The sequence below is a fragment of the Streptomyces ficellus genome (assembly GCF_009739905.1).
Lineage (GTDB): Bacteria > Actinomycetota > Actinomycetes > Streptomycetales > Streptomycetaceae > Streptomyces > Streptomyces ficellus_A.
This window is the reverse complement of the sequence record NZ_CP034279.1, coordinates 3,700,005-3,923,627: the sequence shown is the minus strand read 5'-3', so window position 1 is coordinate 3,923,627 and position 223,623 is coordinate 3,700,005. Positions and strand designations below refer to the sequence as shown.

At 71.9% G+C, this 223,623-nt stretch carries 212 protein-coding genes, 14 tRNA genes, 3 rRNA genes, 1 other RNA gene and 1 riboswitch (1 of these 231 cut by a window edge); of the genes, 114 read left to right on the top strand and 116 right to left on the bottom strand.

Annotated elements, in window-relative coordinates; translation table 11 throughout:
- Positions 1–172 precede the first annotated feature (172 nt).
- Entirely contained in the window at positions 173–919 is a 747-nt protein-coding gene (locus EIZ62_RS17525; protein WP_244375757.1) for a TetR/AcrR family transcriptional regulator, read from the bottom strand.
- A 126-nt stretch (positions 920–1,045) separates the two neighbouring features.
- On the opposite strand from EIZ62_RS17525, the gene EIZ62_RS17520 reads away from it, so the two are divergent.
- Together EIZ62_RS17520 and EIZ62_RS17515 are read left to right on the top strand one after the other, a co-directional pair.
- The gene (locus EIZ62_RS17520; RefSeq protein ID WP_156693590.1) at positions 1,046–1,999 is read left to right on the top strand and encodes an ATP-binding cassette domain-containing protein; all 954 of its coding nucleotides are present in this window, start codon (positions 1,046–1,048) and stop codon (positions 1,997–1,999) included.
- Complete coding sequence (locus EIZ62_RS17515) at positions 1,992–2,747, top strand: ABC transporter permease (protein WP_156693589.1); 756 nt, start codon at positions 1,992–1,994, stop codon at positions 2,745–2,747. Before EIZ62_RS17520 ends, EIZ62_RS17515 begins: the two co-directional genes overlap by 8 nt.
- Here EIZ62_RS17515 and EIZ62_RS17510 read toward each other — a convergent pair.
- The 4 genes from EIZ62_RS17510 to EIZ62_RS17495 form a co-directional block, all read right to left on the bottom strand.
- Positions 2,715–3,272, bottom strand: a complete 558-nt coding sequence (locus EIZ62_RS17510) for an HAD family hydrolase (RefSeq protein ID WP_244375755.1) — start codon at positions 3,270–3,272, stop codon at positions 2,715–2,717. The genes EIZ62_RS17515 and EIZ62_RS17510 overlap by 33 nt on opposite strands.
- 53 nt (positions 3,273–3,325) lie before the next feature.
- Positions 3,326–4,567, bottom strand: coding sequence for a GNAT family N-acetyltransferase (locus EIZ62_RS17505; protein WP_156693588.1), 1,242 nt, complete (start codon positions 4,565–4,567; stop codon positions 3,326–3,328).
- Between the two features lie 108 nt (positions 4,568–4,675).
- Positions 4,676–5,638, bottom strand: coding sequence for an asparaginase (locus tag EIZ62_RS17500; protein WP_156693587.1), 963 nt, complete (start codon positions 5,636–5,638; stop codon positions 4,676–4,678).
- Positions 5,639–5,679: 41 nt separating this feature from the next.
- Positions 5,680–6,294 (bottom strand): RsiG family protein, encoded by a 615-nt coding sequence (locus EIZ62_RS17495; protein WP_156693586.1) that lies wholly within the window; start codon positions 6,292–6,294, stop codon positions 5,680–5,682.
- A 114-nt stretch (positions 6,295–6,408) separates the two neighbouring features.
- On the opposite strand from EIZ62_RS17495, the gene dtd reads away from it, so the two are divergent.
- A complete protein-coding gene (dtd, locus tag EIZ62_RS17490; protein WP_156693585.1) occupies positions 6,409–6,834 on the top strand; it encodes a D-aminoacyl-tRNA deacylase in 426 nt (141 codons plus the stop codon).
- A 46-nt stretch (positions 6,835–6,880) separates the two neighbouring features.
- Here dtd and ygfZ read toward each other — a convergent pair whose 3' ends face one another.
- The 3 genes from ygfZ to EIZ62_RS17475 are packed head-to-tail and all read right to left on the bottom strand — an operon-like array spanning position 6,881 to position 9,002.
- Positions 6,881–7,861, bottom strand: coding sequence for a CAF17-like 4Fe-4S cluster assembly/insertion protein YgfZ (gene ygfZ / locus EIZ62_RS17485; protein WP_156693584.1), 981 nt, complete (start codon positions 7,859–7,861; stop codon positions 6,881–6,883).
- A 9-nt stretch (positions 7,862–7,870) separates the two neighbouring features.
- On the bottom strand, positions 7,871–8,374 hold the full coding sequence (locus EIZ62_RS17480; protein ID WP_156693583.1) for a Fur family transcriptional regulator: 504 nt from the start codon (positions 8,372–8,374) through the stop codon (positions 7,871–7,873).
- A gap of 55 nt (positions 8,375–8,429) precedes the next feature.
- Positions 8,430–9,002: a heme-binding beta-barrel domain-containing protein gene (locus EIZ62_RS17475; RefSeq protein WP_156693582.1), complete on the bottom strand. Its 573-nt coding sequence runs from the start codon at positions 9,000–9,002 to the stop codon at positions 8,430–8,432.
- Positions 9,003–9,265: 263 nt separating this feature from the next.
- Here EIZ62_RS17475 and EIZ62_RS17465 point away from each other — a divergent pair, with 263 nt between their 5' ends.
- A complete protein-coding gene (locus tag EIZ62_RS17465) occupies positions 9,266–9,628 on the top strand; it encodes a DsrE family protein (RefSeq protein ID WP_156693581.1) in 363 nt (120 codons plus the stop codon).
- Between the two features lie 13 nt (positions 9,629–9,641).
- Here the strand turns inward: EIZ62_RS17465 and EIZ62_RS17460 are convergent, their stop codons facing one another.
- The 8 genes from EIZ62_RS17460 to EIZ62_RS17430 all read right to left on the bottom strand — a co-directional run bounded on the left by EIZ62_RS17460 (position 9,642) and on the right by EIZ62_RS17430 (position 14,881).
- Positions 9,642–9,905, bottom strand: coding sequence for a DUF3099 domain-containing protein (locus EIZ62_RS17460; RefSeq protein ID WP_156693580.1), 264 nt, complete (start codon positions 9,903–9,905; stop codon positions 9,642–9,644).
- Between the two features lie 118 nt (positions 9,906–10,023).
- Positions 10,024–10,311: a DUF1416 domain-containing protein gene (locus tag EIZ62_RS17455; protein ID WP_064067594.1), complete on the bottom strand. Its 288-nt coding sequence runs from the start codon at positions 10,309–10,311 to the stop codon at positions 10,024–10,026.
- 52 nt (positions 10,312–10,363) lie between these two features.
- Entirely contained in the window at positions 10,364–11,209 is an 846-nt protein-coding gene (locus EIZ62_RS17450) for a sulfurtransferase (RefSeq protein ID WP_156693579.1), read from the bottom strand.
- A 172-nt stretch (positions 11,210–11,381) separates the two neighbouring features.
- Positions 11,382–11,462 carry a putative leader peptide gene (locus EIZ62_RS32945; protein WP_350497993.1) on the bottom strand — a complete coding sequence of 27 codons (81 nt, stop codon included), beginning with the start codon at positions 11,460–11,462 and terminating at the stop codon, positions 11,382–11,384.
- Positions 11,463–11,699: 237 nt separating this feature from the next.
- Positions 11,700–12,392, bottom strand: coding sequence for an LmeA family phospholipid-binding protein (locus tag EIZ62_RS17445; protein ID WP_156693578.1), 693 nt, complete (start codon positions 12,390–12,392; stop codon positions 11,700–11,702).
- Positions 12,393–12,546: 154 nt separating this feature from the next.
- The gene (locus EIZ62_RS17440; protein WP_156693577.1) at positions 12,547–13,806 is read right to left on the bottom strand and encodes a hypothetical protein; all 1,260 of its coding nucleotides are present in this window, start codon (positions 13,804–13,806) and stop codon (positions 12,547–12,549) included.
- Positions 13,742–13,996, bottom strand: a complete 255-nt coding sequence (locus EIZ62_RS17435; protein ID WP_156693576.1) for a MoaD/ThiS family protein — start codon at positions 13,994–13,996, stop codon at positions 13,742–13,744. The genes EIZ62_RS17440 and EIZ62_RS17435 overlap by 65 nt, the downstream gene beginning before the upstream one ends.
- 42 nt (positions 13,997–14,038) lie before the next feature.
- Positions 14,039–14,881: an alpha/beta hydrolase family protein gene (locus EIZ62_RS17430; RefSeq protein WP_156693575.1), complete on the bottom strand. Its 843-nt coding sequence runs from the start codon at positions 14,879–14,881 to the stop codon at positions 14,039–14,041.
- Between the two features lie 239 nt (positions 14,882–15,120).
- Between EIZ62_RS17430 and EIZ62_RS17425 the strand changes: the two genes are divergently transcribed.
- From EIZ62_RS17425 to EIZ62_RS17405, 5 genes are all read left to right on the top strand, one after another.
- The gene (locus EIZ62_RS17425; RefSeq protein ID WP_156693574.1) at positions 15,121–15,915 is read left to right on the top strand and encodes a winged helix-turn-helix transcriptional regulator; all 795 of its coding nucleotides are present in this window, start codon (positions 15,121–15,123) and stop codon (positions 15,913–15,915) included.
- Positions 15,916–15,939: 24 nt separating this feature from the next.
- Entirely contained in the window at positions 15,940–16,968 is a 1,029-nt protein-coding gene (locus tag EIZ62_RS17420; protein WP_156693573.1) for a LacI family DNA-binding transcriptional regulator, read from the top strand.
- Between the two features lie 122 nt (positions 16,969–17,090).
- Entirely contained in the window at positions 17,091–18,086 is a 996-nt protein-coding gene (locus tag EIZ62_RS17415; RefSeq protein ID WP_156693572.1) for a S1C family serine protease, read from the top strand.
- Positions 18,087–18,105: 19 nt separating this feature from the next.
- A complete protein-coding gene (locus EIZ62_RS17410; RefSeq protein WP_156693571.1) occupies positions 18,106–18,831 on the top strand; it encodes a response regulator transcription factor in 726 nt (241 codons plus the stop codon).
- Positions 18,828–20,258 carry a HAMP domain-containing sensor histidine kinase gene (locus EIZ62_RS17405; RefSeq protein WP_156693570.1) on the top strand — a complete coding sequence of 477 codons (1,431 nt, stop codon included), beginning with the start codon at positions 18,828–18,830 and terminating at the stop codon, positions 20,256–20,258. The genes EIZ62_RS17410 and EIZ62_RS17405 overlap by 4 nt, the downstream gene beginning before the upstream one ends.
- A 73-nt stretch (positions 20,259–20,331) precedes the next feature.
- On the opposite strand, the gene EIZ62_RS17400 is transcribed toward EIZ62_RS17405, so the two are convergent.
- A complete protein-coding gene (locus EIZ62_RS17400; protein ID WP_156693569.1) occupies positions 20,332–22,140 on the bottom strand; it encodes a bifunctional metallophosphatase/5'-nucleotidase in 1,809 nt (602 codons plus the stop codon).
- A 121-nt stretch (positions 22,141–22,261) separates the two neighbouring features.
- Here EIZ62_RS17400 and mshD point away from each other — a divergent pair, with 121 nt between their 5' ends.
- From mshD to pstB, 11 genes are all read left to right on the top strand, one after another.
- Positions 22,262–23,200 carry a mycothiol synthase gene (mshD, locus tag EIZ62_RS17395; RefSeq protein WP_156693568.1) on the top strand — a complete coding sequence of 313 codons (939 nt, stop codon included), beginning with the start codon at positions 22,262–22,264 and terminating at the stop codon, positions 23,198–23,200.
- 104 nt (positions 23,201–23,304) lie between these two features.
- Positions 23,305–23,691 (top strand): GntR family transcriptional regulator, encoded by a 387-nt coding sequence (locus EIZ62_RS17390; protein ID WP_156696454.1) that lies wholly within the window; start codon positions 23,305–23,307, stop codon positions 23,689–23,691.
- Positions 23,688–24,581, top strand: a complete 894-nt coding sequence (locus tag EIZ62_RS17385) for an ABC transporter ATP-binding protein (protein WP_156693567.1) — start codon at positions 23,688–23,690, stop codon at positions 24,579–24,581. The genes EIZ62_RS17390 and EIZ62_RS17385 overlap by 4 nt, the downstream gene beginning before the upstream one ends.
- Entirely contained in the window at positions 24,578–25,552 is a 975-nt protein-coding gene (locus EIZ62_RS17380) for an ABC transporter permease (RefSeq protein ID WP_244375751.1), read from the top strand. The genes EIZ62_RS17385 and EIZ62_RS17380 overlap by 4 nt, the downstream gene beginning before the upstream one ends.
- 174 nt (positions 25,553–25,726) lie before the next feature.
- Positions 25,727–27,952 (top strand): RNA degradosome polyphosphate kinase, encoded by a 2,226-nt coding sequence (locus EIZ62_RS17375; RefSeq protein WP_156693566.1) that lies wholly within the window; start codon positions 25,727–25,729, stop codon positions 27,950–27,952.
- On the top strand, positions 27,939–28,880 hold the full coding sequence (locus EIZ62_RS32160) for a CHAD domain-containing protein (RefSeq protein ID WP_208827961.1): 942 nt from the start codon (positions 27,939–27,941) through the stop codon (positions 28,878–28,880). Before EIZ62_RS17375 ends, EIZ62_RS32160 begins: the two co-directional genes overlap by 14 nt.
- Positions 28,877–29,269 carry an NUDIX hydrolase gene (locus tag EIZ62_RS32155; protein WP_341873950.1) on the top strand — a complete coding sequence of 131 codons (393 nt, stop codon included), beginning with the start codon at positions 28,877–28,879 and terminating at the stop codon, positions 29,267–29,269. The genes EIZ62_RS32160 and EIZ62_RS32155 overlap by 4 nt, the downstream gene beginning before the upstream one ends.
- A gap of 776 nt (positions 29,270–30,045) precedes the next feature.
- Positions 30,046–31,176 carry a phosphate ABC transporter substrate-binding protein PstS gene (pstS, locus tag EIZ62_RS17365; protein WP_156693565.1) on the top strand — a complete coding sequence of 377 codons (1,131 nt, stop codon included), beginning with the start codon at positions 30,046–30,048 and terminating at the stop codon, positions 31,174–31,176.
- Positions 31,177–31,286: 110 nt separating this feature from the next.
- The gene (pstC, locus tag EIZ62_RS17360) at positions 31,287–32,276 is read left to right on the top strand and encodes a phosphate ABC transporter permease subunit PstC (RefSeq protein WP_156693564.1); all 990 of its coding nucleotides are present in this window, start codon (positions 31,287–31,289) and stop codon (positions 32,274–32,276) included.
- The gene (pstA, locus tag EIZ62_RS17355; protein ID WP_156693563.1) at positions 32,276–33,355 is read left to right on the top strand and encodes a phosphate ABC transporter permease PstA; all 1,080 of its coding nucleotides are present in this window, start codon (positions 32,276–32,278) and stop codon (positions 33,353–33,355) included. Before pstC ends, pstA begins: the two co-directional genes overlap by 1 nt.
- A gap of 21 nt (positions 33,356–33,376) precedes the next feature.
- Entirely contained in the window at positions 33,377–34,153 is a 777-nt protein-coding gene (gene pstB / locus EIZ62_RS17350; protein ID WP_156693562.1) for a phosphate ABC transporter ATP-binding protein PstB, read from the top strand.
- A 230-nt stretch (positions 34,154–34,383) separates the two neighbouring features.
- Here pstB and EIZ62_RS17345 read toward each other — a convergent pair whose 3' ends face one another.
- Both EIZ62_RS17345 and EIZ62_RS17340 read right to left on the bottom strand, forming a co-directional pair.
- Positions 34,384–35,382 carry an inorganic phosphate transporter gene (locus tag EIZ62_RS17345; RefSeq protein WP_156693561.1) on the bottom strand — a complete coding sequence of 333 codons (999 nt, stop codon included), beginning with the start codon at positions 35,380–35,382 and terminating at the stop codon, positions 34,384–34,386.
- Between the two features lie 5 nt (positions 35,383–35,387).
- A complete protein-coding gene (locus tag EIZ62_RS17340; protein WP_156693560.1) occupies positions 35,388–36,008 on the bottom strand; it encodes a DUF47 domain-containing protein in 621 nt (206 codons plus the stop codon).
- A gap of 194 nt (positions 36,009–36,202) precedes the next feature.
- Between EIZ62_RS17340 and EIZ62_RS17335 the strand changes: the two genes are divergently transcribed.
- On the top strand, positions 36,203–36,574 hold the full coding sequence (locus EIZ62_RS17335) for a metal-sensitive transcriptional regulator (protein ID WP_156693559.1): 372 nt from the start codon (positions 36,203–36,205) through the stop codon (positions 36,572–36,574).
- A 24-nt stretch (positions 36,575–36,598) separates the two neighbouring features.
- Here the strand turns inward: EIZ62_RS17335 and EIZ62_RS17330 are convergent, their stop codons facing one another.
- Entirely contained in the window at positions 36,599–36,784 is a 186-nt protein-coding gene (locus EIZ62_RS17330) for a hypothetical protein (RefSeq protein WP_156693558.1), read from the bottom strand.
- A 96-nt stretch (positions 36,785–36,880) separates the two neighbouring features.
- Positions 36,881–37,693 carry an SCO4651 family lipoprotein gene (locus tag EIZ62_RS17325; protein ID WP_156693557.1) on the bottom strand — a complete coding sequence of 271 codons (813 nt, stop codon included), beginning with the start codon at positions 37,691–37,693 and terminating at the stop codon, positions 36,881–36,883.
- Between the two features lie 111 nt (positions 37,694–37,804).
- Between EIZ62_RS17325 and EIZ62_RS17320 the strand changes: the two genes are divergently transcribed.
- Positions 37,805–38,014: a hypothetical protein gene (locus EIZ62_RS17320; protein WP_156693556.1), complete on the top strand. Its 210-nt coding sequence runs from the start codon at positions 37,805–37,807 to the stop codon at positions 38,012–38,014.
- A gap of 23 nt (positions 38,015–38,037) precedes the next feature.
- Here the strand turns inward: EIZ62_RS17320 and EIZ62_RS17315 are convergent, their stop codons facing one another.
- The 4 genes from EIZ62_RS17315 to EIZ62_RS17300 all read right to left on the bottom strand — a co-directional run bounded on the left by EIZ62_RS17315 (position 38,038) and on the right by EIZ62_RS17300 (position 41,685).
- Complete coding sequence (locus EIZ62_RS17315) at positions 38,038–38,760, bottom strand: phosphatase PAP2 family protein (RefSeq protein WP_156693555.1); 723 nt, start codon at positions 38,758–38,760, stop codon at positions 38,038–38,040.
- A gap of 140 nt (positions 38,761–38,900) precedes the next feature.
- Positions 38,901–39,914, bottom strand: a complete 1,014-nt coding sequence (locus tag EIZ62_RS17310) for a C40 family peptidase (RefSeq protein ID WP_156693554.1) — start codon at positions 39,912–39,914, stop codon at positions 38,901–38,903.
- 91 nt (positions 39,915–40,005) lie between these two features.
- Positions 40,006–40,791, bottom strand: a complete 786-nt coding sequence (locus EIZ62_RS17305) for an SAM-dependent methyltransferase (RefSeq protein ID WP_156693553.1) — start codon at positions 40,789–40,791, stop codon at positions 40,006–40,008.
- Between the two features lie 24 nt (positions 40,792–40,815).
- A complete protein-coding gene (locus tag EIZ62_RS17300) occupies positions 40,816–41,685 on the bottom strand; it encodes an NAD(P)-dependent oxidoreductase (RefSeq protein ID WP_425281826.1) in 870 nt (289 codons plus the stop codon).
- 104 nt (positions 41,686–41,789) lie between these two features.
- On the opposite strand from EIZ62_RS17300, the gene EIZ62_RS17295 reads away from it, so the two are divergent.
- From EIZ62_RS17295 to EIZ62_RS17265, 7 genes are all read left to right on the top strand, one after another.
- Positions 41,790–42,392 carry a TetR/AcrR family transcriptional regulator gene (locus tag EIZ62_RS17295; protein ID WP_156693551.1) on the top strand — a complete coding sequence of 201 codons (603 nt, stop codon included), beginning with the start codon at positions 41,790–41,792 and terminating at the stop codon, positions 42,390–42,392.
- Between the two features lie 271 nt (positions 42,393–42,663).
- On the top strand, positions 42,664–42,972 hold the full coding sequence (locus EIZ62_RS17290; protein WP_156693550.1) for a hypothetical protein: 309 nt from the start codon (positions 42,664–42,666) through the stop codon (positions 42,970–42,972).
- Positions 42,973–43,080: 108 nt separating this feature from the next.
- Positions 43,081–43,929 (top strand): hypothetical protein, encoded by an 849-nt coding sequence (locus EIZ62_RS17285; protein ID WP_156693549.1) that lies wholly within the window; start codon positions 43,081–43,083, stop codon positions 43,927–43,929.
- Positions 43,919–45,310, top strand: a complete 1,392-nt coding sequence (locus EIZ62_RS17280) for a hypothetical protein (protein ID WP_208827959.1) — start codon at positions 43,919–43,921, stop codon at positions 45,308–45,310. The genes EIZ62_RS17285 and EIZ62_RS17280 overlap by 11 nt, the downstream gene beginning before the upstream one ends.
- Positions 45,307–46,860 carry an SCO6880 family protein gene (locus EIZ62_RS17275; protein ID WP_156693548.1) on the top strand — a complete coding sequence of 518 codons (1,554 nt, stop codon included), beginning with the start codon at positions 45,307–45,309 and terminating at the stop codon, positions 46,858–46,860. The genes EIZ62_RS17280 and EIZ62_RS17275 overlap by 4 nt, the downstream gene beginning before the upstream one ends.
- Positions 46,861–46,875: 15 nt before the next feature.
- The gene (locus EIZ62_RS17270; protein ID WP_156693547.1) at positions 46,876–48,276 is read left to right on the top strand and encodes an ATP-binding protein; all 1,401 of its coding nucleotides are present in this window, start codon (positions 46,876–46,878) and stop codon (positions 48,274–48,276) included.
- 1 nt (position 48,277) lies between these two features.
- Positions 48,278–49,777 (top strand): type IV secretory system conjugative DNA transfer family protein, encoded by a 1,500-nt coding sequence (locus EIZ62_RS17265; RefSeq protein ID WP_156693546.1) that lies wholly within the window; start codon positions 48,278–48,280, stop codon positions 49,775–49,777.
- On the opposite strand, the gene EIZ62_RS17260 is transcribed toward EIZ62_RS17265, so the two are convergent.
- The gene (locus EIZ62_RS17260) at positions 49,767–50,333 is read right to left on the bottom strand and encodes a GNAT family N-acetyltransferase (RefSeq protein WP_156693545.1); all 567 of its coding nucleotides are present in this window, start codon (positions 50,331–50,333) and stop codon (positions 49,767–49,769) included. The genes EIZ62_RS17265 and EIZ62_RS17260 overlap by 11 nt on opposite strands.
- A gap of 150 nt (positions 50,334–50,483) precedes the next feature.
- Between EIZ62_RS17260 and EIZ62_RS17255 the strand changes: the two genes are divergently transcribed.
- The 4 genes from EIZ62_RS17255 to EIZ62_RS17240 are packed head-to-tail and all read left to right on the top strand — an operon-like array spanning position 50,484 to position 54,091.
- A complete protein-coding gene (locus EIZ62_RS17255; protein WP_156693544.1) occupies positions 50,484–51,395 on the top strand; it encodes an ABC transporter ATP-binding protein in 912 nt (303 codons plus the stop codon).
- Complete coding sequence (locus tag EIZ62_RS17250) at positions 51,392–52,168, top strand: ABC transporter permease (RefSeq protein ID WP_156693543.1); 777 nt, start codon at positions 51,392–51,394, stop codon at positions 52,166–52,168. Before EIZ62_RS17255 ends, EIZ62_RS17250 begins: the two co-directional genes overlap by 4 nt.
- A 25-nt stretch (positions 52,169–52,193) precedes the next feature.
- Complete coding sequence (locus EIZ62_RS17245) at positions 52,194–53,429, top strand: sensor histidine kinase (protein WP_156693542.1); 1,236 nt, start codon at positions 52,194–52,196, stop codon at positions 53,427–53,429.
- A complete protein-coding gene (locus tag EIZ62_RS17240) occupies positions 53,426–54,091 on the top strand; it encodes a response regulator (protein ID WP_156693541.1) in 666 nt (221 codons plus the stop codon). The genes EIZ62_RS17245 and EIZ62_RS17240 overlap by 4 nt, the downstream gene beginning before the upstream one ends.
- A gap of 22 nt (positions 54,092–54,113) precedes the next feature.
- Here EIZ62_RS17240 and EIZ62_RS17235 read toward each other — a convergent pair whose 3' ends face one another.
- The 5 genes from EIZ62_RS17235 to EIZ62_RS17215 all read right to left on the bottom strand — a co-directional run bounded on the left by EIZ62_RS17235 (position 54,114) and on the right by EIZ62_RS17215 (position 61,433).
- Entirely contained in the window at positions 54,114–54,989 is an 876-nt protein-coding gene (locus EIZ62_RS17235; RefSeq protein WP_156693540.1) for an aminoglycoside phosphotransferase family protein, read from the bottom strand.
- Positions 54,990–55,080: 91 nt separating this feature from the next.
- A 5S ribosomal RNA gene (gene rrf, locus EIZ62_RS17230) occupies positions 55,081–55,197 on the bottom strand.
- 95 nt (positions 55,198–55,292) lie between these two features.
- Positions 55,293–58,415 (bottom strand): 23S ribosomal RNA (locus EIZ62_RS17225).
- A gap of 301 nt (positions 58,416–58,716) precedes the next feature.
- Positions 58,717–60,244, bottom strand: a 16S ribosomal RNA gene (locus EIZ62_RS17220).
- The 16S, 23S and 5S rRNA genes sit together here, the layout of an rRNA operon.
- A gap of 637 nt (positions 60,245–60,881) precedes the next feature.
- Positions 60,882–61,433 (bottom strand): MarR family winged helix-turn-helix transcriptional regulator, encoded by a 552-nt coding sequence (locus EIZ62_RS17215; protein WP_156693539.1) that lies wholly within the window; start codon positions 61,431–61,433, stop codon positions 60,882–60,884.
- A 142-nt stretch (positions 61,434–61,575) separates the two neighbouring features.
- Between EIZ62_RS17215 and EIZ62_RS17210 the strand changes: the two genes are divergently transcribed.
- The gene (locus tag EIZ62_RS17210) at positions 61,576–62,838 is read left to right on the top strand and encodes an MFS transporter (protein WP_156696450.1); all 1,263 of its coding nucleotides are present in this window, start codon (positions 61,576–61,578) and stop codon (positions 62,836–62,838) included.
- Here EIZ62_RS17210 and EIZ62_RS17205 read toward each other — a convergent pair.
- Entirely contained in the window at positions 62,835–64,487 is a 1,653-nt protein-coding gene (locus tag EIZ62_RS17205; protein WP_156693538.1) for an ATP-binding SpoIIE family protein phosphatase, read from the bottom strand. The genes EIZ62_RS17210 and EIZ62_RS17205 overlap by 4 nt on opposite strands.
- A 158-nt stretch (positions 64,488–64,645) precedes the next feature.
- A complete protein-coding gene (locus EIZ62_RS17200) occupies positions 64,646–65,998 on the bottom strand; it encodes an NAD(P)/FAD-dependent oxidoreductase (RefSeq protein WP_244376219.1) in 1,353 nt (450 codons plus the stop codon).
- 401 nt (positions 65,999–66,399) lie between these two features.
- On the opposite strand from EIZ62_RS17200, the gene EIZ62_RS17195 reads away from it, so the two are divergent.
- Together EIZ62_RS17195 and EIZ62_RS17190 are read left to right on the top strand one after the other, a co-directional pair.
- A complete protein-coding gene (locus EIZ62_RS17195; RefSeq protein WP_156693536.1) occupies positions 66,400–67,323 on the top strand; it encodes a TetR/AcrR family transcriptional regulator in 924 nt (307 codons plus the stop codon).
- Between the two features lie 148 nt (positions 67,324–67,471).
- Positions 67,472–69,508, top strand: coding sequence for a sigma-70 family RNA polymerase sigma factor (locus EIZ62_RS17190; RefSeq protein ID WP_156693535.1), 2,037 nt, complete (start codon positions 67,472–67,474; stop codon positions 69,506–69,508).
- A gap of 34 nt (positions 69,509–69,542) precedes the next feature.
- On the opposite strand, the gene EIZ62_RS17185 is transcribed toward EIZ62_RS17190, so the two are convergent.
- Positions 69,543–71,678: an asparagine synthase-related protein gene (locus EIZ62_RS17185; RefSeq protein ID WP_156693534.1), complete on the bottom strand. Its 2,136-nt coding sequence runs from the start codon at positions 71,676–71,678 to the stop codon at positions 69,543–69,545.
- 670 nt (positions 71,679–72,348) lie between these two features.
- On the opposite strand from EIZ62_RS17185, the gene EIZ62_RS17180 reads away from it, so the two are divergent.
- The 4 genes from EIZ62_RS17180 (at position 72,349) to EIZ62_RS17165 (ending at position 77,352) form a co-directional block, all read left to right on the top strand.
- Positions 72,349–73,788, top strand: a complete 1,440-nt coding sequence (locus EIZ62_RS17180; RefSeq protein ID WP_208827957.1) for an NsdA family TPR-like regulatory protein — start codon at positions 72,349–72,351, stop codon at positions 73,786–73,788.
- A 46-nt stretch (positions 73,789–73,834) separates the two neighbouring features.
- On the top strand, positions 73,835–75,109 hold the full coding sequence (lhgO, locus tag EIZ62_RS17175; RefSeq protein WP_156693532.1) for an L-2-hydroxyglutarate oxidase: 1,275 nt from the start codon (positions 73,835–73,837) through the stop codon (positions 75,107–75,109).
- 52 nt (positions 75,110–75,161) lie between these two features.
- Positions 75,162–75,926: a tRNA (guanosine(46)-N7)-methyltransferase TrmB gene (trmB, locus tag EIZ62_RS17170; RefSeq protein ID WP_244375749.1), complete on the top strand. Its 765-nt coding sequence runs from the start codon at positions 75,162–75,164 to the stop codon at positions 75,924–75,926.
- Positions 75,927–76,023: 97 nt separating this feature from the next.
- Positions 76,024–77,352, top strand: coding sequence for a PrsW family intramembrane metalloprotease (locus EIZ62_RS17165; protein WP_208827955.1), 1,329 nt, complete (start codon positions 76,024–76,026; stop codon positions 77,350–77,352).
- A 111-nt stretch (positions 77,353–77,463) separates the two neighbouring features.
- On the opposite strand, the gene EIZ62_RS17160 is transcribed toward EIZ62_RS17165, so the two are convergent.
- From EIZ62_RS17160 to EIZ62_RS17115, 9 genes are all read right to left on the bottom strand, one after another.
- Entirely contained in the window at positions 77,464–78,570 is a 1,107-nt protein-coding gene (locus EIZ62_RS17160) for a M23 family metallopeptidase (RefSeq protein WP_156693529.1), read from the bottom strand.
- Between the two features lie 11 nt (positions 78,571–78,581).
- Positions 78,582–78,730, bottom strand: a riboswitch (cyclic di-AMP (ydaO/yuaA leader).
- A gap of 256 nt (positions 78,731–78,986) precedes the next feature.
- Entirely contained in the window at positions 78,987–80,195 is a 1,209-nt protein-coding gene (locus EIZ62_RS17155; protein ID WP_425281825.1) for a PP2C family protein-serine/threonine phosphatase, read from the bottom strand.
- A 187-nt stretch (positions 80,196–80,382) separates the two neighbouring features.
- Positions 80,383–80,456: transfer RNA gene (locus tag EIZ62_RS17145), tRNA-Met, on the bottom strand.
- A 38-nt stretch (positions 80,457–80,494) separates the two neighbouring features.
- Entirely contained in the window at positions 80,495–80,953 is a 459-nt protein-coding gene (locus EIZ62_RS17140; protein WP_156693528.1) for a hypothetical protein, read from the bottom strand.
- Positions 80,954–81,208: 255 nt separating this feature from the next.
- Positions 81,209–81,281 (bottom strand) — tRNA-Lys (locus EIZ62_RS17135).
- 152 nt (positions 81,282–81,433) lie between these two features.
- Positions 81,434–84,520 carry an FG-GAP-like repeat-containing protein gene (locus EIZ62_RS17130; protein WP_156693527.1) on the bottom strand — a complete coding sequence of 1,029 codons (3,087 nt, stop codon included), beginning with the start codon at positions 84,518–84,520 and terminating at the stop codon, positions 81,434–81,436.
- Positions 84,521–84,709: 189 nt separating this feature from the next.
- A complete protein-coding gene (locus tag EIZ62_RS17125; RefSeq protein ID WP_156693526.1) occupies positions 84,710–86,905 on the bottom strand; it encodes a DEAD/DEAH box helicase in 2,196 nt (731 codons plus the stop codon).
- A gap of 320 nt (positions 86,906–87,225) precedes the next feature.
- On the bottom strand, positions 87,226–87,852 hold the full coding sequence (locus EIZ62_RS17120; protein WP_156693525.1) for a hypothetical protein: 627 nt from the start codon (positions 87,850–87,852) through the stop codon (positions 87,226–87,228).
- Positions 87,853–87,972: 120 nt separating this feature from the next.
- Positions 87,973–88,323, bottom strand: a complete 351-nt coding sequence (locus tag EIZ62_RS17115) for a metallopeptidase family protein (RefSeq protein ID WP_208827953.1) — start codon at positions 88,321–88,323, stop codon at positions 87,973–87,975.
- A gap of 59 nt (positions 88,324–88,382) precedes the next feature.
- Here EIZ62_RS17115 and EIZ62_RS17110 point away from each other — a divergent pair, with 59 nt between their 5' ends.
- From EIZ62_RS17110 to EIZ62_RS17095, 4 genes are all read left to right on the top strand, one after another.
- Positions 88,383–89,942 carry a metallophosphoesterase family protein gene (locus EIZ62_RS17110; protein ID WP_156693524.1) on the top strand — a complete coding sequence of 520 codons (1,560 nt, stop codon included), beginning with the start codon at positions 88,383–88,385 and terminating at the stop codon, positions 89,940–89,942.
- Between the two features lie 81 nt (positions 89,943–90,023).
- Positions 90,024–90,096, top strand: a tRNA-Glu gene (locus tag EIZ62_RS17105).
- A gap of 39 nt (positions 90,097–90,135) precedes the next feature.
- Positions 90,136–90,210: transfer RNA gene (locus EIZ62_RS17100), tRNA-Asp, on the top strand.
- 22 nt (positions 90,211–90,232) lie between these two features.
- Positions 90,233–90,306, top strand: a tRNA-Phe gene (locus EIZ62_RS17095).
- Positions 90,307–90,395: 89 nt separating this feature from the next.
- Here EIZ62_RS17095 and EIZ62_RS17090 read toward each other — a convergent pair.
- The 14 genes from EIZ62_RS17090 to EIZ62_RS17025 all read right to left on the bottom strand — a co-directional run bounded on the left by EIZ62_RS17090 (position 90,396) and on the right by EIZ62_RS17025 (position 100,000).
- Positions 90,396–91,598, bottom strand: coding sequence for a site-specific integrase (locus EIZ62_RS17090; protein ID WP_156693523.1), 1,203 nt, complete (start codon positions 91,596–91,598; stop codon positions 90,396–90,398).
- Positions 91,598–91,795, bottom strand: a complete 198-nt coding sequence (locus tag EIZ62_RS17085) for a helix-turn-helix domain-containing protein (protein WP_156693522.1) — start codon at positions 91,793–91,795, stop codon at positions 91,598–91,600. Before EIZ62_RS17085 ends, EIZ62_RS17090 begins: the two co-directional genes overlap by 1 nt.
- Before the next feature lie 176 nt (positions 91,796–91,971).
- A complete protein-coding gene (locus EIZ62_RS17080) occupies positions 91,972–93,213 on the bottom strand; it encodes a DUF3631 domain-containing protein (RefSeq protein WP_156693521.1) in 1,242 nt (413 codons plus the stop codon).
- Complete coding sequence (locus EIZ62_RS17075) at positions 93,210–93,566, bottom strand: hypothetical protein (RefSeq protein WP_156693520.1); 357 nt, start codon at positions 93,564–93,566, stop codon at positions 93,210–93,212. Before EIZ62_RS17075 ends, EIZ62_RS17080 begins: the two co-directional genes overlap by 4 nt.
- Positions 93,563–94,471, bottom strand: coding sequence for a bifunctional DNA primase/polymerase (locus EIZ62_RS17070; RefSeq protein ID WP_156693519.1), 909 nt, complete (start codon positions 94,469–94,471; stop codon positions 93,563–93,565). Before EIZ62_RS17070 ends, EIZ62_RS17075 begins: the two co-directional genes overlap by 4 nt.
- Positions 94,472–94,772: 301 nt before the next feature.
- The gene (locus tag EIZ62_RS17065) at positions 94,773–96,893 is read right to left on the bottom strand and encodes an ATP-binding protein (protein ID WP_156693518.1); all 2,121 of its coding nucleotides are present in this window, start codon (positions 96,891–96,893) and stop codon (positions 94,773–94,775) included.
- A gap of 92 nt (positions 96,894–96,985) precedes the next feature.
- On the bottom strand, positions 96,986–97,171 hold the full coding sequence (locus tag EIZ62_RS17060) for a DUF6257 family protein (RefSeq protein WP_156693517.1): 186 nt from the start codon (positions 97,169–97,171) through the stop codon (positions 96,986–96,988).
- 75 nt (positions 97,172–97,246) lie between these two features.
- Entirely contained in the window at positions 97,247–97,441 is a 195-nt protein-coding gene (locus EIZ62_RS17055; protein WP_156693516.1) for a hypothetical protein, read from the bottom strand.
- A 1-nt stretch (position 97,442) separates the two neighbouring features.
- Positions 97,443–97,820, bottom strand: a complete 378-nt coding sequence (locus tag EIZ62_RS17050; RefSeq protein WP_156693515.1) for a DUF6251 family protein — start codon at positions 97,818–97,820, stop codon at positions 97,443–97,445.
- Positions 97,821–97,838: 18 nt separating this feature from the next.
- A complete protein-coding gene (locus EIZ62_RS17045; protein ID WP_156693514.1) occupies positions 97,839–98,015 on the bottom strand; it encodes a hypothetical protein in 177 nt (58 codons plus the stop codon).
- A gap of 41 nt (positions 98,016–98,056) precedes the next feature.
- Positions 98,057–98,431, bottom strand: a complete 375-nt coding sequence (locus EIZ62_RS17040) for an RRQRL motif-containing zinc-binding protein (protein WP_156693513.1) — start codon at positions 98,429–98,431, stop codon at positions 98,057–98,059.
- Positions 98,428–99,288 carry a DUF2637 domain-containing protein gene (locus tag EIZ62_RS17035; protein ID WP_156693512.1) on the bottom strand — a complete coding sequence of 287 codons (861 nt, stop codon included), beginning with the start codon at positions 99,286–99,288 and terminating at the stop codon, positions 98,428–98,430. Before EIZ62_RS17035 ends, EIZ62_RS17040 begins: the two co-directional genes overlap by 4 nt.
- Positions 99,285–99,734 carry a Pycsar system effector family protein gene (locus tag EIZ62_RS17030; protein ID WP_156693511.1) on the bottom strand — a complete coding sequence of 150 codons (450 nt, stop codon included), beginning with the start codon at positions 99,732–99,734 and terminating at the stop codon, positions 99,285–99,287. The genes EIZ62_RS17035 and EIZ62_RS17030 overlap by 4 nt, the downstream gene beginning before the upstream one ends.
- Positions 99,731–100,000 (bottom strand): DUF6284 family protein, encoded by a 270-nt coding sequence (locus tag EIZ62_RS17025; RefSeq protein WP_156693510.1) that lies wholly within the window; start codon positions 99,998–100,000, stop codon positions 99,731–99,733. Before EIZ62_RS17025 ends, EIZ62_RS17030 begins: the two co-directional genes overlap by 4 nt.
- 458 nt (positions 100,001–100,458) lie before the next feature.
- Here EIZ62_RS17025 and EIZ62_RS17020 point away from each other — a divergent pair, with 458 nt between their 5' ends.
- Positions 100,459–101,232 (top strand): GntR family transcriptional regulator, encoded by a 774-nt coding sequence (locus tag EIZ62_RS17020; RefSeq protein ID WP_156693509.1) that lies wholly within the window; start codon positions 100,459–100,461, stop codon positions 101,230–101,232.
- A complete protein-coding gene (locus EIZ62_RS17015) occupies positions 101,229–101,810 on the top strand; it encodes a GNAT family N-acetyltransferase (RefSeq protein WP_156693508.1) in 582 nt (193 codons plus the stop codon). Before EIZ62_RS17020 ends, EIZ62_RS17015 begins: the two co-directional genes overlap by 4 nt.
- Before the next feature lie 23 nt (positions 101,811–101,833).
- On the opposite strand, the gene EIZ62_RS17010 is transcribed toward EIZ62_RS17015, so the two are convergent.
- From EIZ62_RS17010 to EIZ62_RS16990, 5 genes are all read right to left on the bottom strand, one after another.
- Entirely contained in the window at positions 101,834–102,643 is an 810-nt protein-coding gene (locus tag EIZ62_RS17010) for a hypothetical protein (RefSeq protein WP_156693507.1), read from the bottom strand.
- 291 nt (positions 102,644–102,934) lie between these two features.
- Positions 102,935–104,212: a PIN domain-containing protein gene (locus EIZ62_RS17005; RefSeq protein WP_156693506.1), complete on the bottom strand. Its 1,278-nt coding sequence runs from the start codon at positions 104,210–104,212 to the stop codon at positions 102,935–102,937.
- A gap of 1,708 nt (positions 104,213–105,920) precedes the next feature.
- A complete protein-coding gene (locus EIZ62_RS17000) occupies positions 105,921–106,745 on the bottom strand; it encodes a cytochrome c biogenesis CcdA family protein (RefSeq protein WP_156693505.1) in 825 nt (274 codons plus the stop codon).
- Positions 106,742–107,485, bottom strand: coding sequence for a DsbA family protein (locus tag EIZ62_RS16995; RefSeq protein ID WP_156693504.1), 744 nt, complete (start codon positions 107,483–107,485; stop codon positions 106,742–106,744). Before EIZ62_RS16995 ends, EIZ62_RS17000 begins: the two co-directional genes overlap by 4 nt.
- A 55-nt stretch (positions 107,486–107,540) precedes the next feature.
- Positions 107,541–107,960, bottom strand: a complete 420-nt coding sequence (locus EIZ62_RS16990; protein WP_156693503.1) for a hypothetical protein — start codon at positions 107,958–107,960, stop codon at positions 107,541–107,543.
- A 100-nt stretch (positions 107,961–108,060) separates the two neighbouring features.
- Here EIZ62_RS16990 and hrpA point away from each other — a divergent pair, with 100 nt between their 5' ends.
- From hrpA to EIZ62_RS16975, 3 genes are all read left to right on the top strand, one after another.
- Positions 108,061–112,023, top strand: coding sequence for an ATP-dependent RNA helicase HrpA (gene hrpA, locus EIZ62_RS16985; protein WP_156693502.1), 3,963 nt, complete (start codon positions 108,061–108,063; stop codon positions 112,021–112,023).
- 87 nt (positions 112,024–112,110) lie between these two features.
- Positions 112,111–112,184 (top strand) — tRNA-Asp (locus EIZ62_RS16980).
- A 130-nt stretch (positions 112,185–112,314) separates the two neighbouring features.
- Positions 112,315–112,530 carry a DUF6274 family protein gene (locus tag EIZ62_RS16975; RefSeq protein WP_156693501.1) on the top strand — a complete coding sequence of 72 codons (216 nt, stop codon included), beginning with the start codon at positions 112,315–112,317 and terminating at the stop codon, positions 112,528–112,530.
- Positions 112,531–112,839: 309 nt separating this feature from the next.
- Here EIZ62_RS16975 and bldC read toward each other — a convergent pair whose 3' ends face one another.
- Together bldC and EIZ62_RS16965 are read right to left on the bottom strand one after the other, a co-directional pair.
- Positions 112,840–113,046 (bottom strand): developmental transcriptional regulator BldC, encoded by a 207-nt coding sequence (bldC, locus tag EIZ62_RS16970; RefSeq protein WP_003949541.1) that lies wholly within the window; start codon positions 113,044–113,046, stop codon positions 112,840–112,842.
- Positions 113,047–113,585: 539 nt separating this feature from the next.
- Positions 113,586–114,431, bottom strand: coding sequence for a DUF8083 family protein (locus EIZ62_RS16965; protein ID WP_156693500.1), 846 nt, complete (start codon positions 114,429–114,431; stop codon positions 113,586–113,588).
- Positions 114,432–114,584: 153 nt separating this feature from the next.
- On the opposite strand from EIZ62_RS16965, the gene EIZ62_RS16960 reads away from it, so the two are divergent.
- A complete protein-coding gene (locus tag EIZ62_RS16960) occupies positions 114,585–115,667 on the top strand; it encodes a Leu/Phe/Val dehydrogenase (protein WP_156693499.1) in 1,083 nt (360 codons plus the stop codon).
- A gap of 314 nt (positions 115,668–115,981) precedes the next feature.
- Positions 115,982–116,242: a DUF3073 domain-containing protein gene (locus tag EIZ62_RS16955; protein WP_064072105.1), complete on the top strand. Its 261-nt coding sequence runs from the start codon at positions 115,982–115,984 to the stop codon at positions 116,240–116,242.
- 55 nt (positions 116,243–116,297) lie between these two features.
- Here EIZ62_RS16955 and purM read toward each other — a convergent pair whose 3' ends face one another.
- From purM to EIZ62_RS16935, 4 genes are all read right to left on the bottom strand, one after another.
- Entirely contained in the window at positions 116,298–117,377 is a 1,080-nt protein-coding gene (gene purM / locus EIZ62_RS16950) for a phosphoribosylformylglycinamidine cyclo-ligase (RefSeq protein WP_156693498.1), read from the bottom strand.
- A gap of 45 nt (positions 117,378–117,422) precedes the next feature.
- Positions 117,423–118,949: an amidophosphoribosyltransferase gene (purF, locus tag EIZ62_RS16945; RefSeq protein ID WP_156693497.1), complete on the bottom strand. Its 1,527-nt coding sequence runs from the start codon at positions 118,947–118,949 to the stop codon at positions 117,423–117,425.
- Between the two features lie 369 nt (positions 118,950–119,318).
- Positions 119,319–120,185, bottom strand: a complete 867-nt coding sequence (locus EIZ62_RS16940; protein ID WP_156693496.1) for an META domain-containing protein — start codon at positions 120,183–120,185, stop codon at positions 119,319–119,321.
- A gap of 107 nt (positions 120,186–120,292) precedes the next feature.
- A complete protein-coding gene (locus EIZ62_RS16935) occupies positions 120,293–121,108 on the bottom strand; it encodes a maleylpyruvate isomerase family mycothiol-dependent enzyme (RefSeq protein WP_156693495.1) in 816 nt (271 codons plus the stop codon).
- A gap of 96 nt (positions 121,109–121,204) precedes the next feature.
- Here EIZ62_RS16935 and EIZ62_RS16930 point away from each other — a divergent pair, with 96 nt between their 5' ends.
- Positions 121,205–121,609 (top strand): nuclear transport factor 2 family protein, encoded by a 405-nt coding sequence (locus tag EIZ62_RS16930; protein WP_156693494.1) that lies wholly within the window; start codon positions 121,205–121,207, stop codon positions 121,607–121,609.
- Here the strand turns inward: EIZ62_RS16930 and EIZ62_RS16925 are convergent.
- The 5 genes from EIZ62_RS16925 to purS form a co-directional block, all read right to left on the bottom strand.
- Positions 121,606–122,409, bottom strand: a complete 804-nt coding sequence (locus EIZ62_RS16925) for a M23 family metallopeptidase (protein ID WP_156696447.1) — start codon at positions 122,407–122,409, stop codon at positions 121,606–121,608. The genes EIZ62_RS16930 and EIZ62_RS16925 overlap by 4 nt on opposite strands.
- A gap of 132 nt (positions 122,410–122,541) precedes the next feature.
- Complete coding sequence (locus EIZ62_RS16920) at positions 122,542–123,042, bottom strand: ArsR/SmtB family transcription factor (protein ID WP_156693493.1); 501 nt, start codon at positions 123,040–123,042, stop codon at positions 122,542–122,544.
- A gap of 128 nt (positions 123,043–123,170) precedes the next feature.
- The gene (purL, locus tag EIZ62_RS16915; protein WP_156693492.1) at positions 123,171–125,420 is read right to left on the bottom strand and encodes a phosphoribosylformylglycinamidine synthase subunit PurL; all 2,250 of its coding nucleotides are present in this window, start codon (positions 125,418–125,420) and stop codon (positions 123,171–123,173) included.
- Between the two features lie 88 nt (positions 125,421–125,508).
- Positions 125,509–126,189, bottom strand: coding sequence for a phosphoribosylformylglycinamidine synthase subunit PurQ (purQ, locus tag EIZ62_RS16910; RefSeq protein ID WP_156693491.1), 681 nt, complete (start codon positions 126,187–126,189; stop codon positions 125,509–125,511).
- A complete protein-coding gene (purS, locus tag EIZ62_RS16905) occupies positions 126,186–126,431 on the bottom strand; it encodes a phosphoribosylformylglycinamidine synthase subunit PurS (RefSeq protein ID WP_073756364.1) in 246 nt (81 codons plus the stop codon). Before purS ends, purQ begins: the two co-directional genes overlap by 4 nt.
- A gap of 340 nt (positions 126,432–126,771) precedes the next feature.
- Between purS and EIZ62_RS16900 the strand changes: the two genes are divergently transcribed.
- From EIZ62_RS16900 to EIZ62_RS16865, 8 genes are all read left to right on the top strand, one after another.
- Entirely contained in the window at positions 126,772–127,131 is a 360-nt protein-coding gene (locus EIZ62_RS16900; RefSeq protein WP_208827949.1) for a histone-like nucleoid-structuring protein Lsr2, read from the top strand.
- Positions 127,132–127,234: 103 nt separating this feature from the next.
- Positions 127,235–127,306 (top strand) — tRNA-Gly (locus tag EIZ62_RS16895).
- 79 nt (positions 127,307–127,385) lie between these two features.
- Positions 127,386–127,458 (top strand) — tRNA-Gly (locus EIZ62_RS16890).
- Positions 127,459–127,608: 150 nt separating this feature from the next.
- The gene (locus EIZ62_RS16885; RefSeq protein ID WP_156693490.1) at positions 127,609–128,526 is read left to right on the top strand and encodes an ABC transporter ATP-binding protein; all 918 of its coding nucleotides are present in this window, start codon (positions 127,609–127,611) and stop codon (positions 128,524–128,526) included.
- A 13-nt stretch (positions 128,527–128,539) separates the two neighbouring features.
- Positions 128,540–129,298, top strand: a complete 759-nt coding sequence (locus EIZ62_RS16880; RefSeq protein WP_156696445.1) for an ABC transporter permease — start codon at positions 128,540–128,542, stop codon at positions 129,296–129,298.
- Positions 129,299–129,334: 36 nt separating this feature from the next.
- Positions 129,335–130,702 carry a sensor histidine kinase gene (locus tag EIZ62_RS16875; protein WP_156693489.1) on the top strand — a complete coding sequence of 456 codons (1,368 nt, stop codon included), beginning with the start codon at positions 129,335–129,337 and terminating at the stop codon, positions 130,700–130,702.
- Positions 130,699–131,313 (top strand): response regulator transcription factor, encoded by a 615-nt coding sequence (locus EIZ62_RS16870; RefSeq protein ID WP_156693488.1) that lies wholly within the window; start codon positions 130,699–130,701, stop codon positions 131,311–131,313. Before EIZ62_RS16875 ends, EIZ62_RS16870 begins: the two co-directional genes overlap by 4 nt.
- Positions 131,314–131,334: 21 nt before the next feature.
- Positions 131,335–131,410, top strand: a tRNA-Gly gene (locus tag EIZ62_RS16865).
- 44 nt (positions 131,411–131,454) lie between these two features.
- Here EIZ62_RS16865 and EIZ62_RS16860 read toward each other — a convergent pair.
- From EIZ62_RS16860 to ffs, 6 genes are all read right to left on the bottom strand, one after another.
- On the bottom strand, positions 131,455–132,354 hold the full coding sequence (locus EIZ62_RS16860; protein ID WP_156693487.1) for a phosphoribosylaminoimidazolesuccinocarboxamide synthase: 900 nt from the start codon (positions 132,352–132,354) through the stop codon (positions 131,455–131,457).
- A 141-nt stretch (positions 132,355–132,495) separates the two neighbouring features.
- Positions 132,496–133,956 carry a N,N-dimethylformamidase beta subunit family domain-containing protein gene (locus tag EIZ62_RS16855; protein WP_156693486.1) on the bottom strand — a complete coding sequence of 487 codons (1,461 nt, stop codon included), beginning with the start codon at positions 133,954–133,956 and terminating at the stop codon, positions 132,496–132,498.
- A 166-nt stretch (positions 133,957–134,122) separates the two neighbouring features.
- Positions 134,123–136,057 carry a M48 family metalloprotease gene (locus EIZ62_RS16850; RefSeq protein WP_156696444.1) on the bottom strand — a complete coding sequence of 645 codons (1,935 nt, stop codon included), beginning with the start codon at positions 136,055–136,057 and terminating at the stop codon, positions 134,123–134,125.
- Between the two features lie 255 nt (positions 136,058–136,312).
- Entirely contained in the window at positions 136,313–137,563 is a 1,251-nt protein-coding gene (gene purD, locus EIZ62_RS16845; RefSeq protein ID WP_156693485.1) for a phosphoribosylamine--glycine ligase, read from the bottom strand.
- Positions 137,564–137,624: 61 nt separating this feature from the next.
- A complete protein-coding gene (locus EIZ62_RS16840) occupies positions 137,625–139,931 on the bottom strand; it encodes a DNA polymerase III subunit gamma and tau (protein WP_156693484.1) in 2,307 nt (768 codons plus the stop codon).
- Between the two features lie 61 nt (positions 139,932–139,992).
- Positions 139,993–140,091: signal recognition particle sRNA small type (gene ffs / locus EIZ62_RS16835), an RNA gene on the bottom strand.
- A gap of 120 nt (positions 140,092–140,211) precedes the next feature.
- Here ffs and EIZ62_RS16830 point away from each other — a divergent pair.
- Positions 140,212–140,299 (top strand) — tRNA-Ser (locus EIZ62_RS16830).
- Positions 140,300–140,651: 352 nt separating this feature from the next.
- On the opposite strand, the gene EIZ62_RS16825 is transcribed toward EIZ62_RS16830, so the two are convergent.
- The 3 genes from EIZ62_RS16825 to EIZ62_RS32475 form a co-directional block, all read right to left on the bottom strand.
- Positions 140,652–141,212 carry a hypothetical protein gene (locus EIZ62_RS16825; protein ID WP_156693483.1) on the bottom strand — a complete coding sequence of 187 codons (561 nt, stop codon included), beginning with the start codon at positions 141,210–141,212 and terminating at the stop codon, positions 140,652–140,654.
- Between the two features lie 392 nt (positions 141,213–141,604).
- Positions 141,605–141,865, bottom strand: a complete 261-nt coding sequence (locus tag EIZ62_RS16820) for a helix-turn-helix domain-containing protein (protein ID WP_156693482.1) — start codon at positions 141,863–141,865, stop codon at positions 141,605–141,607.
- Entirely contained in the window at positions 141,862–142,581 is a 720-nt protein-coding gene (locus tag EIZ62_RS32475) for a hypothetical protein (protein WP_244375746.1), read from the bottom strand. Before EIZ62_RS32475 ends, EIZ62_RS16820 begins: the two co-directional genes overlap by 4 nt.
- A 233-nt stretch (positions 142,582–142,814) precedes the next feature.
- Between EIZ62_RS32475 and EIZ62_RS16810 the strand changes: the two genes are divergently transcribed.
- Together EIZ62_RS16810 and EIZ62_RS16805 are read left to right on the top strand one after the other, a co-directional pair.
- Positions 142,815–143,093, top strand: coding sequence for a ribbon-helix-helix domain-containing protein (locus EIZ62_RS16810; RefSeq protein ID WP_156693481.1), 279 nt, complete (start codon positions 142,815–142,817; stop codon positions 143,091–143,093).
- Positions 143,090–143,515 carry a PIN domain-containing protein gene (locus EIZ62_RS16805; RefSeq protein WP_156693480.1) on the top strand — a complete coding sequence of 142 codons (426 nt, stop codon included), beginning with the start codon at positions 143,090–143,092 and terminating at the stop codon, positions 143,513–143,515. Before EIZ62_RS16810 ends, EIZ62_RS16805 begins: the two co-directional genes overlap by 4 nt.
- A 279-nt stretch (positions 143,516–143,794) precedes the next feature.
- Here EIZ62_RS16805 and EIZ62_RS16800 read toward each other — a convergent pair whose 3' ends face one another.
- Both EIZ62_RS16800 and EIZ62_RS16795 read right to left on the bottom strand, forming a co-directional pair.
- A complete protein-coding gene (locus EIZ62_RS16800) occupies positions 143,795–144,256 on the bottom strand; it encodes a tetratricopeptide repeat protein (protein ID WP_156693479.1) in 462 nt (153 codons plus the stop codon).
- 38 nt (positions 144,257–144,294) lie between these two features.
- A complete protein-coding gene (locus tag EIZ62_RS16795; RefSeq protein ID WP_156693478.1) occupies positions 144,295–145,602 on the bottom strand; it encodes a hypothetical protein in 1,308 nt (435 codons plus the stop codon).
- 283 nt (positions 145,603–145,885) lie between these two features.
- On the opposite strand from EIZ62_RS16795, the gene EIZ62_RS16790 reads away from it, so the two are divergent.
- The 6 genes from EIZ62_RS16790 (at position 145,886) to EIZ62_RS16765 (ending at position 151,412) form a co-directional block, all read left to right on the top strand.
- Positions 145,886–146,317, top strand: coding sequence for a YciI family protein (locus tag EIZ62_RS16790; RefSeq protein WP_156693477.1), 432 nt, complete (start codon positions 145,886–145,888; stop codon positions 146,315–146,317).
- Positions 146,318–146,324: 7 nt separating this feature from the next.
- Entirely contained in the window at positions 146,325–147,557 is a 1,233-nt protein-coding gene (locus tag EIZ62_RS16785) for an RNA polymerase sigma factor (RefSeq protein ID WP_156693476.1), read from the top strand.
- Between the two features lie 179 nt (positions 147,558–147,736).
- Positions 147,737–148,411, top strand: coding sequence for an HhH-GPD-type base excision DNA repair protein (locus tag EIZ62_RS16780; RefSeq protein ID WP_156693475.1), 675 nt, complete (start codon positions 147,737–147,739; stop codon positions 148,409–148,411).
- A 138-nt stretch (positions 148,412–148,549) separates the two neighbouring features.
- On the top strand, positions 148,550–150,094 hold the full coding sequence (locus EIZ62_RS16775) for a M28 family metallopeptidase (protein WP_156696442.1): 1,545 nt from the start codon (positions 148,550–148,552) through the stop codon (positions 150,092–150,094).
- A 273-nt stretch (positions 150,095–150,367) separates the two neighbouring features.
- Positions 150,368–150,664, top strand: a complete 297-nt coding sequence (locus tag EIZ62_RS16770; protein ID WP_003999914.1) for a type II toxin-antitoxin system VapB family antitoxin — start codon at positions 150,368–150,370, stop codon at positions 150,662–150,664.
- Between the two features lie 118 nt (positions 150,665–150,782).
- Positions 150,783–151,412, top strand: a complete 630-nt coding sequence (locus EIZ62_RS16765; protein ID WP_156693474.1) for a LytR C-terminal domain-containing protein — start codon at positions 150,783–150,785, stop codon at positions 151,410–151,412.
- A gap of 96 nt (positions 151,413–151,508) precedes the next feature.
- Here EIZ62_RS16765 and upp read toward each other — a convergent pair whose 3' ends face one another.
- Complete coding sequence (gene upp, locus EIZ62_RS16760) at positions 151,509–152,144, bottom strand: uracil phosphoribosyltransferase (RefSeq protein WP_156693473.1); 636 nt, start codon at positions 152,142–152,144, stop codon at positions 151,509–151,511.
- Between the two features lie 84 nt (positions 152,145–152,228).
- On the opposite strand from upp, the gene EIZ62_RS16755 reads away from it, so the two are divergent.
- From EIZ62_RS16755 to EIZ62_RS16710, 11 genes are all read left to right on the top strand, one after another.
- Positions 152,229–152,432, top strand: coding sequence for a hypothetical protein (locus EIZ62_RS16755; RefSeq protein WP_156696441.1), 204 nt, complete (start codon positions 152,229–152,231; stop codon positions 152,430–152,432).
- A gap of 182 nt (positions 152,433–152,614) precedes the next feature.
- Positions 152,615–153,145 (top strand): tRNA adenosine deaminase-associated protein, encoded by a 531-nt coding sequence (locus tag EIZ62_RS16750; RefSeq protein ID WP_156693472.1) that lies wholly within the window; start codon positions 152,615–152,617, stop codon positions 153,143–153,145.
- Between the two features lie 65 nt (positions 153,146–153,210).
- Positions 153,211–153,639 (top strand): tRNA adenosine(34) deaminase TadA, encoded by a 429-nt coding sequence (tadA, locus tag EIZ62_RS16745; RefSeq protein ID WP_156693471.1) that lies wholly within the window; start codon positions 153,211–153,213, stop codon positions 153,637–153,639.
- A 45-nt stretch (positions 153,640–153,684) separates the two neighbouring features.
- Positions 153,685–153,769: transfer RNA gene (locus EIZ62_RS16740), tRNA-Ser, on the top strand.
- A gap of 328 nt (positions 153,770–154,097) precedes the next feature.
- Entirely contained in the window at positions 154,098–154,946 is an 849-nt protein-coding gene (locus EIZ62_RS16735) for an MEDS domain-containing protein (protein ID WP_244375744.1), read from the top strand.
- Positions 154,943–155,896 (top strand): sensor histidine kinase, encoded by a 954-nt coding sequence (locus EIZ62_RS16730; protein ID WP_156693470.1) that lies wholly within the window; start codon positions 154,943–154,945, stop codon positions 155,894–155,896. The genes EIZ62_RS16735 and EIZ62_RS16730 overlap by 4 nt, the downstream gene beginning before the upstream one ends.
- A gap of 335 nt (positions 155,897–156,231) precedes the next feature.
- Complete coding sequence (locus EIZ62_RS31975; RefSeq protein WP_167536386.1) at positions 156,232–156,396, top strand: hypothetical protein; 165 nt, start codon at positions 156,232–156,234, stop codon at positions 156,394–156,396.
- Positions 156,397–156,405: 9 nt separating this feature from the next.
- Positions 156,406–156,699, top strand: coding sequence for a Dabb family protein (locus EIZ62_RS16725; RefSeq protein ID WP_156693469.1), 294 nt, complete (start codon positions 156,406–156,408; stop codon positions 156,697–156,699).
- Between the two features lie 263 nt (positions 156,700–156,962).
- Complete coding sequence (locus tag EIZ62_RS16720; protein WP_156696439.1) at positions 156,963–157,769, top strand: RNA polymerase sigma factor SigF; 807 nt, start codon at positions 156,963–156,965, stop codon at positions 157,767–157,769.
- A gap of 234 nt (positions 157,770–158,003) precedes the next feature.
- Entirely contained in the window at positions 158,004–158,924 is a 921-nt protein-coding gene (locus tag EIZ62_RS16715; RefSeq protein ID WP_156693468.1) for a SigB/SigF/SigG family RNA polymerase sigma factor, read from the top strand.
- Positions 158,925–159,001: 77 nt separating this feature from the next.
- Complete coding sequence (locus EIZ62_RS16710) at positions 159,002–159,808, top strand: hypothetical protein (RefSeq protein WP_156693467.1); 807 nt, start codon at positions 159,002–159,004, stop codon at positions 159,806–159,808.
- A gap of 39 nt (positions 159,809–159,847) precedes the next feature.
- Here the strand turns inward: EIZ62_RS16710 and EIZ62_RS16705 are convergent, their stop codons facing one another.
- Positions 159,848–160,048, bottom strand: a complete 201-nt coding sequence (locus tag EIZ62_RS16705; protein WP_156693466.1) for a hypothetical protein — start codon at positions 160,046–160,048, stop codon at positions 159,848–159,850.
- A 159-nt stretch (positions 160,049–160,207) separates the two neighbouring features.
- On the opposite strand from EIZ62_RS16705, the gene EIZ62_RS16700 reads away from it, so the two are divergent.
- From EIZ62_RS16700 to EIZ62_RS16690, 3 genes are all read left to right on the top strand, one after another.
- On the top strand, positions 160,208–160,669 hold the full coding sequence (locus tag EIZ62_RS16700; protein WP_156693465.1) for a MarR family winged helix-turn-helix transcriptional regulator: 462 nt from the start codon (positions 160,208–160,210) through the stop codon (positions 160,667–160,669).
- A gap of 142 nt (positions 160,670–160,811) precedes the next feature.
- Positions 160,812–163,208, top strand: a complete 2,397-nt coding sequence (locus EIZ62_RS16695) for an MFS transporter (RefSeq protein WP_483030215.1) — start codon at positions 160,812–160,814, stop codon at positions 163,206–163,208.
- A gap of 125 nt (positions 163,209–163,333) precedes the next feature.
- Positions 163,334–164,152 carry a YceI family protein gene (locus tag EIZ62_RS16690; protein ID WP_156693463.1) on the top strand — a complete coding sequence of 273 codons (819 nt, stop codon included), beginning with the start codon at positions 163,334–163,336 and terminating at the stop codon, positions 164,150–164,152.
- A gap of 11 nt (positions 164,153–164,163) precedes the next feature.
- On the opposite strand, the gene EIZ62_RS16685 is transcribed toward EIZ62_RS16690, so the two are convergent.
- From EIZ62_RS16685 to EIZ62_RS16645, 9 genes are all read right to left on the bottom strand, one after another.
- Positions 164,164–164,916 (bottom strand): TetR/AcrR family transcriptional regulator, encoded by a 753-nt coding sequence (locus EIZ62_RS16685; protein WP_156693462.1) that lies wholly within the window; start codon positions 164,914–164,916, stop codon positions 164,164–164,166.
- A gap of 29 nt (positions 164,917–164,945) precedes the next feature.
- Positions 164,946–166,478, bottom strand: a complete 1,533-nt coding sequence (locus EIZ62_RS16680) for an MFS transporter (protein WP_156693461.1) — start codon at positions 166,476–166,478, stop codon at positions 164,946–164,948.
- Positions 166,479–166,577: 99 nt separating this feature from the next.
- Entirely contained in the window at positions 166,578–167,315 is a 738-nt protein-coding gene (locus EIZ62_RS16675) for a response regulator transcription factor (protein ID WP_156693460.1), read from the bottom strand.
- A gap of 52 nt (positions 167,316–167,367) precedes the next feature.
- Positions 167,368–168,249: an amidohydrolase family protein gene (locus EIZ62_RS16670; protein WP_156693459.1), complete on the bottom strand. Its 882-nt coding sequence runs from the start codon at positions 168,247–168,249 to the stop codon at positions 167,368–167,370.
- The gene (locus EIZ62_RS16665) at positions 168,236–168,571 is read right to left on the bottom strand and encodes an antibiotic biosynthesis monooxygenase family protein (protein ID WP_156693458.1); all 336 of its coding nucleotides are present in this window, start codon (positions 168,569–168,571) and stop codon (positions 168,236–168,238) included. The genes EIZ62_RS16670 and EIZ62_RS16665 overlap by 14 nt, the downstream gene beginning before the upstream one ends.
- A 143-nt stretch (positions 168,572–168,714) precedes the next feature.
- A complete protein-coding gene (locus tag EIZ62_RS16660) occupies positions 168,715–169,584 on the bottom strand; it encodes a DUF2797 domain-containing protein (protein WP_156693457.1) in 870 nt (289 codons plus the stop codon).
- 117 nt (positions 169,585–169,701) lie between these two features.
- Entirely contained in the window at positions 169,702–170,367 is a 666-nt protein-coding gene (locus EIZ62_RS16655) for a hypothetical protein (RefSeq protein ID WP_156693456.1), read from the bottom strand.
- Positions 170,368–170,547: 180 nt separating this feature from the next.
- Positions 170,548–170,620, bottom strand: a tRNA-Arg gene (locus EIZ62_RS16650).
- A 280-nt stretch (positions 170,621–170,900) separates the two neighbouring features.
- Positions 170,901–170,994 (bottom strand) — tRNA-Ser (locus tag EIZ62_RS16645).
- A gap of 249 nt (positions 170,995–171,243) precedes the next feature.
- Here EIZ62_RS16645 and EIZ62_RS16640 point away from each other — a divergent pair.
- The gene (locus EIZ62_RS16640; protein ID WP_156693455.1) at positions 171,244–171,687 is read left to right on the top strand and encodes an SSI family serine proteinase inhibitor; all 444 of its coding nucleotides are present in this window, start codon (positions 171,244–171,246) and stop codon (positions 171,685–171,687) included.
- Positions 171,688–171,774: 87 nt separating this feature from the next.
- Positions 171,775–175,497, top strand: a complete 3,723-nt coding sequence (locus EIZ62_RS16635; RefSeq protein ID WP_156693454.1) for a PAS domain-containing protein — start codon at positions 171,775–171,777, stop codon at positions 175,495–175,497.
- 42 nt (positions 175,498–175,539) lie between these two features.
- On the opposite strand, the gene EIZ62_RS16630 is transcribed toward EIZ62_RS16635, so the two are convergent.
- The 6 genes from EIZ62_RS16630 to EIZ62_RS16605 form a co-directional block, all read right to left on the bottom strand.
- A complete protein-coding gene (locus EIZ62_RS16630) occupies positions 175,540–177,189 on the bottom strand; it encodes a long-chain fatty acid--CoA ligase (protein ID WP_156693453.1) in 1,650 nt (549 codons plus the stop codon).
- A 120-nt stretch (positions 177,190–177,309) separates the two neighbouring features.
- Positions 177,310–177,855 carry a SigE family RNA polymerase sigma factor gene (locus tag EIZ62_RS16625; RefSeq protein WP_156693452.1) on the bottom strand — a complete coding sequence of 182 codons (546 nt, stop codon included), beginning with the start codon at positions 177,853–177,855 and terminating at the stop codon, positions 177,310–177,312.
- A 201-nt stretch (positions 177,856–178,056) separates the two neighbouring features.
- A complete protein-coding gene (locus EIZ62_RS16620) occupies positions 178,057–179,232 on the bottom strand; it encodes a lipid-transfer protein (protein ID WP_156693451.1) in 1,176 nt (391 codons plus the stop codon).
- A complete protein-coding gene (locus EIZ62_RS16615) occupies positions 179,229–179,678 on the bottom strand; it encodes a MaoC family dehydratase (protein WP_156693450.1) in 450 nt (149 codons plus the stop codon). The genes EIZ62_RS16620 and EIZ62_RS16615 overlap by 4 nt, the downstream gene beginning before the upstream one ends.
- Positions 179,678–180,595: a bifunctional MaoC family dehydratase N-terminal/OB-fold nucleic acid binding domain-containing protein gene (locus tag EIZ62_RS16610; RefSeq protein ID WP_156693449.1), complete on the bottom strand. Its 918-nt coding sequence runs from the start codon at positions 180,593–180,595 to the stop codon at positions 179,678–179,680. The genes EIZ62_RS16615 and EIZ62_RS16610 overlap by 1 nt, the downstream gene beginning before the upstream one ends.
- 190 nt (positions 180,596–180,785) lie before the next feature.
- Entirely contained in the window at positions 180,786–181,091 is a 306-nt protein-coding gene (locus EIZ62_RS16605; RefSeq protein WP_156693448.1) for a hypothetical protein, read from the bottom strand.
- A 331-nt stretch (positions 181,092–181,422) separates the two neighbouring features.
- On the opposite strand from EIZ62_RS16605, the gene EIZ62_RS16600 reads away from it, so the two are divergent.
- Positions 181,423–182,304, top strand: coding sequence for a bifunctional DNA primase/polymerase (locus EIZ62_RS16600; RefSeq protein WP_156693447.1), 882 nt, complete (start codon positions 181,423–181,425; stop codon positions 182,302–182,304).
- Here the strand turns inward: EIZ62_RS16600 and EIZ62_RS16595 are convergent.
- Positions 182,264–182,896 (bottom strand): LysE family transporter, encoded by a 633-nt coding sequence (locus EIZ62_RS16595; RefSeq protein WP_156693446.1) that lies wholly within the window; start codon positions 182,894–182,896, stop codon positions 182,264–182,266. The genes EIZ62_RS16600 and EIZ62_RS16595 overlap by 41 nt on opposite strands.
- A gap of 449 nt (positions 182,897–183,345) precedes the next feature.
- Between EIZ62_RS16595 and EIZ62_RS16590 the strand changes: the two genes are divergently transcribed.
- Together EIZ62_RS16590 and EIZ62_RS16585 are read left to right on the top strand one after the other, a co-directional pair.
- A complete protein-coding gene (locus tag EIZ62_RS16590) occupies positions 183,346–183,843 on the top strand; it encodes a hypothetical protein (protein WP_156693445.1) in 498 nt (165 codons plus the stop codon).
- Entirely contained in the window at positions 183,840–184,157 is a 318-nt protein-coding gene (locus EIZ62_RS16585) for a transcriptional regulator (protein ID WP_156693444.1), read from the top strand. Before EIZ62_RS16590 ends, EIZ62_RS16585 begins: the two co-directional genes overlap by 4 nt.
- Positions 184,158–184,169: 12 nt before the next feature.
- On the opposite strand, the gene EIZ62_RS16580 is transcribed toward EIZ62_RS16585, so the two are convergent.
- Entirely contained in the window at positions 184,170–184,388 is a 219-nt protein-coding gene (locus EIZ62_RS16580; RefSeq protein ID WP_156693443.1) for a hypothetical protein, read from the bottom strand.
- A 255-nt stretch (positions 184,389–184,643) separates the two neighbouring features.
- On the opposite strand from EIZ62_RS16580, the gene EIZ62_RS16575 reads away from it, so the two are divergent.
- A complete protein-coding gene (locus EIZ62_RS16575; RefSeq protein WP_156693442.1) occupies positions 184,644–185,030 on the top strand; it encodes a VOC family protein in 387 nt (128 codons plus the stop codon).
- 266 nt (positions 185,031–185,296) lie between these two features.
- Complete coding sequence (gene cutA, locus EIZ62_RS16570) at positions 185,297–185,614, top strand: divalent-cation tolerance protein CutA (protein ID WP_156693441.1); 318 nt, start codon at positions 185,297–185,299, stop codon at positions 185,612–185,614.
- Here the strand turns inward: cutA and EIZ62_RS16565 are convergent.
- The gene (locus EIZ62_RS16565; protein WP_156693440.1) at positions 185,611–186,888 is read right to left on the bottom strand and encodes a helix-turn-helix domain-containing protein; all 1,278 of its coding nucleotides are present in this window, start codon (positions 186,886–186,888) and stop codon (positions 185,611–185,613) included. The two genes, cutA and EIZ62_RS16565, sit on opposite strands and share 4 nt — an antisense overlap.
- A 503-nt stretch (positions 186,889–187,391) precedes the next feature.
- Here EIZ62_RS16565 and EIZ62_RS32750 point away from each other — a divergent pair.
- Genes EIZ62_RS32750 through EIZ62_RS16550 form a run of 4 tightly spaced genes read left to right on the top strand, consistent with a single transcriptional unit; the run spans position 187,392 to position 190,452 of the window.
- Positions 187,392–187,523 (top strand): hypothetical protein, encoded by a 132-nt coding sequence (locus EIZ62_RS32750; RefSeq protein ID WP_280117746.1) that lies wholly within the window; start codon positions 187,392–187,394, stop codon positions 187,521–187,523.
- Between the two features lie 19 nt (positions 187,524–187,542).
- Complete coding sequence (locus tag EIZ62_RS16560) at positions 187,543–188,727, top strand: JmjC domain-containing protein (protein ID WP_156693439.1); 1,185 nt, start codon at positions 187,543–187,545, stop codon at positions 188,725–188,727.
- Entirely contained in the window at positions 188,724–189,617 is an 894-nt protein-coding gene (locus tag EIZ62_RS16555; protein ID WP_156693438.1) for an aldo/keto reductase, read from the top strand. The genes EIZ62_RS16560 and EIZ62_RS16555 overlap by 4 nt, the downstream gene beginning before the upstream one ends.
- A complete protein-coding gene (locus EIZ62_RS16550; RefSeq protein WP_156693437.1) occupies positions 189,598–190,452 on the top strand; it encodes a hypothetical protein in 855 nt (284 codons plus the stop codon). The genes EIZ62_RS16555 and EIZ62_RS16550 overlap by 20 nt, the downstream gene beginning before the upstream one ends.
- A 120-nt stretch (positions 190,453–190,572) precedes the next feature.
- Here the strand turns inward: EIZ62_RS16550 and EIZ62_RS16545 are convergent.
- From EIZ62_RS16545 to EIZ62_RS16535, 3 genes are all read right to left on the bottom strand, one after another.
- Positions 190,573–190,659: transfer RNA gene (locus tag EIZ62_RS16545), tRNA-Ser, on the bottom strand.
- 67 nt (positions 190,660–190,726) lie between these two features.
- Positions 190,727–190,951, bottom strand: coding sequence for a hypothetical protein (locus EIZ62_RS16540; protein WP_156693436.1), 225 nt, complete (start codon positions 190,949–190,951; stop codon positions 190,727–190,729).
- Between the two features lie 65 nt (positions 190,952–191,016).
- Positions 191,017–192,456 carry a S1C family serine protease gene (locus EIZ62_RS16535; protein ID WP_156693435.1) on the bottom strand — a complete coding sequence of 480 codons (1,440 nt, stop codon included), beginning with the start codon at positions 192,454–192,456 and terminating at the stop codon, positions 191,017–191,019.
- Positions 192,457–192,650: 194 nt separating this feature from the next.
- On the opposite strand from EIZ62_RS16535, the gene EIZ62_RS16530 reads away from it, so the two are divergent.
- From EIZ62_RS16530 to EIZ62_RS16520, 3 genes are all read left to right on the top strand, one after another.
- Entirely contained in the window at positions 192,651–193,451 is an 801-nt protein-coding gene (locus tag EIZ62_RS16530) for a glycerophosphodiester phosphodiesterase (protein ID WP_156693434.1), read from the top strand.
- A 53-nt stretch (positions 193,452–193,504) separates the two neighbouring features.
- Entirely contained in the window at positions 193,505–194,128 is a 624-nt protein-coding gene (locus EIZ62_RS16525) for an ATP-binding protein (RefSeq protein ID WP_156693433.1), read from the top strand.
- Between the two features lie 210 nt (positions 194,129–194,338).
- Positions 194,339–195,313 (top strand): DUF5926 family protein, encoded by a 975-nt coding sequence (locus tag EIZ62_RS16520; RefSeq protein WP_156693432.1) that lies wholly within the window; start codon positions 194,339–194,341, stop codon positions 195,311–195,313.
- A gap of 222 nt (positions 195,314–195,535) precedes the next feature.
- On the opposite strand, the gene EIZ62_RS16515 is transcribed toward EIZ62_RS16520, so the two are convergent.
- Complete coding sequence (locus tag EIZ62_RS16515) at positions 195,536–196,117, bottom strand: hypothetical protein (protein ID WP_156693431.1); 582 nt, start codon at positions 196,115–196,117, stop codon at positions 195,536–195,538.
- Positions 196,118–196,316: 199 nt separating this feature from the next.
- A complete protein-coding gene (locus tag EIZ62_RS16510) occupies positions 196,317–197,000 on the bottom strand; it encodes a bifunctional DNA primase/polymerase (protein ID WP_156693430.1) in 684 nt (227 codons plus the stop codon).
- 471 nt (positions 197,001–197,471) lie between these two features.
- Between EIZ62_RS16510 and EIZ62_RS16505 the strand changes: the two genes are divergently transcribed.
- Complete coding sequence (locus EIZ62_RS16505; protein ID WP_156696438.1) at positions 197,472–198,992, top strand: PP2C family protein-serine/threonine phosphatase; 1,521 nt, start codon at positions 197,472–197,474, stop codon at positions 198,990–198,992.
- A 124-nt stretch (positions 198,993–199,116) separates the two neighbouring features.
- Positions 199,117–200,607 carry an aminopeptidase P family protein gene (locus EIZ62_RS16500; RefSeq protein ID WP_156693429.1) on the top strand — a complete coding sequence of 497 codons (1,491 nt, stop codon included), beginning with the start codon at positions 199,117–199,119 and terminating at the stop codon, positions 200,605–200,607.
- Between the two features lie 62 nt (positions 200,608–200,669).
- On the opposite strand, the gene EIZ62_RS16495 is transcribed toward EIZ62_RS16500, so the two are convergent.
- A complete protein-coding gene (locus EIZ62_RS16495) occupies positions 200,670–201,122 on the bottom strand; it encodes an ATP-binding protein (protein ID WP_156693428.1) in 453 nt (150 codons plus the stop codon).
- A 234-nt stretch (positions 201,123–201,356) separates the two neighbouring features.
- On the opposite strand from EIZ62_RS16495, the gene EIZ62_RS16490 reads away from it, so the two are divergent.
- From EIZ62_RS16490 to EIZ62_RS16450, 9 genes are all read left to right on the top strand, one after another.
- Positions 201,357–202,148 (top strand): hypothetical protein, encoded by a 792-nt coding sequence (locus EIZ62_RS16490; RefSeq protein ID WP_156693427.1) that lies wholly within the window; start codon positions 201,357–201,359, stop codon positions 202,146–202,148.
- A 99-nt stretch (positions 202,149–202,247) separates the two neighbouring features.
- Positions 202,248–202,985 (top strand): YcnI family copper-binding membrane protein, encoded by a 738-nt coding sequence (locus tag EIZ62_RS16485; RefSeq protein ID WP_156693426.1) that lies wholly within the window; start codon positions 202,248–202,250, stop codon positions 202,983–202,985.
- A gap of 57 nt (positions 202,986–203,042) precedes the next feature.
- Positions 203,043–203,741, top strand: a complete 699-nt coding sequence (locus EIZ62_RS16480; RefSeq protein ID WP_156693425.1) for an SCO family protein — start codon at positions 203,043–203,045, stop codon at positions 203,739–203,741.
- Positions 203,742–203,812: 71 nt separating this feature from the next.
- The gene (locus EIZ62_RS16475) at positions 203,813–204,232 is read left to right on the top strand and encodes a copper chaperone PCu(A)C (protein ID WP_156696437.1); all 420 of its coding nucleotides are present in this window, start codon (positions 203,813–203,815) and stop codon (positions 204,230–204,232) included.
- A gap of 21 nt (positions 204,233–204,253) precedes the next feature.
- The gene (locus tag EIZ62_RS16470; RefSeq protein WP_156693424.1) at positions 204,254–206,230 is read left to right on the top strand and encodes a copper resistance CopC/CopD family protein; all 1,977 of its coding nucleotides are present in this window, start codon (positions 204,254–204,256) and stop codon (positions 206,228–206,230) included.
- A gap of 2 nt (positions 206,231–206,232) precedes the next feature.
- Positions 206,233–207,480 (top strand): iron uptake transporter deferrochelatase/peroxidase subunit, encoded by a 1,248-nt coding sequence (gene efeB, locus EIZ62_RS16465; RefSeq protein ID WP_156693423.1) that lies wholly within the window; start codon positions 206,233–206,235, stop codon positions 207,478–207,480.
- 139 nt (positions 207,481–207,619) lie between these two features.
- Complete coding sequence (pheA, locus tag EIZ62_RS16460; protein ID WP_156693422.1) at positions 207,620–208,555, top strand: prephenate dehydratase; 936 nt, start codon at positions 207,620–207,622, stop codon at positions 208,553–208,555.
- A gap of 603 nt (positions 208,556–209,158) precedes the next feature.
- The gene (gene serS / locus EIZ62_RS16455; RefSeq protein WP_156693421.1) at positions 209,159–210,436 is read left to right on the top strand and encodes a serine--tRNA ligase; all 1,278 of its coding nucleotides are present in this window, start codon (positions 209,159–209,161) and stop codon (positions 210,434–210,436) included.
- Positions 210,433–211,239 (top strand): HAD family hydrolase, encoded by an 807-nt coding sequence (locus tag EIZ62_RS16450; RefSeq protein WP_156693420.1) that lies wholly within the window; start codon positions 210,433–210,435, stop codon positions 211,237–211,239. Before serS ends, EIZ62_RS16450 begins: the two co-directional genes overlap by 4 nt.
- 297 nt (positions 211,240–211,536) lie before the next feature.
- Here EIZ62_RS16450 and lpdA read toward each other — a convergent pair whose 3' ends face one another.
- On the bottom strand, positions 211,537–212,940 hold the full coding sequence (lpdA, locus tag EIZ62_RS16445) for a dihydrolipoyl dehydrogenase (RefSeq protein WP_156693419.1): 1,404 nt from the start codon (positions 212,938–212,940) through the stop codon (positions 211,537–211,539).
- 110 nt (positions 212,941–213,050) lie between these two features.
- Here lpdA and EIZ62_RS16440 point away from each other — a divergent pair, with 110 nt between their 5' ends.
- Both EIZ62_RS16440 and EIZ62_RS16435 read left to right on the top strand, forming a co-directional pair.
- Entirely contained in the window at positions 213,051–213,728 is a 678-nt protein-coding gene (locus tag EIZ62_RS16440) for a FadR/GntR family transcriptional regulator (protein WP_156693418.1), read from the top strand.
- Positions 213,729–213,773: 45 nt separating this feature from the next.
- Positions 213,774–215,057, top strand: a complete 1,284-nt coding sequence (locus tag EIZ62_RS16435; protein ID WP_156693417.1) for a CynX/NimT family MFS transporter — start codon at positions 213,774–213,776, stop codon at positions 215,055–215,057.
- Positions 215,058–215,149: 92 nt separating this feature from the next.
- Here the strand turns inward: EIZ62_RS16435 and EIZ62_RS16430 are convergent, their stop codons facing one another.
- The 5 genes from EIZ62_RS16430 to EIZ62_RS16410 form a co-directional block, all read right to left on the bottom strand.
- On the bottom strand, positions 215,150–215,395 hold the full coding sequence (locus EIZ62_RS16430; protein WP_156693416.1) for an SGM_3592 family protein: 246 nt from the start codon (positions 215,393–215,395) through the stop codon (positions 215,150–215,152).
- A gap of 144 nt (positions 215,396–215,539) precedes the next feature.
- On the bottom strand, positions 215,540–216,259 hold the full coding sequence (locus EIZ62_RS16425) for an ABC transporter permease (RefSeq protein ID WP_156693415.1): 720 nt from the start codon (positions 216,257–216,259) through the stop codon (positions 215,540–215,542).
- Between the two features lie 16 nt (positions 216,260–216,275).
- The gene (locus tag EIZ62_RS16420; protein ID WP_156693414.1) at positions 216,276–217,187 is read right to left on the bottom strand and encodes an ABC transporter ATP-binding protein; all 912 of its coding nucleotides are present in this window, start codon (positions 217,185–217,187) and stop codon (positions 216,276–216,278) included.
- A gap of 49 nt (positions 217,188–217,236) precedes the next feature.
- Positions 217,237–218,130 (bottom strand): ABC transporter permease, encoded by an 894-nt coding sequence (locus EIZ62_RS16415; protein ID WP_156693413.1) that lies wholly within the window; start codon positions 218,128–218,130, stop codon positions 217,237–217,239.
- Positions 218,127–219,107, bottom strand: coding sequence for an ABC transporter ATP-binding protein (locus EIZ62_RS16410; protein WP_208827943.1), 981 nt, complete (start codon positions 219,105–219,107; stop codon positions 218,127–218,129). The genes EIZ62_RS16415 and EIZ62_RS16410 overlap by 4 nt, the downstream gene beginning before the upstream one ends.
- Before the next feature lie 227 nt (positions 219,108–219,334).
- Between EIZ62_RS16410 and EIZ62_RS16405 the strand changes: the two genes are divergently transcribed.
- The 4 genes from EIZ62_RS16405 to EIZ62_RS16390 all read left to right on the top strand — a co-directional run.
- Positions 219,335–220,201, top strand: a complete 867-nt coding sequence (locus EIZ62_RS16405; protein WP_244375742.1) for a M24 family metallopeptidase — start codon at positions 219,335–219,337, stop codon at positions 220,199–220,201.
- Positions 220,198–222,000 (top strand): SDR family oxidoreductase, encoded by a 1,803-nt coding sequence (locus EIZ62_RS16400; protein WP_156693412.1) that lies wholly within the window; start codon positions 220,198–220,200, stop codon positions 221,998–222,000. The genes EIZ62_RS16405 and EIZ62_RS16400 overlap by 4 nt, the downstream gene beginning before the upstream one ends.
- Positions 222,001–222,142: 142 nt before the next feature.
- Positions 222,143–223,096: a MerR family transcriptional regulator gene (locus tag EIZ62_RS16395; RefSeq protein ID WP_156693411.1), complete on the top strand. Its 954-nt coding sequence runs from the start codon at positions 222,143–222,145 to the stop codon at positions 223,094–223,096.
- 135 nt (positions 223,097–223,231) lie between these two features.
- Positions 223,232–223,623, top strand: partial view of an RNA 2'-phosphotransferase gene (locus EIZ62_RS16390; protein ID WP_156693410.1) — the 5' portion only. Its footprint extends 151 nt past the window's final position; the window shows 392 of its 543 coding nt (coding positions 1–392); the start codon lies at positions 223,232–223,234; its stop codon lies off the right edge, out of view.

The following is a 223,623-nucleotide window of genomic DNA, read 5'->3' as shown; positions in this document are numbered from 1 at the left end:
CACTCGCGCGGTCGCCCCTCGCGCCAGGGCGCCCGCCCACCGACCGGTTGGGCCCTCGTGTCAGGGCGGGCCCGCGCACCCGGGCAGCGCTCGCCCGCTGGGTCGGGCCACCGCCCCGGTCAGGCCGCCCCGGCCGGGGGCATCCTCCGGGCCACCACCCCCGACCCCCACCTCACTCCCCCGCGATAAGCAGACCCACGCCGTCCAGGACCCGCTCCAGGCCGAAGCGGAACTCGTAGTCGGGGGTGTCCGGTTCGTCCAGGACGCCAGCTGCCAGCATGCGGGCGACGGCCGGGTAGCGGTCGGGGTCGGCCAGCCGGCGGAGCGTGCGGCCGTAGCGGGCCATGACCTGCTGGGGCGTGTCGCCGGTGGCGCGGATGGCGGCGTCGATGTCGGCCATGAGTGCGGCCTCGCTGCGGACGTAGCCGCCGACCAGCACGATCACCGAGATCTTCGTACCTTCGTCGAGCCCGGTGTTCTCGAGGGCGACCATCCCCCACTCCCACCAGGCCACCGAGTTCGGGGTCATGGGCGGTCCGGTGATGGGGACGCGCAGCGCCCACAGGTTGCGCCGGAGCGCGGCGCGCTGGGCCCAGGCCCAGTCCGTGAGCGCCTCGCGCCAGCCGGTGCCGGGGGCGGGCGGCGGGGGCGGCGGGCCGACGGCGCGGTCCACCATCAGGAGGTACAGCTCGTCCTTGGCGGCGACGTACCGGTACAGGGACATCGTCGAGGCGCCGAGTTCCTTGGCGACGCGGCCCATGGAGACGGCCGCGAGCCCCTCGGCGCCCGCGACGTCGACCGCCGCGCCGACGATCCGGTCGATGCTCAGCCCCGGCCTCGGCCCCTTGCCGGGCCGTTCGCGCAGGCCCCAGGCGGCCTCGATGCTCGGCGGCAGCCCCGTACCGTCCGTGTCGTCCATCCCCCGGCCTCCTTCTGCTTGACGCCATCCTAGTAATGCGTAACTCTTACGCAATAACGCGTATGCCATACGCAGTAATAGGAGCGCGTGTGACCTTCACCGGAAGCACGCGGAAGGGGGAACACCATGAGCGGCGCCCACGCCACACCAACCCCGGAACCGGCCATCGAGGCCACCGGCCTCCGCAAGTCCTACGGCGACGTCACCGTTCTCGACGGCATCGACCTCCGCGTCGGACGCGGCACCGTCCACGCCCTGCTGGGCCCCAACGGAGCCGGCAAGACCACCACCGTCCGCATCCTCGCCACGCTCACCCGCGCCGACGCCGGCCGGGCCCGGGTCGCCGGGTACGACGTGGCCGCCGACCGCGCCCGGGTACGCCGGGCCATCAGCCTGACCGGGCAGTTCGCGGCCGTGGACGCCATGCAGACCGGCGAGGAGAACCTGCGCATGATGGCCCGGCTGTCAGGCCTCTCCCGCGCGGCCGCCGCCCGCCGCGCCGGTGAACTCCTCGAGCGCTTCTCCCTCACCGACGCCCGCCACCGCCTCGCCGGCACCTACTCCGGCGGCATGCGACGCCGCCTCGACCTCGCCGCCGGGCTGGTCGGCGACCCCGAGGTGGTCTTCCTCGACGAGCCGACCACCGGCCTCGACCCGCGCAGCCGCCGCGAGTTGTGGGACGTGGTCGCCGAGGTCGCCGCACGCGGCGCGACGGTCCTGCTCACCACCCAGTACCTGGAGGAGGCCGACCGGCTGGCCGACCGGATCGGCGTGATCAACGCCGGACGGCTCGTCGCCGAGGGCACCGCCGACGAGCTCAAGTCCCGCGTCGGGGGCCACCGCCTGGACCTCGTCACCACGGACGAGCACGCCTACCTCCGCCTGAGCCCCCGCGCCGTCCACCACGACCCGGACGCCCTCACCCTCGGCATCCCCACGGACGGCACCGCCGCCCACGTACGCGCCCTCCTCGACGAACTCGACCCGCACCGGACCGACATCGCCCGCCTCAGCGTGCACAGCGCCACGCTCGACGACGTCTTCCTCGCCCTGACGGCCAAGGAGCCGGCCCATGTCTGACACCCTCACCCACGCGCTCACCCTCACCGGCCGCGGCATCCGCCTCAGCCGCCGCAACGTCGACGCCGTCATCACCGCACTGGCCCTGCCGGTCATGCTGATGCTGATCTTCGTCTACTTCTTCGGCGGCGCGATCGACACCGGCACGCAGTACGTGACGTACGTCGTCCCCGGCGTCCTCCTGCTCTGCGCCGGCTTCGGCTCCTCGACCACCGCCGTCCGCGTCAGCGAGGACATGAAGGAAGGCATCGTCGACCGCTTCCGCTCCCTCGACGTCGGCGCGACCCCGATCCTCGCCTCGCACGTCGTCGCGAGCACCGCCCGCAACCTGCTGTCGACGGCCCTCGTCCTCGGCGTCGCCTTCCTCATCGGCTTCCGCCCCGCCGCCTCCGCCACCGGCTGGCTCGCCGCCCTCGGCATCCTGCTCGCCTTCGTCCTCGCCATCTCCTGGCTCTCGGCGGCGGTCGGCCTGCTCGCCCGCACCCCGGAGGCCGCGAGCGGCTTCACCTTCTTCATGATGTTCCTGCCCTACCCCAGCAGCGCCTTCGTCCCCATCGACACCATGCCGACCTGGCTGCACGGCTTCGCCGACCACCAGCCGGTCACCCCGGTGATCGAATCGCTCCGGGGCCTCCTCCTCGACCAGCCGGTCGGCACCGCCCCCGCGCTCGCACTCGCCTGGTGCGCCGGGCTCATCGCGCTCGCGGTGGGCCTGTCAGGAGCGCTGTTCCGTCTCCGTACGCGCTGAGAGCCGGGCCGCCGCGCGGACTGCGTCGAGCACCGGCTCCAGCGACGGCACCGCCCACCTCGCCCCGGCCCGGCGCAGCAGCGCGGCGTGCCGCTCGTCGCGGCCGTGGCCGAGGAAGGGCACACCCGCGTCCCGCGCGGCCACCAGCTCCTCGGGCGTGGCGCCGATCATCAGGGACGTCTCCGGCCGCGCGCCCAGCGCGGTCACCGCGTCCGGCACGCCGCCGTACACGTGCCGCCCGAAGCAGCCGGTCAGCCCCCGCCCGGTGAGGTACGCCCGCACCGCGGCCGGGGGCGTGTCCCCCACCACGGCGAGCCCCGTCCCCACCGCGGCCAGGGTCCGCACCAGCGGGTCGGCGTAGGGCGTGGGCCACGCGGCCGACGAGGCCCGCAACCGGCACAGGGGTCCGTCGAAGCCGAACAGGACGTGCTCGGTGCCGCCGATGACGTCGATCAGGTCGTCGTACACGTCTGCCGCCAGGGGGTCGGGGGCCAGGGGTAGGACGAGGGTGCCAGATCCCGGCACGTCCGGACAGCCCCCTTAAGCACCACTCCCCACGACCGCCCCGGCACACCGCCCTAGAACACGTCCGGGCACCACGGCCGGCGCGGGGTGCGCAGGAGCGCGTCCGCGGTGGCGGCCGCGCCCGGGGTCGTCTCCTCCACGCGCCCCAGGGCCGCGAGCCGTACCGCCGACTCGTCGCCCAGGTACAGCGTCCCCAGCTCCGCCACGTCCATGACCAGGTCCGGCGCCGCCGTGGTCGGCGCGCAGGAGGCGCCCTGCGGCGAGGCGTCCAGCCGGAAGCGGCCGCCCGCCAGGCCCGCCGGGTCGCGCAGCTCCAGCACGAGGGCGCCGGACCCCGCGTACGTACGCGCCTCGAGGGCGCCCACGACGTCGAGGATCCGCACCCACAGGAAGTCGGCGTGCGTGGTGACGCGCGCCGCCCGCGGGTCGGGCAGCAGCAGCGGCAGCAGGTCGTCCGGGGCGCGGAAACCGCTGGTCACCTTGGTCATCCAGTCGATGGAGCAGACGAAGTGCCACAGCGCGCGCTCGGCGGCCGGGGTGAGGGCGATCAGGTCGCGGACGGTCGCCCCGCACAGCGGCTGCTTGTGCTCCCACGTCTCGTCGGTGGTGTAGCCGATGTACCCCTCGACGTCCCCCGCCGCCGAGCGGTACGTCGCGTAGAAGGGCTCCGTCCACGGCCGGCCCGGCAGGCGCAGCGCGCCCGTGCTGACGTCCCAGGTGCGCCGGCCCCGGCTGACCACACCGTGCCGTCCGGCCCGGAGCCGGTCGTGGAGAGCCGGGCCGAGCTTGCGTATCTCCTCCACCGCGACCAGGTCGACCCTGCCGCCGTCGTCCGGGCCGGACCAGCGCGGGTCGAGACCGGCCCGCCGTACGTCGACGGTCCACTCCGTGGTCCAGGTGGCCGGGCCGAACCCGTACCGCCCGTAGATCGGGTACTCGGCGGCGATCAGCGTCGCCACCGCGTCGCCGCGCTCCTTCGCCACCGCGAGGTCCGCCCCGATCATGCGGCTGAGCAGCCCGCGCCGCCGGTGCGTCGGCGAGACGGTCACACTGGTCACCCCGTTCGCGGCGACCCGCGCGCCCCCGGGGACGGTCAGCTCCTGCGGGAACGAGCGGTACGTGGCGACGCAGCGCCCCTCGTCGAACGCCCCCCGGGTACGGGCGAGGTCGATGTGCGCCCGCCATTCGGCGACCTCGTCGTCCGGCACGACGGGCGGCTCCAGGAACCCGGTGCGGCGGGCGCGCAGCCAGTCGGCCAACTCGGACTCGGTCACCGTGCGGACGTCGACGCTCATGGGCGTCACGCTAGGGGCCCGTCTCCCGCACCCGCACCCCGTTTTCCGCGGCGCCCCTCCGTGGCCCGGCATGCCGCGGTGCCCCGCGGGAGCGCCCGGCCTCCTCCGTCAGAACGCGGCCCGGATCTCGCCCACCCGCTCGCCGCCGCCCAGCAGCGGCACGTCCGCGATCCGGCCGACCACCGGCGCGTCGACGTCCAGCATGCGCAGCGCCCGGGCCAGCACCGGCCCCAGGGCCCGCCCGGAACCGTCGTCGATCTTGAACGCGAGGGCCCGGCCGTCCGCCAGCGCGACCGCCTGCACCGCCTCGGCGCCCATCTTCGACAGCGTCCCCGGCACCTCACGCATCAGCCAGGTGTCCGGGCGCCGCGTCCCCGCCACGTACTCGGGGTGGGCGCGCATCGCGTCGGCGACCCGCCGCTGCGGCGTCCCCGGCTCGGCGAGCACGTACGAGCGGAAGGCGCGGGCCAGGCCCACCAGGCTGATGGCCATCAGCGGCGCACCGCACCCGTCGGTGCCGACCGCGGGCACGCCCTCGCCGGACGCCGCCCGCACCTCGTCGAGGATCAGCTCCTGGAGGGGGTGGCGCGGGTCCAGGTAGGTGGCCGGGTCCCAGCCGTTCACCGCGCAGGCGGCCAGCATCGCCGCGTGCTTGCCCGAGCAGTTCATGGTGATCCGCTCCCGGACGCGGCCGGCGGCCAGGTACGCCTCCGCCTCCACCGGGTCCAGCGGGAGGTCGGGCGGGGTCTGGAGGTCGGCCTCGGTGAAGCCGTGCTCGGCGAGCATCTTGCGGGCGAGGTCGAGGTGGAACGGCTCGCCGGAGTGGCTCGCGGCGGCCAGCGCCAGCCGCTCCCCCGACAGGTCCAGGCCGGCCCGCAGCAGGGCCGCGGCCTGCATGGGCTTGTTGGACGAGCGCGGGAAGACCGGGGCCGACGGGTCACCGGCCGACATCTCGACGGTGCCGTCCGCGGCCAGGATGACCAGCGACCCCCGGTGGTGGCCCTCGACGAAGCCCGAACGGACGACTTCGGCGAGGACCGGGGGTATGACGGCGGTGGCGGAGGAGGTCATGACGGCCGGCCTTCCGGGACGGTGACCTGTCTCCCGGATGCTCAGCGGAGCAGGTCGTCTACTTGTGCTTCGCCTTCACGGTACCTGCGGGCGATCTCGGCACTGCAATCGTCGGCCGTCCGCTGGAGCTGCTGCCGGCGGCGGGAGACCTGCTGTTCGTAGCGTGCGAGCCGTCCCATGGCCGCGTGGAGCTCTTCGTCCGTTCGGGCGGTCAGGTCCGACAGCTCCACCTCCGCGAGCATCTCGGCGGCCAGCCGCCGGTACTCCTCGCCGCGCGGGGTGCCGAGGGTCACGTGCCGGGCCGACGAGCGGTGCCGGGACGGGGTGTCCGCGAGGATCTCCGACAGCCGGTCCACCACCGGGACCCCGTCGACGACCGGCTCGTCGGGGCCGCCGCGCCGCCCGAGCTCCGCGCGCAGGATGTCGATCCGGCCCTGGAGCAGCCTTCGTACGTAGCTCAGGTCAGCCTCGTCGCCGTGCGAGTCGCGGCGCAGGGTCCGCAGCTCCGGCAGCCGCATGGCCCTCACGTCGTGCGCCTGTGCCTCCGGCAGGACGGCGTCAGCGGTCCGCTGGGCCGGAGGCCGCAGCGCTCCTCTGCCACCGGCACATGTCATCGGTACGGGATGTGGCGTCTGCCCGGCGCCAGGTGTACTCATAGGAATCCGTCCCCTCGACCGGTGCGGAACGCACCGCCTGAGAGGCATGGTGCCATTTGTGCCAGTGTCGATGCAGGCGCCTGCACCCGTTCGGACGCGGATAGGTTGGTCTGTATGCGTGCAGTGGTACAGAGGGTCGACGGGGCGAAGGTCGTCGTCGCCGGTGAGACCGTCGGGGAAGTCGTCGGCGAGGGATTGTGCGTGCTGGTGGGCGTCACCCACGACGACACGCCGGAGAAGGCGGCGCAGCTGGCCCGGAAGCTGTGGTCGGTGCGGATCCTGGACGGCGAGAAGTCCTGCTCGGACGTCAATGCGCCCTTGCTGGTGATCTCGCAGTTCACCCTCTACGGGGACGCCCGCAAGGGCCGGCGGCCCACCTGGAACGCGGCGGCGCCCGGCGAGGTCGCCGAGCCGCTGGTCGACGAGGTGGTGGCGCGGCTGCGGGAGCTGGGGGCCACGGTGGAGACGGGCCGGTTCGGAGCGGACATGCGGGTCTCGCTCACGAACCACGGCCCGTTCACGATCGTCATCGACGTCTGACGGCCGTCCACGGCCCGGGCGGCCGTCCACGGCTCCGGCCGGCCGTCTACGCCTCGACCACGACCTCCTGCGCGGCGGCCGTGGTGCCCGCCAGCAGCTCGGCGTCCACCGGCACGTTGCGCTTCACCAGCGCGAGCGCGATGGGCCCGAGCTCGTGGTGGCGTACGGAGGTGGTGACGAACCCGAGCTGCCGGCCCTCCTCGCCGTCCGCCTTCAGCCGGACGGGCGTGCCGGGCGGCGGCAGGTGGACCTCGCTGCCGTCGAGGTGCAGGAACACCAGCCGGCGCGGCGGCTTCCCCAGGTTGTGGACACGGGCCACGGTCTCCTGCCCCCGGTAGCAGCCCTTCTGGAGGTGGACCGCGCTGCCGATGAGGCCGATCTCGTGCGGGATGGTGCGGTGGTCGGTCTCGAAACCGAGCCGGGGCCGGTGCGCCTCGACGCGCAGCGCCTCGTACGCCAGGATCCCGGCGCGCGGCCCGTGCGCGTCGGCGTACGCCGCCAGGTCGCCACGCGGCAGGAACAGGTCCCGGCCGTGGGAGGTCTCCCGTACGGCCACGCCGTCGGGGACGTCGGCGATGGAACCGGCCGGCAGGTGCACGACGGCGATGTCGTCCGTGCGGTCGGCGACCTCGACCCGGTAGAAGAACTTCATCGACTCCAGGTAGCCGATCAGCGACTCCTGCGTGCCGGGCTCGACGTGCGCCCAGACCGTCTCGCCGTCGTCGACGAGGTACAGGGCGTGCTCGATGTGCCCGTTCGCGGAGAGGACCAGCGCGTCGGTCGCGTGGCCGGGCGGCAGGTCGCTCACGGCTTGCGTGAGCAGCAGGTGCAGCCAGCCGAGCCGGTCGTCGCCGGTGACGGTGACGACACCGCGGTGGCTCAGGTCGACCATGCCGTCGCCGGCGGCGAGGGCGCGCTGTTCGCGGAACAGGTCGCCGTAGTGCGCGGCGACGCCTTCGTCCCGCCCCTCGGCGGGCACGGCGCCGGGCAGGGACAGCAGAGGGCTGGTCGGTGATTGTCGCAGCATGCGATCAGCCTACGACTCGCCGCCGGACGGAGCCTGCGCCTGTGAGCCGGTCCGGCTCTCGCGACCCGCCTTGTCGGCCGCGTCGGCCTGCTCGGCCCTGTCGGTGCAGCCCGCGCACCGGCCGAAGATCGCGAAGTGCTTCAGGTCGGTGTCGAAGCCGAAGGTGCGGCGGAGCTTCGCCGTGAACTCGGCGGCCACGTCGACGTCCGCCTCGATGACCTCCGTGCAGTCCCGGCACACCAGGTGCAGGTGGTGGTGCCGGTCCGCGAGGTGGTAGGTCGGGGCGCCGTGCCCGAGGTGGGCGTGGCTGACCAGGCCGAGCTCCTCCAGCAGCTCCAGCGTCCGGTAGACGGTGGAGATGTTCACGCCGGAGGCGGTCTTGCGCACCTGGACCAGGATGTCGTCCGGTGTCGCGTGCCCGAGGACGTCCACCGCCTCCAGGACGAGCTGGCGCTGGGGGGTCAGCCGGTAGCCGCGCTGTCGCAGGTCGCTCTTCCAGTCGGTGCTCACCACGCGCTCCAGTGTAGGAGCACCGACCGGGGATACCGAGGGCTGCGGGGAGAAGGGCCTACTTGAAGAAGGTGATGCCGTCGTCCGGCAGGTCGCCCAGGTCCTTGGCCCACGCCTCGACCTGCTCGGGCGTGACGACCTTCTTCAGGTGGGCGGACATGTACGGGCGCAGCGGGACCTCGGGCGTCGACTTCTCGCCGACCCACATCAGGTCGCCCTTCACGTAGCCGTACAGCCGCTTGCCGCCGCTGTAGGGGCCGGAGGCGGCGGTGCGCGCCACGGCGTCCGTGGCGAGGTCGATCTGCGGCTTCTGGTCGGCGAGCTCGCCGTACCAGACCTCGACGATGCCCTGGTCGCGCACCATCACGATCTCGACCTTGCGCTCCTTGTCGATGCGCCAGTAGCCGCTCTCGGACTCCAGGGGCTTGACCTTGTTGCCCTCGGCGTCCAGGACCCAGGAGTGGGAGGTGTACTCGAGGAAGTCCCGGCCGTCGTGGCTGAAGGTCACGGACTGGCCGAAGTTGCACTTCTCGGCGCCGGGGAAGTCGGAGACGCCCGCGCCCTCCCACGTGCCCAGGAGGAACGCGAGGGGGACGAGGTCCGGGTTCAGGTCGGACGGGATCTCGATCATGAGCAGCTCTGTCGATCTGTGAGGAGTGGGCGGCCTGTGGGCGTGGTCAGCGCTGGCCCTGGTACAGCTTCTTCACGGTCAGGACGGCGAAGCCGAGCACGCCGACGCAGACCAGGACCAGCAGGGCGGAGAAGAAAGCCTCAAGCACAGGGTGCTCCTCGGTGAGCTGTAAGGGCGAAGAAAGGGCCGGGTCCCAGCGTAATGGGTGGGGCGGCGGCCTTCCGTGTGAGGTTCGGCCCAGGGCCGGCACTAGAGTTCCGCACATGGCGAAGAAGCTCGTGATCAAGGTGACCGCCGGGGCCGACGCCCCCGAGCGCTGCTCGCAGGCCTTCACGGTGGCGGCGGTCGCCGTGGCCAGCGGCGTGGAGGTCTCGCTGTGGCTGACCGGTGAGTCGGCGTGGTTCGCGCTGCCGGGGCGGGCGGGCGAGTTCGAGCTGCCGCACGCGGCGCCGCTGCCGGACCTGATCGACTCGATCCTGGCGGGCGGGCGGATCACGCTGTGCACCCAGTGCGCGGCGCGGCGCGAGATCACCGAGAAGGACGTGCTGGAGGGCGTGCGGATCGCCGGGGCTCAGGTCTTCGTCAGCGAGTCGCTCGCCGACGACACCCAGGCGCTCGTGTACTAGCACGGGGCCGCACCTACGGTTCGCGGCGCTTCTTGCCGTCGAGCTCGTCCCACCACTCGTCGGACGTGGGGTCGCCGGAGGGGTCGTCCCACCAGCGGTCCTCCGGGCCCCGCCGGTTGGCGACCATCGCGGCGACCGGCGGGATGACCATGGCGACGACGCACATGGCGACGGCGGCGGGAACGGACCACAGCCGCACCACGGCCCAGGCGCCCACGAAGAGCACCAGGCAGGCCGTCATCATCCCGAAGTAGACGTGCCGACGGCGGGCGTACATGTCTCCAGCGTAGGCCGGGAACGACCGGAGGGCCGCACCTCGGTCCCGGTAGCGTCCAACCCCTAGGAGGTGCGGCCCTTCGGCCGGTAGGCGTGCCGTCTCGCGGCGGCGGGTGCCGTCAGACGGCGATGGCGACCTCGGCCAGGCCGCCCTGCTGGGCGACGACCGTGCGGTCGGCGGTGCCGCCCGGGACGAGGGCGCGGACGGTCCACGTACCCTCGGCCGCGTAGAAGCGGAACTGGCCGGTCGCGGAGGTCGGGACCTCGGCGGTGAACTCGCCGGTCGAGTCCAGCAGGCGCACGTAACCGACGACGGGCTCGCCGTCCTTGGTCACCTGGCCCTGGATGGTGGTCTCACCGGGCTTGATCGTCGAAGCGTCCGGGCCGCCGGCCTGTGCTCCACACATGGGTACTCCTGAGGGGTCTTCGGGGGGGAGGGGGAGGACGGGAGGTCCGGGACTACTTGTTGGCGCCGATCTCGATCGGCACGCCGACGAGGGAGCCGTACTCGGTCCACGAGCCGTCGTAGTTCTTGACGTTCTCCTGGCCGAGCAGCTCGTGCAGCACGAACCAGGTCAGGGCCGAGCGCTCACCGATGCGGCAGTAGGCGATCGTGTCCTTCGCCAGGTCGACCTGCTCGTCGGCGTACAGCGCCTTCAGCTCGTCGTCCGACTTGAACGTGCCGTCGTCGTTGGCGTTCTTCGACCACGGGATGTTGCGGGCGCTCGGCACGTGGCCGGGGCGCTGCGACTGCTCCTGCGGGAGGTGCGCCGGGGCGAGCAGCTTGCCGCTGAACTCGTCGGGGGAACGCACGTCGACCAGGTTCAGGTTGCCGATCGCGGCCACGACGTCGTCGCGGAAGGCGCGGATCGAGGTGTCCTGGGCCTTGGCCTTGTACTGGGTGGCCGGGCGGCTGGGGACCTCGGAGCCGTCGACCAGGTCGCGGGAGTCGAGCTCCCACTTCTTGCGGCCGCCGTCGAGGAGCTTGACGCTCTGGTGGCCGTACAGCTTGAAGTACCAGTAGGCGTACGACGCGAACCAGTTGTTGTTGCCGCCGTAGAGGACGACGGTGTCGTCGTTGGAGATGCCCTTCGCGGAGAGGAGCTTCTCGAAGCCCTCCTGGTCGACGAAGTCGCGGCGCACCGGGTCCTGGAGGTCCTGCTTCCAGTCGATCCGGACGGCGTTCTTGATGTGGTTCTTGTCGTACGCCGAGGTGTCCTCGTCGACCTCGACGATGACGACCTTCGGGTCGTCGATGTGGGCCTCGACCCAGTCGGCGTCTACCAGGACGTCGCTGCGGCTCATGCTGTTCTCCTCCGGGGCAGTCTGCGGCGGGGTGTTGCGGTGTGGCGAGGTTGGTGCCGGGTGCTCTTCGTGTCGTCGCGTACGGGGGTACGGGTCTACGTGGCGGTTTCGGCACAGGGGCGGGCCCGGGGTGTGCGGACGGGCCCTGGGACGCGGGAGGTCGGGCTCCCGCTCAGACGGAGCGACAGAGCATGGCGGCGACGCGGCACAGGTCTACTGCCCGCCGCTTCGTGAGGTCCGCCTGTCGCTTCATGACGCCGATCGTAGGGACGGACGGGCGGCCGTGTCACCGGCGTGTCGCATCGTGAGACACGATCGTCCGCCTGATGGGATGCGATGGGGTCCGGAGGGGTGACGGGCGACCCGCTCGGCGGGCGCTGCCCCGCGCCATCTGCGGAGCGGACGCCCTCGTCTCACGATGTGGCCGAAAGTGCCCGCTCGGCCTCCCGGCCCCCGGCGAGCAGCCCAGGAATGGAGTGGACGGGGGTGCTCAGCCCGTCAGGACGACGTCCGTGCCGGTGACCGTGACCACGACGCCGTCGGACGCGGCCTCGACCTTCTGGAGCTTCAGCCCGGACGGGAGCCCGCCGACCTGCCGGTCGAAGTCGGTGCGTTCGCGGATGCGCTGCTCCAGGCCCGGGATGCCCTCGCCGGGAACCTTGTCCGCCCGCACCCGGATGGTGTCGTCGCCGGCGAGGCTGACCGAGGACAGCACGCTGCGCGTGACCTTGCCCAGGACCGGCACCTCGACGCTTCCGGTGACCTTGACCTTGCCGTTGCCGCCGTACCCCAGGGTGACGTCCTCGCCGGACGCCGCGCCCAGGTCGGCGTAGGAGATGCGCGCGGTGCCCGAGGCGGAGGCGGCGACGGCGCGCGAGAAGTTGTCCTCCAGCCGCACCTGCTTCAGGGCGGCCTTCATCTCGGTGACGCGGACCTTGCGGCCGCCGGCCGACGCCTCCACCCCGGTGAGGGTGACGTCGACCTGGTCCAGCTCCTTGCCCATGACCTGGGTCAGGAACGGGAAACCCTTGATGGAGACGGCGGCCGAGTCGGCCCGGCCCTGGGCCGCGCCCATCCGGTCGGCGGCCTCCGACTCGGCGTAGTTCACCGCCAGGCGGTCCGCGATGGTGAAGAGGCCACCGAGGATCACGGCGGTGATCAGCAGTATTCGCAGTGCTCGCATTGCCCGGTGTTCCCCCACCCTGTCCGCGACCGGCCGGCCCCCGGCGTCGTCATGATCGACGCTCAAAGCTACTCGTTGGTTCCCCTTCCCCCGCAAGCCCCCTGCCAGGCCCGCGTCCGCGGGCCCGCGTCCCGGGCCCCGCGTCCCGGCCCGCTCAGGTCAGCGCACGCCCCAGCACGTACACCGCGGGCGCGGCGACGGCGAGCGGCAGCGCCACCCCGGCCGTCATGTGGACGAACTTCGACGGGTAGTCGTAGGCGGCGACCCGGTGACCGACCAGCGCGCACACGCCCGCGCCCAGCCCCAGCAGCGCGCCCTGCGCGCCCACGCCGGTCATCCCGCCCGCGGCGACGCCCGCACCGGCCGCGGCCAGCAGCGCCACCACGAGCGACACGGCCCCCGGCAGGGGCAGGGCGCGGGCCACGACCGTGACGGCGACCGCGAGACCGCCCACGATCACCGCGTCGGAGGCGGCGGCCAGGTGCCCGGCCGCGACGACGGCGAGTGCGGACGAGGCGACGGTGGCCATCAGGCCGTACTGCCGCTCGTCGGAGCCCGCGTGGCTGCGCAGCTGGAGGACCAGCACGAGGAGCACCCACACGCCGAGCGTGCCGAGCATCGCGGCCGGCGCGTGCTCCTTGCCGACGGCGAGCAGCACCGCGTCGGCGGTCAGGCCGCCCGCGAAGGCGAGCGCGATGCCCTGGCGGGCGGGCCACATGCCGTTGAGCCGGAACCAGCCGGCGGCGGTGACGGCCTGGAGCAGGACCAGCGGGACCAGCAGAGCGTACGGCCCGAGGGCGGCGCCGGCCGCGAGGAGGCCGCCGAGGGCGGCGGTGAGCACGGCGGGCTGCATGCCCGGGTCGATGATCGGCGAACGGCCCTCGGCGCGGGCCCGCTGCGCGTCGGTCAGCCGGACGTGCCCCGAGGTGGTGGGCGCCCCGTACCCCGGCCCGGCGGCGGGCGCGGCGGGAGGCGCGGGGGGCTCCGGGGCCGGGGCGACCGGCCGCAGGTGTGTGGTCGGCGGGTCGTACGGGGCCGCGTCGTAGGGGACCTCGGGGGGCAGCGGATACGAGCCGTGGCCCGTGGCGTCCCGCACCGGCAGGTGCGCGGTCTCGGCGGCGGCCACCGGGCCGCCGCCCTGCGCCTCGTACCCCTGCGCCTCGTACCCCTGCGGCTCGTACCCCTGCGGCTGGTACTCCTGCGGCTGCTGGTACCCGTGCTGGACGGCCGGCTGGTACTGCGTGTCCCAGGTCTGGCCCTCCCACGTCTGCGCGACGTCCGGGTCCGCGTCCGGGCTCGGGTACCCGGGTCCGTACGGGTACTGCTGATCGCTGCTCATGCTGTGGGGTTCACCCTCCTGCGAACGGCGGGAGCACCTCGACCGTGCCGCCCTCGGCCAGCCGTACGGTCTCATGGCTCCGGGTCCCGACGGGGTCGCCGTCGACCAGGAACGAACACCTCTGGAGTACCCGGACCAGCTCACCCGGGTGCCGCTCGCGCACGGCGTCCAGCGCCTGAGCCAGGTTCTCCGCGGCGTACGGCTCCTCGGCGGTCCCGGCGGCGGCCTTGGCCGCGGCCCAGTAGCGGATCGTCCCCGCTGGCATAGCGGCACCCCTTTCGTCGGCCTCGTCGGCATCCATCATGAGCTATGGCACGGACAGCCAGTCCGCGATCCGGGCGAGCAGGGCGTCGTCCGCCGCGTTCTCGGCATGGCCCATGCCCTCCTCCAGCCACAGTTCGGCCGGGCCGGCGGCGGCCAGCATCCTCGGGTGGTCGACCGGGAAGTACGGGTCGCTGTCCCCGTGCACGATCAGCAGCGGCACCGGGGCGATCAGCGGCACCGCCTCCACCGGCGACATCGGCACCGGGTCCCAGTCCCGGTCGTGGATCCGGGTCCGCAGCCCGTAACGCCCCACCAGCCGCCCGGCGGGCCGGGTGATCACCCAGTGCACCCGCCGCATCGGAGCCGTACCCCGGTAGTACCAGCGCGCCGGGGCGCTCACCGCGACCACCGCGTCCGTCCGCTCCCGGGCGACGTCCTTGTGGAGCGCCGCGTGCCGCAGCACCACCGAGCCGCCCATGGAGAACCCGACCGTCGCCACGCGCGCGTACCCCAGCTCACGGGCCCAGCGCACCGCCGCCGCCAGGTCCAGCACCTCGCGGTCGCCGACCGTGGACCGCCCGCCGGACCCGCCGTGGCCCCGGAAGGAGAAGGTCACCACCCCGGCCCGCCGCCCGAACGCCCGTGCCGCCCGCCGCACCGCCGGCCGGTCGACCGAGCCCGTGAAGCCGTGGGCGACGACGATCGCGGTGTCCGTGGCGCCGCCAGCCGCGCCCGCGGTGCCGGGTGCCGCGAGCGGCGTGTGGACCGCCTCGATGGGCACCCCGTCGGAGGCACGGAGGGATGTACGGATGGTGGCCCGCCGAGGTCCCGGAGTGACCGAGGAGACATCCACGATGTGAAATGCGTCCTCTTTCTCGGATCTCATGTGGGCTATTCTGCTGGGCAGAGGATCCGGGCAACGCAGCCCCCGGATCCTTTTGTGTTTTTCGCCCGTTGTAACAGGCAGGTGAACAAGGGCTCTCACGGCGCGGGGAGCCTCGCAAGAAGCAGTCGAAGCAGTCGAAGCAGTGCCGCAGCGTCCTCGCAGGGACCGAGGAGGAACCGACGTATGGGCCGGCGAACCGTGCACGACCACAGGACCACGCTCCGGACACGGGGGGCGCGATGAGTTCCCTGTTGCTCCTGACCAATGCCCTCCAGCCGTCGACGGAGGTGCTCCCCGCCCTCGGACTGCTGCTCCACAACGTGCGGGTGGCCCCCGCCGAGGGCCCCGCCCTCGTGGACACCCCCGGGGCCGACGTGATCCTCGTCGACGGGCGCCGCGACCTGCCGCAGGTGCGGTCGCTGTGCCAGCTGCTGCGGTCCACCGGACCGGGCTGCCCGCTGATCCTCGTCGTCACCGAGGGTGGTCTCGCGGCCGTCACCGCCGACTGGGGCATCGACGACGTACTGCTGGACACGGCCGGCCCGGCCGAGGTCGAGGCACGGCTGCGGCTGGCCACGGGCCGCCAGCAGATCACCGCCGACGACCTCCCCATGGAGATCCGCAACGGCGACCTGTCGGTCGACGAGGCGACGTACAGCGCCAAGCTCAAGGGCCGGGTCCTGGACCTGACCTTCAAGGAGTTCGAGCTGCTCAAGTACCTCGCCCAGCACCCCGGCCGGGTCTTCACCCGCGCCCAGCTCCTCCAGGAGGTGTGGGGCTACGACTACTTCGGCGGTACGCGCACGGTCGACGTCCACGTACGGCGGCTGCGCGCCAAGCTGGGCCCCGAGCACGAGTCCCTGATCGGCACGGTGCGCAACGTCGGCTACCGCTTCGTGACGCCCGAGAAGGCGGAGCGCGCCGCCGACGAGGCCCGTACGAAAGAGGCGAAGGCGGCCAAGGCGGCCGCCGTCACCCGTGCGGAGGACACCGGAGCGGCGGAGGAAGCCGCCGTACGACCTGCCCAGAGGTAGGTCACCCCGCGTAGACTGCCGCGCGTGGCCAAGGTGACGCGGGACGATGTGGCACGACTGGCGGGGACATCCACCGCGGTCGTGAGCTATGTCATCAACAACGGACCCCGGCCGGTCGCCCCGGCCACGCGCGAGCGGGTACTCGCCGCGATCAAGCAGCTCGGGTACCGGCCCGACCGGGTCGCGCAGGCCATGGCCTCGCGCCGCACCGACCTCATAGGCATGATCGTCCCCGACGCCCGGCAGCCGTTCTTCGCCGAGATGGCGCACGCGGTCGAGAGGGCCGCCGCCGACCGCGGGAAAATGGTCCTCGTCGGCAACTCCGACTACCGCGACGAGCGCGAGATCCACTACCTGCGGGCGTTCCTCGGGATGCGGGTCGCCGGACTGATCCTGGTCAGCCAGGGCATGAGCGAGCGGGCCGCCCAGGAGATCGAGGCGTGGGACGCGCGCGTAGTGCTGCTCCACGAGCGGCCCGAGGCCCTCGACGACGTCGCGGTCGTCACCGACGACATCGGCGGCGCCCAGCTCGCCACCCGGCACCTCCTGGAACACGGGCACGAGTACGTGGCCTGCCTCGGCGGCGTCGAGAACACCCCCGCCGTCGGCGACCCCGTCGCCGACCACGAGGAGGGCTGGCGCCGCGCCATGCTGGAGTCGGGCCGCTCCGTCGAGGGCCGGCTCTTCCAGGCCCCCTACAACCGCTACGACGCCTACCAGGTGGCGCTGAAGATCCTGGCCGGCCCCGACCGCCCCCCGGCGATCTTCTGTTCCACCGACGACCAGGCGATCGGCGTGCTCCGCGCGGCCCGCGAGCTGCGCCTCGACGTGCCGGGCGACCTCGCGGTCGCGGGCTTCGACGACGTCAAGGAGGCCGCGCTGACCGACCCGCCGCTGACGACCATCTCGTCCGACCGCCCGGCCATGGCCCGGGCGGCGGTGGACCTGGTCCTCGACGACGGGCTGCGGGTGGCGGGGTCGCGCCGGGAGCGCGTCAAGCAGTTCCCCTCGGCGCTGATAGTGCGCCGGTCCTGCGGCTGCGACGGCCAGTAGCGACGGCACCCGGCCCCACGGGCGCCCGCCCGGCGGGTCCTTATCCCGGGCGTACACGACTTTTCCCCTACTCTCAGGGCGTCCTCAGACGGCTCTCATGCACGCCCCCGAGAGTCGTCCCCATGACGGACTACTCCCAGGGTGACCCGCGGCAGTCGGCCTCCCACGCGGCCCCCCATTCGGCCTACCCGCCGCCGCCCGCATACCCGCCCGCGTCCCCGCCCGCCGCGCACCGCCGCCCCCGGCGCCCGGTCGCGCTGATCGTCGCGGTCGCGGTCGCCGCCGCCCTCGTCGGCGGAGGCGCCTCGGCGCTCGTCCGGGAACTCACCGGCGACCGGACGGCACCGGCCGGCGGCAACGGCGTGACCGGGACGAACGTGTCCCGCTCCGGCACCGGCACCGTCGCGGGGGTCGCCCGGGCGGTGTCCCCGAGCATCGTGGAGATCAGCGCCACCACCGGCAACGGCAAGTCCACCGGCTCCGGCGTGATCATCACCGCCGACGGTGAGATCGTCACCAACAACCACGTCGTCGCGGGCGCCTCCGAGGTCACGGTCCGGCTCAGCGACGGCAAGACGTACACCGCCGAGGTCGTCGGCACCGACCCCGGCAAGGACCTGGCGCTGATCAAGCTCCGGGGCGCGTCCGGCCTCAAGGCCGCCACCCTCGGCGACTCCGGCACGGTGCGGGTCGGCGACGAGGTCGTCGCCATCGGATCACCGGAAGGCCTGACCGGCACCGTCACCAGCGGGATCGTGTCCGCGCTCGACCGCGACGTCACCGTCTCGAAGGAGGAGGACCGCGGGCAGCGGCAGCAGGCCGACCCCGACCAGGGCTGGCCCTTCGAGTACGGTGGCCAGCGGTTCAACGGCGACACGGGCGACTCCAGGACCACGTACAAGGCCATCCAGACCGACGCCTCGCTCAACCCCGGCAACTCCGGCGGCGCGCTCATCAACATGAACGGCGAGATCATCGGCATCAACTCCGCCATGTACTCCCCGAGCTCCGCCACCGGCTCCACCGCCGGCAGCGTCGGCCTCGGCTTCGCCATCCCGATCGACACCGTCAAGGCCGACCTCGACGCCCTCCGCTCCGGATCCGGGGCCGCGTCCTGACGCGTGCGACGCTGAGCCCATGAACACCACCGCTGACGCCGATCGCATCCTGATCGTCGACGACGAACCCGCCGTGCGCGAGGCCCTCCGCCGCAGCCTCGCCTTCGAGGGATACGGGACGGACGTCGCCGTCGACGGTGCCGACGCGCTCGCGAAGATGGCCGCGCACGCCCCCGACCTCGTCGTCCTCGACGTCCAGATGCCCCGTATGGACGGCCTGACCGCCGCCCGCCGCATCCGCGCCGGCGGCTCGACCGTCCCCATCCTGATGCTCACCGCCCGCGACACCGTCGGCGACCGGGTCACCGGACTGGACGCGGGCGCCGACGACTACCTGGTGAAACCGTTCGAACTGGACGAACTGTTCGCCCGCATCCGGGCGCTGCTGCGGCGCAGCTCGTACGCGGCCGCCTCGGGCGGCGAGCCCCCCGAGGGCGACGCGCTGGTCTTCGGCGACCTGCGCATGGACCTGGCGACGCGAGAGGTGACGCGCGGCGGGCGGCCGGTGGAGCTGACCCGTACCGAGTTCACGCTCCTGGAGATGTTCCTGTCGCACCCGCGCCAGGTGCTGACGCGGGAACAGATCCTGAAGGCGGTGTGGGGCTTCGACTTCGAGCCCAGCTCCAACTCCCTGGACGTGTACGTGATGTACCTGCGACGCAAGACCGAGGCGGCCGGCGAACCGCGCCTGGTGCACACCGTGCGGGGCGTCGGCTACGTGCTGCGCGGCGGGGCCGCCGAATGACCGGACCCGTCCGCCGCTTCCGCGCGCTGCCGCTGCGCTCCCGGCTCGCCCTGCTCACGGCGACGGCGGTCGCGGTGGCGGTGGCGGCGGTGTCGGTGGCGTGCTGGCTGCTGACGCGGTCGGAGCTGCGGAACGAACTGGACACGTCGCTGCGGGGCATGTCCGTGCAGGAGGGCTACCTCGCGCTGACGGCGCAGGGCTGCCGGCAGTCCGGCCCGGCGACGGGGGCGAGCACGGCACCGGGCACGGTGTACGTGCAGATCGTGCAGGCGGACGGGACGAGGTGCGTCGGGCCGGGCTCGACGCCGGTCGTCGTCGAGCCGTCGGACACGGCGGTCGCCGCGCGGCTGCGCGGGGAGTCGCTGCACGACGGGGCCACCGACAGCGGCCAGCCCGTCCGGGTCCTGACCGTCACCGACCGGTCGGGCTTCACCGTCTCGATCTCCCGCCCGCTGGCGGAGGTCGACGGGGCCCTGAACCAGCTCGCCCTGGTACTCACCGCCCTCGCCGGGATCGGCGTCGTCGGCGCGGGCGCGGCCGGGCTGTGGGTGGCGCGGACCGGGCTCAAGCCGGTGGACCGGCTGACCGGGGCCGTGGAGCACGTGGCGCGCACCGAGGACCTGACGGTGCGGATCCCCGTCGAGGGCGAGGACGAGATCGCCCGCCTGTCGCTCTCGTTCAACGCGATGACCGCCGCGCTCGCCTCCTCCCGCGACCGGCAGGCGCAGCTGATCGCCGACGCGGGGCACGAGCTGCGCACCCCGCTGACGTCGCTGCGGACGAACGTCGAACTGCTGGCGCGCAGCGAGGACACCGGCCGGGCCATCCCGCCCGAGGACCGGCGGGCCCTGATGGCGTCGGTGAAGGCGCAGATGACGGAACTGGCGGCGCTGATCGGCGACTTGCAGGAGCTGTCCCGGCCGGACGCGGCGGCACCCGGGCGCCTGGAGGTGGTCGCCCTGCACGACGTGCTCGGCACGGCCCTGTCCCGGGCGCGGCTGCGGGGGCCCGAGCTGGCCTTCGCGGCGGACGACGTACGGCCCTGGTACGTGCGGGCGGAACCGGCCGCGCTGGAGCGGGCGGTGGTGAACGTCCTGGACAACGCGGTGAAGTTCTCGGCGCCCGGCGGCACGGTGGAGGTGGCGCTGGTGGACGGCGAGCTGTCCGTGCGGGACCACGGGCCGGGCATCGCGCCCGAGGAGCTGCCCCACGTCTTCGAACGGTTCTGGAGGTCACCGTCGGCGCGCGGCCTGCCCGGGTCGGGGCTCGGGCTGTCGATCGTGGCGCGGACGGTACGGCAGGCGGGCGGCGAGGTGACGCTCAGGGCCGCGGAGGGCGGCGGCACGCGGGCGGTGATCCGGCTGCCGGGCGCGCCGACCCCGCCCCCGCCCGCGCCGGGCTCGCCCGCGCCGGGCCCAGCGGCCTGAGACCCCCCGGACACGGGCGCGGGGCGGCGGAACCGGGTCACCGGTCCACCGCCCCGCGCGTACCGCGTGCGTGTTACTGGACGACCGTGATCCGGTCGGCCTTCGGCGGCGCGATCGGCGCGGTCGCCGACGAGTTGGCCGCCAGGTAGGCGTTGAACAGGTCCAGGTCGGACGCGCCGACCAGCTTGTTCTTGCCCTGTGCGAGGGCCGGGAAGCCGTCGCCGCCGCCCGCGAGGAACTCGTTCATCGCGACGCGGTAGGACTTCGCCGGGTCGATCGGCTCACCGTTCAGCTTCACCGAGCCGGTCACCACCCGGGCCGCGCCCGTCTTGGTCATGTCGAGCGTGTAGGTGAAGCCCTTCGAGACCTGGAGGATCTTCGGGGAGGCCTCGTTGGAGCCGCTGACCTGCTGCTGGAGCGCGGCGACGAGCTGCGCGCCGGTCAGGTCGACGACGTTCATCATGTTGGTGAACGGCTGCACGGTGAACGCCTCGCCGTACGTCACCACCCCGTCGCCCTCGGCGCCGGACGCCTTGAACACCAGGTCCGAGCGGATGCCGCCCGGGTTCATCAGCGCGATCTGCGCGCCGCCCTTGTCGGCGGGCGCGAGCCCGGCGAGCTGCGCGTCGGCGATCAGGTCGCCGAGCGGCTTCTCGTGCGCGGTCGAGCCGCGGCCGTTGATGTCGGCGGAGATGAAGCCCTGCGGCTTGCCGGCGATCGGCGCGGCGAGCGTGTTCCACCGCTGGATCAGCGAGGTCATGTCGGCGGCCTTGGGCACGTCACGGGACACGACGTGGTTGGCCGACTCCACCGACGTGCGGACGATGTCCTTGGTGCGGCGGTCGTACGTCAGCGTGGTGTCCGTGTACAGCTTGCCGAAGGAGGACGCCGAGGTGACCATGCGCGGCTTGCCGGACGGGTCCGGGACGGTGCACACGTACGCCTGGTGGGTGTGGCCGGTGACCAGCGCGTCGACCTGCGGGCTGAGCTTCTTCGCGATGTCGACGACCGGGCCGGAGATGCCGTCGCCGGCGCCCGGGCTGTCGCAGTCGTAGTTGTACGAGGTCGAGGCGGGCGCGCCGCCCTCGTGGATCAGGGCGACGATCGACTTGACGCCCTTGCGCTCCAGGACCTTCGTGTACTTGTTGATCGTCTCGACCTCGTCGCCGAACTGCAGGCCCTTGACGCCCTCGGCGGTGACGATGTTCGGCGTTCCCTCCAGGGTCACGCCGATGAAACCGATCTTGACGCCCTTGCGCTCCCAGACGAAGTACGGGTCGAGGATCGGGCGGCCGGTCTTCTCGTCCGTCACGTTGGCGGCGAGGTACGGGAACTTCGCGCCGCGGAACTTCTTGCCCTTCTCGTAGCAGCCGCCCGTCGGGTGGCAGCCGCCGTTCTGCATCCGGGCGAGTTCCTTGGCGCCCTCGTCGAACTCGTGGTTGCCGACGGACGTCACGTCGAGCTTGAGCTTGTTCAGCGCCTCGATGGTGGGCTCGTCGTGGAAGAGGCCCGACATCAGCGGCGAGCCGCCGATCATGTCGCCCGCGGCGGCGGTCACCGAGTAGGGGTTGCCCTTGCGGGCGGTGCGCAGGTGGGTGGCGAGGTACTCGACACCGCCCGCGTCGATCTTCTCGGTCGTGCCGTCCGGGTTGGTGCGGGTGACCTGTCCGGACGAGCCGGCCGGCGGCTCCAGGTTGCCGTGCAGGTCGTTGAAGGAGAGCAGCTGCACGTCGACGGTGCGGCCGTGGTGGCGGGCCTGGCTCTCGCCGCGGTCGTCGGCGCCGGCGGGCAGGGCCGCCACCAGCGCGCCGACGGTGGCCAGTCCGGCGGCGGTGGCGAGTATCCGCCGGCCCGCACGGTTCTTCTTCGGTGTCGCTGACATCTGTCCCCTCGTGGTCAACAAGTCGTGTACAGCCCAGCGCAGCCTAGGGTCAACGCGCGTAGCGCAACAGGGGTCGGCAGGTTACAAGAGGGTTGCTCGCCGCCGCCGTAGGCTCGTACGCATGACGACTGACGCCCCCGTACCGGCCCTTGAGCCCGGCCGCCGTATCGAAACCCTCGACGAGCTCACCCACGAGCAGGCCCAGGACGTCCTCGCCCTCCTCGCCGACGCCGCCCGTACCGACGGGATGCAGGCCGTCTCCGAACAGGGCAGGCTGCAGCTGCGCGGCGGCCGGCGCGAAGGGGTGTCGCACCTGCTGCTCACCGTCCGCGGCGATCTCGTCGGGTACGCCCAGCTCGAGGACACCGACCCCGTCGAGGCGCCGGCCGCCGAGCTGGTCGTCCACCCCTCGCACCGGGGGCGCGGCCACGGCCGGGCGCTCGGCTCCGCGCTGCTCGCCGCCTCGGGCAAGCGGCTGCGCGTGTGGGCGCACGGCGGCAAGTCGGCCGCCCGCCACCTGTCCCAGGTGCTGGGGCTGACCCTGTTCCGCGAGCTGCGGCAGATGCGCCGGCCGCTGGACGCCCCGCTGGACCTCCCCGAGCCGGTGCTGCCGCCCGGCATCGCCGTCCGCACGTTCGTGCCCGGCCAGGACGACACGGCCTGGCTGGCCGTCAACGCCGCCGCGTTCGCGCACCACCCGGAGCAGGGCTCGCTGACCCAGCGGGACCTGGACGACCGGAAGGCGGAGCCGTGGTTCGACCCGAAGGGCTTCTTCCTCGCCGTACGGGAGGCGGACGGCGAGATCGTGGGCTTCCACTGGACGAAGGTGCACGCCGAGGAGCAGCTCGGTGAGGTGTACGTCGTCGGCGTCGGCCCCGACGCCCAGGGCGGCGGCCTCGGCAAGGCGCTCACCGCGATCGGGCTGCGGCACCTGGCGGCGGAGGGCGTACCGACGGCGATGCTCTACGTGGACGCCGACAACACGGCGGCGGTGCGGGTGTACGAGGGGATGGGCTTCACCACGCACGAGGTGGACCTGATGTACCGCTCGGAGACGTGACGCACGACGACTGAGGGCGGGGCGGTCGATCCTCCGGGTTGACACCCCGCCCTCTCTTGCACCACCCTTTCACTACTTGATTGGTGAAAGGGTGGTGCAAGGACGTGGTCGAGTACCGCATCGACCGGCGCAGTGGCGTCGCCACCTACCTCCAGATCGTCCAGCAGACCAAACAGGCCCTCCGCCTCGGCCTGCTGGAACCCGGCGACAAGCTGCCCACGGCCCGCGAGGTCGTCGAAGCCACCGCCATCAACCCGAACACGGTGCTCAAGGCCTACCGCGAACTGGAGCGCGAGGGCCTCGTCGAGGCCCGCCGCGGCCTCGGCACCTTCGTACGGAAGACCCTGGGCAGCGCCCCCGCCGACTCCCCCCTGCGCGGCGAACTCGCCGACTGGGCCACCCGCGCCCGCGCCGCCGGGCTGGAGCGGGACGACGTGACGGCGCTGTTCACCTCCGTACTGGACCAGCTCTACGAGGGGGACGACTCATGACCAGCGCCATGGAGGCCCACGGCCTCGCCAAGCGGTACCGGCGACGGCCCGGCCCAGCACTCCAGGACTGCGCCTTCCGGCTCCCCGCCGGCCGCGTCTGCGCGCTCGTCGGCCCCAACGGCGCCGGCAAGTCCACGCTCCTCGCCCTGGCCGCCGGCCTCCTGCGCCCCACCGCCGGCACGATCCGGATCCTCGGCACCGACCCCGCGTCCGCCCGCGACCGCGTGGCCTACGTCGCCCAGGACAAACCGCTGTACCCCCAGCTCACCATCGCCGAAACGCTCCACATGGGCCGCGAGCTCAACCCCGGCCGCTGGGACGCCGGCACGGCGGAACGCGTCGTCGGCACGCTCGACCACGCGACCCGCGTCCGCGCCCTCTCCGGCGGCCAGCGCACCCGCGTCGCGCTCGCCCTCGCGCTCGGCAAGCGCCCCGAACTCCTCCTGCTCGACGAGCCGATGGCCGACCTCGACCCCCTCGCCCGCCACCAGCTGATGGGCACCCTCATGGCCGACGCCGCCGAGCGCGGCACCACCGTCGTGATGTCGTCGCACATCCTCACCGAACTGGAGGGCGCCTGCGACTTCCTGCTCCTCGTCGACGGCGGCCACATCCGCCTCGGCGGCGGCATCGACGACGTCCTCGCCGCCCACACCCTCGTCACCGGCCCGGTCGGCGACCTCGCCCCGCACACCGTCGTCGAGTCCCGCGTCACCGGCCGCCAGCTCACCGCCCTCGTCCGCCACGACGGCCCCGTCGACCCCACGACCTGGCACACCACGGAACCGTCCCTGGAGGACCTGTTGCTCGCCCACCTCCGCGCCCCGGACGCCCCCGCGCTCCTCACCCCCAGCGCCGCCCCCGCCACCCACGGGACGGTGGCCGCATGAGCGCCCTCGCGCCCCAGGGGCTGACCTGGACCGTACTCCGCGTACACCGCAGGGCGCTGTGGGCGGCGCTCGGCCTGCTCCTCGTCGCGGTCGCCGTGATGCTGGGCTCCCGCTGGTGGGCGGACCACGCGACCCAGGCGCTGCGGGCCCTGGGCTGCGCGACGGACAGCACCGCCGGGCGCTGCTTCCAGCCCGCCCGCGACTACACGGACGCCATCTGGGACGCCCGGCACCTCATCGAATACGCAGCGCTCGGCATCACGGCCCTGCCCGCGGTCGTCGGGGCGTTCGTCGCCGGACCCGTGATCGCCCGAGAGCTGGAGACCGGCACGTACCAGCTGGCGTGGAGCCAGTCCGTCTCCCCCGCCCGCTGGCTGGCGGCCAAGCTCACCGTCCCCCTGACGGTGACCGTCACGGGCACGGCGCTGCTCTCCACGGTCTTCCACTGGTCGTGGTCCACGGGCCCCGCCAGCTCCTTCCCCACCTACTGGTACGAACCCACCATGTACGCCTCGACCGGCGTCGTCCCGGCAGCCTCAGCCGTGCTCGGCATCGCGCTGGGCGCCCTCACCGGCCTGCTGGTACGCCGCACCGTCCTGGCGATGAGCGCGACGGCCCTGGTCACCGGTGCCGTCGCCCTCTTCCTGTCCCAGGTGCGCGCACACCTCTGGCCGGTCAGCACCCTGACCGGCCCCGGCGAACCAGACGTACGGATCTCCCGGACGTGGCGCGTCGACGCGGGCGTCATCGGCCCCTCCGGCGACCGCGTGTCCACGACGGACTGCTACGGGGACCCCTCGGCACTGCCCGCCCTGTGCGGCGCCAAGGACGGCGAAGTGACGCGCTACCTCGACTATCACCCCGCCTCGCACTTCTGGCCCCTCCAGCTCGTCGAGACCGGCATCCTCCTCGCCCTCGCCGCCGTCACCACCGTGCTGGCCTTCCGGATCCTGCGCCGTCACCACGCGTGACCACGGGCCCGGGGGCGGGCGGCCGGGACGGGGGTCCGGCCGCCCGCCCCCAGCACGTCACGTCACCGTTACCGACCATTCAGACAGGCTTGCGACGCTCGCTCAATGAAGCCCGCCGTGTCCGCGGCCCGCTCCGACGCGCTTGACCAGCCCATCGCGCGGAAGAATGGTGCCATGAGCCAGCAGCCCGCCGACGTCCAGGCCCCGCAGCCCCAGCCCTCCGTCGGCTCCATAGCCGCGCACCGGCCGCACACCGTCGCGCACGTCCCCATGTCCGACCTCGCGCGCGACCTCGACGCCGATCTCGACTCGTACGAGGACGACGGCACGGGCGCCGAGCTGCCGGCCGGACGGTTCCTGGACCGCGAACGCAGCTGGCTCGCGTTCAACGAAAGGGTGCTGGAGCTCGCCGAGGACCCGGCGACACCCCTCCTCGAACGAGCGAACTTCCTCGCGATCTTCGCCTCGAACCTCGACGAGTTCTTCATGGTCCGCGTCGCCGGCCTGAAGCGCCGGATCGCCACCGGCGTCGCCACCCGGTCCGCCTCCGGCCTCCAGCCCCGCGAGGTCCTCGACCTCATCTGGACCCGCTCCCGCGAGCTCATGGCCCGGCACGCCGCCTGCTTCCAGCAGGACATCGCCCCCGCCCTGGCCGACGAGGGCATCCACCTCATCCGCTGGCCCGAACTCACCGAGAAGGAACAGGCACGGCTCTTCACCCTGTTCCGCCAGCAGATCTTCCCCGTCCTCACCCCCCTCGCCGTCGACCCCGCGCACCCCTTCCCGTACATCTCCGGCCTCTCCCTCAACCTGGCCGTCGTCGTCCGCAACCCCGTCAGCGGCCACCGCCACTTCGCCCGCGTCAAGGTCCCGCCACTGCTCTCCCGCTTCCTCGAAGCCTCCCCCCAGCGCTACGTCCCCCTCGAGGACGTCATCGCCGCGCACCTGGAGGAGCTGTTCCCGGGCATGGAGGTGCTGGCGCACCACATGTTCCGCGTGACCCGCAACGAGGACCTCGAAGTCGAGGAGGACGACGCCGAGAACCTGCTCCAGGCCCTCGAGAAGGAACTCATGCGGCGCCGCTTCGGCCCGCCGGTACGCCTCGAGGTCGAGGAGTCGATCGACCCGTACGTCCTCGACCTCCTCGTCCGCGAACTCAAGGTGTCCGACGCCGAGGTCTACCCGCTGCCCGGACCGCTCGACCTCACCGGCCTCTTCGGCATCTCCGCCCTCGACCGGCCCGAACTCAAGTACCCCAAGTTCGTCGCCGGCACCCACCGGGACCTCGCCGAGGTCGAATCGGCGTCCGCCCCCGACATCTTCGCCGCCCTGCGCGAACGGGACGTCCTGCTCCACCACCCGTACGACTCCTTCTCCACCTCCGTCCAGGCCTTCCTGGAACAGGCGGCCGGCGACCCCGACGTCCTCGCCATCAAGCAGACCCTCTACCGCACCTCCGGCGACTCCCCGATAGTCGACGCCCTCATCGACGCGGCCGAATCCGGCAAGCAGGTCCTCGTCCTCGTCGAGATCAAGGCCCGCTTCGACGAACAGGCCAACATCAAGTGGGCGCGCAAACTGGAGGAGTCCGGCTGCCACGTCGTCTACGGGCTCGTCGGCCTCAAGACCCACTGCAAGCTCTCGCTCGTCGTCCGCCAGGAGGGCGAGACCCTGCGCCGCTACAGCCACGTCGGCACCGGCAACTACCACCCCAAGACCGCCCGCCTCTACGAGGACCTCGGCCTGCTGACCGCCGACCCCCAGGTCGGCGCGGACCTCTCCGACCTGTTCAACCGGCTGTCCGGCTACTCGCGCCGCGAGACCTACCGCCGCCTCCTCGTCGCCCCCAAGTCCCTCCGCGACGGCCTCGTCTCCCGCATCAACAAGGAGATCGTCCACCACCGCGCGGGACGCCCCGCCCACGTCCGCATCAAGGTCAACTCCCTCGTCGACGAAGCCGTCATCGACGCCTGCTACCGCGCCTCCCAGGCCGGAGTACCCGTCGACATCTGGGTACGCGGCATCTGCGCCGTCCGGCCCGGAGTGACCGGCCTGTCCGAGAACATCCGCGTCCGCTCCATCCTCGGACGGTTCCTCGAACACTCCCGCATCTTCGCCTTCGGCAACGGCGGCGAACCCGAAGTCTGGTTCGGCAGCGCCGACATGATGCACCGCAACCTCGACCGCCGCATAGAGGCACTCGTACGGGTCTCCGACCCCGCCCACCGCGCGGCCCTCAACCACCTGCTGGACACCGGCATGGCCGACACCACCTCCTCCTGGCACCTCGGCCCGGACGGCGACTGGACCCGGCACGCCACCGACCACGACGGCCAGCCGCTGCGGCACGTCCAGGAGATGCTCATCGACGCGCGGAGGCGCCGACGTGCCAAGCCCTGACCACATCCCGGCCGGTTCCGCCGGGGAGGTGCTGTCCCCCTACCTCCACGCCCGGGCCGCGGACTTCCTCCGCAGCCTGCGCCACCACACCGAATGCGGCGCGGACACGGCGAGCGCCGAGGAGGCCGCCCGGGGGCTGCGCGCCGCCGCCCGCCGCATCAGCGGAACCCTGCACACCTACCGTCCCCTGCTGGACGCCGCCTGGGCGGACCACCTGCGCACCGAACTCGCCTGGCTGTCCGGCACCCTGGCCGCCGAACACGCCTGCACCTCACGGCTCGTCCGGCTCGTCGACGCGCTCGCCCGGCTGTCCGGCGGCACCGCGGCCGTCCCCGCGCCGAGGAGCGGCGGATCCGGCGCGGAAGCCCTCGCCATGGGCGCCGCCCGGGCGGGCGCGCTGCTGGAACGGCAGCTCACCCTCGCCAGGACCCGCGCCCACTCCGCCGCCCTCCAGGCGCTGGGCTCCTCCCGGTTCCACGCCGTCGCCGACGCGGTCGCCCTGCTCGCCTCGGACGTCCCGCTGGGCCCGGCCGCCGCCGCGCCGGCCACGGAAGTGCTCGGCCCGCCCGCGGATACCGTCGAACGGCGCCTCCTCGACGCGGTCGCCGCCCTGCCGATGGCCCCCGCCGTGGGCGGCGAACAGCTCGACGGGCCGTGGCACCAGGTGCGGCTCCTGCTGCGGCTGCACCGGTACGCGGGCGAGGTGCGGGGCGCGGAACCCGTGCTGTACGAGGCGGGCCGGGCGCTCGACCGCCACCGGGACGCCGCCGAGGCGGCCACCGCCGCCGCGACCGCCGCGCGCACGCCCCGCATCGCCCCCGCGACCGCGTACGCGCTCGGCGTGCTGCACGCCGACCAGCGCCACGAGGTCGAGTCGGCGCGGTACGCGTTCCACCGGGCCTGGCAGCGTACGGCGGTGACGACGTGATCCGCGCGGCGGGCTGCGTGCTGTGGCGCCGCACGGTGGCGGGCGGCGGGATCGAGCTGGCGGTGATCCACCGCCACAAGCACGCCGACTGGTCGCTGCCCAAGGGCAAGCTGGAGCCGGGTGAGGACGCGCGTCACGCGGCGGTCCGCGAGGTGCGGGAGGAGACCGGGATGACCTGCGCGCTCGGCACCGAACTGCCGACCGCCCGGTACGAGGTCGGCGGCCGCCCCAAGGAGGTCCGCTACTGGGCGGCCGAGGCCACGGGGGGTTCCTTCGTACGCACCCACGAGGTCGACGACCTGCTCTGGCTGGCCCCGGAAGCCGCCGTGGCCCGGCTGTCCTACGACAAGGACAAGGACCTCGTCTCGGCGTTCCTCGCCACGCGCTGACGCGCCCCCGGTGCGGGTCGGTTGCCTGCCGGTGGGTGGTGGGCCGCGGCCCCTCCGGGCTCACCTCCTCGGCGCCGGCGGCCTTGGGTTACGAGACAGCGAGCCGCGTCGTCGCCGCCAGCGCCTGCGGGGGCGACCCTGCACGGCCGCGGCCCGGGTCGTATCCCGGCTGCGGGCCGGATTCACTGCGGGCCGCACTGTGTCGTGTACGGCGCGGAGGGGCCGTGCAGGGTCGCCCCCGCAGGGGATCGGCGGCGCGAAACGGCGAGAAAAGTACAGGGGTGCCCCGCCGACCCCGAGGAGGTGAGCCCGGAGGGGCCCCGACCATACCCACCGGGCGCAACCGAAGAGCTTCCCGGCCGGGAGCGAAGCCACCCGCCCCACACCCACGGGCTACCGCCCGTCCCGGCGCCCGTCCCCCGCCCGGGTGGATCCGGTACCGCCCCGCGTACCGCACGATCCGGCGCACGCCCCCGCGCAACGGCCTGCCGACGGTCCCGTACGCCCCGCAGCACAAGGCCCACGCCCCGCACAAGGGGCACCGCGGGCCGGCGCGGCACGCCGGGACAATGAGCCGCACCGGCCCTCACCGCGGCTTCCGTCACGGTTCACCTGTCGTTCACTCTCCTCCGTCGGCCGCTTCACCTGTTCTGCCTAATTTCGGCAGTGCACGGTGAACGGACCGCTCCGCACGGCGCGCCGCCACCATCACTCCCCGACACACGCCGCCACACGACACGACTCCGGCCGGCGGCTCCTGGAAGGAACACCCGAAAGTGAAGCTTTCGCGCAAGAACGGGCTTCGCGCCACCGCGCTCGGCGCCCTCGCCGTCTCCGGCGCCCTGGTCCTCACGGCGTGTGGTTCGGACGACAACACCGGCGCCTCCGCGGGCGGCAAGAAGACCGGCGCCGCGTCGAACATCAAGTGCGACGACGCCAAGGGCCAGCTGCTGGCCTCCGGCTCCTCCGCGCAGAAGAACGCCATGGACCTGTGGGTCAAGAACTACATGGCCGCCTGCACGGGTGTGGAGATCAACTACAAGTCGTCCTCCTCCGGTGAGGGCATCGTCGCCTTCAACCAGGGCACCGTCGGCTTCGCCGGCTCGGACTCGGCGCTGAAGCCGGACGAGGTCACCGAGTCCAGGAAGATCTGCAAGGGCGGCCAGGGCATCAACCTGCCGATGGTCGGCGGCCCGATCGCCATCGGCTACAACGTGCCCGGTGTGAAGGACCTCGTCCTCGACGCGCCCACGATCGCCAAGATCTTCAACGACAAGATCAAGAAGTGGGACGACCCGGCGATCGCCAAGCTCAACCCGAACGCCAAGCTCCCGAGCACCGCCATCCAGGCCTTCCACCGCTCCGAGGACTCGGGCACCACCCAGAACCTCGGCAAGTACCTGGGCAAGGCCGCCAAGGCGGACTGGCCGTACGAGGCGGAGAAGAAGTGGCCCGCCCCCGGTGGCCAGGCCGCGTCCGGCTCCTCCGGCGTCGCCGCCCAGGTGAAGCAGGCCGAGGGCGCCATCGGCTACTTCGAGCTGAGCTACGCCACCTCGCAGAACATCCCGACCGTCCAGATCGACACGGGTGCCGCCGCCCCGGTCGCGGCCACCTCGGAGAACGCCTCCAAGGCCATCGCCGCCGCCAAGGTGAAGGGCACCGGCAAGGACCTGGCGCTCGACCTGGACTACACGACCAAGGCCGACGGCGCGTACCCGATCGTGCTCGTCACGTACGAGGTCGTCTGCGACAAGGGCAACAAGGCCGAGAGCCTCGGCACGGTGAAGTCCTTCCTGACCTACACCGCCTCCGAGGAGGGCCAGAAGGTCCTCTCCGACGCCGGCTACGCCCCGATCCCGGCCGAGATCAACGCCAAGGTCCGCGAGACGGTCAACGGCCTGTCGTAACCGCGCACACGGGGCCGGCCCGGCCGCTCGCCGGGCCGGCCCCACCCCATCCGGTGCACCGCCGCCAGGGGAGCCGCCACCGCGGCTCTCCCACACAGACCGGAAAGATCATGGCTATAACGACTGACAACGCGCCGGCGCCGCCGGCCGCCAAGAAGCCGGGAAGCGCCGGCACCGGCCGCGCCGGCGACAAAATCTTCCTCGGCCTCTCCCGTGGCTCGGGCATCCTGCTCCTGGTGATCATGGCGTCGATCGCCGTGTTCCTCACCTACCGGGCGTCGCTCGCCCTCTCGGTGAACGAGGGCAACTTCCTCACCACCTTCGACTGGAACCCGGCCGGCGACCCGCCCACCTTCGGCATCGCGGTCCTGCTGTTCGGCACGATCGTCAGCTCGGTCATCGCGATGGTCATCGCGGTCCCGATCGCCGTCGGCATCGCACTGTTCATCTCGCACTACGCGCCCCGCCGGCTGGCCGCGCCCCTCGCGTACGTGGTCGATCTGCTGGCCGCCGTGCCGTCGATCATCTACGGCATCTGGGGCGCCCTGTTCCTCGTCCCGTACTTGGAGGGCCTGAACCTCTGGCTGGACGAGTTCCTGGGGTGGACGTACGTCTTCGAGAAGACCGAGATCGGGGTCGCGCGGTCGCTGTTCACCGTCGGCATCCTGCTGGCGATCATGATCCTGCCGATCGTGACCAGCGTCAGCCGTGAGGTCTTCCTCCAGGTGCCGCGCATGAACGAGGAGGCCGCCCTGGCCCTCGGCGCGACCCGCTGGGAGGTCATCCGCCTCTCGGTGCTGCCCTTCGGCCGCTCCGGCGTCATCTCCGCCTCGATGCTGGGCCTCGGCCGCGCGCTCGGCGAGACGATGGCCGTCGCGACGGTGCTGTCGCCGAGCTTCGTGATCTCGCTGCACCTGCTGAACCCGGGCGGCGGCACGTTCGCCCAGAACATCGCCGCGAAGTTCGACGAGGCCAACGAGCTGGGGCGCGACGCCCTGATCGCCTCCGGCCTGGTGCTCTTCGTCCTCACCCTGCTGGTCAACGGCGCGGCCCGCCTGATCATCGCGCGCCGCAAGGAGTACTCGGGGGCGAACGCCTGATGAGCAACGTGATCCAGGACGCGAAGCCGGCCCAGGTCGTCCCCGGCCCGCGCAAGGGCGGCCTCACCCAGCGCCGCCTGCCGCGCTGGGCGCCGGCCGGCATCGCCGCCGTGTCCGTCGCCCTCGGCATCGGCATCGGTGCCGCCGCCGGCCTGAACAGCCGCATCCAGTGGGGCCTGATCGCGGCGGCCCTGTTCGTCGCCGTCTCGTACACGATGACCTCGGTCGTCGAGAACCGGCGCCAGGCCAAGGACCGGCTCGCCACCAGCGTCGTGTGGGTGTGCTTCGTCCTCGCCGTCGTACCGCTGCTGTCCCTGATCTGGGTGACGGTCAGCCGGGGCGTCGAGGTCCTCGACGGCTACTTCCTGACCCACTCCATGGCCGGTGTCCCCGGTTTCGAGGCCGGCGGCGGTGTCTACCACGCCCTGGTCGGCACGCTTCAGCAGGTCGGCCTCGCCACCCTGGTCTCCGCGCCGATCGGCCTGCTGACGGCCGTGTACCTGGTCGAGTACGGCAAGGGCGCGCTGGCCAAGGCCGTGACGTTCTTCGTCGACGTCATGACGGGCATCCCGTCGATCGTCGCCGGTTTGTTCATCCTCTCCATCATGCTCATCGCGGGCCTGGCGCCCTCCGGCCTGATGGGCGCGCTGGCCCTGGCGATCCTGATGATCCCGGTCGTGGTCCGGTCCACGGAGGAGATGCTGAAGCTCGTCCCCAACGAGCTGCGCGAGGCGGCGCTCGCCCTCGGCGTTCCGAAGTGGCGCGTCATCCTGAAGGTGGTCATCCCGACCGCGGTCGGCGGCATCACCACGGGTGTGATGCTCGCGATCGCCCGTATCGCCGGTGAGACCGCCCCGATCATGCTGCTGGTCTTCGGCAGCCAGCTGATCAACACCAACCCCTTCGAAGGCGCCCAGTCCTCGCTCCCCTTCTACATCTGGGAGCAGTACAGGGTCGGCAGTGAGGCGTCGTACGACCGCGCCTGGGCCGCCGCCCTCGTCCTGATCGTCTTCGTCATGATCCTCAACCTGGTCGCCCGCGGCATCGCCCGCTGGAAGGCCCCGAAGACCGGCCGCTAAGGCCACCTGGAAGTGATTGAAATGGCCAAGCGAATCGACGTCAGCGGCCTGACCGCCTACTACGGCTCCCACAAGGCGATCGACGACATCTCCATGACCGTCGAGCCCCGCTCCGTGACGGCCTTCATCGGCCCGTCCGGCTGCGGCAAGTCCACCTTCCTGCGCACCCTGAACCGCATGCACGAGGTCACCCCCGGTGGCCGCGTCGAGGGCAAGGTGATGCTGGACGACGAGAACCTGTACGCCAAGGACGTCGACCCGGTCGCCGTCCGCCGCACGGTGGGCATGGTCTTCCAGCGGCCGAACCCGTTCCCGACCATGTCGATCTTCGACAACGTGGCGGCGGGGCTGCGGCTCAACGGCTCGTACAAGAAGAGCGAGCTCGGCGATGTCGTCGAGCGCTCCCTCAGGGGCGCGAACCTCTGGAACGAGGTCAAGGACCGGCTCAACAAGCCCGGCTCCGGGCTGTCCGGCGGTCAGCAGCAGCGCCTGTGCATCGCCCGCGCGATCGCGGTCGAGCCGGAGGTCCTGCTGATGGACGAGCCCTGCTCGGCCCTCGACCCGATCTCCACGCTGGCGATCGAGGACCTGATCAGCGAGCTGAAGGAACGGTTCACGATCGTCATCGTGACCCACAACATGCAGCAGGCCGCCCGGGTCTCCGACCGCACGGCCTTCTTCAACCTGGCCGCCGTCGGCCAGCCGGGCAAGCTGGTCGAGATCGACGACACGGAGCGCATCTTCTCCAACCCGTCGGTCCAGGCGACGGAGGACTACATCTCCGGCCGCTTCGGATAGGCACCGCGCCCGGGGGCGACCCCCAGCGGCACCCCCCGCGGGTGTCACCCCGGGCCGGGGGCGTCGAGGGTTGCCGCCGGTGGGCGGGGAGCCGGCCCCGGGGATCCGGTCGGGGGGATCGAACGTCCTGCGGTGCTGCATGGCGGTGCCACCGCACGGCGAAGGGCCCGCCCCCTGTCCCAGGGGGCGGGCCCACTCACGTACCGCCGCGGGGTGCGACCCGCGGCCGGTCAGCCGAAGAACAGCTGCACGCCGTAGAAGCTCACCGCCGCGACCAGCGCCGCGGCCGGCATGGTGATGAACCAGCCGAGGATGATGTTCTTCGCCACGCCCCACCGCACGGCGTTCACCCGCTTCGTCGCGCCCACGCCCATGATCGCGGACGTGATGACGTGCGTCGTCGAGATCGGCGCGTGGAAGATGAACGCCGAGCCGAACATGATCGACGCCCCCGTGGTCTCCGCGGCGAACCCCTGCGGCGGATCCAGCTCGATGATCTTGCGGCCGAGCGTACGCATGATGCGCCAGCCGCCCGCGTACGTACCCAGCGACAGCATCACCGCGCACGCGATCTTGACCCAGATCGGGATCTCGTCGCCGGCGTTCTGGACATCGGCGATGACCAGGGCCATCACCACGATGCCCATCGTCTTCTGGGCGTCCTGGAGGCCGTGACCGAGGGCCATGCCCGCCGCCGAGACGGTCTGCGCGATACGGAAGCCCCGCTTCGCCTTGTGCGGGTTCGCCTTGCGGAAGAGCCAGAGGATCACGCACATCACCAGGTATCCGGCGACCAGGCCGACCACCGGCGACACGAACATGGGGATGACGATCTTGTCGACGACGCCGCCCCAGTAGACGGTCGTCCCGCCCGCGAGGGCCGCGCCCACCATGCCGCCGAACAGCGCGTGCGAGGACGACGACGGCAGACCGAAGTACCAGGTGATCAGGTTCCAGACGATCGCGCCCACCAGCGCCGCGAACAGGATGCCCATGCCCCGCGAACCCTCGGGCGTGGCGATCAGGCCCTCGCTCACGGTCTTGGCGACACCGCTGCCGAGGAAGGCACCCGCGAGGTTCATCACCGCGGCCATGGCGAGCGCCGCGCGCGGGGTCAGGGCCCGCGTGGAGACGGATGTGGCGATGGCGTTCGCCGAGTCGTGGAAGCCGTTGGTATACGTGAAGCCGAGCGCGACACCGATGGTCACGACCAGTGCGAAGGTGTCCACGAAGCTCAGGACTCCTTGACCGCGATGGTCTCCACGGTGTTGGCCACGTGCTCGAACGCGTCGGCGGCCTCTTCCAGCACGTCCACGATCTGCTTCAGCTTGAGCACCTCGATGGCGTCGTACTTGCCGTTGAAGAGGTGGGCGAGCAGCTTGCGGTGGATCTGGTCCGCCTGGTTCTCCAGCCGGTTGACCTCGATCCAGTACTCGGTGAGGTTGGTCATCGTCCGCAGGTGCGGCATGGCCTCGGCGGTCAGCTCGGCCGCCCGGGACAGGACCTCGATCTGCTGCTCGACGCCCTTCGGCAGTTCCTCGACGTTGTAGAGGACGACGAGGTCGACGGCCTCCTCCATGAAGTCCATGATGTCGTCGAGCGACGAGGCGAGGTTGTAGATGTCCTCGCGGTCGAACGGCGTGATGAAGGAGGAGTTCAGCTGGTGGAAGATCGCGTGGGTCGCGTCGTCGCCCGCGTGCTCCGCTGCCCGCATCCGCTCCGCGATCTCGGCCCGGGCGGACGAATCCGCTCCGAGCAGTTCCATCAGGAGCTTGGAGCCCGTGACGATGTTGTCCGCGGACGCGGAGAACATGTCGTAGAAGCTCGTCTCCCTGGGGGTCAGACGAAAGCGCACGTGGGGTCCTCTAGGTGCATGGGTTTCGGTCAGGCTGATGCTAGGCGCATCATCCGGCCACGGCTAACCGGCGTTCTTCAGTGTCGCCCATCGGGCACAGTGAACAGAACCGGCCCCCGGCCACCTTCGGCGAAGGATCGGTACCATATACCCACGAGGGGTATATGGGCCCTGATGGACAGCGGGAGGACGCGATGACGACCACCGAGGCGGCCGGCCTTCCGGTCTCGGAATCCGGCACCGGGGAGACCGGGCCCGCCGGGCACGGTGACCACGAGCACGGGGTGCACGGGTACCACAAGCAGAAGAGCGAGCACCTCAAGCGCCTGCGCCGCATCGAGGGCCAGATCCGGGGCCTGCAGCGGATGGTCGACGAGGACGTCTACTGCATCGACATACTCACGCAGGTCTCCGCGTCCACCAAGGCCCTGCAGTCCTTCGCCCTCCAGCTCCTCGAGGAGCACCTGCGCCACTGCGTCGCCGACGCCGCCGTCAAGGGCGGCGACGAGATCGACGCGAAGGTGGAGGAGGCGACCAAGGCCATCGCCCGCATGATGCGGACCTGACGGGGCCTCGACGGGGGCCGCCGGTCACCGGGGCGCGGCAGGCCCGCCGCGCCCCACGGGTATGACGTTCAGCACCTCGTCGATGAGGTCCGCGCTGAGCCGCTCCCCGTCCGCGGACGACGCCGCGATCATCAACTCACCGCACAGCTCGATCTCGGCGAGGGCCACGTGGTCCTGGACTGTCGTCAAAGTGGGCGGGGCCACGCGCATCACCTCTTCCTGCCGCTGCCGGCTTCCTAGCGTAGGGAGCGCGACACGCACCGCGCATGGCACGTCCGGACCATTCTTGCGATGGTCAGGCGGAGGTCATGCCTTGATCCTGCCGGCGTAGATGTCCTCGCGGGGCGGCAGGCTCACGACGACCGGGGCGCCGAACCCGTACAGCAGCGTCGTCGACGCGACCGCGACCGTACGCCCCTGGTTGGCGAAGCTGAACTGGTGGCGCACCTTGCGCAGCCGCCCCTCGCGGTCCAGGTACGCGTCGAACGGCACCGCGTCCCTGGCGAACCCTTTCGCCGCGGCCGCGAGCGCCCCGCGCACCTGCGGCGAGGCCGCCCGCGCCGCGCGCCCCAGGTCGCTGACCCCGCGGTAGTGGACGACCGGCACGCCCGCGAGCTCCTCCTCGCCGACGTAGGTGACCTCGCGTGCGCCGCGCAGCAGCTCGGCGGCGGCGGCCGGATCGGTCGCCCCGCCGGTGACGAGGTTGCCGTCCGCCAGGGCGGTGGTGTCGACGCGGACCCACTTGTCGGCGGGGACCCCGGCGCCGCGGTTCTTCATGTAGAGCGCGCCGGGGGCGAGGAGTTCGGTGATCGGGCGGTGGCCCTCCGCGCCGGAGGGGTCCTCGGGGAGCAGCACCTTGAGATGTCCGTGCCGCTTGACGAAGTCGTACGCGCCCTCGCCGCGGATGGTGACCCGGGTCCCGCCGGTCGCCATCTCCATGGACGTACGCGCCTTGGACGTGCCCGCCCGTGTCAGCGCGTCGGGGGCCCTGCGCACCGTGTCGCCCGGGTCCGCGCCGGGTGAGGCGTCCGCCGCCGCCGAACATCCGCCGACCATCGCGCCCACCACGACGGCCGCGGCGGCGATCGCGCCGCTCCTGCGCCTGTGCTGCACCACCATCGCCTGCCAACCCCCAACACTGTGCCGCCGGCCTGGCCCCTGGGGACCCGGGGATGCCCCATCCGGATAACGACCGCACGGGCGCACCGTCACGCCGGTACCGTGGGACCTGTGCATGCGCATCACCCGACGACGCCCACGGTCCCGGACGTCCGGGACGTCCACGACGCCACGGCCACCGAGCGGGGTTCCTTCGCGGTCGCCCGCTGCACCTGCGGCTGGACGGGTCCGGCCCGCCGCTCCCGCGACCGCGCCCGCCTGGACGCGACGGCGCACGGTGAGGCGGCAGCGGGGGCCTCGGCAGCGGGCGGGGACGTCTAGGGGGCGAGGACGCGGCGGTCGCGTCAGGCGGCCAGGTCGTTCTCGCCGGTGCCCGAGGCGGAGCCCGAGCCGAGCCGGGGTTCGGCGATGTCGAGCGTCTCGTGGCGCTCCCGCGCGGGCGCCTTCCGCGACCGTACGAGCCACCCGGCGCGCCGGGAGCGGGCGATCGCGGACACCAGGGGGGTCAGGAGCGCGAGGGCGACGGGGGCGAGGAGCAGCGCCACCGCCGTACCGAGGGCGAACCCGCCGACGACGTCCGTGGGGTAGTGGACGCCCATGTAGACGCGGCAGAAGCCCTCGGCGAGGGCCAGTCCGATGGCGGCGAGGCCGAACCTGCGGTTGGCGACGAAGACCCCGACGCCGATGGCCATCGCCATGGTGGCGTGGTCGCTGACGAAGGAGAAGTCGGTCTTCCCGGCCACCAGCACTTCCAGCTGGTGGTCGTTGAACGGCCGGGGCCGTTCGACGAACCCGCGGATGGGGATGTTGACCAGGAGGGCGATCCCGGCGGCGAGGGGGGCCCAGGCCAGGCCGGCGACGGCGGTGACGGAGTCCTCCGCGCTCCCGCGCCGGCGCACGCTCCACCAGCACCAGAGCACGACCAGCACCATCGCCAGCATGATCCCGTACTCACCGGTGAAGCTCATGATCCGGTCGAACCACGAAGGGGCGTCCTTCGCCAGGCCGTTGATGTCGTAGAGCAGGCCGACATCGGGGTTCGAACCGTCCGATGCGAGTCCAGCCATCTGCTGCGGCCCCTTGCCTTGTGTCACCTGGTCAGTGTCGCCCCATCGTCGGTCCAGGGAACGACCCGCAGGAGGGGTACGTTCCACTCTCCACGGAACGATCACCATGACGTTATCGAAGAGTGATACGTCCGCGCAGCTCAGGGCCGTGCGGTGGGCAACGCTTTCGCGCCATCCTCGGTTACCCGGGTGGCCCCGAAGTAGTCGGGCGTGTCGATCTTGTCGAAGCGGATGACGGCCCCGGTGTACGGCGCGTTGATCATGTATCCGCCGCCCACGTACAGCCCCACGTGACGGATGGCGCGCGAGTCGTTCAAGTCGTCCGAGAAGAACACGAGATCGCCCGGCAGCAGCTCGTCCCGCGAGGGGTGGGGTCCGGCGTTGTACTGGTCGTTGGCGACGCGCGGCAGTTCGATGTCGACCGTGCGGTACGCGGCCTGCGTCAGCCCCGAGCAGTCGAACCGCCCCTGCTGCTCGGGGGTGCCGTTGCCGCCCCACAGGTAGGGCGTGCCGAGCTTCTTCTGCGCGAAGTAGATCGCCCCGGCGGCCTGCCGGGACGGCTCCACGCGCCCGACGGGGCGCGCGAAGCTCTTCTCCAGGGAGCGGATGATCCGGACGTAGTTCTGCGTCTCGCTGATCCCGGGGACCCCGCCGGCCTTTATGACCCGGTAGGCGCCGGCGTTGTAGGCGGCGAGCATGTTGTTCGTCGGGTCGCCGGGCACCTTCTTCACGTACCCGGCCAACTCGCAGTCGTAGGAGGCCGCCGACGGGATGGCGTCGGCCGGGTCCCAGATGTCCCGGTCGCCGTCCTTGTCGCCGTCGACCCCGTGCGCGGCCCAGGTGCCGGGGATGAACTGCGCGATCCCGCGCGCGTCGGCGGGGCTCACGGCCCTGGGGTTCCAGCCGCTCTCCTGGTACAGCTGCGCGGCCAGCAGGGCGGGGTTGATGGCGGGGCACAGGTTGCCCCACTTCTGCACGAGCGGCTGGTACGCGGCGGGCACGGCACCCTTCGCCAGCCCGACGGCCCCTCTGAGCGCCCCTCCGGCGCCGCCGAGCAGTCCGGCGGCGGCGGAGTACGTCCCCACCACGAGCAGCGCGACGAAGCTCAGGCACGCGCCGACGGACACCCCGGCGACCAGCCACGCCTTACGCACCGTCAACCACCCCTCGCCGTGTGGCAGTCCACCGAGCGACAGTGTAGGTGGCGGGCCGCCCGTTCAGGGGCTGGACGCCGGGGAGGCCCGGCTACGGCTTGCGTCCGACACCGCCGTACATGGCGACCGGCTCCGCCGGGGTGTCGGGGCGCCACTGCGAGCAGGGGACGACGCCCGGCTCCAGGAGCTCCAGGCCGTCGAAGTAGCGCGTGACGGCCTCGGGGGAGCGCTGGGTGAGCCTGGGGGTGCCGTGCTCGTTCCAGAAGGCGACGGCCTCGTCGACGTCCGGCATGGAGGGGTGGACGACGGTGTGGGAGAGCACGAGGTGGCTGCCGGGTGCGAGGGCGTCCATGAGGCGGCGCACGACGTCGTACGACTCGGCGTCGTCCTCGACGAAGATGACGACGCCGAGCAGCATGAGCGCGACCGGCCGGTCGAGGTCGAGGGTCTTGGCGGCCGCCTCCAGGACGGTGTCGACGTCCCGGAGGTCGGCGTCCAGGTAGTCGGTGCGGCCCTCGGGGGTGCCGACGAGGAGCGCGCGGGCGTGGGCGAGGACGAGCGGGTCGTTGTCCACGTACACGACGCGGGCGTCGGGGGAGACGCGCTGGGCGACCTCGTGGGTGTTGTCGGCGCTGGGCAGGCCGGTGCCGATGTCCAGGAACTGGCGGATGCCCCGGTCCGCCGCCAGGTGCCGCACGGCCCGTCCGAGGAAGAGCCGGTCGGCGCGGGCGTATGCGCCGATCCCCGGGTGGAGCTGCCGGATGCGGTCGCCGGCCTCCCGGTCGACGGGGTAGTTGTCCTTCCCTCCGGTCCAGTAGTTCCAGATGCGGGCCGTGTGGGGCCGGCTGGTGTCGATCCTCGATTCGATGTCGCTCACGACACCAACGTAGGTCCAAAAGCGTTACGGGGCGGGCTTCTTCAGCACCTCGACGAGACTGGACGCGCTGTCGGCGCCGTGTCCGGCGGCGAGGCCGCGCCGGAAGAGCTCGAGCAGGGCGGCCGGGAGGGTGGCGTCGACGCCCGCGTCCCGGATGGTGTGCAGGACGTGCTCGACGCTCGCCGCGCCCATGGCGAGCCGGTCGACGTCACCCGTGTGGTCGCCGGCGTCGATGCGGGGTGAGTAGAACTCCAGGAACTGCTGGAGGTTCAGGGCGTCGACGGCGAGGGGCAGGAGGTCGGCGGCCTTCAGTCCGTGGGCGTCCGCCAGGGCGACGGCCTGCCAGTAGCTCGCGAGGGCGGTCCAGAACATCGTCATGTTGAGCTGGTAGAGCAGCGCGGCCGTGCCCGGGTCGTCGCCGCGGTGGTCGGCAGCGGTGAGGACCTCCAGGGTGGCGCGGTGGGCGTCGAACACCTCGCGGGGGCCGCTGTAGAGGGTGGTCGCCTCGGGGCTGCCGATGCCGGAGGGCGGGGTCAGCACGCCGCCGGTGAGGTGCGCGGCGCCCCGCTCGGCGGCCCAGGCGGCGCCCTCGCGCGCCTTGGCCGGTGTGTCGGAGCTGAGGTTGACGAGGACCCGGCCGGCGAGGGCGGCGGGGTCGGTGCCGTCCAGTACGGCGTACATCGCGTCGTAGTCGGTGAGGCTCAGCACGGCCAGCCCGGACGCGGTCAGGGCCTCCTCGACGGTGCCGGCGAGGTGCGCGCCGCGTGCGACGAGGGCGTCGGCGCGGGAGGCGGTGCGGTTCCAGAGGGTGACGCGGTGGCCGTGGTCGAGGAACGCGGCGGCCATCGCCTGTCCCATGGGGCCGAGGCCGATGACGGTGACGGGAGCGGGCACGGGAGCCTCCAACTTCTAGAACGAACGCTCTATCCAGAGCACGGGCAGACCGTAGCACACCTCTAGAACGAACGCTCTACTCAATGGCTCGTTAGAATCGGCGCATGCAGACCAGCGCCCCCTCGGGCTCCCCCGCGAGCACCCCCGGCACCCGCGACCGGATCGTCCTGGCCGCCGCCCGGCTCGTACAGCGGCAGGGATACGTCGGCACGGGCATCAAGCAGATCGCCAAGGAGGCCGGCGCCACCCTCGGCTCCGTCTACCACTTCTTCCCCGGCGGGAAGGAGGCCGTGGCCGTGGCCGCGATCCGGCACGGGGACGAGGAGTTCGCCGCGATCCTGCGGGAGGCACTGGACAGCGAGGACGACCCGGCGGCGGCGGTCGAGGCCTGCGCCCGCCTGCTCGCCACGGCACTGCGCGAGTCCGGCTGGACCGACGGCTGCCCCGTCACGGCCACCGCGCTGGAGACCCTCGGCACCGACTCGGAGATCCAGCGGGTGTGCGCCGACGCCCTGCGCGGCTGGCAGGACCTGGTGGCCGGCCGACTGCTGCGCGCCGGTCTCGCGCGGCCCGACGCCCACGAGGTCGCCGGCACGGTCATCAGCACCCTGGAGGGGGCCGAGGTGACGGCCCAGGTCACCCGCAGCGAGGAGCCCCTGCTCCAGGCCGGCCGGCAGCTGGCCCGCCTGGTGGGGACGTACCGCTGACGGGGTGTCCGTTACCGCCCCAACAGTGCACCAACGACAGTCATTGCCCGGAGTCACCCTCCGTGATACACAGAGTGACGATACGCGTACTCGCATACACCCGATTCGCCGCTTTCGCAGGTCAGGGCACCCGGACCGGTCAAAGGTGCGGGGATCGGGTAAAGAGACCAGCCAAGTCTGCGCACATGGGCGGTTTCATCAGCGAAGATAGTGCGGTGACCCGTGCCATGGGGCAGGGGCGTCGAACTACCCAACAGGGGCGGTGAGTTACATGTACCTGGCGGCCGAAAAAGGCGACATCACCACCATCATTGGCGGAATCGCCCCCAACTGGGGGCCCTTCGGGAACCTGGGGAACGAGGCCCGCGTGATGATCGAGGTGGTGATGGCCGTGGCCATCCTGCTCTGCCTCGGCATCGCGATCTGGGGAGCGGCCAAACAGCGCATCGGCGCGACCGCCCTCCGCGACACGTTCAGCGCCGAGCAGGGCAAGGGGCTGATCGTGGCCGGCCTCACCGGGGTCTTCATCATCGGGTCGCTGGGAACGCTGTTCACCATCGTGTACGGGATGGCCGTCTAACCCTCCGTCAGCCTCTCCACCCGGCTCTTCCCGGCTCATCCGCGAGGCGCGTCACCTGATGTCCAGTCACCATAAAGATCAGCAACCGGTTGAGGGGGCGTACCCGTCATGAGCCTCGGCGACGAGCACGACGGCGCCAGCAGCACGGGCGGCGGCGGTGCGGGCCAGACCCGCACCCGCCTGCCCGACAGCGGCGCCGGCGACGGCTACGGCGGCGTCTACGGCGGCGCCCGCCGCCCGGCCCGCAACTCGAGGTCGCTGATCACGGTGGTGGGCGTGGTGGTGCTCCTGATCGCCGCGATCGCCTTCGCGAACAGAAGCGGCGACGGCGACGCCTCTTCCTCGGACGCCGCCCCCGACCGCGCCACCGCCCCCACCGCCGCGACGGGCGTCAAGCCGGTCGCCGGCAAGAACGGCACGATCCCGTCGGGCTACGCACGGGACGAACAGGGGGCGCAGAGCGCGGCGGCGAATTACGCGGTGGCGTTGGGGTCTGACGGGATGTTCAAGCAGCCGACGCGTCACGACATCGTGCGTGCCGTGCACGATCCAGCCGTCGTCGAAAAGTTGCTGGGCAGCCTGGACGCCGCCTATTCGGGCACCTTCCTGAAGAACGTCGGCCTCAACGAGGACGGCTCCGCCCCTGAGGGGCTCACTTTCGTCTCCCGTACCGTTCCGGTCGGCACGAAGGTGCTCGAGGCCAGCGAGACCGGCGCGACCATCGAGGTCTGGTGTACCGGTCTTGTGGGGCTCGCGGGGGAAGGCTCCACCAAGCCGGTGACGGAGACGTGGTTCACGATCACCGAGAAGCTCAAGTGGGTCGGCAATGACTGGAGGATCGAGTCATCAAGCCAGAAGGAGGGGCCGACCCCGGTCAACGGTGACAACCGTGCCTCCACCGCCGACGAGATCGCCGGTGCCGTGGCCGGATACGGAGGCTTCACCTATGCGCGGTAGCCGACACGCCCACTCCGCCGTCGCAGCCGTAGCGGCCGTGCAGGCGGCGCTCTTCTTCTTCGCGAGCCGTGCTGCAGCCGCGCCGACGCCTCCGCCTCCGACCCCCTCGCCGAGCAGCAGCAACAACCCCTGCGACCTGATCGTCGGCCTGGCGAGGGACTACTGCGAGGACGGCGAGAAGGCCGCCGGCAACGGCGGCCGCTCCGCTCCCACCAACCCCGCCGACCCCGCCACCGCCCTCGACCCCCTCGCGTCGCTCGCGCGGGGGTGCGCGGATGCGGCCGCGTGGATCGTGGGCAAGCTCAGCGACGCCGTGAAGAGCACCGCCGAGGTGGACTTCACCAACCCCAGGTTCCTCCAGCAGTACGCCGTCGTCTTCGCCGCCTCCACCGTCCTGACCCTCGTCCTGTGGCTCCTGGCCGTCGCCAAGCGCGCCATCCGGGGCGTGCCGCTGGCGACGGCGATCTCGGAGGCCATCGGGTTCCTGTGGCTCACCGTGCTGGCGTCCGCGTTCACGCCGCTGATCCTGTACACCGTCGTGTCGGCGACCGACGGGGTGACCGAGGTGATCGCCGGCGGCAGCGGCGGGCAGACGGACGCGTTCTTCGGGACGTTCGCCGAGGCGCTCAAGAAGGGCGAAGGAATCGGCGGCGGGCCGATCATGCTGATCGTCGTATCCCTCGTGTCGATCCTCGCGGCCGGCATCCTCTGGCTGGAGCTCGTCGTCCGGGCCGCCCTGCTCTACGTCGGCGCCCTCCTCGGCACCGTCGTGTACGCGGGGCTGGTGGACAAGAACATGTGGGGCCACGTACGCCGCTGGGCCGGGATCATGATCGCGGTGATCCTGGTGAAACCGGTCATCGTCATCGTCCTCGGCCTCGCCGGGGCGCTGTCCTCCGACGACGGCCCGAACGCCCTCTCGGCCGTCGTGTCCGGCCTCGCCATCATCCTGCTGGCGATCTTCGCCTCCGCGATGATCTACCGCTTCGTGCCCGGCTTCGGCGACGAGATCGCCTCCGCCCGTACGAACCGCAAGCAGGCCACGGACGGTTCCCAGGCCGCCGCCGTCATCTCCTCGCCCGCCGCGCTCGTCTCGCAGGGCATCAAGACCCACAGCAGCCGCAGCCACCAGCGGGGCGGCGGTGGCGGCGCCCAGCCGGCCAACGCCGTGTCCGGTGGCGTCGCCGCCCACAGCTCCCGCAGCCAGCCGCCCGGCGGCGGAGGAGCCGGCGGCGGCGCGGGCGGAGGCGGCGGATCCGTGCCCGCCGCCGCGCCCCCGCCCCCGCGGCCCGGCACCAGCGGCACACCGCACTCCCACCGTAAGAGCTCGGGTTCGAGCACCGGCAGCAGCACAGGAAACACAGGAGGTGCAGGGCGTTGACGACCCAGTCCCATCCGATCACGCCCCGCCGCACGTATCTCATCGGCCGTGCCCGGCCGAACGCGATCGTCGGCAAGAACCGCGAGACCGGCGAGATCGCCCTGATCATCGCCGGCGCGTTCCTCGGCATGATGAGCGGGCTGCTGGTCCCCGTCCTGTCCCTGCGGATCGTGGCCCTCATGGGCTTCCCCATGCTGGCGCTCGCCGCCGTGTACGTCCCGTACAAGGGCCGCACCTTCTACAAGTGGTTCGAGATCAACCGCAGCTACAAGCGCACCCTCCGCCAGGGCACCGCCTACCGCTCCGCCGCCGTCGAGGCGGGCACCCGGCTCGACGGCCGGGAGGTCGAGGTCGGACCGCCGCCCGGCATCGGCCGCATCAACTGGCTCGCGGCGCCCTTCGGGCCGGACGAGATCGCCGTCCTCCTCCACGCCGACCGCCGCACCGTCACCGCCGCCATCGAGATCGAGGGCCCGGGCGTCGGCCTGCGCGACAGCGAGGACCAGGAAGCCCTGGTGGACCGTTTCGGCACCCTCCTCAAGCACGTCGCCAACGGCGACGGCTTCGTGACCCGCCTTCAGATGCTGGCCCGCACCCTCCCCGCCGACCCCGACGCCCACGCCAAGGATGTCGCCCAGCGCGGCGACCCCGGCGCGCCCGGCTGGCTCCGCGACTCCTACGACCAGCTCCAGTCCATGGTGTCGACCTCCAGCGAGCAGCACCGCGCCTACCTCGTCGCCTGCATGCACTACACCCGCGAACTGGCGGCCGAGGCCCACGCCATGGCCCGCGCCGCCCGCCAGGCCACCGGCGTCCGCAAGCTCGACAAGGACGCCGGCCTCGCGGTCGTCATGGCCCGCGAGCTGACCGACATCTGCGCCCGCCTCGCCGAGGCCGACATCCGGGTGCGCCAGCCGCTGGGCCAGTCGCGGCTCGCCTCCCTCGTGCACTCCATGTACGACCCGGACCACCCCATCGACCACATCCAGGCGATGACGAAACGAAACGCTTGGCCCGCCGAACTGGACGCCGTCGAGCCGACGTACCTCCAGGCCAAGACCCGCGAGTCGTCGACCCGCGCCCCCTGGTGCCACGCCACCGCCTGGGTGAAGGAGTGGCCGATGACACCCGTCGGCGTCAACTTCCTGGCGCCCCTGCTCGTCCACACCCCGGACGTCATCCGCACCGTCGCCGTCTGCATGGACCTCGAACCCACCGAGGTCGCCATCGAGCGCATGCTGACGGAGAAGACCAACGACGAGGCGGAGGCCAGCCGCGCCGCCAAGATGAACCGCACCGTGGACCCGCGCGACATCGCCGCCCACGGCCGGCTCGACCAGCGGGGTGAAGATCTCGCCAGCGGCGCGGCGGGAGTGAATCTTGTCGGGTACATCACTGTGTCGTCTCGTACGCCCGAGGCCCTGGCCCGGGACAAGCGGACGATCAGGGCCTCGGCCGGCAAGTCGTATCTGAAGCTGGAGTGGTGCGACCGCGAGCACCACCGGGCCTTTGTGAACACCTTGCCGTTCGCGACCGGCATCCGCCGTTAGGGGCACCTGATCCTGATGCGAGATCCGCTGTCAGCCCTCACCGAGGCCTTCACCTCCTTCCTCTTCGGGAAGGTGGAGACGACCCGGCTCCCCGTCCGTACGTCGACGGGACAGGCCCAGGCCGTCTACCTGCCGACCGCCGCGCCCGGCCTCGGCGACTCCGGCGTGATCATCGGGCGCGAGGTGTACAGCGGCAAGGGGTACATCTACGACCCGTTCCAGCTGTACGGCCAGCAGTTGCCCGCCCCCCACTGGCTGGTGCTCGGCGAGTCCGGCAACGGCAAGTCGGCGCTGGAGAAGACGTACGTGCTGCGCCAGCTGCGCTTCCGCGACCGCCAGGTCGTCGTCCTGGACGCGCAGGGCGAGGACGGCGTCGGCGAGTGGAACCTCATCGCGCAGGAGCTGGGGATAACTCCCATCCGCCTGGACCCGATGGCCGCGCTCGACGGCGGCATCCGGCTCAACCCGCTCGACCCGTCGATCACCACCACGGGGCAGCTGGCGCTGCTCCGGACGATCATCGAGGTCGCGATGGGGCACGGCCTGGACGAGCGGTCCGGCTTCGCCCTCAAGGTCGCGCACGCGTACGTGAACCAGACCATCACCAACCGCCAGCCCGTCCTCACCGACATCGTCGAGCAGCTGCGCCACCCGGAGGCCGAGTCGGCGTCCGCGATGAACGTCGACATAGACGACGTACGGGCCTGGGGCCTGGACGTCGCCCTCGTCCTCGACCGCCTCGTCGACGGTGACCTGCGCGGCATGTTCGACGGTCCGACGACGGTCGGCATCGACCTCGACGCGCCGCTGATCGTCTTCGACCTGTCCCACATCGACCGCAACTCGATCGCGATGCCCATCCTGATGGCGATCGTCGGCGTGTGGCTGGAGCACACCTGGATCCGGCCGGACCGCAAGAAGCGCATCTTCCTGGTGGAGGAGGCGTGGCACATCATCAACAGCCCGTTCGTCGCCCAGCTCTTCCAGCGGCTGCTGAAGTTCGGCCGGCGGCTCGGCCTGTCGTTCGTGGCGGTGGTCCACCACCTCTCCGACGTCGTGGACGGGGCGGCGGCGCGCGAGGCGGCGGCGATCCTGAAGATGGCGTCGACCAGGACCATCTACGCCCAGAAGGCGGACGAGGCACGGGCGACCGGCCGGGTGCTGGGGCTGCCCCGGTGGGCGGTGGAGATCATCCCGACGCTCACGCCCGGTATCGCCGTGTGGGACGTCAACGGCAATGTGCAGGTGGTCAAACACCTGGTCACGGAGGCGGAACGGCCGCTGGTCTACACGGACCGGGCGATGACGGAGTCGTCCGTGCCGGAGGACATCCAGGCCGCGGAATGGGAGGCGGAGCGGCGCGCGGCGCTCATCGAGCAGCAGATGAACGAGTCCTCGCAGTCAACGGTGGCATGACATGGACCGCAAACCCGAGGAACGGGGCATCCCCGACGGCCTGCTGGTGGGGCTGCTGGGGTTCCTGCTGGGCATCACACTGCTGGTGTGGACGGCGACCGGCCTGGCGGGGCTGTTCGCGCACGGGGCGTGGCCGGACGGGGTGACGTTCTCGTCGACGCCGCTCGCGATACGGGGCCTGGTCGCCGAGCCCCACGACCTCGCCGGGGCCTGGCCGGCCACGCCGCCCGGCCAGCTCTCGGGGTACGGGCTGTTCTGGGGCCTGCTCATCAGCGAACTGCTGGTACTGGTGGTGCTGGCCGTGTTCGTGCTCGGGACACTGGCCCGCTGGCGTGCGGTACGGGCGGCGGCCCGAGCGGCCCGCATGGCGCCGGGAGCACCAGCGGTACGGAGGGGCCCGGCGCCCGGTTCCGCGCAGGCCCCCGCGCCGGTCCCGGCACCCACCCCGGCTCCCGTCCCGAAACCCGCTCAGCCCGATCCCGTACCGCGTACGTGTCCCGATCCCCTGTCGCATACGTACCCGGCGCCTCCCGCGCCCCAGGACACGGTGCTGGACGCACACCAGTCCGCGCCCCGCCTCCTCTACGGCGCCGCCTCCGCCCGGCGACCCGTGGCCCGCCGGGCGATCGAGGAGGCCGACGGACCCGCGCTGGTCGTCACCTCCGACCCGGCCCTCTGGGCGGACACCAAGGACGCCCGCGCCAAGCTGGGCCCCGTCCTGGTCTACGACCCCGGCCACCTGTGCGACACGCCCGCCCGGCTGCACTGGTCGCCCACCCGCGGCTGCGAGGACACCGCCACGGCCGCCCTCCGCGCCGCCGCGCTCCTCGCCCCGGTGCGCCCCCGGGCCCGGATGGACGGCGCCGTCGCCGACACCGCCGAAACGCTCCTGGGCTGCTGGCTGCACGCCGCCGCCGTGGACGGGCGGCCGTTCAAGCAGGTGCACCGCTGGGCGCAGAACAACGGCGCCCACGAGCCCGTACGCGTACTCCGCACCCACCCCAAGGCCACCAACAGCCACGCCGGCCTGCTCGAGTCGGCCCTCACCGCGTACCCGGAACGGCGCGAGGCCGCACAGGAGTTGACGGTACGGGCGCTGTCGTCGCTGTCCTCCGTCCACATCCGCGAGGCGTGCGCACCGAATCGAACTGATTCGCTGGCGCTGGAATCATTCATCGCCGAAGGGGGCACCCTTTATGTGGTGGGTGAACCGATCGAGGACCCGAGGACCCGCCCGGGCGCGATGCCCCTTCTGACCGCGCTCGCCTCAGACGTGGTCGAGCACGGCCGCCGCATGGCCGCACGGTCATCCGACGGTCGGCTCGACCCACCACTCACGCTCGTCCTCGACGACGTCGCGGCCGTGGCCCCACTGCCCCGCCTCCCCGACCTGCTAGCGACCGGTCACGAACAGGGCCTCCCGGCGCACGTCCTGCTCCGCTCGGCCGAACAGGGCCGTGCCCGCTGGCCCGACCGGCCGCTCGCACCGCTCACACCGTGACGGGCCGCCGCACCTCGTACTCGACCTCCAGCGCCCCGTCCGCGTCACCGTCCAGCGGCACCACGGCCCCGGTCGGTACGAAGCCGGCCTTGCGGTAGAAGGCCGCCGCCCGCTCGTTCCGCTCGTGCACATAGAGCCGTACGCGCCGGACGGGCGCCCCTCCCAGCGACCACGACCACTCCACAGCCTCGCGGAACAGCGCCTCCGCCACCCCGGAGCCCCGCGCCTCGGGGCGTACGTAGACCCCGACCACGTGCGTCTGGTCGGCCTCCGGCGCCTCACCGAAGCGGACCTCGCCGCCCGGCCGTTCCACCAGGACGGTCACCGTCCCCTCCCACGACCCGTCGGGCGCCTCGGCCACGAACTGGCGGGCGTCGTCGCTGCCCTCCGCCGCCCCGGCCGTCCGCTCCCGCCAGTGCGCGTCGGGCCGGGCCACCGCCGCCTCGTAGGTGTCGAGGAACGCCAGCGGCGCGGCCGGGTCCTGGAGGGCGGCGAGCCGGATGTCGCGGGCCCGGTGCCACTCGTCGGCGCGGACGGTTCGTATCACGTGTTCCATGAGCCGATCCTCGCCCCACCGCCCCGCCGCGGCAACGCAATTCGCCCCGCCGGCTCTCAGGGTCGCGTCCACCCCCGGTACTACGCCCCGCCCCCGCGTCCCGCCCCCGGTCGGACGTCCACCGGCGCCCCGCTCCGTAGCGTCGACGACATGATCCGCGCCCATGAACTGACCAAGCGGTACGGCGGCCGAACCGTCGTCCAGGACCTCAGCTTCACCGTCCGCCCCGGTACCGTCACCGGCTTCCTCGGCCCGAACGGCGCCGGCAAGTCCACCACCATGCGCATGCTCCTCGGGCTGGACGCCCCCACCCGGGGCCGTGCCACCATCGGCGGCCGCGCATACGCCGACCACCCCGCGCCCCTCACCGAGGTGGGCGCCCTGCTGGAGGCGCGCTCCGTCCACCCCGGCCGCACCGCCTTCAACCACCTGACGGCGCTGGCCCTCACCCACGGCATCCCGCGCACCCGGGTCACCGAGGTCCTGGCCACGGCGGGGCTGACCGGCGTGGCGCACCGACGCGTCAAGGGCTTCAGCCTCGGCATGGGCCAGCGGCTCGGCATCGCGGCCGCCCTCCTCGGCGACCCCGCCACCGTCATCCTCGACGAGCCGGTCAACGGCCTCGACCCGGACGGCGTCCTGTGGATCCGTACCCTCCTCAAGTCCCTGGCCGCCGAGGGCCGCACGGTCCTCGTCTCCTCCCACCTGATGAGCGAGATGGCGCTGACCGCCGACCACCTGATCGTCATCGGCCGGGGCCGGCTGCTCGCGGACACGACCGTCGCCGACCTCGTCCGGGACCGGGGCGAGGCGAGCGTCAAGGTCGTCACGCCACGGGCCGGCGAGCTGCACGCGCTCCTCGCCGCGCGTCCGGGCGTCGAACCGGCCGCCGAGTCCGCCGACACCCTCCAGGTTCGCGGCGCGGACGCCCCGTACATCGGCCGGGTCGCCGCCGACCACGCCATCCCCCTCCACGAACTGACCCCGCAGACCGCCTCCTTGGAGCAGGCCTTCATGGACCTCACGCACGAGGCGGCCGAGTACAACGGAGCCGCGGCATGACGACCCCCGCCCACACGGTGACCCCGGCGCGCGTCCTGCGCTCCGAGTGGCACAAACTGTGGACACTGCGCTCGACGTGGATCACCGCTCTCACCGCGAGCGGCCTGGTCCTCGGCATCGGCCTGATCATGGGCGCCACGTACACGCCGGGTGGCGGCGACGCCGACATCGACACGGTCGTCCTCGTCCTCTACGGCACGATGCTGTCCCAGATCTGCCTGGCGGTCCTCGGCGTCCTCGTCACCGCCGGCGAGTACGCCACCGGCATGATCCGCGCCTCCCTCACCGCCGTACCGCGCCGCACACCCGTCCTGTGGGCCAAGGCGGCGGTCTTCGCGGTCTCGGTGTTCACCCTCAGCCTCGTCACCGCCCTGGTCACCTTCCTCGCCGCGCAGCTCCTCCTGTCCGGCACCGACCAGACGGCCTCCCTCACCGACGCCGGCGTGCTCCGCGCCATCGCCGGCAGCTCCGCGGGCCTCACCCTCGTCAGCCTGATCGCGCTCGGCCTCGGCGCGCTGCTGCGCTCGGTGCCCGGCGGGCTCGGCGCCTTCGTCGGCGGCGTCATGATCGTGCCGGAGATCGTGTCGATGCTCCCGTACGACGCCGTCGACACCGCCGTCCGGTACTTCCCCACCCAGGCGTTCGGCGCCCTCGGCTCCGCCACCCCCCTCCCCGGCGCGGCGAGCCCGGGCGCGGCACTGCTCGCCCTGGTCCTCTGGGCGGCCGCGTCCCTGGGGTCGGCGGCCCTGCTGCTGAAACGGCGGGACGTATGAGCCCGTTCCGTACGAGGATGGCCGGATGACCACCGGCCGGCAGCCGCTCACCACGCTCGTCCAGGGCGTGGTGCAGCGCGTCCGGGACGTCGACCGGCGCCGCCCGCTGCTGTGGGACGCGGCCCTGACCGGCTTCTTCGTGGTGGTCGCCCTGGTGGACGCGGGCGGCGGGTGGCGCAACATCGCGCTGAACACGGAGGTGCCCGGCTGGCTCGTCCTCACCCTCAGCCTCGGCTTCACCGTGCCTCTGCTGTGGCGCCGCCGCCACCCGGTGCGGGTCCTCACGGCGATGGCGCCCGTCATCCTGGTCAGCGGCTGGACGGGCGCGATGCTCCAGGCCGGTCTCATCGTCCACATCGTCGTGTTCAACATCGCGCTACGGCTGCCCCTCCGGACCCTGGGGTGGGCGGCGGCCCTGGTGACCGTCCCGAACGTGATGGCCGCGATCCGCTACCCGCGCGGCAGCTGGGAGCAGCAGATCATCCCCTCCCTGTGGACGTTCACGCTCGTCGTCCTGCTGGGCGTCGTGGTCCGTTCCCGCAAGGAGTACACCGCGTCCCTGGTGGAGCGCGCCCACCGCCTGGAAATCGAACGCGACCAGCAGGCGCGGCTGGCCGCGGCGGCCGAACGGACCCGCATCGCCCGGGAGATGCACGACATCATTGGCCACAACCTGTCCGTCATCACCGGCCTCGCGGACGGCGGCGCGTACGCGGCGGCCAAGTCGCCCGAGCGGGCCGCCCAGGCCCTCGACGCCATCGCCTCCACCAGCCGCCAGGCGCTCACCGAGCTGCGCCGGCTGCTGGACGTCCTGCGCGAGGAGTCCCCCGGCACGGCGGACCCCGGCGCGGCGGGCCCCGACCGCGCTCCACAGCCCGCCCTCACCGACGTGGACCGGCTCGTCGAAGGCGTACGGGCCGCGGGCCTCCCCGTCCGGCTCACCGTCCTCGGTGCCCCCGACGGTCTGCCCGCCGGCCGACAGCTCGCCGCCTACCGCGTCATCCAGGAAGCGCTCACCAACACCCTCAAGCACGCCGGCCCGGCCGCCACGGCCACCGTCGACATCGGGTACGGGGACGGCGTCACCGTCACCGTCACGGACACCGGCCACGGCGGGCCGCCCCGGGCCCAGGGGCGCGGCCTCACCGGCATGCGCGAACGCACCGCCCTCTACGACGGCACCCTCGACGCCGGCCCACTGCCCCAGCCACCCGGCGGCTGGCGCGTCCACCTGCACATACCGAAGGATCCCACTCCGTGACCACCGTCCTCATCGTCGACGACCAGCCCCTGCAACGCCTCGGCTTCCGCATGCTGCTGGAGAGCCAGGACGACATGGAGATCGTCGGCGAGGCCGGCAACGGCACCGACGCGGTACGCCTGGCGGCACAACTGCGCCCCGACGTCGCCCTGATGGACATCCGCATGCCTGGCCTGGACGGCATCGACGCCACCCGGCGCATCGTCGCCACCGGCGACCGCACCCGTGTCCTGATCCTCACGACCTTCGACCTGGACGAATACGCCTACGAGGGCCTGCGCGCCGGCGCGAGCGGGTTCCTCGTCAAGGACGCCCTGCCCAACGAGCTCCTGGCCGGGATACGTGCGGTCGCGAGCGGTGACGCCGTCGTCGCCCCCAGCCTCACCCGCCGCCTCCTCGACGCCTACGCCCACCATCTGCCGCCCACCCCCGGCTCCCCCGCGGCCCCGGACCCGCGCCTGGCGCAACTCACGGAACGGGAACGGGAGATCCTGACGGTCATCGGCCAGGGCTGGACGAACACGGAGATCGCCGAGCGCCTCCACCTCGCCGAGTCGACGGTGAAGACCCACGTGGGCCGCATCCTCGCCAAGACCGGCGCCCGCGACCGTGTGCAGGCGGTCATCCTGGCCTACGACACCCGTCTGGTGAGCCCCTCGTAGCCGCTCGGCCCCGGCTGGGCGGCTACTCCGGCGCGAGTACGGCCCGGATCACGTGCCGGGCGTTCTCCGCCATCCCCGGGTTCGAACCCCGGTGGTCCGGCAACGCGATGAGAGCCTGCGACAGCGTCCGAGCCCGGCCGCGGGCCCACGTCGCGCCGTCCACGCCGAGCCTCGTCCGGAAGGCCTCCCTCGCATCGGGCGGCAGGAGGTTCCAGGCGGGGAAGAGGTCGCAGGCGGGATCGCCCACGCCCATGCACCCGAAGTCGATCACCGATGCCAGTCGGCCCGCGTCCAGCAGGAGGTTGCCCGGCATCAGGTCGGCGTGCAGCCACACCGGCGGGCCGTCCCAGTCGGGAGTCCCCAGTGCGGCCTCCCACACGGCCAGAGCGGCATCGCAGTCCACGCCCTCGTCGGGGATGCCGCGCAGCCGCTCGATCGCCGCCCGCGTCCCGGCGTCCAGCGATGCCAGCGGTCCGCCCCGGTAGGCCGCCGGCGCCCCCGGGAGGTCGACGCTCCACATGGCGGCCACGAAGGCGGCCAGGTCCTCGGCCAGCCGCAGGGGCTCGCTCAGCGCCCCCGCCTCCGGGTGGTCCCCCTCCAGCCACCGGTACACCGACCACGCCCACGGAAACCGCTCGCCCGCCCCTCCGGCTCCCAGCACCTCGGGTACGCCGGTGGGCAGCCGGTCCGCGAGCCGGGGCAGCCACTCCCGCTCCATCTCCACGTCCGCCGCCCCGCCTTGCGTCAGCGGCAGCCGTACGACCATGTCCTCGCCGAGCCGGTACACGGCGTTCACGGTCCCACCGGACGGAAACCGCTCCACCGGCAGCCCCGCCCACTGCGGGAACTGCTCCGCGACCAGCCGCCGCACGAGGTCGTCATCAATGCGTGCGCCCATTTTCTCCCCTATAAACGCAGACCCGTAAACGCGGACCCCTAAACGCAGGAAAGCCCCGCACCAGAAGGTGCGGGGCTTTCCCACAATAATTGTTCGGCGGCGTCCTACTCTCCCACAGGGTCCCCCCTGCAGTACCATCGGCGCTGAAAGGCTTAGCTTCCGGGTTCGGAATGTAACCGGGCGTTTCCCTAACGCTATGACCACCGAAACACTATGAAGATATCCGAACTACAACCAGCCACCCCAAACAAGGGGGTGTGGGAGTTCGTTACTTCAGAACTAACACAGTGGACGCGAGCAACTGAGGACAAGCCCTCGGCCTATTAGTACCGGTCAACTCCACCCATTACTGGGCTTCCATATCCGGCCTATCAACCCAGTCGTCTACTGGGAGCCTTACCCTCTCAAGGAGGTGGGAATACTCATCTCGAAGCAGGCTTCCCGCTTAGATGCTTTCAGCGGTTATCCCTCCCGAACGTAGCCAACCAGCCATGCCCTTGGCAGAACAACTGGCACACCAGAGGTTCGTCCGTCCCGGTCCTCTCGTACTAGGGACAGCCCTTCTCAATATTCCTACGCGCACAGCGGATAGGGACCGAACTGTCTCACGACGTTCTAAACCCAGCTCGCGTACCGCTTTAATGGGCGAACAGCCCAACCCTTGGGACCGACTCCAGCCCCAGGATGCGACGAGCCGACATCGAGGTGCCAAACCATCCCGTCGATATGGACTCTTGGGGAAGATCAGCCTGTTATCCCCGGGGTACCTTTTATCCGTTGAGCGACGGCGCTTCCACAAGCCACCGCCGGATCACTAGTCCCGACTTTCGTCCCTGCTCGACCCGTCGGTCTCACAGTCAAGCTCCCTTGTGCACTTACACTCAACACCTGATTGCCAACCAGGCTGAGGGAACCTTTGGGCGCCTCCGTTACCCTTTAGGAGGCAACCGCCCCAGTTAAACTACCCATCAGACACTGTCCCTGATCCGGATCACGGACCCAGGTTAGACATCCAGCACGACCAGAGTGGTATTTCAACGACGACTCCACCTGAACTGGCGTCCAAGCTTCACAGTCTCCCACCTATCCTACACAAGCCGAACCGAACACCAATATCAAACTGTAGTAAAGGTCCCGGGGTCTTTCCGTCCTGCTGCGCGAAACGAGCATCTTTACTCGTAGTGCAATTTCACCGGGCCTATGGTTGAGACAGTCGAGAAGTCGTTACGCCATTCGTGCAGGTCGGAACTTACCCGACAAGGAATTTCGCTACCTTAGGATGGTTATAGTTACCACCGCCGTTTACTGGCGCTTAAGTTCTCAGCTTCGCCCCACCGAAATGGAGCTAACCGGTCCCCTTAACGTTCCAGCACCGGGCAGGCGTCAGTCCGTATACATCGCCTTACGGCTTCGCACGGACCTGTGTTTTTAGTAAACAGTCGCTTCTCGCTGGTCTCTGCGGCCACCCCCAGCTCGAGCAGCAAGTGCTCTCACCAGTGATGGCCCCCCTTCTCCCGAAGTTACGGGGGCATTTTGCCGAGTTCCTTAACCATAGTTCACCCGAACGCCTCGGTATTCTCTACCTGACCACCTGAGTCGGTTTAGGGTACGGGCCGCCATGAAACTCGCTAGAGGCTTTTCTCGACAGCATAGGATCATCCACTTCACCACCATCGGCTCGGCATCAGGTCTCAGACTATGTGCAAGGCGGATTTGCCTACCTTGCGTCCTACACCCTTACCCCGGGACAACCACCGCCCGGGCTGGACTACCTTCCTGCGTCACCCCATCGCTTACCTACTACAGGTCTGGTCCGTCGGCTCCACCACTTTCCTTTCCCCGAAGGGTCCGGAACGGCTTCACGGACTTAGCATCGCCTGGTTCGATATTGGGCGTTTCAAAGCGGGTACCGGAATATCAACCGGTTGTCCATCGACTACGCCTGTCGGCCTCGCCTTAGGTCCCGACTTACCCTGGGCAGATCAGCTTGACCCAGGAACCCTTAGTCAATCGGCGCACACGTTTCTCACGTGTGTATCGCTACTCATGCCTGCATTCTCACTCGTGAACCGTCCACAACTCGCTTCCGCGGCTGCTTCACCCGGCACACGACGCTCCCCTACCCATCACAGCGGGCGTTGGCCCGTATGCTGCAATGACACGACTTCGGCGGTACGCTTGAGCCCCGCTACATTGTCGGCGCGGAATCACTTGACCAGTGAGCTATTACGCACTCTTTCAAGGGTGGCTGCTTCTAAGCCAACCTCCTGGTTGTCTCTGCGACTCCACATCCTTTCCCACTTAGCGTACGCTTAGGGGCCTTAGTCGATGCTCTGGGCTGTTTCCCTCTCGACCATGGAGCTTATCCCCCACAGTCTCACTGCCGCGCTCTCACTTACCGGCATTCGGAGTTTGGCTAAGGTCAGTAACCCGGTAGGGCCCATCGCCTATCCAGTGCTCTACCTCCGGCAAGAAACACACGACGCTGCACCTAAATGCATTTCGGGGAGAACCAGCTATCACGGAGTTTGATTGGCCTTTCACCCCTAACCACAGGTCATCCCCCAGGTTTTCAACCCTGGTGGGTTCGGTCCTCCACGAAGTCTTACCTCCGCTTCAACCTGCCCATGGCTAGATCACTCCGCTTCGGGTCTTGAGCGCGCTACTAAATCGCCCTGTTCGGACTCGCTTTCGCTACGGCTTCCCCACACGGGTTAACCTCGCAACACACCGCAAACTCGCAGGCTCATTCTTCAAAAGGCACGCAGTCACGACCCATTGGGTAAACCCAATGAGCGACGCTCCCACGGCTTGTAGGCACACGGTTTCAGGTACTATTTCACTCCGCTCCCGCGGTACTTTTCACCATTCCCTCACGGTACTATCCGCTATCGGTCACCAGGGAATATTTAGGCTTAGCGGGTGGTCCCGCCAGATTCACACGGGATTTCTCGGGCCCCGTGCTACTTGGGTGTCTCTCAAACGAGCCGCATGAGTTTCAGCTACGGGGGTCTTACCCTCTACGCCGGACCTTTCGCATGTCCTTCGCCTACTCATACGGTTTCTGACTCGTCCTGTCGCCGGCAGACGACAGAAGAGAGATCCCACAACCCCGCATGCGCAACCCCTGCCGGGTATCACACGCATACGGTTTGGCCTCATCCGGTTTCGCTCGCCACTACTCCCGGAATCACGGTTGTTTTCTCTTCCTGAGGGTACTGAGATGTTTCACTTCCCCTCGTTCCCTCCACACTGCCTATGTGTTCAGCAGTGGGTGACAGCCCATGACGACTGCCGGGTTTCCCCATTCGGAAACCCCCGGATCAAAGCCTGGTTGACGGCTCCCCGGGGACTATCGTGGCCTCCCACGTCCTTCATCGGTTCCTGGTGCCAAGGCATCCACCGTGCGCCCTTAAAAACTTGGCCACAGATGCTCGCGTCCACTGTGCAGTTCTCAAGCAACGACCAGCCACCCATCACCCTGCCACTTACGCGGCAAGTTCACTGGGGCCGGCATCGCAGAAGGGCGAGCAACGCTCGCACCCTCAGACACCCAACAGCGTGCCCGGCACGATCAGATCAGGTTCACGTTCCACGCCGAAGCAGTACTAGTGACCCTCACGAACCGTGCCGAATAATCAACGTTCCACCCATGAGCAACCAGCATCGGACGTTCGCCGATGTTCTGGCCTCTGACCAGCCGTAGCTGGTGAGAAGTGCTCCTTAGAAAGGAGGTGATCCAGCCGCACCTTCCGGTACGGCTACCTTGTTACGACTTCGTCCCAATCGCCAGTCCCACCTTCGACAGCTCCCTCCCACAAGGGGTTGGGCCACCGGCTTCGGGTGTTACCGACTTTCGTGACGTGACGGGCGGTGTGTACAAGGCCCGGGAACGTATTCACCGCAGCAATGCTGATCTGCGATTACTAGCAACTCCGACTTCATGGGGTCGAGTTGCAGACCCCAATCCGAACTGAGACCGGCTTTTTGAGATTCGCTCTGCCTCGCGGCTTCGCAGCTCTTTGTACCGGCCATTGTAGCACGTGTGCAGCCCAAGACATAAGGGGCATGATGACTTGACGTCGTCCCCACCTTCCTCCGAGTTGACCCCGGCAGTCTCCTGTGAGTCCCCATCACCCCGAAGGGCATGCTGGCAACACAGAACAAGGGTTGCGCTCGTTGCGGGACTTAACCCAACATCTCACGACACGAGCTGACGACAGCCATGCACCACCTGTATACCGACCACAAGGGGGCGACCATCTCTGGCCGTTTCCGGTATATGTCAAGCCTTGGTAAGGTTCTTCGCGTTGCGTCGAATTAAGCCACATGCTCCGCTGCTTGTGCGGGCCCCCGTCAATTCCTTTGAGTTTTAGCCTTGCGGCCGTACTCCCCAGGCGGGGAACTTAATGCGTTAGCTGCGGCACCGACGACGTGGAATGTCGCCAACACCTAGTTCCCAACGTTTACGGCGTGGACTACCAGGGTATCTAATCCTGTTCGCTCCCCACGCTTTCGCTCCTCAGCGTCAGTAATGGCCCAGAGATCCGCCTTCGCCACCGGTGTTCCTCCTGATATCTGCGCATTTCACCGCTACACCAGGAATTCCGATCTCCCCTACCACACTCTAGCCTGCCCGTATCGAATGCAGACCCGGGGTTAAGCCCCGGGCTTTCACATCCGACGTGACAAGCCGCCTACGAGCTCTTTACGCCCAATAATTCCGGACAACGCTTGCGCCCTACGTATTACCGCGGCTGCTGGCACGTAGTTAGCCGGCGCTTCTTCTGCAGGTACCGTCACTTTCGCTTCTTCCCTGCTGAAAGAGGTTTACAACCCGAAGGCCGTCATCCCTCACGCGGCGTCGCTGCATCAGGCTTTCGCCCATTGTGCAATATTCCCCACTGCTGCCTCCCGTAGGAGTCTGGGCCGTGTCTCAGTCCCAGTGTGGCCGGTCGCCCTCTCAGGCCGGCTACCCGTCGTCGCCTTGGTAGGCCATTACCCCACCAACAAGCTGATAGGCCGCGGGCTCATCCTTCACCGCCGGAGCTTTCCACCACTGAGGATGCCTTCAGTGGTCGTATCCGGTATTAGACCCCGTTTCCAGGGCTTGTCCCAGAGTGAAGGGCAGATTGCCCACGTGTTACTCACCCGTTCGCCACTAATCCCCCACCGAAGTGGGTTCATCGTTCGACTTGCATGTGTTAAGCACGCCGCCAGCGTTCGTCCTGAGCCAGGATCAAACTCTCCGTGAATGTTTACCCGTGATCGGGTTGACACTCGCGTTGAGCGGAACCGGAGGGGAGGAATAGTCCCCTCGGTTCACAGCGTCCTCGCTGTGTTTTCTTCAAAGGAACCTCGACCATCCGTTGGATGGACGGGGTATCAACTAATCTGGCGTTGATTTTTGGCACGCTGTTGAGTTCTCAAGGAACGGACGCTTCCTTTGTACTCACCCTTGCGGGTTTTCCTCCGGGCGCTTCCCTTCGGTATTTCGTGTTTCCAGCTTAGCAGATCCGTTTTCCGTTTCCGCCACCCGCTGGAGCGGGCTGCCGGGTTGTTCTTCGCTTTCGCGTTTCCCTTTCCGGCGGTTCCGACTCTATCAGATCCTTTCGGGCCTGATTCCCAGTCAGAGTGGGATGTCTTTGCGGCTGTTGGGCCGTTCCGACGTTTCAAACTCTAGCGGATTTCCCCGGCGACTCATAATCGAGTCTTCGAAATGTATTTCGGCATGCCGAAATACGTCCCGGTGAGGAGTCAGTGCTGAGTTTGGTTGCCGCGTGACGCGGCGGGAGTGGCTACCGAAGAACCGTTACGGCTCCGTGGCAACCCGAAGAACTTTACGCATCGGGTGGAGGCGTGTCAACCCGACCCCAGGCGGTCAACCGTCGGTCAACCCGTCGGCCCGTCGAGGTCCTTGAGCCGGCCGCCCGCGTCGGGCTGGGCGTGCTCCACCCGGCGGAGCAGGCGGATGAGCATCTCGCCCAGCACCCCTCGCTCGTCCGTGCTGAGGTCCTGGAGCAGGTCCTCCTCGAAGGCGGTCGCCATGCGCATGGCCTCGAGCCACTTGGTGCGTCCCTCGTCGGTCAGTTCCACGATGACCCGCACCCGGTTGTTCTCGTCCCGGTCCCGGGTGACCAGGCCGTCGGCCGCCATGCGGTCGATGCGGTGGGTCATCGCGGCAGGGGTGAGGCCGAGGCGCTTGGCGAGTTCGCCGGGACCGAGGCGGTAGGGCTCGCCGGAGAGGACGAGGTGCTTGAGGACCTCCCACTCGGCGTTGCTGATGCCCAGCTCGGCGACCTGGCGGCCGTACGCGACGTTCATGCGGCGGTTCAGGCGGCCGAGCGCGGAGACCACCTGCTCGACCTGGGGGTCGAGATCGCGGAACTCGCGCTGGTAGGCGGCGATCTGCTCGTCGAGGCTCGGTTCCTGCGTGTCGGACATGCGGGGAGTATCCCACGGCACTCGTTGGCGTTGAAGTCCTTCGATGTGTACAGTTAAGCATCGAACTTTAGTGTTGAAGTCTTCAGGACTGAGTCCTACAGAGTCGAAGTAGGTGAGTGTGACCAAGGCGATGGGCGCTGCGATGCGCCGGATCCAGGCAGGGAACGTGCTGAGCGCGTTCGGGCTCGGGTTCACCGTTCCGTATCTCTATGTGTATGTGGCTCAGGTGCGGGACCTGGGCGCCGGTACGGCGGGGGCCGTGCTGGCGGTCTTCGCCATGGCCGCTCTGGTGGTCCTCCCCTTCACCGGGCGGGCCATCGACCGCCGGGGCCCGCTGCCCGTGCTGGTGGGCGCGGCGCTGCTGGCCGCGGTCGGCGCATTGGGCATGGGGCTGGCGGGGAGTGTCGTCACCGTCGTCGGGGCGGCGGCGCTGCTCGGTGCCGGTACGGCCGTGATGCAGCCGGCGCTCGCCACGATGATCGTCTGGTGTTCCTCCCCGGAGACGCGGACGCGGGCGTTCGCCACGCAGTTCTTCCTCCAGAACCTGGGTCTGGGCATTGGCGGCCTGATCGGTGGCCAGCTGGTCGACGAGAGCCGGCCGGACAGCTTCCTGCTGCTCTTCTCCATCGAAGCGGTGATGTTCCTGGTGCTGGCCGGCATCGCCGTGACCGTGCGGATGCCGCGGACGCCGTCGATCGGGCAGGCGCCCCGGGACGGCAACGCCAAGGGCGGGCTGCGGGCGCTGCTCGGGCACCGGGCGATGGTGCAGCTGTGCGTGCTGGGCTTCGTGCTGTTCTTCGCCTGCTACGGGCAGTTCGAGTCGGGTCTCGCGGCGTACGGCACGGAGGCCGCCGGGATCGAGCCGTCGGCGCTGGGCATGGCCCTGGCCGCGAACACGGCGGTCATCGTCGTCGCGCAGTTCCTGGTGCTGCGGTTCGTGGAGCGGCGCCGGCGGACGCGGGTGATCGCCTGGGTCGGTCTGATCTGGACCGTCGCGTGGCTGTTCGCGGGGTACGCCGGGCTCGGGCACGGCAGCCAGGCGATGGCGACGGCCGCGTTCATCGCGACGTACGGGCTGTTCGGGCTGGGTGAGGCGATGCTGTCGCCGACCGTGGCGCCGCTGGTGGCCGACCTGGCGCCGGAGTCGATGGTGGGGCAGTACAACTCGGCGTTCGCGCTGGTCAAGCAGCTGGCGCTGGCGGTCGGCCCGGCCGTGGGCGGTCCGATGGGGGCCGCGCTGCACGGTCCGTACATCGTGACGTTCGTGCTCTTCTCGCTGGGCATCACGCTGCTGGCGGTGCGGCTGGGCCGGAGGCTCACCCCGGCCCAGGACCATCCGTACCTGGTGGCGAAGTCCCGGGTGGTCGCCCAGCACAAGCCGGACGACCAGCGGGTGACTGTCTAGCCCGGGAGGGCGAACTCGCACCAGACCGCTTTGCCGCCCCCGGGCGTGCGGCGGCTGCCCCAGGACGAGGCGATCGTGGCGATGATCGAGATGCCGCGACCCGCCTCGTCCTCCGTTTCGGCGCGGCGGCGGCGCGGCAGGTGGTCGTCGCCGTCCGTCACCTCGATGATCAGGCGCCGGTCGGTGCGGCGCAGGCGCAGGCGCATGGGCGGGGTGCCGTGCTGGAGGGAGTTCGCGACGAGCTCGCTGGTCGCGAGCACCCCCAGGTCGCGCAGCTCGACCGGGAAGCGCCAGCTGGAGAGGACCCCGGAGGCGAAGGCACGCGCGCGTGGTGCCGCTTCGACGCCGCCGAGGAGGTCGAGGGCGGCGTTGTGGAAGAGCTCGGCGTCCGGGCCCGTGCGGGAGGGGTGCTGGAGGACCAGGACGGCGACGTCGTCGTCGTGCTCGGCGGTGACGCCGAGGGCGCGCAGCAGCCGGTCGCAGACGACCTGGGGGCTGCCGGTGGCGCCGGCCAGGGCGCGCTCCAGGGCGGCGACGCCCTCGTCGATGTCCTCCCTGCGCCGCTCGACCAGGCCGTCCGTGTAGAGGACGGCGGTGGAGCCGGGCGGGAGGGCGATGGTTCCGGAGGCGTGGAGCCAGCCGCCGGTGCCGAGCGGGGGCCCGGTCGGTTCCTCGGCGCGGCGGACGGTGCCGTCCTCGTCCCGTACGAGGATCGGGAGGTGTCCCGCGGAGGCGTAGACGAGGCGGCCCTCGTTGGGGTCGTGGACGGCGTAGACGCAGGTGGCGATCTGGCTGGCGTCGATCTCGGCGGCGAGGCCGTCGAGGAGCTGGAGCACCTCGTGGGGCGGCAGGTCGAGCCGGGCGTACGCCCGGACGGCGGTGCGGAGTTGGCCCATGACGGCGGCCGCGCGCACGCCGCGTCCCATGACGTCGCCGATGACGAGGGCGGTGCGGCCGGCGCCGAGGGTGATCACGTCGTACCAGTCGCCGCCGACGGCCGCGTCCGTACCGCCCGGCTGGTAGGTGGCGGCGACGCGGAGGTCGTCGGGCTGCTCCAACTCCTGCGGGAGGAGGGATCTCTGGAGGGTGACGGCGGTCTCTCTGTGGCGGCGCTCGCTGGCCCGGAGCCGCTCGGCGGCCTCGGCGTGGTCGGTGACGTCGGCGGCGTGGACCAGGACCCCGGCCTCGGTGGTGCCGCGCGTCTCGACGGGCAGGCAGGTGACGGTGTACGAGCCGCCCGCCTGCGTACGGCGGGACTTGACCGTGCGGGGCTTTCCGCTGCGCAGCACCTGGTCCATCAGCGGCAGCAGGCCCAGCTCGGCGAGCTCCGGGCAGGCGGCGGCGACGGTCGCGCCGGACGGGCGGGGGCCGAAGGCGGCGGCGTAGGCGTCGTTGACGTGCGCAAGGCGGTGGTCGGCGCCGTAGGTGAGGGCGACGAGCCCGGGGAGACGGCCGAGGATCTCCCGTACGGGGAAGTCCTCCAGGGCGGGGGCGTCGTCGGGCACGGGCTCCAGCCGCTGGTCGGACTCACCCCGCGCCGCGGGTACGGAGTCCGCCCGCTGCGCCGGCGAGACCCCGGGGTCGGTGCCGCGCGCAGCGGCGCGGCGCTGCGTACCGGGGAGCCGGGCGCTCCAACGCGTGAAGTTCACGGATCTGTATGCCTCATGGTGTCGTTGCCGTGCTGAGTCACTCTGTGCAGGTGTGAGCCCACCTATGGTCACACGTCCAGTGTGACCGACCGCACTGACAAGGGGTGTCTGCCGGGGCTCGGCCCCGTCGGCGGAGCTGGGGGGCCGGTGGGTCCCGATCAGTCGGACTTCGCTCCGCCGTCCGCGGTTCCGCCCCTGGACGCCTCGTCCTTGGGTTCGGGCGGCGGCGGTCCGGCGGCGAGCTCGAACTCGGCGCGCGGGTGTTCCAGGGAGCCGAGGGAGACGATCTCCCTCTTGAAGAGGCCCGCGAGTGTCCATTCGGCCAGGACGCGCGCCTTGCGGTTGAAGGTGGGGACGCGGCTCAGATGGTAAGCCCGGTGCATGAACCACGCGGGATAGCCCTTGAGTTTGCGGCCGTAGACGTGGGCGACGCCCTTGTGCAGGCCGAGGGAGGCCACGGACCCGGCGTACTTGTGGGCGTAGTCCTTGAGGGGCCGGCCCTGGAGGGAGGCGACGAGGTTCTCGGCGAGGACCTTGGTCTGGCGCACCGCGTGCTGGGCGTTCGGCGCGCATTCGCGGCCCGGTTCGCCGGCGGTGACGTCCGGGACGGCGGCCGCGTCTCCGGCGGCCCAGGCGTGGTCGACGCCTTCGACGCTGAGGCGGGCGGTGCACTTGAGGCGGCCGCGTTCGTTGCGGGGGAGGTCGGTGGCGGCGAGGACGGGGGCGGGTTTCACGCCGGCGGTCCATACGACCGTACGGGTGGGGAAGCGGCTGCCGTCGCTGAGGACGGCGACCCGGTCCTCGCAGGACTCCAGGCGGGTGTCGAGGCGTACGTCGATGTTGCGGGCGCGCAGTTCGCGCACGGTGTACTTGCCCATGTCCTCGCCGACCTCGGGGAGGATGCGGCCGGTGGCCTCCACCAGGATCCACTTCAGGTCCTGCGGCTTGATGTTGTGGTAGTAGCGCGTGGTGTAGCGGGCCATGTCCTCCAGCTCGCCGAGGGCCTCGACGCCGGCGTAGCCGCCGCCGACGAAGACGAAGGTGAGGGCGGCGTCCCGGATGGCGGGGTCGCGGGTGGAGGAGGCGATGTCCATCTGCTCGATGACGTGGTTGCGCAGCCCGATGGCCTCCTCGACGGTCTTGAAGCCGATGCCGTAGTCGGCCAGGCCGGGGACGGGGAGGGTGCGCGAGATGGAGCCGGGGGCGATGACCAGTTCGTCGTAGGGGAGCTGGACGGGGCCCGCGCCCTCCTCCTCGGTGGCGAGGGTGGCGATGGTCGCCGTCCGTTTGGCGTGGTCGACGGCCTTGGCCTCGCCGATGACGATGCGGCACTTGTCGAGGACGCGGCGCAGCGGGACGACGACGTGGCGTGGCGAGATGTTGCCGGCCGCCGCTTCGGGGAGGAAGGGCTGGTACGTCATGTATGGGTCGGGAGTGACCACGGTGATCTCGGCCCTGCCGCTTCTCAGGCCGTCCTTGAGGAGCCGCTGGAGGTGCAGGGCGGTGTACATCCCGACGTAGCCACCGCCGACAACGAGAATGCGCACAGGTTCGGTCACCTTCCCATGAGGCAACGGGCTTCGGGGTTTGTCCACAGGCCCGGCAAATTGTGTGACCGGAGGCGGGGTGGGGTCTGGGGTGGCGCGAGGGGTGTGTGTGGGGACAGGTCCGCAGGTCAGGGGGGAGTGGCGGGGTGGCGAGAGGGGGCAGAATCGGGAGTGTTCCGGTCCTTGCTCCGATCGGGGGGCGCACCGGTCGGAACTGCCCCTTCTGAATTGACCTCGACTCAACTATGTTCGTATGTCGTCGGGGAGACGGGTCGCTGCGCATGACCAGACAGCGTGGTCCGGGCCCCGGTTGTCATGTGGGGGAGGTCTCCGGGGGGAGACACATCATCACCGGGGGAACATTTATGCATATTCAGGATTCTCGTTGGTCGACCGCTCTCGCCTCGTCGGCCACCGCTTCCTCGGCGTCGGCCGCGACCGCGTCGCCCGGGGAGGGGCTGGGCGGGATGCACGGCCGGCCGGGAGTCGGCGGGCACGGAGCCGGCGGGCACGGAGCCGGCGGGCACGGAGCCGGCGGGTCGTCGAGTCGTACGGCGCCGCTGCGGGTGGACGCCCAGCGCAACCTCGAGCACGTGCTGCGGGCGGCCCGTGAGGTGTTCGGCGAGCTCGGGTACGGGGCGCCGATGGAGGACGTGGCGCGCAGGGCACGGGTCGGGGTCGGGACGGTCTACCGCCGGTTCCCCAGCAAGGACGTGCTCGTACGGCGAATAGCCGAGGAGGAGACGGCGCGGCTCACCGAGCAGGCGCGTACGGCCCTGGGGCAGGAGGAGGAGCCGTGGTCGGCGCTCTCCCGGTTCCTGCGGACGTCCGTGGCCTCGGGCGCGGGCCGGCTGCTGCCGCCGCACGTGCTGCGCGTGGGCGTGGACGAGCCGGGCGCGGCGCCGGACGGGTCGGTGCCCGGCGGGTCGGTGCCCAGCGGGTCGGGTGAGGAGCTGCGGGTGCCGCAGCAGCGCGGCGCGTCGGCGGTCGCGGCCGTTCCGGTGGTTCCGGTCGCACCGGGCCAGCCCGAGCTGCGGGTGGTCCCGCCGCGCGCGGTGCCGGTGGCCGAGCTGGACGACGCGGGCGCCTCGGAGCTGCTGGAGGTGGTCGGTCAGCTGGTCGACCGGGCCCGGGAGGCGGGCGAGCTGCGCGGGGACGTGACCGTGGCGGACGTGCTGCTGGTCATCGCCACGGCGGCGCCCTCGCTGCCGGACGCGGCGCAGCAGAGCGCGGCGTCGGCGCGGTTGCTGGACATCCTCCTGGAGGGGCTCCGCTCCCGGCCGGCGTAAGGCTCACCCGATCGGGGCACGGGCGGCTCCTGCGTTCGGGTCGATTCCCCGGATGAGTGGTTGACGGCCGCTCACCCCCGGTGGGGGCGGTCCCCTGTGGCACGCTGGCCCGGTGTCAGGGTCCGGCAGGGGTACGGGGGCTTCCGCGATGAGCGGTGACGGTCGTGACGAGCCGTTCGGCGGTGCCGCCGCCGACGGCTCCCGCTCTCCGGCCGACGGCTCCTGCGAGGTTCCGAAGGTTCCGAAGGTTCCGAAGGTTCCGAAGGTTCCGAACCAGGGCCGGTCCGGCGGCTCCCCGGCGCGTGACGGTTCCCCGGCGCCGGGCGGTGGTGCGGCCGGTGCCGTCGTGCCGGCGCAGCGCGAGCGGGATGGTGCCGGGTCCGTGCTCCCGCCGCCCGTCGAGCTGCCCCCGTCGGACGCCGACCTGGTCCAGCGCATGCGGGACGGCGACGACTCCGCGTACGAGGAGCTGTTCCGCAGGCACTCCGCGGCGGTGCGGCGCTACGCCCGGACGTGCTGCCGGGACGCGCACACCGCGGACGACCTGACGGCGGAGGTGTTCGCCCGGACGCTCCAGGCGGTGCGCAAAGGAGCGGGGCCCGAGCACGCCGTGCGCGCCTACCTCCTGACGACCGTGCGCCGGGTGGCCGCCGCGTGGACGAGGACGTCCCGGCGGGAGCACCTGGTCGAGGACTTCGCGGTGTTCGCCGCGCAGGCGGTGCGCGCCTCGGCCGTACCGGAGGCCGAGACGCTGGACGTGGGGGCGGACGTCCGCGCCATGCACGAGGCCGAGCAGTCGCTCGCCATGCGGGCCTTCCGCTCGCTGCCCGAGCGGTGGCAGGCGGTGCTGTGGCACACCACCGTGGAGGAGGAGTCACCGAGCGAGGTGGCGCCCCTGTTCGGGCTGACCGCGAACGCCACGGCGGTGCTCGCCAGCCGGGCCCGCGAGGGGCTGAAGCAGGCGTACCTCCAGGCGCACGTGAACCGGTCGCTCACCGCCGGGGGCGACTGCGCGCGCTACGCGGACCGGCTGGGCGCGTACGCCCGGGGCGGTCTGCGGATGCGGGCCGAGCGGGGGCTGCGCAAGCACCTGGAGGAGTGTGCCCGGTGCCGGCTCGCGGTGGGCGAGCTGGAGCAGGTCAACGCCGGGATCCCGGCACTGCTGCCGGTCGCCGTGATCGGCTGGTTCGCGGCCGGGTTCTCGCTCAAGGCCGCGGGCCTCGCGGCGGGCGGGGCGGCTGGTGCGGCGGGCGCCGGGGCGGGAGCGGCGGCTGCGACGGGCGGTTCCGGGGGTGCGGGAGGGGGTGCCGCCGGGGGTGCCGCCGGGGGTGCCGCCGCCGAAGGGCTGGGTGCCCCCGCGAAGGCGGGCGTCGCCGTGACGGTGGCCGTCACCGCGGTGGCGGGAGTGGTGTGGGCGCTGTCCGGGAGTCCGGAGCCCGCCCCCGAGGCGAAGCGCCCGCCCGTGGCCGAACCCGTCGTACCGCCGGACCCCGTGGCGCCCCCGAGCCCGGCCGCACCGGCGCCGCCCGCGCCCCCGGCGCCGGAACCGGTGGTCGAGCCGCTATCGCCCCGGCCGAGCGCGGGCCCGGCGCGGCCGTCACCGTCGGCCACACCCGCACCGCCCGCCCCCGCGCGGCCCGCGCCCACGCCCACACCACCACCCGACCCGCCCATCGCACCGGCACCTCCCGCACCTCCCGCGCCTCCCGCACCGAAGCCGACGCCGACGCCACCCCCGCCACCGCCGGCCGTGTACCAGGTCAACCAGCTCCACTACGGCCTCTACGGTGACCACTCCGCCCCGGAGGTCCGGCTCGGCGCGTCCAGCTGGATGTGGCAGCGCTGGGGGATGTCCATCGGCGGCGAGCGGTACGGACACGGCGTGACCGTGCACGCCCGGTCGTCGCTGACCATCGACCTCAACCGCCGCTGCTCCGCCTACGAGGCGTTCGCCGGCCTGGACGACATGGCGCTGGGCCTCGGCGCGGTGCGGTTCTCGGTGTACGGGGACGGCATCCGGCTGTGGCGCTCGCCGGTGCTGCGCGGCGGCGACGCGGCGGTTCCGGTGCGCGTCGGGATCGCGGGCCACCGGACCCTCCGCCTGGTCGTCGAACCGGACCCGGCCGCGCCGCTCGGCTCCGTGGCGCCCGCCGACTGGGCCGAGTCCCGCATCCACTGCGGTTGAGCCGAGCCCCGTGAAACCTCTGTCGCCACACGCCCTACGACCGGAGCGTGGGGCGCCTCGGGACGCCCGCGGCCACGGCGCGGCGGCGGGGGGCGGCCGTGCCCGTCCAGCAGGTGCCGCGGCGGGCGAGGAGGCGGCGCAGCCACAGTTCGGTGGAGACCAGGTCGGCCAGGCCGTCCAGGGGGACGGGCTCGCCCTCGGTGGCGGCGCGCAGGGCCTTGCGTACGACACGGGCCTCGATGAGGCCCGCGTCGGCGAGGAGCGGCGCGTCGAAGAGGGCCATCAGCTGGGGCAGGGCGGCGCGCAGGCCCGCGCGGTGGGCTGCGGCGGCCGGGGCGTGGGAGGTGGTGCCCCAGCCGGGCGGCAGGTCGTGGATGCCCGCGCCGGCGAGGACGGTGCGGAGGATCGCGGCGCGGGCGCCGGGCTGGACGCGCAGCGATTCGGGCAGGTCGCGGCAGGCGCGTACGACCTGGTTGTCGAGGAAGGGCGAGTGGAGGCGCTGGCTGCGGATCTCGGCGGCCTGCTCCAGGATGCGCTGGTCCGCCGCGTAGCGTGCCAGGGCGGCCCGGGCGCGGGCCTCGCCGGGGCGCTGGACCGAAGTCGGCCTGGTCGCGGCCTGGTTGAGGCGAACCGATACTTCAGCGAGGGCCTCGCCGGTGAGCCAGCGGGCGGCGGGGCCGGGGCGGGACCAGGCGAGGGCGGCGAGGGAGGCGGAGAGCGGGCCGTTCGTGGAGGGCGCCGACCGGTTGGCCGCGAGGAGCCCGTCGGCGGCCGATTCCAGACCGGCGCGGTAGGGCGTACGGGCGAGTTTGCGGGCCGCCCGGTAGACGGTGAGCGGGACGAGCAGCGAACCGGCGGCCGGGCCGCTGGCCTTGGCGAGCGCGGTGACCGGGCGCAGCAGGTGGCGGCGTCTGCGGTCCATCAGCAGGTCGGCCAGGCGCGCGGGGTGGGCGTCGAGCACCTGGCGTGCGCCGTGCCCGGTGAAGTGGTCGGCGCTGCCCGCCGCGAGGCGCCGGCGGTGCCGTTCGGCGGCCACCAGGGAGGGGCCGGGTTCGTCGGTGAGGGGGCCTTCGAGTTCGGCGTACGGAAGGGCCTCGTCGGAGGCGGCGACGACGACGTGGTGCAGGCGCGGGTTCTCGGCGATGGCGCGGGCGCGGGCCCGTTCCGCGTCGGCTTCCCGGCCGCCGGTGGACAGGTCGTTGAAGGTGACGGCGAGCAGCCGTTCGCCGGCGCCGGTGCCGTGTCCGAGGATGGTGCCGGGTACGCCGGGCAGGCCCGCGGCGAGCAGGGCGAGGGTGCCGGAGGCGCTGCCGCCGGACAGGTCGGCGCCGATGCCGGGGGCGGGCGCCCCGCGTGCGGCGCGCCGTTCGGCGGGGCCCATGCCGGGGACGGGGCCGGGGTCGGGCGGCAGCGTCTCGGGGGCGTGCCGGGGGGCGGTGAGCCGGGCCCGTACCGCTTCGACGAGCGCGTCGCGGACGCCGTCGACCGCCCGGTCCGGGTCGATCTGGGGCGCGGCGACGGCGAGGGAGGCGACCGGTTCGTACCCGGTGATCTCGCGCGAGCCCTCGCGCAGCACGAGTGCGTGGCCGGGCGGTACGCGCCGGACGCCGGCGTAGGGGGTCGAGTCGCGCAGCGCCTCCGGGGTTTCCGGGCAGGCGAGGAGGGCGGCGAGGTGGCCGATGTCGAGCTGGGCCTCGATGAGGTCGGCGAGGGGGAGGGCGGCGGTGGCGTACGCGGTGCCGCCCGCCCACGGGGTGTGGAAGACGGGCCGGGCGCCGGCGAGGTCGCCGGTGACGATGACGCGGCGGCCGACCTGGACGACGGCGGTGTAGCTGCCCGGCCAGGCGGTGAGGTGGCGCATGGCCCCGCCGCGGGCGGCGAGCAGTCCGAGCCTCAGCTGGTCGTCGTCGGCAGCGCAGCAGCCGAGGACGGCGAGGCGGGTGGCGGGGGCGCCGCCGGAGGGTCCGGGCGGGGGGTCGACGGTGACGACGCGGATCTCGTCGGGGCGCCAGTCCCCGACCGCCCACAGCGGATCGGGGTCGCCCCACAGGAGCTGGGCGCCGACGGGGTGCACCGTGCGGTTCTCGTCATCGTTCCCGACGGATCCCGCACTGGCGAAGCCCGTGCCGAAACGCGCGGCGACACTGCTCCACCCCACCAGCCACCGCATCGCCGCCTCCACAGGCTGTGGACAACTCAGCACTCCTGATGGAGACATGCTGCCACGACAACGGCGCACAGGAGGGGCTACGTGCCGCGCCCCGTGAAAATGGGAACGCGCCCCTGGCATTGGCCACTTGGCCGCGGAGGGGGTGGTTCGACCGGCCGGACGACGGGCATCATTCAGCCAATCTCGCCGGACACCCCAACCGTACAATTGCGTACAGAGTTACCCACAAGCGTCGGTCCGGGAGGCGCTGTCCGCCTCCCGGACCGGTCCGCCACCCGCGGGGATTGAAGGCGGCGGTGTCCCCCAGCCCGCCGCTTCCAGTACGGCGGGCCGACCCACGCAGCACCCATGGAAGCGCTCCCCCGCTCCACGAGCCAGAGCGCACGGACAGGCGCACGGCCACACACCGGGAGCACGACGAGGGCGCGACGGCCCGGCGCGGGGCGTGCGCCGGCCGTACGCGAGCCGCCGACGCCTCCGCGACCCCGCCGCGCAGCGCCCGCGCACCCGCCGGGCGGCGAACGGCCGCACGACCACCCGTACGCACAACAATCTCGCCATACGGAACACCGCCCCTTAACGGTGGGGATGCGGCGAACTACGCTGGGTTTACGAATGCCGCGCGCCTATGCCTGGCGTCGCGGCGGCCGTCTGGGTCGAGGGGTGGCGCATGTCCAGGGAGCAACGCGGGCCGAACGAGAAGCTCGGCACCGTTCTCGCCCTCGCGGGAATCAGCAACGCCGGCCTGGCCCGGCGGGTCAACGACCTCGGAGCGCAGCGCGGTCTGACCCTTCGGTACGACAAGACGTCGGTCGCCAGGTGGGTGTCGAAGGGCATGGTGCCGCAGGGCGCCGCACCGCACCTGATCGCGGCCGCGATCGGGCAGAAGCTGGGCCGCCCGGTCCCGCTGCACGAGATCGGCCTCGCCGACGCCGACCCGGCGCCCGAGGTGGGGCTGGCCTTCCCGCGCGACGTGGGCGAGGCGGTGCGGTCGGCGACCGAGCTGTACCGGCTGGACCTGGCCGGGCGCCGGGCCGGCGGTGGCGGCATCTGGCAGTCGCTGGCCGGGTCGTTCGCGGTCAGCGCGTACGCGACGCCCGCCTCCCGCTGGCTGATAACCCCGGCCGACTCGTCGGTGGAGCGGTCGGTTCCGGCGGCGCCGGACGGCACCGCGGACGAGGGTGGCGCGGCGGTACGGGTGGGGCACAGCGATGTGGCCAAGCTGCGCGAGGCGGCGGAGGACGCGCGGCGCTGGGACTCCAAGTACGGTGGCGGCGACTGGCGTTCGTCGATGGTGCCCGAGTGCCTGCGGGTGGACGCGGCGCCGCTGCTGCTCGGCTCGTACTCGGACGAGGTCGGCCGGGCGCTGTTCGGGGCGACCGCGGAGCTGACCCGGCTGGCGGGCTGGATGGCCTTCGACACGGGCCAGCAGGAGGCCGCCCAGCGCTACTACATCCAGGCACTGCGCCTCGCGCGGGCCGCCGCGGACGTGCCGCTCGGCGGGTACGTGCTGGCGTCGATGTCCCTCCAGGCCACCTATCGCGGCTTCGCCGACGAGGGCGTCGACCTGGCGCAGGCGGCGCTGGAGCGCAACCGGGGCCTGGCCACCGCGCGGACCATGTCCTTCTTCCGGCTGGTCGAGGCGCGGGCGCACGCCAAGGCGGGGGACGCGGCCGCGGCCGGGGCGGCGCTGCGGGCGGCGGAGGGGTGGCTGGAGCGTTCCCGGGAGGGCGACCCGGACCCGACCTGGCTGGGCTTCTACTCGTACGACCGGTTCTGCGCGGACGCCGCCGAGTGCTACCGGGACCTGAAGGCGCCGCGGCAGGTGCGCCGCTTCACCGAGCAGGCCCTGTCGCGGCCGACGGAGGAGTTCGTCCGCTCGCACGGTTTACGGCTGGTCGTGAGCGCCGTCGCCGAACTGGAGTCGGGCAATCTGGACGCCGCCTGCGCGGCCGGTACGCGCGCGGTGGAGGTGGCCGGGCGGATCTCGTCGGCGCGCACGACCGAGTACGTGCGGGACCTGCTGCACCGGCTGGAGCCGTACGGGGACGAGCCCCGGGTGGCGGAGCTGCGGGAGCGGGCCCGCCCGCTGCTGATGACCCCGGCGTGAGCCGTGTCCCACCGTGTCCCCCGCCACGTCGCGCCCCGTGCGAGGCATGTTTAGGGGCATTGTCAGTGGGCCAGTGCACTATCTGGGGTGGGAGGTGGCACAGGTGTCCGGGTACGGCGGTGAGGGTTTCGGGCGGGTCGACTGCGACGTGCTCGTGATCGGCGGCGGCATTGTCGGGCTGTCGACGGCATACGCGATCACGCGCGCCGCCCCCGGGACGCGGGTGGTGGTCCTGGAGAAGGAGCGGGGCCCGGCACGCCACCAGACCGGGCGCAACAGCGGAGTGATCCACAGCGGTGTCTACTACCGGCCCGGCTCGCTGAAGGCGCGGTACGCGGTGCGGGGCGCCGCGGAGATGGTGAAGTTCTGCGCGGAGTACGGGCTGCCCCACGAGGTCACGGGCAAGCTGATCGTCGCGACCGAGCGGGCCGAGCTGCCCCGGCTGCACGCCCTGGTCCAGCGCGGCCGGGAGAACGGCATCCCGGTGCGGGAGCTGGGCCCCGCCCAGATCACCGAGTACGAGCCGCGGGTGCGGGGCCTGGCCGCGATCCACGTGGGCACGACCGGGGTGTGCGACTACGGGGCGGTGGCCGCGCAGCTCGCGGAGTCGTCCGGCGCCCGGATCCGGTACGGGGCGGAGGTCACCGCCGTCGACCGGCGCCCCTGGGGGGTGGCCGTACAAACGTCCGGCGGGGCGGTCGTCCGGGGCCGGGTCCTGGTGAACTGCGCGGGCCTCCACTGCGACCGGGTGGCGCGCCTCGCGGGCGACGACCCGGGCATGCGGATCGTGCCGTTCCGGGGCGAGTACTTCGAGCTGGCCCGCCCGGAGCTGGTGCGCGGCCTGGTGTATCCGGTGCCGGACCCGGCGTTCCCGTTCCTGGGGGTGCACCTGACACGGGGCATCGACGGCGGTGTCCACGTGGGACCGAACGCGGTCCCGGCGCTCGGCCGCGAGGGGTACGGCTGGTCGGTCGTCCGGCCCGGAGAGCTGGCCGGGACGCTGGCGTGGCCCGGTTCCTGGCGGATGGCCCGCCGCCACTGGCGGTACGGGGCGGGGGAGCTGCACCGGTCGGTGTCCAAGCGCGCGTTCACCGAGGCGGTGCGGCGGCTGCTCCCGGCGGTGGAACCGGGGGACCTGCGCCGCGCGCCCGCGGGCGTCCGCGCGCAGGCGGTCCTCCGGGACGGCACGCTCGTGGACGACTTCCTGATCCGCGAGGCCCCCCGGACGGTCCATGTGCTGAACGCCCCGTCCCCGGCCGCGACCGCGTCCCTCCCCATCGGCCGCGAGATCGCCCGGCGGGCCCTGGCGCACCTGGGCTGACCCGGACGGCCCGGCACGGTGCGCCACGGCGGCGCCGTAGAATCGGGGCATTGTGTCTGAGCCCCGTGAAACCGCAGTCCCCCACCGTCCCAAGGGTGAGCCCCGCTTCCCCGAGGGGCCCGCGCCCGACCCCGCCGGATCGCACTTCGAGCGGCGGATCCGCAGCTTCCAGCCCCGGCGCAGCCGGGTCACGCCCGGGCAGGGCGACGCGCTGCGGCGGCTGTGGGGCACCTGGGGCCTGGACATCGACGGGCAGCGCGTCCTCGACCTGGGGGCAATGTTCGGCGGGCTCCCGGTCGTCCTGGAGATCGGGTTCGGCATGGGTGAGGCCACCGCGCAGATGGCCGCCGACGACCCGTCGACCGGCATCCTCGCCGTCGACGTGCACACCCCAGGCCAGGGCAACCTGCTCTCCCTCGCCGAGAAGGCCGGCCTGAGCAACGTCCGCGTGGCCAACGGCGACGCGATCATCCTGCTGCGCGAGATGCTCGCCCCCGACGCCCTCGACGGCGTACGCGTGTACTTCCCCGACCCCTGGCCCAAGAAGCGGCACCACAAGCGCCGGCTGATCCAGCCCGAGTTCCTGGGCCTGGTGGCGACCCGGATGCGGCCCGGCGCCGTCCTGCACTGCGCCACGGACTGGGAGCCGTACGCGGAGCAGATGCTGGAGGTGCTGACCGCGCACCCCGCGTTCGAGAACACCGTGCCCGACGGCGGCTACGCCCCGCGCCCCGGCTTCCGGCCGCTCACCCGCTTCGAGGGGCAGGGCCTGGACAATGGGCACGTGGTGCACGACCTCCTCTTCCGGCGCGTGTGACGGCGGGTGGAGGGCGCCCGCGCGTGCGGGTGTGACGCCCCGCGCACCGGGGCGATGCCGTCGCCGACTGTCCGTGGCGGTCGTTAGGGTCGATCGCGTGTCCCATTCGTCTGCGCATGCCCAGTCGCCGTATCCGGCCGTCCCGGCGTACGAACCACAGCCGTCGTTCGACGCCGTGCCGGAGCGTGCCCGCTGGCGCTACAAGCCCCGCCGCGCCCTCTGGCGCAGCAAGGTGGTGCAGGCCTCCGCGGTCGTCATCGTGCTCGCCCTGTGCGGGCTGGTGATCCTCGCGCTGGTGCGGGAACAGACCGGCACCGAGGGCTTCCTCGTCGGGCTGGGCCTGGCGCTGCTGCCCGTCCCGCTCCTCATGGCGGCGTTCCGCTGGCTGGACCGGGTCGAGCCGGGCCCGTGGAGGAACCTGCTGTTCGCGTTCGCGTGGGGGGCCTGTGCCGCCGCGCTGGTCGCGATCGTCGCCAACACCTTCGCGACCCGCTGGATAGCCACCGCCACCGCCGATCCGGCGTCCGCCGACACGCTCGGCGCGACCGTCGTCGCACCGGTCGTCGAGGAGAGCGCCAAGGCCGCCGCCGTGCTGCTCGTCTTCCTGTTCCGCAGACGGGACTTCACCGGGATCGTCGACGGCGTGGTCATCGCCGGGTTCACCGCGACCGGTTTCGCCTTCACCGAGAACATCCTGTACCTCGGCAACGCCTTCGGCGAGGACCAGCAGTTCGGGACGTCGGGGTTGGCGTCGGTCACGGCCGCCACGTTCTTCGTACGGATCGTGATGTCGCCGTTCGCCCACCCGCTGTTCACGGTGCTCACCGGCATAGGCTTCGGCGTCGCCGCCCTCACCGCGCGCCGCAGGCGGGTGCGCAGGGTCGCGCTGCCGCTGCTCGGGCTGGTCCTGGCGATGGGCATGCACGCGCTGTGGAACGGCTCGGCGGCGTACGGGCCGTGGGGCTTCTACGCCGTGTACGGGGCGTGCATGGTGCCCGCGTTCGGGCTGCTGACGTGGCTGGCGATCTGGTCGCGCCAGCGCGAGCTGCGCACGATATCCGGCGAGCTCCCGGCGTACGCGGCGGCGGGCTGGCTCACGCCCGCCGAGCCGCTCGCGCTCTCGTCGATGCGGGCGCGCGGGCTGGCCCGTGGGTACGCGGCGCGCTGCTTCGGTCCCGCGGCGGCCCGCGCGGTCGGCGAGTACGAGACGTTCGCGACCTCGCTGGCGTTCCTGCGCCACCGGGCCCGCCGGGGCGCCGTGGGGCCGGACTTCACGGCGCGCGAGCAGGAGCTGCTGCACCACCTGTGGCAGCGCAAGGAGATAGCGGGGCCGGCGCTGACGTACGCCGCCCAGGTCACCGGCCGGGTGTGGACGCCGCCGCCGTACCTCAACTACGGCGGCGGCTACAACCCGTACCGGTCGTAGGGCGCGCCGGCGTCCGCCCGCCCGGAGGGCGGGGGTGAACGCACCGGCAGCCCCGGCGTCGGGGGGTGTGGCGCCGGGACTGCCGGGGTCTGGTGTGTCCCGGGCGGATGGTCAGACGGTGAGGCCCTTGCCGCGCAGCCAGGCCAGCGGGTCGATGCCCTCGCCGCCCGCGGTGTGCACCTCCAGGTGCAGGTGCGGCCCGGTGACGTTGCCCGTGGCGCCGACGCGGCCGATGGTCTCGCCGGTGCCGACCTTCTGCCCGGCGCCGACGGTCATCGAGGAGAGGTGGCAGTACCAGACCTCGGTGCCGTCCTCCAGCTCCAGGACGATGCGGTATCCGTACGAGCCGGACCAGCCGGCCGACTTGACCGTGCCGCCGTGGACGGCCTTGGCGGGCGTGCCCGTGGGCGCGGCGAGGTCGAGTCCGGTGTGGTAGCCGGAGGACCACATGTTGCCGGCCTGGCCGTAGGTGGAGGTGATCGTGTACGACGAGGTGGGCAGGGACCAGCTGCCGGCCTGCTCGGCCTGCCGCTTCTCCTCCGCCGCCTTCGCCTCGGCGGCGGCCTCGGCCTTCGCCGCCGCCTCCGCCTTGGCCTTCTCCTCGGCGGCCTGCTTCTCCGCGGCGGTGGCCTGTGCCTTCGCCTCGGCCGCGGCCTGCTCGGCGGCGGCCGTCTCGGCGGCCGCCTTCGCCTCGGCGTCGGCGGACGCCTGCTGCTGCTCGGCCTGCTGGAGGATGCGGGCGCGCAGGGCCTCGCCCGCGTCCGCGCCGCCGCTCTGCTGTCCGGCGGCGTCGGCGGCGGGAGTGCCGGTGAGGGAGGCGGTCGCGACACCGCTGTCCGCGGTGCCGCCTTCGCCGGAGCCGGAGTCGGAGTCGTCGGAGACCAGGGATCCGATGCCGGGCAGGGACTCGACGTCCGGGAGGTTGTCGGTGACGACGTCCGGCAGGGATATGGACACCGCCGGCTTGTCCTGGGCGGTGGCCATGCCGCCCGCGCCGACCGCCGCGATGACTCCGACACCGAGGACGGTGGAGCTACGGGCCAGTCCGCCGCGCTGCTTGGCCACGCGGTGCCGGCCGCGGACGGGGCGGACGCTCTCCTCGGTGGGGTTCCATTCCTCCCACTCCCCGTTTAGAGGTGCCGCGTCCGGGACACTCGAAGAGTCGAACGACCCGATCGAGCGGGACGGAGCTTCGGGGGCAGGCCTGTTGGACGCCACGGAGGCGCACTCCTTTCCTTCCTTCTCGCCTACCGGGTTAGCTGACGGGTTCGGAGCAGGAAGGTCTCCTACGGGCCCCTCCGCACGGGTGCGAAGGCGTCCGATTCACCCCAAGGTGGTGGTTCCCCGGTTCCCTTGCGGAATTCGGCGCACGCGCGCGGTGCCGTCTCTGGCGACGGCTGGGACGACCGCGCTGCGTTATCGAACGTTAATAGACGCGGGCTCCGGATTCCAAGCTGTTCCTACTGATCATTAACCGGATCCGCCTGGGATGTACCGCCTCACAACCGGGCAGAAGCGGGCGACTTGACCGCGCATCAGGAATGTTCACCATGCACTCTGGTCCTGACGGTGCGTCAACTGTTATGCGCAGTGGCATCCGCCGACTACACACCGTGGCGGCGGAAGCGGAACTCCTACGGCACCACCGGGATCGTCCGGCGCCGTTCCGGCTGCCCCGCCGTCGGCCGCGTCACCGCCAGCAGCGCCAGGTCGTCGGTCGCCCCGCCGCCCGTGTGCCGCCACACGTCGGTCACCAGCGCGTCCAGCACCGCGTCGGGGCCCGGGAAGAGCCGCCCGGCCAGCCGCGCGACCGGATCGTAGAAGACCCCCTCCGCGTCCCGCGCCTCGGAGAGCCCGTCCGTGTAGAGGAGCAGCGTCGCGCCGGCCGGGTACGGCACCTCGTACGCCCGGTCCGGCCACGTACCGAGGTCGGCCATGCCCAGCGGCAGCGTCGGCTCGGCCTGCTCCAGCAGCTCGGCGCCCCCGTCCGCGTACAGCATCAGCGGCTCCGGGTGCCCCCGGTCCACCACCCGCACCACGGCCTCCCCGCGCGGGATCTCCGCCAGCACCGCCGTGGTGAACCCCTCGAAGGCGTCCAGGCCGTCCCGCCGCGTCCCCTCCCGCGCCAGCGCGCGTTCCAGCCGCTGCGCCACGCCCTCCAGCGAGCTCTCCTGCTCGGCCGCCTCCCGGAACGCCCCGATGACCACCGCCACGGCCTCGACCGCCCCCATGCCCTTGCCGCGTACGTCCCCGACCACCAACCGCACCCCGTACGGCGTGTCCTGCACGGCGAACAGGTCGCCGCCGATGAACGCGTCCGCCTGCGCCGCCTCGTACCGCGCCGCCACCTGAAGGCCCGCGATCCGCTCCGGGGGCGTCGGCAGCACAGCGCGCTGCGCGGTCTCGGCGATCACCCGCGCCGACGCCAGCCGCTCACCGCTGCGCCGGACGACCCGGTTGATCAGCAGCGCGAGCGCCGCGACCACCACCACGGTGAAGATCTCGGTGAGGGTCTGCGCCTCGCCCAGCGTGCCGCTGCCCAGGTGCAGGCCCACCATCGCCAGGACGGCGAAGAGACCCGACAGCAGGGTCGTCACCGCAGCGAAGAGCGGCGCCGCCACGAGCGGGGCGGCGGCGAACAGCGGTACGGCGGTGAAACGGGACGGGGTCAGCATGTCGTACGCCACACCGCCCACGACCAGCAGCGCCGGCAGCGCGCGCACGAAACCCCGCACTCCCGGACGCCCGGCTCCGGTACGCCGCTCGCCCTGACGCCGCTCGCCCTGACGCCGGTCGCCCTGACGCCGCTCGCCCCGGCGGCGGTCGCCCGCGCGTCGCCCCACCTCTGAACTCCTGCCCGGTCCACCCACGGCTGCGGACGGTACCGCGCCGCGTCCAGGCCGGCCGGAGCCGCGCCGCGCGACGACCCGCCGTCCGCCGACCGGGTGACACCGGCCGCCGCGACTCGTGGTGCGGGATCCGGAAACGAACGAAGGCCCGATGCGCAATGCACCAGGCCTTCGTCTTCAGTAGCGGGGACAGGATTTGAACCTGCGACCTCTGGGTTATGAGCCCAGCGAGCTACCGAGCTGCTCCACCCCGCGTCGGTGAACACCACACTACGCCATCAGGAGCACGATCCCTAACCCATACCCGGCGGACCCCCCGCGCCACTGCCCGCGTCCCTGGTCAGGAGGCGTACGAAGGCACTCATCAGCGCCCATGATCCGAGCAGCGCGACGAACAGCAGGACGGCGTCGAGCAGGTGGCACAGCGCGGCGGGCCACCCGGTGACGGACAGGGCGAGGGAGCCGGTGACGGCGAGGAGCCAGGCGACGGCGACCAGCAGCGACGCCGACACGGAGACGGGCACCCCGCCGAGGCGGAGGGCGTCGGCGTTCACGTCCCCGTCGAAACTGTCGCGGTCCGCGCCGCCCACCAGCACCAGCAGCCAGAAGCCGGCGACGACCACCAGCGCCGCGGTGAACAGCACGGCGGGGAAGGTGACGGTGGCGTGCAGGAACCCGGCCATGGTCATCCCCCTGACGTACCCGGCGCGGCAGGGCCGCTTTCCGGGGACCGGCATCCCTGCCGTGGTCATGGCCCCCGCCGTCCTACCCTGCCAGCAGGGCGGGTCCGCCCGCACTGCCGTGTCCCGGCAGTCCTGACGCCGCCCGGATGCCGGGCTCAGCCCCTGGGGCGAGGGAGCCGGACACGACCGGCCGCTGTGAAAGCCCGCCGCAAGCGGGTACCGGTAAGCCGCAGTTGCGCCCCGGCCGGGCCGCCGCAGCCGAGTAAGAGAGGGAGAAAAGACAAGGACCCAGGTGGCACGGTGGCCGACCTGGGTCCCCTCGCGTAGGCCGTGTGGGACTCGAACCCACAACCAACGGATTAAAAGTCCGCTGCTCTGCCAATTGAGCTAACGGCCCTCGACGAGTCACCCCTGAGCATAGCCCCAAGGCGCCCGGCATCCGATCGGGTATCGGGTGAACGGGCGCCTCGGGGCGTCGTACGGGGCGGGCCGCCGGGCCGGGCGGGACCTGGCAGGTCCGGGCGGCCATGGCGGAGGCCCCCCATGCCGCTAGAACAGCCCCTTGTATCCCTGCCAGCCCGTGCCGATCTTCGCCGTGGAGGCGAACGACCCGGCGCCGTTACCGTTGTTGCGCAGGAGGTCACCGGCGGCGTTGCGGGAGATCAGGTCCGCCTTGCCGTCCTTGTTGAGGTCGCCGGCGCCGATGAAGGCGTTGCGGCCGGTGCCCCAGTTGTTGGCGAAGACCAGGGCGCGGGCCTTGGGCGTGCCGGACGCGGTGCCGTCGTAGCGCCACAGCGAGTTGGCGGAGTCGACCGCGAGCAGCTCGCCGAGGCCGTCGCCGTTCAGGTCGCCGGCTCCGAACACCGCGCGGTACGACTTCCAGTTGGTGGCGATGCGGCCGCGCGCCTTCAGCTTGCCGGCGCCGTCGTCCGCGTACAGGTACATGTCCCCGGTGGTCGTCTGGCGCGCGACCAGGTCCGCCCGTCCGTCGCCGGTGAGGTCGCCGGGCGAGGTCAGGACGTTGAACTGGGCCCAGACGCTGCCCAGGGACGTGTACGGGGTCGCCGTCGTGAGCGGCTTGCCGCAGGCGGGGCGGTACGCGCGCAGTTCGCCGCCGAGCCGCACCAGGACGTCGTTGCAGCCGTCGCGGCTCAGGTCGCCGAACGGCACCGCCACCGCGGAGGTGGACCAGCCGCTGCCGGTGGCCGCGCCCGCGAGCGTGCCGGTGCCCGAGCCGTAGCGGAAGGCGAGGGCGCCGGCCGAGCTCAGGGACATGAGGTCGCCGACGCCGTCACCGTTGTGGTCGCGCCGTACGGCCGTGGGCGTGGTGCCGGCACCCGACACGGTGACCGTGCCGGACTGCGTGAGCGCGGCGCCCTGCCCGTCGGCCGGAAGCACCGTCAGCGACCAGGTGTACGGGCCGTCGGCGACGGTCTTCCCGGTCGCGTCCTTGCCGTCCCAGGCAGCGCCGACCGGGCCCCGCGCCTCGCCGCCCGTCAGGGTGCGGCGTACGGCACCGGAGGCGGTGTCCTTGATCGTGAGTTCCCACGAGGCGGCGGGCTTGGACAGCCACCAGCGGGCCTTCCAGGGCGCGCCGCCGCTCCGCACGTCGTGCGCGGCCGGGACGTCGGCGTCGGTGCGGGCGAGCGGCGACGCGGGCACACCGGCGTCGACGACGCGGATGTCGCCGTCGGTGGTCGCGGTGAGGGCGATCCGGCCGGTCGAGGCGTCGACCGCGTACTTGTAGTGCCGCTCCCCGTCCTCGGCCACCTTGTGGGTGGCGACGTGCACGGGCTGGGCGCCCCGGACGTCGGTGACCTTCACGTCGTTGCCGTTGCCCCACACGACGTACCCGTCACCGAGTTCGGAGACCGGCTCCGCGTACGGGTGGTTGACGTTCGTGTCGAGGTCGAAGACGCCGCCCCTGGGGGTGGAGCCCGCGCAGTCCCAGCCGAGCCAGTGCGCGGTCACCTTGATGGACTCGGCCTTGCAGCCGCTGCCCAGGTTGACGGTCCGCTTCAGGGTGCCCGTCCTGGCGTCGTAGCCCTTCACGGTGCCGGCGACCTCGCCGGCGGCCCACACGGTGTCCCCGTACAGGTCGATGTTGTCCGCGTTGACGCCGGGGAACGACGCCAGTTGCCGGCCGGTCTCGAGGTCGACCGTGATCAGGCCCGTGGACGTGCCGTCGGCGCGCTCCCCGGTGGCGGCGAGGTGGCGGCCCGAGACGTCCCGCGGTGCCAGGGAGGCGAGGCCCGCGGTCACCGCCGTGGCGGTGGTGGCGCCGGGCCGCACCAGCAGCGGGTGCTGCCCGTGATGGGAGTCCGGGGTGATCAGCAGGCCGCCGTCGTCGGTGGCCCGGATCTCCGGGCAGCCGGTCACGTCGGTGCAGTCGGCCAGGTCCAGGCCGAGGGTGCCGCGGTCGTCCGTGGCGCCGGCGGCCAGCGGACCGGTCACCGAAACGGTCCGGGTGCGGAAGGCGTTGCTCTGGTCGGGCATCCGCTCCAGCGAGTGGAGACGGCCGCCCGCGAAGGCGAAGGACCGGGGCAGCGACGTCACGGGCGTGACGGCCGTCAGCTCGCGGACCGTGGCCGCGGAGCCGGTGACCCCGGCCAGCTGGACGCCGAGCGCGTCGGCGCTGTTCCCGCCGACCAGCAGCAGCCGCGTGCCGTCGGGCGTGGCCGCCGCGTGGGCGCGCGCGTACGGGAGGACGGTCGTCGCGGTCCCGCCGGCCAGCGGCACGCTCTCGACGCGGAAGGGAGCCGATCCGCCGAGGCCCGACCGGCGTGCGACGAACGCGTGGTCGCCGATGACGCCGAGGAGCTTGTCGCCGTCCCGGTACGGGAGGTCCGCGACCCGGGTCCGCGTCAGCGCGGCTCCGGCCGTGCCGCCGCTCTTGGCGTAGAACGCGACCTTGCCGTCGGCGGTCCACTCCACGACGTGGTCCGGCGTGAGGGCGGTGCCGGCGGTCGCGGCGGTCGCGGTGCGGGCGAGCTGACGGACCTGCCCGCCGCCGATCCAGACCGGGCGGGCCACGCCGGCCTCACGGGTGGAGGCCACCAGCCCGTCGGCGTCCGCGGTGTCGATCGCGACCGGGCGCACGGCGCCCGCCGGCCAGCCGGTCACCGTGGTGCTCCGCACGGCGTCCCCGCCGGTCCGGTGCGTGTGCCACTCGGGCTCGGCGGCGCCGTCGGCCTGCGTGTACGTCACCACGGTGGAGCCGTACGTACCGACGTACCGGTGTCCGGAGGGCAGTTCGACGTACTCGTTGGTCCCCACGGCGGGGTCGAAGAGGCGGACCCGGCCCGCGCTCGACGCTCCGGTCCCCAGCGCGGCGATGACGTCGGAACCGGCGCCGTACGTGGCGCCGCCCTCGGGGCCCTCGGCAGCGTTGTACACGGGCGTCGTCGTACCGGTGTACGTGCTCCAGAAGTGGCCGCGGCCCTCTTCGTAGCGCAGGTAACCGGTCGGGCCGGCGACGAGCGGGATCACGGTCCGCGGGTGGGCGGACGCGGTGGCGCCGAAGACTACGCCGGGCGCGTCGTCGGCGACCGCGGCCGGGGCCTGCGGCCCGACCACGGAGACGAGCGTCAACGCCGCGACGGCGGCGACGGAATGGCGTGCGAGAGTGCGAGGCACTCAGGTCCTCCCCAGGGAAGTGCAGAAGTGCGCGGGGAGCCGCCTGAACGCACGATGTGCCGGCACGAAGATCCCCCCGGACCCCCCGGACACGCCCCCCACTGCGAGTGAAGCGGATCGTAACAGGGCAGGGCCCGTATCTCTGTTCGAGATACGGGCCCTGGTCAGTGCGTGCGCGCGGGGTGCGCGTCAGCCGTTGCGCTTCCAGCGCGGCTTGTCGTCACGGCGCCCGAAGGAGGAGCCGGAGTTCGAGCCGCCGCGGTGGTCGTCACGGCGGCCGTAGGGGCGCTCGTGGCCGCCGGAGCGGAAGCCACCGCCCGCGGGACGGTCGTCGCGGCGGTCACGGTTGAACGGACGGTCGCTGCCGCGGTGGCCGCCGGCGGGGCGGTCGTCGCGACGGAACCCACCGCGGTCGTTGTCCCGGCGGTCGTCGCGGCGGAACCCGCCCGAGGGCCGGTCGTCGCGGCGGAAGCCACCGGAGGGACGGTCGTTGTCGCGGCGGAAGCCACCGGACGGACGGTCGTTGTCACGACGGAAGCCGCCACGGTCGTTGTCCCGGCGGTCGTCCCGGCGGAAGCCGCCACGGTCGTTGTCACGGCGGTCGTTGTCACGACGCTCGTTGTCGCGGCGGAAGCCGCCCGACGGACGGTCGTCGCGGTCACGGCGCTCGAAGGAGCGGCCGCCCCGGTCGTCGCGGTCGCGGCGCGGGTAGTTGCCCCGGTCGTCGCGGTCGCGGCGCGCGTAGTTGCCCCGGTCGTCGCGGCGGTCCTGACGCTCGTACGAGGACGAACGCTCGTCACGGGAGTCACGGAAGTCCCGGGACTCACGCGGCGACTGGGCCGGCACGGACGCGACCGCGGCCTGGACCTCGGCCTCGGCGGCCTCCGTCACCTCGGCGACCGCGACCTCCGGGTCGTCGCCCCGCTCACGGGCGGCACGGGCGACCAGGCGGTCGGCCTCCTCGCGGAGCTCCACGGCCCGGCGCTGGAGCCGCTCCAGCTGCTTGGTGAGGTCGGCGACCTCGCGCTCGGCCTGCTTGGCCGAGTTGTTCGCGGAGTCGGCCTGCACCTCGGTCAGCGACCGGGCGCCGGTGATCTCGGCGACCTCCGGGTCGAACGCCCCGGCGCCGCCCACGATGTGGCGCGTGGCGTCGACGCCCGCGTCCTCCATGAGCCGGAAGATCTGGCGGCGCTGGTGCGGCAGCGCCAGCGACACGACCACGCCGGACTTGCCGGCCCGGGCGGTACGGCCCGAACGGTGCAGGTAGTCCTTGTGGTCGCCGGCCGGGTCCACGTTCAGGACGAGGTCGATGCCGTCGACGTGGATGCCGCGCGCGGCGACGTCGGTGGCGACGAGCGCGTTGACGTAGCCCTTCTTGAAGTCCTCCAGGACGCGGGTGCGGGCGCCCTGCGTCATGCCGCCGTGCAGGGCGTCGGCCTTCACGCCGGTGTCCTGCAGCTGCTCGGCGATGCGGTCGGCGCCCAGCTGGGTGCGGACGAAGATGATGGTGCGGCCCTTGCGCGCGGCGATCGCGGCGGTGACCGGCGCCTTGTCCTTGGGCTTCACGACCAGGACGTGGTGGGTCATCGTCGTGACGGCACCGGCGGACGGGTCGACCTCGTGCGTGACCGGGTTGACCAGGTAGCGCTTGACGAGGCTGTCGATCTCGTTCTCCAGCGTGGCGGAGAACAGGAGGCGCTGGCCGCCCTCGGGGATCTGGTCGAGCAGCTCGGTGACCTCGGGCATGAAGCCCAGGTCGGCCATCTGGTCGGCCTCGTCGAGGACGGCGATCTTCACGGCCTCGAGCGAGCAGGCGCCGCGGTTGATGATGTCGCGCAGCCGGCCCGGGGTGGCGACGAGGATGTCGACGCCGCGCTCCAGGGCGTAGATCTGGTTGCCCATCGACGTACCGCCGCAGACGACCTTCATCTTGAGGCCGAGGACGTCGCCGTACGGCTGGAGGGCGTCCGCGACCTGCATGGCGAGCTCACGGGTCGGGGTGAGGATGACGCCGCGGGGCTTCTTCTTGTCGGTGTGGCCGCCGGCCAGGGTGGCGAGCAGCGGCAGACCGAAGGAGAGGGTCTTGCCGGAGCCGGTGCGGCCGCGGCCGAGGATGTCCTTGCCGGCCAGGGCGTCCGGGATGGTCGCGGCCTGGATCGGGAAGGGGGTGGTCACGCCGTTCTGAGCGAGCTTGCGGACGATGCCCTCGGGGAGGCCCAGGTCGCCGAAGGTGACCTGCGGCTCGTCCGCCGACTGCTGCTCGGGGGCGTCGGTGACGTCTGCGGCCTCGGGGGCGTCGGTGGCCTCGATGGCGCCGTCGACGGTGTTCTCGTCGAACTCGGCGTTCTCGGGCATGACGGCGTGGTCAGGACTGAAAATGGACATGCGAAATGCGAAACCTTCCGGAGTCTCGGCACGCGCCCGTCAACTCCGTGTATCGCATTTCGACCGCCTCGATGCGGTCAGCCACGGCAAGGGAGAGTACGCGCCACACGCGGCGCTCTCGGTAGTGGCGCCGGGCAAAGGGGAACATGGGATCAAACGATCTACCACCATACGCACTCTCCCCCACTCAGCGCAAACCGCCCCACCCCGACCCGGCTGTGACGTCCACCTCACGCCACTCCGGGTCGCCCCACAGGGACCGCCACCCCGGGTCGCCCCCTGGGAACCCCACCAGGGCACCCCCCGGCAACCACTCCCGCTCACGCCGGGGCCACCTGGGGGGAGGCCACCGGCTCCGCGAACCCGTACCCGTCGGGGGCCCGGAGCGACTGCGTACGGGTGTCGGCGGCCGGGGAGGCGGACGGGGGGTCCGAGGGGTCGGGGCTCGGCTCGGCGGGCGGCGTCGACGGGGGCGTCGGCTCCGGCGGCGGGGTGGTCTCCGGAGGCACCGGCGGCTGGCTCGGCGTGGCCCCGCCGCCCCCGCCGCCGGCCGCGCCACCGGCCGCACCGTCGCTCGGCGAGGGGGCGGGCGGCCTCGCGGGCCGCGCACCGGGCTTGGCGTCCGCCGACGGCTTGCCCGAGGGGGCGGCGGACGGCGTCGCGGGGCCGGGCGCGCCACTCGGTTCCGGCGACGCCCCGGCCTCCTCGCCGGGTGCGCCCGCCTCGCCCTCCGCGCCGTGCCCGGTCCGTACGTCGTGCCGGCCGCCGGGCGCGTCGGCGACGCCGTCCGGCTCGGCCGCCTCCACTCCCGACGGGCCGGCCGACCTGGCGGGGCCCGGCTTCCCGCCCGCGTCGGAGACGCTCATGCAGCCGCTGACGGAGCCTGCGGAGGCCGCGACCGCCAGCGCGGTGACGGCCCATCGGACGGGGGCGGGCAAATGGCGCACGAGGGCACCTCCGGGGGTGCGGGACGGGGGTTTCCCTGCCCAACTCCCCAAGCCCCGCAAGGGACACGCCCGCCCGCCCCGGCATCGGGCGCGGCCGCGTCCCCGTCAGCCGCGTCCCCGTCAGCCGTAGCCCAGCTCGTGCAGCCGCTCGTCGTCGATCCCGAAGTGGTGGGCGATCTCGTGCACGACGGTCACCTCCGTCTCGGCGACCACGTCCTCGCGCGACTCGCACATCCGCAGCGTCGGCCCGCGGTAGATGGTGATCCGGTCGGGCAGGACGCCCGCGTACCACTCGCCCCGGTCGGTCAGCGGGGTCCCCTCGTAGAGACCCAGCAGCTCCGGATCGTCCGAGGGCGGCTCGTCCTCCACGAACACCGCGACGTTGTCCATCAGCCGCGTCAGCTCCGGCGGGATCCTGTCCAGCGCCTCGGCGACCAGTTCCTCGAACTCCTCGCGTGTCATCTCCAGCACGCCGCCATTGTCCCGGATGGCCGGGCATAGTGACCCGTTCGCATGGGCATACGCCGCCCATGGCCGCCCGAGCTGCCCTCAGCACCACCTACGCCCGCCTGCTGCGCCACTACCGCTCCCGTCGCACCGCCCCCACCTTCAGCCTGGTCCACACCCCTCACCCGTATGCACGAGCCTTCGGTCTCGTCGTCGTGGTGCTGTTCGGCGCGTGGCTCGGCCTGCTGATCGTCGGCAGCGTGCGTACGCCGGTGGGGCCGGTGGACACGAGCATGACCCTGCGGCCCTCCCTGCACGGCGGGACGAAGATCAACGTGTCGCCGCTGGGCGCGCTGGAGCTCGACTCGCACACCGCGCCGATCCGTCTCGACGTGGACGTCGACCAGCTCGACCCGGTGCGGTCCCAGGCGCTGGTGGAGCACCCCGAGCGGATCACCGGCCTCCAGGACGAGATCACCCGGGACGTCGCCGACGGCACCACGGAGCTGGCCTGGCGCTCCTGCGTGGCGGTCGTCTCGGGTGCCACCGCCCTCGGGCTCGCCGTCTACCGCCGCCCGCGCCGCGCCCTCGCGGCCGGCGGGCTGGCGCTGGCGTTGCTGGGGGCGGCGGGGGTGTCGGCGTACGCCACGTGGAACCCGAAGTCGGTGCTGGAGCCCAGGTTCTCCGGGCTGCTGTCCTCCGCCCCCTCGGTCGTCGGCAACGCCCGCTCGATCGTGAGTGAGTTCGACGTCTACCAGAAGGAACTGGCCCGGCTGGTCACCAATGTGACGAAGCTGTACGACGCCGCCTCCACGCTGCCGACCTACCAGCCCGACCCGGGGACGATGCGGGTCCTGCACGTGTCGGACATCCACCTCAACCCCGCCGCGTGGGAGATCGTCCGCTCGCTCGTCGAGCAGTACCGGATCGACGTGATCATCGACTCGGGCGACACCATGGACCACGGCACCGCCGCCGAGAACGGTTTCCTGGACCCGATCAGCGACCTCGGCGCGCCCTACGTGTGGGTGCGCGGCAACCACGACTCGCAGGTCACCCAGCGGTACCTGGAGGGCCTGCGGAACGTCCACGTCCTCGACGGGGGCCGCGCCGTCACGGTCGCCGGCCTGCGGGTGGCGGGCACCGGCGACCCGCAGTTCACGCCGGACCGCTCGGTGGTGCCGGCGGGTGACGACGCCGAGCGGGCGGCGGGCGCCCGGCTGGCGGCGTCCCTGGACCGGCAGGCGCGCGCGGGCACGCCGGTCGACATCGCCGTGGCGCACAACCCGGTGGCGGCCGAGCAGACCGACGGCGAGGTGCCCCTGGTGCTGGCGGGTCACGTCCACCGGCGGGTGAACAAGCTCCTGCCGGACGGCACCCGCCTCAAGATCGAGGGCTCCACGGGCGGCGGCGGCCTGCGCGCCCTGGAGCGGGACGAGCCGGAGAAGGTGCACGCGTCCGTCCTCTACCTGGACCGCGACACCCGCCGCCTCCAGGCGTGGGACGAGATCACGCTCGGCGGCCTGGGCCTGACGACGGCCGAGGTCAGCCGCCACGTCCCGGAGGAGAGCCCCCCGGCCGGCCCCACCGGAACCCCCTCGGCACCCGCGTCCCGCGGCCCCTCCCCCTCGCGCACCCCGTAACCGTTTTGGCGAACCGTCCCCGCATCCCATATGCTTCTCACGTCCCCGACGCGCTGACGAAGCGCCCAGGCGGGCCAATTAGCCCTCATCGTCTAGTGGCCCAGGACGCCGCCCTTTCAAGGCGGTAGCACGGGTTCGAATCCCGTTGGGGGCACGCATCATCGTGTGCGAGACTGGTGCTCGCGCATTGCTTGGTCCTGTGGAGCAGTTTGGAGTGCTCGCCACCCTGTCAAGGTGGAGGCCGCGGGTTCAAATCCCGTCAGGACCGCTGTGGCTCGCAAGGGTCACGTGGCTGGGTAGCTCAGTTGGTACGAGCGTCCGCCTGAAAAGCGGAAGGTCGCCGGTTCGACCCCGGCCCCAGCCACCGCCGCCCTACCAGGGCAAACACCCCCACCGGAGATCTTCGGTGGGGGTGTTCTCGTGTCGGTTACGCCAACCGGTACCCCAACGGGGTCACGAGAGGGCGTCTCCGAGCTTCCTCAGCGCCTTCCGCTGCTCGTCCAGCGACGCGTGGGCGTAGACCTTCATCGTCACCCCGATGTCGCTGTGACCGACGATCTGCCGGACGATGTGCGGCGGCGCCCCCAGGTCCAGCAGCAGGGACACGGCCGAGTGCCGGAGGTCATGGAAGCGGATGTCCAGACCCAGCCGCTTGCGGAGCGGGTGCCAGCTCCGCCGGAGGTTGTCCGGCTCCAGGGGCGTCCCGATGCGGGACGTGAACACCAACCCGTGTTCCTTCCACTCGATGCCGGCGGCGGCCCGTTCCTGAGCCTGCCGCTCCTTGTGGTCGACCAGAGCCTTGATCACGAACGGCGGAAGCGGGACCGTCCGGACGGAGGAGAGCGTCTTGGGCTGGACCAGCACCAGCTCTCCGTCGACCCGCTGGAGCGCTCGTTCCACGATCAGGGTCTCCCTGTCCAGGTGTACGGCGGCCCACCTGAGCCCCAGCAGCTCGCCCCGCCGCATCCCCATGACCAGGGCCAGGACGTAGAGCGCGTACAGCCGGTCCTCCTCCGAGTGACGGAGGAGGAGGCGAGCGTCTGCGACGCTGAGCCCCTTCCCGGTGTCGTACGTGGGCGTGGGGACCTGGACGAGCTGCGCGACGTTCCGCACGATCAGCTCCTCACGTACGGCGTTCTGGAGCGCGTTCCGCAGCACGGCGTGAATCGACTGCACCATGCGGCGGGACAGCAGCGACTTGCAGCACTCCCCCGCCGCGCAGCACTCCGGCTCCCGCCGCTCCTTGTCCCACCCGTGCTTGCAGCACTGGCACTCGGAGGCGACGCGCGCGAGCCACGTACGAATCTCGGCGGCCCGCAGCGTCCGGATCTTCTTCCGGCCCAGCCCCGGGGCCAGGTGCACCCGGGCCACGCTCTCGTACCCCTGGTAGGTCTTGGGCCGCCGGTGGACCTTGACCACCTTGGCCAGCCAGTACGTGAGGTAGTCCTCCAGGTTCATGTTCGTGTCGGGGACGGGGATGCCCTGGTTCTCCTGGGCCTGGAGGTCCGTGATCTTTCCGCGCACCTCGTCGCGGGTCTTGCCGTAGACGGAGACCCGCTTGCGGATGCCGCTGGTCGTCGTCACGTACACGCGGCCGTGGTACGTGCCGTCCTTCCGGATCGTGATACTTCCTTCGCCGTTGGCGCGCTTGGCCATTAGGCGGCCTCCTCAAGCTGATGCTGCATGAACGTGTGGAGGGCGTCGGCCGGGATTCGCCGGGCGCGACCGACCGTGAAACTGGGGAGCTGCTTTGTGCGGATCAGGTCGTAGACCTTGAACCGGCTCAGGTGGAGTGCGGCCATGACCTCGGGCACGGTCAGGGCACGGTGGGAGGTGGGCAGGGTGGAGATCATCAGGGCATGCCTCCTCGACCCGTGGCGGGGTCGGCTCTCTGTCCTGGGAGATCCGCCACGTCCGCCACGCCGCCACACCGCAGGTCAGGGACCCGGATGTGTGGCGGATACCGGTGGCGTGGCGGATGGGCGCCGCCACACCCGGGTGGTGTGGCGGCGGTGGCGATCAGTCGGCCCTAGCTGTCGACGAGGGGGCGTTGTGTGGCGGATCCGGCGGGCGTGTGGCGGATGCCTGTGGCGGCATCCGCCACGGATTCACCCCACATGACCTGCGGTGTGGCGGACGTGGCGGACGTGGCGGATTCTCCGGGGGGAGGAGGGCAGTACCGCGTCCACGCGTCCGTCAGGTCCTCCGCGTAGTAGCCCTTCGGGAAGCCGGAGGGCGTGCGGATGCCCCGGGGCTTGATGGGCTTGTTCGCGGGGGTGACGTATTGGGCGAGCATGCGGGCCAGGGTCCGGGAGGTGATCGGCTTGTCGTCCAAGTCACCCCAGGGGGCGTCTTCCATGGCGAGCAGACATTCGAGGATGACGGCGGTGGGCATGCGGTCGGCACCGCGGAACACCCGGTCACGCAGGTCGGTCAGCAGCCGCACCCCCAACGACGCCTCGTCGTTGTCGTGGGCGGCGTGGATCAGCTCCAGGCACGCCGCCCGTGCACGCGCCGGCCAGTCGCCCCCGGCCGCGTCCGCGACGGCGAGCAGCGGTTCCCACACGTCCGCCGGCCGGTCGGTCACCCCCTCCGGCATCTCCGGCCATGCCCCCGCCACCCGGTCCCGGACCGTGTCCGCCCATGCGGCGAGCCGGTCACGCAGGGCGTGGCCCTGCTTCTCGTGGATGCGTTGCCGGTAGGGCTCCACCTTCTCGTTCGGCGCGCGCTTGCGCATGCGGACGATGACGGAGCGGGTCAGCACGGTGTCCGGGAGCGAGCCGAGCCCCGCCATGGCGACGGCGCAGTACGAGCCGAAGACCTGCGCGTTCTGGTTGGAGCCCTCCCCCACGCACCGCAGGGCGCCGCCGATTCGCCGGTACCCGGCGTTCAGGAACCCGCGCAGCGCCTCGTCTGCCCCTGCCTTCGGACCGAAGATGGTGTCCACCTCGTCGAACAGCACGGTGGGCAGGCCAGCTGCGGAGTCCACCAGTCGGTAAAGCGCGTTCGCGGATGCCGAGACCGTGCTGACCGGACGCGGGGTGAGCAGCTCCACGATCTCTAGCGCCCGGGACTTGCCCGATCCCGGTTCGGGTGACAGGAACGCGATCCTGGGGGTGGTCTCGAAGCACTCCACCAAGTGCGCGTGAGCGTCCCACAGGGCCACGGCGACGTAGGCCGCTTCGGTCGGGAAGACGTTGAACCGACGATGGAAGGCTTCCACCTCGTCGAGCACTGCGGCGCCGTCGATGGGCCGGGCGGTGGGGGTCATGCTGCCTGTCCTTCCTGGCTGGCCGTGCGGCGGGGGCAGTGGGTGCGGTGGTGGTCGTGGTCGTCGATCAGGGCGAGTACGCGGTTGTGGCCGGTGGTGAAGCGGTCGCGTCCGCACAGGCACCACGACCGGGCGGAGGGGACAGTCCCGCGTCCGGGGGCGGTGATGTGCAGCCAGGCGACCGGCCGGCGTCCGTCGTCACCGTGCGGGTCAGGACGACAAGCAGTGGGGACGCCTTCGGCGACGCCCTTTCGGCCGCCCACGGCCCCGGTCGGCGCGGCCGGTACGGCGGCCGTCTGACCGGTGGTGGCGGGGGTGAGGCGTTTCAGGGTGGGGCGGGCGCGGGTGGTCACGCTGCCTCCCGGGGCCGGGCGGTGCGGATGGACCAGTTCAGGGCGGAGCGGATGGTGGCGCGGCACTCGGCCGGCGGCAGTCCCGCCGCCTCCCCCGCTCCCTGAAACGCCTCCTCCACCACGTGCCGGGGGAGGTCGCCCCATGCGACGAACCGCCCCACCGCCCGAGCGCCCGCCAGCAGACGCACGTTCCGCCCGCCCTCGGTGGTGGTGGCCACAGCGGCGGTTTCGGCGTTCAGGGCCGCTGTGGCGCGCCGTGAGCCGTTCACCGTCACGGAAGCGGTGCTCAGGCCTTGCGAGGACTGACAGGGCGTCAGGCGGGCGCACAGCCATTCCGGAAGTGGGGCGGGCGGGTGGTCGTCCTCCACCATGTACGGGCCGTGGGGGAGGGTGCTGCCGGGGGCGACGACGTATCCGCCCCAGGCACGGGTGTCGACCAGCGGGGCGAGGGTGCTGGCCGTGTTCGTCAGCCGGACCCCGATGGGGGCGGTGAAGTACAGGTGGCGTCCGCCGCTCGGGGTCCGGATGGTGCGGGTGGTGGGGACGGCCTGCCCGGCGCGCTCGCAGAGCGCTTGGAAGGTCGTCACGCCGCTAGGCGTGTCCGTACTGCTCTTGTCCTTCGTCTTGGGCATGTCGAGGTCGACGACCAGCAGGCCTGAAGGACCGGTGGTGATCCCGACGTTGAACGGCCGCTCACCCCACGCCCGCCGGATGCGGTCGGGCTCGGTGGTGGCGCGCTCCTCCCACTTGCGGTGCCCGTCGCCACACGGCCCGGTGCGGGGACAGTTGTCCTCGCCGTGCAGGGCCGGGCGCTTGCTGCCCGGGCGGAGGGGGAAGACGTGCCAGCCGCACTCGGCTGCATCCAGCGCTGCACGGAGCAGCGCGGAACAGAGTTCATGGGTCATCCTGGGTGTCTCCAGTTCTCTTAGAGGTGCTGGCAGACGAGAGCGGCCCGGTCTTGGCGGACATGTGGGGCCGCTCTCGGCGTTCGTGGGGGCGGCAACCGGAACGGCTGTTCGCGGTCGCCCAGGGAGGCGCCGGTACCCCCTGGCGCGTGGCCTGTGGCGGGGTTTCCGCAGGTGATGACGGGGCGCCTCCCTGCCTCCCTGGTAGGTCGTTCACACAGGTCAGAGCCAGGGAGGCGCGTCAGGGACGGGCTCAGGGAGTTCTCCCTGCCTCCCTGACGGTTCGCAGGGCCGTTCCCTGTCACACTTCGGCAGAAGTGGAACCGCCGGTGTCCCGGTTCGTGAGGGCTCGGGCGAGGCGGTCGCGGCCGACGACCATGCGGCCGTCGGACTTGTACGGCTCCGCCCCGGTGCCGTCCAAGACGCGCTTGAGGTCGACGAACGACCAGCCGCCGTACGCGTCTGCGTTGAGCGCGGTCAGCCGCTTGAGCACGTCCTGAGTGAGCAGTCGGGGCGCGTCGCCCACTACGGATGCGACATCGGCCAGCGGGTCAATCGGCTCACCCGTGTCGATGACGTGGACCGTGGTCACGCCGTCGCGCAGGGCCTTGGCCCGGTCGGCGATCTCGGTGGCCTGGTCGGTGTCGATGTAGTGCGTGCGCACCGTGATCGAGGCCTGGCCGGCGGGGATGTCGATGCCGTCGGAGGCGACGACCAGGGTTCCCTTGTCCAGGCCGGGGCGCAGCAGGTGCGGGGCGGCGCCGCCGTCAACGGCCTTGTCCCCGAGCGCCATGCGGGCTTGGGATTCGGTGCCCAGCGCGAGCGAGGCGCGCGTGTGGGCGCCCTCGCGTACGAGCTTGGGCAGGTTCTGGTCGGTGGGGTCCTGGGTGCCCTGCCACAGCAGCACGTTCACCGCCCGACCCTGGTTGTGGATCTTCCGGGCAGCCATGAAGTACCGGGACGTGGCCTTGGACCCGCCGTACTGGCGCTTCTCGTCGTCCACGGCCGGGCACATGAACGCCACCTGCGCCTCATCGACCAGGATGATCAGCGGCGGGAAGGCGGTTCCGGGCGGGGCCGTGAGGCGCCGCTCCATCTCGCTCACGCCGCCCTCGACCATCTCGGTTGCCTGGATGACGTGGTCGTCGGTCGGACCCTGGATCAACACGGTGGCCAGCCCGTCGAACATGGCCCAGTCACCGGCGCCCTTCAGGTCCGCCACGCGGAACTCGACCGTGCGGTCCAGGGCAAGCCACAGGGCAAGCGCCCGCACGGCGGCGGTCTTGCCCTGGTTGGACAGGCCCGTGACCAGCATGTGCCGCTGATACAGGCTCAGCACGGCGGCGTCGCCGCGCAGGTCCTGTCCCCACGGGGCGCGGCCAGTCTTGTAACTGGCACGCAGGTCCGGATCCAGCACGAGCGGAGAGGGACCGATCGGCTCGTCGAGGGCTCCGGAGTCGGCGATCCACAGCCGCACGGTGCGGGCGGCCTGGGGGATGGTGATGAACACCTCGTGCTCGTGCCGGTTGAGGTTCTCCGCGAGCTTCCGGCGCCGCCCCTGGACCTGGTCGGTGGAGACCCCGGAAGGCAGGGTCACGTCGACCTCGACACCGCATCCGGCGATCCGGATCGGGCCGAGCATCGCGGCGCCGGCGTCGCCCATCTCCTTGATGGCGCTTCGCAGCGGAGCAATACCCAGGTCCCGCAGCGCGGTGACCACGATCGACGGGGTGATCGGTGCCCCTGCGTCGTCGGCGCGCTTGCCGGCCGGGAGCGCCCAGTTCGGGGCGGCGTTCCTGTGGCGACCGACCGCCCACAGTCCGGCGAGGGCGAGCCAGGGGCCAAGAGCGACCAGCGGGCCCCACACCACCTGCACGATCACCACCAGCAGCCGGATCAGCTCGACCAGAGCCATGAGCGGGGTGACGACGTCGGTGACGTCCTCGTTCGCCACTGCCAGGGCAATCCCGAGGGCGATCAGGAGCCCTATACCGCCCGCGGTTCCCACGGCCGCGCCTTTGACCAGGCGTTCGGGGGCGGTGAGAAGGTCCATGCGGCGCTTGTGCCGGTCGGCGCGGAAGCGGTGCAGCCGCTCCTCCCAGTCGCCGGCCGCCTCGTAGTTCCCGGCGGCTTCGGCGGCCCTGAGCATCCGTTCGTAGCGGGCGCCGGTACGGCCGTCCCATGCCCGCCGCGTAACGATCCTGGTCCCGCCGACCACGTAGAGGCTGTGCCGGGCTACCGCACGCGCCATCGTCGTGGTCCGCTCGTCGGTGGCCAGCCTCTTCACGGCGTGTCCTGAGCGCACCCACAGCGGCAGGGGTGCGGGCGGCGCCGGGTCGGGGACCACGGTCAACGGGGTCACGGTCGCGGTGTCGGTGGGCGGGTCTGTGTTCTTGCGCAGGGGGACGACATTGTCCGTCATGCTGGGGTTCTCCTGTCTGGCCTGATGCTGGACGGGGATGGGCCCGGGGGCGGCCTGATTCCTTGGCCGGGACGGCCGCCCCCGGGGCGGTGCTACTTGTTCTTCGCGGCGCGTTCCTCGCGCTTGCGGGCGCCGTCGACGATCCGCTCGACCTTGCGCTCAAGGTCGGCCTGGTGGACGTCGTCACCGGCCAGGCCGCGCTTGCACATGCGGGCGACCAGGTAGGTGACCTTCGCCTTCTCGGCGGTGGTGAGCTTGGGTTCCGGCTGCTTGCCCATGTGGGGTGCCCTTCTGGGGCCGGTCTGTCCGGCTCCCCACCCGCCCCGGAACGAGTCGGGGCGGGCAGGCAGCCGTCAGCCGCTGACCTTGCGGATCTCGTGGGTGTGCACCAGGACTGGAGCGACGAAAAGGCTGATCCGATCGACGGTCCAGCGGCCGCCGGTGAGCGGGCCGGGCGGGACCTCGTCCAGCACCCGGCCGGTCTTACCGACCGCGCGGGGATCGTCCTCGCACGCGACGATCAACACCTCGTCTCCGGCACGGAACATGTCACTTCCCCTTCCGCCGGGAGCGGCTGAGGGACTGGGCGGCAGCCTTGCCCTCCGCGCCACCGACGCTCCTGACGACAGTGACCACGCCCCACGCCATGGCGACAGCGACGAACGCGAGCAGGGCGAGGTTCGCGGCAATCGCGGTCAGCGCGCTGACCAGCAGCGGGCCGAAGTACACCCCGGCGGCCACCGCGCCGGCGCCGACCCCGGAGCCGAGCGCAACGCGCTGCACCGTGCGGTCCGGCGGGGCCTGGTGGATGTGCTGGTGAACGATCTGCGGCTGTACCGGCTGCTGTATGGCGGGCAGGTGGTCGGCGTAGGCGTAGGTGCCGTCCGGGAGCTGCACCACCCGCGCCGGTTCGGGCAGGTTCTGCACGATGGTCTCCTCGGGCTGCTAGCGGCGGGCGTTGCGGACGTGGCTGCCACCGGCCTGCAAGGCGTCGTCGTAGAGCCGGTGGGAGCCCTTGGCGCCGCACGGGCAGGACCACTGGAAGTGGTAGTCGCTCATGCGGCGGACGATCCTGAAGGAGTGACGGAAGCCGAACTTCTTGTGCTTGGGCACACCGAACACAGGTGACTCCTTGATCAGTTGACGTGCGGAAAGGGGGAAGGTCAGGCGGCCGCTTGCGCATCGGGGTAGGCGCACGGGGTGCACATGCCGAGCGAGGACGGGATGACGTAGCCCACATCCCGGCGGCAGACCGGGCAGGTGCGGCGGGCGTGCATCGCGAGAGCCAGTGCGGCCCACTTGCGGGCCGTCATCGGCCGCACGGGCTTGGCCCGGTCGACCCGGTACAGGTACGCGGTGAGCGGTTCGCGTCGGCGGCGGGGACGCAGCACCTGAGCGGCCACCTCCTGACCCCCGGGCCGAAGGCCCCGGGCGCGGAGCTGACGCCTGGTGGCGTAGCCGTCCGGAGCCATGCGCCAGGGATAGGTGGGAATGCCGAACCGGGCGCCAGTCGGGTCGTAGCAGTCGGCGCCGGTCATGCCGCCGCCGTCTCACCACCGGCGGCTCGCTCCGCGCGCAGCGTGTCCCGAAGCGTCCGGGCCTTCTCCGCCGACGTGCGCACCGCCTTACGAATGCGCTCCGCCGTCAGATCGGAGTCGGGCCAGTCGCCTGTTGCCGACCGGGCCTCGTTCAGCAGCTCCTCGGCAGTCCGGGTCGGTCGGGCGCTGCGGGCCACCTCCGGTACTCGACCGGTCGCCCGGACCGGACGGACCGACTCAGCAGCCACCACCTCGACCGGGGCCGACCCGGCAGGCTCTCCGGTCGGGTGCGGCAGGTCGACCGCTACCGGCTCGATGAGCGGCGGTTCTGCCACCAGGGCGGGCGGCTCCGGGGCCGACTCCACCAGGTCAGGCATCGACCGATTCAGCATGGTCTGATCCGTTTTCTCCGCATCTGTGGGGAGAGTCGGTCGGTGGTGGAGAACCTTGGCGACCAAGTCGGACCCGAAGTAGATGGAGCCGACCGGGAGCGACGTCGCCAGCAGCACGAGCGCCCAGTTCGCCGGATCCCAGTCGGCCAGTCGGCCCCAGTCGACCGACCGACTGTGCAGCTCGGGCACCAGGCCGTGCACGTAGTTCAAGACCAGCGAGGCAAGCGTGTAGGCCGCGAGCACCCGCAGCGCGAACCGCTTGTCCGCCGGGTCGGTCAGCACGAGAGTGGCGACCAGGGCCAGCGCCATAAGCCCGTCGACGACGAACGGGTAGAGAGTGGCGGCGGTGCCGTCCGCGCCGATCGCGCGGGCAACGTCCCGCAGGGCATTCCAGGAGACCCGGAACGCCATCCCGACCACCGCGATCAACACGGCGACTAGGAGGGCTTTCGCCTTGCGGTTCATGCGCCACCCACCACAGCGATCGTGGCGGCAACGAGGAGCAGGGCGCCGGCCGCGTACGTGAGATCGATGGCGCGCTGAAGGCGGGCGAACTTGTTGACGGCGATGCGGGACAGGTTCGCGATGTCCTCCGCCCGCCCGTCCTCGGCGAGGGTGGTGCGGATCTGCTCCGGGGTGAGCGTGGCCCACTTCGGGAAGCCGGACCCTCCGCCCAGATTGGGGCGGACCGCCCGCAGCAGCAGCGCCACCACGGCCAGGAGAACGGCGACACCCGCCCCGCCGGTCACGAGCGCGACCGGGTGCAGGTGGGCGTTACTGGCGACCGTCCAGACACCGGCGAGACCGGCGCCGGTGAACGCCAGCAGCAGTGAGGCTTTTGTGTCGGTGCGGGCAAGCTCCGCCTTGACCTCCGCGTGTGCCGCGCTGAGAGCGGCATCGGCCTGGCTCACGCCCCCACCTCCGGCACGAGCACCGTGGTGGCCTTGTTCGTCAGCTCCCGACGGGCGGCCAGCACCCGGTTCCGCGCCCGCCGGATCCGCCGCTCGTCCAGCTCACTGGCGGGCCGGTCCAGGGTCATGATCTGCGCGTCCAGCAGCTCGACTTCCGCCAGGATCAGCGGCATCTCGTGATCAATCGCGTCCAGCTCCGCGCTCGACGGCTCGCCGTCGGACACGGGGGCGGTAACAACCGCCTGAAGTGCACCGATGTGCTTCATGAGTCGTGGTCTCCCTAGCAGGTCCTACGGCTCGACAGCGGCCCCGGTGGTAGGACACCGGGGCCGCGCGCCGTTGAAGTCGGAATATCCGGCTCCCCTCAGCCCCGCCCGTACAGCCGCTAGGCCGGACGGGCGGAGGAGGCAACCGGCCGCAGCCGCCGAAGCTGCGGAGAGGTTGTGGCGCGGGCGTCGCCGCGCCGGCCGCCTCATCCGAGAGGCGGCTCGTTCAATCAGCACTCTGTTGAGTTCTCAAGGAGCGACCGGCAAGGGGCCCGCAGAGAGCACGAGCTATCCCGACCGGAATTTCGCGCAGGCGGGCACACTTAACGGTGTTGCACCGCTTGCTCAACTTGTTGGTACAAGCTGATGCAGTGATGCTGCACCCACGGACAGTGAGTCGTCAAGGGATTGGGGCCCACATGTACCAACAAGTTGCGCGAGTGCGTCATGATGAAGGCATGAGCAAGCAACCGAAGTACCGGCAGGTGGCCGATGCGCTCCGCCGCGAGATCGACAACGGCACCTACCCGCCGGGGTCGCGGTTGCCGTCGGAGAGCGAGCTGTCTGCCCGCTTCGACGCCTCACGGAACACGGTCCGATCCGGGCTAGGACTGCTGGTCAGCCAGGGGCTCATCTCGTCCAGCCAGGGGCTCGGGTACGAGGTGGCCAAGCACGAGGTGTTCGAGCTGAACGCCTCCCGGTTCGAGAACCTCACGTTCCCGCAGAACGGCGACGCGTACAGCACCGACGTCACGAACGCGGGACGCCGGCCCAGCCAGACGTTCCGAGTGGAGCTGCAACCCGCTCCGGCGTACCAGGCCGGACGTCTGCGTGTCGACGCGGGCTCCACCACGGTGCTCCGGTTCTGCCATCGCTTCGTGGACGACGTCCCGTGGTCCACGCAGGCGACCCACTACCCGGAGTGGCTCTTGCGACAGGGGCCCCGCCTGGCAGAGCCCGGAGACATCGCAGAGGGCACCACCAGGTACCTGGCCAGTCTCGGAGTCGAACAGATCGGCTACTTCGACGAGATCGCCACCCGCATGCCCACCCCGGAGGAAGCCCGGCTCCTCGAAGTCGGTGCGGGCGTCCCGGTGCTCCTCTGGACGAGGACGGGCTACTCGAAAGATCGGCCGATCCGATGCACGGTGACGACGTTCAGGGGGGACCTGAACCGCATGAACTACGAGATCGGCGACCTGTCCGCCCGAGGCGAGGATGAGCCCCAGTGAGGATCGTGCCCGCTGAGCCCAGCGACCTGCCGAAGTTGCTCGCCTTCCGCGAGGAGGCAGCAGCTTGGTTGAGCAAGCTCGGGAGCGACCAGTGGCGTCGCCCCTATCCGGCGGATCGCCTCATGGCGACCATCGAGGCGGGTGTGGTGTTCATGGTCCGCGACGGAGCCGTCACCGCGGCCACGATCACCCTGACGCCCGAGGTGGAGGCGGGTCTGTGGACCGAGGCAGAACTGGCCGAGCCCTCCATGTTCGTGAACAAGCTGACGGTGGCACGGACACACGCTGGTCGGGACCTAGGTGGCAGGCTTCTCGACTGGGCGGGTGATAGGGCGCATCGAGCCTCAGCTACGTGGCTCCGCCTCGACGCCTGGACGACTAACCAACCCCTTCAGGCCTACTACCTACGCCATGGCTTCCACCACGTCCGAACTGTCCTCGAAGGTGGGGCGGTCAACGGCGGCCCCAGGGTGTCTGGGTGGCTGGCTCAGCGTCGAACATGCCCAGCTGACCATGGCTTTAAGGACGAGACGCCCACACCCTCCGCTGTACCGATTCCGACACCCCTCGCACCGTAATTACTGCCGACGAAATAGTCACGTCAGAAGCCTGTGGCGCTCAGGCCAACATTTACTCTGACTTCGCGACCAATATTTTCGCTCAACATAGCCGCTGCGAGCACGAGGCAGTCGCTGGCGTCACCATAGACGGGCGACTTGATGCTATGCATCCATGCATTGCGAGCTTTTCGTGCCTTGTCAAGTGCGGTCAAGGTGTCCTTATTGATGGCACCTGCAAGCTCCAGAACTTCGGAGACGACGGAGGCTGTGAAGTCCCGACCAGTCAATTTTTGGCGGCGTACAGACTTCACCTCACTGTGCGCCTGCGCCTCTATGTAAGAGGACCACTTGTGTTGCAGAATCGTCTCGCAAAGAGTCCATGCGGTGATCAGGCTGGAGTGAAATTGGTGATTGCCGTACAGGGTGGCTGCATCATTCAGCAGGGTCACCAGGTCAAGAGCCTTATCTGATTCATGTTGGACTACAAAGTCGAGCGTCTCGAACGCTCGGCTAAGGGAAATTTCCGGTACGACGCCGTGCCGGTGCCGCTCCCGCAAATAGCCTCCGTTGACCATCGGAGGGAACCCTTGAAGACCAAGCCCTCCCATTCCCTCGGAGCTCTCCGCGCCGGGATGCACCAGGTCTCTGTGGCGGATCTGGAAGGTGTCAGTGCCCAGATTTTCGTTCATCGACCGGGATGAATGTAGGCATAGAGAAAATGCGTTGATCAGTTTTACCCGGGCTTGCGTGGCGCGCATAAGGCTTCCGAAGTACTCTGGGCCGCCGGTCACCGACATGATCCCGGCCGGGTATTCGGCGAAGTCAAATACGACCAAGCCGCCCTGTCGCACCGAGATTGAAACCCCACAATTGAGGGACCAGGAGCCGATTTCTGTAAAGAAGACGTCGTGCGCTATAACGGGCTCGAACGGGGGCTCACGAATGGGCCAGTACCCTCCGGGTAGCAAGAAAGCAGACTTAGTCCCCATGCTGGTGCTCCCGGCGCTTGGGTTGCTAGGTGAGAGGGACGATACTTTATCGCTCAAGTGCGGGCAATGATTTTTTCGCTCGATCGGGCGATGTGCCTAGTCGAGACCGGTTTCAGTGGTATATGCGCCATCTCACGACTCCGCGAACACACTCTAGATATCCTCGCCAGGGTCCTCGATCTGCAACGTGCGCAGGGTCTCAGAGAGCCGGTCGGTCACCTCACTGGCCATCTCTCGGTGGTTGAACATCTGGTCGATCACCGCCCGCATAGATGTGAGGTCGCGCACCGACACCGCGGCCATGCCTTCCAGGGCAGCCCGGAACTCCGGGTTCTCAAAGAGCCTTCGTGCTGCCGCGATCGCCTTCGGGTCGCCCGCCGTGTGGGGCACTTCCGGCAACCTCGGGACGTCCTCTGGCGAGATAGGCCCGGGACGCCTGAAGTCGAGCACCGTAAGGGCCTTGTCGGCCGTGGTGCTCAACAGGATTCGGGTCTCCCAGGCGTATGCCAAGCGATCGGTAGGGAAGGCCGGACGGGGCTTGTTCTCGGTGAGCACCCACCGCGCCCAAGCGGTGAACCAGTGGTGACCCCCAACCTCACGGCCGCTCACCTCCAGAACCTTGTCCAGCGTCACTTCGGTCGGCCGCCAAGGGGAGGCCGCCTCAGGAAAAAGTCTGTCCGTGCTGGCGATAGCGTCCGCGGAAAGGGTGACCCGCAGACCGTGGATCGTCCGGTAGCGCTTGGCCGCGGCGCGGGCTGCTTCCAAGATTGTCGCGCGGGTCTCCTTGGTGTCGAGGAGACCCTGAACGTCCTCGGCGCTGGCCTCTAGCTCTCTCGCAAACTTCGTCACGATGCCGTCGAGCGAGGTGAATAGGAAGAACCGGTCTTCCATGCCGTCGATATCCTTACCCATCGGCACCGGGAACGACGTGCCATCGCCGAAGTCCATCGTGTTGTCGCTGACGAAGTACACCGTTTCTTCCGGATGGGTGCGCGCGTACTCGACTGCCGTCAGCCAGATCGCGGCATCCCGGGCGCCAGTCTTGTTCTTTCCGCTGTTGACGCTCTTGCACGGGGCAATCAGGTTCGTTTCTCGGAACATGGCCTGCCTATAGCCCTCCGGTGAGGTCTCGATGACCTCCGCGATAGACGCGTACCGCTGCCGCCAGTGAGCACGTACATGCTCGGCAGACCACCTCTTCGGGTGGGGTACGTGCTCCCAGGGCGTGGCCCTCCGAAGCTTGTTTACAGCGTCCATAGCAACGTCGTGCTTCTCCTGGTAGGCCAGGGCTTGTTGTGCGGCGACCTCCTCCACGGCGATCCACGGAGCGGCCACGCGCTCACCGCCCGCCGCCCGGATGGCACGGAGCACGTCAGCGGCAGGACCCCGGAGAGAGGTGCCCTTGAGGATGTTCGCGTCCAAGATGATCAATGCGGGGCACTCCGTCTTCCTCGGCTCCAGTCCCTCCGGCTACAGCCTCTCAGGCTCTGAGCACTGCGAGGGTGTGTTTCCGTTGTCGGCGGCGGCCGTTTCCGCCCTGTGGCACGAGCGGTTGTCGGGCTGTCACAACCCGGTACGACAAGCCCCTCGGGTACTACCTAGCCGCCTTCATCGGCGCCGCGGCCGTAACCCATCAACGACTTCAGGGGGTCGCCGACTACGCTAACCAGCACGCCAATGGCAGTGCACATCGTCAGCCGCCCAACGCTAGGGAAGGCAAAGGTGTGGGTTCTAGCAACGGTCAGTCCCGGCCGAGTAGGAGACGCTCGTAGATATGAGCGGAGCGCGCCATGGGCCATGTATGGGCCACGAGCAGGGCTCAGGGGCCTTCGAGGCGCCACGGTGCTGGTCAGTGCGCTGCATGGTCGGCATGCGTAGCGCTCTTGAAAATCGTCACTGACCTGAGCGCGGTACAACCTTCCCCACTTCATCAAGTCACCCGCGGCGCACAGCGCGGTGGGCGCGGCCCGTCACCTGGGCCGACGCTCCTGTCTCCGCCCCGCTCCGGCCCGGCCGCCGGCCTCACGCCTAGCAGCTCGGGTTGATGGTCGGAGAAACCCGCTGTGGGGGCGGTCGGCTCCACGGCTTAGCCACCTCCCCGCTCCGCCGACCTCGGAGCCTACCGGCGGACCCTTTCGGCAAGCCAAGCGGCAATCCCTGGGTCACCTAAAAGCCACAAAAGAGATCCTTTACCTGCATAGCGGTATCGGCAAGTGGGGAATCGGACATTATCGCTGGATGCTCAGGTGATGGGAAGACCTCAGACGAATATGCCACCCGACCGGGTGAACGGCTGGGGTGGTTAAACATGTCGCCAGGGAGACTTGAGGGGTCGCCAGGAAGTGCACGCCGCGCCGATGCGCTGCACCTGCACCCGTGCGGTGAGAGTACCCAGGGAGTTGTCCCATTCCACTAGTTCAACTCCCTGGGTCTGTTCAGCCCCTATGCAGTCGAGACCCATCGGAGCTCACATGGACGATCGTACGCCGACCGGCCCCTCGGGTCATCTCTCAGCAACTGAGCGAGCGAGATTGGTTCGTTACGACCAAATCGCGTCCCGCTTGTGCTATATGGGGGTGGCTCTCCTGTACGCCGCGGGACTGCTGGCGTCCCACGCACTCTGGCAAAAGATCACCGAGAACGACGGGTCCATGGCGACTGTGTACCTCGGTGTGGCTATGGCTCTTTTTGGAGTCGGTGAGAAGGCTCGTCGAACGGCGGTACGTTTCCGTCGAGCATGCGAAGGCACGGCCGCGGCATAGCCACCGTCCGTTCGCCCTTCATGCCGAGCTACCGCTCCTCCAAAGTCGCGTAGCCGTCGGTATGACCGTCGCTGACCGACCTCGCTAGAGCTACGGATCAGAAGTACGGGGCTTGGCTCCCCGACCTTTTGGCGTACGCCAACCCGTACGCCAACAGCAGCGCACAAACGCAACCATCACAGGCCCGAGGCGCCCTGCAAACTGCGCCTTCTACGTCGCCAGACACGGCCTGAAAAGCGGAAGGTCGCCGGTTCGACCCCGGCCCCAGCCACCACCACGAAGGCCCCGACCCCCAGGTCGGGGCCTTCGTCGTACGTCGGCACCAGAGCGCCCGGGCGGGGCCGGGAGGCGCCCCCAGCCCCCCGCCCCCGCCCCCGTCAGGTGCGCTCGCGGCCGCGCCAGCCGCGGACGCCGAGGGTGATGGCGACCACCGCGACGACCGCGACGAGCAGGGCCCAGTCCGGGACCGCGCGGCCGAGGGTGGAGGCCCATTCCTCGACCGCGTACGAGTCGTCGACCGACAGCAGGCCGGGCAGGGCGGTCGTGCCGTCGAAGGCGAGGAACAGCGCGCCGAGCGTGATGAAGAACAGGCCCGACAGCAGTGACGTGGTGTGCAGCCGGAAGCGGCCCACCTTCAGCGCGCGGCCCCGGAGCCAGCCGCGCCGCCCCAGGTCGTAGCGCTCCCAGAGCAGGGCCAGCACGAACAGCGGAACGGCCATGCCGAGGGCGTACACCGCGAGCAGCAGGCCGCCGTACGCCGGGCTGCCGCTGAGCGCCGCCACCGTCAGGACGCTGCCGAGGATGGGGCCCGCGCAGAACCCGGCCAGGCCGTAGACGAGGCCCAGGGCGTACACGGAGAGCGCCGAGACCGGGCGGATGCGGCCGCTCGCCTCGGCGATCCGGCGCGGGGCGAACCCCAGGCCCAGGATCTGCGCGACGCCCAGCGCGACGATCGTCCAGCCGCCGACCGCGACCAGCAGGTCGCGGTGGCCGTAGAAGAACCGGCCCGCCAGCGACCCGGCCGCGCCCAGCGGGACGAGGGTGGTGGCGAGCCCGGCGTAGAAGATGCCGGTACGGGCGAGCAGCCGGGCCGGGGTGTCGATGGAGTACGCGAAGAACGCCGGGAGGAGCAGGGCGCTGCACGGGCTCAGCAGGGCGAGCAGGCCCCCGAGGAACGCGGCCAGGTAGCCGATGTCGGTCACCGCCCGGCCTCCCGCTTCGCGGCGTCGATCGCGTCCGTGAACGTCTCCATGGGCTGTGCGCCCGCGATGGGCCGGCCGTTGACGAGGAACGACGGGGTGGAGGTGGCGCCGAGCGCGTACGCCTGCTCCTGGTCCTTGCCGACCGCCTGCTTCGCCGCCTCGCTGTCGAGGTCGCGGCCGAAGCGGTCGAGGTCGGCGACGCCCGCCTCGCGCGCCAGCGCCAGCACGCGGTCCTCACCGAAGCCCTGCTCCTTGGCGCCCTCGGCGTAGGCGGCCTTGTGGAACTGCCAGAACCGTCCCTGGCGTCCGGCCGCCCAGGCGGCGCGGGCCGCGCGCTCGGACTCCTCGCCGAAGATGGGGAAGTTGCGCCACTCGATCCGCAGGGTGCCCTCGCCGACGTACTTCTCGATCAGCGCGGGCTCGGTCTCGCGGGCGAACTTCCCGCAGTAGCCGCACTTGAAGTCGGCGTATTCGATCATGACGACGGGGGCGTCGGCCCGCCCCACGGCGAGGGGGTCCTTCGCGTCCCGGCGGGCGTACTTCTCCAGCTCGGGGTGGACGCCGGCCTGCGGCTCGGCGGACGCCTCGGCGACGGCGGACGGGCCGGCGGAGGGCCCGTCGGGCTTGGTGGCGGTGTACGAGACGGCGCCGAGCAGCGCGGCCGCGGCGAGGACCCCCGCGACGATGACGTACGGCTTGGACGCGGACCCGGAGGGGGACGTGGACGTGGACTTGGGCATGGTGGGACTCCTGAACGCGGGGAAACGGACCGGTGGCGCGGGTACGGCGCTCCGGCTATACGCGCAGGATCGACAGGTCCAGTGGTGAGGGCGCCGCGAGGAGCGGCGGCCCCCGCTCCGGCGTGACGTCCGGGGCGGTCCCGTCCGCGCCCCAGGCCCCGGTCGTCACACGGGTGACGTGCGGGGCGGGCAGCAGCTCGCCCGGGGTGCCCGGCCGCGGCGGCACGGCGGGCGTCAGTCCGCCCCGCTCGTCGTCCAGCGGATCGCACCCGGGCGTGCGCGCGGGCGCGATGGTGCCGGCGGCCGCCACACCGGGCGTCACGGCGACCCCGGAGCCGTACGCCGCGCCGGAGCCGTGCGCAGCACCGGAGCCGTACGCCGCGCCGGAGCCGGGTCCGCACACCAGCAGCGCGCCCACCAGCACGAGGACGGCTGCCGCGGCGCGGCACCACCGGCCGGGGCGGGCGAGGGACATCTGCGGGCGGCCTCTCGGGAGCTGGGGGCGGGGGGTCCCCCGATGGTACGGGGAAATCGGTTCGCCACTCCGTCGCCGCGGGTGAGATCCTGGACCAGGTATGTCTACTTCCTTCGCCGACCTCCAGACCCTGCTGGCCGAGGTCTCGCTGCGCGACGCGCAGCGGCTCGGCCGCCGTCTCGAAGGCGCCCGCCGCATCCGCAAGCCCGAGGCCCGGCAGGCCGTGCTGGACGAGATCGCCGCCGAGGCCGGGAAGGCCGCCGCCAGGACCGCCGAGCGCGCGGCGCGGCTGCCGGACATCACGTATCCCGAGCAGTTGCCGGTCAGCCAGAAGAAGGACGACATCCTGGAGGCGATACGCGACCACCAGGTCGTGATCGTCGCGGGTGAGACCGGGTCCGGCAAGACGACCCAGATCCCCAAGATCTGCCTGGAGCTGGGACGCGGCGTCCGCGGCATGATCGGCCATACGCAGCCGAGGCGGATCGCCGCCCGCACGGTCGCCGAGCGGGTCGCGGAGGAGTTGAGGACGCCGCTCGGGGAGGCCGTCGGCTGGAAGGTGCGGTTCACCGACCAGGTGAACCCGGAGGCGACCTTCGTCAAGCTGATGACGGACGGCATCCTGCTCGCCGAGATCCAGACCGACCGCGAGCTGCGCGCCTACGACACGATCATCATCGACGAGGCCCACGAGCGCAGCCTCAACATCGACTTCCTCCTCGGCTACCTCGCGCAGCTGCTGCCCAGGCGCCCCGACCTCAAGGTCGTGATCACCTCCGCCACCATCGACCCGGAGCGCTTCTCCCGCCACTTCGGCGACGCGCCGATCGTCGAGGTCTCGGGCCGTACGTACCCGGTCGAGGTCCGTTACCGCCCGCTCCTGGAGGAGGAGTCCGAGGAGTCCGACCGCGACCAGATCACCGCGATCTGCGACGCGGTGGACGAGCTCCAGGCCGAGGGGCCGGGTGACATCCTGGTCTTCCTCTCCGGCGAGCGGGAGATCCGCGACACGGCGGACGCGCTGGTGAAGAAGAAGCTGCGGAACACCGAGGTGCTCCCCCTCTACGCCCGTCTCTCGCACGCCGAGCAGCACCGGGTCTTCCAGGCGCACTCGGGCCGCAGGATCGTCCTCGCCACGAACGTCGCCGAGACGTCCCTGACGGTCCCCGGCATCAAGTACGTGATCGACCCGGGCACCGCCCGCATCTCCCGCTACAGCCACCGCACCAAGGTGCAGCGCCTGCCGATCGAGCCGATCAGCCAGGCCAGCGCCAACCAGCGCAAGGGCCGCTGCGGCCGTACGTCGGACGGCATCTGCATCCGGCTGTACGACGAGGACGACTTCCTCGCCCGCCCCGAGTTCACGGACGCCGAGATCCTCCGGACGAACCTGGCGTCGGTCATCCTCCAGATGACGGCGGCCGGGCTGGGCGACATCGAGAAGTTCCCCTTCATCGACCCGCCGGACCACCGCAACATCCGCGACGGCGTGCAGCTCCTCCAGGAGCTGGGCGCCATCGACCCGGCGCAGAAGGACCCGAAGAAACGCCTCACCGAGGCGGGCCGCAAGCTGGCCCAGCTGCCGGTGGACCCGCGGCTGGCCCGCATGGTCCTGGAGGCCGACAAGAACGGCTGCGTGCGCGAGGTCATGGTGATCGCGGCGGCGCTGTCGATCCAGGACCCGCGCGAGCGCCCCGCCGAGAAGCAGGCGCAGGCCGACCAGCAGCACGCCCGCTTCAAGGACGAGACGTCCGACTTCCTCACCCTCCTCAACCTGTGGCGCTATCTGCGCGAGCAGCAGAAGGAGCGCGGCTCGTCCAGCTTCCGCCGGATGTGCAAGGCGGAGTACCTCAACTTCCTGCGCATTCGCGAATGGCAGGACATCTATACGCAGCTGCGCACGGTCGCCAAGCAGATGGGGATCCACCTCAACGACGAGGACGCCCCCGACGACCGCGTCCACGTCTCGCTGCTCGCGGGCCTGCTGTCCCACATCGGGATGAAGGACGTGAAGGACTCCGGCGGGGAGGGCGGGAGGAACACCGCGAAGAACGAGTACCTGGGCGCCCGCAACGCCAAGTTCGCCGTCTTCCCGGGTTCCGCGCTGTTCAAGAAGCCGCCGCGGTTCATCATGTCGGCCGAGCTGGTGGAGACGTCCCGCCTGTGGGCCCGGGTCAACGCGAAGATCGAACCCGAGTGGATCGAGCCGCTCGCCGGGCACCTGCTGAAGCGCACGTACAGCGAGCCGCACTGGGAGAAGGACCAGGCGGCGGTGATGGCGTACGAGAAGGTCACGCTGTACGGCGTGCCGATCGTCGCCCAGCGCAAGGTCAACTACGGGCGCGTCGACCCGGAGGTCAGCCGGGAGCTTTTCATCCGCAACGCCCTGGTGGAGGGCGACTGGCGGACGCACCACAAGTTCTTCGCGGACAACCGCAAGCTGCTCACCGAGGTCGAGGAGCTGGAGCACCGGGCGCGGCGCCGCGACATCCTGGTGGACGACGAGACGCTGTTCGATTTCTACGACCGGCGGGTGCCCGAACACGTGGTGTCCGGGGCGCACTTCGACTCGTGGTGGAAGCACAAGCGGCGCGACGAGCCGGACCTGCTGGACTTCGAGCGCGAGATGCTCATCAACGAGAGGGCGGGCGCGGTCACCAAGGCCGACTACCCGGACTCGTGGCGGCAGGGCGCGCTGAAGTTCCGGGTGACGTACCAGTTCGAGCCGGGTGCGGACGCGGACGGCGTCACCGTCCACATCCCGCTCCAGGTGCTGAACCAGGTGACGGACGAGGGCTTCGACTGGCAGATCCCGGGCCTGCGGGAAGAGGTCGTCACGGAGCTGATCCGCTCCCTGCCGAAGCCGATCCGCCGCCACTACGTCCCGGCGCCGAACTTCGCGCAGCGGTTCCTGGCCGCCGCGGCGCCGTCGCCGGAGCCGCTGACGGTGACGCTCGCCCGTGAGCTCCAGCGGATGGTCGGCGTCCCGGTCGACGCGGCCGACTTCGACCTGTCCCGGATCCCCGACCACTTGAAGATCACCTTCCGGATCGTCGACGAGCGGCGCCGCAAGCTCGCCGAGGACAAGGACCTGGAGGCCCTCAAGCTCCGCCTGCGCCCCAAGGCCCGGCAGGCGCTGTCCAAGGCGGCCCAGGCCGCCACGGCGGGCCCCTCGGGCTCCGGACAGGCCCTGGAGCGGACGGGGCTGACGGACTGGACGATCGGCACCCTGACGAAGGTGTTCGAGACGCGGCGGGCGGGCCAGCCCGTCAAGGCGTACCCGGCGCTGGTGGACGCTGGCGACACCGTCTCCGTACGGCTCTTCGACACCCAGGCCGAGCAGGCGCAGGCGATGTGGCGCGGCACCCGCAAGCTGATCATGCTGAACATTCCGGTGAACCCGGCGAAGTTCGCGTCCGACAGGCTGACGAACCAGCAGAAGCTCGCCCTGTCCCGCAACCCGCACGGCTCGGTGCAGGCCCTGTTCGACGACTGCGCCACCGCCGCCGCCGACCGGCTGATCGCCGACCACGGCGGCCCGGCGTGGGACGAGGAATCGTTCCGCAAGCTGTTCGACAAGGTGCGGGCCGACCTGGTGGAGCTGACGATCCGCACGGTGGACCAGGTGCAGCAGGTCCTCGCCGCCTGGCAGGCCTGTGAGCGCCGCCTGAAGGCCACGAACAGCCTGGTGCTGGTGAACAACGTGGCGGACGTGCGCGAGCAGCTGGCGGCGCTCGTGCCGCCCGGCTTCGTGACCCGGACCGGTCTGCGCCGGCTGCCGGACCTGATGCGCTACCTGGTGGCGGTGGACCGCCGGCTCCAGCAGATGCCGACGTCCGTCCAGCGCGACACCACGCGCATGGAGAAGGTCCACGAGATGCAGGACGAGTACGCCTGGCTGCTGGAGCAGCTGCCGAAGGGCCGGCCGGTGCCGCAGGAGGTCCTGGACATCCGCTGGATGATCGAGGAGCTGCGGGTCAGCTACTTCGCCCACGCGCTGGGCACGGCGTACCCGGTCTCCGACAAGCGGATCGTGAAGGCGATCGACGCCGCGGCACCGTGATGGCGCCGTCGCCTTGGGTGAGGTCGACCGCACCCTCTGACCTGCTGTACAGTTTGATTCGCAGCCGCGCAGGCGGCCGCGAATCAAGGTCCTGTGGAGCAGTTGGTTAGCTCGCCACCCTGTCAAGGTGGAGGTCGCGGGTTCAAGTCCCGTCAGGATCGCAGCAGTAGGAACAGAAGGGCCCGTATCCCCCAGGGATGCGGGCCCTTCTGTCGTGCGCCTTGACGCGGTCATCTGCCACCGGTACCCAAGCATCAGGGAATCGGGGGCCCTTCACCGGAGGTGACGCGCATGGCGGCGGCATCCACAGCCAGGCACGAGACACGCGCACTGCTCCGCGCCCATCTGGCGGCCGCGTCCGGCTACCGCCACATCACCCGCCACTGCCCCATCTGCCACCGGCTCCTGAGACTGGCCATGGAGTACCCGGACGCGGTCGAGGAGGAGCGGGAGGGCGTCGAGCAGGCGGCCGAGGAGGAGCCGGCGGGCCCTCAGGACGACGCGTGACGGGTGTGACGCGAGTCACTAAATGAGTTTTGAAAACCCCTCAACTTACACCCGCCCTACAACGACCCGATTTAATATGTGCAATTGCACTTCTCCCGAAGTGCTGCGCCGGGCATCGCGGCGGGCCGGCACCGGGCGGCCCCGGGGGCCCGCAGAGGGGTCGCCGGGGCACAAAAAGAGATCGCGCTGGACCCGGCGGAGTCCAGCGCGATCGATGACGTGGGGCCCGTTGGGGCGGGCCTCGTCGGTGGAGCTAGGGGTGGGCGAACCGGGTTGGGGGACCCGGAAATGCCCGGTCAATCAGGGTGTTCAGGCCTCGCTGCGCTGCTGCGGGATACCCGCGAGCAGTGCGCGGACCTCTGCCTCGCGGTACCGGCGGTGTCCACCAAGGGTGCGGATGGACGTGAGCTTGCCCGCCTTTGCCCAGCGGGTCACCGTCTTCGGGTCCACGCGGAACATCGTGGCAACCTCAGCGGGGGTCAGCAGCGGCTCGGCATCAGGGGTGCGAGCGGTCATGAGCGGCCTCCTCGGGAGAACCGAACCTTCTCGGTTCTTTCCTCTAAATTCTGCACCTTGACCCGCGTTGCCCGAAATGGCGGACGCGAGCCGAGTCGGTTATAGGACGAACGGCTTGTCCTCGGCACTACAACTACACCATCTGTCCAGCCACGTTCGGCCAAACCGATGGAATTGCCCTCTCAGGTGTCCATCAGCGGCGGAAGCCGATGGACCATGCCATAGCGGACAGTCACGTCACAGTGACGATCAGTCACAGAGCGATCAGGAGCCACCAGACCCCCCATAGCGTGCAATGCTGAGCCTTCCGCCCATACTTGGACGGAAGGAGCCCTCCCCGGACTCCTTGTCCTATTTTGGCATGAGGTTGGGCGATGGGCGCAAGAGCCGGGTTAGTGCTGTCCGTCACGCTTGACACAAAGGCCCGGATCGGGACCAAGGACCCCCGGTAGGGCCGAAGGGCCCCGGAGCGAGATCATGCGGCACATCGCCCGCCGGATCCAGACCCGAGCCCCGAGGACCCGTTCAGGATCGTCGTCTCAGTTGGCGTGCTGCCGCGCGCGCACCGCGCGCCACCGCTCGGTGAGCCGCTCGTACGCCTTGGCCGCCCCCGCGCCGTCACCGGCACGCAGCGCCGCGAGACCCGCGGCCACGTCCGCCGCCGACCGGTCCCCGTCCAGGAACTCCTCCGGCAGCGCGTGCACCAGACCGCCGTAGTCCAGCTCGACCAGCGAACGCGGGTGGAACTCCTCCAGCCACCTGCCCACGTCCACCAGACCCTCGGTCAGCGGCCCCTCGTCCAGCGCCTCGCGCAGGGTCTTCAGCGCCCGCGCCACCCGTCGCCGCGCCTGCACCATCGGCGTCCGGTAGCGCAGGACCGGCGCCTTCCCGGGACCGCCGGGCGCCACGTACTCCCGGTCCTCGTCCGCGAAGAGGGCGAACCACCGCACCGGCACCTGCCACAGCTCCGTACGGATCCACGGCCGGGCGTCCGGGTTCCGCTCCCGCCACCGCTCGTAGTCCGCCTCCGCCTGGCCCCGCACCACCGGTGGCACCGCCGCGTCCAGCACCGTCGGCGGCAGCGTGCCCGCCAGCTCCTCCAGGGCCAGCCACCCGCGCAGCCGGGTGCGCCACGGGCACACGCAGACCACGCCGTCCACCTCCAGCACGAAGGCGTCGGCGCTCTCCTGGACGGGCACCGCGACCGGCGGGGTGGCCAGCAGGTCCGCCAGCGAGCGGCGCAGCTCGTCCTGGGCGGTCGGCGAGGTGCCGCGGCGGGCGTAGCGCGCCCAATGGCCGCGTTCCGGCTCGGGAAAGGCCGCCAGCGGCTCGTACACGCGCAGGTAGGACGCGTACGGGACGAGGACCGAGGAGACGGCTGGCATGTCACGAATCCTTCCACGCCCGTACTCCGCGAGGGGGTGATCCGCGGCACTGGCTCTCATCTACGCGCAGGTAGGACTTACCCTCTTGCCGTCAAGGTCCTCCCCACCCGCAGGAGGGCCTCCTCCGCCGCTTCGTACTTGGGAGTCACCACCGTGACCGATGTGACCGACGGCGTCCTGCACACCCTGTTCCGATCGGAGCAGGGGGGCCACGAACAAGTCGTGCTGTGCCAGGACCGCGCCTCCGGCCTGAAGGCCGTCATCGCCCTCCACTCGACCGCCCTGGGCCCGGCCCTCGGCGGTACCCGCTTCTACCCGTACGCCTCCGAGGAAGACGCCGTCGCCGACGCGCTGAACCTGTCCCGGGGGATGTCGTACAAGAACGCCCTGGCCGGGCTGGAGCACGGCGGCGGCAAGGCCGTGATCATCGGCGACCCGGAGCTGATCAAGACGGAGCAGCTGCTGCTGGCGTACGGCCGGTTCGTGGCCTCGCTCGGCGGCCGGTACGTGACGGCCTGCGACGTCGGCACCTACGTGGCCGACATGGACGTCGTCGCCAGGGAGAACCGCTGGACCACCGGCCGCTCCCCCGAGAACGGCGGCGCCGGCGACTCCTCCGTCCTCACCGCGTACGGCGTCTTCCAGGGCATGCGGGCCTCCGCGCAGCACGCCTGGGGCGACCCGACGCTGCACGGCCGCAGGGTCGGCGTCGCGGGCGTCGGCAAGGTGGGCCACTACCTGGTCGAGCACCTGCTCCAGGACGGCGCCGAGGTCGTCATCACGGACGTGCGCGAGGAGTCGGTGCGCCGGATCACCGACAAGTTCCCGCAGGTCACGGTGGTGGCCGACACCGACGCGCTGATCAGCACCGAGGGTCTGGACGTCTACGCCCCGTGCGCGCTCGGCGGCGCGCTGAACGACGAGTCCGTGGCGGCGCTGACGGCGAAGGTGGTGTGCGGCGCGGCCAACAACCAGCTCGCGCACCCGGGCATCGAGAAGGACATCGCGGACCGCGGGATCCTCTACGCGCCCGACTACGTGGTCAACGCCGGTGGCGTGATCCAGGTGGCCGACGAGCTCCACGGGTTCGACTTCGACCGGTGCAAGGCGAAGGCCTCGAAGATCTTCGACACCACGCTGGCAATATTCGCACGTGCGAAGGAAGACGGGATTCCGCCGGCCGCCGCCGCCGACCGGATCGCCGAGCAGCGCATGGCGGAGGCGCGTCTCGGGTAGCCGCCCGGTGAGCCGTGGTTGACAGCCTCGACCCGTCGGCCGCGTGAGCCGTTCCGCCCTCAGCGAGACATGGCTCACGCCGGTCGGCGGGTCGACCGGCGAGAAGAGGTTAAAATCGCAGCTGACCAGCGAGGACGGGGCTCCTCGTCGGTCCTGCTCCGGGGCGCGTGATGCGGGCGGCGTACCGTATGGCCGCGGAAGCAGGTACCGTTGAAGCCCTACGGGCCGGTCTCTCCGCGGAGAGTCCGTTCCGACTCATGAACGCGTGTCAAGACTCTGGGGCCGTCGAGCCCCGTCACCGAGGGGGTCGAGCCATGGGGCGCGGCCGGGCCAAGGCCAAGCAGACGAAGGTCGCCCGCCAGCTGAAGTACAACAGCGGCGGGACTGACCTGTCGCGTCTGGCCAGCGAGCTGGGCGCTTCCACTCCGCAACCGCTCTCGCAGCCGCCGAATGGCGAGCCGTTCGAGGACGAGGACGAGGAAGACGACCCGTACGCCCGCTACGCGGAGCTGTACAACGATGACGACGACGAGGACGAGGAGTCCGGTCCGTCGTCACAGCGTCGCGGTGCTTGACGCCTGAACTCACCCAACCCGGTCCGGGGCCTCCCCGGACCGGGTTCTGTGCTGCTCAGACCGCGTAGTCCCCGGTCAGGGTCGCTCCGGTGGTGTGCTCACCACGCTCGGTGATCTCACCGGCGACCCAGGCGTCGAGACCCCGGTCGGCCAGCGTGGTCAGGGCGACGTCGGCCGAGTCGGCGGGGACGACGGCGATCATGCCGACGCCCATGTTCAGGGTCTTCTCCAGCTCCAGCCGCTCCACCTGACCGGCCTTGCCGACCAGGTCGAACACCGCGCCGGGGGACCAGGTCGACCGGTCGACCGTGGCGTGCAGCCCGTCCGGGATCACCCGGGCGAGGTTCGCGGCCAGGCCGCCACCGGTGACGTGGCTGAAGGCGTGCACGTTGGTCGTCCGCATGAGCGCCAGGCAGTCCAGCGAGTAGATCCTGGTGGGCTCCAGCAGCTCCTCGCCGAGCGTCCGGCCGAACTCCTCGACCTGCTGGTCGAGACGCATGCCGGCCCGGTCGAACAGCACGTGGCGCACCAGCGAGTACCCGTTGGAGTGAAGGCCGGAGGCCGCCATGGCGATGACCGCGTCACCCGTACGGATGCGATCGGCGCCGAGGAGCCGGTCGGCCTCCACCACGCCCGTACCGGCGCCGGCGACGTCGAAGTCGTCCGGGCCGAGCAGGCCGGGGTGCTCGGCGGTCTCGCCGCCGACCAGGGAGCAGCCGGCCAGGACGCAGCCCTCGGCGATGCCCTTGACGATGGCGGCGACCCGCTCCGGGTGGACCTTGCCGACGCAGATGTAGTCGGTCATGAACAGCGGTTCGGCGCCGCAGACGACGATGTCGTCCATGACCATGGCGACCAGGTCGTGGCCGATGGTGTCGTAGACGCCCATCTGGCGGGCGATGTCGACCTTCGTGCCGACACCGTCGGTGGCGGAGGCGAGCAGCGGGCGCTCGAAGCGCTTCAGGGCGGAGGCGTCGAAGAGGCCGGCGAATCCGCCGAGGCCGCCGAGGCCGGCGACCTCGGGGCGCTGGGTCTTCTTCACCCACTGCTTCATCAGCTCGACGGCGCGGTCGCCCGCTTCGATGTCGACGCCCGCGGCTGCGTAGCTGGCACCGGTGGTCTCAGTCTCAGACATGACTGTGAGAACTTTCGTGTCGTACTGCAGGGATTGCGGGTGGTCCTACGGGCGCCGGAGGGCGTCGGCCGCGGCGGTGGCGGCCGGTCCGGCGGCCAGCTCGGTCTCCAGGAGCTGCTTGCCGAGCAGCTCGGGGTCCGGCAGCTCCATCGGGTACTCACCGTCGAAGCAGGCGCGGCAGAGCCGCTGCTTGTCGATGGTGGTGGCCTCGATCATGCCGTCGATCGAGATGTACGAGAGCGAGTCGGCGCCGAGGGACTTGCCGATCTCGTCGACCGTCATGCCGTTGGCGATCAGCTCGGCGCGGGTGGCGAAGTCGATGCCGAAGAAGCACGGCCACTTCACGGGCGGGGAGGAGATCCGGATGTGGACCTCGGCGGCCCCGGCCTCGCGGAGCATCCGGACGAGCGCGCGCTGGGTGTTGCCGCGGACGATCGAGTCGTCCACGACCACCAGGCGCTTGCCCTTGATGACTTCCTTCAGCGGGTTCAGCTTCAGGCGGATGCCCAGCTGGCGGATGGTCTGGGACGGCTGGATGAAGGTCCGGCCGACGTACGCGTTCTTCACCAGGCCAGCGCCGAACGGGATGCCGCTCGCCTCCGCGTACCCGATCGCGGCGGGCGTGCCGGACTCGGGCGTCGCTATGACGAGATCGGCGTCGACGGGCGCCTCCTTGGCCAGTTTGCGGCCCATCTCCACCCGGGAGAGGTACACGTTCCGGCCGGCGATGTCGGTGTCCGGGCGCGCCAGGTAGACGTACTCGAAGACACAGCCCTTGGGCTTCGCTTCCGCGAATCGCGAGGTGCGGATGCCGTTCTCGTCGATGGCGATCATCTCGCCGGGCTCGACCTCGCGGACGTACGCGGCGCCGCAGATGTCGAGGGCGGCGGACTCGGACGCGACGACCCAGCCGCGCTCCAGGCGGCCGAGGACCAGCGGGCGGATGCCCTGCGGGTCGCGGGCGGCGTAGAGGGTGTGCTCGTCCATGAAGACGAGGGAGAAGGCGCCCATCACCTCGGGGAGCACCTTGGCGGCCGCCTCCTCGATGGTCAGCGGCTTGCCGTCGTCGTCGACCTGGCCCGCGAGGAGCGCGGTGACGAGGTCGGTGTCGTTGGTGGCCGCCACCTGCGTGGCGCGGCCGTCCGTCTTCGGGAGGTCGGCGACCATCTCGGCGAGCTGGGCGGTGTTGACCAGGTTGCCGTTGTGGCCGAGCGCGATGGAGCCGTGGGCGGTGGCCCGGAACGTCGGCTGCGCGTTCTCCCACACGGAGGCACCCGTGGTCGAGTAGCGGGCGTGACCGACCGCGATGTGACCCTGGAGGGAACCGAGAGAGGTCTCGTCGAAGACCTGGGAAACCAGGCCCATGTCCTTGAAGACGAGGATCTGGGAGCCGTTGCTGACCGCGATTCCCGCGGATTCCTGGCCCCGATGCTGGAGGGCGTAGAGCCCGAAGTACGTGAGCTTTGCGACCTCTTCACCCGGAGCCCAGACACCGAAGACGCCGCAAGCGTCCTGGGGGCCCTTTTCGCCGGGAAGCAGATCGTGATTGAGTCGACCGTCACCACGTGGCACGCCACCGAGTGTAGGCGAGATCGACCACTGGTCCGAATTGGGGACGGGACGGGGAGCGGACCACGGAGGCGCCGGTTCCGGCCCCGCTCGTGCGCGGGGTTCCCCGGCCGACCGCTGGTCAGGCGCCGCGCGGGCGCCGGACCGGGTGTCGCCGGGGCGCCGATCAAGCGCTGACCAGGGGCTGAGCCGGGTCCCTCCGGGCACCGCCCGGAGCCGCGCCGGGCCGGCACGGACCCCCGCTCCACCGCGTCCGGGGGCGGGCCGCCTCGTCCCGCCGCCCGCCGGGTGTGACGGACCTCGCAGCCGGCCCGGCCGACCGCGTCCTGTGTGACCGGCCGCTGCCCTTCCCCGGCCGCCCTTCCCGGCCGCCTACTTCTTGGGGTGCCCCTGCGCGGCCTGCTCGCCCGGCGCGCCCGCCACGAAGCCCGACGTGTCGGGTGCGGTGACCGTCAGGCTGCGGTGGTCCAGGGCGTAGGTGACCTTGCCCTTCATCACCTCGAGCAGGGCGCGCTCCAGCTCCATCTGCGGGGCGGCACAGAGCTTGCGGGTGCTGGTCACGCGGCCGAACGTCATCGTCGAGCCCTCGGTGGTGACGGTGGTGCTGAACTGGTTGCAGCCCAGGTTCCCGCGTACGGAACCGTCCTTGCCGAACACGAGGGACGCCTTGCCCTCGGTCCCGGCCGGCAGGGAGGTCGCGGTCCGCCCGGCGAGCAGCGAGTTCACCGTCCACTTGGTGCCCTCCAGCGGCGCCGGGGGCTGCTCGCTGAGCCGGATCGTGTCGCCTCCGGTGCTGGTCAGCGTGAGGGCGCCGTCGTTCAGCTCGGCCTTGAGCTTGCCCGTCAGAGCGGTCTTCAGGGCGTCCTCGAAGCCCTGGTGGGGCTCCGGGCAGCCCATCTCGGTCATGGTCGCGTCGGTGAGGGTGACCGTGTCGCCCTCGACGGCCGCCTTGGCGCTGAAGTGGTTGCACCCGAAGTTGCCCTGGGCACGGCCCTTGGCGTCGATCGTGACGTGGGCGCCCGCCGGGGCGGCGGTCTTCCGGCCGTCGGCGGTGACGCTCTCGACGGTCCAGTGCACCCCGGTGACGGGCACGTCGGGGCGTACGGAACTACTGCCGTCGCCCGCGCCCGAACCGTCCTTGGTCTGGGTGCCGCAGGCGGCGAGCGCGAGGGCCAGCAGCGGGACGAGCGCGGCGGCGGCCCGGGCGGGGTGCGGCTGCTTCTTCTGCTTCGTCGTCATCGTCGGCATGGTGGTGGGACGGACCGGGCGGGGACCTGGTTCCGCCCCGGGGCCGGACGGGGGAGGGTTGGGACAGCCCGGGGACGGCGGGGGCGGGGCGGTCCGGGTCAGCCCAGGACCGGCAGGTGGGCCGACAGGTCCGCCCGCTCGCCGCTCGCCCGGACCTGGGCCGCGTTCAGCGCGTCCGCCCAGGAGGTGCGCCCGGTGGCGAGCCGGATCCACGTCAGCGGGTCTGTCTCGACGACGTTCGGCGGCGTGCCGCGCGTGTGCCGGGGCCCTTCGACGCACTGGACCACCGCGTGCGGCGGCACCCTCACCTCGACCGAGCCGCCCGGCGCCTTGGCGGCGAGCGCGTCGGCGAGCAGGCGCGTGCAGGTGGCGAGCGCCCGGCGGTCGAACGGGACGGCGAGCCCGGTCGCGTCGTTCAGGTCGTCGGTGTGGACGATCAGCTCGACGGTGCGGGTGACCAGGAAGTCCCCGAGGCGCACGCCACCGAAGCGGGTGACGATCAGCCGCTCGTCGGGCGCCGCCGCCAGGGCGTCCGCGAGCTGCCGGCCGGTCTCCTCGTACAGCGCGGCGAGCGCGGCCGGGGTGTCCGCCGCCGCCTCGGCGATCTCGCGGGTGTCGTGGTCGACGTCCCCGGCGAACCTCCGGGTGGCGAGCGGCCACTCCAGCAGGGTCAGGTCGCGGGTGGCGGGCGCGGGCGCGGCCACGCCCCGGATCACGGAGCGCAGCGCCATGGTGAAGTGCGCTGCCAGTTCGCGGACCGTCCACTCCCCGAGCCGGGTCGGCAGCGCGAGCTGCTCCGGGGTGAGGGCGAGGACCTGGTGCCGTACGTGGTCGAACTGGGCGAGCACGGCGGCGCGGGTCCTGGCCGGGTCGTAACTGCGGGTTCGCTGCGTGCGCTTGCTGGCCGGTGGCATGGGGCGAGGTTAGCCCGCCACCGCGTGGCACGGGGCGGGGTCCGGGCGGACGATGGGAGAGGGCGGCAACGACGGGTACGAAAGGCGGGAACGACCATGAGCGAACACCCGGACGCTGCCCTGGTGCGCCGCGGTTACGAGGCGTTCACCAGGGGCGACATGGCGGCCCTCGGGTCCCTGATGACGGCGGACTGCGCCGCCCACCTGCCGGGGTCGAACCAGGTGTCCGGCCACTGCAAGGGCCGCGACAACGTCCTGGAACGGTTCGGCAGGCTCTTCGAGCTGTCCGGCGGGTCGCTCCGCGTCGACGTCCACGGCGTCTACGTGGACGGACGGGGCCACGTGATGACGGCGCACAAGTGGCTCGCCGAGCGCGGGGACCGGGGGATCGAGATGAGGGGCGGGCTCATCATCACGATCGTCGGCGGGAAGATGACCGACATCGACGAGTGCGTGGAGGACATCGACGAGATCGACGCCTTCTGGGACACGCCGGCTTAGACGCGTTCGCCGGCCGGTTCCACGGTGAACGTCTCGCCGCCCGCCGGGACGCCGACGCCCCGCCAGGTGAACGGCAGGCCGCGGGCGGTGCGCGCGTCGGGGCCGTCCATGAGCTGGAAGTGCAGGTGCGGCTCCGTGGAGTTGCCGCTGTTGCCGCAGCGGCCGAGCTGCTGCCCGGCCGTCACCCGGTCTCCGGCGCGGACCCGCAGCGACCCGCGCTGGACGTGCGCGTAGACCGCGTACGTACCGTCGCCGAGGTCGAGCACCACGTGGTTGCCGATGATGCGGCGCGCGCCTCCGATGCTCCGGAAGATGCCCTCCACCAGGAAGAAGTACACGAGCGCGGGCAGTGAGCCCCGGCTGAGGTGGTCGCGCTGGCCGTCCTCGGCGTGCACCACGGTGGCGTCCGCGACGGCGAGGAGGGGGGCGCCGAAGGCGGGGAAGTCCTCGTTGCGGCGGGCGACCGGCCACAGCCAGGCGAACGACGGCCGGGCTCCCGCCTCCGGCTCGGCGACGACGTCGATCGCGTACGTCTGGCCGAGCTGGTGCGTGCCGTGGCTCGGCACCTTGTCCGCCGGGCTGTTCAGCGCGGACCAGGTGCCGGTGACCGGCGGGGCGACCTCGATGGCGTCCTGCTCCCACGGGGCGTGGCGGCGTTCGTCGGTGCCGCGCAGTGCGGCGCCGATGGCGACGGCGGCCAGCAGCGGGAGCCAGCCCAGCCAGTAGTTGTAGGGCAGGTCCACGAAGAACCCGGCGACCGCCTGGGCGACGAAGACCGCCCACAGGACGCGGGCGAGCATCGCGGCGAGCTTGCGCGTGGAGGTCTCGCGCGCGGACGTCTCGCGCGCGGACACGGTGTTCGTGGACGTGGTGTTCGTGGACGTGGTGTTCGTGGACGTGGTCTTCGTGGACATGCGTTTCTCCCCGTGGTGTTACGGCCGGGCCGTGGCCAGTGCCACGAGCAGCGGGACCACACGGCCCGGCGGGACCTCGTACCGGCCGCGGCCGGCGGTGTGCAGCCAGCCCGCTCCGGTCAGTTGGCGCAGGTGGTGGTAGATCTGGCCGGTCGTGCCGATCTCCTCCAGCTCGGCCAGCTCGGCGGCGGTGCGCCGGCCGCCGACGATCTCGCGGAGGAGCCGGAGGCGGACCGGGTGGCCGAGCGCGGCGAACGACTCGGCGGCCTCGGTCCAGTCGCCGTCCAACTGCTCGCCGGCGAGGGTGCCGTACTGCCATTCGTACTGCTCCCCCGTGGGCAGTCGAACGGCGCCGGTGAACAGCACCCCGCCGGCGGCGGCGCCCATCTGGGCGAGCTGTGCCTTGAGCCCTTCGAGGGCCCAGAAGTCACCCTCGCCGACGGGCGGCACGGGACGGCCGCCGCTCTCCAGCGCGGCCATGCGCCGCTCCAGTTCCGCGACGCGCTCCTCCAGCTCCATGCCCACAGGATACGGAGTTACGTAATTACGTGCAAGCGTCATGCCCGTGCCCGTGCCCGGCGCTCGGCGCACCAAAGAGCCCCCGTCCGGACCGCGAGGTCCAAACGGGGGCTCAGGGGCCGTACGCGTCAGGCGAGCAGACCCGGGATCGTCGCCTCGTACGCGGCGCGCAGCTCGCTCAGCGGGACGCCGAACTCGCCCTGCACCTCGATCTCGTCACCGTCCACGACACCGATCCGCGTCGCGGGCAGGCCGCGCGCACCGCACATGTCGGTGAAGCGGAGCTCCTCGCTGCGCGGGACGGCCACGACCGCACGGCCGGCCGACTCGCTGAACAGGAAGGTGAAGGCGTCCAGGCCGTCCGGGACGACCAGTCGGGCACCCTTCCCACCACGCAGGCAGGACTCGACGACCGCCTGGACGAGCCCGCCGTCCGACAGGTCGTGCGCGGCGTCGACCATGCCGTCGCGGGACGCGGCGATCAGGATCTCGCCGAGCAGCTTCTCGCGGTCGAGATCGACGGCCGGCGGCAGACCGCCCAGGTGACCGTGGACGACCTCGGACCACGCCGAGCCGCCGAACTCCTCACGCGTGTCGCCCAGCAGGTAGAGGAGCTGGCCCTCCTCCGCGAAGGCGATCGGCGTACGGCGGTTCACGTCGTCGATCACACCGAGCACGGCGACGACCGGCGTCGGGTGGATCGCCACCTCGCCCGTCTGGTTGTAGAGCGAGACGTTGCCGCCGGTGACCGGCGTGCCCAGCTGCTGGCAGCCGTCCGCGAGACCGCGCGTGGCCTCCGCGAACTGCCACATCACCGCCGGGTCCTCGGGCGAACCGAAGTTCAGGCAGTCGGAGATCGCCAGCGGCCTGGCGCCCGAGGCGGCCACGTTGCGGTACGACTCCGCCAGCGCCAGCTGCGCGCCCGTGTACGGGTCGAGCTTCGCGTACCGGCCGTTGCCGTCCGTCGCGATCGCCACGCCAAGGTTCGTCTCGTCGTCGATGCGGATCATGCCCGAGTCCTCGGGCTGGGCGAGGACCGTGTTGCCCTGCACGAACCGGTCGTACTGGTCGGTGATCCACGCCTTCGAGGCCTGGTTCGGGTGCGCGACCAGCTGGAGCACCTGCTCGCGCAGCTCCTCGGCCGAGGCCGGCCGGGGCAGCTTGTTCGCGTCGTCGGCCTGGAGCGCGTCCTGCCACTCCGGGCGGGCGTACGGGCGGTGGTACGTCGGGCCCTCGTGGGCGACCGTGCCCGGCGGCACGTCGACGATCTGTTCGCCGTGCCAGAAGATCTCCAGCCGGTCGCCGTCGGTCACCTCACCGATGACGGTGGCGATGACGTCCCACTTCTCGCAGATCTCCATGAAGCGGTCGACGTGCTGCGGCTCGACGATCGCGCACATCCGCTCCTGCGACTCGCTCATGAGGATCTCCTCCGGCGAGAGCGACGCGTCGCGCAGCGGCACCGTGTCCAGCTCGACGCGCATACCGCCGGTACCGGCGGAGGCCAGCTCGCTGGTCGCGCAGGACAGGCCCGCGCCACCGAGGTCCTGGATGCCCGCGACCAGCTTCTCCGCGAAGATCTCCAGGGTGCACTCGATCAGGAGCTTCTCCTGGAACGGGTCACCGACCTGGACCGCCGGGCGCTTGGTGGGCTTCGTGTCGTCGAAGGTCTCCGACGCGAGGACCGAGACGCCGCCGATGCCGTCGCCGCCGGTGCGGGCTCCGTACAGGATGACCTTGTTGCCCGGGCCGGAAGCCTTCGCGAGGTGGATGTCCTCGTGCCTCATCACACCGATGCAGCCGGCGTTGACCAGCGGGTTGCCCTGGTAGCAGGAGTCGAAGACGACCTCGCCGCCGATGTTCGGCAGGCCCAGGCAGTTGCCGTACCCGCCGATGCCCGCGACGACGCCCGGCAGGACGCGCTTGGTGTCGGGGTGGTCGGCCGCGCCGAACCGCAGCGGGTCGACGACCGCGACCGGGCGGGCGCCCATGGCGAGGATGTCGCGGACGATGCCGCCGACGCCGGTCGCCGCGCCCTGGTAGGGCTCGATGTACGAGGGGTGGTTGTGCGACTCGACCTTGAAGGTCACCGCGTACCCCTGGCCGACGTCGACGACGCCCGCGTTTTCACCGATGCCGACGAGCATCGCGTCGCTCTCGGGGGCCTTCTCGCCGAACTGCTTCAGGTGGACCTTGCTGCTCTTGTACGAGCAGTGCTCCGACCACATCACCGAGTACATGGCCAGCTCGGCACCGGTCGGGCGCCGCTCCAGGATCTCCCGGATGCGCTCGTACTCGTCCTTCTTCAGGCCGAGCTCGGCCCACGGCTGCTCGACGTCGGGGGTCTCGGTGGCGTGCTTGACGGTGTCGAGGGTCACGCTCGGTCGCTCCTTCGCGCGGAGTGGTGCAGGTGTCGACGGCCGGGGCGCTCAGTCGCTCCCTCGGCCGTTCCGGCGTCGAGGCTCATCAGACGTTGACCAGCTTCTTGAGGATCGAGGTGAAGAAACCGAGCCCGTCGGTGCGGCCCGTACCGACCAGCGGCTCCACGGCGTGCTCCGGGTGCGGCATCAGGCCGACCACGTTGCCGGCGGCGTTGGTGATGCCGGCGATGTCCCGCAGCGAACCGTTGGGATTGAAGTCGCGGTACCGGAAGACGACACGGCCCTCGGCCTCGAGCTCGTCCAGCGTGCGCTCGTCGGCGACGTAACGGCCGTCGATGTTCTTCAGCGGGATGTGGATCTCCTGGCCGTCCGTGTAGTCGGCGGTCCAGGCGGTCTCCGCGTTCTCCACCCGCAGCTTCTGGTCGCGGCAGATGAAGTGCAGGTGGTTGTTGCGCAGCATCGCCCCGGGCAGCAGGTGCGACTCGGTCAGCACCTGGAAGCCGTTGCAGATCCCAAGGACCGGCATACCGGCCTTCGCCTGCTCGATGACCGTCCCCATCACCGGCGAGAACCGGGAGATGGCACCGGCCCGCAGGTAGTCGCCGTACGAGAACCCGCCCGGCAGGACGACCGCGTCGACCTGCTTGAGGTCCTTGTCGCGGTGCCAGAGCGATACGGGCTCCGCGCCCGCGAGCCGGACCGCGCGCAGCGCGTCCCGGTCGTCGAGCGTCCCGGGGAAGGTGACGACCCCGATGCGAGCGGTCACGACTCCACCTTCACGACGAAGTCCTCGATGACGGTGTTGGCGAGGAACGTCTCGGCCATCTCGTGGATGCGGGCGAGGGCGGCGTCATCGACCGGCCCCTCCACATCGAGCTCGAAACGCTTTCCCTGACGGACGTCGGCGATCCCCTCGAAACCGAGGCGGGGCAGTGCGCGCTGCACCGCCTGGCCCTGCGGGTCGAGGATCTCCGGCTTGAGCATGACGTCGACTACGACGCGTGCCACTGGCACTCCCGGTGGTGTGTTGCGTGGGCGGTTCCCTCAGCGTACCTGTCTCCAAAATCTACGCGAGTAGACATCTGGAGGTCCCTACAAATGGACGCGAGAACACGCACGGAACGCGCGGGAAAAATCCCGGAAAAAAATGACCCCGGGCATTGCCGGATGACACGCTGATGCAATTGGCTGGGCTTCGCGATGTCATGCGTTCCGCTGTACAAAGGAATACAGAGGAAAGCAGCATTGCCTCTCAACAGCCGTAAATCCGGTATCGCCGCACGTCGGACAGGACTGTAGTCCTGTCGGGCCGGTCAAGGCGGCACACCGCGGGAAAGGACCGATATCCGTGGCGCAGCGCGTAGTGGTCACGCTCTTCGACGACCTCGACGGAGGAGAAGCGGCGGAAACGGTCACCTTCGGCCTCGACGGTAAGACGTACGAGATCGACCTCAATCCCGCCAATGCAAAGAAACTGCGCAAGGCCCTCGCGCCGTACATGGCAGCCGGCCGCAAGCAGGCGGCCGGCGGCAGGCAGGCGGCGGGCGGTGGCGGGAGCGCCTCCAGGTCCCGCGCCTCCTTCACCCGCACCTCGCTCGAACCGGACCCGGCGGCCGTCCGCGCCTGGGCGCAGTCGAACAAGATGGAGGTCCCGGCCCGCGGCCGGATCCCCAAGCGTGTCTACGAGGCCTTCCGCGAGGCGAGCTGAGCCTGCCCCGCGGCCACCGAGTTGCGCGACACCCCAGGTGATCCGCTAGAGTCTGGATCACGCCGAGGGGCGAGGCCGAAAGGCCCCGGACCTCACGGAGCGTGCGGGTGTAGTTCAGTAGTAGAACACCCCCCTTCCAGGGGGGAGGCGCAGTGTGCGATTCCTGTCACCCGCTCTGCATCACGTACCGACCACTCCGGTGGATCAGGTACAGTGGTGTTCGCACCGCCCGGTGAGAGCCGGTCGGGAGCAATGCGGACGTGGCTCAGTTGGTAGAGCATCACCTTGCCAAGGTGAGGGTCGCGAGTTCGAATCTCGTCGTCCGCTCAGAGTATGAAGGCCCCGGTCATCACGACCGGGGCCTTCGGCGTTTCTCCACCGGCCTCCGCCCTCGCCGCCCGCCCGATGACATTTGTCATCGCCGATCGGTGACACCGCGGCCTGCCCCCGCCCCCTGGGCGGCGGAAGCCTTGAGGCATGACCAACGTGATTGAGGCGGAGGACGTCCGGCGCACCTACGCCGGCGGGTTCGAGGCCGTGACCGGGATCACCTTCTCCGTGGCCGCCGGCGAGATCTTCGCCCTGCTCGGCACGAACGGCGCGGGCAAGACCTCCACCGTGGAGCTGCTGGAGGGCCTCGCCCGCCCGAGCGCCGGCACCGTACGCGTCCTCGGCCACGACCCGTACGCCGAACGCTCCGCCGTCCGGCCCCGGATCGGCGTGATGCTCCAGGAGGGCGGCTTCCCCTCCGACCTCACCGTCACCGAGACCGTGCGGATGTGGGCGGGCTGCACCACCGGCGCGCGGCCGGCCGGGGAGGCGCTGGAGATGGTGGGCCTCGGCGGCCGGTCCCGGGTGCGCGTCAAGCAGCTGTCCGGCGGCGAGAAGCGGCGGCTCGACCTGGCGCTGGCCCTGCTCGGCCGCCCCGAAGTGCTGTTCCTGGACGAGCCGTCGACCGGACTGGACGCCGAAGGGCGGCGCGACACCTGGGAGTTGGTGCGCGGGCTGCGGGACGCCGGAACGACCGTGCTGCTCACCACGCACTACCTGGAGGAGGCCGAGGCGCTCGCCGACCGGCTGGCCATCATGCACCGGGGCCGGATCGTGACGGCCGGGACGCCCGCCGAGGTCACCGCCGAGCGGCCCGCCCGCATCCGGTTCTCCCTGCCCGAAGGGGTACCGGCCGGCCGGCTGCCGCTGACCCTGCGGGCCGCCGCGACCGGGCGGCGGGTCGAGATCCGCACGCACGGCCTCCAGGACGCGCTCGGTGAACTGCTGCTGTGGGCCAGGGAGACGGGCGTACGGCTCGAGGGCCTCGACGCCCGGGCCGCCTCCCTGGAGGAGGCCTTCCTCGAGATCGCACAGGACGAGCGGAACGAAACGGTGGGTGTGTGACGTGGCGACCACGATGACCGGGCGCATGGGCGCGCTGGGGCGGGCCGAGCTGACGCTCCTCGTACGGAACAAGTACGCCCTGTTCACGGCGCTGCTGATGCCCTTGCTGATGGTGGGCGTGCTGCGCTCCTCGCTCGACCGGGTCGACCTCGGCCGGGCCGGGATGAGCGCCCTGGAGGCGGCGCTGAGCGGCGGCGTCGTGATGATGCTGATCCTCGTCGTCTACCTCAACCTCGTCTCCGCGTACGTGTCGCGCCGCGAGGAGCTGGTGCTCAAGCGGCTGCGTACGGGCGAGGCGTCCGACCGGGAGATCCTCACCGGCACCGCGCTGCCGGCGGTCGTCCTCGCGGTGGCGCAGAGCGCGCTGATCGTCGTGGCGGGGGTGGCGCTCCTCGACGTCAAGGCGCCGCAGCGGCCGGAACTGCTCGTCGGCGGGGTGCTGTTGGGGATCGTGATGCTGATCGCGCTCGCCGGGGCGACGGCGGCGGTCACCCGCACCGTGGAGAGCGCGCAGATCACCACGATGCCGCTGTTCCTGATCTCGGCGGTCGGGTCGGGGCTGTTCGTGCCGCTGGAGATCCTCCCGGACAAGGTCGCCTCGATGTGCGAGCTGCTGCCGCTGACGGGCGTGATGACCCTCGTGCGGGCCGGCTGGCTGGGCGGCGCGGGCGACGGCGGGGACCTGGCGGGTGCGGCGCTGACGGCGCTGGCCTGGACGGTGGTCTCGGTGTTCGCTGTGCAACGCTGGTTCCGCTGGGAACCACGGCGCTGACACGGCGCTGACCTGAAGCGGGGCGGGGGTACGGAGATGAGGCTGACCGGGTGGTGGAGCCGGCGGAGCAACCCGGAGAAGGTCGAGCTGTACACCCGCTGGTCGTACCACCTGTTCGTGCTGCTCGAGGTGGCCTCGACCGGCCTCGGCGTCCTGGGGCACACGGCGGCCCCGCTGGGAGGGTGGCTGTTCCTACTGGTGGTCGGGCACTCCGTGATGGGCGGGGTGCTCGCCTCCCGGGCGCTGGACTGGACCGTGGGGCGGCGGGCCCGCCCGCACCGGCTGATGGTGGCGCACGGCGCGGCCTCGGCCCTGCTCGCGACCGGGGCGCTGGCGTTGTACCGGTTCACCGGACCGGACACGATGGAAACCGCGGCGACCATGGTCGTCGGGGTGCTCGGCTTCGGTATCGGCGGCGTGGTGCTGGGGCTGTCGAAGACACGGCACATGCTCCTCCTGGTGCTGTCGGCGGTCGCGGGCACCGCGGTCGTCTGCCTGGCGCTGGGGATGTCGGGTTCGGAGGTGATCGGCTTCACGGTCGGCGTCCTGATCGGAGGGCTGTTCCTGGCCGGCACCAGCGGGTTCTCCGCCTGGTTGCTGCGGGCGGTGTGGGAACTGGACGCGGCACGGGAACTCCAGGCACGGCTCGCGGTCGCGGAGGAGCGGCTGCGGTTCGGGCGGGACCTGCACGACGTGATGGGCCGCAACCTGTCGGTGATCGCCCTGAAGAGCGAGCTGGCCGTCCAGCTGGCCCGGCGGGGCGGTACGGAGGCGGCGGTGGACCAGATGGCCGAGGTGCAGCGGATCGCGCGGGAGTCGCAGCGGGAGGTGCGGGACGTGGTGCGCGGCTACCGGGAGGCGGACCTGCACACGGAGCTGGAGGGTGCCCGCAGTGTGCTGGCGGCCGCCGGGATCACCTGCACGGTGCTGGCGCCGGACGTGAAACTGGCGCTGCCGGTGCAGTCGGCGCTGGCCTGGGTGGTGCGGGAGGGCACGACGAACGTGCTCCGGCACGGGGACGCCCGCGCATGCACGGTCACGGTGCGCGCGGAGGAGGGATGCGCGGTGCTGGTGATCGAGAACGACGGCGCGGACGGCGCTCTGGGCTCCGGACCGGACGCCCGTGCCGGTGCGGCGTCCCATGCCGGTGCGGCGGACGCCGGGTCCGGCCCCGGGTCGGGGCTGGCCGGACTGCGGGAGCGGCTCGCGGCGCTGGACGGGACCCTGGAGGCGGGCCGGACCGGCGACGGACGGTTCCGGCTGACGGCACGGGTGCCTGCCGGTGCGGCGGCCGCGGAGGGGGCGCCCGTGGCGGGGGCGGTGCGCGGGGCGGATGCGGCGTCCGTGACCGAAGGGCTGTCCGTGACCGAAGGGCTGTCCGTGACGGAAGGGGCCGCGCGGTGACCGGGGCCGTGCGCCTATTGCTGGCGGACGACGAGCACTTGATACGCGGCGCGCTGGCCGCGCTCCTCGGGCTGGAGGACGACCTCGTGGTCGTCGCGGAGGCGGCGTCCGGGCCCGAGGCGCTCGCCATGGCGCGGGCGCACCGGCCGGACGTGGCGGTGCTGGACCTCCAGATGCCGGGCGCCGACGGTGTGAAGGTCGCCACATCGCTGCGCTCCGAGCTGCCCGGATGCCGGACCATGATCGTGACCGGGCACGGGCGCCCCGGGCACCTGAAACGCGCCCTCGCGGCGGGTGTGCGGGGCTTCGTACCGAAGACGGTCAGCGCCCAGCGGCTCGCCGAGATCATCCGCGCCGTCCACGCCGGGAACCGTTATGTCGACCCCGAGTTGGCCGCCGACGCGATCTCCGCGGGCGACTCGCCGCTGACCGCCCGGGAGGCGGAGGTCCTGGAGCTCGCCGTGGACGGGGCGCCGATCGCGGAGATCGCGGAGCGCGCGTCGTTGTCGCCCGGGACCGTACGCAACTACCTGTCGTCGGCCGCCTCGAAGCTGGGGGCCGAGAACCGTCATACGGCGGCGCGTCTCGCCCGCGAGCGAGGTTGGGTATAGTGGTCTCGCGCTACGGCGCATGCGGACGTAGCTCAGTTGGTAGAGCGCAACCTTGCCAAGGTTGAGGTCGCGAGTTCGAGCCTCGTCGTCCGCTCCATGGAAGAAGCCCCCGGCCGGTCGGCCGGGGGCTTCTTCGTGCGTCTACTGCCAGGCGTTGCCGGTGAGCAGCTCGTACGCCTCCAGGTACTTCGCCCGGGTCGCCTCCACCACCTGCTGCGGCAGGGGCGGCGGGGGCTGCTCACTCGCGCGGTCCCAGCCGGAGGCCGGCGAGGTCAGCCAGTCGCGCACGTACTGCTTGTCGTACGAGGGCTGCGCGCGGCCCGGCTCCCAGGCGCCGGCCGGCCAGAAGCGGGAGGAGTCCGGCGTCAGCACCTCGTCGGCGAGGACCAGGCCCTGCTCGTCGAGGCCGAACTCGAACTTGGTGTCGGCGAGGATGATCCCGCGATCCCGGGCGATGTCCCGGGCGCGGGAGTAGATCGCGAGGGTCGACTGGCGCAGCTGGGCGGCGGTCTCCGCGCCGACCTGGCGGGCGACCTCCTCGTACGACACGTTCTCGTCGTGCTCTCCGACGGCCGCCTTGGTGGCGGGCGTGAAGATCGGCGCGGGGAGTTCGGAGCCGTCGGTGAGGCCTTCGGGGAGGGCCAGGCCGCAGACCGTACGGGACTCGTCGTACTCGACGAGGCCGGAACCGGTGAGGTAGCCGCGGGCCACGCACTCCACCGGGACCATGCGCAGGGACCGGCAGATCAGGGTGCGGCCCGCCCAGTCGGCGGGGGCGCCGGCCGGGAGCTCGGTGGAGACGACGTGGTTGGGGATGAGGTCGGCGAGCCGGTCGAACCACCAGAGCGAGAGCTGCGTCAGGACGCGGCCCTTGTCGGGGATCTCGGTGGGCAGCACCCAGTCGTAGGCGGACATGCGGTCGCTGGCGACCATCACGAGGTCGCCCGCCTCGTTCTGGTACAGGTCGCGCACCTTGCCGGTGTGCAGATGCACCAGGCCCGGCACCTGAAGCGGCTCGGGCTTTTCGACGAATCCGGACACGGTTCCTCCCCGTGGTTCTGTCCAATCGGCTCCGATTCTCCCGCATGCGGGGCCGGGCTTTGGCCAGGGGTCTCGCGGAACGCACGGGATGCTCGGGAAGGATCTTGGCGCGGGCCGGGACGGCGGACGCCCGCTTGCGTTCTAGTCCCGTTTGCAGATGCGGTCCAGGAGGTTGGCCGTGGCGCGCTGGATACGGAGGTCGACATGACCCGGCCGGTCCAGGGCGGGCGACCAGGCGAAGGTGCCCGAGGCGAAGACGAGCGCGCCGGAGGGGGCACGGTAGAGGGAGGTCTCCTGGTGGCGTACGTGGTTGTCGCCGTCCCGGTAGGGGGAGTGGGCGAGCAGGATGCGCCGGCGGTGTTCGGGGAGGGCGGTGCGCGGGAAGTACCGGTCGGCCTCGCCCGCGACCATGCCGGGCAGCTCGTCGCCCTCGCCGGCGCCGGTGGCCTCCCAGAGCCAGTGCCCGGCGTTGCGGACCACCATCGGGTGCGGCTCGGGGACCCGGCCGGCGTACTGGATGCCGAGCAGTTGCTGCTCGGGACGGTCCACCTCGCGCCACAGGGCGGGTTTGCCCGGGCCCCGGCGTTTTCGGCAGGTGAGGAGGCGGTCGGGGACGCCGGAGGGCGAGGCCGCCAGCTCGACCTGCCAGTACATGGTGTTGGCGGAGAGGAACACCAGCGAGGTGCCCTGGTCGCGGGCCTGCTCCACCGTGCGGCGCATCGGCACCGACCAGTACTCGTCGTGCCCGGGGAAGACCAGGCCCCGGTACTGCGACGGGTCGACGCGGCCCGCGTGCAGGTCCCGGGCGTCCGCGTAGGCCAGGTCGTAGCCGTACCGCTCCGCCCAGCGGATGAAGTCGTAGGCGTGGCCCACGTGGAGGGGCAGGCCGGCGCCCGCGAAGGGGCGGTCGAAGGAGACGGTGGTGGCGGCCTCCTCCTCGCCGAGCAGCCGGCCCTCCTCGTCCCACGCGTGGTAGAGGCTGGCGCCGGTGCGGCCGTCCTCCGGGTAGAGGTTGTACGCCTGCCAGGTGATGTCGGGGAGCAGCAGGAGCAGATCGGCGGGGTGGCCGTCCCGGACGGTGAAGGGGATGTGCGAGCGGTGGCCGTCGAGGGTGGTCAGCACCGCCACGTACGCCCCGACCGCCCAGTAGGAGGGGACCTGGAGCCGCCAGGAGAGCCACCAGTGGTGGCAGGAGACGGTGCGCTCGGCGGTGAGCGGGGGTGGCTGGACGATGCCGGACAGGCGCGGACTGGTGGTGATCTTCGCGGCGCCGTCGCCCGCGTAGTGACCGATCCGATAGATGTCGACCGAGAACTGCTGGGGCGGGTCCACGGTGATGTGGAAGTCGATCGCCTCGCCCGGGGCGACCGCGCCGGCCGAGGAGAAGCCCTTGATCTGCCGCCGTACGTCGTCGGCGGAGCGCGGCCCGCCGTGGCCACCGCGCGCCAGCGCCGGGTCGGCGTACCAGGGGACGACCTGGCCGGTGTCGCCGATGTACTGCTCACTGCCCCGCAGCCAGGGCAGCGGCCCCTGGCCGAAGGGGTCCGAGACGGCGTGGGCGAGGGCTCCCGACTCCCACCGCCGATTCTGTTCCGCCCCCATGCTGCGCCCCTCCCTCGACTCCCCCGCGACTGTCAGTGCCGGTCTCCAGCACATCACATAACGCACGCACTCCGTCACCGTTCGTCGTTAATTGGCGGGAACGGACCGTGGCATTCCACTTTGGGTGCGCCGGTCGTACGTCGGTCGTACGTCGGGCGTACGGCGGTCATACCAGCCGGACGGGTTTCTCCGGTCGCACGCCCACGGTCACCAGCCAGGAGCGCAGGGGCTCGGGATCGGCGTCCTCTATCAGGCTCAGCACCCGCCCGGCGAGGTCGGGATGGCGCTTGCCCCCGACGAGGAGCGTGGGCCCGTCGAGCCAGTCCAGGCCCGGTACGGCACCGGCGGTGTCGACGGCGGCGCAGCACACCATGGCGGTCACATGATCGGCCAGCAGCTCCCGGCCGCTGCGCGGCGGCTGCAGCGGGAACAACGGCAGCGCGTCCCCGCCGGGGCCCCACGCGGCGTGGTCCAGGTCGCCCGGGACGGATATCGGCGGCGGTGGTGGCGGTGGTGGTGGTGGTGCGGGAGCGGCCGGGGAGTCGAGGGGCGTGTTCTCGCCACCCGGTCGGTCATCCGGTCGGTCATCCGGTCGGTCATCCGGTCGGTCATCCGGTCGGTTGCCTGGGAGGGGTGAGGGGTGCGGTGCGTGGAGCGGATGCGGTGGATGAGAGGGCTGGGGCGAGGGCTGCGCGGGGCGGTCGGGGCTCGCGGGGTGGGCGGCGGGGTCGTCCGGCTCGGCGGGGCGGCCGGGGGCACCGGGGTACGCGCCGGGCGCGGGTGCCGTGCCCGGCTCGGGCGCTGCGGCGGACGCGGACGCCGGGGTGGTCGCCTCGCGGGAGATCTCGGCGGTGATCGCCGCGGCGAGCGCCTCGCCGGTCCTGGTGGTCGCCAGGTGGTCCACCACCCGCGCCAGCGTCGCCTCCGCGTCCCGGTCGACTCCGAGCCGGTCCAGGACCCGGTGCAGCCGGGCCGCCTCCGTACGCCACTTCCGGTCGACGACCTCGTCCGGGTACTGCTGCCAGTCCACCGGGGCCCAGTCGGGGCCCACCTCGGCGGGCCCGCCGTGGAAGAGGCGGGCGGCGAGCAGCGAGGTGGCCTCGTCGACCAGTCCGGGCTCTTCGAGCAGGTCGCACGCCGGACGCTCGCCCAGCCGGGAGGTGAACCCTTCCGCCAGCCGGTCGCGCCGCGACAGTTCGGTGAGCGCGGAGACCACGCCCGCGTCCAGCCGGGAGGGCCAGCGGCCCATGCGCCAGGCGGGCAGGGCCACCCGGGTCAGCAGCCGGTCCCAGCCCGCGTACGCCAGCCCCACCTGCTCCTGGGCGACGATCCGCGCGCCGTAGTCCACATCCTGTGCGCGCTCCGAGGCGGCCGCCGCCACGCCCCGCTCCATCTCGGCGGCGTGCGTCCGGCAGCCGCGCAGCAGCACCCGCACCACCGAGCCGACGAACCGCGCTCCCAGGCGCCGCACCGGATCGAGCCCCGGCCGGTCGGCCACCGCGACGGCGGCGTCCAGGCCCCGGACGAAACGGCGGGCCGCGGCTATGTCGGGGTGGGCGGACGGGCCCGTGCCGGCCACCACGGGAGCCAGCACCGCCCGCAGCTCGGCCACCCGCATCCACCACAGGAACGGTGACCCTATGACCAGGACGGGCGGCGTGCCGGCACGCTGCCCGCCCCGGGCGGCCGGCCCGCCGTGTGCCGGGTGCGTACGGTCCTCCAGCCAGCTGTCGCAGTCCGGGGTGAGCGCTATCGCCGAGGGCGCCGGCACGTCCAGCCGCCCCGCCAGGTCCTGCACCATCCGGTACAGGTCGGGGGCCGACTCGCGGGGGATCTCGACCGTCGGGGTCAGCGCGGGCCTGGCCCGCGCGATCACGGCGGCGACCGCGACGGCGGCCAGCAGCACCACCACCGCGAGCAGCGACACCACCCAGCGGGCGGTGTCCCAGCCGGCGCCGGGCAACCGGCCCGTGACACCGCCGGTCAGCAGCACCACGGCGAGGGCGGCGGGCAGCAGCGCCACGGCCAGCGCCCTGCTGCGCACCCGCAGCAGCGCCAGGGCCCGGGCGTGCGCACCCCGCGCACCCCGCTCCTCACCCATCCCGAGACGAGCACCGGAATCGGACACGGCCGTACGTCACCCCCTTCTGCCCTGCGGCGGACTGCCTCGCGGCGGTGTTGGTCACTCCCCCACTGTGGCACCCGCCACTGACATCGCAATGCCGGTGGGCCAAGTGCCGGAACGCTTGCGCGGCACCCTAGTTGGGGCACCGGCGGGCGTCATCCGGATGGGCCAGCCGTCACTCGATGGAATGGCTTTGGGTAAAGGTGCGGACGGTTCAGCGTCCGAGCGGTCTCACTCCCCGGCGGCCTTGCGCGCGATGTCCGTACGGTGCTGGGAACCGTCGAGCCGGATGCGTCCGACCGCGGCGTACGCCCGCTCCCGGGCCTGGGCGAGGTCCTTGCCGGTCGCGGTGACGGACAGGACCCGCCCGCCGGCGCTGACGACCGCGTCGCCGTCCCGCCGGGTCCCGGCGTGCAGGACGTACGCGTGGGGCGCGTCCTTCGCCGCCACCTCCTCCAGGCCCTCGATCGGGTCGCCGGTGCGCGGCGTGCCCGGGTAGTTGTGCGAGGCGACGACCACGGTGACCGCGGCGTCGTCGCGCCAGGTCAGCGGCGGCTCGCTGTCGAGGGTGCCGTTGGCGGCGTGCAGCAGGACCCGGGCCAGCGGGGTCCGGAGGCGGGCGAGGACGACCTGGGTCTCCGGGTCGCCGAAGCGGGCGTTGAACTCGATGACCCGCACCCCGCGCGAGGTGATCGCGAGCCCCGCGTACAGCAGGCCCTGGAAGGGCGTGCCGCGGCGGCGCAGCTCGTCGACCGTGGGCTGCAGGACGCTCGCCATGACCTCGTCGACCAGCTTCGGGTCGGCCCACGGGAGCGGCGAGTACGCGCCCATGCCGCCGGTGTTGGGGCCCTCGTCGTCGTCGAGGGCGCGCTTGAAGTCCTGCGCGGGCGTCAGTGGCAGCACGGTCGTGCCGTCGGTGATCGCGAAGAGGGAGACCTCGGGGCCGTCCAGGTACTCCTCGATGACCACGCGGTCGCAGGAGCGGGCGTGGGCGCGGGCCTGCTCGACGTCGGCGGTGACGACGACGCCCTTGCCGGCCGCGAGGCCGTCGTCCTTGACGACGTACGGGGCGCCGAAGGCGTCGAGAGCCGCGTCGATCTCGTCGTGGGTGGTGCAGACGTACGACCGGGCGGTGGGGACGCCGGCGGCGGCCATCACGTCCTTGGCGAACGCCTTGGAGCCCTCCAGTACGGCGGCCTCCCGGGAGGGGCCGAAGCAGGGGATGCCGGCCGCCCGCACGGCGTCGGCGACACCGGCGACGAGCGGGGCCTCGGGGCCGACGACGACCAGGCCGGCCTCCAGCCGAGTGGCGAGGCGGGCCACGGCCGCCCCGTCGAGGGCGTCGACCGGGTGCAGCTCGGCGACCTCGGCGATTCCGGCGTTGCCGGGCGCGCAGTGCAGAGCGGTGACGTCGGGATCGAGGGAGAGAGAGCGGCACAGGGCGTGTTCGCGGGCGCCGCCGCCGATGACGAGGACCTTCACGCCAGTCAGGGTAGCCCGCGGAGCGGGGCGATCTTTGTGCGGGCCACCGAGGCCGCCCCCACTACTCGTTCGTATATTCCTCCACCACCGTCGCCCCGAGCTCGCGCACGATCAGGTCGTGGCCGGAGAGGGCGGAGTCGACGAGGTCGGGGTCGTCGTCCTCGGGCATGTCGTCCTCGGGCCGGACCGGCTGCCGGGCCGCCGGGGGCCGAGGCTCCGGCGCGGAGCCCGCACCCGGGCCCGAGCCCGGCGCGGGGGCGGACGGGGACGACCGCGCCTGCGGTTCCTGCGGGGACTGCTGTGCCGGCCGGGGCGCGGCCTGCGGCGCGGGCGCCTGGGGCGGGCGGCCTCCGCCACCGTAACCCCCGGTGCCTCCGGTGCCGCCGGGACCGCCGGTGCCACCGAAGCCGCCGCCGTAACCCCCGCCCATGCCCCCGCCGCCGGGTGCCGGCGGGGGTGCGGAGCCGCCCGAGGGGTCGACGATCGCCTCGATCTTCCACTGGACGTTGAACTGCTCGGCGAGGGCCTGCCGCAGGACGTCCTCGCTGCCGCTGCTCGCGAAGTTGTCCCGGGCGCCCGCGTTGAGGAAGCCCACCTGGAGGGTCGTGCCGTCGAAGCCGGCGACCTGCGCGTTCTGGCTGAGCAGGATCCAGGTGAAGCGGCGGCGGTTCTTGACCGCCTCCAGGATGTCCGGCCACATGTTCCGCACCTGGCCGGCGCCCTGTGCCATACCGGGACCGGCCGCCGGGGCGGCGGGCGCGGAGGGCGCGGCCTGGGGCGCAGGTGCTGACGGCACGGGCGCCGACGGTCCGGCCGCCGGGGCGGCGGGCCGGGGGGACGCGGTGGGCCAGGCGCCGGGCCGGCCACCGGACTCCTGGGCCCCGGGCGCGGCGGCGGAGGGCCACGCCCCGGGCCGGGACGCGGCGGGCGCGGCGGGCGCGGCGGCGGGCTCGGGCGAGGCGGGTGGTGCCGGGGGCGCGGGCGGTGCAGGGGGCGCGGTGGGCTCCGCGTACGCGGGCGCGGGCACCTGCGGGCCGGACTCGGGCGCCGGGGCGGGGGCCTCGCCCGGTCCCCGTACCGCGGCACGGGCAGCGGCGGGCCCGCCGCCCGGCGCGACGGACGGCGGCATCTGGACGTGTGCCTCGGGCCCCGGCACGTACCCCATGGCGGGCCCGGGACCCGTCGCCTGGAAGGCGGCGCCCTGGACCGCCGAGCCGCGCTCCAGCCGGTCCAGCCGGGCCAGCAGCGACCGCTCGTCGGTGAACGCGGCGGGCAGCAGCACGCGCGCGCAGATCAGCTCCAGCTGGAGCCGCGGCGAGGTCGCCCCGCGCATCTCAGTCAGCCCGGTGTTGACGATGTCGGCGGCCCGGCTCAGCTCGGCCGCCCCGAACACCGACGCCTGCGCCTGCATCCGCTCGACCACGTCGGCGGGCGCGTCGAAGAGCCCCTTCTCGGCGGCGTCCGGCACCGCGGCCAGGATCACCAGGTCCCGCAGCCGCTCCAGCAGGTCGGCCACGAAGCGCCGCGGGTCGTTGCCGCCCTCGATGACCCGGTCGACGACCTCGAACGCGGCGGCCCCGTCCCCGGAGGCGAAGGAGTCCACCACGGAGTCCAGCAGCGAGCCGTCCGTGTACCCGAGGAGCGCGGTGGCCATGGCGTATGTCACACCGTCCTCGGCGGCGCCGGCCAGCAGCTGGTCCATGACGGACATCGAGTCACGCACCGAACCGGCGCCCGCGCGCACGACGAGCGGCAGCACCCCGTCCTCGACGGGGATCTGTTCCTTGCCGCACACCTCGCCCAGGTACTCGCGCAACGTGCCGGGCGGCACCAGCCGGAACGGGTAGTGGTGCGTACGCGACCGGATGGTCCCGATGACCTTCTCGGGCTCGGTCGTCGCGAAGATGAACTTCAGGTGCTCCGGCGGCTCCTCGACCACCTTCAGCAGGGCGTTGAACCCCGCCGAGGTGACCATGTGCGCCTCGTCGATGATGTAGATCTTGTACCGGCTGCTCGCCGGCCCGAAGAAGGCCTTCTCCCGCAGGTCACGGGCGTCGTCCACGCCACCGTGCGAAGCCGCGTCGATCTCGATGACGTCGATCGACCCCGGCCCGTTCCTCGCCAGGTCCTGACACGACTGGCACTCGCCGCAGGGGGTGGGTGTGGGACCTTGCTCACAGTTCAGACAGCGGGCCAGGATCCGCGCGCTGGTCGTCTTCCCGCACCCGCGCGGCCCGCTGAACAGGTACGCGTGATTGACCCGGTTGTTCCGCAGGGCCTGCTGCAACGGGTCGGTGACATGCTCCTGCCCGATGACCTCGGCGAAGGACTCGGGGCGATAGCGGCGGTACAGCGCAAGGGACGACACCCTTACGACGATATCGGGCCCCACCGACAATCGACCCGGCCCACCGGAACCCCCGCCCCGCAACGCAAGCGCCCCTCACGCACCCGCCAGAGCCGACCTACCCTTGCTGCCTTCCGGCCCTGGGGGAGTTCAGTCAGATAGCGCCACGTGAGGGGCTGCGCCCAGCCTACCCGATCCCCGCCCCCTCGCGGACCGCCCCCCGGCCACCCCGAACACCTCGGGACGCCGGCCCCGGGAACGGGTTCGCGAGCACTCCTCAACGTCTTGTATTGTTTGCGGCGGAGGATTCGCCTAGAGGCCTAGGGCGCACGCTTGGAAAGCGTGTTGGGGGCAACCCCTCACGAGTTCGAATCTCGTATCCTCCGCCAGTGCCTCACCGGGCACGTTGTCGAAGGGCCCCACCGTTCGCGGTGGGGCCCTTCGACGTGTCTCAGCCTTCGTCGTCCTGGTTGTTGTCCGCAGCGGGTGCTTTCGGGGCTCCCCAGATGGCATCGGCGATCTTCCGGGCCACATCCTTAAGCGTGGCGTCCGGCACGTGGAGGTGGCGCGCCCGCATGCTCGAGGAGGTGCCCGGCCCCCAACCCGTGACCTGTATCGACGACGGGGCCGGGGCACCTAGCGGCCTGAGCACGATGACGACCGTGTGCAGGGCATCATGCAGCCGGCCGTCCCGAACCTTCGCGTCTTGCAGCCGTGATAGTCACTCACTCCGACGGGCGGTCATCGGGACGACCGAACAGCCATGGAACGGTTGCCGTCATTCCAGATGTAGACACCGCTGGTCCCTGCGCCGTACCAGCTCTCCGGCCCGACCTCGGCCGTGAGAGACGGGTACTCGCTGATGGCATCCCAAACCTCGGCCGGGTCCACCTGCCTGTAGGGCTGGTTGAAGACCAGAGCGGGCTTGCCGGTCGTCCGCGAAAGCCACGTGGTCGTGTGGTCGTAGAACTCCGGCCTGCCTTGGCATTCCCTCTTGGCGCAGCGGCCCCTGTCGAGCCAGTGGAGCCTGGACGAACACCCCGTGTTGCCGTTCTTGAGATCGTGCCGGTCGGCCCAGTCCAATAGGTCCGCGCGCATCTGGACGTAGATGTTCGGGCCATAGGGCCAGTGCACGCCGTCGGCGTCGCGGCTGAGCACGCCCCGGGCGTGGTCATCCAGGTAGCGGATCAGTTCCTTCTGATCGGCGCTCTGGCAGCGCCAGCACCACCACTTCGCTTCTCCGATCCCGGAGCCGAAGAACAACCCCTGCCGGGACGGTCCACATCCCTCGCAGTCGTACATGGTCTTGCTCCTTCGCTTCTCGTCGGGGCCCGGGTTCGGTGCGGCCGGGGAACGGATTCACGCGGTTCCCTCCCGCCGGCGCCGAGAGCGGTTTTGGGCTTCTTGCTGAACTGTTGAACCACCCCCAGTTATGCGCTCATCAGCGCGCGAGGCGCGCTTCAGCTGGCCGCCGACGGCGCCGCTCTCCGCCGTGCGCCCCCGACCTGCCCCCTGCCCCCTGCCCCCACGAACGCCCCCCGGACAGCCGCGTACGACAGGCATGACGGTCACGCCATCAACGACCATGCGTGTGTGCCCTACCAGCCCGTCCATGCCGCGCGCCGACCGGAGGGTGGGCCGTTCGCGTCGGCCCAGCCCTCCGATGTCGCACTCGGCCCGCCGGCGGCCGGCTCTCAGTCCCATCGCCTCGCGAACTCGGCTCCGGCCAGCAGGTCAACCATGCGCACGATCGGATCATCGAGCCCCATGGCCACCAACACATCGGCGGGAAGGACCACGTACTTTCCCTTCTCCTTCGTGACACGACAGGGGAAGCGGCCCGCCCTCACAAGTCCGCGCGCCTTCTCTGCGTCGACCCCGAGGAGAGCTGCCACCTCGCGTAGGGGCATCGGCTCGCCCAGCCACTGCGACAGTCGCCTTGCGCTCGGGTTCACTCGGCTTCCTCCTGCGGTACGTCACGTTCGTCGGACTCGCCCTCGGACACCTGACCCGAACCAGAGGCGAGGAACGCCCCCAAGAGCCCGAGGCGGTGCAAGGTAGCGCCCATCCGTTCGCCGCTGATGCGCTCCCCCAACAAGGAGCCCACCTCGCCGACCGCCTGGATGTCCGACTCCTTACGGATGGGCGAGTAGCCGTCATCAAGAAGGCCCGCACGGTCGACAAGGCTTTGTGGATCCGTCGTGCGCTCGGCCGGATCAGCCCGCTCCACCGCCCAGCCAGCCGCATTGGCGGCTCGGACGACCTCATCACGGACGTCGTCGGCTTCACCAGCCAGGGCTAGCCCGTACAGCGCGCCAACGAGCACGGCTGACCGCACCTCTGCGACATCGACGCAGAGCCTTCTCGAGACTCTCGCCGCCGATTTCCGCAGGTAGGGGATGACGAAGTACAACGCGAGCAACTGGCCGCGCTGAGCCAAGTTCGGCACGTCGCTTCGGGCATCACGCCCCACGCACCGCCACAGCGCATCGCGCACAACAACATCAGCTGCATCCCGCGCCGCCGCTTGCTTCGCCTCCGAGAGCGTGAGGTGCTCGCCGACCGAACACCTCTCCCCGGACGCATGTGGACAGACCAACTGTCCACGGAGCAGCTGCGGAACCTTTAGCTCGATCGACCTGAAGACGTCTGCCGAAGGCAGCAGGGACATGGACTCTCCTCCTGTCGTTCCGCCAACGGCAGGAGGCTCACCCTCGTGGAGGGCAGTCACCCTCATCCGCCGCAGGATGCGCTGAGGAGAGTGAACGGCACGTGGTGGCCGAGTGAAGCGGTATGAGCCGGCGATCACGCATGGGCAAGGCTCATGGATTGGCCAATGGCCTCTGTACCTTACGGCTCACGGCACCCGGTAAGGGCATTCACACCAAGAGTATGGTTGCTTATATGGCAACCAAGAAGGTGACGGTGACAATCCCCGAAGATCTCCTGGACGAGATCCGCGCGGAGGCGGCCGAGCGGGGACTTTCTGCGTACGTCGCAGAAGCGCTGCGATTCAAGCGTGACCGGGACCGGCTGCTGGAACTGGTCGACTGGCTGCAGGAGGAACACGGCGCGGTCACCGAGGACGAACGCTCGGCAGCACTCTCGGAGCTGGAAGATCTCGACGCGGAGCACCAGCGTCGCCTCACAGCCGGAGGCCACGACGCCGGAGAGGCCGCGTGACCAAACGAGCCAGGGAGCACGCGAAGCAGCCACTGCGCGTCTTCGTACTCGACTGCGAGGCCCTGTCCCTCGCCGTGCGTGGCGACCGGAAGATGATCGCCTGGCTCGATCTCGCAGCGCGGGGCGAAGCCGACGTGGTCACGTCCCCCATGACGCTGGTGGAGGCGTACGACGGCAGGACCACGGAGCAGCGCTGGGACTGGGTACTCTCTCGGCTCAAAGTCGCCGACATCGGGAAGGACGAGGCGCGCCACGCCCGCAGGCTCCTGTCCGAAGCCAAGCTTCACGGCCACAAATACGCGATCGACGCGGTGCTCGCCATCATCGCCCAACAGCAGAAGGGGCAGGTCACCGTCTTCACCTCGGACGTGGACGACTTGGAGAAGCTGGTTCCGGAATCGATCGTCGTCAAGCGAGTTTGACCGGCGCCCTGGTCTCCATTCTGGTCTCATTCGTCGCCGTCCAGCGCCGTTCACCAGCCGTCGGATGACCTACTCCGCCGCAGTTCAGAACACCCCCGTCCTTCCCCGAACCCCCAGACGAACACGTGGAAAGACGTGCTCAGGCGTCGTCGTCCTGGTCCTGGACGCCGGGTTCGACTTGGGTGCGCAGATGGATGCGGGTGCGGTTGGGGAGTACGCGTGCGCGTCCAGGCGGACGCAGCGTTCGTCGGGGTGTCGTACGGGCCGTGCCCCGGGACGTCAGACCGAGGCGTCGAGGTCCCCGGCGTACAGGGTGATGGCGCGGCGGTACTGCTGGACGGACGGGTCGTGGCTCGTGGTGGCGAGGAGGTTCAGGAGGATGCTCATGGCCTCGTGGTGGGCGCCCGTGTTGTAGAGGGCCATGGCGAGGAAGGTTCGCAGGGCGCCGTCGTCCGGGTACGCGGACACGCCGCGGCGGAGGGTCTCCACGGCGCGGGCGTGCCGGCCGAGCACGCGGTAGGTGCTGCCCAGGCCGAGGAGGGCGCCCCGGCGGTCGTCGTCCGGGAGGCCGGGGGCCGAGAGGCAGCGCTCGTAGAAGGGGACCGCCTCGGCCTCCAGGCCCAGCCGGTCGTGGACGCAGGCCGCGCGGTAGTTCACCAGGGCGTCGTCCGGGTGGCGGGCGGCCAGGGCCAGCAGTTCGCGGCGGGTCGCTTCGAGCTGGTCGTCTTCGGTGGGGCTCATGCGCACATCGTCCCAGCACCGCTTTCCCGAGTGCGGCGTCAGTCGTCGGTACGCGCCCTGCGGCGGCTCGCGGTCAGCACCGCGCCGGTCCCCAGGGCCACCGCCGCGGAGGCCGCCAGGGCGATCCGCGGTACGGCGGAGGCGGTGCCCGTGTCGGCGAGGGTGCCGAGCGGGGCGGCCGCGGCGGGGGAGGCGGTGGTGACCGGAGTGGTCGACGTCGATGCCTGCGCCCGGGCCCCCGGGGCGGGCGTGGCGGTCGGGCCCGGGGCGGGCACCGCGGCCGCGGCGACGACGTCGAAGGCGTACTCGAGGAACTCCGGCGTCCCGCCGCACGACTGGTCGTCGTTGACGTAGTCGGCCGCGATGGAGGCCACCCCTGCGCCGGCCGGGATGGCGGCGTCGGCCTTCAGACGCAGCCTGACGTCGGCGTGGGCGCCGGGCCGCAACTCCTCGACGGCGCCCGCGTAGTGGTCGGCGTCCGCGTCCTGCCAGTCCGGTGAGCCGGCCGTGGACCACTCGACGTCCAGCAGGTCGTCGGCGACCTCGACCTTCACGTACGGCCAGACCTCGTCCAGGGTGCGGCCGGTGCCGTTGGTGACCCTGACGGTGAAGTCGACCGACGTACCGGCGGTGACCTTCGCGGGCAGCCCGGTGGCGACGACCGTGAGCCGGTCCTCGGGGACGCAGGCGCCCGCCTCGGACTCCTTGCGCGCGTCGGCGAGCGCCTTGTCGGCGGCCTCCTTCGCGGCGAGCGTCTTCTTCCTGTCCTCCCGCGCCAGGCGCAGGCGCTTCAACGCGGCGACCCGGTCGTCGTCCCGCGCCTTGACCGCCTCCTTCGCACGGGCGTCGGCGGCCGTCCTGGCGCGTGCCGCTTCCGCCACGGCGGCCCTGGCGTCGGCGACGTCCTTCTCCGCCTGCGCCCGGTCCGCCGACGTGGCGGTCTGCGGCAGGTCCGCGAGGCGCTGCCCGGCCTCGGCGAGCGCCTTCTCGGCGGCCTCCTTCGCGGTGGCGGCGGTCTCGGCCTCCTTGAGCGCCGTCGAGGCGGCCACCGCGAGCGGCGCCTCGTCCGACAGCGCGGCCTCGACCGCGTCGAGCGCGGCCGCCTCCGCGGCGACGGCCGCGTCGTACGCCTGCTGTGCGGCGGCCGCCGCCTTCTCCAGCTCCGTGAGCGAGGGCTTGGCGGGGCTGCCCGCCGCCGGGGCACCGCCCGCCACCGGGACCGATGCGGGGGACACGGGCGCGGCGGGGAAGGTGGGCGCGGCGGACGCCTGCGGGGCGCAGAACAGCACGGCGGGCGCGGTCGCGGCGGCGGCGACGGCCGTCGCGAGCAAACGGCGGATCTTCACGGGAGCCCTTTGGTCAGAGTCAGGAGTAAGGGACGGTCGGGAGGCGGAGAGGACCTGGACCGGCGATGATCGTATGACCGGTTCGGTGCGTGACGACGGTGGATTTCCTGCAATCGGGTGCCTCCCGGCTGCCAGGCGGGCGACAAACAGGGCCAAAGGACGCGGCCGCACCGCGCCCGCCTCGGAACCCGTCGTCATCCGGCGCCTGGAAGATGTCGAGAACGCGTTGTCGGCCCCGACGTCCCCTGTGAACGGCAGCGAGGAACGAACGAGGAGCGGCATCATGAAGTACCTGATGATGGTCCAGGGCACGCAGGCCGACTACGACGCGATGAGCGGCAAGGCGTCGCCGAGCAGCCCCGCGTGGAGCGAGGAGGACATCCGGAAGATGTTCGCCTTCATGGAGGAGATCAACAACGACCTCGCCGAGAGCGGCGAGATGATCGACGGGCAGGGGCTCGCCGAGCCGCGCCGGACCCGGTTCGTCGGCCTCGGCGACGACGGCCGGCCCGTGATCACGGACGGCCCGTACGGGGAGACCAAGGAGCTGCTGGCCGGCTACTGGGTGCTCGAGTGCGAGAGCCTCGAACGGGTCACCGAGATCGCGGCGCGCGTCGCCCGCTGCCCGCAGCCCGAGGGAGCGCCCGAGTACCCGGTCGTCATCCGGCCGATCATGGAGGCCGCCGGTGCCGAGGAGGAGCTCCGCAACCCGTGAACGTCCCGTGAGCGACCACGTCGAGGACCTGCTGCGCCACCACGCGCCGCAGGTCCTCGGCGCGCTCGTACGCCGGTACGGGCACTTCGACGCCGCCGAGGACGCCGTACAGGAAGCCCTCCTCGCCGCCGCCCAGCAGTGGTCCGGCTCCGGGGTCCCGGACAATCCGCGCGGGTGGCTCATCCGGGTGGCGTCGCGGCGGCTGACGGACCAGCTGCGGTCGGACGAGGCGCGGCGCAGGCGCGAGGAGGCGCAGGCGGCGCTCGCGCCACGGGACTCGTTCACCGCGCCGCCGCCCGGCGAGGGCCGGGCGCCCTCCGAGGACGACACGCTCACGCTGCTGTTCCTGTGCTGCCACCCCGAGCTGACGGCGGCCGCGCAGATCGCCCTCACCCTGCGCGCGGTGGGCGGCCTGACGACCGCCGAGATCGCCCGGGCGCACCTGGTCCCCGAGGCGACGATGGCCCAGCGGATCAGCCGGGCCAAGCAGAAGCTCAGGGGCATGCCCTTCCGCCCGCCCGGGCCTCAGGACCGTGACCAGCGGCTGGCCGCCGTCCTCCACGTGCTCTACCTGATCTTCAACGAAGGCCATACGGCGACCTCCGGCCGCGCGCTGCACCGCGCCGAGCTCGCCCGCGAGGCGATCCGCCTCACCCGCGCGGTGCGCCGCCTGCTGCCGCGCGAGGGCGCCGTGACGGGACTGCTGGCGCTCATGCTGCTCACCGAGGCGCGTAGTGCCGCGCGCACCGGGCCGCACGGCGAACTGATCCCGCTCGACGAGCAGGACCGCGGCCGGTGGGACCCGGACGCCATCCGCGAGGGCACCGCCCTGGTGGAGGAGGCCCTCGCGGAGGGGCCGGCCGGGGCGTACCAGATCCAGGCGGCGATCGCCGCGCTGCACGACGAGGCGGCGCGGGCGGAGGACACCGACTGGCCGCAGATCCTGGCGCTGTACGACCTGCTCCTGAGCCGCACCGCGGAACCCGACCCCATGGCGGAGCTGAGCCGCGCGGTGGCCGTCGCCATGGTGGACGGACCCGGGGCGGGCCTCGCCGAGCTCGCCGCGCTCGAACCGCGCCTCGCGGGCCACCACCGGCTGGACGCGGTCCGCGCGCACCTGCTGGAGAGGGCGGGCGACACGGAGGGCGCCCTGGCCGCGTACCAGGCCGCCGCCGCCCGCACCCTCAGCGAACCGGAAGCCCGCTACCTCCGCATGCGCGCGGCCCGCCTCCGCCGCTGACGCCCAGCCGTTTGCCGCACGCCCGCCCACGCCGCTGACGGGCACGTCCGGCCGCCCCGCCCACCCGGTGACGGGCACGTCCGGCCGCCCCACCGCAGGGCCCGCCTCCACGGCTGACGCCCCCCACCGGACGGCATCCCCGCCGTGCGGGGTGTCGTCAGCGGCGCGATGATCGAATCATGACCACCACGATCCACCTCGCCCAGCAACCCGAGGCCGACGAGCTGCTGGGCCGCAGTCCGCTCGCCGCGCTCGTGGGGATGCTCCTGGACCAGCAGGTCCCCATGGAGTGGGCGTTCTCCGGCCCGTACACGATCGCCCGGCGTCTGGGCTCCGACGACCTGGACGCGCACGGGATCGCGGCGTACGACCCCGAGGCCTTCGTCGCCCTGTTGTCCGCCAAGCCGGCCGTGCACCGCTACCCCGGCTCGATGGCCAAGCGCGTGCAGCAGCTCTGCCAGTACCTGGTGGACGAGTACGGCGGCGACGCGAGCGCCGTCTGGGCGGACGCGGGGTCCGGCAAGGAGCTGCTCGACCGGCTCCTGGCCCTGCCCGGGTTCGGCCGGCAGAAGGCGCAGATCTTCCTGGCGCTGCTGGGCAAGCAGTACGGCGTGCGGCCCGCGGGCTGGCGGGAGGCGGCGGGGGCGTACGGCGACGAGGGCGCGTACCGCTCGGCCGCCGACATCACCGGGCCGGAGTCGCTGGCCAAGGTCCGCGCGTACAAGCAGGAGACGAAGCGGGCGGCCAAGGCCGCGAAGACCGCCACGACCGCCAAGAGCGCCAAGAGCGCCGACAGCGCGAAGCCCAAGTCTTCCAAAGCGGGCCGGAACACGGGAAATTCGGCGGCGGAGTGACATGTTCCGTTGCCAATCGTACGGAATATCCAGTGAGTTGTGGCACATCTGTTCACAGAAGCCTGGGAGATCGCTAACTTCCCTTCAACCTCGTTCGCACCGGGAAGGACCTCTGTGAACGCATCCCATCGCAGAGCCGTGGCCACCCTGGCCGCAGCCGCACTCGCGACCCCGCTCCTGCTGGCTTCCGCATCCCCCGCCTCCGCCGGTCGGCACGACCCCGGCAAGGAGGCGGCCAAGGACGCCGCCCAGCTCTCCAGGAAGCTGGTCCGTGAGGCCTCCGCCAAGGACGCCTACAAGCACCTCCAGAAGTTCCAGCAGATAGCCGACTCGGCCGGCGGTCACCGCGCGGCCGGCTCGCTCGGGCACGACGCCTCGGCCGCGTACGTGTACCAGCAGCTGAAGAAGGCCGGGTACCAGGTCTCGTACCAGAAGTTCGAGTTCGTCTACACCCAGACGCAGGCGGAGAAGCTCGCCGTCGTCTCGCCGTCGCCGCGTGACATCACCATCGGGGCGATGACGTACACCAAGTCGACTCCCGTGGGCGGGATCAAGGCCGGCCTCGCCGCCGTGCCGGCCCCCGCGGACGACGCGACGCCCGGCTGCGAGGCCGCCGACTACGCGTCCGGCACCTTCACCGGCAAGATCGCCCTGATCAAGCGCGGCGGCTGCACCTTCGCCGACAAGCAGGCCCAGGCCGCCGCGGCGGGCGCGGCCGGCGCGATCGTCTACAACAACGTCCCCGGCGCGGTCGGCGGCACGCTGGGCGGACCCGAGGCCGGCAAGATACCGACGGGTGGCATATCCCAGGCGGACGGCGAGAAGCTCGTCGCCGACCTCGCCAAGGGCCCGGTCGAGGTGAACTTCGAGATCCGCCAGCTCCAGGAGAAGCGGACCACCAACAACGTCATCGCGGAGACCGCCCGCGGCAACGCCGCGAACACCGTGATGCTCGGCTCGCACCTCGACTCCGTCACCGCCGGCCCCGGCATCAACGACAACGGCTCCGGCTCCGCCGGTCTGCTCGAGGTCGCCCTCGACCTCGCCAAGGCCAAGGAGAAGCCCACCAACAAGGTGCGCTTCGCCTGGTGGTCGGCCGAGGAGAACGGCCTGCTCGGCTCCGAGCACTACGTCGAGAACCTCAGCGAGCTCGACCGCAAGGAGATCAAGCTCTACCTGAACTTCGACATGATCGCGTCGCCGAACTACGGCCTGTTCGTGTACGACGGCGACAACAGCGACGGCGTCGGCGAGCCCGCCGGCCCCACGGGCTCCGCCCAGCTCGAACGCGACATCAACGAGTTCATGGACAAGCAGGGCCGCCCGCACGAGGGCACCGACTTCACCGGCCGCTCCGACTACGGGCCGTTCATCGGGGTCGGCATCCCGTCCGGCGGCACCTTCACCGGCGCCGAGGGCCTGAAGACGGCCAAGCAGGCGGAGAAGTTCGGCGGCACGGCGGGCGTCGCGTACGACGCGTGCTACCACGCCAAGTGCGACGACATCAAGAACGTCAACATGACGGCGTTCGACGCCAACATCGACGTCATCGCCAACGCCGTGGGTGTCTACACCCACGACCTCAGCTCGCTGCGCAAGCCGGTCGAGTTCGTCCCCACCGAGGGTGACGCCGGCAGCGGCGGCGGCCTGCACGACGGCCACGACCACGACGTGACCGAGTAACAGCAGCGACCGGACCCACCCGGCCGACGTCCGGCCGACGTGGCCGACGTCCGGCCGACGTGGCCGACGTACGGCCGGCGGACCACCGGGCGGCCCGTCCGTCCACGGCGCGCCGCGGGGACACCCCCCGCGGCGCGCCGTCGTGTCCGGGCCACCTCCGGGCCGGCTGCCGGCCCCGCACCCCCGGCCTGTCCCGGTATGCGCGATTTCTGATCCCATCGCGCCCGCGTCGCGTGGCTGCGCCGGGAGCCACTCGCCCGGTAGGCTTTCCGTGTGATCTTCAAGCGCATCGGTAACGGGCGGCCGTATCCCGACCACGGCCGGGAAAGCACCCGGCAGTGGGCGGATGTGGCGCCGCGCCCGGTCCGCCTCGATCAGCTCGTGACCACCAAGGGCCAGCTGGATCTGGAGACGCTCCTCGCCGAGGACTCGACCTTCTACGGCGACCTCTTCGCGCACGTCGTGAAGTGGCAGGGCGATCTCTACCTCGAGGACGGACTGCACCGCGCCGTGCGCGCGGCCCTCCAGCAGCGCCAGGTGCTCCACGCCCGCGTGCTCGAACTCGACTGAGCGGACGACCGGGCGATGGCCTGGCGATGTCAGCCTTTCGGGCCCTTTCCCACCCGTCCGGCCCTCCTCCGCTGATCGTTTAGTAGGCATAGTCACCGGGCCGCATTACGCTGCGCCCATGAGCATGCTCACTCCCCCCGGCATGGGCGGAAAGTACCGCATTACGGGTAACGCCTACCCGCGTATGCGCCGCCCGCGACGCCGTCGCCGGATCGTGGTCGCGGCGCTCGCCGCAGTGGTCGCCCTCGGACTGGCCGGCTGGGGAACGCTCCAGCTCATCGACGTCTTCGGCGGAGGCGGGGCCGACGACCGGGCACGCACCACGGCCGGCCCCGGCTGCAAGCCCCGCAAGAACGCCGTAACGGCCGTCCACGTACCGCTCAAGCCCGCGCAGATCACGGTGAACGTCTACAACGCGACGCCCCGCGCGGGCCTCGCCAAGACGACCGCCGACGAGCTGAAGAAGCGCGGCTTCGCCATTGGCAAGGTGGGCAACGCCCCGGCCGCGTACGACAAGAAGGTCCCCGGGGCCGGGATGCTGCTCGGCGGCACCGCGTCGGGCAAGAGCGCGGTCCCCGTGCTGCGCACGCAGCTCAAGGGCGCGGCGGTCAAGACCGACACCCGCGCGACGGCCGACGTGGACCTGATCATCGGTACGGCCTTCAAGAGCCTGACAGCACCGAAGGACGCGACCGCCGCCCTGACCGCCCTGGCCAAGCCGGCGCCCGCGCCCTCCGGGAAGTGCTGAGCGGCGCACCCCGACCGCCCCGCCGCGCGCGGCGGGGCCGCCCCGCGCGGCGGGGCCGCCCCGCGCGGCCGGACGGCGACCGCGTCCCGCCGGGTGCTACTCGGCGGTGCCGTACATCCGGTCACCCGCGTCGCCGAGGCCCGGGACGATGTAGCCGTGCTCGTTGAGCCGCTCATCGACCGAGGCCGTCACGACCGTCACCGGCGTGCCCGCCAGCTCGCGCTCCATGACCTCGACGCCCTCGGGCGCCGCCAGCAGCACGACCGCCGTCACGTCGTCCGCGCCCCGCTTGATCAGCTCGCGGATCGCGGCGACCAGCGTGCCGCCCGTGGCCAGCATCGGGTCCAGCACGTACACCTGGCGCCCGGAGAGGTCCTCCGGCATGCGGGTGGCGTAGGTGGACGCCTCCAGCGTCTCCTCGTTGCGGATCATCCCGAGGAAACCCACCTCGGCGGTCGGCAGCAGCCGCACCATGCCGTCGAGCATGCCGAGACCGGCCCGCAGGATCGGCACGACCAGCGGCTTCGGGCTCGACAGCTTCACCCCGGTCGTCCGGGTCACCGGGGTCTCGATGTCGACCTGCTCGGTGCGCACGTCCCGGGTGGCCTCGTACGCGAGCAGGGTGACCAGCTCGTCGGCGAGCCGCCGGAAGGTCGGGGAGTCGGTGCGCCTGTCGCGCAGAGTGGTGAGTTTGTGCGCCACCAGCGGGTGGTCGACGACGTGGATCCGCATGCCCTCAACAGTAGCCCGCACTGGCATCAACCCCCGCCGCGGAGGGAAGGTGGGGTGGACGGACCCAGCGTGGGGGTGGTCGCGATGCCGGACCCGGAAGAGCCGGAACGGAAGCAGGACGGCCGGGCGCAGGACCGCCTGGACGGCGACGCCGAGCGCAGGCGGCGGCGCGCCCAGTTCCTGCGCGAACTGAACGAGGCGAAGGCGCTGCGCGACCGCGTCCAGCCGCGCCGGGCGAGGGCCGCCCGGATGCGTCAGCAGATGCGTATGCGTACGTTCCGCTGGTGAACCACCCGGACACTGGTGGTTCGCTTGGTGACACGGACCGGGCATCGGACTCAGACTGGTGCACGACGCAAGAGCGGAACACCTCTCCTGAGGGCCCCGCGTCTGCCACGATGCCGAGTGGGCGGGGCATTCAAGGAGCGTGCCGCCCGATCGTCACACCTCTGATCAGTGGGAGAGTCACGGTGTACTTCGCCGCACTGCTCGCGCGCACCGAAGACGGGTGGGAAGCGAGCGACACAGAGCTCGACGATGTGGAGACCTTGTCGGATCTGACCGAGCTGGCCCGTGATGCCTCGGTGGACGACGACACAGTGATCGTCTATATCGAGCAGGAGGACGCATGGTTCGGCATCGTCCGCGTGGAGGGTGAGGACGACCCTCGCATCTACGTCTCCGACGGAGCGGCCGCCGCCCGCTCCTCGTACGGGGAGATCCTCACCAAGGAACTGCTGGGAGACGACCAGGAGGACGACGGCCCCGACCTGGACGCGCTGGACCTCGACGGCACCGAGGACGGGGAGCCCGCCGAGGACGACGACGAGGAGGAATCGGCGGTGGCGGCGGAGGCCGTGCCCGCGGAGCCGGTCGGCGACCGGCTGGTCCTGGACGACCTCGGCCTGTCCGAGAAGGAACTGCTGGCGCTTCAGACCGACGCGCTCTCCGAGATCGCGGACGCGCTCGGCGCCGCGGAGGTCCTGGAGGCCGTCCGCTAGTGCGTCCGGCACCATCATCCACACCCGCCGCGACCGATCCCGTCCGGGAGCCGTGGCGGGCGCCCATGCTCCGCGCGATCGCGGAGGCGGAGCGGGCCGCGCGGGCCGGCGACGTGCCGGTCGGCGCGGTCGTGCTGTCCCCGGACGGCACGGTGCTCGCCACCGGTCACAACGAGCGCGAGGTGACGGGCGATCCGACCGCGCACGCCGAGGTGCTGGCGCTGCGCCGGGCGGCCGAGGCGTTCGGGCAGTGGCGGCTGACGGGCTGCACGCTGGTCGTGACGCTGGAGCCGTGCGTGATGTGCGCGGGCGCGCTCCAGCAGTCGCGGGTGGACCGGCTGGTGTTCGGCGCGCGGGACGAGAAGGCGGGCGCGGTCGGTTCGCTGTGGGACCTCGTGCGGGACCGCCGGCTCAACCACCGGCCCGAAGTGGTCCACGGGGTGCTGGAGGAGGAGTGCGCGGCGCTCCTCACCCGGTTCTTCCGCGGGCGGTGACCATGGATTTCTTCGTAGCGGCACCTTTGGGCTAAGCTCTCTCTCGGTAGCGTGTCCGAGCGGCCGAAGGAGCTCGCCTCGAAAGCGAGTGTGGCGCAAGTCACCGAGGGTTCAAATCCCTCCGCTACCGCTGGTAGACCGCAGGGTCCGACTCTCTGAGTCGGACCCTGCGGTCGTCTCCGTCCCGGTTTGCGTCTCGGTCGGGTTCCCCAGGACCCAGCGTGCAACGGCGGAACAGCCGACGAACGTCTCGAGGGCCAAGAGGGCAACGACGTCGTCGATGGCGGGCTGGACTCGCGGGTCTTGCCACAGCTGGTGGCCAGTCCGTGCCACTGCTCGGCGACCACTCGGTCGGGCCGGGGTTCGTGCTCACCCCACCACGGGGTCTCGTGTCCCTTTGAGTAGCGCCTTGCGCGCGGCTTCCCTCTCGGACCGGCCCTACCGTCGGGCGCAGTATTGTGCTGAACAGTGTCGGACGACGGCTTGAAGGGGGCGGCGTGAGAGCGGCGCGGGCGTTGGTCTCGTTGGACGAGGTCGAGCTGGGTGATCACGTGTGCTGCCTTACCGACCGGTACGCCTCCTTCGCCGAGGACGCGCGGGCCTACGCTGCCGACGGAGCGCTGTACGGAGACAAGATCGTTGTTGTGGGCCCCTTGGGCGCCCAGGGCGGCACGGCGGGCACCGGTCTTCTCCCGGAAACGGCTGTGCTTCTCGACTTCCCGGGTGGGGTGGACAGCGCCTCCCTTTTGTCCGCGGTGCGGCGGGAAGCCCGAACCGCTGCTCACGAGGGCTTTCGGTCGGTGCGTGTGCTCACCGAGCGGGTGCCTGCGACGGCTCCCGGAGCGGCCGACGAGCTGCTGGCTCAGGAGCTGGAGCTCGACGAGTTCGCCTCGGAGACCGGCGCCATCGTGGTGTGCGCCTTCAGACGATCACAGTGGGATGCGCTTACGCTGGAACATGTGGCCAGTGTGCATCCGCATGAGGTGGGCATGCGTGCAGAGCGTCCGACCTTTCGGATGTTCAGTACGGGCACCGGCAGGTGGAGCGTGGACGGAGTGATCGACTCGCAAGGCGCGTCGGCGTTCAACGCCGCCCTACGCGCTGCGATGCGGAGTGCGCCAGCCGTGACGCTCGAGTTCGAGAAGCTCGCGATGATTGATGCCGCCGGCATGCACGCGCTCGTCGACGCGGCTCGTCACGTGCCGGACGGGCGAATCCGGGTGGAGGGCGCGAACGAGCTCGTGCGTCTGTGCTGGGAGCTCGCGGGCTACGCCACTGATGGCGTTCCGGTGGTGATGGCCGCGTGAGTACGATCCTCGAACCGTCCGACGACGCCGGGGCCTTTCGCCACGAGCTCTACCCCTATAGGGGTGACGCCCAGTTCCTCGATGGTGCCCTCGGCTTCATCCGCGAGGCGCTGGAAGGGGAGGAGACGGTGGTCGTCGCCGTACCCCCGGACAAGGCCTCACTTCTGCGCCACGAGCTGGCCAAGGAGCCGGCTGTCACCTTTGTCGACACCGCGACGGCTGGACCTAATCCGGGCCGGCACATCGCCGCCTGGGCCGCCTGGATGGCGGAACGGAGCGGGGACGGCAGGCCGGTGCGGGGCATCGGTGAGACTGCCTGGCGAAAGGCGCGCAACGCGGCGCACCTCTCGGAGCTGCGCCATCATGAGTGGCTTATCAACCGGGCCTTCGCACACAGCGCAACGTGGTCGATGCTGTGCCCTTACGACGCCTCTGACGAGGACGAGTCCGCCCTGCGATCGCTGTCCGACTGCCACCCGCTGATCCGCCGGGACGGGCACCATGTGCGCAACGCGAGTTACCTGGCCGCAGACGTGTATCCGTTCGAGGCTCTGGCCGCCCCGTGCGATCCGTACCAGGAGATGATCTACACACACGACGACCTCGCCGCCGTCCGCTCGAAGACGACACAGTGCGCCTCCGACGCGGGCGTCCCGCAGGAAGGGCTGGCCAAGCTGGCCGTGGCCGTCACGGAGATAGCGACCAACAGCATCCGCCACGGCGGGGGCCAAGGGACACTGCGCACCTGGACCCAAGACGCGACGTTCCTGTGCGAGTTCCGCGACGCCGGGTACATCTCCGACATCATGGCGGGGCGCGTGCGACCCACCGCGGACCAGATCGGTGGTCGCGGCCTCTGGCTCGCGCACCAGCTCTGCGACCTGGTCGAGATCCGCTCCACTCCTCATGAGGGCACGACTGTCCGTCTCCACATGGATGTCCCGCGCTAAGGCCTGTTGTGAATGTGCTGTCCGCCGCCGCGCCGGCGTGCTGGCGGGCCCGGCAGACGGTGGAGTCGACGTTGCCGTCGAGGTGGTCTGGGCGTCGCAATGTCGCTCCGGCTCGCGACCGCTTCGGTCACTTCGGCACGGGTTTTCCGCTCGACGTGCCACTGGTCCGGCTTGCCGTCGTCCCGGATGCCGGCGGTCACCCGGTGATCCTGAGGCAGTCATCGCCGCCGGTCCCCGGGCTCGGGGCCTCGGTTAGACTCACCCGACCGCCCAGGGGGTGGGACGGGGATCGCAGGGCACAGCGATCGCAGCGGCGAGACGGGGAGACCGGGTCGATGGTGCAGGCCAAGAAGATCACGCTGTACGTGGTCGTCGTCTTCGTGCTGTACACGATCATCAACTCCCCCGCGCGTGCCGCCGACCTCGTCCAGGTAGGGTTCGAGGGCATTTCGAGCGCCGCACAGGGTGTCGGCGACTTCATGACCGAGCTCGTGAACTAGGAGTCCGCCGTGATCCGCCACCTGGTCCTCTTCAAGCTCGACGACGGCGTGCGACGCGACGAGCCGCGTGTCGCCGACGCCGTGAAGGCGTTCGAGGAGCTCGGCGGGATCGTCCCGGAGCTGGAGTTCTGGGAGTGCGCCTGGAACATCACCGACCGGGACATCGCCTACGACTTCGCCATCAACTCCGCGGTCGCGGACAAGGACGCGCTGAAGCGGTACATCGAGCACCCGGCCCACCAGGCCGCCGCCGGTCAGTGGCGCGAGTTCGCCACATGGGTGATCGCCGACTACGAGTTCTGAGCCGTACGCCGCTTCCGGCGGTCCGGTGGCCTGGCCCCGCACCCGATGGTGCGGGGCTTTTCGCTGCCCGGACCGGGACACCGCACGACGACAACACGACGTTATCAGGTGCTTGCACACAGTGGACATGTCTTGTGATGCTATGACCGCTTTTGACGGATGAGTTGACCGTAGTTGACCGCGTAATCCACCGCGAGTAATCCACCGCGAAACGACCGCGAAGGGGTGGCGTGAACGTGCCGGCCAGTACGACGCCTCAACAGGTGCCGCCCCAGAACGAGTCGGAGGCCCGCACCACGGCACAGGGGCGGGCGGCCGACACCCGAGCGCTCACCCAGGTGCTGTTCGGCCAGCTCAAGACGCTGGAGCCCGGCACCCAGGAGCACAACCGGGTGCGCGGAGCCCTCATCGAGGCGAACCTGCCGCTCGTGCGGTACGCCGCCGCCCGCTTCCGCTCCCGCAACGAGCCGATGGAGGACGTCGTCCAGGTCGGCACGATCGGGCTGATCAACGCGATCGACCGGTTCGACCCCGACCGGGGCGTGCAGTTCCCGACGTTCGCCATGCCGACCGTGGTCGGCGAGATCAAGCGGTACTTCCGGGACAACGTCCGCACCGTCCACGTACCGCGCCGGCTGCACGAGCTGTGGGTGCAGGTCAACGGCGCGACCGAGGACCTGACGACCGCCCACGGCCGCTCGCCCACGACCGCCGAGATCGCCGAGCGCCTGAAGATCTCCGAGGACGAGGTGCTGTCCTGCATCGAGGCGGGCCGCTCGTACCACGCGACGTCCCTGGAGGCCGCCCAGGAGGGCGACGGGATGCCGGGGCTGCTGGACCGGCTCGGCTACGAGGACCCGGCGCTGGCCGGGGTCGAGCACCGCGACCTCGTGCGCCACCTGCTCGTGCAGCTGCCCGAGCGGGAACAGCGGATCCTGATGCTGCGCTACTACAGCAATCTGACGCAGTCCCAGATCAGCCAGGAACTGGGCGTCTCCCAGATGCACGTGTCAAGGCTCCTGGCCCGCAGCTTCGCCCGTCTCAGATCCGCAAATCGAATCGACGCGTAACCTGATCGGGTAGACCCGTTCAGCCCAGGATCGACCGGCCAAATTGGCCCACACCCCCAGTTTCCAGCGCATATTTGCCGCATTCTTGTCGACAAGTCACTACAGCGCGTTGCCGACATGTGACATTCTGCTGGAACCGCGTTTGCCGCAGTCTCGGCTCCGGTATTCAGGTGGAGGCTGCGTTCCTCCGATGGTCGCGGCCCACGCGACCGTCCGCGACCTCAAGGGGGTGGCATGTCCGCAGAACAGGGCAGCTCGAAGGTGCTCACGCTCACGCCCGTGCCGGAGTCCGTGCCCGTGCCGGAGTCCGCACCGGCACCCGTGCCCGTACCCGCGCAGAGCGGACCCGCGACAGCTCCTGACACCGTGTCGTCGGCGTCCGACGCCATCGACACCCGCACTCTGTCCCGCTCCCTGTTCCTGCGGCTCGCCGCCCTGGACGCCGACGGCGTGGAAGGCCCGGAGCGCACCTACGTCCGTGACACGCTCATCGAGCTGAACCTGCCCCTCGTGCGGTACGCCGCCGCCCGCTTCCGCTCCCGCAACGAGCCGATGGAGGACATCGTCCAGGTCGGCACCATCGGCCTGATCAAGGCGATCGACCGGTTCGACTGCGAACGGGGCGTGGAGTTCCCGACGTTCGCCATGCCGACGGTCGTCGGGGAGATCAAGCGGTTCTTCCGCGACACCTCGTGGTCGGTGCGGGTGCCGCGCCGGCTCCAGGAGCTGCGCCTGGCGCTGACCAAGGCGAGCGACGAGCTGGCGCAGAAGCTGGACCGCTCGCCGACCGTACCCGAACTCGCTGCCGTGCTCGGCGTGTCGGAGGACGACGTGGTCGACGGCCTCGCGGTCGGCAACGCGTACACGGCCTCCTCGCTCGACTCGCCCTCCCCCGAGGACGACGGGGGCGAGGGCTCGCTGGCCGACCGGCTCGGGTACGAGGACACCGCCCTCGAGGGCGTCGAGTACCGGGAGTCGCTCAAGCCGCTCCTCGCCAAACTCCCGCCCCGCGAGCGGCAGATCATCATGCTGCGGTTCTTCGCCAACATGACGCAGTCCCAGATCGGCGAGGAGGTGGGCATCTCGCAGATGCACGTCTCCCGGCTGCTGACCCGCACGCTCGCGCAGCTGCGGGAAGGGCTCATCTCCGACTGAGGCGACCGGCGTCGAGGCGTACGGCGTCACGGCGTACGCCTCTTCATAACTGACGGCCCGTCAGGCACACTGGCGCGATGAGGCGTGAGGGGCTGATCGGGATCACGGCGGTGGCGCTCTGCCTGGGCGGGGTGCTCACCGCGTGCGGGAACGGCGCCGGGGAAAGCCGCGTGGCGACCGGCTCGGCCGGCCACCCCGCCGGCTCGGCACCGGTCCCGCCGTCGGGCGAGGTCGTGCTCGTACCGCTGGACGCGGGACCCGTCGGCGAAGCCGGTAGCGGAGGGGGCGGTGGGGGTACGCGGCCGAGCGCGCCGCCCCTGTCGGCCGCACCCCCGTCCCGCGCGCCGTCGGTGCCCGCACCCGCCCGGACGGCCACGCCGGGGTCCGGCGCACAGGCCGGCTCGGCCGGTCCGGCCGGTACGCCGTCGCAGGCCGCGCCCGAGCCCGGCGGTTCGGCCGCGCCCGCACCACCGGCGCCGCAGCGGCCGCGCCCTCCGCTGCCGCCGGAGAAGCCGCACGAGCCGCAACCGCCGGAGCCCCGTCCGACTCCACCGCCCGCGCCGCAACCGCCGCCCGCCCCCGCCGCCCTCGCGGTCGGCGAACCGCTGCGCGCACCCGGGGACCGGCGCTGGTGCGAGAAGGTGACCGTGACGTTCCGCAACACCGGTGGCTCACCGGTGCGTTCGGGCACCGCCACGTTCGCCACGCACATCATCGGGGCGCTCGGGGTCGACTGGGCGACGATCGAGTCACGTCAGCCGCTGCCGGCGCCGATCGCGGCGGGCGCGTCGAGGACGCAGACGTACACCGTGTGCGTGGACGCCTGGCGGGTGCCCCTGGGCATGCACATGGAGACCCAGGACGTCAGCGCGTCCTGGGAGTGAGCCCCGCAGACCCCGAGAGCCTCCGCGGCGGCGGAAGGGTCAGCCGAGTGCGAGCCAGGCGACCGCGGCGACGATCACGACGACCGCGACGACGCCGGCGATCAGGCCGACCCGCGGGCCCGACTGGGCCGCCGCCTGCGGCTGCCGCCGCGGGGTGCCCTCGTCGACGAAGGCGCGGAACATCTGCGTGCTGCCCGCCGGGTCGTGGTTGCCGTCGGGGCCCTGGGGGTTGTGTGCCATGGGGCAGGACCCTAGCGAACCCGGCCCCGCCACCCAACCGCCGCCCGGTCCTCGCCTTCCTTTGCCAGGACTTTAGCCACCTTCGCCCGGTTTTAGTTTGCCTGTAGCAACCAACAGCTTCTATGGTTGCCCTAAGCAACAAGATGTGTGGGGGTGCCCGTGGCGGAGCGGAGTCAGTACGAGGAACTGGCCCGGCATCTGAGCGCCATCGGCGCCGTCAAGCGCGGACTCTCGCGGGCCCTGCCCGCCGAGTGCCCGGGCGGATCGGCGGCCGTGCTGTCCCTGCTCGCCCACCACGGCGACATGCGGATGAGCCGGCTCTCCGAGCTGCTCGCCGTCGACATGTCGGTCACCAGCCGCCATGTCGCGCACGTCGTGGACCGCGGCTGGGTCGAGCGGCTGCCCGACCCGGACGACCGGCGCTCCCGCATCCTGCGGCTGACCCCCGCGGGTCAGGACATGCTCGACGACCTCGGCCGTCGGACCACGGACATGTTCGCCCGCACCCTCAAGGACTGGTCCGACGACGACGTCGGACGGCTGACCGCACTGCTCGCCCGCCTCCGGGACTCCTTCGGGGACTGCCGGGCGCACGCCACCCGTACGCCCGCGGACACGTGAGCAGCCGCGACGCAAGCCGCCGCGACGTAAGCACAGCCGACAACGCAAGCAGCCGACACGTAAGCAAAGGAAGTTCATGGCTACGACCACACCGGCCGGTGTGCGGGGCGGCCACGCCAAGACCCGTGACGACGGGGCGCCGATGACGCACCGACAGATCATGGAGGCGCTCTCCGGGCTGCTGCTCGGGATGTTCGTCGCCATCCTGTCCTCGACGATCGTCTCCAACGCGCTCCCGCAGATCATCTCCGACCTCGGCGGCGGCCAGAGCGCCTACACCTGGGTCGTGACCGCCTCGCTGCTCGCGATGACGGCGACCACCCCGCTGTGGGGCAAGCTCTCGGACCTCTTCTCCAAGAAGCTGCTGGTCCAGATATCCCTGGTCATCTACGTGCTGGGGTCGGTCGTCGCCGGCCTCTCGCAGAACGCCGGCATGCTCATCGCCTGCCGCGTCGTCCAGGGCATCGGCGTCGGCGGCCTGTCCGCCCTCGCGCAGATCGTGATGGCCGCGATGATCTCGCCGCGCGAGCGCGGCCGCTACAGCGGCTACCTCGGCGCGACCTTCGCCGTCGCCACCGTCGGCGGCCCGCTGCTCGGCGGCGTCATCACCGACACCGACTGGCTCGGCTGGCGCTGGTGCTTCTACGTCGGCGTACCCTTCGCGGTCATCGCGCTGATCGTCCTCCAGAAGACCCTGAAGCTGCCGGTCGTCAAGCGGCAGGTCAAGGTCGACTGGTCCGGCGCCTTCTTCATCAGCGCGGCGGTCTCGCTGCTGCTGGTGTGGGTCACCTTCGCGGGCGACAAGTACGACTGGGCGTCCTGGCAGACGTACACGATGGTGGGCGGATCGCTCGTCCTCGGTGCGCTGTTCCTGCTCGTCGAGTCGCGGGCGAGCGAGCCGATCATCCCGCTGCGGCTGTTCCGGAACCGTACGATCACCCTCGCCTCGCTCGCCTCGCTGTTCGTCGGTGTCGCGATGTTCGCCGGCACGGTCTTCTTCAGCCAGTACTTCCAGCTGGCGCGCGACAAGTCGCCGACCATGTCCGGCGTCATGACCATCCCGATGATCGGCGGCCTGTTCCTGTCCTCCACGGTCAGCGGCCAGGTCATCACCAAGACGGGCCGCTGGAAGGCGTGGCTGGTCAGCGGTGGCGTGCTGGTGACCGCCGGCCTCGGCCTGCTGGGCACCATCCGGTACGACACGGAGTACTGGCACATCGCGGTCTTCATGGCCGTCCTGGGCCTGGGCCTCGGCATGATGATGCAGAACCTCGTGCTGTGCACCCAGAACCAGGTCGACCCCTCCGACCTCGGTGCCGCCTCCTCCGTCGTCACCTTCTTCCGGTCCCTCGGCGGTGCCATCGGCGTCTCGGCGCTGGGCGCGGTCATGGCGAACCGGGTCACCCACTACGTCCAGGACGGCCTCGCCGACCTGGGCCCGCAGGGCGCGGCGCTGGGCCACGGCGGTACGGGCAGCGGCGGCATCCCCGACCTGGACGCGCTGCCCGCCCCGTTCCGCACGGTGATGGAGACGGCGTACGGGCACGGTGTCGCGGACGTCTTCCTGTACTCGGCCCCCTTCGCGCTGCTCGCCCTCCTCGTCACCCTGTTCATCAAGGAGGTCGCGCTGAAGAGCAACGCGAGCCCGGAGCCCGCCCCGGCGGCGGCTCCCGCGCCCGGCGCCCCCGCCGAAGCCACGCCGGAGCCGGCACCGGCACCGGCTCCGGCAGCCACGGCGGAGGCGCCCGTCGCTCCACCCGCGAGCAGCGCTCCCGGAACGCCCGTCCACGGCACCGTCCGTACCGGCGAGGGCACGCCCGTCGCCCGTGCCGCCGTCACGCTGATCTCCCTCGCGGGGCGCCAGCTGGGCCGCGCGGTCGCGCAGGCGGAGGGCCACTACGCGCTGGACGCCCCCGGCCCGGGCTCGTACGTGCTGATCGCCTCGGCCGACGGCTACCAGCCGCAGGCGTCCACGGTCGTCGTGGGCGGGGAGGCGCTGGCGTACGACATCCTCCTGTCCGGTACGAGCGGACTCGTCGGCTCCGTACGGGCAGCCGAGGGCGGGGAGCCCGTGGAGGGCGCGATGGTGATCGTCACGGACGTGCGCGGTGACGTGCTCGCCACCGGCACGTCCACCCAGGACGGCACCTTCGCCTTCGCCGAGCTGGTGCCGGGCACGGTGACCGTGGCCGTCAACGCCGAGGGCCACCGGCCGCTCGCCCTGCCGGTCGAGATCGGCGGCCAGGGCGTCACGCGGATCGAGGCGCTCCTCCGGGCCGGTGCCCGGCTGCGGGGCACGGTGCGCGCCGGTGCGGACCGCCGTCCGCTGGGCGACGCGCGGGTGACGCTGGTCGACGCGGCCGGAAACGTCGTCGCGACGGCGACCACCGGCGAGGACGGCGCCTACGCGTTCGCCGACCTCGACTCGGGCGACTACACGGTCATCGCCACCGGCTACCCGCCCGTCGCCGGCGCCCTCACGGTGTCCGGCCCCGGAGTCGACGGCCACGACATCGAGCTGGCCCACCCGGGCGAGTAACCACCGGGTCCGGGTACACGGCCCGACAGACCCCCGGCCGCGCGTCGAGCGGAGGCGTGGGCGGGTGGGGGCGGCAGGCAGGGGACGGCCTGCCGCCCCGCTTTCGTACGAGGAGAGAAACGGGAATGGGACTTCACGCACAGGTACGCACGCGGGACGGGTGGGCCGTTCAGCATGCCGTGGTGACCGTCACCGACATGACCGGCGCGCAGGTGCTGCGGGCCGAGGCCGACGCCGAGGGCGTCGTCACCGCGGACGCGCCGCTCGCCGCCGGGCCGTACACGGTGATCGTGACGGCCGTCGGCTACGCCCCCGCGGCGGTCACCGCGCTGGTGACGGCGAGCGGCCGGGCCGAGGTCGGCAGGGTCGTCCTCGCCCGGGCGGGCGGCGTCGAACTGCCGCCCCCGGGCGTCTGGACGCTGGACCCGGCGCACTCGTCGGTGGGCGCGGTGGCGCAGCACCTCGGCATCTCCAGCGTGCACGGGCGGTTCACCGGCTTCGGCGGGCGCATCGAGATCGCCCCCGACCTCGCCGCCTCGCGGGTGGACGCGGTGATATCGGCCGCGTCCATCGACACGGGCAACGGGCTGCGGGACAAGCACCTGAGGTCGCCCGACTTCCTGGACGTCGAGGTGTACCCCGAGATCACGTACCGCAGCCACGCCCTCAGCCCCGCGGGCCCCGACCGCTGGACCGTGCACGGCGCCCTGTCCCTGCACGGCGTCGTGCGGGACGTCGACCTCGACCTCACGTACCTGGGCACGGGTCCGGACCCGTGGGGCGGGGTGCGGGCGGCGTTCCGGGCGACGGCCGAACTGCGCCGGGAGGACTTCGCGATGAACTACAACCAGGTGCTCCAGGCGGGGATCTCCGCCATCGGTACGACGCTGCGCGTGGAGCTGGACGTCCAGGCCGTCCAGGGGGAGGCCCTGCCGCAGGGCTGAGCCCGGGCCACTCAGGAACTGGCGCCCCGGGCCACCATGGCCTCGATGCCCGCGATCTGGAGGTCCAGGGCGAACCGGAAGTCCCGGTCGCGCATCTCCCCCACGGTGTCCCCGCCGCGGGCCTCCATCATCCGCTCGACCCGCTCGAAGTGTTCCGCGTACCCGGGCCGTTGCCGGACCGTTCCCATGGCGTGCTCGAAGTACTCGTCCTGGGTCATCCCGGCCTCGGCGCACCGCTCCCGGAACTGGCCCTCGATGGTGCCGAAGCCGTACACGAACTGGAAGACCGAGGCCATGGCCCCGGTCTGGAGGTGCAGGGGGAGCCCGGTGTCGGCGATCACCTGCTGGGCCGCGCGGGCGAACTCCATCGACCGGGGGCCGATGTTGAGGAAGTGGCCGACCAGCGACGACACCCACGGGTGGGAGACGAACAGGCCGCGGTAGGAGGTGGCCACCTCCCGGAGCCGCTCGCGCCAGTCCGCCTCCGGCCCGGCCCCGGGGACGGGCATCTCGCCCACCACCCGGTCGAGCGCCAGCTCCAGGAGGTCGTCCTTGGTGTCGACGTACCAGTAGACCGACATCGCGGTCACGTCCAGCTCGGCCGCGAGCTTGCGCATCGAGAACTTGGCCAGTCCCTCCGCGTCCAGCAGCCGTACGGCCGCCTCGGTGATCCTCTCGCGGTCGAGCCCGGACGGCTGCTCGGCCTTCCGCGCCCGGCGCGACTTGCCCTCCAGCCACACGCTCGTCCGTCGCGCCGACACCATGGGCGTTCCTCCTCGTTCCTGGCCCGATGCTATGCCCCGGCGGCGGCCTGCCCGGACGGGCTCGCGCCGGCGCGCTCGGCCCGCCGCAGCAGCACCGCGGCCAGCAGACCGCCCGCGAGCACGGCCACCGCGCCGACCAGCTGGCTGGTCTCCAGGCCGGAGGCGAACGCGTCGGAGATCCTGGCCCTCTCGGCCGGCCCGTCCGCAGCGGCGAGCGCGGCGGGCAGGGACACGGCCGACACGGACACCAGCGCGGCGAACCGGGAGTTGAGCACCGCGCCGAGGACGGCGACGCCGAGCCCGTTGCCGAACTCCGCGAGGGTGCCGTTGATGCCGGCGCCCACGCCCGCCTTCTCCGGCGGGATGGCGCTCATGATGGCGTTGGCCATGGCGGGCATGGACAGCGCGACGCCCGCGCCCATGACGACCAGCCCGAACAGCATGCCGCCGTACCCGTGCGACCCGCCCAGGACCGCGATCGCGGCGAGGCCGGCGGAGACCAGGGCCATGCCGAGCGCGATGGTGCCGGGCGTACCGAGCTTGGGCAGCAGCCGGGCGCCGACGCCCGTGAGGTTGAGGACCACCACGGTGAGCGCGAGGGGCGCGGTGCGCAGACCCGCGTCGAGGGGCCCGTACCCGAGGACGAACTGGAGGTGCTGGGTGAGCAGGAACAGCGAGCCGGTCATGCCGAAGGCGACCAGGATGGCGCCCGCGACGGCTCCGACGAACCGCTGGTTGCGGAAGAAGTGCATGTCGAGCATGGGGTGCGGGGTGCGCAGCTCCCACAGGGCGAACGCGGCGAGCACGGCCGCGCCGAGCACGGCGGAGACGAGGACCTGGGCGGAGGTCCAGCCGTGGTCGGGCCCGGAGATGATCGCGTAGACGACCGCCGTCATGCCGATCGTCGACAGCACGGCACCGACGAGGTCGGGCCGGTCGCCCTGCTTGTGCTTGGACTCGGGTACGAGGGCGGCGACGGCGACGAGGCCGACGAGCGCGACGGGGATGTTGATCAGGAAGATCGCGCCCCACCAGAAGTGGTCGAGCACGAACCCGCCGAGCAGCGGCCCGGCGGCGAAGCCGAGCGAGCTGACCGTGGACCACAGGGCGATGGCCTTGACGCGCTCGGTGTCGTCGAAGATCTGGACGACGACCGCGAGGGTGGTGGTCATCAGCAGCGCGCCGCCGACGCCCATGCCCGCGCGGGCGGCGATCAACTGGGCGCTGGACTGGGCGAGTCCGGCGGCCAGGGAGCCGATGCCGAACAGGGCGAGGCCGGTGAGCAGCATCTTCTTGCGGCCGTAGCGGTCCGCCGCGTTGCCGGCGGTGAGGAGCAGGCCGGACTGGACGAGCGAGTACGCGTTGATCATCCACTGGATGTCGGCGGTGGAGGCGTCGAGCTCCTTGGTGAGGGAGGGGATCGCGACGCTGAGGACGGTGTTGTCGAGCAGCACGGTGAGCTGGGCGACACAGATCACGCCCAGGATCAGCCAGCGCTGCGGGTGGCCGCCGGTCGGGGCGGCGGGCGGCTTCCGGTCGTTCCCGGCGGTGGTCGCCGTCATGGGAAGGGCTCCTTGTACGGTGTACGGGACTTGGTCTCGTACACCGTACAAGGAGTCGCCTTACGCTGTATAAGCATTTTCGGCCGAGCCGTCGCCACCTCACCCGCCCGGCTTGATCAGGTACCCCGCCCCCCGCCGCGTGTGGATCATCGGCGCCCGTCCCGCGTCGATCTTCTTGCGCAGGTACGAGACGTACAGCTCGACCACGTTGGCCCGGCCCCCGAAGTCGTAGCTCCACACCCGGTCCAGGATCTGCGCCTTGCTCAGCACCCGGCGCGGGTTGCGCATCAGGAACCGCAGCAGCTCGAACTCCGTGGCGGTGAGGTGGATCGCACGTCCGCCCCGCGACACCTCGCGGCTGTCCTCGTCCAGCACCAGGTCCCCGACCACCAGAGCGGACCCGCCCCGGGCCGGTGCGGCACCCGACCGGCGGACCAGCCCGCGCAGCCGCGCCACGACCTCCTCCAGGCCGAACGGCTTGGAGACGACGTCGTCCCCGCCCGCCGTCAGCCCCGCGATCCGCTCCGTCCCGGAGTCGCGGGCCGTGAGGAACAGCACGGGCACGCCGGGCAGTTCGCGCCGCACCTCGCGCAGCACGGCCGGGGCGTCCGCGTCCGGCAGCATGAGGTCCAGCACGACGACGTCCGGCCGGAAGGCCCGCGCGGCACGCACCGCCCCGTCGCCGTTCCCGGCACCGCGCACCTCCCACCCCTCGTACCGCAGGGCCAAGGACAGCAGCTCGGACGTCGAGTCCTCGTGGTCGACGACGAGCACCCGTACGGCACTCCCGTCGGGTGTGAGCGGGTCGGTGCGCCCCTGGGGCGAGGTGACGGTCATGGTCCGACGCTGCCGGACGCCGCTGAGAGACCTCTTTCGCCTCCCTGTGAATTCACTGAGAAAACAGCCGGGCCCCGTTGTCGTGGCAGACCGCCCGCAGCCAGTCGTCGCCCATCCCGAGCCGCTGGAGCGCCTGGAGCTGATGGAGGTACCCGTAGGGGATGTTGGGGAAGTCGCTCCCCAGCAGGATGCGGTCGCCCAGGTCCGCGAGCCGCGGCCGCTCGGCCGGCGGGAAGGGCGCCAGGCGCTCGCTGAAGTCGGTGAACGCCATCGTGGTGTCCAGCCGCACCTCCTCGTACCGCTCGGCCAGATTCAGGAAGTCGGCGTACTCCGGCATCCCCATGTGCGCCACGACCAGCCGCAGCCGCGGGTGCCGGGCGAGCAGCCGGGCGACCGGCCCGGGACCGGTGTGCTTGCCCGGCGCGGGCCCGGAGCCGCAGTGGATCACGATCGGTACGCCCGCCCCGGCGAGCAGCCCCCAGGCGCCGTCCAGCAGCGGGTCGTTCGGGTCGTACGCGCCGACCTGCACGTGCGCCTTGAACACCCGGGCGCCCCCGTCGACCGCCTCCGCCACGTACCGCTCCACGCCCTCCTCCGGGAAGAGCGTCGCCGTCCGCAGGCACCCCTCGACGCGTGCGGCGAAGTCCGCCGCCCACGCGTTGAGCCACTCGGCCATCCCGGGCTTGTGCGGGTAGACCATCGACGTGAAGCGCAGCACCCCGAACTCCCGCAGCAGTTCGACCCGCCGGTCCTCCTCCTCGCGGTACACGATGGGCCACTCCGTCCCGGTCAGCGGCCCGGCGGAATCGAAGTACGCCCACACCTTCCGCAGCACGCGCTCCGGCATGAAGTGCGTGTGGACGTCCACGAGCCCCGGCGCCCCGAGCCGCTCCCAGAACGCCCTGACCTGCCGCGCCTCGTCATCCCCGGGCAAAGCCGTAACTCCGCTCGACCCGGCCCACGTGCACGCTGTACCGCTCGTACCAGTCCGCGCGCCCGCGCCGCATCGCGCCCTGGTGCTCGGCGTCGGCCCGCCAGGCGGCGATGGCCTCCTCGTCCTTGAAGTACCCGACGGTGATGCCGATGCCGCCGGGCGTCCGGGCCGACTCGTACCCGAGGAAGCCGGGCACCTCCCGCACCAGCTCCTCCATGCGCGCGGCGGTGTCCGCGTACCCCTCCTGGTCCTCGGTCCGCAGGGAGGTGAACACGACGGTGTAGTAAGGCGGTTCGAGCCCGCTCACAGGATGATCGCTCATGTGGATCACCCTCCGCCGGGGCGCGGGCCACTGTCCAGGCCCTCCGGAGATCAGGATCCGAGTCTTTACCCGGGGCGCGGTCACACCGGACCGGGCGGACCGGACCGGGCAGACCTGATGGCGGAGCCGGACAGGGCACGCCGTCAGAACAGTCCGTCCTGCGGCGGGGGCGCCGGGGCCACGGCGGTGACGGGCACGGTGGTCGCCTCCCCCGCCTCCGCGGCGACGAGCCCCCACCCCGTCATCAGCCGCGTGTCGAGGACCAGCGCCCGCCCGTCGGCGGCCGCCAGGTGCAGATCGGGTCCGGCGGCGGCGACGACCGCCCCGCTGACGCACCCGCCGTCGACCAGCTCGCCCACCACCGCGTCGACCCGCTCCACCGCGCCGAGCCGGAAGACCTCCACCTGGTCGACCACCCGCAACGGCGCCGGCTCCAGCGTGTCGGCCCACCCCGGCACGTCCGTGGCCCGCCGGTACAGCTCCGTCACCTCCGCCGCGCGCTCGCCCGCCCCGGGCAGCCCCACGCGCGCGGCCCGCTTCGCGGCGTACGGGATCCGGTCGGGCACCCCCAGCGCGGTACCGAGCACCTCCTCGGTCCGCCGCGCCGCCATCAGCGGCCCCCGCCCCAGCCAGGTGTACGCCACGGCACCCTGCTCCCGCAGCCGGGCGTCGCCCCGCTCCTCGGCGGTGATCCCGACCTTCACCATCCCGGCGCCGAACCACGCCAGGTACACGCGGTACGTCCGGGGGTCGTCCGCCATCGTGTCCGCGGCCACCGAACGGGCCCGCTCCAGCCGCGCGCACTCGGCGCACCGTCCCCCGGTCGTCCGGCCCCCGACCACGGCACCCACGGGACAGGGATTGCCCCGCGCCCCGGCACACCCCCGCTCGCCCACCGCCCGGAAGGCGATCACCCTCCCGCTCGCGAGCCCGCTGGTCCGCCCGCCCTCCCACACCAGCACGGGCTCGCCGCCCGCCCCGGCCCACCGCATCCCCCTGCACCGCCACACCATGCGGCCACGGTACGACCCCGCGCGGGGGCCGGGGCCGGCAACGCAAGAGGCCCCGGATCCCTCCGGGGCCACGTCCTGCGTCCTGCGCCCTGGCCGGAGCCGTGGAGGCTCCGCGGATCACGCGTCGGGGTTGATGCCCTGCGCGGTCTTCTTCAGCCGGTCGATCTGGAGCTTCGCGAGGGCGTTGTAGTCCGGCTTGGCCACGAAGGTGCCGTCGCCGTTCACCACGGCGACGACGCTGCCGATCCGCATCATGACGATGGTCTCGCCGTCGGCGTCCTCGAAGGCCTCGGTCTCCTCGGCGCCCGCCTCGATCTTGACCAGCTTCGCCTTCTGCCCGTCCTTCTCGGCCTTGCCTCGCTCCTCGGCGACCACGGCCTTGTAGGTGGCCCTGGCGTCGTCCGGGCTCTGGAAGGCCATGATGCCGAAGACGACCTCACCGTTGTAGTCGGAGCTGCTGCCGCTGCCGCTGCTGCCGCTGTCGTCCGTGTCGAAGTCGGTGTAGCCCATGCTGAGCAGCCCGCCGCAGTTGGCCTCGGTCGATTCGCTGCACGCCTCGACGGCCTCGTCGCCGACCTCGACGTCGATGTCGTCGCCCTGGAAGCCCTTCGGTGCGCTCGCCTTGCTGGGGAGGGCGGTGCGGACCATGTCCGGCGTCAGTGTGACCGGCGGCTTGTCACCGTCCCCGCGGAAGGCGTCCAGACCGTCGTCCGAACCACCACACGCCGTCAGTACAGCCATCAGCGCCACTCCGGCCGCGATCCCCCGTGCTGCCTTGCTCAACGTCAACCCCTCGTCACTCTTGCCCGTTTGACGTGGACACTCAAGCGCATAAGGCATGGGCACATCAAATGCGTCTCGCCCGTTGCCGCACACCCCGACAGCCCGCCCGACGCCCCGCCCCGACAACGGACCCCGACAACGCGAGAGGCCCCGGATTTCTCCGGGGCCTCTCGCTTGCTGTGCACTCGGCAGGATTCGAACCTGCAACCTTCTGATCCGTAGTCAGATGCTCTATCCGTTAAGCTACGAGTGCTTGTGCTTCCCGGGCTTTTCTGCCCGGTCGGCGTTGCGGGAACAACATTACATGACCTGCGCCGTGACGCGAAATCCATTAGCCACACCCCCTCTGACCTGCACAAACGCCCTTGGCGGGGCTGTCGGGCGGTCGGCGGGCGCCGGGGCGGGGGCCGGGCCTGAGGCCGAGCTGGGGCCGGGCGGCGGTCCCCCGGACGGGCGAAAAGGGTTCGGGACCGGCCGAAGCGGTTCGGGAACGACCGAAGCCCCGGCCGTGGGGCCGGGGCTTCGGGTGGTGCTGGCGGAGGCGGAGGGATTTGAACCCTCGATGGGCTTTAAGACCCAAACCGCATTAGCAGTGCGGCGCCATAGACCGGACTAGGCGACGCCTCCAGCTTTTGCCCGCACCCGCGCAGGCGCGAGTGGTGCGTGCAGATGATGACACAGTCCAAGGGGGTGTCACCAATCGATGCCCACGGTACTAGGCGGGCGGGGCCCAGGGCAAAGGCGATCCCTCGTCCGACCGGGGCTCGTCCGACCGGGGCGGCGGTGTCCGGCTTGCGCAACGCGCCGGGGACTGGAGCGTTAGTGGGGTGAGGGATGCCGGGCATCCCGACGGTTCCGCACCCCCCAGGAGTTCGTATGCTGCGCCGCCTCGTCCTCACCTCCGCCGCCTCCCTCGCCGCCCTCGGTGCCGCCGCGCCCGCCGCCGTGGCCCTCGGGCCGCTGCCGCTGCCGCTGCTCGCGGGCACCGACAGCCTGACCGTCACCGTGAAGCACTCGGGCAACCCGATGGCGGACGGCACCTTCGAGCTGAAGTGCGGCCTGCGGACCGCCGAGGGCAACCACCCGCGGGTGCAGGGCGCGTGCGACCGGCTCGACGAGCTGGCCGAGCAGGGCAAGGACCCGTTCGCCCCCGTGGCCAAGGACCAGATGTGCACCCAGCAGCACGGCGGGGACGCCACCGCCCACATCACCGGCACCTGGCAGGGGCAGGACGTCGACGCCCACTTCACGCGCACCAACGGCTGCGAGATCGCCAGGTGGGACGACCTGAAGCCGGTGCTGCCGATGGCCAGGTCGTAGAGGAACCGGCACACAACCGCCGTCGGGCCCACACCACCTGCCTTTAGACTCCCTCCAGTGACAGGCCGAGTGGGAGGAAGCGTCGTCGTGAGCAGCAGGCCATCCCGAGGCGCTGCTCGCCTCGCAGCGATACTCGACGCGCTGCCGGACGGGCTCGTACTCGTCAATTGCAACGGCACGGTCGTCAACGCCAACACCATCGCCCTCGAGATGTTCGAGGCTCCCGGTACGGCGCTGGTCGGGCGCGGGCTGCTCGATCTGCTGCCCGCGTTCGACTCCCGGCTGATCCCCGGCTCGATGCGCCGCCCCGAGGCGGCCGACGAGCGCGGCCGGACCAAACCGGCCCGGATGGTCGCGCGCCGCACCGACGGCAGCGAGTTCCCGGTCGAGGTGACCAGCGCCGGCCTGGAGGACGGACGCGAGGCGTACGACTCGTACGGCAGCGCCTACACCGGCGACGAGCTGCTGATGCTCGTCGTGCGCGACCTGTCCGGGACCATCGACACCGAGGCCGAGCTGGCGCGCTCCCAGCGGCAGACCGAGATGATCCTGCGCGCCGCCTCCGAGGGCGTCGTCGGCACGGACACCGACGGGCGGATCGTGCTGGTCAACCCGGCCGCCGCCCAGATACTGGGGTGGCGCGCCAGCGACCTGGGCGGCAAGGAACTCCACGGCCTGATGCTGCACTCCCGGGCCGACGGGGAGCCCTTCCCGTTCGACGAGTCGCCGCTCGCCGACACCCTCCGCTCCGGGCGCAAGCACCGGGTGCGCGGACAGGTGGTGTGGGCAAAGGACGGTTCGCCGGTGCCGGTCGACCTGACGACCGCGCCGGTACGGGACGGGGACCAGCTGGTCGGCGCGGTGATGACGTTCACCGACCGGCGCCCGTACGAGGAGCAGGAGACCCGGCACGCGGCCGAGGTCGCCGCGCTCACCGAGCGGCACACGGCCGAGGTCGCCGAACTGACCGAGCGGCACGCCACCGGGATGGCCGACCTCAGCGAACGGCTCTCCGTCGAGATCGAGCGCCACGAGGAGCGGTACGCGGCCCTGGCGGCCCGGCACGACCAGCTGACCGCCGTGCTCGGCGAGTCGCTGCGCGGCCCGCTGGTGGAGCTGCGCCGCGAGCTGGGCACGCTGGCCGCCGACCCGGCCGGCCAGCTGTGGCCCGAGGCCAACCAGGTGCTGCACCACCTGGCCGCCGGGTACGCCCGGATGACGACGCTCGTCGACAACGTGCTGGGCTACCAGCGCCTCGACGTCGGCCAGGAGTCGCTGGACAAGACGAAGGTGCTGCTCGACGCGGTCGTCGCCGCCGGTGTCGAGGGCGCGGTGGAGCTGATCGGCCCCGGGCGCGTCCAGTTCGCGGTGCACGCCCCGCCGATCGAGGCCGAGGTGGATGGGGTCCGGATCTCGACCGCGCTCGCCCATCTGATCGCGGACGTCGCCGGCGTCGACTCGACCGGCAAGGCCCGGCTCGTCCCGGGCGGCGGGTACGTCGACTCGACGATCGTCGTCGCGGCGGCGCAGCGCGGTGACGTCGTACGCATCGAGGTGCGCGGACCGTACGCGGGCGGCGACCCGGTCCACGAGCCGATCGTGCGCGGGATCGTCCGGGCACACTCCGGGGTGCTCCAGACGCACGAGGTGCCGGGCATGCCGGGCAGCGCGTACGTGCTGGAGGTACCGCTGGGCGAGGGCGCCGGGACGGTCCGGCCGACCGCGGTGGACGGTCCGGTGGACGGTCCGGCGGACGGTCCGGCGGACGCTTCGGTGGACGGCACGGCTGATGCTTCGGTGGACGGCACGGCTGATGCTTCGGCGCCCGGCCCGGTGGACGGCTCGGTGGGGGACTCCGTCGCCGGTGCCCCGGCTGCCGTGGTGCCCGCCCAGGCGTCGGGCGACGCCCCCGGCGGCGGGCGCCGGCGGGCGCGGCGCGCCTCGACGGACGCGTTCCTGGCGCCCGGTACGAGCCCGGTCCAGGCCGAGGACCCGGTGGCGGCGAAGCCGACCGGGCGGCGGCGCGGGCGGCCGAGCCCCGCGGAGATCGATGCGGCCGCTCCCGGGCTCCCGGCCGGAGTTCCGGCCGAAGGCGCCGTCGTCACGGCCGCCGAGAGCGCGCAGGGCCGCGCCGCGCTGGGTGAGACGGTGCCGCCGCAGGGCGTGCCCGCGGACGCGGTGCCCGTTCCGGCCGCCGGGCGGCGGGCGCGGCGCGGCGACGAGGGCGCCCTCCCGGCGCTTCCCGCGGCCGCCCCTCAGACCCCGGCCACGGCCGCGGCCACCGAACCGGCGGGCGGGCGGCGGGCGCGGCGCGCCCTCGGACCGGCACAGGACCGGACCGCGCAGGACCGGACCGCGCAGGCGCCCGAGGGGGGCGCCCGTACCGCGTTCGCGCTCCCGCCGGCGGAGGCGGACCGACGTCCGGACGTGCGCCACGACCCGGTGCGCACCGAGCCGGACGCCGACCACACGCCGTCGCAGCCGCACCCGGTGACGCCCGCGCCGGCGCCCACCGCGATGCCCACGCCCGCGCCCGCCGCATCGGCACCCGCCGCATCAGCACCCGCCGCCGCTGCCGTCGCCGCCGGGCCCGCCCCGACCGGGCGCCGGCGGGCGGCCCAGGAGACGACCACCGGCACCGGGATCGGGAACGGCACCGGGACGGGGAACGGGACCGGTTCCGTACCGCTTCCGCCGGAGGTGCCGTCCGGTGACGACACGTCGGGGGGCGGCTCGACGCAGGGGCGGGCGTTCAGCGTGCGCACCCTGGGCCAGGGCGTGCCGTTCGCGCAGCAGATCGCCCAGCAGCAGTCCTCCGGGTCGGGGCGGCGGCGCAAGCTGGCCACGCCTCCGGCGGAGGGCGACCGGCCGGCGGCCGCCGCGCCGGAACCGGCCGCGCGCCCGCACCCCCAGCAGGCGGCCCCGACGCCCACCCCGCCACGGCTGTCCGCCCAGGCCGAGGGCCGGGCGTACGAGATAGGGGCACCGGACGAGGACGCGGCCGAGGGCCCGGAGCCGCTGGACGGGCCGGGTGGCGCCGTCGAGGTGGCCAACGAGCCCGCCCCGCTGCCCGTCGACGACGAGCTGCCCCCGGAGCCGCTGGACAACCCGCGCCGGCTGCTGGTGTGGCCCGCGCCGGACGTCTCCACGCAGACGGCGCTGAGCGAACGCGGCTACCGGCCCGTCATCGTGCACTCCCGCGAGGAGGTCGACGCCCAGATCGCCGCGTTCCCGGCGGCGCTGTTCGTCGACCCGCTGACCGGGCCGATCACGCGCACGGCGCTCCAGTCGCTGCGCCAGGCGGCGGTGGCGGCCGAGGTGCCGGTGCTGCTGGCGGCGGGTCTCGGTCAGGCGACCCGGGAGGCGGCGTACGGCGCCGACCCGGCCGTACTGCTCAAGGCGCTGGCCCCGCGCGACAGTGAGCAGCACCCGTCGCGCGTGCTGCTCATCGAGGAGCAGGAGGAGATCGCGCTGGCGCTGACGGCGACGCTGGAGCGGCGCGGGATGCAGGTGGCGCGGGCGGCGACGGACAGCGAGGCCGTGACGCTGGCAGCGCAGATGCGGCCGAACCTGGTGGTGATGGACCTGATGCAGGTGCGCCGCCGGCGGGCCGGGATCATCGACTGGCTGCGGGCGAACGGGCAGTTGAACCGTACGCCGCTCGTCGTCTACACGTCGGCGGGCCTCCAGCAGGCGGAGCTGCCGAAGCTGTCGTCGGGCGAGACGGTGCTGTTCCTGGCGGAGCGGTCGACGAGCGCCGAGGTGCAGTCGCGGATCGTGGACCTGCTGGCGAAGATCGGCACGAACTGACACGACAGGGGCGCCCCCGGAGGAGGCGCCCCTGTCACGTGGTCAGAGTTGTGTGACGTCCAGCTCGCCGTTCGCGTACTGCCTGCGGATCACCTTCTTGTCGAACTTCCCCACGCTCGTCTTCGGCACCGCCGGGACGATCGCCCAGCGCTCGGGCAGCTGCCACTTGGCGATCGAGCCGGCGAGGAAGGCGCGCAGCTCCTCGTACCCGGCGGTGGCGCCCTCCTTGAGGACGACCGTCGCCAGGGGCCGTTCGCCCCACTTGTCGTCCGGTACGGCGACGACCGCCGCCTCCGCGACGTCCGGGTGGGCCATCAGCGCGTTCTCCAGCTCGACCGAGGAGATCCACTCGCCGCCCGACTTGATGACGTCCTTCGCCCGGTCGGTGAGGGTGAGGTAGCCGTCCGGGCTGATGACGCCGACGTCACCGGTCTTCAGCCAGCCGTCCGGGGTGAACTTGTCCTCGGGTCGCAGGGGTTCGCCGTCCGCGCCGCCGTAGTACGCGCCCGCGATCCACGGGCCGCGCACCTCCAGCTCGCCCGCCGACTCGCCGTCCCAGGGCAGGATGTCGCCGCCGGGGCCGGCCAGGCGTCCCTCGACGCCGGCGGGGAAGCGGCCCTGGGTGATGCGGTACGGCCACTCCTCCTCGGCGGACAGGCCGGCCGGCGGGTTGGACATCGTGCCGAGCGGGGACGTCTCGGTCATGCCCCAGGCGTGGCAGAGGCGGACGCCGAGCTTGTCGTACGCCTCCATCAGCGACGGCGGGCAGGCGGCCCCGCCGATGGTGACGCTGGCCATGGACGACAGGTCGCGCGGGTTCGCGGTGACCTCGGCGAGGAGGCCCTGCCAGATGGTGGGCACGGCGGCCGCGTGCGTGGGCCTCTCGCGCTCGATCATGTCGGCGAGCGGGGCGGGCTGGAGGAAACGGTCCGGCATCAGCATGTTGACGCCGGTCATGAAGGTGGCGTGGGGCAGGCCCCAGGCGTTCACGTGGAACTGGGGCACGACGACCAGGGTCGTGTCCTTGTCCGTCAACCCCATCGACTGGGCCATGTTGACCTGCATGGAGTGCAGGTAGATGGAGCGGTGGGAGTAGACGACGCCCTTGGGGTCACCGGTGGTGCCGGAGGTGTAGCACATGGCGGCGGCGGCGCGTTCGTCCAGCTCGGGCCAGTCGTACGTGGCCGGACGGCCGGCGATGAGCTCCTCGTACTCGTGGACGGTGGGCGCGGCTCCGTCGAGGAGGGCGCGGTCGCCCGGACCGGAGACCACGATGTGCTCGAGGGTCGGCAGGTGCGGGAGGAGCGGGGCGAGCAGCGGGAGGAGGCTGCCGTTGACCAGGACGACCCGGTCGGCGGCGTGGTTGACGATCCACACCAGCTGCTCGGCCGGCAGGCGCAGGTTCAGGGTGTGCAGGACGGCGCCCATGGCGGGGATCGCCAGGTAGGCCTCGACGTGCTCGGCGTTGTTCCACATGAGCGTGGCGACCCGCTCGTCCCCGGTGACGCCCAGCTCGTCGCGGAGGGCGTTCGCCAGCTGGGTGGCCCGTACGCCGGTCTCCGCGAAGCTGCGGCGGTGCGGGGCGTCGGCGTCACCCGTCCAGGTGGTGATCTGTGATGTCCCGTGGATCGTCATCCCGTGGCGGAGGATGCGGGTCACAGTCAGTGGTACGTCCTGCATGGTGCTCAGCACGGCGTCCTCCCGGGGGCGCTGCGTGGAGATACGGGTGTGCAGATTCTGCGCACATACCACGCGGTATGTCACTACCCGGGAGTAGATCGGCTGCCGGTCGGGGCGCCTTCAGCACAGCGGCTACCGCACCGGAGCCAGCTCCGGGTCCTCGCGGAGCTTGCCGAGCGCACGCGAGACGGCGCTCTTGACGGTGCCGACGGAGACCCCGAGGACCTCCGCCGTCTGGGCCTCGCTGAGGTCCTCGTAGTACCGGAGCACGACCATGGCCCGCTGGCGGTCCGGCAGCCTCGTCACCGCGCGCCACATCGCGTCGCGCAGCACCTGCTGTTCGGCCGGGTCGGGCTCGGGCAGCCCGGCGGGCTCGGGCAGCTCGTCGCACGCGAACTCGTCGACCTTGCGCTTGCGCCACTGCGACGTGCGGGTGTTCATCAGGGCGCGGCGCACGTATCCGTCGAGCGCGCGGTGGTCCTCTATGCGTTCCCAGGCGACGTACGTCTTGGCGAGGGCGGTCTGGAGCAGGTCCTCGGCGTCGCACGGGTTGGCGGTCAGCGACCTGGCGGTGCGCAGCAGCAGGGGCCCCCGGGCCCGTACGTACGAGGAGAACGACGGGTATCCGGTGGCGGCTGTGGAGGCCCCGGTGCAGACGGTGCCGGCGGTCGCGGTCATACGTCCACGCTAGGAGCGGGGGCCGTGCGGGTAATCGCCCAGAGGTGCCGAACCGGTGTCCGCCTCAGGTTGTAGGGCCGCGACCCGATGCACCTCCTGGAGGTGGAGGAAACGGTGCGGGCGGCTCAGGGTCCGGCGGGGCCGGGATGCGGTGGAGGGCCGGGCCCGGGGGCGGGGGAGGGCCGGGGCAAGGGGTGGTGGTCAGCGGGCGGCCTCCGGGACGCCGAGCACCAGACCGGACGTGGGTACGCCGGTTCCCGCCGTGACCAGGACCGCCGCCGCGCCCGGGACCTGGTTCACCGACGTGCCGCGCACCTGGCGGACGGCTTCCGCGATGCCGTTCATGCCATGCAGGTACGCCTCGCCGAGTTGCCCTCCGTGCGTGTTGAGGGGGAGCGCGTCGGCGGCGACGAAGCCCGCGGCCTCGCCGGGGGCGCAGAACCCGTACTCCTCCAGCTGCATGAGCACGAAGGGGGTGAAGTGGTCGTAGAGGATGCCGACGTCGATGTCGGCGGGGCGCAGGCCCGAGGTGCGCCACAGCTGGCGGGCGACGACCCCCGCCTCGGGCAGGCCGGTGAGGTCGTGGCGGTAGAAGTTGGTCATCGCCTCCTGGGCCCGCCCCGCCCCCTGCGCGGCTGCGACGATCACGGCGGGCGGCCGGCGCAGGTGGCGGGCGCGCTCGGTGGACGTGACGACGAGCGCCTGGCCGCCGTCCGTCTCCTGGCAGCAGTCGAGGAGGCGCAGCGGCTCGACGATCCGGCGGGAGGCGGCGTGGTCGGCGAGGGTGATGGGCCGGCCGTAGAAGTGGGCGGCCGGGTTGCGGGCGGCGTGGCGGCGGTCGGTGACCGCGACGTGGCCGAACGCCTCGGGGGTGAGGCCGTAGGTGTGGAGGTAGCGCTGGGCGGCCATCGCGACCCAGGACGCGGGGGTGAGCAGCCCGAACGGCAGCTGCCAGCCGAGCGCGGCGCCCTCGGCGGTCGGTTCGCGGTGCTGGACGCCCGCGCCGAAGCGGCGGCCGGAGCGCTCGTTGAAGGCGCGGTAGCAGACGACGACGTCCGCGACGCCGGTGGCGACGGCGAGGGCTGCCTGCTGGACGGTGGCACAGGCGGCGCCTCCGCCGTAGTGGACGCGGGAGAAGAACGACAGCTCCCCGATGCCGGCCGCCTGGGCGACGGTGATCTCGGGACTGGTGTCCATGGTGAAGGTGACCAGGCCGTCGACGTCGGCGGGGGTGAGCCCGGCGTCGTCGAGCGCGGCGCGCACGGCCTCGACGGCGAGGGTGAGTTCGCTGCGGCCGGAGTCCTTGGAGAACTCGGTGGCGCCGATTCCCACGACGGCCGCCCGCCCCCGGAGCGCGTCGGCCCTGCGTACGCTCATGTCGCCGTCTCCTGCGGTGTGGTGGCGGGCACCGTGACCGTGCCGGGCTCCGTGTCGGCGTCCGGCTCGGGTGCCGTGACCGTGACCGTGCCGGTGACGTGGGTGCCGAGCCGGTTCGCGCCGGTCACCCGGACGGTGACCGTGTCGCCGTCGACGGCGGTGACCGTGCCGGTGAGGGTCATCGTGTCGCCGGGGTGGTTGGGGGCGCCGAGCCGGATGGCGAGCTTGCGGAGGCGGGCGCGGGGGCCGAAGTGGTCGGTGACGTACCGGCCGACGAGACCGTTCGTCGTCAGGATGTTCATGAAGATGTCGGGGGAGCCCTTCTCCCTGGCGAGCTCCGCGTCGTGGTGCACGTCCTGGTAGTCGCGGGAGGCGATGGCGCCCGCGACGACGAGCGTGCGCGTGACCGGGACGCTCAGCGGCGGCAGTTCGTCCCCGGGTGCCATCAGGCACCGCCCCGGGCGCCGGCTTCGAAACCGGCTTCGGCCCGGAAGAAGGGGAGTTCGAGGTCCTCGTCGACGCGCAGGAACTCCAGCCGTACGGGCATGCCGATGCGCACCTCGTCGTACGGCACCCCGGTGATGCCGCTGACCATGCGCACGCCCTCCGCCAGTTCGACGAGACCGACCGCGTAGGGCGGGTCGAAGGCCGGGAAGGGCGGGTGGTGCATGACGACGTACGAGTGGACCGTCCCCTCGCCGCCCGCCTCCACGGTGTCCCACGTCGGCGCGCCGCAGGTGTCGCACCCGGGCAGCCAGGGGAAGCGGAGCGTGCCGCAGCCGGTGCACCGCTGGATCAGCAGCCGGTGGGCGGCGACGCCGTCCCAGAACCCGGCGTTGTCCCGGTTGATCACGGGGCGGGGCCGCGAGTGCTTCCGGCGGGGCGCGGCCGGCGCGTACTTGAGGATGCGGAAGCGGTGGGTGCCGGCGAGGACCCCGTCCGCCCGTACGTCGGTGCGCGTGGTGACGAAGTGGCCCGCGCCCAGCTTGGTGGTCTTGCGCGGGGACACGGACTCGATCACCGCGTCGAAGGTGACGGCGTCCCCGGGGCGGAGGTCGCGCAGGTACTCCTGCTCGCAGTCGGTGGCGACCACGGCCGTGAATCCGGCGCCGTCGAGGAGCGCGAACAGCTCGTCGTACGCGCCGGACCGGCTGGTGTGGCCGGACAGGCCGCCCATGGTCCACACCTGGAGCATCGTGGGCGGGGCGATGGCGCCGGGTCCGGTGTACGCGGGGTTGGTGTCGCCCATGGCCTCGCACCAGTGCCTGATCATGGGCGCGTTGACCGGGTCTTTGCCGGCCCCGCCGGTGGCGGCCGCCCGCCCCTCGTACGCCTTCAGCCGCTCGTACAGCTCGTCCGTCACAGTTTCTGACTGTCCGTCAGGTCGCGTGTCGGTGTCAAGACGCGGAACGGCCTGTGCGGCGGTACCGGAGTACCGCCGCACGGGCCGCCCTTCACCTCGCCCCCATCCCGATCCCCAACCCCCCGACCCCACCCCCCACCCCCCTGCCCCCCCTGCCAGCCCCCGCCCCCTGAGCCCCCTCCGGGCTGGCCTACCAGAGGTGGGTGAAGTCCACCGTCGGGGTGCTCTGGCCGACGACGGTGAAGCCCGGACCGTTCACGCTCGTGGTGTTGCTCTGGTTCGACGCGCCACCGCCGTTGGCGACCTGCTGGCCGGTCGTGGAGTTGCCCGCGTTGCTCCCGCCGACGCCACTTCCGCTGACCGAGGCGGCGGACGCGCTGGATCCGTCGCTCGCGAGGCCTCCCGTGTCGGCGTGCGCCACTCCCGCGAAGAGACCGGCGGCGAGGGGCAGTGCGGCGACTGCGGCGATGACGCGAGCGGTACGGATGCTTGCCATGTGTGTCCTCCAGGAACCACGTGCGTGAGTAGGTGAGCAACTACGGCTTGTTCCCGAGTGGTTGGCCGACCGCTCCGGGCGAGTTCACGACGTCGCGGTTGAAGAGTTGCCCACCGGAATCCCGGCGAATCCGTCCGGAGCGCCACTTCCCCCGCAAGCGTGAGGACACGTCGATAAACCCCCTCCCCGTCCTCGAACCCGCAGCTCACAGCCCGATGACCGCCACGGCGAGCACCGGATCCCGCTCCCGCCGGGCGGGGAAACGTTCAGGCACATTTCCGGCCGAATCCCACCCCTTCCCTTATTCGAACGTACGCCCGAACATGGAGTCATGGCCGCTACCGACCGGCGTACCGCCACCCTGGCCCTGGCCCACGCGCTCACCGCCGCCGAGCGGGGGCTGCCCGTCTTCCCCCTGTCGCCGACCAAGCTCCCCGCCCTGCCCTCGCCCCACCGGGGCGCCCCCGCACCGGTCCACTGCCGCGGCGAGTGCGGCCGCCCCGGGCACGGCGTGCACGACGCGACCGCCGACCCCGCCGCCGTACGCGCGCTATTCGCCCTCGCGCCCTGGGCGACCGGCTACGGCATCGCGTGCGGGCGGCCGCCCCACCACCTGATCGGGGTCGACCTCGACACCGAGCCGGCCGTCCTTTGGCGCCTCGCCCGGCAGCACGGCTTCACCGTCCCGGCGACCGTCACCGTCCTGACCCCCAGCGGCGGCCGCCACCTCTGGCTGACCGGCCCGCCCGGCACCGCCGTCCCGAACTCGGCCGGACGGCTCGCCCCCGGCGTCGACATCCGGGGCGCGGGGGGCTACCTGGCCGGCCCCGGCTCGGTCACCGCCCGCGGCGCGTACCGACTGGCTCCCGGCACCGCGCACCTGCCCCCGGCGCCCTGCCCACCGGCCCTGCTGCGCCTGCTGGTCCCGCCACCGCCACCGCCACCACCGGCACCAGCGCCACCGGGGCGGGGCGCCCCGGCCGGCCAGGGCCTGGTCGGCTTCGTGCGCGCCGCCCGCGAGGGGCAGCGCAACGCCCGGCTCTTCTGGGCGGCCTGCCGGGCGTACGAGAGCGGCATCGGCGACGCCCTCGCGGACGCCCTCACCGACGCCGCCGTACGCACCGGCCTCACCACCCACGAGGCGCGCGCCACCCTCGCCTCCGCGGCCCGCCTCACGGCGCCGAGAGGAGCAGATGCCCCGCCAGCGCGGTGATCAACGCACTCGACACCAGGGCAGTGACGAGGCGGCCTCGCCGGCCCGTCAGCGCCCTGCCGAGCAGCGCGCCCCCGCCGGCGAGCAGCAACTGCCAGCTGGCCGACGCGAGGAAGGCGGCGAGGACGAACGCGCCCTGCTCCAGCGGGGCGGGCGCCGCCGCGCCACGGCCGCCGATCACCAGGGCGGCGAAGTAGATCACGGTCATGGGGTTCAGCACCGTGATGCCGAGGAAGGTGACGTACGCCCGCAGGGGCCCGACGGGCGCGTCGCCGTCCCGGGCGGCCGTCCGCCGCTCCCGGTACCGGCGGACCGCCACGGCCGCGCCGTGCCCGGCGAGCAGCACCAGCACCAGGGCCGACGCCCATCGCAGGGGCACCACGAACGGCTCCACCAGGGGCGCCAGCGCCGACCCTCCGACGGCGGCGACCAGCGCGTACAGCCCGTCGGCGGTCGCCACTCCGAGCGCGGCGCCCGCGCCGACCCTCAGGGACGTCCGCGCGGTGAGCGCCACCAGGTACGCCCCGACGGCGCCCACGGGAACGGCGATCCCGTACCCGGCGAGCGCCCCCGCGACCAGCGCGCCGATCATGACCGCGGGTGCGCCGGCTCCCGCCAGGGCCCGCACTGCTGTCGCCCGTGCACCGGGATCACGGCGACGGTGGACGACAGGGCACGGGTGGAAGAGTTCATGGCGAGATGCTGACGCCGCGCGGCCCGCACGGGCAACGCATTTTCAGCCCGCGCAACCGCACCACCGCGCCACCGCGCCACCGCGCGCCCACGGCCCTGCCGCTACGCGCTGTCGAGCACGCTGCCGACGAAGCTGGCCACGCGGTGCCGGATCTTGTGCCACCGGTTGCAGTACTCCCGCGGGAACCAACGACGGTTCTGACGGAGCGGCCGGTGACACGACTTGCACAGGACGGTACGGCCCTGACTCGCGAAATCCCCCATGCGGCGACTGTAGCGGCAACGCCACTTTCCGCTCCGGAAAAACAACACTTGCCACACCGGAAACTCAGCACTACTGTTTCCGTCATGGAAACCAACGGGGAAGCCCTTCGTCCGACCGCCCAGCAGGCCCTCGCCGCACTGGCCGAGACCGAACAGATCAGAGCGTCCACCACCGCCCTGTCCGCCACGCCCTGGCCGCGCTGGTTCACCGCCACGCTCGCGCTCTACACCGCGGCCGTACCGCCGGTCTACGGCGGCACCCTCGCCGAGTCCGAGTGGCTGCTGCCCAAGGCGGCCTGGGGCGTCATCCTGATCGCGATGACGGCGGCCTACGGCGCACTGTTCGCGGTGGCCGCGGCCAACTGGCGCAAGAAGACCGGTGTGGCCCTGCGCTTCGACGTCCTGCCCAAGCGCGTCACGCTGCCCCTCGCCGTCGGACTGCCCGCCGTCCTGCTGGGCTCGGCCTTCGTCTTCCGCGCCACCGGTGAGCCGCTGTGGCTGTTCGCCGCCTCCGTCACGGGCGCGGCGGTGACGCTCGCCTTCCACCTCGTCTTCGTCCGCCTGCACCGGAAGACCGCATGAGCGCCTCCCCCGCCGACCCCATGGACGGCTTCGACACCACCATCCACGCCCCCAACCGCCTGCGGATCTGCGCCCTCCTCGACACCGCCGAGGAAGCCGAGTTCGCCACGCTGCAACGGGAACTGGGCGTCTCCGCCTCAGTCCTGAGCAAACACGTCACGGTCCTGGTGGACGCCGGCTACGTCGAACAGCGCAAGGCGGTACGCGACACCCGCCAGCGCGTCTGGCTGCGCCTGACCCGCCCCGGCCGCGACGCCTACCACGCCCACCTCGCGGCCCTCCGCGCCATCGTCGGCCCTCAGGGCACGCCCTAGATCCGGCAGACCCTAGATCCCGAGGCCCAGCAGGGCGACCTCCAGCGGCAGGGGCTGGCGGGTGGGCAGCGCGGGCGGCTCCTGGCCACGTCCGGTGTGCGTCGCCGGCACGGCCCGCAGGGCGCCCACCCCGTCGGCGGCCCAGCCCGCGCCCGTCGACGGCAGCGAGAGCGTCATGCGCCGGCCGTCGGCCAGGGTGGTCTCCAGCTTCGTCGCGTCGTTCGTCTGCACGGCAGCCCCTTCCGTAGACCTCGAACAGTAGGACGCCCGGCCGGGCCGTCAGGTTCCCCACCGCCGCAGCCACGCACCCTCAACCGACTTGCGCCACAGGGCAGATGGGACCGCCCAAGCCCCGAGCCGCACCCCCTGCCCCTTCCCTCCCGCCGCGGTCGCACCGCCTCGGCCGGCGTGGCCGACCGGTGTCCGGCAAGGTGACGTACGAAGATCGTCACTCACCACCCCGCCACGCGACTGGGAGGTCCTGACATGGCCAGCAAGTTCACCGAGCTTGCGATCGACTGCGCCGATCCGGAGGGTCTCGCCCGGTTCTGGTGCTCGGTCCTCGACTACGAGGTACGCGACAAGACCGACGAGGTCGTCACCATCGGCTCCCCCCAGGTGCCCGAGGGCAGGGACCGCCCGGGACCGGTACCCCCGACCCTCACGTTCGCACGCGTCACCGAGGGCAAGACCCGCAAGAACCGGCTCCACCTCGACGTCAACCCGACCGACCGGGAACAGGACGAGGAGGTCCGCCGCCTGCTCGCCCTGGGCGCCCGCCGCACCGACGTCGGCCAGGGCGACGTGAGCTGGGTCGTACTCGCCGACCCGGAGGGCAACGAGTTCTGCGTCCTCGCCGCCCGCCACCCCTGACCGGCCGAACGGCAGGTCTTTCCCCGGGCGGGAACGGCCCCTGACCCGTGCGTACGGGTCAGGGGCCGTTCATCTGGCGGTGGGTGTGGGATCTGAACCCACGGGGACTCGCGCACCACGGTTTCCAAGAGGTGTTTCGGCAGGCACGTTGGGGGTGCCTGACGTGCTCGTTCCCCACCCTCAGGACCCCGCGGGGCACCCGGCGGTCCACACCTGGTCCACTGGCCCCATATGGGCGCGACGCCTGGGGCGAGTACGTTGCCCCCATGGCTGACTTCCTGATCGTCATCACGACCGTGGACAACCAGGACGCCGCGCGGAAGCTGTCGCGCTCGGCGGTGGAAGCGAGCCTAGCCGCTTCCGGGCAGGTGACCGGACCCATCGAGACGACGTACCGGCACCTCGGCGAGGTTTCCGAGGGCACCGAGTACCAGGTGACGTTCCGTACGACCGGTGGCCGTCGCGAGGCACTGGAGAAGCACCTGGTGGACAACCACCCCTACGACTCGCCAGAGGTCATCGCGTTCACCATCGACGCCGGCCGCGCCGAGTACCTGGACTGGATCACCCGGGCAACCCGCTAGCCCTTCGCGCGCTCCAGTAGCGCGCCGACCGGGGCGAGGGACCGGTGGGGCTCCAACCGTTTGACCATCAGACGGGCCCGCGCCATCGGTCTGATCGACGCAAGTCCTTCGGAGAGGTCGAACACCCGGGCTGTGATCGCGGTCGAGTGCTCGACCTCCCCCGCGTCCAGGTACGCCGATGCCAGCCATGACAGGTACAGCGCCTTGTCCCGAGCCCGGGTGTCGTCGTACCGGGCCAAAGCGTCTTCCAAGGCTGGGATGGCCCGTAGCGGTCGGTGCAGCTCTGCCCAACAGCGCCCCGTCATGATGGCGATCTCGTCGGCATCGACCCAGTACGCCCAGTCCGGGCCTGGCTCGTCGCTGTGTTCGTGGAGGGCCTCTTCAGCAACGCCCAGGGCGTAGTCGGCCTCCCGGTCGTTCCCTGAAGTCGCGTGCTGCCACGCCAGCCGGTCTGCCAGCAGTGCCCGCACCACGGGTGCCGTCCCCGAGCCAAGGGCCTCGTATGCGGCCGTGGCGAATGTGACCCCAGAGCCACCGCCCACCGTCCACTCCAGGTACGCCAGGAACGCCAGCGAGTTGCCTTCCAGCGCGGTGTCCTCTGCGGCCCGCGACGCGGCTAAGGCCGTCATGTAGTGCCCACGGGCATCCTGGTAGTTACCCGCGTCGTAGGCCGCCCAGCCCGCAAGCTGGGCCTGTTCAGCGATGATTCCACGCAGGCCCCGACCTGTCGCCTCGCTGTAGACCCCTTCGTCCGCCAGCCGGATCGTGTCATCCAGCTCCCGGACATACACGTGGTACGAGTCCCCGCCGCCCACGAAGTCGTCCAAGCGTCGGAGTCGGGCGGTGCGCTGGCTCAACTGCCTCGGGACGTCTGCCCCGATCCTCCTCCCCGACGAAAGCAGGGAAGAGGGCTGTATGACGGCGATCCCCGCGCCGGCTGAAGCCGTAAGGAATCCACGGCGGTCGAACACATCGTTCTCCTGATCGGTCTGGTGCTTCTTCTCCTGACGCCGCAGACGCCGGGCGAGGGTGACGGTCCGCCGCAATTCCTCCTCCGGCACACCGAACTCGGCCGACAGCAGCGCCCGTGAAGCCGGGTCCGGAAGACGCTCGTGGGTCTCCCACCGCGACACCGCACCCTGCTCCAGCGGGTACCCCCGACGCGCGGAGAGATCAGCCGCCAGTTCCTCCTGTGTGCGCCCGCTGGCCATTCGCAGGCGGCGCAACAGCAGTCCGATCGGTTCCACGCCATCGTCCTCGTTCGTGGTCGTCATCGCCATCCTCGGCCGTCCACAGAGCCCGGAGCCCAGCCTGGCCATAAAACCTGGCCATGTTCCCGGAATGGCCATGCCTTCTGGCCCATCCGTCCAAACGTCGACGGCAGTTGACTGGTCACAGCCGCCCGGAAAGGCCTCCCACTCGCTGGAGTGCAGTGCCCGCCCGAGACCTAGGAGAGGCGCAGTATCCACCAATAGCCGTAATCGTCAGCGTCAGACCCGGGCCGGACCCGAAGGCCCGTGCCGTCATGCAGAACGCCGTCGTCGTCCGGCCGGAGGGCGGTGGGGTGGAGTGGGTGGTCGAGGGCCCCTCCGGTCTGGAACGCGGCTGACTGAACGCGTCCCATGGGGCTGGCGTCAGCAGCTCGCCGCCTCCTGTACGTCATCACCGTCAGCGTCCTGGTGGTCACCCAGCCGTAGCCGGAGACCCCGGGAACTGACCCACAGATTTCCCGCCAGGGCCCTGGCGGGATCCATCGAGATCAGGAAGGAGTACAGGGATGAACGAGAACGCTCCCACCGAGGAGACCAGCGGCCTGCTGATCGGTGTCCGCCGCATCGCCGCGGCCCGCTCGCGTGCCGAGGAAGCCTCGGACAACACGGGCGGCCGGTCGGACATGAACGACAGCTGATCGACCTAGGAGACCCACGGTGATTGATTCCGCATCGTGGGCCGAGCGTCTGGGCGGGGACACGTTCCTCGCCCAGACCTGCTTCCAGGCCCACAAAGTGATCCGCTCCAATGGCAACGCCCAGCCCTCGCTGCTGGCCTGGGACGACCTCAACGAGATCGTGGCCGCTCACCGACTCGAACCGCCCCGGATGCGGCTTTCCCGTGCCGGGCAAGTGGTCCCCGCGCCCGCGTACTCGGTCCTCCGCACGAACCGTCGTGGGGTGTCCTGGCACCAACCGCAGCCTGCCGAGTTCCACGCCCGGCTTGCCGAGGGCGCGTCCCTGGTCATCGACGCGATCGACCAGATCCACCCGCCCGTCCGGGAAGCCGCGGTCGGTCTCGAACGGTTCTTCCGCACCCCCGTGCAGGTCAACGCGTACGCCTCGTGGACCGCCGAGGAAGGCTTCGGCACCCACTGGGACGACCACGACGTGGTGGTGCTCCAGCTCGAAGGTTCCAAGCGGTGGAAGATCTACGGTCCCACTCGGCAGGCCCCCGCCTGGCGCGACGTGGAAGCACCCGAGGCCCCGGCGGGGGACCCGCTCGCGGACATCGTCCTGATGCCCGGCGACCTGCTCTATCTCCCACGCGGTTGGTGGCACGCAGTGAGTGCCGATCAGGGCACCGCCTCTCTCCACCTCACCTTTGGGCTCGCCACGCAGACCGGCTCCGAGTTCCTGGGCTGGCTGTGTGACGACCTCCGGGCGAGCGTGACCGTCCGGGCGGACGTCCCGCGCTTCGGCACCCCCGAGCTGCGGGCGGACTACTTGGCTGCCGTACGGAAGGACGTACTGGCTGCCCTGGACGAACCTGCGGTTCTGGACCGCTGGGAGGCGTCCCTGGACGTGACGCACCCCGGACGCCCGCGCCTGTCGCTGCCCCACCTCACCGCTGTTCCCGCCGAACCGGGCATCACCGTCCAGGCCACGGTGCCCTGTGCTCGGATCGACCAGGACGACCAGGCCGTCACCTTCGCCGGAGCGGGGAACGGGTGGACCTTCGCCCTCCCCGTCGCTCCGGTTCTCCGCCTCCTCGCCGATGGACCGCCGGCCACCCTCGCAGACCTGGCCGCCGAGTCCGGTCTCACCGTCGTCCAGGTGGCGGAGGTCGTCTCCGCGCTGGTTGCCGGTCAGGCCGTCGCCGTGCTCGGGGGCTCCTCGTGACCGCTTCCCTGGGGCTCGGGACGTACCGGGTTCGTGCCGTCGAAGAGGCAGCCCGCACCGCGTGCGCCGACGGGCTCGTGTGGATCGACACCGCCCCGAACTACGGCAGTGCCCACCAGGCGCTCGGCCCCGTGATTGCCGACCACCCGCGCGCCATGGTGGCGACGAAGACAGGCTTCTTCACCCCGGAGGAAGGCGCGGCTGCTCTGCGGGCCGGCCTTCTCACCGCCTCCCAGGTTCGGGCCGGACACAGCCTCGCCCCCGCCTTCGTCCGCTGGCAGACGGAACGGTCTCTGGCCGCTCTCGGCCGGATCGACCTCGTGTTCGTCCACAACCCGGAGCACGCCGACCTCCGTCCCGCGGAGCTTCATCCGGCGCTTCGTGAGGTGTTCGCGGTCCTGGAGGAGTTCGCCTGCGGGGGCAGGGTCGGCGGGTACGGCGTGGCCACCTGGTCAGGGTTCCTGCATGACGCCTTCTCCGTGCCCGAACTCCTGGGCCTGGCCATCGAGGCCGCTGGTTCGGGTGAACATCACCTGCGGGCCGTCCAACAGCCGGTCAGCCTCGTCATGGCAAGGCCGATCGCCCTCGCCCTCGATGGCCGGGGTCCCCTCGTCCTGGCTCGTGCGGTTGGCCTGATCACCTTCGGATCCTCTCCTCTGCACGGTGGAGAACTGCCTCGCCTCATCACGCCTGAACTCGCAGAGCTCATCCGCCCCGGGGCGTCGCCGGGCACCGCCGGTCTCCTCGCCGCGGCCTCGTGCCCGAGCCTGGACGTGGTACTGCTGTCTGCTGGCACCGCCGCTCATTGGGCTGCTGCGAAGGCCACCCTCGCCGCCTCGCTCGATCCGGGACACCTCAGGAAGGTCACCGATGTACTCGCCCAAGGATGAGACCACCAGGGCACGTATGGAGGACGCCCTGGCCCACGCCGCTGCTCGCCTGTCCACCACCACGACGGGGGCTCCGGCGTGGGGCTGGCTGGGCCGCACCATCGGCAGCCGCACCGAGGGCGGCCACTGGCTCCGCGTCCACTGCGGCGAGACTGCCAAGACCCCCGCAACCCGGAACGAGGGAATCGCGCTCGCCGAGGAACGGGTGTCCGACAAGGTGTCCCGACCGCACCTCCACGACCTGTACCGCTGGGGCGGCGGGGAGTACGTCTTCGAGGCGGAGCTGATCGACTACGTCGCCCAGCCCGTCATCTCCCCGGAGACGCCCGACCTCACCGAGGACCCGGGCCTGCCGGACTCCTGGTGGGCAACGCTGCGGGAGAGCCTGGACGCCCTCGGCACCGCCCAACCGCCCCGCGAGACCATCCGCCAGTCCTGGGCCGACCGAGTCTTCCCTGAGCTCCTGGGGATCCCCGCCCCGGCCATCACCGAACGCGTCACCGGGCACGCCGATCTCCAGTGGGCCAACCTCACCCACGACCCCCTCGTCATCCTGGACTGGGAGCGCTGGGGCGCCGTCCCCGTCGGCTACGACCCGGCGATGCTCTACGTGAACAGCCTCCGCGTCCCCGCAGTCGCCGACCGCATCCGTGCCGAGTTCGCCCACGTCCTCGACACCCCCGCCGGCCGGATCGGCGAACAGATCGCCCTTGCCGAGATGCTCCAGGCTGTGGGCCGAGGCTGGTACGTCGAGCTGGCCCCACACCTCCTCAACCGCGCCGAAGTGCTGACGGGGATCCGCCCGACACTGTGTGCAAGGCCCGAGGCCAAGTAGTTACGGCCCCAGGAAGTCCCTGAGCCACGGGCGGGTCAAGGGTGAGACAGGACCTCATGACGAAGGGGTGCCCCTGGTCGGGACACCCCTTCTGATCAGAACATCGTGTCTGACCTGCTGCGGTGGGTGTGGGATTTGAACCCACGGTGACATCGCTGCCACGACGGTTTTCAAGACCGTTCCCTTAGGCCGCTCGGGCAACCCACCCACGCCCGGCGGCGCCTGCCGCGGGGTGGGCTACAGCGTACCGGGTGGGGGGAGGGTGGCGGGTGGGTCAGGGGGGTGACTCGGCCCAGACCGCGGGGCCGCCGCCCTGCCAGTGGATGAGGCGGGTCGTGGCCACCTCGTCCGGGCCGAGTTCCAGGCCCACGGTGCTGAGCAGGTCGACCAGGTCGGCGACGCTGTGGGCCAGGCCCAGGGTGGTGCCGTCGGTGTGGACGCTGCGGCCGCCGGAGAGGTTCGGCGGGGCGACGGTCACGGGTGGCGGGTCTGCGGTCATGGACCCACTGTGGGCCCGTACCCGCGCCCCGGCACTCCGGGAGGCGGGTACGGGTGACGCGTGCGTCAGCTGTCGCCCTGGCGCTGGCCGAGGGTGACCTCGACCGTCGACTGCTTGCCGCCGCGCTCGTAGGTGAGCGTGACCTTGTCGCCCGGCTGGTGCGTCCAGATCTCGCTGATCAGCGTCGGGCCGCTGTCGATCGTCCGGTCGCCGAACTTGGTGATCACGTCGCCCGCCTTGAGGCCCGCCTTCGCGGCGGGGCCGTTCGGGGTGACCGCCGGGCTGCCGTCCTCCCCCTGGGGGGCGATCCGGGCGCCCTCGCCCTCCTCGGCCATGTTCACCGTGGCGCCGATCACCGGGTAGACCGGCTTGCCCGTCTTGATGAGCTGGTCGGCGACGCTCCGGGCCTGGTTGATCGGGATGGCGAAGCCGAGACCGATGGAGCCCGCCTGCGTCTGGCCGAGCCCGCCGCTGCCCGCCGACTGGATGGCGGAGTTGATGCCGATCACCGCACCGCGGGCGTCGAGGAGCGGGCCACCGGAGTTGCCCGGGTTGATCGAGGCGTCGGTCTGCAGGGCGCTCATGTACGAGTTGCCGCCGGAGCCGGTGGCGTCGCCGGACGCGACCGGGCGGTTCTTGGCGCTGATGATGCCCGTCGTGACCGTGTTGGACAGGCCGAACGGCGCGCCGATCGCGATCGTCGAGTCGCCGACGGCCACCTGCTCGGAGTTGCCGAGGGCGAGCGGGGTGAGGCCCGAGGGGGCGTTCTTGAGCTTCAGTACGGCGACGTCGTAGCCCTGCGCCCGGCCGACGACCTCGGCGTCGTACTTCTTGCCGTTGGAGAAGGTGGCGGACAGGGTGCCGCCCTCCGCCGCGGAGGCGACCACGTGGTTGTTGGTGAGGATGTGGCCCTCCTTGTCGTAGACGAAGCCGGTGCCCGTGCCGCCCTCGCCCTCGGCGCCGCCCGAGCCGCCGGCCTTGGCCTCGATGGTGACGACGCTCGGCAGGGCCTTGTTCGCCACCGCGGCGACCGTGCCCGGCTCCCGCTTGAAGGAGGCCGGCGCCTCGCCGGCGGCGACGGTCGTGGAGCTGTTGGCGCCGTCGTTGCGCTCGGCCGCCCAGTAGCCGATGCCGCCGCCGACGCCGCCGGCGACCAGCGCGGCGACCAGGACGGCGGCGACCAGCCCGCCGGAACGTTTCCGTGACGGTCCGGCGGCGGCCGGCGGCTGCGGGGCGCCCCAGGCGGGCGGGGGCGGCGGGGGCGGCCAGCCCGTGCCGGGCGGGACCGGGGGCGTGTGGTGCGGCATGACCTCCGGGGCGTGCGCCGGAGGGTGCGGCGCGCCCTCGGGGGTCTGCGCCGGGGGGTGCGGTGGCGAGGTGCGGGACGGTTCCGGCGATGCCGCAGGTCCCGTCGCACGGGCCCCCTCCGCCGGCGCGGACGAGGGCGGCGCGGGAGGTGTGGACGGGGCGGACGGCACCGCGTTGCCCTCGTTCTCAGTGCTCACAGCTCGTTCTCCTCGGGTTCCACGTCGTCTGTGTCGTCTTTCGGCAGGTCCGCAGTGCAGGTGTCTGCGGTCAGCTTTTCCCACCGCCCGTCAGGCCACTGTAAGCCGGACCTGTGCGTCTGCGGACCATCCTTTATTTCCGGCAAATCAGACGCCTGTCGAAGAGGGCCGAACAGCGGTGGCACCATGTCGCGGTGACCCACGCACGCGAGCACACGATCCAGGTCGTCGCCCACCGGGGCGCCTCCGAGGACGCGCCCGAGCACACCCTGGCCGCGTACATGAAAGCGATCGAGGACGGTGCCGACGCCCTCGAGTGCGACGTACGGCTCACCGCCGACGGCCACCTCGTCTGCGTCCACGACCGCCGCGTCAACCGCACCTCCAACGGTCGCGGCGCCGTCTCCACGCTGGAGCTGGCCGATCTGGCCGCGCTGGACTTCGGCGCCTGGAAGGACCCGAACGAGAGCCCGGACTGGGGCGACCCGCAGTACACCTCCGTCCTGACCCTGGAACGGCTGCTCGCGCTCGTGGCCGACGCCGGCCGGCGCATCGAGCTGGCCATCGAGACCAAGCACCCCACCCGCTGGGCCGGCCAGGTCGAGGCGCGGCTGGTGGAGCTGCTGGAGCGGTACGGGCTGGCCCGGCCGCGCACCGGCACCACCACTCCCGTACGGATCATGAGCTTCTCCGCCCGCTCGCTGCACCGGGTCGCCGCGGCCGCGCCGGCCGTGCCGACCGTGTACCTGATGCAGTGGCTCACCCCGCGCGTGCGCGACGGGCGCCTGCCCGCAGGGTCCCGGATCGCCGGGCCCTCCATCCGGATCGTCCGCAACCACCCCGGCTACGTCGACCGCCTGCGCCAAGCGGGCCACCGTGTCCACGTCTGGACGGTGAACGAGCCGCAGGACGTCGAGCTGTGCGCCCGGCTCGGCGTGGAGGCGATCATCACCAACCGCCCCAAACAGGTTCTGACCCAACTGGGCCGCCTGTAACTCCCGTTACGGGGAGTGCCCCGGCGCGTTCACCGTGTGATCGCCCGGGCCGAGTGCCCCACCGCACGGCGATTGGCCGGTTTCCGGTCCAGTCCATTGGGGCATCCACTCCGTGGCGTGGGGCAAAGGAGGTCTCGGGGGTGGCGTTGGTGGTGGCACAGGAGGTGCCCACGTCGTCGAGCATGGCCGTACCCCATGGCCCTGCGGGCGTGGGTGAGGCGCGGCGTCGCATGCGGGAGCAGCTCCGCCGCGGCGGTGTGGCCGAATCGGTCGTCGACGACGCCGTACTCGTCCTGTCCGAACTGCTCAGCAATTCCTGCCGGCACGGCAGACCGCTGGGCCGGGGCGTGGAGGTCGGCGACGGTGACGTCCGGGCCGCCTGGCGCGTGGACGAGCGGGGCGCGCTGACCGTCGAGGTGACGGACGGCGGTGGCCCGACCCGCCCGGTTCCGTCCACGCCCTCGGTGACCGCGCGCGGCGGCCGGGGGCTGAACATCATCAGCGCGCTGGCCCAGGACTGGGGCGTTCGCGACAGCGCGTGCGGCGAGGTGACGGTGTGGGTGGTCCTCACGGGAGGCCACCGGCGCGACGACTTCGCTACGCGCGTCACCGCTCCCGGCTTCGACTTCCTGGACGTGTACGGGACGTACGACGCGTGCGACGTCTACGACGCGTAGGCGACGGGGGCGCGCGGGGCGCGTAGGCCGCACGCAGGGCCGCGGGGCCGCGCAGGACGCTGGGCGCGTACGAGCGCGGCGGCCGGCGCGGGCGACCGTCACGGGCCGGACGGCGTGTGACGGCGTCCGGCGGCGTCAGGGGTCTTCGGGCGGCTAGGCTCGCGGCCGACAACAGCAGTGCCGCACCGCCGTTACGGGAGAAGTCGAACCATGGGCAAGAAGCGTCCCCAGACCAGGGCCGGGAAGCCGCAGGCGCAAGCGCAGGACCGCGAGATCCCGGTCGTCGGGGCCCGCGAGCCCTGCCCGTGCGGGTCGGGCCGCCGCTACAAGGCCTGTCACGGCCGGGCGGCCGCGCACGCGGTGACCGAGCTGGTCCAGCGGCCCTTCGAGGGGCTGGCCGGCGAGGGCGACTGGGTCGCCCTGCGCGAACTGGTCCCCGCCGCGACCGCACCGCTCCACCTCAAGGGCGGCCTGCCCGAGGGCGTGCCCTCCGTGACGCTGGCGACGGTCCTGCCGATGGCCTGGCCCGCGCTGCGCCGCGACGACGGTTCGGTGCTGCTCGCGCTCCAGAACGACACCTCCTCCGGCGACCTGAGCCGGGACCTCGCGGACACCCTCCAGCGGGCGCTGGTGGCCGAGCCGGGTACGCCGGTGGGCGGCCAGCGGGTGCCGGCGGACGGGCCGCGGCTCCAGGACCTGCTGGACGCGGACGCGGGCTTCGAGCCGGTCGTCCACTCGGGCTTCGAGTTCTGGGTGCCGGACTCCGAGAAGAGCGCGTCGCCGGAGGTGGCCGCATCCCTGGAGCGGGCGAACGCCGCCGCGATCCCGACTGTCAAGCTGCCCGGCGTGGACGCCGCGTACTGGTGCGAGACGCCGGAGAAGAACCACCTGCGGTGGGTCATGCCGCACCCCGAGGAGCAGTTGCTGGACGCGCTGGCCCGGCTGCACGCCGCCGGTGCGTCGTCGCTCGGCGAGGGGACGCGACTGGTCGGCTCCTTCCGGGCGCACGGCCTGATGGTGCCGGTGTGGGACCTGCCGACCGGGATGGGCGCGAAGGACTGCGAGCAGCCGGCCGCCGACTTCGCGGAGCGGCTCGCGGGCGCGCTGGCCGCCGACACCCCGCTGACGGCGGAGGAGCGGCGGGCCCGCGGCGGTCTCACCAACCGCCAGGTCACCCTTAGCTGAGGCGTTTAGCAGAGAGGGAAGTCGTCCACATCCCGACCGGTCGGTGACTTCCGCCACAACGACCCGTACCCGAGGGTAAATCCCTGTCCGAATAACTGAGATCGAATTTGCGAACAGCCGATCTCTTGTTACGGTGCTTGAAGCCCGGTCGCTGGTGCATCCCCCGTCGCCAGCGACCGGGCCCTTCCATTTCCGCGGAATGAGATGTTCCGCTTCAGCGGCTCAACTGGCCGCGGGGTCGGGTGAGTTGCTCCCCGATCGCAGCAACAGCGCGCTTTCCCCGCTCTCCGCGAACTCCGCCACCGCCGTGTATTCGGCGGAAGTGCCGCGGGACGGCTCCCTGGGCGTCTCGCACACGCCCGGCTCGTCCTCCGCCCGTACGTCGCAATGCGCTTGTACGGTGCGCCCGCCGGGGCCCATCAAGGTGAGTACGGCGACGAGTTCTCCGCCCGTCGCATTGCGGTAGTAGGTGCGCGCCCAGGTGTCCCGGTCCTCGGTCAGGACGCACGTCTGTGCCTCCACGCCGTCCGGCGACGCCACCTCGGGCCCGCAGCTCGCCCGGCTCGGGCGGGCGGGCGGCCGCGTTGGGGCGGGAGGGGCGGAGGGGGCGGAGGCCGGGGAGTCGATTCCGGCCAGAAGTGCCGCCGCCGTTCCCGGGCCCGCGCCCGGGCCCGTACCCGGAGCCGCGTCCGTGGCCGGACCCGCCGGGGCCTCCGGGTCGCCGGCCGGGCCGGCGGATGCGGCGAGCGGCAGCAGCGCGGTGAGCACCACGACGGCCCCGAGCCCGGTCACACGGAGATTCATGGGGAGCCCACCTGCCCAACTGGCCGGGACGCTTGACGCTGGCCGGGATGCTTGACGGTGGGGCGACGATATCGGCGGCGCGCGGCCGATCCGGGAGCCGTGCGCCCGATTCCCGTACAACTCGGCCCCGCTCACACCCGTACGAGTGACGTACGAGGGGCGGCGGGGCCGGGGAACCGCCCGGGGGCGGCGCACCGCGTCAGTACCGCAGGCGGCTGCCGCCGTCCGGGGCGCTCGTGCTGGCCTCGACCAGCGCGTCCACGACCGCCTCCACGTCCGGCAGCCACGGCGCCGCCGACCCGGCGAGGGGCGCGCGTTCCCAGCGGACCTGTCCCGTCCCGGTGTCCGACGGCGGCAGCACCAGGTAGCCGCCCTCGCCGTGGAAGCGCAGCGAGCTGGGCACCCAGTCCTTGACGTACAGCAGCTCGCCGAGCTGTTCGAGGGTGTACGGGGCCACCAGCAGGGACCAGCGGGTGGGCGTCGCCACCACCGGGCCGAGCCGCATCTCCGTCCGGTCCAGCACCGCCAGGGCCCGGGCCGCGGCGACGGCGGGCAGGCTCACCGCGCACGGCGCGCGGCCTCCGGTGGCGAGCACCACCGGGGCGTCGGGGCGGTTGGTCCACCACCAGCGCACCATGCGTTCGTCGGTGGAGGCCGCGAGCAGGCCGGGGTCGAAGGGGTGTGCGCCGGGTACGACGCACTCGGGGTCGGGACAGGCACAGCCGCGTTCCCGGTCGCCGGGGCGGCCGGCCGCCGTCAGCCCCACGCCGGGGAGCACGGGCCACCGCCACTCGGTGGCGCACAGGAGCGCCGCATCCAGGTGGGCGGGCCTCCTCTTGCGCCGGAACCGGAGCCTGCGTCGCCTTCCGAGGATCTCGCGCATGAGCGCTCGTTCCTTTCCGTTGAACGCCGAGGTCATCCACATCACAACAGGGTGTGCGTCACTTCACTGTGCGTACGGTCCGGTGCGTCGCCGCCCCGTGCCGGTGGGCGCGGGCCGTCCGTCCGGCCATTGAACGCGTGGCGAGGGGTGGCGCGCCCCTGGCGCGCACTGGCTGTCCCGCTGGTCCCGCTGTTCTCTTTCCCCGCCACTCGGGGATGGGGTGGGGCCTTCCATGGTGGGGACGCCGGGGCTCCCCGCCGGGTTCCCGGCTCTCCCCAACTGCCCCTGGCCGACACCGATTACGTACCCGGCCCACTCGGAACGACGCCCCTCCGCACCGCGCCTGCCGACGCCGCCCGGGGGAGGTGCTCCTTTTCGAACGGGGCTCAGTCGACCGCAAATCCTGTCCATAGGGAGCATTTTTGAGCCAAGTTGCGGCTCAGGTAAATACCGCACGCTTGCCCCGTGACAATGCTGGACATCCCCTCACTTCTGCGTGTAGATGTGGTTGCAGTGACAGCGGCGCAGATTGACATGGGGGTTTGCGATGCTATCCAGCGAAACGCACCCGTCGAAGAGCCGGCTGCCATGAGCGCCCCTCACCTGCCGAAAGTGGCTGGAATCGATCCCACTGTTCCGGCGCCCGCGCACACTGCGGAGCCCCTTGCGGGCCTCCCGACCCCACCCGTCGCGCCGGGCGCGATGATCCAGGACAGGCTGGCGGGCTGGGTCTCCGACCTCACCACCCTGCACGAACTCACCGAACGCCTCGTCCGCACCGGCACCCTCGACGAGGCCCTCCAGGAACTGCTGCGCGCCGGCGCCGCGCTCGTCGGCGCCCGCCGCGGCATGGCCGTCCTCGAACCGGCCGACGGCCTCGGGCCCACCACCACCATGGGACTGGGCCTCGCCCACGCCGACCTCGGCACCATCGAGACCGTGCCGCGCGGCGCCACCTCCTACGGCCGCATCCTCGACGGCCTCCCCGGCGAGCCCCTCTCCGGTGCGCCGTCCGAGCGCCGCCCGCCCGCCCCGGTCGCCGTCCCCGACCTGTTCGCCGACGAGGGCCTCGACCCGCGCCACCGCGAGGTCGCCGCCCGCCTCGGCTACGCCGCCAGCTACGCCGTACCGCTCGCCACCGACGCGTCCGGCCGGCTGGGCGCCGCCGTCTGGCTGTACGACGAGCCCGCCGAACCCGGCGAGGGACGGCGCCACCTCGTCGGCCTCTACGGGCGGTACGCCTCCGAGCACCTGGCCCGGCTCCTGGAGCTGGAGCGCGGCCGCGCCCGGATGGCCACCATCACCGAGGAGTTGCTGCCGAGCCGGCTGCCGCGCGTCCCGGGCGTCCGGCTCGCCGCCCGGCACCGCACCGGAGCGCGGGGCGGCGGCGACTGGTACGACGCGCTGCCGCTGCCGGAGGGCGCGCTGGGCCTCGCGGTCGGGTCGGTGTCCGGGACGGGGCCGAGCGCGCTGGCCGCCATGGGGCGGCTGCGGGCCTCGCTGCGCGCGTACGCCGTGATGGAGGGCGAGGACCCGGTCGCCGTCCTGTCCGACCTGGAGCTGCTGCTGCGGCTGACCGAGCCGGCCCGGTCGGCGACCGCGCTGTTCGCGTACGCCGAGCCCGCCCACCGCAGGATCGTCCTCGCCGGGGCGGGGCACACCCCGCCGCTGATCGTCGGCGAGCGGCGCACCGAGTTCGTCGAGACGTCGCTGTCGGCGCCGCTGGGGATGCTCGCGTGCTGGGAGGCGCCGAGCGTGGAGATCACCCCGGAGCCGGGCGAGACGGTGCTCCTGCACACGGACGGGCTGCTGCGCCGTACCGGGGAGTCGATGGACCGGGCGTTCGCCCGGCTGCACGCGGCGGCGGTCACGGTCCCCAGGGCGGACCGGAAGGACCCGGGCGCCATCGCCGACCACGTGCTGCGCACCCTGCTGCCGGACGGCGGCACCGGCGACGAGGACGTGGTGATCCTGGCGGCCCGCTTCGACTGACCGGGGCGGGACGTAAGGCCCTGGGGAGGCGGACCGCACGACCGTACGATGGGGGCGGCACCCCTGCTCGACCACAGTCGAGAGCGCGGGGACATCGTGTGTCGTACCAACAGGAGGCGGACCCGTGGCCGAAGAGCTCACCCCGGCTGCAATCGACTCTGCTGCTGCCGCAGCGGGCCCGGAAGAGTCGGAAGAGCCGATCAAGCAGCGCAAGAACGGCCTGTACCCGGGCGTGTCCGACGAGCTCGCCGAGAACATGAAGTCCGGCTGGGCCGACACCGAGCTGCACGGCCTGGAGCCGATCCCGCAGGCGGCGCACACCGCCGCCCGCCGCGCGGCGCTGTCGGCGCGCTTCCCCGGCGAGCGCCTGGTGATCCCCTCGGGCAACCTGAGGACCCGGTCCAACGACACCGAGTACGCCTTCCGCCCCTCCACGGAGTACGCCTACCTCACCGGCGACCACACCCACGACAGCGTGCTGGTGCTGGAGCCGGCGAAGGCCGGCGGCCACCGGGCGACGGTCTACCTGCTGCCGCGCTCCGACCGGGAGAACGGCGAGTTCTGGCTGGACGGGCAGGGCGAGCTGTGGGTGGGCCGGCGCCACTCCCTCGCCGAGGCCGAGCAGCTGCTCGGCATCCCGGCCAAGGACGTGCGCGAGCTGCCCGCCGCGCTCGCCGAGGCCACCGGCCCGGTGCGCAACGTGCGCGGCCACGACGCGGGCATCGAGGCGGCCCTGACCGACAAGGTCACCGCCGAGCGCGACGAGGAACTGCGGGTGTACCTCTCCGAGGCGCGCCTGGTGAAGGACGACTTCGAGGTCGGCGAGCTCCAGCGCGCCTGCGACTCGACCGCGCGCGGCTTCGAGGACGTCGTACGCGTCCTGGACAAGGCCGAGGCGACCAGCGAGCGGTACATCGAGGGCACCTTCTTCCTGCGCGCCCGCGTCGAGGGCAACGACATCGGCTACGGCTCGATCTGCGCGGCCGGCCCGCACGCCACGACCCTGCACTGGGTGCGCAACGACGGCGCCGTCCGCTCCGGTGAGCTGCTGCTGCTGGACGCCGGCGTGGAGACGACGACGCTCTACACGGCGGACGTCACCCGCACCCTGCCGATCAACGGCCGCTTCAGCGACCTCCAGCGCCAGATCTACGACGCGGTGTACGACGCCCAGGAGGCGGGCATCGCGGCGGTGAGGCCGGGCGCCCGGTACCGCGACTTCCACGACGCCGCGCAGCGGGTGCTGACCGAGCGGCTGGTGTCGTGGGGCCTGCTGGGGGACATGGACGTGGAGAAGGTCCTGGAACTGGGCCTCCAGCGCCGCTGGACCCTGCACGGCACGGGTCACATGCTGGGCATGGACGTCCACGACTGCGCGGCCGCGCGGACCGAGACGTACGTGGACGGCGTGCTGGAGCCGGGCATGTGCCTGACCGTCGAGCCGGGCCTGTACTTCCAGGCGGACGACCTGACCGTGCCGGAGGAGTACCGGGGCATCGGCGTCCGGATCGAGGACGACATCCTGGTCACGGAGGACGGCAACCGGAACCTGTCGGCCGCGCTGCCGCGCCGGTCGGACGAGGTCGAGGCGTGGATGGCCGGCCTGAGGGGCTGACCCCGCGGAGTGTGACGGGCCCCTCGCCGGTACGCCGGCGGGGGGCCTTCGTCACGGGTGCGTCAGGACGCCACCAGCGGGGCGTCCGTACGCCACTTGACGATCTTGTCGAAGCTGACGACCGCGCCGCCGCGGCCCGATCTGTTGCCGAAGTGGACGTGGTCGGCGAGCTCTTCGATGAGGCGCAGGCCGCGTCCGTTCTCGGCCTCCAGGGCGGGGCGGCGGACCGCCGGGGCGGGTCCCGCGGGGAAGCCGGGCCCGGAGTCGGCCACTTCGATGCGGCACTTCTCGCCGTCCAGGTAGGCGGTCACCCGGTACTCCGCCGAGACGTCCCCGGTCTCCGTCCGGCCGCCGTGCTCCACCGCGTTGGCGCACGCCTCGGTGAGGGCGAGGGACAGGTCGTAGGAGATCTCCGGGTCGACGCCCGCGGTCTCCATGGTGCCGAGGAGGAGGCGTCGGGCGAGCGGGACGCTCGCGGCCTCGCGCCGCAAATGGAGAGACCACCAGATGCTCATGCTCCAGCCTCCTGGCTGCGGCTCGACATACCGTTACGTATTGCCCCCGCCTGTCGGTCGTAAGCGCCGCGTTGACGCGACGGACCCCGTTCGGCGGATATGCGTAGCCCGTACGCCGGTGTATGTCGGTGTGTGTCGGGTTCTGTCGGGGCCTTGCGGACTCCGGCGGCGAAACGGTGACCTTCCGGACCTGCCGTGTGGCGGCGAGGGCCGCAGTGCGATGATGGCCCGGCCATGTCTGCCCCTTCCGCTGGTCCGCGGCTGCTGAGGGCCGCGGTGTTCACCGCGGTCTGCCTCGTGCTGTCCGCGCTGGGGCACGTGCTCGCGGCCTGCGAGACGGTCCCGTGGTGGACGACGGCCCTCGGGTTCCTCTTCGTCTTCGTGCTCACCGTGCCCTTCGCCGGGCGCGAACGCTCGCTCCCGGTGATCGCCACGGCCCTGGCCGGCGGCCAGCTCGGGCTGCACGCGCTGTTCGGGCTCGGACAGCGACAGCAGCTCACGGTGGATATCGGCGGCCGGGCGGACGACGCACTGATCCGAATGGCGGCCAAACTGGTGTGCGGGGCCGGCGCGTCGTCGCTGAGCCCCGCCGACGCGCACCGGATCGTCACCCGCGCCGGGATCGACCCGGCCGCCGCCTCGCCGGTGGGCCACGCGGGCCATCCGGGCCACGCGGCGGAACCCGCCGCCGGGCTGCTGCCCAGCCTCCCCATGGTCCTCGGGCACCTGCTGGCCGCCCTCGCGACCGGGTGGCTGCTGCGGCGCGGCGACCTCGCCCTGCTGAAGCTGGCCCGGCTGTCGGCGCACGGCGCCACCGAGGTCGCCGAAGGGGCGCTCGTCCGCGCCCTGCGCGGCGCCCTCGTCCTCGTACGCGCCCTGGCCGCCGGACTGCCCGCGCTGCCCGCGGGCGGACCCGCGCCGCGCACCGAGGACGACCCTCCGCCGCCGGCCTCGGCGGACGCACTCGCGCACACGGTGATCAGGCGCGGCCCGCCGGCCGTATTGCTCTACGCCCTCGCCGCCTGACACGGCCCACTCGACGGGAGTGGCGCCGTGGTGCGCCCGCGCGTCCCCGCGCCCGTGCGCACGCGTCCACCGATGTGACCCCGTGGAGTGTGCTCCCAAATGAACCTTTCCTCCCGTGTCGCCCTCGCCGGCACCGTCGCCGTCTCCTCCGTCGTCCTGCTCTCCGGGACCGCGTTCGCCCACGTCAGCGTCCAGCCGCAGGGCGAGGCCGCCAAGGGCGGGTACGCCACCGTGAACTTCAAGGTCCCGAACGAGCGGGACAAGGCCTCCACCGTGAAGCTCGAGGTCTCGCTGCCGGCCGCCCACCCGATCGCGTCCGTCTCCACCCAGCCGCTCCCCGGCTGGAAGGCCGAGGTCACCAAGGCCAAGCTGGCCAAGCCGCTGGAGGTGCACGGGAAGCAGATCACCGAGGCCGCCACCAAGATCACCTGGACGTCGACCGGCGCCAAGATCGCGCCCGGTGAGTTCCAGCAGTTCACGGTCTCGCTGGGCCGGCTCCCCGAGGACGCCGACCGGCTCGTCTTCAAGGCCCTCCAGACGTACGACAACAAGGAGGTCGTGCGCTGGATCGAGGAGCCCAAGGACGGCGCTCCCGAGCCCGCGACCCCCGCGCCCGTCCTGAAGCTGTCCGCGGCGTCGGACGACCACCACGGCGGTGCCACTACCACCGCGGACGGCAAGGGCGAGGACAAGGGCGGCCACGGTACGGAGGGGAAGACCGCGGCCGCGGCCGACTCCAGTGACACCACCGCCCGGGTCCTCGGCGTCGCGGGCATCCTCGTCGGCGCCGCCGGCGTGGCCTTCGGCGTCCTGGCCGGACGCCGCCGCTCCGCCTGACGACCTCCCCGGAACACCCGGAACACCCGGACCACCCGGAACACCGAGAGAGAAACCATGCACATCCAGAAGACCGGCGGACGGTCCCGGTCGGGTCGCCGCACCGGCGCGCTCGCGGCCGCCCTCGTCGCCGTATCGGCGCTGACCCTGTCGGCGTGCGGCGGCGGGGACAAGGACACGTCCGGCGGCTCCGTCGCGGACGTGTCCGGCGGCGCCCCGGCGGAGAAGTCCGCCACCGTGCTCGACCGGCCGTTCGAGAAGCCCAACCTCGTCCTGAAGGACACCCAGGGCCGGCCGTACGACCTGCGGGAGCGCACCAAGGGCAAGCCGACGCTCATCTACTTCGGCTACACGCACTGCCCCGACGTGTGCCCGCTGACGATGAGCAACATCGCCGTGGCCCGCAAGGAACTCCCCAAGGCCGACCAGGACAAGCTCCAGGTCGTGTTCGTCACGACCGACCCCGAGCGGGACACCTCCGCCGAGCTCGCCAAGTGGCTGCCCGGCGCCGGTGACGCGTCCTTCACCGGCCTCACCGGCGACTTCCCCACGATCCAGGCGGGCGCCCGCCAGATCGGCATCTCCATCGACCCGCCGAAGAAGGAGAAGGACGGCTCGGTCGTCTCCATGCACGGCGCACAGGTGATCGCGTTCTCGCCCAAGACCGACCAGGGCTACGTCATCTTCGACGACGACACCACCGCCGAGGAGTACGAGAAGGACCTGCCGAAGATCATCAAGGGGGAGAACCCGTGACCCGCCGCACCACCCGCCACACCCGCACCACCCTCACCGCCCTGTCCGCCGCCGTGGCCCTCGCCGGGACCATGGCGCTCGGCGGGTGCTCCTCCGGCGACTCCGACTCCGGATCCGCCGCCGAACCGGAGCTGAAGGTCGGCGGGGCCTTCATGCCGCAGCCGGTGGGCGACATGGCGGGCGGCTTCATGACCGTCACCAACACCGGTGACGCGGCGGACAAGCTCACCTCCGTCACCAGCCCGCTCTCCGACGACGTCCAGATCCACGAGACGAAGGACCAGAAGATGCGGCAGGTGAAGTCCTTCGACATCCCTGCCAACGGTGAGCTGAAGCTCGAACGCGGCGGCAGCCACATCATGTTCATGGGGATCAAGAAGCAGCCGAAGCAGGGCGACAAGGTGCGGATAGAGCTGCACTTCGAGAAGTCGGACCCGATCGAGGTAGACCTCCCCGTGGAGGCCGCCACGCACAATCCGGCGAAGCACTAGGCAGTTGGGGGACTGACACACATGACGGCCACCGCCCCGCGCTTCGGGACCGCTCACGCACTGCGGCTGCTGCTGGTCACCGCGCTGGCCACCGCGGCGCTCCTCGGCACCGTGCTCTCCGGCACGGCGAGCGCGCACGCCGCGCTGACCGGCAGCGACCCGAAGGACGGGGCGGTGCTCGACTCCGCCCCCACGGGTGTCACCCTCACCTTCTCCGAGCAGGTCGCCATGGGCGAGGACGCGATCCGCGTCCTCGAACCCAGCGGCAAGCGCGCCGACACGGGCGAGCTGCGCGACCTGTGCGCCGGCGCGGTCGTCAAGTACGGCGTCGACCTCCACGCCGGGCTCCCCAAGGGCACGTACACCGTCGCCTGGCGGGCCGTCTCCGCCGACAGCCACCCGATCTCCGGGGCGTTCACCTTCTCGGTCGGGGCGCCGTCCCGGACGGTCGTCGCGCTGCCGAAGGAGGAGACGGGCGGCGGTCCGGTCGGCGTGCTGTACGGGATCGCCCGCTACCTCTCCTACGCCGGGTACGTCCTGCTGGCGGGTGGCGCCGCCTTCGTCCTGGCCTGCTGGCCGCGCGGGGCGGCGGTCCGGCCGCTGCAACGGCTGGTGGTGCGCGGGTGGGTGCTGCTGACGGCGGCGACGCTCGCCCTGCTGCTGCTCCGGGCGCCGTACACCGGGGCCGCGTTCGGACTCGACTCGCTCGGCGCGGTCCTGGAGACCAAGACCGGTGCCGCCCTCGTCTCGCGTCTGCTGCTGCTGGGCGCGGCCGCGCTGTTCGTCGCCGTGCTCTTCGGCGCCTACACCAGGCGGGAGGACGAGAGCGAGAAGAAGGACCTGACCTTCGGGCTCGCGATCGGCGGCACGGTCGTCGCGGCCGGCATCGCCGCCACCTGGGCCCTGTCCGAGCACGCCTCGGCCGGCCTCCAGCCGGGCCTCGCGATGCCCGTCGACATCCTGCACCTGCTGGCGATGGCCGCCTGGCTGGGCGGTCTGGCCGCACTGCTGGTGGCGCTGCGCAAGGAGCCGTCGATCGAGGGGACGGCGGTACGCCGCTTCTCCCGCGTCGCGTTCGGCTCGGTGGTCGTGCTGGCCGTGACCGGCGTCTACCAGTCGTGGCGACAGGTCGGCTCCTGGTCGGCGCTGACCGGCACGGCCTACGGCCGGCTGCTGCTGCTGAAGCTGGCGCTGGTCGCCGTCCTGGTCGGGGTGGCGTGGATATCGCGGAGGTGGACGGCCCGACTGGCGGAGACGGCCACGGTCGTGGACGTGGACGGGGACCGGGATCGGGAGACGGCCACGGACGTGGACGGGGACGGGGGTGCGTCGGCGGAGGAGCCGGGGGACGGGGACGGGGACGGGGACGGGGACGGGGGTGCCGGCGAGCCGGTGACCGTGCCCGCCGGCGTACCGCGGGAGCGCGCCGCGCAGCTCGCCCGCCAGCGGGCCGCCCTCGCCACCGCCCGCGCCAGGCGCGCCCGCGACGCCGACCCCGGGCGGGCCGGGCTGCGCCGGTCGGTGCTCGCCGAGGCGGGCGTGGCGGTGGTGCTGCTGGCCGTGACGACCGTGCTGACGACGACCGAACCGGGGCGTACCGAGGAGGAGGCGGGCCGTACGCAGGCATCCGCGGCCCAGGCCGCCGTGCCGGACCGGCCGCTCGACCTGACCATGCCCTTCGACACCGGTGGCGCCGTGAACGGCAAGGGGACGGTGCGGCTCACCCTCGACCCGGGCCGCTCCGGCAGGAACGCGATGCACGTGTTCGTGACCGGGGCGAACGGCAAGCCCATGGACGTGCCCGAGCTGAAGGTGTCCTTCACCCTGGAGTCCCAGCAGATCGGGCCGCTGCCCGTCACACCGGACCGGGTCACGGCCGGACACTGGTCGTCGGCCCGCACGCAGCTCCCGATGCCGGGCGAGTGGACGCTCCAGGTGACCGTCCGGACGTCCGACATCGACCAGACCACCATCGACAAGAACGTGAAGATCGGCTGAACGTGAGCACCGAGAACCTCGACATCTCCCGGCGCAGACTGCTCGGAACCGTCGGCGCGGCCGGCGCGACCGGGCTGGCACTGGGCGCGGCCGGGGGCGCCGCGGCGTACGCGGCCACCGCCGGGCCGGCCGAGCCGGCCGGGACGGCGCTGGCGAGCGTCGGCCGGAACACCGTGCCCTTCCACGGCGCCCACCAGGCGGGCATCCTCCAACCGTTGCAGGCGCGCGGCCACCTGATGGCCTTCGACCTGGCGCCGGGCGCCGGACGCAAGGAGGCCATCGCCCTGATGCGCCGCTGGTCCACGGTGGCGGCGGCCCTGATGGCGGGCGAGCCGGTGGGCGACGGGGACACCGGGGTCGCGCTGGACGCGGGGCCCTCGTCCCTGACCGTCACATTCGGCTTCGGTGCCTCGTTCTTCGACCGGACGGGACTGGTGGCACGGCGGCCCGGGGAGCTGGACCCGCTGCCCGCCTTCTCGTCCGACCGGCTGGACCCGCGGCGGTCGGGCGGTGACCTGTGGGTGCAGATCGGCGCCGATGACGCGCTCGTCGCCTTCCACGCGCTGCGCGCCGTGCAGAAGGAGGCGGGCGCCGCCGCCCGGCCGCGCTGGCAGATGAACGGCTTCAACCGCTCGCCGGGCGCCACCGCGCGGCCGATGACGGCCCGCAACCTGATGGGCCAGGTCGACGGCTCGCGCAATCCGAAGCCGTCCGAACCCGACTTCGACGAGCGGATCTTCGTGGCGGCCGGCGGTGAACAGCCGTGGATGGCCGGCGGTTCGTACGCGGTCGTCCGCCGCATCCGGATGCTGCTGGACGACTGGGAGAAGCTGCCGCTGAAGCAGCAGGAGCGGGTCATCGGCCGCCGCAAGTCGGACGGCGCGCCGCTGACGGGCGGCGGTGAGACGTCGGCGATCGACCTGGACCGGACGGGGCCGGACGGGAAGCTCGTCGTCCCCGACAACGCGCACGCCCGGATCTCGGCGCCGGAGCAGAACGGCGGGGCGGCGATGCTGCGGCGCCCGTTCTCGTACCACGACGGGATCGCGGCGGACGGAACGCCGGACGCGGGGCTGCTGTTCATCGCCTGGCAGGCCGACCCGCACCGCGGCTTCGTGCCGGTGCAGCGGAAGCTGGACCGGGGGGACGCGCTGTCGCCGTTCATCCGGCACGAGGCCAGCGCCCTGTTCGCGGTGCCGGGCGGGCCGGGCGAGGGCGAGTACGTGGGACAGCGGCTGCTGGAGGCGTGACCCCGGAGGGGCGGGGTTGCGCGGGGGCGGCAGGGGCCAGGCTCGGCGGGCGGCCGGGAGCGGCGCAGGGCCGAAGGTCAAGCCGGTGGTTGTCGGGAGGCGGGGCCATGGGCGGACGTGGCGCATTAGGGTGACCGGTATGTCGGCCACTCGCTTCACATATCTCGGTCCCGAGGGCACCTTCACGGAGGCCGCCCTGCGTACGCTCCCCGAAGCCGCCACGCGGGAGCTGGTGCCGATGGTCTCCGTGCCCGCGGCGCTGGACGCCGTGCGCAACGGTGAGGCCGCCGCCGCGCTCGTACCGATCGAGAACTCGGTGGAGGGCGGTGTGACGGCGACCCTCGACGAGCTGGCGTCCGGCCGGCCGCTGATGATCTACCGCGAGGTGCTGCTGCCGATCGCGTTCGCGCTGCTGGTGCGGCCGGGCACCAAGCTGTCGGACGTCAAGACGGTCACGGGCCACCCGGTGGCCCAGCCGCAGGTGCGCAACTGGCTGCGGGCGAACCTGCCCGAGGCGGTGTGGGAGTCGGCCGCCTCCAACGCGGACGGTGCGCGGCTGGTGCAGGAGGGCCGTTACGACGCGGCGTTCGCGGGCGAGTTCGCGGCGGTGACGTACGGCCTGGAGGCGCTGGTCACCGAGATCCACGACGCGGAGAACGCGGAGACGCGGTTCGTGCTGGTGGGCCGCCCGGCGCGGCCGGCCGCACCGACGGGGGCGGACAAGACGTCGGTGGTCATCTGGCAGCGCGAGGACCATCCGGGTGCGCTGCTGGAGCTGCTCCAGGAGTTCGCGGCGCGCGGGGTGAACCTGATGCTGCTCCAGTCCCGGCCGACGGGCGCGGGGATCGGCAACTACTGCTTCGCGATCGACGCCGAGGGCCACATCGCGGACCGGCGGGTCGGCGAGGCGCTGATGGGCCTGAAGCGGATCTGCGCGAACGTCCGGTTCCTCGGCTCGTACCCGAGGGCGGGTGCGACGGCCGACGACGTGACGGCGCTGCGGCCGGGGACGTCGGACGAATCCTTCACGGCGGCGTCCGACTGGCTGGCCCGCTGCCAGGACGGCCGGGCCTGAGCCGCCGGGCCTGATCCGTCGTGCCTGACCCGTCGCGCCTGACCGGTCGGCGGCATCCACAGTGGCGTGCGAGTTATCCACAGGGCGGCTTCTCGACCTGGGGACAAGTCGACAACACAACCGGACAGGGTCGACATATCACCACCGTCACCCCATGTGGGGTCGAGTGCGGCAGCACGGCCACGTCACCTCGATGTCACCTCAATTCCGCCGAACAACTCTTTGGAGCGAGAATTTCCCACCCGAAAGAGCGTGTGCTCCGGGTTTGGCCGGGGAATCCAGGGTGATGATTCGGCATTCGGAATGATCAATTCCACGATCCACAAGAGAAGCGCACAGCCTGTGGATAACCCCGGAGGCGACGAGGCCCCTGTGGACAACACCGTCCCGACACCGGGGCCGGTGCCGGACCGGCGCCGGGACGGGTGCCGGGGCAGGCGCCGGGGCGGGCACCGGTGGGCGCCGGTGGGTGCCGGGAATTCCCGGCCCTTTTCCCGGAGCGCCTCCAAAGAGCAATTCCGGCATTACGGTCAAAGCGACACGGCTTACCGCGCCCGGCATATCGGCTGGGTCGGCACAACCCCGCACCGGTAGCCTGGTGGGGTGATTGACCTTCGCCTGCTCCGTGAGGACCCCGACCGTGTTCGCGCCTCCCAGCGCGCCCGTGGAGAGGACGTCGGCCTCGTCGACGCCCTGCTCTCCGCCGATGAGCGGCGCAGGTCGTCCGGCGTCCGCTTCGACGAACTCCGCTCCGAGCAGAAGGCGCTCGGCAAGCTGATCCCCAAGGCCTCCCCGGAGGAGCGCGCGGAGCTGCTGCGGAAGGCCGAGCAGCTGAAGACCGACGTCAAGGCCGCCGACGCCGCCCAGCACGAGGCGGATGAGGAGACCAAGCAGCTGCTGATGCGGCTCGGCAACATCGTCCACGGCGACGTGCCGGTGGGCGGCGAGGAGGACTTCGTCGTCCTGGAGACGCACGGCACCGTCCGTGACTTCGGCGCCGAGGGCTTCGAGCCCAAGGACCACCTCGAACTCGGCGAGGCGCTGGGCGCCATCGACGTCGAGCGCGCCGCCAAGGTGTCCGGCTCGCGCTTCTACTACCTGACGGGCGTCGGCGCGCTGCTGGAGCTCGCGCTGGTCAACGCCGCGATCGCCCAGGCGACGGAGGCCGGGTTCGTCCCGATGCTGACGCCCACGCTGGTCCGCCCGCGCGCCATGGAGGGCACCGGCTTCCTCGGCCAGGCCGCCGAGAACGTGTACCACCTGGAGAAGGACGACTACTACCTGGTCGGTACGTCCGAGGTGCCGCTGGCCGCGTACCACATGGACGAGATCCTCGACGCGGACAAGCTGCCGCTGCGCTACGCCGGCTTCTCACCGTGCTACCGCCGCGAGGCCGGCACGTACGGCAAGGACACCCGGGGCATCTTCCGGGTCCACCAGTTCGACAAGGTGGAGATGTTCTCGTACGTGGCCCCCGAGGACGCCGAGGCCGAGCACAAGCGGCTGCTCGACTGGGAGAAGCAGTGGCTGACGTCCCTGGAGCTGCCGTTCCAGGTGATCGACGTGGCCACCGGTGACCTGGGCGCCTCCGCCTCGCGCAAGTACGACTGCGAGGCCTGGATCCCGACGCAGGGCAAGTACCGCGAGCTGACGTCCGCCTCGAACTGCGACAGCTTCCAGGCGCGGCGGCTGTCGGTGCGGATGCGCGACGGCAAGAAGGTCCAGCCGCTCGCCACCCTCAACGGCACGCTGTGCGCGGTGCCGCGCACGATCGTCGCCCTCCTGGAGAACCACCAGCAGGCCGACGGCTCGGTGCACGTGCCGCCGGTGCTGCGCCCGTACCTCGGTGGCCGGGAAGTCCTGGAGCCGGTCGCCAAGTGACCCCGTTCCCGTACAAGCTGATCGCGACCGACCTCGACGGCACGCTGCTGCGCGCCGACGGGACGGTCTCGCAGCGCACGCGTGACGCGCTCGCCGCCGCGACGGCGGCGGGCGCCGCGCACATCGTCGTCACCGGCCGCGCCGTCCCCTGGACCCGCCACATCCTCGACGACCTCGGCTACGACGGCCTCGCCGTCTGCGGCCAGGGCGCGCAGGTCTACCACGCGGGCGAGCACCGGCTGCTGACGTCGGTGACCCTGGACCGCCAGCTCGCGGGCCTCGCCCTGTCCAAGCTGGAGGCCGAGGTCGGCCCGCTGGCGCTGGCCGCCAGCCGTGACGGCCTCGACGGCGAGGTCCTGGTCGGCCCCGGCTACCGGGTCCAGGAAGGCCCGCTGCCGTACCTCCCCTACGAGGACCCGGCCGACCTGTGGTCCGCCCCGCTCAACAAGGTCTACATCCAGCACCCCGAACTGGACGACGACGCCCTCGCCCTGGCCGCCCGCCGGACGGTCGGCGGCCTCGTGGACGTGGTGATGGCGGGCGCCGGTGTCGTGGAGATCCTGCCGCTCGGCCTCAGCAAGGCGACGGGCCTGTCCCTGGCCGCCCGCCGGCTGGGCGCCAGGGCGACGGACACGATCGCGTTCGGCGACATGCCCAACGACATCCCCATGTTCGCCTGGGCCCGGCACGGCGTCGCCATGGCCAACGCCCACGACGACCTCAAGGCCGTCGCCCACGAGATCACGGCCTCCAACGAATCGGACGGCATCGCGGTCGTCCTGGAGGACCTGCTGCGCGGGTAACCCGCCCTCCCGCCGCCGCTGTGGGCAATCGTGCCGCCGAACGGCCCGCCGCTGTGGGCAATCGTGCCGCCAGGGGCGGCACGGGTGGGCACAGCGGCGCACCCGCGCGAAGACGCGGCGCCGCACCGCGCCGGGGGCGGCCCGCGCGTACGCGAGACGCGCGCTCGAAGCGGCCACCCCCGGCGCCGTCCCCCGTGCGAGCGCCGCCCCACCAATGTCCCCCGGACGCACGGCGCCGCGCCACCGGATTACCGGTGCGCCGCGCCGCACGGCCCGTACCGCTCCGTGCCGTACCGCTCAGAAGTTGATCATGTGGCCCGCGAGCCCGTGCACGGCCTCCTTGACGGCCTCGCCCAGCGTGGGGTGCGCGTGCACGTTCCGCGCCACCTCGTGCACCGTGAGGTCCCACTGCTGCGCCAGCGTCAGTTCCGGCAGCAGCTCCGTGACGTCCGGCCCGATCAGGTGCGCGCCGATGATCTCGCCGTACTTCGCGTCGCTGATCAGCTTCACGAACCCGGTCGTGTCACCCAGCCCGTGCGCCTTGCCGTTCGCCATGAAGGGGAACTTCGCGACCTTGACGTCGAAGCCCTTCTCCCGCGCCTGCTCCTCCGTCCAGCCGAAGCTGGCGATCTGCGGCTGGCAGTACGTGGCGCGCGGGATCATCGGGTAGTCGAGCTCCATGGTCTCGGCACCCGCGAGCGTCTCGGCGGCCACCACGCCCATCGCCTCGGCGGTGTGCGCGAGCATCAGCTTCGCGGTCACGTCACCGATCGCGTAGATGTGCGGCACCGACGTCCGCGACCGTCCGTCGACGTCGATCGCGCCGCGCTCGGTGAGCTTCACGCCGGTGTTCTCCAGGCCGTACCCCTCGACGTTCGGCGCGAAGCCGATCGCCTGGAGCACCTTGTCGGCCTCCAGCACCTGCTGCTTGCCGTCCTTGCCGGTCACGGCCACCCTCACCTGCTCACCGGACTCGTCGATCGACTCGACGCGCGTCGAGGTCAGCACGTCGATGCCGAGCTTGCGGTACTGCTTCGCCAGCTCCGCCGAGACGTCCTTGTCCTCCAGCGGCGCGATCCGGTCGAGGAACTCGACGATGGTGACCTTCACGCCGTAGTTGTGCAGCACGTACGCGAACTCGATGCCGATCGCGCCGGCGCCGGCGATCACGATCGAGCGCGGCAGCTCGCCCGCGAGGATCTGCTCCTCATAGGTGACGACGCGCTCGCTGCGCCGCGTGCCGGGCAGCAGCTTGGGCGTCGCGCCGGTCGCGATGATGCAGTGGTCGAACGAGACGGTCGTCGAACCGCCGTCGGACAGCGCGACCTCGAGCGTGTTGGCGTCCACGAAGGTGCCGCGACCCGTGAACTCGGTGATCTTGTTCTTCTTCATCAGGAAGTGGACGCCCTTGACGCGGCCGTCCGCGACCGTGCGGCTGCGCCGGAACGCCTCGCCGTAGTCGAAGGAGACCTCCCCGTCGACCTTGATGCCGTAGGTCTTCGCCTCGTGGGTGAAGAGGTGGGCGAGTTCGGCGTTGCGCAGCAGTGCCTTGGTGGGGATGCAGCCGACGTTCAGGCAGACACCGCCCCAGTACTTCTCCTCGACCACCGCGACGCGCTTGCCCAGCTGGGCGGCGCGGATGGCGGCGACGTATCCGCCGGGGCCTGCTCCGAGTACGACGACGTCGAAGCGGTCTGACATGGCTTGCTCCCCAGGGTGTGAGTGAGTGCGGCTGTGCCCACAGTAATCCCGGAGGCAAGTTGTAGGATGACTGGGCAACCGGGCGAATGAGTGAGTGGGGTAGGGGACGGATGGCACTGAAAGCCGCGGGGCGGACCTCCCTCGTCGACGCCGTCGTGGACCAGCTCCGCGCCCAGCTCGCCGGCGGCGAGTGGACCGTCGGCGACCGCATCCCCACCGAGCACGAGCTCGCCGGGCAGCTCGGCGTCGGCCGCAACACCGTCCGCGAGGCCGTCCGCGTCCTCGTCCACGCCGGTCTACTGGAGTCCCGGCAGGGCAACGGCACGTTCGTACGCTCCACCGCCGACGCCGCCGCCGTGCTGCGCACCGTCCGGGCCGCCGGCGCCCTGGACGTCCTGGAGCTGCGGATCGCCCTGGAGACGGAGGCGGCACGGCTCGCGGCCGCCCGGCGCGACACCCACGACCTGCTGCGGCTGCGCGCCGCGCTCACCACCCTGCGCGAGGAGGGCGACCGGGCCGCCGACGCCGACCTGGCCTTCCACCGGGCGGTCGTCGAGGCCACGCACAACGCCGCGTTCACCGAGGTGTACCGGTTCTTCTCCGCGCAGGTCCACGAGAGCCTCGTCGAGTCGCTGGGCGACCACGAGATGCCCGCCATCGATCTGGACGCGCATGAGGCGCTGGTCGCGGCGATCGAGGCGGGGCAACCGGACGCGGCCGGGGCGGCGGTGCGCGAACTGCTGCGCGTGCCGCTGGAGACGGTCCGCTCGATCGTCGCGACCCGCTGAACCTCCCCCCGTACGTATGTCGTCGTCGTGAAAGGTGCTGTGCACGTGGCACGCCCGGAATCCGTCCGTCCGCTCCTCCTGGACGCGGAGGCCGACGCCCTGCCCTCACCCCGGGGCGCCGCCGCGCGGAGGGCGTTGCTCGCCCACCCGGTGCTGCTGCTCGCCGGCATCGTGCTCGCCTCGCTGAACATGCGGGCGGCGCTGGCGAGCGTGTCGCCGCTGGCCGGGGAGATCAGCGCCGCCTTCGGGCTGTCATCGACGGCGACCTCGCTGATCACGTCGGTCCCGGTGCTGTTCCTCGGCGTGGGCGCGGCGGTGGCGCCGTGGCTGGGGCGGCGGCTGGGCACCGAACAGGTGCTGCTCGGAGCCCTGTTGCTGCTGGCCGCCGGCATCCTCGTACGCGTACTGCCCTCCCTCTACGCGCTGTACGGCGGAGGCGTCCTGGTGGGCACGGCGATCGCCCTGCTCAACGTCCTCATGCCGGGCCTGATCAAACGGGACTTCCCGGACCGGGCCGCGTCGATGACGTCCGTCTACACGGGCGCGATGATCGCGGGTGCGACGGTGGTGGCGGCGGCGTCGGTGCCGTTGGAGCGGGCGTTCGGGGGCAGTTGGGAGGCGTCGCTGGCGTTCTGGTCGCTGCTCGCGGCGGTGGCGGCGGCGGTGTGGCTGCCGCAGGTCCTGATCGCCCGCGGGCGTACGGGCCGGGAGGTGCGGGTGGCGGCAGCCCCGGCGGGCCCGGTGCGCGGTGTCTGGCGTTCGGCGCTGGCGTGGCAGGTCACCCTGTTCATGGGCCTGCAGTCCCTCTGGTCGTACGTCCTGATCGCCTGGATGCCGACGATCCTCACCGACCACGGGATGAGCCGGTCGACGGCGGGGGTCGTGTTCGCGTTCAACAACCTCGTCCAGGTCGCGGGCGCGTTCCTGGTGCCGCTGCTGGCCGGCCGGATGCGGAGCCAGCGACCGCTGGTCGCGCTGGTGACGTCCCTGGTGGCGGTGGGGTACGCGGGGCTGATGGTGGAGCCGGTGTCGGGGGCCTGGCTGTGGGCGGCGGTGCTCGGGGTCGGCCAGGGCGGGGCCGTGGGCCTGGCGCTGACGCTGATCGTGCTGCGCAGCGGGGACGCGGTGACCGCCTCGCGGCTGTCGGGGATGGCGCAGACGGTCGGGTACCTGCTGGCGGCCGCCGGGCCGCTCGCGGCCGGCGCGGTCCACGAGGCGACGGGCGGCTGGACGGTGCCGATCGCGCTGGTCCTGTGCGTCTGCGCGGCGGCACTGGTGACGGGCCTGCTGGCGGCGCGCGACCGCAGGGTCCGGGTCGGGGCGCGGTAGGGACGCCCGGGTTTTCAGGGCGCCCAGGTCCGGGGGCACCCGGGTCCAGGGGCGCCCGCGCTCAGGGGCAGCCGGGTTCAGGGCGCCCGCGCTCAGGGCGTGTCGTCGCCGTCCTTCTTGCGGCGGCGCCGTCCTCGCCGGCGGGCCCGGCTGAAGAACCAGCCCGCCGGGGGTTCGTCGGAGCGCCAGGGCTGGGGCTCGGGCGGGCGGCCGCGCCAGCGCGCGGCGAGCATCCGGGCCCGGGCGGACGGCTCGGTGGCCTCGGCGGAGCGTATGAAGTCCTGGTCCAGTTCGACGTCGTCCCAGGAGCCGTCGCGGTCCTCATGGTCTGCGGCCATGGCTGCCTCCTCCGTACGGCAAGTGTGCCCGACCGGCGCGTCAGGCCGGTGTGAACGCGGGGAGGCTGGGCGGGGGCCCGGACCCGTCGCGGCTCGGGGCCCCGCACGCGCGCGTGCGGGCCCCGGGTGCGTACGCGCGCGTGGCTACTCGTCGCCCGCCAGCGTCAGCGTCCGCAGCTTGTGGCCGGCGAACCAGGTGGCCGCCACCGTCACGCCCGCCAGCAGCGCCACCGCGGCCGGCAGGCCGACGTCCGAGGCGACCAGCCCGTCTCCCGTGACCTTCTCGGCGACGGCGAGCGCCCACTGCTGGACGCTCAGGGTCTTGGCGCCCGCGATGAGGCTGCCGAACACGGCCTCCCACACCAGGGCGTAGACGAGCCCGATGACGACCGCGTGGCGGCTGACCGTGCCGAGCAGCAGGAACAGCGCGCTGTAGGCGATCGAGGCGACGAGCGCGGCGACGGTGTGGGCGACCGCCACCTGCTGGCCGTTGCCGTTGAGGATCATTCCGGCGAGGAAGGTGGGCACCGCCGAGAAGACCATGGTCACGGCGATGGCCACGATCAGCTTGGTGAAGATGATCGTCGGTCGTTTCACCGGCTTGGCCAGCAGGTAGACGATCGAGCCGTCGTCGATCTCGGGCGCGATGGCGCCCGTGCCGGCGATGACTCCGATCAGCGGCACCATCGTGGCGAGCGCGAACCCGCCGAGGACGTCGGCGGCGATCTGGTCGTCGGCGCCGTTGAAGGCCCGTACGGCGGCCGCGATGAGCAGCAGGAGGCCGGGCAGGACGAAGAGGATCGCGGCCCGGCGGCGGCCGAGCAGGGCCCGGTAGGTGAGCCGGGCGACTGTGGGGTTGTACATGGTCGTGAGGCTCCCTTCAGGCCGCGACGAGGTACGAGAAGACCGACTCGAGGGACTCGTCCGAGGGCGAGACCGTGAGCAGCCGGATGGAGTGCGCGCGGGCGACCTTCGGGAGCAGTTCGGTGAAGCGCGCGAAGTCCACCGCCTGGATGCGCAGGGCGCCCTCCGTGACGTCCACGTCGATGCCGGCGGTCGACGGGTCGGCGATCAGCGCGGCGGCCAGGGCGCGGTCGTCGCTGGACCGTACGAGGTAGCGGTGCGGCCGGTCGGTCATCAGGCGCCGGATGCGGCGGAAGTCGCCGCTGGCCGCGTGCCGGCCGGCGACGATCACCTCGATGTGGGAGGCGAGTTGCTCGACCTCCTCCAGGATGTGGGAGGAGAACAGGACGGTGCGGCCCTCGGAGCCCATCCGCCGCAGCAGGTCCATCAGCTGCATGCGCTGGCGCGGGTCCATGCCGTTGAACGGCTCGTCCAGCAGCAGCACGGACGGTTCGTGGACCAGGGCCGAGGCCATCTTCACGCGCTGCCGCATGCCCTTGCTGTAGGTGGCGATCTTGCGGTCCTGGGCGTACTCCATCTCCACGGTGGCCAGGGCCTTCTGGGCCTCGGCGGCGCCCAGGCCGTGGAGTTCGGCGTTGGCGACGACGAACTCGCGGCCGGTGAGGAAGTCGTACATCGCCTCCCGTTCGGGCACCACGCCGATGCGGCGGTAGACCGACTCGTTGCGCCAGATCGGCTGCCCGTCGAGGGTCACGGAACCGGAGGAGGGGGCGAGGAACCCGCCCATCATGTTGATCAGGGTGGACTTTCCGGCGCCGTTGGGGCCGAGCAGTCCGGTCACTCCGGGGCCGATGGACATGGTGACGTCGTTGACGGCCACGACGTTGCCGAACCACCGTGAGACGTGGTCGATGGAAAGAGTGCTCATGGGCGAAGCCCATTCCTTTGAAGGGTGGTGGTGGGCGACGGGAGGGCGGTCACAGCCCGACCTTTCGGTAGCGGCGCAGCAGGACGGCGTAGGAGCCCGCGATGAGGGCGAGGACGACCAGCAGGTAGACGACTCCCTGTCCGGCGCCCGGTCCGGCCTCGGCGGGGAAGGAGGACGAGGCCCCCAGGAAGGCGGTCTGCACGCCGTCGACGAGGGTGATGGGCGAGAACAGGCCGAGCCACGGGACGGCGTCCAGCGAGTCGGTGTTCCAGGCGATGGCCTGGAGCGTGGTGACGGCTCCGTAGGAGATGGTGAGGGCGGCGATGACCGCCGCGACCCCGAAGCCGCGGCGCGGAGTGAGCGCGGCGAGGACCAGGCCGATCCCGCCGAAGAGCAGCGACAGCAGTGCCACGGAGACCAGCCCCTGTCCGAAGCCTTGCGTCTGGTCGGCGAAGTCCATCTTCGCGAGCAGCGATCCGATGTAGAGGATGAGCAGCGGCGAGGCGGTCAGGATGAACAGCGCCGAGGCCATCGCGCCGTACTTGGCGACGACGTAGTCGACGTGCTCGATGGGGCGGGAGAAGTACAGCGGCACGGTCTTGAAGCGGAGGTCGCGCGAGACGGACTGGGGTGCCTGGGAGGCGAGGAACAGGCCGATGACGGCCTGGGTGAAGATCGCGTACCCGGTGTAGTCCAGCGGCAGGTCCTTCATCTTGGTGGCCACCGCCACCGCGACGACGATCAGGGCGGGGACGCACATCACCGCGAAGAGGATCATCGGCAGCACCTTGGACTTGGCGCTGCGGCCCAGTCCGTAGGCGCCGCGCAGCGACTGCGAGAACAGCGAGCGGCGGGCGTAGGCCCGGCCGAGGCGGGGCCCGTCGTAGTCGCGGTAGCCGATGTTGTGGATCCGCGTCTCGGTGCGCGTGGTGGGCGTGCTCATCGGGTCGGCACCTCCTGCGGCCGGCTCGTGGCGGCTTCCGTGCCGGGGCGGAAGACCTCGGCGATGTGGTGGCGGCGCTGTTCCATCCGGACCAGGCCGAGGCCGAGTTCGGCGACGGTGTCGCGCACGAGGTCGTACGTCTCCTCGCCGGTCGCCTCCAGCAACAGGACGTGGCCGGCGCCGGGCATGCCGTCCTCCACGCGCGCGTGGAAGGTGACTCCGGCCGCCGTGAGGGCCTCGCGGAGGGCCGCCGTGCCGTCGGGGTGCGCGTCGGTGTCGGTGACCTCCACGGCGAGGGTGGTGGTGACCTGGGTGAAGTCGCTGGTGGAGCTGGAGCGCAGGAGCTTGCCGCCGTCGATCACGACGACGTGGTCACAGGTGCGTTCGAGTTCGCCCAGCAGGTGGGACGTGACCAGGACCGAGATGCCGAAGTCGGTGTAGACGCGGCGGATCAGGCCCAGCATCTCGTCGCGGCCGACCGGGTCGAGGCCGTTCGTCGGCTCGTCGAGGAGGACCAGCCGCGGGTCGTGGACCAGTGCCTGGGCGAGTTTCACGCGCTGCTTCATGCCGGTCGAGTAGCCGCCGATGGGGCGGTACCGCTCCTCGTACAGCCCGACGTGGCGCAGGGTGTCGGCGGTGCGCTCGCGGGCGGCGGTGGGCGGCAGGCCGGACATGCGGGCCATGTGGACGACGAACTCGGTGGCCGAGACGTCGGGCGGCAGGCAGTCGTGCTCGGGCATGTAGCCGACCCGCTCGCGGATGGCGGCGCCGCTGGTGGCGACGTCGAGGCCGAGGACCTCGGCGCGGCCCTCGGTGGCGGGGGACAGACCCAGCAGGATCTTGATCATGGTGGACTTGCCGGCTCCGTTGGCACCCACAAGTCCGGTCACACCGGGCCCGATGTCCAGGGAGAGCCGGTCGAGAGCGGTCACCCGGGGGAACCGCTTGCTGAGGCTTTCGGTCGCGATCACAGTCACGTCGTCGACGGTAGTGGCGCAGACCACAGCGGTCGTCAGACCAGGCGGCTGGATCGGTGTCCGACTCAAGGCGTACGCGCCCGTAGGGGCGCGGCACCGCACGGGCCGGCGCGGTCGGGGTTTTCCACAGGCGGTGCACGCCCCTTGACGCAGCCGCCGGGCATTGTCACATTCATCAGTGTCAAGTTACGACCGCGTACGGCACACGGACGGACGGGCGGGTTGGCATGGCCTTGGTTTCCCCTGCGACATCACGGGCGTCGGACTTCGCGGAGCGGGACGCGCGGCTGGACGGGTTCCGGCGGGTACAGCGCCTGGCGTACGAATGCGCCGAGGCCGTCGCCGCGCAGCTCAAGCCGGGCGTGACGGAGCGCGAGGCGGCGCGGATGCAGCGCGAGTGGCTGCGCGAGCGGGGTGTGCGGGACTGGTTCCACCTGCCGTTCGCCTGGTTCGGCGACCGCACCGCGTTCGTGGACTTCCGGATACCGCTCCAGTTCTTCCCGACGAACCGGCGGCTGGAGGCGGGGATGCCGTTCATCCTCGACATGGCCCCGGTGTACGGGGGCTTCACCGCCGACATCGGGTATTCGGGCTGCCTCGGGCTCAACCCCCTGCACGACAAGCTGCTCTCCGACCTGCGCGAGCACCGCGAGCTGATCCTGCGCGAGGCGCGGGAGCGGCGCCCGCTGCGGGAGATCTACGAGGACGTGGACCGGCTGATGGTCCGGCAGGGGTACGCCAACCGGCACCGCGCGTATCCGTTCGGCGTCATCGCCCACAAGGTCGACCGGGTCAGGGAGCGCCGCTGGAACCCGACGCTCTTCGGGTTCGGTACGCAGGCGCTGAAGGGTCTCGCGAGCGACGCCCTCCACGGCCACCGCGAGGGCTGGTCGCCGTTGTGGTCCCCGTACCGGTTCTCCGACCATCCCCCGCGGCCCGGGTTGTGGGCGGTCGAGCCGCACATCGGTTTCAGGGGCACGGGCGCGAAGTTCGAGGAGCTGCTGGTCGTCACCGACTCCAGGGACCCCGGACAGAGCGCGTTCTGGCTGGACGACGATCTGCCGCACGTGCGGCGCTGGGCGGAGGAAGCGTGAGTCGCGAGGGACGTCTTGAGGGCCGCTCCGGGGGTGTCCTCCGGGACGCGCGGGAGCGCTGGGTGCGTACGGGCGGGATCGAGCTGTGCGTGGCCGAGCTGGGCGACGCGGCCCGGCCCACGGTGGTGCTCGTACACGGGTACCCGGACTCCAAGGAGGTGTGGTCCGAGGTCGCCGGGCGGCTCGCCGAGCACTTCCACGTGGTGCTGTACGACGTGCGCGGGCACGGCAGGTCGACGGCGCCGCGGCCGCTGCGCGGCGGGTTCACGCTGGAGAAGCTGACCGACGACTTCCTGGCCGTGGCGGACGCGGTCAGCCCGGACGAGCCGGTGCACCTGGTGGGACACGACTGGGGGTCGGTGCAGGCGTGGGAGTTCGTCACGGTCCGGCGCACCGAGGGGCGGATCGCCTCCTTCACGTCGATGTCCGGGCCGTCGCTGGATCACTTCGGGCACTGGATCAAACGGCGCACGACCCGCCCCACCCCCCGCCGGGTGGGCCAGCTGCTCGGCCAGGGCGCCCGGTCCTGGTACGTGTACGCGCTGCACACCCCGGTCCTGCCGGAGCTGGCCTGGCGCGGCCCGCTCGGCAAGCGGTGGCCCGGTCTCGTACGGCGCATGGAGGGGGTCCCGGCCGACGGCTACCCGACCGCCTCCCTGCCGTCGGACGCCGCCCACGGCGCCTGGCTGTACCGGGACAACGTCCGCGCGCGGCTGCGGCGCCCGCGCTCCGACGCGTACGCCCACGCGCCCGTGCAGCTGATCACGCCCACCGGTGACGCCTTCCTGTCGGAACGGCTCTACGACGATCTCGGCGAGTGGGCGCCGCAGTTGGTGCGCCGGACGCTGCCGGCCAAGCACTGGGTGCCGCGCACCCGGCCGGACCAGCTGGCGGCGTGGATCACCGAGTTCGTGACGGCGCACGAGGAACGGGGTGGCGAGGTCGCGGCCCCGGTGGCGGCGGGCCGGCGGTACGCGGACCGGTTCGGCGGCCAGCTGGTCCTGGTCACGGGAGCCGCCAGCGGTATCGGGCGGGCCACGGCGTTCGCGTTCGCCGAGGCGGGCGCGCGGGTGGTGGCGGTGGACCGGGACGCGGAGGGTGCCGCCCGGACGGCCGCGATGGCCCGGCTGGTCGGCGCTCCGGACTCCTGGGGCGAGGCGGTGGACGTCAGCGACGAGCAGGCCGTGGAGAAGCTCGCCGACAAGGTGTCCGCCGAGTACGGCACGGTGGACGTGCTGGTCAACAACGCCGGGATCGGGCTGTCCGGGGCCTTCCTCGACACCACGAGCGACGACTGGCGGAAGGTCCTCGACGTCAACCTCTGGGGCGTCATCCACGGCTGCCGGATCTTCGGGCGGCGCATGGCCGAGCGCGGGCAGGGCGGGCACATCGTGAACACCGCCTCGGCGGCCGCGTTCCAGCCCTCCCGGATGCTGCCCGCGTACAGCACGTCCAAGGCGGCGGTCCTCATGCTCAGTGAGTGCCTGCGCGCCGAGCTGGCCGGCCGGGGCATCGGGGTCACCGCCGTGTGCCCGGGCATCGTGAACACCAACATCACCTCCACCGCCCGCTTCGCCGGGGTGTCCGCGGACGAGGAGAAGCGCCGGCAGAAGAAGACCGCCCGGCTCTACGGACTGCGCAACTACCCGCCGGAGAAGGTCGCCGACGCGATCCTGCGGGCGGTCGTGCGGAACGAGGCGGTGGTCCCGGTGACACCGGAGGCCCATGGTGCGCGGCTGCTGTCGCGGTTCGCGCCGGGGGCGCTGCGGGCGCTCGCCCGGCTGGAGGCGAAGCTGTGACCGGGTTCGGGACCGGACTGCGGACCGGGTTCGGGACCGGACTGCGGACCGGACCGCGGACCGGGTTCCGGCGGTCGCGGTCGTACCATCCGTCGCAGGGCGGTCCCGGGTAACGGCGGGGGACGGGGAACAGGGAGCGGGCGTGGACGAGCGGGCGGCACGGACGGCGGCGGCCGAGTACCGGATCGAGGACCTGGCGCACCACAGCGGAGCCACGGTCCGGACCATCCGCGCCTACCAGGACCGGGGCCTGCTGCCGAAGCCCGAGCGGCGCGGCCGGGCCAATGTGTACGGGGAGACCCACCTGGCCCGGCTGCGCCGGATCGCCGACCTGCTGGACCGCGGCTACACCCTGGCGTCCATCAAGGAGCTCCTGGAGGCCTGGGACTCCGGCCGGGGGCTGGGCGGCGTCCTGGGACTGGTGGCCGAGGTGGACGGCCCGTGGACGGACGAGGAGGCCGACCGGATCACCCGGGCGGACCTGGACGCCGCCTTCGGCGGGACCCCGGACGAGGAAGCGGTGGAGGAGGCGCTCGAGCTCGGCGTATTGGAGCGGATTCCGGGACGGGACGACGAGTTCCTGGTGCCGAGCCCGCAAGAGCTGGCGGTGGCCGCCGAGTTGTACGCGGCCGGCGTGCCCCTGCTGGCAATCGCGAGTCATCTGCGGGAGCTTCGGGCGCAGGTGGAGCACATAGCCCACCGTTTCCTGGAGTTCACCACGGAGCACGTCTTCGCCCGGTACCTCGACCACCGGCCGCCCACGGACGCCGACGCGACCGAGGCGGCGTCCCTGGTGCGGCGCCTCCGCCCCCTCGCCCAGCAGACGGTGGACGCCGAACTGGCGCGCGCGATGCGCATGTTGGCTTCGCGCCACCTCCAACAGCACCTGTCGCCGAACGGCCCGCCCGTGCCGGACCCGGAGCACCAGACCGTGGCCCTGCCCGCCTCGACGATCCGGGCCGTTTCGCGGCTCGTTGGGGAACGGAACACGTCCGCGTTCATCGCCGCGGCCGCCGAACGGGAAGTGCAGGCACGGACCTTGGACGCGCTCTCCATAAACAGCCCTGATCGGATGAGATTTGGCCAAAGTGGCTGAAATGACTAGGCCGTTGTCCACAGATTCGTCAAATGGCTTGTGCATAAGGCGAGTTGTTTGTGGATCAAACCTACGAGCGAAAATTTCTGTGGCCGGGCGACCGTGACGCCTGCCACGCTGACCGGTGTGAACACCATGGACGACAGACGCACCGTGAAGGTGTCGAAGTACCTCTCGAAACACTTGCGCCACCAGCCCGAGCGGATCGGGCTGGTCCTCGATCCGAACGGCTGGGTCGCCATCGACGACCTGCTGCGGGCGGCCGCCGAGCACGGCGTGCGCATCAGCCGCGCCGAGCTGGAGCACGTCGTGGCCGTCAACGACAAGCGGCGCTTCACGATCGACGGCGAGCGGATCCGCGCCAACCAGGGCCACACCGTGGACGTCGACCTGGACCTGCCGACGGCCGTGCCGCCCGCGTACCTCTACCACGGCACCACCGGCCGCGCGCTGGACGCGATCCGTACCGAGGGGCTGCGCCCGATGGCCCGCCACCACGTCCACCTCTCGCCCGACCGCGAGACCGC

Excerpts from the sequence above, each read along its gene's own strand:
- EIZ62_RS17525 (WP_244375757.1), bottom strand. The coding sequence starts at position 919 with ATGGACGACACGGACGGTACGGGGCTGCCGCCGAGCATCGAGGCCGCC.
- EIZ62_RS17520 (WP_156693590.1), top strand. The coding sequence starts at position 1,046 with ATGAGCGGCGCCCACGCCACACCAACCCCGGAACCGGCCATCGAGGCC.
- EIZ62_RS17515 (WP_156693589.1), top strand. The coding sequence starts at position 1,992 with ATGTCTGACACCCTCACCCACGCGCTCACCCTCACCGGCCGCGGCATC.
- EIZ62_RS17505 (WP_156693588.1), bottom strand. The coding sequence starts at position 4,567 with ATGAGCGTCGACGTCCGCACGGTGACCGAGTCCGAGTTGGCCGACTGG.
- EIZ62_RS17500 (WP_156693587.1), bottom strand. The coding sequence starts at position 5,638 with ATGACCTCCTCCGCCACCGCCGTCATACCCCCGGTCCTCGCCGAAGTC.
- EIZ62_RS17495 (WP_156693586.1), bottom strand. The coding sequence starts at position 6,294 with ATGAGTACACCTGGCGCCGGGCAGACGCCACATCCCGTACCGATGACA.
- dtd (WP_156693585.1), top strand. The coding sequence starts at position 6,409 with ATGCGTGCAGTGGTACAGAGGGTCGACGGGGCGAAGGTCGTCGTCGCC.
- ygfZ (WP_156693584.1), bottom strand. The coding sequence starts at position 7,861 with ATGCTGCGACAATCACCGACCAGCCCTCTGCTGTCCCTGCCCGGCGCC.
- EIZ62_RS17475 (WP_156693582.1), bottom strand. The coding sequence starts at position 9,002 with ATGATCGAGATCCCGTCCGACCTGAACCCGGACCTCGTCCCCCTCGCG.
- EIZ62_RS17465 (WP_156693581.1), top strand. The coding sequence starts at position 9,266 with ATGGCGAAGAAGCTCGTGATCAAGGTGACCGCCGGGGCCGACGCCCCC.
- EIZ62_RS17460 (WP_156693580.1), bottom strand. The coding sequence starts at position 9,905 with ATGTACGCCCGCCGTCGGCACGTCTACTTCGGGATGATGACGGCCTGC.
- EIZ62_RS17455 (WP_064067594.1), bottom strand. The coding sequence starts at position 10,311 with ATGTGTGGAGCACAGGCCGGCGGCCCGGACGCTTCGACGATCAAGCCC.
- EIZ62_RS17450 (WP_156693579.1), bottom strand. The coding sequence starts at position 11,209 with ATGAGCCGCAGCGACGTCCTGGTAGACGCCGACTGGGTCGAGGCCCAC.
- EIZ62_RS32945 (WP_350497993.1), bottom strand. The coding sequence starts at position 11,462 with ATGAAGCGACAGGCGGACCTCACGAAGCGGCGGGCAGTAGACCTGTGC.
- EIZ62_RS17445 (WP_156693578.1), bottom strand. The coding sequence starts at position 12,392 with ATGCGAGCACTGCGAATACTGCTGATCACCGCCGTGATCCTCGGTGGC.
- EIZ62_RS17440 (WP_156693577.1), bottom strand. The coding sequence starts at position 13,806 with ATGAGACCGTACGGCTGGCCGAGGGCGGCACGGTCGAGGTGCTCCCGC.
- EIZ62_RS17435 (WP_156693576.1), bottom strand. The coding sequence starts at position 13,996 with ATGCCAGCGGGGACGATCCGCTACTGGGCCGCGGCCAAGGCCGCCGCC.
- EIZ62_RS17430 (WP_156693575.1), bottom strand. The coding sequence starts at position 14,881 with ATGAGATCCGAGAAAGAGGACGCATTTCACATCGTGGATGTCTCCTCG.
- EIZ62_RS17425 (WP_156693574.1), top strand. The coding sequence starts at position 15,121 with ATGAGTTCCCTGTTGCTCCTGACCAATGCCCTCCAGCCGTCGACGGAG.
- EIZ62_RS17415 (WP_156693572.1), top strand. The coding sequence starts at position 17,091 with ATGACGGACTACTCCCAGGGTGACCCGCGGCAGTCGGCCTCCCACGCG.
- EIZ62_RS17410 (WP_156693571.1), top strand. The coding sequence starts at position 18,106 with ATGAACACCACCGCTGACGCCGATCGCATCCTGATCGTCGACGACGAA.
- EIZ62_RS17405 (WP_156693570.1), top strand. The coding sequence starts at position 18,828 with ATGACCGGACCCGTCCGCCGCTTCCGCGCGCTGCCGCTGCGCTCCCGG.
- EIZ62_RS17400 (WP_156693569.1), bottom strand. The coding sequence starts at position 22,140 with ATGTCAGCGACACCGAAGAAGAACCGTGCGGGCCGGCGGATACTCGCC.
- mshD (WP_156693568.1), top strand. The coding sequence starts at position 22,262 with ATGACGACTGACGCCCCCGTACCGGCCCTTGAGCCCGGCCGCCGTATC.
- EIZ62_RS17385 (WP_156693567.1), top strand. The coding sequence starts at position 23,688 with ATGACCAGCGCCATGGAGGCCCACGGCCTCGCCAAGCGGTACCGGCGA.
- EIZ62_RS17380 (WP_244375751.1), top strand. The coding sequence starts at position 24,578 with ATGAGCGCCCTCGCGCCCCAGGGGCTGACCTGGACCGTACTCCGCGTA.
- EIZ62_RS17375 (WP_156693566.1), top strand. The coding sequence starts at position 25,727 with ATGAGCCAGCAGCCCGCCGACGTCCAGGCCCCGCAGCCCCAGCCCTCC.
- pstC (WP_156693564.1), top strand. The coding sequence starts at position 31,287 with ATGGCTATAACGACTGACAACGCGCCGGCGCCGCCGGCCGCCAAGAAG.
- pstA (WP_156693563.1), top strand. The coding sequence starts at position 32,276 with ATGAGCAACGTGATCCAGGACGCGAAGCCGGCCCAGGTCGTCCCCGGC.
- pstB (WP_156693562.1), top strand. The coding sequence starts at position 33,377 with ATGGCCAAGCGAATCGACGTCAGCGGCCTGACCGCCTACTACGGCTCC.
- EIZ62_RS17335 (WP_156693559.1), top strand. The coding sequence starts at position 36,203 with ATGACGACCACCGAGGCGGCCGGCCTTCCGGTCTCGGAATCCGGCACC.
- EIZ62_RS17330 (WP_156693558.1), bottom strand. The coding sequence starts at position 36,784 with ATGCGCGTGGCCCCGCCCACTTTGACGACAGTCCAGGACCACGTGGCC.
- EIZ62_RS17325 (WP_156693557.1), bottom strand. The coding sequence starts at position 37,693 with ATGGTGGTGCAGCACAGGCGCAGGAGCGGCGCGATCGCCGCCGCGGCC.
- EIZ62_RS17315 (WP_156693555.1), bottom strand. The coding sequence starts at position 38,760 with ATGGCTGGACTCGCATCGGACGGTTCGAACCCCGATGTCGGCCTGCTC.
- EIZ62_RS17295 (WP_156693551.1), top strand. The coding sequence starts at position 41,790 with ATGCAGACCAGCGCCCCCTCGGGCTCCCCCGCGAGCACCCCCGGCACC.
- EIZ62_RS17290 (WP_156693550.1), top strand. The coding sequence starts at position 42,664 with ATGTACCTGGCGGCCGAAAAAGGCGACATCACCACCATCATTGGCGGA.
- EIZ62_RS17285 (WP_156693549.1), top strand. The coding sequence starts at position 43,081 with ATGAGCCTCGGCGACGAGCACGACGGCGCCAGCAGCACGGGCGGCGGC.
- EIZ62_RS17280 (WP_208827959.1), top strand. The coding sequence starts at position 43,919 with ATGCGCGGTAGCCGACACGCCCACTCCGCCGTCGCAGCCGTAGCGGCC.
- EIZ62_RS17270 (WP_156693547.1), top strand. The coding sequence starts at position 46,876 with ATGCGAGATCCGCTGTCAGCCCTCACCGAGGCCTTCACCTCCTTCCTC.
- EIZ62_RS17265 (WP_156693546.1), top strand. The coding sequence starts at position 48,278 with ATGGACCGCAAACCCGAGGAACGGGGCATCCCCGACGGCCTGCTGGTG.
- EIZ62_RS17260 (WP_156693545.1), bottom strand. The coding sequence starts at position 50,333 with ATGGAACACGTGATACGAACCGTCCGCGCCGACGAGTGGCACCGGGCC.
- EIZ62_RS17255 (WP_156693544.1), top strand. The coding sequence starts at position 50,484 with ATGATCCGCGCCCATGAACTGACCAAGCGGTACGGCGGCCGAACCGTC.
- EIZ62_RS17250 (WP_156693543.1), top strand. The coding sequence starts at position 51,392 with ATGACGACCCCCGCCCACACGGTGACCCCGGCGCGCGTCCTGCGCTCC.
- EIZ62_RS17245 (WP_156693542.1), top strand. The coding sequence starts at position 52,194 with ATGACCACCGGCCGGCAGCCGCTCACCACGCTCGTCCAGGGCGTGGTG.
- EIZ62_RS17235 (WP_156693540.1), bottom strand. The coding sequence starts at position 54,989 with ATGGGCGCACGCATTGATGACGACCTCGTGCGGCGGCTGGTCGCGGAG.
- EIZ62_RS17215 (WP_156693539.1), bottom strand. The coding sequence starts at position 61,433 with ATGTCCGACACGCAGGAACCGAGCCTCGACGAGCAGATCGCCGCCTAC.
- EIZ62_RS17210 (WP_156696450.1), top strand. The coding sequence starts at position 61,576 with ATGCGCCGGATCCAGGCAGGGAACGTGCTGAGCGCGTTCGGGCTCGGG.
- EIZ62_RS17200 (WP_244376219.1), bottom strand. The coding sequence starts at position 65,998 with ATGTACACCGCCCTGCACCTCCAGCGGCTCCTCAAGGACGGCCTGAGA.
- EIZ62_RS17195 (WP_156693536.1), top strand. The coding sequence starts at position 66,400 with ATGCATATTCAGGATTCTCGTTGGTCGACCGCTCTCGCCTCGTCGGCC.
- EIZ62_RS17190 (WP_156693535.1), top strand. The coding sequence starts at position 67,472 with ATGAGCGGTGACGGTCGTGACGAGCCGTTCGGCGGTGCCGCCGCCGAC.
- EIZ62_RS17185 (WP_156693534.1), bottom strand. The coding sequence starts at position 71,678 with ATGCGGTGGCTGGTGGGGTGGAGCAGTGTCGCCGCGCGTTTCGGCACG.
- EIZ62_RS17180 (WP_208827957.1), top strand. The coding sequence starts at position 72,349 with ATGTCCAGGGAGCAACGCGGGCCGAACGAGAAGCTCGGCACCGTTCTC.
- lhgO (WP_156693532.1), top strand. The coding sequence starts at position 73,835 with ATGTTTAGGGGCATTGTCAGTGGGCCAGTGCACTATCTGGGGTGGGAG.
- EIZ62_RS17140 (WP_156693528.1), bottom strand. The coding sequence starts at position 80,953 with ATGACCACGGCAGGGATGCCGGTCCCCGGAAAGCGGCCCTGCCGCGCC.
- EIZ62_RS17125 (WP_156693526.1), bottom strand. The coding sequence starts at position 86,905 with ATGTCCATTTTCAGTCCTGACCACGCCGTCATGCCCGAGAACGCCGAG.
- EIZ62_RS17110 (WP_156693524.1), top strand. The coding sequence starts at position 88,383 with ATGGCCGCCCGAGCTGCCCTCAGCACCACCTACGCCCGCCTGCTGCGC.
- EIZ62_RS17090 (WP_156693523.1), bottom strand. The coding sequence starts at position 91,598 with ATGGCCAAGCGCGCCAACGGCGAAGGAAGTATCACGATCCGGAAGGAC.
- EIZ62_RS17085 (WP_156693522.1), bottom strand. The coding sequence starts at position 91,795 with ATGATCTCCACCCTGCCCACCTCCCACCGTGCCCTGACCGTGCCCGAG.
- EIZ62_RS17080 (WP_156693521.1), bottom strand. The coding sequence starts at position 93,213 with ATGACCCCCACCGCCCGGCCCATCGACGGCGCCGCAGTGCTCGACGAG.
- EIZ62_RS17070 (WP_156693519.1), bottom strand. The coding sequence starts at position 94,471 with ATGACCCATGAACTCTGTTCCGCGCTGCTCCGTGCAGCGCTGGATGCA.
- EIZ62_RS17065 (WP_156693518.1), bottom strand. The coding sequence starts at position 96,893 with ATGACGGACAATGTCGTCCCCCTGCGCAAGAACACAGACCCGCCCACC.
- EIZ62_RS17060 (WP_156693517.1), bottom strand. The coding sequence starts at position 97,171 with ATGGGCAAGCAGCCGGAACCCAAGCTCACCACCGCCGAGAAGGCGAAG.
- EIZ62_RS17055 (WP_156693516.1), bottom strand. The coding sequence starts at position 97,441 with ATGTTCCGTGCCGGAGACGAGGTGTTGATCGTCGCGTGCGAGGACGAT.
- EIZ62_RS17040 (WP_156693513.1), bottom strand. The coding sequence starts at position 98,431 with ATGACCGGCGCCGACTGCTACGACCCGACTGGCGCCCGGTTCGGCATT.
- EIZ62_RS17035 (WP_156693512.1), bottom strand. The coding sequence starts at position 99,288 with ATGAACCGCAAGGCGAAAGCCCTCCTAGTCGCCGTGTTGATCGCGGTG.
- EIZ62_RS17025 (WP_156693510.1), bottom strand. The coding sequence starts at position 100,000 with ATGAAGCACATCGGTGCACTTCAGGCGGTTGTTACCGCCCCCGTGTCC.
- EIZ62_RS17020 (WP_156693509.1), top strand. The coding sequence starts at position 100,459 with ATGAGCAAGCAACCGAAGTACCGGCAGGTGGCCGATGCGCTCCGCCGC.
- EIZ62_RS16995 (WP_156693504.1), bottom strand. The coding sequence starts at position 107,485 with ATGCCCAAGTCCACGTCCACGTCCCCCTCCGGGTCCGCGTCCAAGCCG.
- EIZ62_RS16990 (WP_156693503.1), bottom strand. The coding sequence starts at position 107,960 with ATGTCCCTCGCCCGCCCCGGCCGGTGGTGCCGCGCCGCGGCAGCCGTC.
- hrpA (WP_156693502.1), top strand. The coding sequence starts at position 108,061 with ATGTCTACTTCCTTCGCCGACCTCCAGACCCTGCTGGCCGAGGTCTCG.
- EIZ62_RS16975 (WP_156693501.1), top strand. The coding sequence starts at position 112,315 with ATGGCGGCGGCATCCACAGCCAGGCACGAGACACGCGCACTGCTCCGC.
- bldC (WP_003949541.1), bottom strand. The coding sequence starts at position 113,046 with ATGACCGCTCGCACCCCTGATGCCGAGCCGCTGCTGACCCCCGCTGAG.
- EIZ62_RS16965 (WP_156693500.1), bottom strand. The coding sequence starts at position 114,431 with ATGCCAGCCGTCTCCTCGGTCCTCGTCCCGTACGCGTCCTACCTGCGC.
- EIZ62_RS16955 (WP_064072105.1), top strand. The coding sequence starts at position 115,982 with ATGGGGCGCGGCCGGGCCAAGGCCAAGCAGACGAAGGTCGCCCGCCAG.
- purM (WP_156693498.1), bottom strand. The coding sequence starts at position 117,377 with ATGTCTGAGACTGAGACCACCGGTGCCAGCTACGCAGCCGCGGGCGTC.
- EIZ62_RS16940 (WP_156693496.1), bottom strand. The coding sequence starts at position 120,185 with ATGACGACGAAGCAGAAGAAGCAGCCGCACCCCGCCCGGGCCGCCGCC.
- EIZ62_RS16935 (WP_156693495.1), bottom strand. The coding sequence starts at position 121,108 with ATGCCACCGGCCAGCAAGCGCACGCAGCGAACCCGCAGTTACGACCCG.
- EIZ62_RS16930 (WP_156693494.1), top strand. The coding sequence starts at position 121,205 with ATGAGCGAACACCCGGACGCTGCCCTGGTGCGCCGCGGTTACGAGGCG.
- EIZ62_RS16925 (WP_156696447.1), bottom strand. The coding sequence starts at position 122,409 with ATGCTCGCCCGCGTCCTGTGGGCGGTCTTCGTCGCCCAGGCGGTCGCC.
- EIZ62_RS16920 (WP_156693493.1), bottom strand. The coding sequence starts at position 123,042 with ATGGAGCTGGAGGAGCGCGTCGCGGAACTGGAGCGGCGCATGGCCGCG.
- EIZ62_RS16885 (WP_156693490.1), top strand. The coding sequence starts at position 127,609 with ATGACCAACGTGATTGAGGCGGAGGACGTCCGGCGCACCTACGCCGGC.
- EIZ62_RS16880 (WP_156696445.1), top strand. The coding sequence starts at position 128,540 with ATGACCGGGCGCATGGGCGCGCTGGGGCGGGCCGAGCTGACGCTCCTC.
- EIZ62_RS16875 (WP_156693489.1), top strand. The coding sequence starts at position 129,335 with ATGAGGCTGACCGGGTGGTGGAGCCGGCGGAGCAACCCGGAGAAGGTC.
- EIZ62_RS16855 (WP_156693486.1), bottom strand. The coding sequence starts at position 133,956 with ATGGGGGCGGAACAGAATCGGCGGTGGGAGTCGGGAGCCCTCGCCCAC.
- EIZ62_RS16850 (WP_156696444.1), bottom strand. The coding sequence starts at position 136,057 with ATGGGTGAGGAGCGGGGTGCGCGGGGTGCGCACGCCCGGGCCCTGGCG.
- EIZ62_RS16825 (WP_156693483.1), bottom strand. The coding sequence starts at position 141,212 with ATGTACGACTGCGAGGGATGTGGACCGTCCCGGCAGGGGTTGTTCTTC.
- EIZ62_RS32475 (WP_244375746.1), bottom strand. The coding sequence starts at position 142,581 with ATGTCCCTGCTGCCTTCGGCAGACGTCTTCAGGTCGATCGAGCTAAAG.
- EIZ62_RS16810 (WP_156693481.1), top strand. The coding sequence starts at position 142,815 with ATGGCAACCAAGAAGGTGACGGTGACAATCCCCGAAGATCTCCTGGAC.
- EIZ62_RS16800 (WP_156693479.1), bottom strand. The coding sequence starts at position 144,256 with ATGAGCCCCACCGAAGACGACCAGCTCGAAGCGACCCGCCGCGAACTG.
- EIZ62_RS16790 (WP_156693477.1), top strand. The coding sequence starts at position 145,886 with ATGAAGTACCTGATGATGGTCCAGGGCACGCAGGCCGACTACGACGCG.
- EIZ62_RS16780 (WP_156693475.1), top strand. The coding sequence starts at position 147,737 with ATGACCACCACGATCCACCTCGCCCAGCAACCCGAGGCCGACGAGCTG.
- EIZ62_RS16765 (WP_156693474.1), top strand. The coding sequence starts at position 150,783 with ATGAGCATGCTCACTCCCCCCGGCATGGGCGGAAAGTACCGCATTACG.
- upp (WP_156693473.1), bottom strand. The coding sequence starts at position 152,144 with ATGCGGATCCACGTCGTCGACCACCCGCTGGTGGCGCACAAACTCACC.
- EIZ62_RS16755 (WP_156696441.1), top strand. The coding sequence starts at position 152,229 with ATGCCGGACCCGGAAGAGCCGGAACGGAAGCAGGACGGCCGGGCGCAG.
- tadA (WP_156693471.1), top strand. The coding sequence starts at position 153,211 with ATGCTCCGCGCGATCGCGGAGGCGGAGCGGGCCGCGCGGGCCGGCGAC.
- EIZ62_RS31975 (WP_167536386.1), top strand. The coding sequence starts at position 156,232 with ATGGTGCAGGCCAAGAAGATCACGCTGTACGTGGTCGTCGTCTTCGTG.
- EIZ62_RS16715 (WP_156693468.1), top strand. The coding sequence starts at position 158,004 with ATGTCCGCAGAACAGGGCAGCTCGAAGGTGCTCACGCTCACGCCCGTG.
- EIZ62_RS16710 (WP_156693467.1), top strand. The coding sequence starts at position 159,002 with ATGAGGCGTGAGGGGCTGATCGGGATCACGGCGGTGGCGCTCTGCCTG.
- EIZ62_RS16705 (WP_156693466.1), bottom strand. The coding sequence starts at position 160,048 with ATGGCACACAACCCCCAGGGCCCCGACGGCAACCACGACCCGGCGGGC.
- EIZ62_RS16695 (WP_483030215.1), top strand. The coding sequence starts at position 160,812 with ATGACGCACCGACAGATCATGGAGGCGCTCTCCGGGCTGCTGCTCGGG.
- EIZ62_RS16690 (WP_156693463.1), top strand. The coding sequence starts at position 163,334 with ATGGGACTTCACGCACAGGTACGCACGCGGGACGGGTGGGCCGTTCAG.
- EIZ62_RS16685 (WP_156693462.1), bottom strand. The coding sequence starts at position 164,916 with ATGGTGTCGGCGCGACGGACGAGCGTGTGGCTGGAGGGCAAGTCGCGC.
- EIZ62_RS16680 (WP_156693461.1), bottom strand. The coding sequence starts at position 166,478 with ATGACGGCGACCACCGCCGGGAACGACCGGAAGCCGCCCGCCGCCCCG.
- EIZ62_RS16675 (WP_156693460.1), bottom strand. The coding sequence starts at position 167,315 with ATGACCGTCACCTCGCCCCAGGGGCGCACCGACCCGCTCACACCCGAC.
- EIZ62_RS16665 (WP_156693458.1), bottom strand. The coding sequence starts at position 168,571 with ATGAGCGATCATCCTGTGAGCGGGCTCGAACCGCCTTACTACACCGTC.
- EIZ62_RS16660 (WP_156693457.1), bottom strand. The coding sequence starts at position 169,584 with ATGGTGTGGCGGTGCAGGGGGATGCGGTGGGCCGGGGCGGGCGGCGAG.
- EIZ62_RS16640 (WP_156693455.1), top strand. The coding sequence starts at position 171,244 with ATGCTGCGCCGCCTCGTCCTCACCTCCGCCGCCTCCCTCGCCGCCCTC.
- EIZ62_RS16625 (WP_156693452.1), bottom strand. The coding sequence starts at position 177,855 with ATGACCGCGACCGCCGGCACCGTCTGCACCGGGGCCTCCACAGCCGCC.
- EIZ62_RS16620 (WP_156693451.1), bottom strand. The coding sequence starts at position 179,232 with ATGAGCGTACGCAGGGCCGACGCGCTCCGGGGGCGGGCGGCCGTCGTG.
- EIZ62_RS16615 (WP_156693450.1), bottom strand. The coding sequence starts at position 179,678 with ATGGCACCCGGGGACGAACTGCCGCCGCTGAGCGTCCCGGTCACGCGC.
- EIZ62_RS16605 (WP_156693448.1), bottom strand. The coding sequence starts at position 181,091 with ATGGCAAGCATCCGTACCGCTCGCGTCATCGCCGCAGTCGCCGCACTG.
- EIZ62_RS16600 (WP_156693447.1), top strand. The coding sequence starts at position 181,423 with ATGGCCGCTACCGACCGGCGTACCGCCACCCTGGCCCTGGCCCACGCG.
- EIZ62_RS16595 (WP_156693446.1), bottom strand. The coding sequence starts at position 182,896 with ATGATCGGCGCGCTGGTCGCGGGGGCGCTCGCCGGGTACGGGATCGCC.
- EIZ62_RS16590 (WP_156693445.1), top strand. The coding sequence starts at position 183,346 with ATGGAAACCAACGGGGAAGCCCTTCGTCCGACCGCCCAGCAGGCCCTC.
- EIZ62_RS16585 (WP_156693444.1), top strand. The coding sequence starts at position 183,840 with ATGAGCGCCTCCCCCGCCGACCCCATGGACGGCTTCGACACCACCATC.
- EIZ62_RS16575 (WP_156693442.1), top strand. The coding sequence starts at position 184,644 with ATGGCCAGCAAGTTCACCGAGCTTGCGATCGACTGCGCCGATCCGGAG.
- cutA (WP_156693441.1), top strand. The coding sequence starts at position 185,297 with ATGGCTGACTTCCTGATCGTCATCACGACCGTGGACAACCAGGACGCC.
- EIZ62_RS16565 (WP_156693440.1), bottom strand. The coding sequence starts at position 186,888 with ATGACGACCACGAACGAGGACGATGGCGTGGAACCGATCGGACTGCTG.
- EIZ62_RS32750 (WP_280117746.1), top strand. The coding sequence starts at position 187,392 with ATGAACGAGAACGCTCCCACCGAGGAGACCAGCGGCCTGCTGATCGGT.
- EIZ62_RS16550 (WP_156693437.1), top strand. The coding sequence starts at position 189,598 with ATGTACTCGCCCAAGGATGAGACCACCAGGGCACGTATGGAGGACGCC.
- EIZ62_RS16540 (WP_156693436.1), bottom strand. The coding sequence starts at position 190,951 with ATGACCGCAGACCCGCCACCCGTGACCGTCGCCCCGCCGAACCTCTCC.
- EIZ62_RS16520 (WP_156693432.1), top strand. The coding sequence starts at position 194,339 with ATGGGCAAGAAGCGTCCCCAGACCAGGGCCGGGAAGCCGCAGGCGCAA.
- EIZ62_RS16515 (WP_156693431.1), bottom strand. The coding sequence starts at position 196,117 with ATGAATCTCCGTGTGACCGGGCTCGGGGCCGTCGTGGTGCTCACCGCG.
- EIZ62_RS16510 (WP_156693430.1), bottom strand. The coding sequence starts at position 197,000 with ATGCGCGAGATCCTCGGAAGGCGACGCAGGCTCCGGTTCCGGCGCAAG.
- EIZ62_RS16505 (WP_156696438.1), top strand. The coding sequence starts at position 197,472 with ATGCTGGACATCCCCTCACTTCTGCGTGTAGATGTGGTTGCAGTGACA.
- EIZ62_RS16495 (WP_156693428.1), bottom strand. The coding sequence starts at position 201,122 with ATGAGCATCTGGTGGTCTCTCCATTTGCGGCGCGAGGCCGCGAGCGTC.
- EIZ62_RS16490 (WP_156693427.1), top strand. The coding sequence starts at position 201,357 with ATGTCTGCCCCTTCCGCTGGTCCGCGGCTGCTGAGGGCCGCGGTGTTC.
- EIZ62_RS16485 (WP_156693426.1), top strand. The coding sequence starts at position 202,248 with ATGAACCTTTCCTCCCGTGTCGCCCTCGCCGGCACCGTCGCCGTCTCC.
- EIZ62_RS16480 (WP_156693425.1), top strand. The coding sequence starts at position 203,043 with ATGCACATCCAGAAGACCGGCGGACGGTCCCGGTCGGGTCGCCGCACC.
- EIZ62_RS16475 (WP_156696437.1), top strand. The coding sequence starts at position 203,813 with ATGGCGCTCGGCGGGTGCTCCTCCGGCGACTCCGACTCCGGATCCGCC.
- EIZ62_RS16470 (WP_156693424.1), top strand. The coding sequence starts at position 204,254 with ATGACGGCCACCGCCCCGCGCTTCGGGACCGCTCACGCACTGCGGCTG.
- pheA (WP_156693422.1), top strand. The coding sequence starts at position 207,620 with ATGTCGGCCACTCGCTTCACATATCTCGGTCCCGAGGGCACCTTCACG.
- lpdA (WP_156693419.1), bottom strand. The coding sequence starts at position 212,940 with ATGTCAGACCGCTTCGACGTCGTCGTACTCGGAGCAGGCCCCGGCGGA.
- EIZ62_RS16440 (WP_156693418.1), top strand. The coding sequence starts at position 213,051 with ATGGCACTGAAAGCCGCGGGGCGGACCTCCCTCGTCGACGCCGTCGTG.
- EIZ62_RS16430 (WP_156693416.1), bottom strand. The coding sequence starts at position 215,395 with ATGGCCGCAGACCATGAGGACCGCGACGGCTCCTGGGACGACGTCGAA.
- EIZ62_RS16425 (WP_156693415.1), bottom strand. The coding sequence starts at position 216,259 with ATGTACAACCCCACAGTCGCCCGGCTCACCTACCGGGCCCTGCTCGGC.
- EIZ62_RS16420 (WP_156693414.1), bottom strand. The coding sequence starts at position 217,187 with ATGAGCACTCTTTCCATCGACCACGTCTCACGGTGGTTCGGCAACGTC.
- EIZ62_RS16415 (WP_156693413.1), bottom strand. The coding sequence starts at position 218,130 with ATGAGCACGCCCACCACGCGCACCGAGACGCGGATCCACAACATCGGC.
- EIZ62_RS16405 (WP_244375742.1), top strand. The coding sequence starts at position 219,335 with ATGGCCTTGGTTTCCCCTGCGACATCACGGGCGTCGGACTTCGCGGAG.